The organism is Bradyrhizobium ontarionense (assembly GCF_021088345.1).
Taxonomy (GTDB): Bacteria; Pseudomonadota; Alphaproteobacteria; order Rhizobiales; family Xanthobacteraceae; genus Bradyrhizobium; species Bradyrhizobium ontarionense.
The window spans coordinates 4,337,029-4,566,792 of sequence record NZ_CP088156.1 but is presented as its reverse complement, the minus strand read 5'-3'; the positions used below and the strand labels follow the sequence as shown (position 1 = coordinate 4,566,792).

The window sequence follows — 229,764 nt, the reverse complement described above, 5'->3', positions numbered from 1 at the left end:
CTCTATCACGTTGGCGCAAAGGAGGTTTCGCGTTCCACGCTGGCTGATGCCAATGCTCGGCGGCCCTATGAGGTCTTCACCGGGCTTCTGGCCGAGATGATGAAAAGCTGTGAACGGAAGCTGGCAGGTGAAGTCGCGGATGCGGTCTATCTGATCGATTCGACCAGATTTTCCCTGAACTCGCTCAGTGCCGACTGGGCCAAGTTCAGCCGCGGCATCAACTGCTTCAAGCTGCACATCGTCTATAATCCAGATACCGAGAATCCAACCTCGGCTGAGTTGACCGCGGGAAACGTCAACGACATCACCATGGCGAAGTCTCTTCCGATCCGCCTAGGCGCCACCTACGTCTTCGATCTTGGTTACTATGATTACGGCTGGTGGGCCGAGCTCAACAAGCAAGGGTGTCGTCTCGTTACCCGTCTCAAAGCCAATACCAAGCTCAGAAATGTGACCGAGAACAAGATCCTGAAAGACTCTTCCGTCCTGTCTGACCGTGTCGGCCTCCTGCCTGCGAGGCTCGCAGCGTCCCGAAAGAACCCGTTCCAGGATCCTGTCAGAGAGATCAGGATCTCTACGGAAACCGGAAAAATCCTGCGCATCGTCACCAATGATCTCGATGCATCGGCCGATGAAATCGCCGATCTCTATAAGCGCCGTTGGCAGATCGAGCTGTTCTTTCGCTGGGTCAAACATACGCTGAAGATCCGCCACTTTCTCGGAACCTCCGAGAACGCCATTCGCATCCAGATCGCCGTGGCGCTGATCGCTCATCTGTTGCTGCGCGCGACCCATAAGCTGCAAAACAGCGTCAAGAGCCTGCAGACGTTTACAGGTCTGATCACGCAAAACCTCATGCATCGCAAGCGGATCGATCGACTACTCGATCGGCCCCCGCCAGCCAGGCAAGATGACCGCCAGTTGAGCCTAAGTATATGCTAAAAACTAAACCGGACAGCCGTGGGTCAAGCCCGGGCATGACGGTGGATAGACCTTTGGAAGGTGACTCGTGCTCTCTTACGCTGCCAGGCGGATGGTCTATGCGATCCCGATCATCATCGGCGTCGCGCTCGTCTGCTTCATGCTCGTTCACATCACGCCCGGTGATCCCTTGGTTGCGGTGCTGCCGGCCGACGCGTCGCAGGAGTTGGCGCAGCAGCTGCGTGTGGCCTATGGCTTCGACAAGCCATTGCCGGTGCAGTTCGGGCTGTGGCTGTGGCGCGCGCTCAACGGCGATCTCGGCAATTCGATCGCGACCGGCCGCCCGGTGCTGGCCGAGGTGCTGCGCGCGGTCGCCAACACCGTGACGCTCGCGATCGCCGCCGCCATCATCGGCTTCTCCCTCGGCCTGTTCTTCGGTCTCGTCGCCGGCTATTTCCGCGACACCTGGATCGACAAGGTCGCGACATCGATCGCGATCGCCGGCGTGTCGCTGCCGCATTACTGGCTCGGCATGGTCCTGGTCATCATCTTCTCGGTCGAGCTGAACTGGCTGCCGGCCGTCGGCGCCGGGCCGTCCGGCTCGGGCGCCTGGGCGTGGGACTGGGCCCATATCCGCTTCCTGGTGCTGCCCGCGATCACCACGTCGGTGATTCCGATGGGCATCATCACACGCACGGTGCGGGCGCTGACCGGCGACATCCTGAGCCAGGATTTCGTCGAGGCGCTGCGCGCCAAGGGGCTGCGCGAGACCCATGTGTTCCGCCATGTGCTGAAGAATGCCGCGCCGACCGCGCTTGCCATCATGGGGCTGCAGCTCGGCTACATGCTCGGCGGCTCGATCCTGATCGAGACCGTGTTCTCCTGGCCCGGCTCCGGGCTGTTGTTGAACTCGGCGATCTTCCAGCGCGATCTGCCGCTGCTGCAAGGCACGATCCTGGTGCTGGCGATGTTCTTCGTGATCCTCAATCTCGTGGTCGACATCGCGCAGGCCGCGATCGATCCGCGCATCAAGCGAGGCTAGCGATGAGCGTCAGTTCCTCGAGCACGATGAACGACTCCTCGCTGCGGGCGGCGCCGGCCGCAAACGCGCGCGGCTATTGGGCGACGGTCGGCCGCCGTCTCGTCAGGGACAAGGTCAGCATGGTTTGCGTCGCGATCCTGCTGCTGATTGTCCTGTCGGCTTTGCTCGCGCCCTATCTGCATCTCGCCGATCCCTATCAGGGCTCGATGATCCGCCGCCTGCGCCACATCGGCACGCCGAACTATCCACTCGGCACCGATGAGCTCGGCCGCGACATGCTGGCGCGGCTGATCTATGGCGGACGGCTGTCGCTCCTGATCGGCATCTCGCCGGTGATCCTCGCCTTTAGCATCGGCACCATGCTTGGTCTCGTCGCCGGCTATGTCGGCGGCTGGGTCAACACCGCGATCATGCGCACCATCGACGTGTTCTACGCCTTCCCGTCGGTGCTGCTGGCGATCGCGATCTCCGGCGCGCTCGGCGCCGGCATCACCAATTCCATCGTCTCGCTGACCATCGTGTTCGTGCCGCAGATCACCCGTGTTGCCGAGAGCGTCACGACAGGCGTGCGCAACCGCGATTTCGTCGAGGCCGCGCGCGCCTCCGGGGCCGGAGCGATCACGATCATGCGCGTGCACATGCTCGGCAACGTGCTTGGCTCGATCTTCGTCTATGCGACCGGCCTGATCTCGGTGTCGATGATCCTCGCCGCCGGTCTGTCGTTCCTCGGCCTCGGCACCAAGCCGCCGGAGCCGGAGTGGGGCTTGATGCTGAACACGCTGCGCACCGCGATCTACGTCAATCCCTGGGTGGCCGCGCTGCCCGGCGCGATGATCTTCGCGGTCTCGATCTGCTTCAACCTGCTGAGCGACGGCCTGCGCAGCGCCATGGACATCCGGAGCTGATGGGCATGAGCGGCGCTGACTACAACAGGACTGCATCGGCAGTGCACCGGCTCCCTTGTAGATCGCTTGGAAACGTGGAGCCGTTTGGGGCCTTATGGTTCGAGACGCGCCGAAGAGGCGCTCCTCACCATGAGGGTTTGAGATCGCGCCGCGAAACACGCCCTCAACCTGAGGGTCTCTTGCGCGGCGAGATACTACATCCTCATGGTGAGGAGCGTCGCTCTTGCGACGCGTCTCGAACCATGAGGCCACGGCCGGTAGGCCTGTCACAGGCCAACGTCGATCGCCATGATCCGCGGAGAGAGACCCCTCATCCGTCGCGGACTGCGTCCGCGCCACCTTCTCCCACAAGGGGAGAAGGGAACGCTGCCGCCGCACCGAGTGCATCATCATGAGTGAAGCAACGGCAGTCACCGGACTCGCACCCATCGAGGACCTCGGCGGCAAGGCGCAGCCGTTGCTGCGCGTCGACGGCTTGACAAAACATTTCCCGGTGCGTGGCGGCCTGTTCGGCGCGCGCAAGACGGTGCGGGCGGTCGACGATGTGTCGTTTGCGATCGGCAAGGGCGAGACCGTCGGCATCGTCGGTGAGTCCGGCTGCGGCAAGTCGACGACGGCGCGGCTTTTGATGCATCTGATGGAGCGCGATGCCGGCGAGATCATCTTCGACGGCCGCCAGGTCGGCCACGAGATGTCCCTGCGCGAGCTCAGGCGCGGCATGCAGATGGTGTTCCAGGATTCCTATGCCTCGCTGAATCCGCGGCTGACGATCGAGGAATCGATCGCGTTCGGGCCGAAGGTGCACGGCATGGCCGATGGAGCCTCGCGTGAGCTCGCCCGCGAGCTGCTCGGCAAGGTGGGCTTACGTCCAGAGATCTTCGCCAACCGCTATCCGCACGAGATCTCCGGCGGCCAGCGCCAGCGCGTCAACATCGCCCGTGCGCTCGCTTTGTCGCCACGGCTCGTCATTCTCGACGAGGCGGTGTCGGCGCTCGACAAGTCCGTCGAGGCGCAGGTCCTGAACCTGTTGATGGACCTGAAGCGCGAGTTCGGCCTGACCTATCTGTTCATCAGCCACGACCTCAACGTCATCAACTACATCTCCGACCGCGTGCTGGTGATGTATCTCGGCGAGGTCGTCGAGCTCGGCCCGGTCGAGCAGGTCTGGGCCAAGCCGGCGCATCCCTATACGCGCGCGCTGCTGGCGGCGATGCCGTCGTCCGATCCCGACAAGCGCACCGAGGTGCCGCCGCTCTCCGGCGATCCGCCCAATCCAATCGATCCCCCCTCCGGTTGCCGTTTCCACACCCGCTGTCCGTTTGCGGAGGCGCCTTGCTCGAATGTTGCGCCAAGGTTGACGGAGCTGGATACAATGGGCCATCAGGCCGCCTGCCACATGGCGATCGCCGGATCGGGACACAGCCAGGCGCCGGCCGTCTGACGGCAGACACCAGCAGCGAGAAGCGGAATGACCAGACCCACGCCCCAGCAAGTCAGTGCCATCGCGGAGGCCTCCGGCCTGCCCGTCGACAAGGAGGTCGCGACCCGCATCGCCGAGTCGATCGGACCGGCGTTCGACAACTTCGCGGCCGTCGCCGGCACCCTGCCGTTCGACCTGGAGCCTTCGAGCTACGTCGTGGCGCAGACGCTGAAGGTGGGCCGATGAGCACCGAACCAGCATTGATGACCCTGACCGAGGCCGCACAGGCGATCGCCGACAAGAAGCTGTCCTCGGTCGAGGTGACGCGCTCCTGCCTGCATCGCATCGCGCAATGGCAGCCGAAGCTGAACGCCTTCATGGCGATCGAGTCCGAGCCGGCGCTGAAGGCCGCGAGCGAAGCTGACGCGGAGTTGGCAACGGTCGGCCCAAGGGGACCGCTGCACGGCGTGCCGCTGGCGCACAAGGACATGTACTACGAGGCCGGCCACGTCTCGACCTGCGGCTCGCTGATCCGGCGCGACTTCGTCGCGACGACTACATCGACCGCCCTGCAGCGCTTGAAGGACGCCGGCTCCATCCGGCTCGGCACGCTGCAGATGGCGGAGTTCGCCTATGGTCCGACCGGCCACAACGCCCATTACGGTCCGGTGCACAATCCCTGGAAGCTGGGCTACGTCACCGGCGGCTCGTCGTCCGGCTCGGGCTCGGCGGTCGGCGCACGCCTGACCTTCGCCGCGCTCGGCTCGGACACCGGCGGCTCGATCCGCATGCCCGCGAATTTCTGCGGCGTGACCGGCCTGAAGGTGACGTGGGGCCGCGTCAGCCGCGCCGGCGCGATGCCGCTGTCGCAGTCGCTCGACACGGTCGGGCCGTTGGCGCAGACCGCCGAGGATTGCGCGCTGCTGCTCGGCCTGACGGCCGGTCCCGATCCGGAGGATCCGACCGCCAGTACCTCACCCGTGCAGGACTATGTCGCGGCTACCAAGGCTTCGATCAAGGGTCTGAAGATCGGCGTACCCAAGGCGTTCTACGTCGATGACCTCGATCCCGAGGTGGCGCGCTGCCTCGATGCAACGATCGCGGTGCTCAAGACCGAAGGCGCCGATGTCGTCCAGGTCGAGCTGCCCGACCAGCGCCAGCTCACTGCGGCCTGCCAGCTCGTGCTGGCGGTCGAAGCGGCTGCCTTTCACAAGCGCTGGCTGATCGAACGGCCGCAGGACTATGGTCCGCAGGTGCTGATGCGGCTGCAGAACGCGTTGGCCGTGTCCGGCGTCACCTATCTCGAAGCGCTGCGCTGGCGCGGTGCGGCGCTGGCCGCGCATGTCACGGCGACCTCCGGCGTCGATGCGGTGATCGCGCCGGTTTCGCCGCTGGTGACACCCTCGATTGCCGAGAGCGATGTCGGCGGCGCGCCGGGGGCAGAGGCCGTGATCCAGCGCATCACCCGCTTCACCCGCCCGGTCAACTATCTCGGCCTGCCGTCGCTGGCGATCCCGACCGGCTTCACATCGACGGGCCTGCCGGTCGGCATGCAGCTGATCGGCCGCTCCTTCGATGAGGCCACCATCCTGACCATCGGCGCTGCCTTCCAGCGCGCCACCGACTTCCACGCCCGGGTGCCGACGCTGCCATGAGCAATGTAGTCCCCGCTGTGTCCGCGATGGCGCTCTGCTTCCTCCCGGTAGGGATCGTCAGCGATGTCTGCGCGCGTCAGTGGAAGACCGATAAACCCACAGCACGGCCGGTAGGCTCCCTCTCCCCGTTCTTACGGGGAGAGGGTTGGGGTGAGGGGCAGACGCACGGGAAGTGTTCGCGGTTAGACCTGTACCCCCTCACCCGGATTGCATCTTCGATGCAATCCGACCTCTCCCCGCAAGCGGGGAGAGGTAAGCACTGCGCGCGCCGCGCCGGCGGAGGACTCATGCGAGCTGCGCCTATTGCCTCTCCTACAAAGACCTGGGCATGACCAACCTCGTCGAGATTAAGGACCTCAGCATCCGCTTCACCGGCGAGCGCACCGTGCATGCGGTGAACGATGTCAGCCTGTCGCTCGCCGACGGCGAGGTGCTGGGCCTGCTCGGCGAATCCGGCTCCGGCAAGAGCGTGACCATGCGGGCGCTGATGCGGCTGTTGCCGAAGAAGCGCACGCAGATCTCCGGCAGCGTCGAGGTCATGGGGCGCGACGTGCTGGCGATGAGCGATGACGAGCTGTCGCAGTTTCGCGGCAGCACGGTCTCGATGATCTTCCAGGAGCCGGGGCTCGCGCTCGATCCGGTCTACACCATCGGTCAGCAGATCGCCGAGACCGTGATGCGGCACGAGCGCAAGAGCCAGGCGGAAGGGCGCGCGCGGGCGCTGGAGATGCTCGACATCGTCAGGATTCCCTCGGCCAAGCGCCGGCTCGACTCCTATCCGCACGAGATGTCGGGCGGCATGCGGCAACGGGCGATGATCGCGCTGGCACTGGCCTGCCGGCCCAAGGTGCTGCTCGCCGACGAGCCGACCACCGCGCTCGATGCCACCGTGCAGATCCAGATTCTGCTGTTGCTGCGCGAGCTGCAGCGCGAGTTCGGCATGTCCGTCATCTTCGTCACCCACGACATCGGCGTTGCGATCGAGATCTGCGACCGTGTCGCCGTCATGTATGCCGGTCAGATCGTCGAGCAGGGCGCCTTGCGCGACATCGTGCGGACGCCGGTGCATCCCTACGCAAGGGGATTGCTGGCCTCCACCGTGCACGGCGCGAGGCGCGGCGAGCGGCTGCAGACCATTCCGGGCACGCCGCCCTCGCTCGACCAGGCGCCGCTGAACTGCTCCTTCGCGCCGCGCTGCAGCCTGGCCCAGCCACGCTGCAGCGAGGCCCTGCCGCCGAACGTCGCGCTCGGGCCGCAGCGGCTGGCGCGCTGTATCCTGGCCGAGGCGCCGGCGAGTGTGGCGGCGACGTAACGGTTGGGCCGAAACGTGCTGTTCTCGGGACGAAACTGCGCTTGGTGTGTCGTCGCGTCGCGGCTGCGTCTCTAAGATGCACCGGGCGTATGGACTGATCGTCCATGCCGGGTGAGGACATGCGATGCACGTATCGAACGAAGGTATTCTGGTCATCTTGTTTGTGGGCCTCGTGGCCGGATGGCTCGCGGGCAAGATCGTGCGCGGCACCGGCTTCGGCCTGGTCGGCGACATCGTGATCGGCGTGCTCGGCGCCCTGGTCGCGAGCCTGATCTTCCCGCGGCTCGGCATCCGGATCGGAACCGGCCTCGTGTCGGAAATCGTCTACTCCGCGCTCGGTGCCATCATTCTTCTGCTGGTGGTGCGGCTGGTACGAACCGGCGGACGGCTCTAGGGCTGCGATCCGGTGCGGCTGAACGTTTGCACTGCGCCGCGCGACATACACCGGGCACAATAGCCAATTTACGCTAAAGCGAGCGTCGTTGGACGCTCGTCGCAGGAATCAGTATATTTCGCCTTGTTTGCCGCCAACTTGTCCGTTTGATCGGCGGTAACGTAACTCATTGAACCAATTGAAAGACGGTGGTGATGGCGGCCGCACCTCACGTGAGGCACTCCGAACTCAGCAATGCCTTGCGCGGTTGCCGCAGCGCCTTCATCGGCGTCGGTGTGATGAGCTTCATCATCAACCTGCTGTATCTCACCGGCTCGATCTTCATGCTCGAGGTCTATGACCGCGTGCTGCCGAGCCGCAGCGTGCCGACCCTGATCGGCCTCATCATCATCGCGGCCGGACTGTACGCCGCCCAGGGCGCGCTCGACATGATCCGCAGCCGCATCCTTGGCCGGATCGGGACCGCGCTGGACGAGAGCCTGAACGCGCGGGTGTTCGAGACCGTGGTGAGATTGCCGCTGTCGGTCGGCGGGCGCAACGAGGGCCTGCAGCCGCTGCGCGATCTCGACAACATCAGGAGCTTCCTGGGCAGCCAGGGACCGGGCGCGTTCTTCGACCTGCCATGGCTGCCGCTTTATCTCGCAATCTGCTTCGCGTTCCACGTGCTGCTCGGCGTCACCGCGCTGGCCGGCGCCGTCATCCTGGTGACCCTGACGCTGATCACCGAATTCCTCACCCGGACCCCCGCCAAGGAGGCCATGGGGCTGGCCGCTCGTCGCAACGATGTCGCGACCGCAAGCCGTCGCAACGCCGAGGTGCTGGTCGCGATGGGCATGACCGGACGGATGCTGTCGCGCTGGAGCGAGACCAACGAGAAATATCTCGCCGGCAACCAGCGCGCCAGCGACGTCGCCGGCGGCCTGGGCGCGATCGCCAAGGTGCTGCGGATGATGCTGCAGTCGGCCGTGCTCGCGGTCGGCGCCTATCTCGTCATCCACCAGGAGGCGACCGCCGGCATCATCATTGCCGGCTCCATCCTCAGCGCGCGGGCGCTGGCGCCGGTCGATCTCGCGATCGCGCATTGGAAGAGCTTCGTTGCCGCGCGCCAGAGCTGGCGCCGCCTCAATCAGCTGCTGCAGACCATGCCGGAGCGATCAGCGCCGACCCAGCTGCAGCCGCCGGTCAGCAAGCTCTCGGTCGAAGCCATCTCGATCGTGGCGCCGGGCGACCAGAAGCTGATCGTGCAAGATGTCACCTTCGCGCTGTCGGCGGGCAACGGCCTCGGCGTCATCGGCCCGAGCGCGTCCGGCAAATCCTCGCTGGTGCGCGCGCTGGTCGGCGTCTGGCGTCCGGTGCGCGGCCATGTCCGGCTCGACGGTGCCGCGCTCGACCAGTGGTCGTCGGACGAGCTCGGCCGCCACATCGGCTATCTGCCCCAGGACGTCGAGTTGTTCGCAGGGACCGTGGCGCAGAACATCGGCCGCTTCGATCCGCAGGCCTCCGCCGACGGCGTCATTGCCGCCGCCAAGGAGGCCGGCGTGCACGACATGATCATCAAGATGCGCGAGGGCTACGACACCCAGATCGGCGAGCAGGGCGCGGCGCTCTCGGCGGGGCAGGCGCAGCGCGTCGCGCTGGCGCGCGCGCTCTATGGCAACCCGTTCCTGATCGTGCTCGACGAGCCCAATTCCAATCTCGACACCGAGGGCGACGAGGCGCTGTCGCGCGCGGTGCGCTCGGCGCGGGCGCGCGGCGCGATCGTGGTCGTGGTCGCGCACCGGCCGATCGGCATCGAGGCGGTTGACCAGATCCTGGTGATGAAGGATGGCCGCGCGCAGGCGTTCGGGCCGAAGGACACCGTGCTGGCGCAGGTGCTGCAGCCGCGCCCGCCGGCACCGATCAAGATCGTCTCGGAAGCCGGAGTGACGAAGCCATGAGCAGCCAAATCCCATGAGCAGCCAGGTCATCACCGGTCCGGTTCCCGGCGCGCGCAAGCCGGAGGGCGTGCGGCAGTCGATCCGGCGACACCTCCTGGTCGGCATGGCGGTCGTCGTTGCGGTCGCCGGCGGGCTCGGCGGCTGGTCCGCGACGCAGCAGATCTCCGGCGCACTGATCGCGCCCGGCCAGATCGTCGTCGAATCCAACGTCAAGAAGGTGCAGCACCCGACCGGCGGCGTGGTCGGCGAGCTCAGGGCGCGCGACGGTGATGTCGTCAAGTCCGGCGACATCGTGGTGCGGCTCGACGACACCGTCACCAAGGCGAGCCTCGCCATCGTCACCAAGAATCTCGACGCGCTGCAGGCGCGCGCCGCCCGGCTCGAGGCGGAGCAGCGCGGCTGGGCCAAGATCCTGTTTCCACCGCAGCTGCTGCAGCGCCTGAGCGATCCCGACGTCAACAGCCTGCTCGCCTCGGAGACCAAGCTGTTCGAGGTTCGCGTCAACGGCCGCATCGGGCAGAGGGCCCAGCTGCGCGAGCGCGTCACCCAGCTGAACGAGGAGATCGAGGGCCTCTCGGCGCAGGTCAATGCCAAAGAGCAGGAGATCGCGCTGGTGCAGAAGGAGCTCGATGGCGTGCGGCAGCTCTACGATCAGCACCTGGTGCAGCTGTCGCGGCTGACGACACTGGAGCGCGACGCTGCCCGTCTCAATGGCGAGCGCGCGCAATTCATTGCGGCGCGGGCGCAGGCCAAGGGCAAGATCAGCGAGACCGAGCTGCAGATCATCCAGGTCGACAAGGACATGGTGAGCGAGGTGTCCAAGGATCTGCGCGAGACCACCGACAAGATCGGCGAGTTCGTCGAGCGTAAGGTCACCGCCGAGGATCAGCTGCGCCGGGTCGACATCCGCGCGCCGCAGGACGGCATGGTGCTGCAATCGACCGTCCACACCGTCGGCGGCGTCATCACCGCCGGCGACGCCATCATGCTGATCGTGCCGCAGAGCGACGACCTCCAGGTCGAGGCCAAGGTCAATCCGCAGGACATCGACAAGCTGCAGGTCGGCCAGAAGACGCTGCTGCGGCTATCCGCCTTCAACCAGCGCACGACGCCGGAGCTGAACGGCGTGGTCAGCCGCGTCTCGCCCGACGTCACCACCGACCAGCGCACCGGCCAGAGCTACTACACGATCCGCGTCTCGATGCCGCCGGAGGAGATCGCAAGGCTCAGCGACGCCAAGCTGATCCCGGGCATGCCGGTCGAGGCCTTCGTGCAGACCGGCGACCGCACCGTGCTGTCCTACCTGATGAAGCCGCTGCACGACCAGCTGATGCGTGCGTTCCGGGAGAAGTAGTGCGCGGCCTTAGTCGTCGAGCTTCGCCAGCAGCAATTCCAGGGCGCGTGTCGCGAACAGCTGCATGTTGGCAAAGCGATCGCTGCTGCCGCTCTCCAGCGTGATCACACCGGAAGCCGGGCCCGCGACGGCGAAACAGGCGTGGCCGGCGGCATCGCCGTAGCGGTTGCCGGTCGAGCCGGCGGCGCCGGTTTCCGACAGGCCCCAATCCGTCGCAAAGCGCGTGCGGATCTGCCGGGCCAAGAGCTCCGCATAGGGCTCGGAGGCCGAGCGGATGCCCTTCATCGCCTCGTCCGGGATATCCATCAGGATGCGGCGGGCGTCGCGCGTATAGACCACGGCGCCGCCGAGGAAATAGGCCGAAGCGCCGGGCACCGCGAGCAGCGCCGCCGCGATCAGACCGCCGGCCGAGGACTCCGCAACCGCAATGGTCTCTTTGCGTGCGATCAGGCGCGTTGCGACGCTCTCGGCGACGGCGATCAGGTCGTGCACGGCGTTGTCCTTCAGGCCGTCACCGGCTCGCGCGCCGCAACCGCCTGGCGGCCGCCGCGATAGACAGTGAGCGCCGCGATGATGCCGAGCGCGGCGGCGAACATCAGCCAGTAGCCGGGCGAGGCCTTGTCGCCGGTCTTCTCGATCAGCCACGTCGAGGCGAACGGCGTGAACGTGCCGAACAGCGCCGCGGCGAGTGCGAAGGCCAGCGAGAAGCAGGTGGTGCGGACATGCGCCGGCACGATCTCGACCAGGGCGCCGAGCATGGTGCCGCTGTACATGCCGAAATAGAACGAGAACATCATCTCGACCGCGAGCATCTTGCCGAAGCTCGGCGCCGCCACCAGCCAGCTGAGCGCGGGATAGGCGGTCAGCAGTGCCAGCGCCGCGATCGTGAGCAGCACCGGCTTGCGGCCGTATTTGTCCGACAGCGCGCCGCCGACCGGATTCCAGATGAAGTTGGTGACGGCGACCAGCAGCGTCACCAACAGCGCATCCGCGGTCGACAGCTTCAGCACGGTCTTGCCGAAGGTCGGGGTATAGACGGTGACGAAGTAGAACGTCGTCGTGGTCAGGATCGCGATCATCATGCCGAGCAGCACGATGCGCCAGTTGGCGAGTGCGGAAGCGAACACCTCGCGCGCGGTCGGGTGCTTCTTCATCGCCAGGAAGGCCGGCGTCTCCTCCAGCGTGCGGCGCAGGAAGAAGATCAGCGGAATGATCAGGCAGCCGACGAAGAACGGAATACGCCAGCCCCAGGCCGTCACGGTGGCGGGGTCCATGCTCTCGCTCAGGAGATAGCCGATGATCGAGGCGACGAAGATCGCGACCTGCTGGCTCGAGGACTGGAACGAGGTGTAGAAGCCGCGATTGCCCGGCGTTGCGATCTCCGAGAGATACACCGAGACGCCGCCGAGCTCGACGCCGGCCGAGAAGCCTTGCAGCAGGCGGCCGAGCAGCACGATGACCGGCGCCGCGATGCCGATCGTGGCGTAGGTCGGGCAGAAGGCGATGACGACGGTGCCGGCCGCCATGATCGCGAGCGTCACGATGAGGCCCTGGCGGCGGCCGATCCTGTCGATATAGGCGCCGAGCACGATGGCGCCGACCGGGCGCATCAGCGCGCCCAGCCAGAACACGCCGAACGTGTTCAGCAGCGAGGCGGCCTCGTCGGTCGATGGGAAGAACGCCTTGCCGATTGCGCTCGCATAGAAGCCGAACAGGAAGAAATCGAACTGCTCGAGGAAATTGCCGCTGGTGGCGCGCAGGATCGCGCCGATACGCGATTTGACGTTGGCCGGCTGCTGGGTTGAGGTCGTTGACACGCGAGAAAACTCCTACCGTCGAGTGGCTCGTGCGGAAGACATTCTGCGCCGGCCGCGGGGAAAAGGTGTGGCAATCTGCCACGTGCGGCCGGGCCGGCCAATAGCTTTGCGGTCAAATGCCTAACGCTGAACAGGATTTGGCGACGCGCCATTTTGCTGCGCTGCAGCTTTGAGCCACTGCCGAAAGGCCTTCAGCTTGGGCGGATCGCTGCGCCCCTCCGGCGTCACCAGATAGAAGCCGGCGTCGGTCGGCAGCGCCATCTTGAACGGCACGACGAGCCGGCCCTTGGCGATGTCGTCCTGGACGTAGGACGTGCGGCCCACCGCGACGCCGAGCCCGTCGATCGCGGCCTGGACGGTCATGAACACCATGTCGAAGCTCAGGCTGGCCTGTTTGGAAATCTCCACGGGCAGCCCCGCCGCCGTCAGCCATAGCCGCCAGTCGTCGTCATAGCCGCTGCTCGCCTGCAGCAGCGTGTGATGGGCGAGGTCTTCCGGACAGCGCAGCGGTCTGCCGCCCTGCAGCAGCGCCGGGCTGCACACTGGAAACAGCTCATCGGCCATCAGCCATTCCGCGCGCACGCCCGGCCAGTGGCCGCGGCCATAGCGGATCGCGGCGTCGACGTCGTCCTTGCGGAAATCGACCAGCCCCATCGAGGTCGTGATGCGCACGTCGATGCCGGGATGGGCTTCCTGGAACGCGGTCAGCCGCGGCAGCAGCCATTTGGCGGCAAGCGAGGCGATGGTGGAGACCGTCAGCACCTTGCCATTGTCCTTGCGGACCAGCCGCTCGGTCGCCAGCCTGAGATCGTCGAACGCGGCCCGCACCAGCGGCAGGTAATCGCGGGCCTGCGGCGTCAGCGCCAAGCTGCGATTCTGCCGCACGAACAGACGGATGCCGAGCTCGTCCTCCAGCCGCTTGATCTGATGGCTGATCGCGGTCTGCGTCACGTTCAGCTCGGACGCGGCCTGGGTGAAGCTCAGATGCCGCGCAGCGGCCTCGAACGCCCGCAATCCGTTCAGCGAGGGCAGCCGTGCCGCCATCGAAGGTCTCCCCAGTCCATGACGTTATTTCATCCGAAACGGTATTAAATGTCGTTTGCGGATGAAGGCGGCCCCATCAATATTGCAGTCTCAAGATAATTTCAGGAGGCTTCGATGTCTACGTGCGTCTCCTCGTCGATGACGAATCATCATGATCATGGCTTCTGGTCGGGCGTTGCCGAGCTGATCGCTGCATGGCGCTTCCGCTACCGGACGCGACACGAGCTCGCGCTCTGGTCGGAGCGCGACCTGCACGATCTCGGCCTGTCCCGCAGCGATATCGCGGCCGAAATCGACAAGCCGTTCTGGCGGGCCTGATTGAGCCGCCGCGCCGGCGCCGCTCCTCGGAGGGCGCCAGCGCACCCCTTTGTTGGAGCACGTCATGCCGACGCCCGGTGTCGCCGACCTCGTTGTCACGTCTGATATCATTCACACCCGGCGCGGCGACGAGCTGAGGCTGCGCTTCCTCACCCCGGCGGATGCGGAGGCGCTGCAGGCGTATGTGCGCGGGCTCAGCTCCCGCTCGCGCACCAAGCGTTTTCTCGGTGCGCTGAGCGAGCTGCCCAGATCCGTGCTCGAGGATTTCGTCGCGCTCGGCCGCAACGACCGCTTCAGCCTGATCGCGACCATGGCGGGCGACGGCGGCGAGATCATCGTGGCCGAAGCGCGCTACGCGCTCGATCGGGACAGCGGGCGCGTGGAGTTCGGGCTCTCGGTGCAGGACCGCTGGCACGGCCATGGCATCGGGCCGGCCTTGCTGCACAATCTCGAATGCCGCGCGCTCGCGCTCGGCGGCGCCACTCTCGTCGGCGATACTCTGCGCTCCAACGACGTGATGATTGCCCTGGCGCGCAAGGCAGGCTTCACCCTGCAGCCGCATGCCGACGATTGGACGCTGGTGCGGTTCGAGAAGGCGCTGACCGGCCCGGTCGCGCAATCGCCAGGCGCTGGCCTGCAACTGATCGATTGTCAGCCGCGCATCGCGGACCATGCATGAGATGACGGCCGTCATGCCCCGCGCATGCGGGGCATCCAGTACGCCGCGGCCTCTCGGTGTCGTGCGCTGCCAGCTGCGGATACTGGATCGCCCGGTCAAGCCGGGCGATGACAGCCGTTGCGGAGCGGGCATGTTTCCGCGTCATTGCGAGCGAAGCGAAGCAATCCAGGGCCGAGCAAGGACTCTGGATTGCTTCGCTTCGCTCGCAATGACGAAAATCGAATTGATGCTACGCGGCGCTCAGAACGTTTCGACCCACGGCCGCAGCTCGACTTCCCAGCTCCAGGCGCTGCGCGGTTGCTGCAGCACGCTCCAATAGCTGGCGGCGATCGCGTCGGGATCGAGCATCGAACCCGGACGGTCGGCCGGCTCCTGGCGGGCGGCGCTGCGGATAGCTCCATCAATGACGAAATGCGCGACATGAATACCCTGCGGCGACAGCTCGCGCGCCATGCTCTGGGCGAGGCCGCGCAGCGCGAACTTGCCCATCGCGAACGGCGCCGACTGCGCATAACCCTTCACGCTGGCCGACGCGCCGGTGAACAGGATGGCGCCGTTCCTGTTCGGCAGCATGCGCTGCGCCGCCTGCTGCGCCACCAGGAAGCCGCCGAACGCACTGACCGCGATCGACTGCTGCACGTCGGCCGGCACGAGATCGACCAGCGGCCCGCGCGCCCGCGCGCTGGCATTGTAGACCACGAGATCGGGCGTGCCGATCTCGCGCTCGACCAGGCCGAACAGCCGCTCGACCTCTTCCGGATCGGTGGCGTCGCAGGGGTAGGCGCGCGCGCCGGTCTCGTTGCAGAGCGCGCCGAGCTTCTCGACCTTGCGCGCGGCCAGCGCCACGCGAATCTTCTCGCGGGCGAACAGCCGCGTCAGCGAGGCGGAGACGCCTTCGCCGGCGCCGACGATCAGGGCGATCTTGTAGGCAGGGATGTCCATGAGCTTGTCCTTGCAAAGCGTCCGCAGGCTCAAGCTAATGCAGCCGAGACCAACTTCCTATGGTGCATCCCGGATTTTTGACGATGCCTCGAGTCGCGGCTGCAGCCCGGCGAGGCAGCCGATCTGATCCAGCACCAGATCGAGCCGGCTTCGGTCATGCAGGAAGGCGTATTTGCCGCGCAGCAGTGCCAGCGACCTCGCGTGATATTTCTGTGGCTCCTGAGTCCAGACGGCGTCGCCCAGCGTGACGCTGAACGTGTCCCGATGCTCGGCCAGCGCCTTCTCGTTGGCGAGCGTCCAGGGCATGAACAGCGCCCCGACCTGACGGCTCAGGATCGGCATCAGGGTCAGCGACAGCTCGGACCACAGCTCGAACTCGCCTTCCACGCGCGGCCATAGCATGCGCTGGATCCAGGCCAGAACGTGCGGTGCGCTGCCCTCGATCAGGGCGCCCGCGGTGGGGTCGGTCCAGAGTTCGTAGAACTGGCCCCACAGGCCGAAATCGCCATAGGCCGGCCGTCCGCCGAACAGATAGGGCCGTGTCGCGAGATGCCGCTCCAGCAGGCCGAGCATCTCGATGAAGCCCTCCTCGATCTGCGGCGCGTTGGTCTCGTTCGATCCGACGTACCAGAGCCGCTCGACCATGCGGGCGCGCACCTTCTCCACGACGGCGGCAAACTCGGCCTCGCTCGCCTTCGGTGCACGGATGCGCGCGATGCGTCCCGCCGACGCGCGCTGATCGAGATCGCGGGCCCAGCGGTAGTGGAACATCCACTTGTTGCCCCACTCGTCGCCGAACTCCTCGATCAGGGCCGAGATGAAGCTCGTCAGCACGTCGCCCGGATGGATCGACGGCTGCGGATGTTCGTGCTCCAGGGCGTCGATGATCGGCGTCGAGTCCTGCAATGGCGCGTCGTCGGGAGTCACCACCAGCGGGATGATGGGGAGGTTGGCGTGGCGTGCATACTCCGCTTCGCTTTCCGCATTGCGCAATATCCAGTGATGCGGAAGGCCCTTGTAACGCAGATACGAGCGCACCTTCACCGAATAGGGCGACATCTCCGCCCCGAAGATGCGATAAACCTCCGTCGGCTGATTGGCCATGGATCTGCTCCCTCGCGTGTTCGAGCGTGGTGCGTGGTGTATCCGATCAGGTGCAACCTGTCGAAGAGTCCCTGAAGAGACTGACAGGCGGAAACGAACGAGGGCTTAAAGACAATGGATCCGCTCCTGAAGCGCGACGTGATGACGGGAGGTGTCCGGCCGGCGCTGCTGGCGCCCGATACCACTGGACTCAATTTCTATCGCGCCGATCCGGCGTTGACGGACCTCCTGCGCATCCATCTGCCGGACGCGTTGTTTCGCCATATCGCGCCGCATCTCGACCGGCTCGGCGAGCTTGCCGGCTCCTATCTCGACGAATGCGCCCGGCTCGCCGACCGCCATGGACCGGTGCTGCATCAGCGCGATCGCTTCGGCCGCGACGTGCAATGGATCGAATATCATCCGGCCTATCGCGAGCTGGAACGTGCCGCCTTCGGTGAGTTCGGCATCCATGCGATGTCGATCCGCAAAGGCATCCTCGGCTGGCCCGACAAATATCCTGTCGCGGCCAAGCACGCCTTCACCTTCCTGTTCAATCAGGCGGAGTTCGGCTTGGGCTGTCCAATCAACGTCACCGACGGCTGCGCCAAGCTATTGGCGCGCTTCGGCAGCGACGCACTCAAGGCCCGCTATCTCGACGGCCTGACCCAGACCGACATGGCAAAGCTGACCCAGGGTGGTCAGTTCATGACCGAGAAGGAAGGCGGCTCCGACGTCGGCACCTTGACGACGGTGGCGGTGCAGGAGGGCGACCGCTGGCGCCTGCATGGCGAGAAGTGGTTCTGCTCCAACGCCGACGCCAAGGTGGTGATGCTGCTGGCGCGGCCTGAAGGCGCCGAAAGCGGCACGCGCGGCGTCGGCCTGTTCCTGATGCCGCGTTTCCTCGACGACGGAACTCAGAACCACTATCGGATCGTGCGCCTGAAGGACAAGCTCGGCACCCGCTCGATGGCCTCGGGCGAGATCAAGCTCGAAGGCGCGATCGCCTATGCGGTCGGCCGGCTCGATCGCGGCTTCGTGCAGATGGCCGAGATGGTAAATTCGTCGCGGCTCTCCAACGGCGTCAAGTCGACCGCGCTGATGCGGCGTGCCTGGCACGATGCGATCACGGTCGCGACCAATCGCGTCGTGTTCGGCAAACGCATCGTCGATCTGCCGCTCGGGCGCCGCCAGCTGATGAAGATCCTGTTGCCGACTGAACAAGCGCTGTCGATGAGCTTCGTCACGGCAGATGCGCTCGACCGCGCGGAAGGCGGCAGCCAGGAGGCGGCGGCGCTGTTGCGCATCCTGACGCCGACCTTGAAGTTCCGTGCCACGCGCGACGCCCGCAAGGTCTGCGGCGATGCCTTGGAGATGCGCGGCGGCATCGGCTATGTCGAGGAGTTCGCGACCGCGCGCCTGCTGCGCGACGCCCATCTCGGCTCGATCTGGGAGGGCACCGGCAACATCGTCGCGCTCGATGCGCTCAAGCGCGCGGTCGGCCGTCACGGCGCGGAGTCCGCACTATTAGCCGATCTGCATGCGCGGCTCGATGACAGCGCCGATGTGCCGCAGGCGTGGCGTGATCAGCTGCGTCGGCTGGTCGATCGCGCCGTCGGCTTTGCGCGGGAAGTCGCCGGGCACGCCGACAACGAGGCCGAGGCGCGCCGCGCGACCAGCCTGCTGTACCATGTCGCCAGCGCCGTCTCGCTGACGTGGGAGAGCGCGCGGATCCAAGACATGCGCGGCGACGCGCGCCGGCTGCTGCTCGCAAAGCTCGTGGTCGCACATCGGCTGACGCCGTCCGATCCGTTCCGGCTCGTCGAAAATAAGACGGATGATGCGATTACGACGCTGCTGCTCGGCGAGCGCTCTGCCAGCATGGACGAGGTTGGCGAACTGCTGTCAGCGGCGTAGGCTTGCAGTCAAATTGCGACGAACGACATCTGATGTCGTCCGATGCGCGGTGATTGCGAGCTGTCTCCACGGCGTCGGTGCCCCCTCTCCCACTCAGGCAATCGCTTCGCGATTGCCGCGAGGGAGAGGGGGCACCGAGTTCGTCGCCACAATCCAAGTTACAACAAACAACATAAGGGAGAACGCGAATGAAAGCCGCCGTGCTGATGGAGGTCAACAAGCCGCTCATCATCGAGGACGTCAGCGTGCCGAAGCCGGGCCCGCGCGAGGTGCTGATCCGCACCGCGGTCGCCGGTCTCTGCCATTCCGATCTGCACTTCATCGAAGGCCTCTATCCGCATCCGCTGCCCGCCGTGCTCGGCCATGAGTCCGCCGGAATCGTCGAGCAGGTCGGTTCCGACGTCACCTATGTGAAGCCAGGCGATCACGTCGTCACGTGTTTGTCAGTGTTCTGCGGCACCTGCGACAATTGCACCACGGGACGACCGGTGCTGTGCACCGACACCACCGTGAAGATGCCGCCCGGCGCCTCCAACCGGCTGTCATGGGGGCGGCCAGAGAAGCTGCATCAGTTCCTCAATCTGTTGTCCTTTGCCGAGCAGATGCTGGTGCACGAGAACGCGATCGTGAAGATCCGCCAGGACATGCCGCTCGATCTCGCCGCGCTGATCGGCTGCGGCGTCATCACCGGCTATGGGGCCGTCGTGAACACGGCGCGGGTCACGGCCGGTGAGACCGTCGCCGTGATCGGCTGCGGTGGCGTCGGCATGGCCGCGATCAACGGCGCCGAGATCGCGGGTGCGGGCCGCATCATCGCCATCGACACCAACCCGGCCAAGCTGCAACTCGCGACGAAACTCGGCGCGACCGACATCATCAATCCGACCGAGGGCGACGTCGTGGCCCAGGTGCGCGAGCTGACCAAGGGCGGCGTGCATCACGCCTTCGAGGTGCTCGGGCGCAAGGAGACCGCAGAGCAGGCCTTTGCGATGCTGGCGCCGGGCGGCACTGCGACCATCGTCGGCATGATCCCGTTCGGCCAGAAGATCGAGCTGCACGGCTTCGACTTCCTGCGCGAGCGCCGCATCCAGGGCTCGTCGATGGGCTCCAATCATTTCCGCGTCGACATGCCCCGCCTCGTCGAGTTCTACCTGCGCGGCAAGCTGCACCTGGAGGACTGGATCTCGGCCAAGCTGAAGCTGTCCGAGGTCAACGAGGGCTTTGCCAACATGAAGGCCGGCAAGACGCTGCGCAGCGTGATCGTGTTCGATACGTGAGGGGCGTGCACGATCTTGCGCGCCATACACCGCTGTCGTCCCGGCGAACGCCGGGACCCATAGCCACCGGCCGCAATGAGACGATGATTGATAGTTGTGCTTCCCCGATAGACTCCGCGGTATGGGTCCCGGCGTTCGCCGGGACGACGATGGTGGGCGGCGACGCAGCGGTGCCTCAACGCGTCATTGCGAGCGAAGCGACGCCTACGCCTTTCGAGCTTCGGCGGACACGTCGGCGCAAGGGCGCCTCGCAACGACGGTGGAGTGCGGGGACGTGGCGTGCCCGGCAATCGAGTCGCCCGACGGGCAATCGTAAGCAGCTTCGCGAGCTTCGCAGCACCTCGAAAGGTTCGGTCGGCGGCTGCGGCAATCGGTGAAATTCGCCAGTGCGATCAGGCTGATTTGTCCTGTCCAGTCCTACGGCGCAAAATATTCTTATTGCTGTTTTTCAGAAATAATGATTTTGTATCGCCAGCCCGCCTCCTGCTGAGGGGCGTACGCGTCGTCACGATACGCGAGGTGGGCTGCGGTGGCCGCGACCGGATGCGCCTGACGAGCGCAGGCGGCACGGACCTGAAGTGGCAGCGTCCTGACACCCCGATGCTGGTGTCACGTTCACGACGGCGCTCGAGGCGTCGCGCGGATCATGGTGGCCAACAAGCCCGGCGCACCAGGGAGACTGTCTATAAGGGTGAAGCCCATCGCGCAGGGAAGGCCGGGTCGCTCCGGCTGAACCTGTGGTTCCTTCCCCGTGCTTTCTTTTCGCACGGGGGCCACGGGTGCCAGTCGGCACCCGGCCTTCCCTGCGCCCTCACATTGTTCGAGGGACATGCGGAGCGCATCACCCGGGCGTCACGCGCCGCGGGACTGCGGATGCATGCCCAGCTGTTTCAAACGTGATTGGTCATGAGGTGGACGCGACTGCCTCCACATCGTCGGTGCGAGCGAAGCGAGGTGTCCGCCGTAGCCGGAGACGTCGGCGGAAGCAATCGAGTCTGCCTCCGCCGACGCCGTCTGGATTGCTACGGCGCAGGGGCGGCTCGCAATGACGGCGGGAAGAGCGTTGAGGCCCCGGCTGTCAACGTTATTGCAGCCACGCGGGCGCCGCGCGGCGCGCCACAAGGGCCGACTAATCCGCAAACAGCGGCGGCGGCACGAAGCCGCCGAATTCGCGCTCGATCAGTTCGGCGAATTTGAGCGGCGTGCGGTCCTCGAGGAACGGGCCGATGATCTGCACGCCGACCGGAAGGCCGTTCACAAGCCCGAGCGGGATCGCGGTGGCCGGCAGGCCGGGCAAGGTGGCGATGCCGGGCCAGACGAACTGGTCGCCATAGGCATGATCGACGCCGTCGATCGTGATGCGGCGCTGCCCCATATCAGGCGAATGATCGTGTGGATAGGCGGGCGTCGGCATGATCGGGCAGACCACGGCATCGAAGCTCTCGAACAGGAGGCTCCACTGCGCGCGCAGCCGGGCACGGGCGGCGTTGGCCTGAATCCAGTCGCGATGGCTGAGCACGAGGCCGCGCAGCCGTTCGGCCGCGAGGCTCGTCGCATCCGCAGGGAGGCCCACAGCCGCCTGGCTGGCTCCGGCATAGATCTCCGGCGGCATGGTGGCGCCGAGGAATGCGTGCAGCATGCGGAAGTAGAGCCGGCTCGACGCGGCGAAGTCCGGCAGCAGCGGGCTCTCTCTGGTGACGCTGACACGGGCTCCGGCGAGCTCGGCGGCGAGCCGCTCGATCGCGCCGCGCACGGCGGCATCCGTCGGCAGCAGCGGATCGCTCGCGATCACCAGCACGCGAAAATCCTGCAGGCGGTGATGCCGTGGCAGAGGCAGATCGAGGCGATAGGCTTTGCCGGCCTCCAACGGGTCGGGCCCTGCGATCACATCGAGCAGCAGCGCGAGATCGGCGGCCGAGCGCGCCATCGGGCCGGTCACCGCGAGATCCGCCTCGTTCGGCAGCGGCTGGAATGGGGGTGGCGTGTGGCCGCGCGAGGCGACCACGCCATAGGTCGGCTTGTGGGCGAAGACGCCGCAGTGGAACGCCGGCACGCGCAGGGAGCCGCCGATGTCGGAGCCGAGCGACAGCGATCCGAAGCCGGCGGCGAGCGCCGCCGCCGATCCGCCGGACGAGCCGCCGGGCGTGCGGCCGAGGTCGAAAGGGTTGTTGGTGATGCCGTAGATGTCGTTGTAGCTCTGCCAGTCGCCGAGCCCGAGCGGCACGTTGGTCTTGCCCAGCACGATGCCGCCGGCGTCCTTGACGCGGATGACGGCGAGCGCATCCTCTGTGGCGATGAAGTCCTTGTGTTGCGGATTGCCCCAGGTCGTCGGCAGGCCCGCGACGTTGTAGGACTCCTTGAACGTCAGCGGCAGTCCAAGCAGCGGCCGGCGCTCGCCACGCGCCAGCGCCGCGTCCGCGGCGCGCGCGGCTGCAAGCGCGCGGTCGAAATCGCGCACGCAGACCGCGTTGATCCTGCCATCATGCCGTTCGATGCGGTCGATGGCGTGCCGGGTCAGTTCGACCGACGAGATCGTGCGATCGGCCAAAGCCTTCGCCGTGTCGACGGCGGTGGCGAACGTCCATTGCGATGCGGCCAAGGTTCCAACTCCCCAAGTCTCGTGACAAGGGAAAGTCTAGCCGTGGCCGATGGCGGAGGCTTGACCGAAATTGCCCGCCAGAGACTATCCCGGCAGCATGCGCCGCATGATGCGGTCGCGATAGATGAAGATGTGCGCGAGCGCAGCGCCGACATGAACGATGATCAGGATCAGCAGCAGCCATTCGGCGGCCTGATGCAGCCCATCGATGGCGCTGTTGCCGGCCGGGTTGCGCGCGGCCAGCATCGGGAGGGGAAAGAGGTAGAAGAACGAGACGCTCCAGCCGCGGAAGGACGCGAACAGCCAGCCGGTGAGGGTGGTCGCCAGCACCATCACATAGAGGATCCAATGCACGGCTTCCGAGCTCAACCGCTGCCAGGGGGGCAGCGAGCTTTCCGGCGCGACTGGATGAGTGAGCCGCCAGACGAAGCGCACGAGGATCAGCGCCAGGATGGTCAGGCCGAAGGAGATGTGCAGGATCATCGGCGTGCCGGGCGGCGTGTTGGCGTGGAGATCCGGCATCAGCCAGCCGATCGGATATTGGATGACGAGCAGCGTCACCACCAGCCAGTGGAGGATCTTTGCAGGCGTGCCGTAGTGCAGGCGTGGCGTCATGGCGGGGCCTCGTTCGGAATAGGTCTGGCGCAATCAGGATCGGAAGTTCCGCGACACGACACGAGGCGGCCGCTAGGCCGCGCCGATCAATATCCCGACGCCGAGCACGATGACGCCGCCCAGCACGATCTGGAACACCGCCTGCAGGAACGGCGTGTCCATGTAGCGGGCACGGATATAGGCAATCGCCCACAACTCGAAGAACACGACCACCCCTGCGATCGCGGTCGCGATCCAGAACGCGTTGGCCCAGGAATCCGGGACGAGATAGGGCAGCGAATGGCCGAGGCCGCCGAGCGCCGTCATCGCGCCGCAGACCGCGCCGCGCAGCCAGGGCGAGCCGCGCCCGGTGAGCGAGCCGTCGTCGGACAGCGCCTCGGCAAATCCCATGCTGATGCCGGCGCCGATCGAGGCGGCGAGACCGACGAGGAAGGTCTGGAAGTTCTGGTGGGTGGCAAAGGCGGCAGCGAACAGCGGCGCCAGGGTCGACACCGAGCCGTCCATAAGTCCGGCGAGGCCGGGCTGCACATATTGCAGCACGAAGACGCGGCGGCGCGTCTCGTCCTCCTTGTGGCGGACGTCGGGGCTGAGAATCTTGTCGGTCAGCTTGGCCGCGACCTTCTCGTGGCCCTTCTCGGCCTCGGCGAGATCGCCCAGCAGCCGGCGCACGCCGACGTCCTTGGCCTGCTCGGCGGCCTTGGCATAGAAGCGCTCGGCCTCGAACTCCATCGTCCCGACTTCCTTGCGAATGGTGTCGAGCGGCAGGTTCTTGGTCAGCCAGATCGGGCGGCGCTGCATGAAGCCCTTGACGTTCTCGCGCCGGATCGGCGGCAGGTTCTTGCCGAAGCGCTCCTCATAGAGTTCGAGCAGCATGTGGCGGTGGCCCTTCTCCTCCTCCGCCATCTGCTCGAACAGTTTCGCCGAATCCGGATACCGCTCCGCCAGATCTTCCGCGAAGCTCATGTAGATGCGGCCGTCTTCCTCTTCGGCCGAGATCGCGATCGCCAGGATCTCGCGCTCGGTGAGGTCGGCGAAGTTCTTCATTCCAAGGTCCCCGGATCTGTCGCTCTCAACATTCGAATGTTTAGAACGTTTCTAAAGTCTATATGGATTTGCCGCATCGCGGTCAAATTGCTGCCGCGGAGTAGTCGCGAAACATTTCGTGACGTCGCATTCAGGCCCCAGTCAGGGAGCCTCCGCACTAATTCACGGTTCGCGTTTCGCTTTGCCACCTAAGGAGTTCCAATGGACAGCGTCAAATACCGGCTCAACGATCCACGACTGGCGCCGCGCCGAACCAGGATGGATATCCCAGGCTGGGCAGGTGAACGGCAGCCGCGCGCGAATGGCTCGCATGAGCAGGTCTGGCATTGCGTACCATTCTCGGAGGGCGCGCAATATGGCATCGAGCTGTTTTACCCCTACGACTTCGAGCTGCAGGTCACGACGCGCGACGGCAAGCTGGAGCTGTCCGGCGACTGGGGCGAGCCGCCGAGCCCGAGCCTGCAATGGCCGCCGTTCCGCAACTTCGGCGACGGCTTCTACACCTACCAGATCCTGCTCGATCTGAAGGTGCCGAAGGGTTACGCCATCAGGACCGAACCGCATCCGCGGTTCTATACCGACCGCACCGATACGTGCCCGATCGCGGTGCCGGCGCTGATCCGCAACTTCTGGCCGATGCTGTTCTTCTGCGTGTTCAAGGCGCCGGCGGAAGGCCGGACCCACATCTTCCGCCCCGGCGAGCCGTTCGCGCAGGTGATCGTGATTCCGGAGGAGGCGAACTTCACCGTCGAGCCAATGAGTCCCGACGAGGCGGCCGAGCGCGAGCTGCAGTCGCGCCGCATCCATGCCAGCCGGCCGACACTGGGCAAGGAGACCGAATGGGTCTCGAACACCGACACGGTCTTTGACGGCACCTATCGCCATCTGCACCGCGCCGCCAAGGAGAAGGCGCGCAAATCGTGATGGCCGTGGGCCGAAACGAGAAGGACGCCGGCCTCGCGGCCGGCGCCCTGAAGACCGCTATCGCAGTGCGATCAATAGCGATCGTAGCGCCAGTGATGGTGATGATGGTGGTGGTGGTGATGGTAATACCGGCGCGGCGGCACCACGTACACGCGCGGTCCGTAGCCGTAGCCGTAGCCATAACCGCGCCCGTAGCCGTGGTGATGGTGATGATGATGATGGTGGTGATGGTAAAACTGTGCGAGCTGCACCGTCGGCTCGGCCGACGGCTGAGCCTGCTCGTCGAGCGCCTGCAGCACCTTCGCGGCGTTCGGGATCGGTTCGAGAAGGTCGGCGTAGGAAGTGGCCTTCAGGACCTCGGTCGGGGCCGGAGCCGCCGAAGCCTGTGCCGTACCGAGCGCGCCGACAGCGGCGACCGCGCCCAACAAGCCTGCGATCTTCTTATCCATAAATCATCTCCTGATGCGCATCGCCCGGATGCAGAAACGTCAACCCCGAGTGCAAGTTCCTCGATTCGTTTGATAAGGCAGAACGGCGTCGGAAATCAGGCTGTCGATCTGTTCAGGAATCTCAACAGGAGCTGATTGACTCGTTCATGTTGCTCTTGCTGCACCCAATGTCCGGCACGATCGATCAGCTCGCACAAGATAATATTGGTGCAGATTCGGGACTTCATCGCTTCGAACACGCCGGGCCGTTGGTAGAAGCCCCAGTCTTGCAGACCGGAGATGAACGCAGACGGAACGTCGATGCGGCGATCGGACCAAATCTGCAATTCAGCGTCGAACAGGCCCGATGTGCCGCAGCGATACCATTGCAGGCCGCCCTGGAAGCCGGTCCGTTCATATTCGCCGGCATAGACCGCAAGCTCATGGTCCGGCAGCCAGCTGTTCTCGGCGATCGCGGCTGCGTCCGGCATCTCCTCGGCAACGGTCTCCGCCATCGTCTTGGCGAGGTCCATCACGTAGTAGGTCGGCAGCTTGGCGAGCTCGCTCGCGTTCCAGCCTCGCAGCGGATACGGGGCGTTGCCCGGCCAGTCGGCGCTCTTGTGATGATAGTAGGCGCGCAGGAAACCGTGCAGGCCTTGCGGCGCGCGCTGCATGTCCGCGTTTGCCTCGCGCGTCGCGTAATACCCTTGATAGTGCTTGCGCGGCCGCGACAGCGCGGCCAGCTCGCGATGCAGGGGATCCTCCTGCGGCGCGAGGGGATGGTTGGCGATGTCGAACGGTGCTGCGGGCGGTCCCGCGAACGGCGCGCTCATCAGCACGACCGCGTGGAAGACGTCCGGCCGGATCACCGCGCACCACGCCGCGACCGGGCTGCCGAAGTCGTGGCCGATGACAGCCGCGACATGGCGATGGCCGAACGCGTAGACCACGCCGAGCGCATCGCGCACCAGATTGGTGAAGCGGAATGGCGCGAGATCGCCGTCATAGTCGGCGCTCCACCCCGTGGTGCGGCCGTAGCCGCGCTGGTCTGGCGCGAGCACGTGATAACCGGCGGCGGCCAGCGCCGGCATCACCTTGCGCCAGCTGTAGGCGAGCTCGGGAAAGCCATGCAGCAGAAGCACGCAGGGGCGGCCGGGCGTCTCGAAGCCGGCTTCGAGCACGTGCATGCGCAGGCCGTTGATGCCGTCGACGAAGCGGGAGCGGATCGATGGCGGCAGGGGAAGTGGCGGAAAGGGCTGGGACATGGTGGCGCGTTCCTTGTCACCCTCCCCTGGTGGGAGATGGCGGTTTCGCGCGTCAGTGAGCAACCGGGTGAGGGGTCTGTCTCGACAAACGCGATCGCGGCTATATGCCCCTCACCCGCCTCGCTTCGCTCGGCATCCTCTCCCGCAAGGGGAGAGGGAGAGCAATCAGCTACGCCATCGCCTTCTTCGGCCAGTAGCGCTCGCGCAGATGACGCTTGACCAGCTTGCCGGTCGGCGTGCGCGGCAGCTCCGGTTCGAAATCGATCGAGCGCGGGCATTTGATCGGCGACAGGTGCTGGCGGCAGAACAGGATCAATTGCTCCTCAAAATCCTTGCCGGCGCGCGCCATGTCGTGCGGCTGCACGACAGCCTTGACCTCCTCGCCCATTTCCTCGTTGGGCACTCCGAACACGGCGACATCGGCGACATCGGGATGAGTGATGAGGACGTCCTCGGTTTCCTGCGGGTAGATGTTCACCCCGCCGGAGATGATCATGTAGGACTTGCGGTCGGTCAGATAGAGAAAGCCGTCGGCATCGAGATAGCCGACATCGCCGAGCGTCGACCAGCCCTTGTCATTGTAGGCGCGCTTCGTCTTCTCGGGATCGTTGTGATAGGAGAACACAGGCGCGTCGGCGAAATAGACCGAGCCGATCTCGCCGGTCGGCATTTCCTGATCATTCTCGCCGAGGATCTTGATCTTGCCGACCACGGCGCGGCCGACGCTGCCGCGATGCTCCAGCCATTGCTTCGAGGTGCAGACGGTGACGCCGTTGCCTTCCGAGCCGGCATAGTACTCGATCAGGATCGGCCCCCACCATTCGATCATCTTCGCCTTGACGTCGACCGGGCAGGGCGCCGCGGCATGGATCGCGCCCTTGAGCGTCGAGACGTCGTAGCTCTTGCGGATCTCCTCGGGCAGCTTCAGCATGCGGACGAACATGGTCGGCACCAGCTGCGACTGCGTGACCTGGTAGGTCTCGACCAGCTTCAGGAACTCCTCGGCGTCGAAATGCTCCATGATGATCGACGTGCCGCCGAGCACGGTGACCATCATGTTGAAGCGCAGCGGCGCGGCATGATAGAGCGGCGCCGGCGACAGATAGATGCTGTCTGCATTCATGCCGCACATGTCGGCACAGAGCACGCGCAGGAGTGGGCTGGTCTGCTCGATCGGATTGCCCTCGAAATCCTTCTTGATGCCCTTCGGCCGTCCCGTCGTGCCCGACGAGTACAGCATGTCGTAGCCAGCGACCTGGTCGGCAATCGGCGTCTTGGGCTGCGCGCCGGCCTCCTTGTCCCAGGAGCGGAAGCCCGGCTCCGGCTCGTCGACCATGAAGAACAGCGGACCATCAGCGGCGGTCGCGAGATCACGCACCTGCTCGGCGCATGTCGGCGAGGTTATGAAGACCTTGGCGCCGCAATCCCTGATGATGTAGGCGATCTCGTCTTTGGTGAGATAGCGGCTGATCGCGGTGTAGTAGAGGCCGGAGCGCTGCGCCGCCCAGGCGATCTCCATGAAGGCGAGCCGGTTTTCCATCAGGAAGGCGATGTGGTCGCCGGCTTTCAACCCCAGTGCACGGAACAACTGGGCGCCCTGGTTCGAGAGCTCGTCGAGTTCGCGATAGGTGATGGCTTTGCCGGTCCCGGCCATCTGGTAGGCGATCTTGTCGGGATGGCTGCGGGCGTGGATGGAGGGGTGGGTCATGAGGGGCACACCAGCAATTCGGAGAAAAGGTGTCGTCCCGGCCTTGCGCCGGGACCCATAACCACAGGAGCCTGTGGCCAGAGCGAGCTGTGGCGACAGCCCGCACAAAACTTGCCCCGGTGGTTATGGGTCCCCGCGTTCGCGGGGACGACACCGGTGTGGGGGCGAGAGCTACAGTCGCTCGACGATCGTCACATTCGCCATACCGCCGCCTTCGCACATGGTCTGCAGGCCGTAGCGCTTGTTGCGTGCCTTGAGCGCATGCAGCAGCGTGGTCATCAGCTTGGTGCCGGAGCCACCGAGCGGATGGCCGAGCGCGATCGCGCCGCCATTGACGTTGAGCCGGTTCGGATCGGCGCCGATGGTCTTCAGCCACGCGGTCGGTACCGAGGCGAACGCTTCATTGACCTCGTAGAGGTCGATCTCGTCGATCGACATGCCGGCCTTCTGCAGCGCGCGCTGCGTCGCCGGCAGCGGCGCCTCCAGCATGATGACGGGGTCGCCGCCCATCATGGTCATGTGATGGACGCGGGCCAGCGGCTTGACGCCGAGCGACTTCAGGCCGCGCTCGTTGACGACCATCACGCCCGAGGCGCCGTCGCAGATCTGGCTCGCTGATGCCGCAGTGAGCTTGCCGTTCTCGGCAATCAGCTTGACGCTCTTGATGCCGTCGAGACTGACGTCGAAGCGGATGCCTTCGTCGATGTGGTGGGTGTCGGTCGAGCCGTCGGCACGGGTGATCTCGAGCGGGATGATCTCGTCCTTGAAGTGGCCTGCTTGCGTAGCGGCAATCGCGCGCTGATGGCTGTTATAGGCGTATTCGTCGAGCTCATCCTTGGAGAGACCGTATTTCTCCGCCATCATCTCCGCGCCGGTGAACTGGCTGAACTGGATGTTCGGATAGCGGCTCTCGATGTTCGGGCTCTTGTAGTGCCCGAAACCGTTCTTCGCCGGAAGAGCGGAGGACAGACCCATCGGCACCCGGGTCATGGATTCCACGCCGGCCGCGATCACGCAGTCCATCGCGCCCGACATCACCGCCTGCGCGGCGAAGTGCAGCGCCTGCTGCGATGAGCCGCACTGCCGGTCGATCGAGGTGCCCGGCACGCTCTCCGGAAGCTTCGATGCCATCACCGCATTGCGCGCGATGTTGTTGGACTGCTCGCCGGTCTGCATGACGCAGCCCATGATCACGTCCTCGACCTGGTCCGGTGCGGCGCCGGCGCGCTCGACCAGCGCATCCAGCACCTTCGCGGCGAGATCGGCCGGATGCCAGCCGGCCAGTCGGCCTCCCTTACGGCCGCCGGCCGTGCGCGCAGCCGCGACGATGTAGGCTTCCGCCATGACGTGTCCTCCCTAGACTTGGTATTCGTGGTTGGCGGCGATTTAAATGCTCGAACGAGCCTTAGTCAATCGATCAATTAACTCTTGAGATCAACTCTGGCTTCGGCTTAGCTGGCCGGATCAATCGCGAGATACTTTGTGGGACCTCAGCTTCAGAACAGCGCGTCGGAGAAACTTGCCGTGGGGCGGAATGCCACCGCGGAGAAGCTCTTGGTCGCCGCCAGCGATCTGATGATCGCGAGGTCCTCGATCGAGATTTCGCTGAGCGACATTGCGCAGAAGTCCGGCGCCAATGCCGCGCTGGTCAAATATCACTTCGGCAACAAGGACGGGTTGCTGCTGGCGCTCTTGGCGCGCGATGCCGCGACCGAAGTGACCAACCTTGAATTCCTGCTGGCGCAGCCGATCGCGCCGACTGCCAAGCTGAAGCTGCACATCAACGGCATCATCCGCGCCTATTACCGGTTTCCCTACATGAACCGGCTGATCCATTATCTGCTCCACGAGAGCAGTCCTGAGGCCGCCGACGAGGTCTCGAAATTCTTCGTCGCGCCACTGTTGGATTTTCATCGCAGGCTGCTCGACGAGGGGGTCGCCAAAGGCGAGTTTCGCGCCGTCGATCCGGTGCTGTTCTACACCAGCCTGATCGGGGCCTGTGATCACCTGTTCTTCGGCCGGCACGCGATGTCGCGCGCGATCGGCGTCGGCCCGGTCACCGATGATGTCTGCCGCCAGTACATCGCCCATATGGAGGCGTTGATCTGCGGCGGGATATTGAAAGGGGCGAATGGCGAATAGGGAGGTGCGAAGAGTGAGGTGTCGTTCTTCCCTATTCGCCACTCCCTATTCGCTACTCGTCAACAACAAAGAACCAAGGGAGGAACATTCATGCAGTTGAACAACGTTGCCGTTCTCATCACCGGCGGTGGCTCGGGTCTCGGTGCAGCCACGGCGCGCGCGATGGCTGCGAAGGGCGCCAAGATCGCGGTGCTCGATCAGAGCAAGGAGAACGCGGAGAAGGTCGCTGCCGAGCTCAACGGCGTTGCGCTTCATGCCGATGTGACAGACGAGGAGCAGGTCAAGGCCGGCATCGCCAAGGGGGAAGCCGCGCATGGCGTCGCCCGCGTGCTGGTGAACTGCGCCGGCATCGGCGGCTCGCAGCGCATCGTCGGCAAGGACGGTGTCTATCCGCTCGCCAAGTTCGCGCGCATCATCAGCGTCAACCTGATCGGCACCTTCAACGTGCTGCGGCTGTTCGCCGAGCGCCTCGTCACCGCCGAGCCGATCGGCGAGGAGCGCGGCGTCGCCATCAACACCGCGAGCGTTGCCGCGTTCGAGGGCCAGATCGGCCAGATTGCCTATTCGGCGTCGAAGGGCGGCGTGGTCGGCCTCACCTTGCCGGCGGCGCGCGATCTCGCCAGCCAGAAGATCCGCGTCAACACCATCGCGCCCGGCCTGTTCCTGACGCCGCTGCTGATGGGCCTGAACGAAGAGGCGCGCAAGAGCTTAGGGGCGCAGGTGCCGCATCCGGCCCGCCTCGGCGATGCCTCGGAGTATGGCAACCTCGCCGTCCACATCGTCGAGAACCCGATGCTGAACGGCGAGACCATCCGCCTCGACGGCGCCATCCGCATGGCGCCGCGGTAAGGGGGAGAGGTAAGAGAGCCTGGGCGCAGTGCGCTCCCTCTCCCGTTCTTACGGGGAGAGGGTCGGGGTGAGGGGCATCCGCACGGGAAGTGTCCGTGGAGAGACCTGTACCCCCTCACCCGGATCGCATCTTCGATGCAATCCGACCTCTCTCCGCAAGCGGGGCGAGGTCGCAGCGAGCGCTACGCACCAGCGAGCCAAATAATGCCGGCGGCAACGATGTGCTGCTTCGCCGGGATGACAGTGAGGGTGGAGCGTGCGATGACCCAACCGCTGCTGATCGAACATGACAACGGGGTCGACCGGGTGACGCTCAATCGTCCGGACAGCCTCAATGCACTCGATTCCGCTCTGATCGAGGCGCTGAACGGCTATTTCGAGAGCCTGCAGCGCAACCGCACGACGCGCGTCGTCGTGCTCAAGGGCGCGGGCAGGAATTTTTGCGCGGGCCTCGACCTCAAGGCGGCGATGCAGCGACGCGGCGGTCGCAACGATCCTCCGACCGTCACCGAATCACTCGACTCGCAGCGCCGCATCGCCGACATCGTGATGCTGATGCGGCGCTGTCCGCAGCCGATCATCGCGCTGGTGCAGGGGGCGGCCGCCGGCGGCGGCTTTGCACTGGCGCTCGCCGCCGACATGCGCATCGCGACGCGCTCGACGCGCATGAACTGCGCCTTCATCAAGCTCGGTCTCGGAGGCTGCGACATCGGCACCAGCTACTTTCTGCCGCGCCTCGTTGGCGTTTCCGTCGCATCTGAGTTGATTCTGACCGGGCGCTTCATCGGCGCGGAACGCGCGCTCATGGTCGGCCTGGTATCGGAGATCGTCGAAGAGGATGCGCTCGAAAGCGCGGCCGCGCCCTATGTCGACGCGATGATGATGGCTTCACCCGTCGGCCTCCGACTGTCGAAGGAATGTCTCAACATGAGCGTCGATGCGTCGTCGATCGAAGCCGTCATCGCGATGGAAGATCGCAACCAGGTTCTGTGCAGCCGCTCGGAAGATTTCAAGGAGGGCATTGAGGCCTTCCTCCAGAAGCGCAAGCCGGTCTATACAGATCGCTGAATATCAAGATCCGCAAAGGACGATATTTCGGGAGACGCAAAATGGACGGGACGGCCGCGAAGGTGCTGGAGAAGCCAGCGTTCCGCAAGGTCAATTGGCTGGCGCGTGACATCGACGTCGAACGTCGCGATGACGGCGTCGTCATTATCAAGTCGCGCATTCCGCTGCAGGCCTTCGAGGCTCATCTCGCGGCGCCGCTCGCCCGATGGGCGACGGAGGCGCCGACGCGGACCTGGCTCGCGCAACGCAGCGGTCCCGAGCGGCAATGGCGCAAGGTGTCCTATGCCGAGGCCAAACGCACCGTCGACGGGCTGACGCAAGGGCTTCTCAATCTCGATCTCGGCGGTCGCCCCGTCGCGATCCTCTCCGGCAATTCGATCGAGCATGCGCTCCTCACCCTGGCGGCGATGCAGGCGCGGCTGCCGGCGGCGCCCGTGTCGCCGGCCTATTCGCTGATGAGCCACGATCACCTCAAGCTCAAATATCTGTTCGGGCTGGTGAAGCCCGCCGTCGTCATGGTGCAGGACGGTCCGACCTTCGAGAAGGCGCTGCAGGCGCTCGATCTCGACGGCGTCACCGTGATCCACGTCGCGCGTCCGTGCGAGGGCATCGCGAGCACCAGCTTCGCCGATCTCGCCGCGACGCCCGTGACCAGCGAGGTCGAGGCGTCGATCGCGCGGATCACGCCGGAGACGGTCGGCAAGCTGCTGTTCACCTCCGGCTCGACCGGCATGCCCAAGGCCGTCATCAACACGCAAGCGATGATGTGCGCCAATGCGGCGATGATGATGCAGACGCGGCCGCGGGGGCCGGATGCACCGATTTCCACGGTGCTCGACTGGATGCCGTGGAACCACACCATGGGCGGCAATGCGCTGTTCAATCCGCTGCTGATCGAGGGCGGCACGCTCTACATCGACGATGGCCGGCCGATGCCGGGCATGTTCGAGGAGACGATCCGGAACCTGCGCGAGGTGTCGCCGACCTACTACGCCAACGTTCCTGCGGGATATGCCGCGCTGGCTGCCGCCATGGAGAAGGACGACGCGCTGTGCCGCAGCTTCTTCAGGGATCTCGGCATCATGGCCTATGGCGGCGCGCGGCTGCCGGACGATCTCTACGAGCGGATGCAGGCGCTTGCAGTGAAGACGACCGGCGAGCGCATCGTGTTCTACACCGGCTGGGGCTCGACCGAGACGGCGCCGACCTCGACCGGCACCTATTGGAATACGGAGCGTGTCGGCCTGATCGGCCTGCCATTTCCGGGCGTCGAATTGAAGATGGTGCCGACAGGCGACAAATATGAGCTGCGCCTGCGCGGCATCAACGTGATGCCCGGCTATTTCGGCCAGCCGGAGCTGACGAAGAAGGCCTTCGACGAGGAGGGCTTCTACTGCATCGGCGATGCCGGGATCTTCGTTGATCCCGCCGATCCGGTCCAGGGCATCATCTTTGCGGGCCGCGTGGTCGAGGACTTCAAGCTGACCACCGGCACCTTCGTGCATGTCGGCTCGCTGCGCACCGATGCCATCGCGGCTGCGACGCCGGCGATTCACGATGCGCTGGTGACCGGGCAGGACCGCGATTATGTCGGCCTGCTGGCATGGCCCAATCTGCACGCCTGCCGCCAGCTGGTCGGCAATCCCCAAGCGACGTTCGAGGATGTCGTCAAACATCCTGCCGTGATCGACTGCGTCCGCCGCGGTCTCGAGGCGCACAACAAAGAGTGCGAGGGCGCGACCAGCCGACGAATCGGCCGCGCGATGCTGATGGTCGAGCCGCCCTCGATCGACGGCCACGAGCTGACCGACAAGGGCTACATCAACCAGCGCGCCGGACTCGAGCGCCGCGCTGCGCTGGTCGCGCGGCTCTACGCGGCCGAGCCGGACAGCGAGGTGATCGTGCTGTGATGATGCCCCACTCTCTCCACTCGTCATTCCGGGATGCGTGCGAAGCACGCAGGCCCGGAATCCATAACCCCGATCGGGCGTATGGATTCCGGGCTCGCGCTCCGCGCGCCCTGGAATGACGGAGACATTTCTTCGAATTTCCAACGCGAGTGACATCCCATGAACTTCGATTTCTCCGACGACCAGAAGCAGCTGCGGGATCAGGCGCGGAAATTCCTCGCCGAGAAGTGCCCGCCCAAGGCGGTGCGCGTCGTGCTCGACGGCAACGAGCCGTATGACCGCGCGCTGTGGAAGGGCTTTGCCGAGATGGGTTTTCTCGGCGTCGCGATTCCGGAGGAGTATGGTGGCGCAGGTGCTGGCCATCTCGAGCTCTGCGTCATCGCCGAGGAGGTCGGCCGCGCGCTGGCGCCGGTGCCGTTCTCGTCCACGGTCTATCTCGCCGCGGAAGCCCTGATGCTGGCCGGCAGCGACGCGCAGAAGCAAGCCTGGCTGCCGAAGATCGCGAGCGGCGAAGCGATCGGCACTTTGGCGCTGTTCGAGGGTACCGGCAATCCGTCGCCGAAGGCGATCAAGCTGGAAGCCGTCAACGGCGTGCTCAACGGCGTCAAGAAGCCGGTCGCCGACGGCGCCATCGCTGATCTCATCATCGTCGCCGCGCGCACCGCCTCGACCGGCCGCGACAGCGATATCTCGCTGTTCCTGGTCGACGTGAAGGCCGGCGGCATCGAGGCCAAGGCGCTGACCAATCTCGATCCGACGCGCGGCCAGGCCGAGCTCACCTTCACGAACTGCAAGGCGGAGCCGCTGGGCGCCGCCGGCGAAGGCTGGAGCATCATCACGGAGGTGCTCGACCGCGCCGCGGTGCTGACCGCGTTCGAGCAGGTCGGCGGCTCGGATCGCGCACTGGAGATGGGCCGTGACTACGCGCTGGATCGTATCGCCTTCGGCCGGCCGATCGGCTCGTTCCAGGCGGTCAAGCACATCCTCGCCGACATGTATGTCTCTGCTACGCTGGCGCGCTCCAATTGCTACTACGGTGCCTGGGCGCTCTCGACCAATGCGCCTGAGTTGCCGGAGGCCGCGGCGTCGGCGCGCATCAGCGCGACGCAGGCCTATCAGCATTGCGCCAAGAACAACATCCAGGTCCATGGCGGCATGGGCTTCACCTGGGAGTTCGACTGCCACATGTACTACCGTCGCGCCAATGCGCTCGCGCTCGGCCTCGGCAGCCTGTCCTATTGGGAAGACCAGCTGATCGACCGCATGCGCAAGCGCAATGCGGCGTGAGTCAACGCGAGAATCCGTAGGGTGGCAAAGCGAAGTGTGCCCACCAACTGCGGGCGAGGATTGGATTGGTGGGCACGGCGCGTTGCGCCTTTGCCCACCCTACGACAGCAGAGGCTTGCCGATGAACTTCGATGACACTCCGCAGGAGGCCGTGTTTCGCGCTGAGGCCCGCGCCTGGATCGTCGCCAACGCGCCGAAGCAGTATGAGGACGAGCTGCGCGCGTCCTCGCTCGGCCGCATCGCGCTGAAGAACGCCGACATCCTCGACGTCGCCAAGGCCTGGCAGAAGAAGAAGGCGGACGCCGGCTGGGCCTGCCTGCACTGGCCAAAGGACTATGGCGGTCGCGGCGCCTCGCCGATCGAGCGCGTGATCTGGCAGCAGGAGGAGGGGCCATTCGGCAAGCTCTCCGGTCTGTTCATCATCGGCCACGGCATGTGCGGTCCGACCATGATGGCCTACGCCTCGGAGGAGCATAAGCGGCAGTATCTGCCGCCGCTCGCCTCGGGCGAGAAGGTCTGGTGCCAGCTGTTCTCCGAGCCAGCGGGCGGCTCCGACGTGGCCGGCTTGCGCACCCGTGCCGAGAAGCGCGGCGACGAATGGGTGATCAACGGCCAGAAGATCTGGACCTCGGGCGCGCATTATTCCGACTACGGCATCCTGCTGACGCGCACCGATCCGACCGTCCCGAAGCATAAGGGGCTCACCATGTTCTTCCTGGACATGAAGAGCCCGGGTGTCGAGGTGCGTCCGATCAAGCAGGCGAGCGGTCATTCGGACTTCAACGAGGTCTACTTCACTGACGTGGTGATTCCGGATTCGCAGCGGCTGGGCGCCGTCAATGACGGCTGGAACGTCGCGCTCACCACCTTGATGAACGAGCGCATGTCGATTGGCGCCGGCGTCGCCACGGGCGTTCCGGAGCTGTTCGCGTTCTGCTCCAACCTGATGCTGGACGATCGTCCCGCGATCGAGGACCGCAATGTGCGCTCGAAGCTCGCACATTGGGCGGTCAGAGCGAGCGGGCTCAAATACACCAGCCTGCGCGCCATCTCGGCGCTGTCGAAGGGCGAGCGGCCGGGACCCGAGAACTCGATCGGCAAACTGGTCGCCGCGCCGATGATCCAGGACGTCGCAGCTTACGCGCTCGATCTGCAGGGCGCGGCAGGTGTGCTGAGCGGCCCGGAGGCCGAGCTTGCCGGCAAATTCCAGGCGATGTTGCTGCGTGCGCCGGGCACCCGCGTCGAAGGCGGCACCGACGAGATCATGCGCAACATCATCGCCGAACGCGTGCTCGGCCTGCCCGGCGATGTCAGAGTCGACAAGGACGTGCCGTTCAATCAGGTGCCGACGAAGGGACGCGCGTAGTTATCGTCATTGCGAGGAGCCGAAGGCGACGAAGCAATCCAGCTCTTTGCGTGCGGCTCCTGGATTGCTTCGCTTCGCTCGCAATGACGCGGAGATTGCCTCTCGATCTTTGCCACTAAATTGAGGTTGACCATGAACTTCGACGACACCCCGCAGGAAGCCGCCTTTCGCCAGACCGCGCGCGCCTGGGTCGCGGCCCATGCGCCGAAGGAGCTGGAGGCGGAGCTGGCGAGCTCCTCGCTCGGGCGTATCCGGCTCAAGCATGCCGACATCGTCGAGGTCGGCAAGGCCTGGCAGAAGAAGAAGTCCGGCGCCGGCTGGGCCTGCCTGCACTGGCCGAAGGAGTATGGCGGCCGCGGCGCCACGCCGATCGAGCGGGTGATCTGGCAGCAGGAGGAGGGCGTCTATGGCAAGCTGACGCAGCCGTTCCAGATCGGCGAGGGCATGTGCGGGCCGACCGTGATGGCCTATGGCAGCGAGGCGCACAAGCGGCGCTATCTGCCCAAGCTCGCCTCCGGCGAGGAGATCTGGTGTCAGCTGTTCTCCGAGCCCGCCGGCGGCTCCGACGTTGCCGGCCTGCGCACTCGCGCCGAGAGGCGCGGCGGCGAATGGGTCATCAACGGCCAGAAGATCTGGACGTCGGGCGCGCATTACTCGGACTACGGCCTCTTGATCACGCGCACCGATCCCAACGTGCCCAAGCACAAGGGGCTGACGATGTTCTTCCTGGACATGAAGAGCAAGGGGGTCGAGGTCCGCCCGATCAGGCAGGCCAACGGCATGCAGGAGTTCAACGAGGTCTATTTCACCGACGTGGTGATTCCAGAGTCCCAACGCCTCGGCGCGGTCGGCGACGGCTGGAACGTGTCGCTGACGACCTTGATGAACGAGCGCATGTCGATCGGCGCGCGGCTCGCCACCGGCTTTCCGGAGATGTTCGAGTTCTGCGCCAACCTGATGACCGAGAACGGGCTTGCGATCGACGATCGGGCGACGCGCTCGAAGCTCGCATCATGGGCGGTGAAGGCGAGCGGACTCAAATACACGAGCTATCGTGCGATCTCGGCGCTGTCCAAGGGCGAGCGTCCGGGACCGGAAAACTCGATCGGCAAGCTCGTCGCCGGCACTATGCTGCAGGACATCGCGACCTATGCGATGGATCTCGAAGGCGGTGCCGGCGTCCTTGCCGGTGCCGACGAGGAGGTGAGTCAGGGCCAGTTCCAGCAGATGTTGTTGACCTCGCCCTCGATGCGCATTGCCGGCGGTACCGACGAGATCCTGCGCAACATCATCGCCGAGCGCGTGCTCGGCCTGCCCGGTGACATCCGGGTCGACAAGGACGTGCCGTTCAACAAGGTGCCGACGAAGGGGCGGAGCTAATTGCCCCCGGAATGACGAATGTGGACGGCGAGCGCAACGTAAGCGCCTCCAGGTCGAAATGTACGGAAGGTCGTAATGACATCAGCAGCGCCGAAGTCAGAGCAAGATCCCATCTCCATCCTCGAAGACCTGATGGCCGCGCGTTTCTCTTGCCGCAGCTTCCGGTCCGAACCGGTCGCGCGCGCGACCATCGAGCGCATCCTGACGGCGGCGCAGAAGACCGCATCGTGGTGCAACAGTCAGCCCTGGCGGATCGAGATCACGTCGGGCGGGGCGACCGAGTCGTTCAGGAAGCTCATGTACGAGGCCGCGTCCAGCGGCCGGCCGCCGTCAGGCGATTTCGCCTTTCCGCGGGAATACCGTGGCGTCTATCTGGAACGCCGGCGCGAGAGCGGCTTCCAGCTCTACAGCGCGCTCGGGATTCCGCGGGGCGACAAGGCTGGCTACGCCATGCAGGCCTTGGAGAACTACAACTTCTTCGGCGCACCGCATGTCGCGATCATCCACAGTGACGAGGCGCTCGGCACCTATGGGGCGATCGACTGCGGTGGCTACGTGACGAACTTCATGCTGGCGGCACAGGCGCTCGGCGTCGCCACGGTACCGCAGGCTGCGCTGGCCTTTCATTCCGACGTGGTGCGAACGTATTTCGGTCTTGGTGACGACCGCAAGGTCGTCTGCGGCATTTCGTTCGGCTATCCCGACCCGGGCCACAAGGCCAACTCCTATCGGACCAGCCGGGCGTCAATTGCGGAGACCGTGCGTTTCAAGGACGAGTAGTGCGGGCGATCAGGCGCGACAGGAGTTCCGCTATGCAGAACTCGGCGCGTCGGCACGTCGCATTTCCGCGCGAATTGCGGAGCGACTTGCCAGGGCTGATGCGGCGAGTTGAAGTTCCGCAGACATATTAGTCGACGTTCGATTCGAAATCGACTTCCATTCAAAGCTGCCCTGGAATCAAAGGTTTGCAATCAAATTTTGCCAGTGCTCATCGTTACAAGGCTTCGCAACCTAACGTGCGGCCGTTCGACACCAACTTCAGCAGCGGAACATTAGTGACTGCTGTTCGTCGACTTGGGCGTGCATTTTTCCTTGAGCTCGTGGGCTTCAAGCAATGATATTGACAAAATCCTTTCTAACATTTTGAGTTGCATCGCCCGAGCGTCGACGATGCAGAATTGCAGGCGCTCGATGATCTTCTCGATTGAAGGTTCAGTCACGGTTCAAAACCCGAAGTGTCAGCTATGGATTCCATGAACACGCCGCCCAGCCTGCGCGCCCTCGAGGTGGATGAGGCGACGCTCCTTGGTCATCGCCTCCTGAAGGCTTTTCACAAGCTGAGGCTGACGCGGCACCGTGAGCAGCTCATTGTGCTGGCTGAACGGCTGGTGGCAGATGAAGAAAGATTTCCGGCAGGGCCTGGCGGCTGACGTCTTCGAGGCCTTGCCATGTCAGCGTCGGCCGCGTCAGGCCGATCTGAGTGCACAGCGATTTCCAGGTCGTGTCATCGCAATCAACGAGAACGGCCATCACCGACATCCCGTCCATCATGTGAGGAACCCCTAGAGGTCGCGCTTTCCAGCCGCACTTCTCGAAGCGCGGCAGCCACCAGGTTTCAAGCACGATGGAGAAGCCGGTGAGCCCGATCGAGATGCCGTATTCCATGATCGCGGTCAGCAGAAGCATGTCGATCCGCGGACCGGCATGCTCGCCGCGGCGTTCCGGGATTACGAAGACGCGAGACAGCTCGTAGACGTCAGGACGTCGCACGGTGCCGCGGAGATTGAGATAGGGGAAGATGTCGCTCATCAGCGTCGGCAGCACCGTCGGCACCGCGCGCATCGCACCGATCAACCGACCCTTGTCGATGCAGAACAGATAGACGGCATCTTCTGTGTCGAACTGGTCGATCTCGCGCCCGTCGGGCCGGTCGAGCGCCATCCATTTGCGCTGCTTGACGTAGATCTCGTGGCGCAGCCGAAAATACGGATCGAAGTATTTCTCATACAGCGAGCGATTATCTTTTCGAACGACATGAATCTCAGGCATCGAAACCCCCGGTCGTCTGAATCAATTTGGGGTTTACAGATTGCCGATGCGGTTCGATTGATCCAGTGGGAAAAACGCCAGATCAGATCGAGATCTCGCCGTTGACAAGAGCGGTCGCAACCGTCGCCGTCTTGTTCTTGGTTGCAAGCTTGCGCTGGGCCTCTTCGAGATGCCAGCGGACGTTGCGCTCGGAGACGCCGAGGATGCGCGCCGTCTCCCATGCCGTCTTGCCGCGCGCCGCCCAGCACAACACTTCCGCTTCGATCCTCGACAGGCGTCGCTGCTGGTTGACGGCGGTGGAGCGCGCCAGCGCCCGCAGCCTGCTGTGGGTGAAGATGCTGATCAGATGCAGTGCCCCCCTCGCATCGGGCGCGAGGTTCGGATGCTCGCCTGCGAGGCTGACGGCGCCGACCGCGTCATCGTAGTGGATGGGCACGCAGAAGCCTTCGTTCAATCCGAAGTCCCGCGCCCGGGTCATGACTTGATGCGCACCCGGCTCGTCGTCGCGGTCGTAAGGCACTTCCGACCACGCGAAGGGATTCAGCGTCGAGAGGCAGTGCCGCGGTATCGGATCGTGGCGGTGAAACTGCTGCCGCGCATACATGTCGAACCATTCCCGCGGCCAGCCATTGGCCAGGATGGTCTGCTGCAGCGATTGGCCCGGAGTCGGCACCCCGGCCATGATGTAGGCGTGAAAGCCGAGATCGCCGATCATCTTTTCGAACTGGGAGAGTACGTTCGCGCCGGTCGTCGATGCTTCGATTGCATCGACGTAGTCCAGAGCCCGTCGTCCCCAATACGCGTCTATCACTTGCATGTGAAAGTCTCCGCCCACGGCCAAGCTAACTGCGGACAGAAGGCTGTCAACCGCAAATTGGAGGTTTACATCGATAGTTCGTCGAGCGTGTGCCGGCACACCGATTGGATACAGTACGCGGTATGCAAGATACGGCAGGCCGAGGCCGGCGTTTACGCTGAAAATTTCGGCATTCGCCTCTCTGCAAACGATTTCATGCCCTCGCGAATCTCTCCGCCGCTCATGCTGTCCCGATGCCTGCGGCGAGCAGCCGCATCGTCGAGGGCTCCGCGCGCAAATTCGTTAATGGCGCGTTTCATGCCACGCATTGCGACCGGCGCATTGCCGGCCAGCACCGTCGCCAGGCGATCGACCTCAGCATCCAGCGCGGTGCCGGCCACCACCGCTGTGAGGTAGCCGATGCGCAGCATCTCGGCGGCGCCGATCTTCTCCGCAGTCAAGAAGAGACGTTTGGCATTGTCGATGCCAAGGCGCGACACGTAGCGCTTGATCCCGTCGGGGTAGTAGTGGAGGCCGAGCCGCGCGGCGGGCATGAACATCTCGGCGGTGTCGGTCCCGATGCGAAAATCGCACGCCAGCGCCAGGTCGGTCGAGCCGCCATAGACCCCGCCATTGATCCGGCAGATGGTCGGCAGGGCCAGGTCTTCCAGCCGGTTGACCACGTCTTCGAACGACGGGCCGGAGTGTCCTGCCGGGCTCGCGTCGGGCGCCGCGCCGATCGCGCCGAGGTCATAACCGGCACTGAAGGCGCGCCCGGTGCCGGTCAGAACGAGCACGCGCAACGTCGTGTCGGCCTCGACGCGGTCGAACAGCGCGAGCAGCGCGGGAAGATCTTCCGGCTGCAGCCGATTCAGATGGCGTGGCCGGTTGAGGCGGATCGTGGCGCGCACGCCGTCGATGGCGAGGAGGGGCGTGCTGGCGGCCTCCTCGACCTGCGTGGTCCGTCCGTCGGTCATGTCCTGTTCTCCATTGCTCGGCGTTGCGCCTCGGCATCGATGCTCTGCGCCAGGTCGGGATGCCGCGCCATCAGCACGCGGAAGTCCACGAGGTCCAGAACCAGCAGCTTGGAAAGCGTCGTCGTGCTGATGTTGGCCGAGCGCAGGTTGTTGCCAAGCAGCGCCATCTCGCCGAAGAACGCGCCCTCGCCCAGCCGGACCTTCTTGCCGGGCAGGTCGACCTCGACTTCCCCGGACGCGATGAAATACATGCAGTCGCCCGGCTGGTCCTTGCGGATGACGCTCGTGCGCGGCGGCAGGTCGATGGTGCGCAGCATCTGCGTGACGTCGGCGATCGTCGAGGGCCCGAGGCTCGCGAAGAACGGCACCCTGCTGACCGATTCCCACGTCTTGAGAAAATTGTCGCGACGGGTCTCCGCAGCGAAGCCGGTCGCCAGGATGCCGGTCCACAGACCGAACACGCCGAGGCCCGAGATCATCACGGAGGCGGCGACCAGGCGCCCCAGCGGCGTGATCGGCACGACATCGCCATAGCCTGTCGTGGTCAGGGTCGCTACGGCCCACCACAGCGCCGACGGAATGGTGCCGAAGGTGGCCGGCTGCTCCTCGTGCTCCAGCACATATTCGGCCACCGAGCCGAGGAACAGCACCAGCAGGAACAGCACCAGCACGGACAGCAGCGGGCGCGCGTCGACGACGAGCACCCGCCGCAACTGCCGCAGTCCGGGGACGCCGGGGATGACCTTGACCACCCAGGTGACCGCCAACAGCCAGGCCGCGCGCGGCTCGGTGCCGAGCAGGAGCGCGGCCGGGACGGCCACCGCGGAGACCGTGTCCAGCAGGCCCCGGCCCGACAGCAGGTAGGCTGCAGGACGGTGCGTCCGTGCGGCATGGTGAACCCGGACGGCCCATTCGAAGACAAAAAAGGCAAGGCATCCCCACAACAGGGCGATGATCCAGCGCCGGGCGACCTCATAGGCCGCGTCCACCGTCAACAGGATCATGGCGGCCATGCCGAGCGCCACGGCCACGTAAGCGGCCCTGGTCATGTTTCGTCCGGCGGTTGCCGTGAGGAACGTCGCCAGGACGGGGAAGTGCTGCGATTTGGCCATGGACACGGGGCGCCTGTCGTGGAAGCCGCAGAAGGCGGCGGCGGCAAAGTGCCCCGGGCAGGGAAGGCCCGTCAACGATGCCGAGCGGCGTCATCAGGCCGGCCCGACTGATCCGCTCCGAGCAGGGAATTTTTCGTTCCCGACTCGAATACCGGTTCAAACGTCGCCTGTTCGCCGTATATCAGAAGCCGGCATGGACGCGTTAAATCAGCTGCAGCAGGCCGGAACCGAGCGTCCGCTCTCTGCATCCAAGAGTCTGGTTGATCCCGATGGATACCTCACACCTGGTCGAACATGCAGGCGCCGCCGGCAGCCTCTTCGCCTCGATCTTCGTGGTCGCCACGCTGTCGATGCGGACGATGATTCCGCTGCGGGTTTTCGCGATCCTGACCAACATCGTGCTGATCGCGACGGCACTGCCGATGCACAACTATGCGGTCGTCGTGCTCCATGGCGTGCTGCTGCCGCTCAACAGCTACCGGCTCCACCAGATGCTGCAGCTGGTCCGCGACGTGAAGCAGTCGGTCAACAGCGACCTGTCCATGGAATGGCTGAAGCCATTCATGACGGAGCGCAAATGTGGCCCCGGCGAAGTCCTGTTCTACAAGGATGAAAAGGCCGACAGCATGTACTACATCGTCAGTGGCCGCTTCCGGCTGGTCGAGTCCGGCATCGAATTGCCGGTCGGCGCCATCGTCGGCGAGTTCGGAATGATTTCGCCGTCCAATACGCGCACACAGACGCTGGAATGCGTCGAAGGCGGGCTCATCCTGTCGGTCTCGTATGACCAGGTCGAGCAGCTTTACGTCCAGAATCCGGCTTTCGCCTTCTACTTCCTGCGCCTGGCCAGCGCCCGGCTGTTCCAGAACATCGAGACGCTCGAGCGGCGGCTGGCCCAGCAGACCGCCGCGGCGCCCGCTGCCGTGGCCAAGTCGGCGTGACCCGGGGAGCCATAGCGGCGGTGGAAAGCGTTCGGTCGTCGCTGCGATACCTGCTCGCCGACTTCATCGGTGACGACGATCGCGAGCAGCCTTTCCTTCCCGACGGCCTGCCGGACGCGGCCGCTCCGGTCGTCAGCGAGGGTATCCACCTGCTGATGGAGTATCAGGGGGCCGGCTACGCACGGCTCTATGTCGATCGCATCAGGCGGTTCGTGCGGCGATCGAACGTCGACCCCGCCATGCTGTGTCAGATCGCGCAGTTCCTGGCCGCCCGCATGGCCTACGAGGATCCGATCTGGATTGCCCAGCTCAAATTGTTCGAGCCGCACACGAGCCGGAGAGAGGGCGGGCGCGAGAGCGACGACGTCAGGAGGTTCCGGCTCGACGAGCTGATCGGCGTGCTGCCGCAGGCATTGGCCGATTCGCTGCTCGCCGGCTTCGAGCAGATCGGCTGGCTGGGACGCCGGCGGCTCAAGGCCCGCTTCTCGAGCCGATCACGGCTTTCGGTCCGCCGTCTCAGGATGCTGGCCGGCCTGCGCCGCTGGCGGCTGCAGTCGGTGCGCTACGCCGAGGAGCGCGCCTGGGTCGAGCGATGGCTGCACATGATCGCACGCGCGCTGGACAAGCAGCCTGCCGCGGCCTCCGCGGTCATCGCAACGGCAACGATGATCCAGGGGCAGGGCGACGGTTATCGCCAGGGTCTGGCCGATTGGCATGCCATCATCGATGGGCTGGCCAAGCCCACCTTCGACGGTGTGCTGCCGATCGCCGATCTCTCCACTGCCATCGCGGAGGCGCGCGCCGCCGCAATGCCCGATCCACGACAGGCCGCCCTCAAGCGAGCCGTCGCGCAGATCCGAGCCCGGGCCCTGGCGCCGAACAGCAACGCTGCGGAATGAGCTCGGCGCGGAGGCGGCTCCCGGCGAGGAGATGCGCGCGCCGCGGCGGTAACCTTACCCCTCGCAGGGCGGTACGGAAGGGTAGCGGAGTGCGATTCAAGGTTCCCTTTCGCGTGCAATTCGCCACCGGAGATGTCATAAACGACGTATACGCGTCGAATTGGCCGGGTATTCTCATCAGATTGCGCTGAACGCCTCCAGTTCCCGGTGCGTCCAAGGGTTAGTCGTAGCGAGAGCGTCAGCTTTGTCTTTTCCCTCTTTGTCGTCGTCGATCCCGGTTGGTGCGCTGGTCGGCTGGATGCTGCTGCTCACCTTCAAGCACATCATTGGCGATTTCGTTCTACAGAACGCCTGGATGGCCTATGGCAAGGACCAGCGGAAAGGTTGGGCCCTGCCGCTTCTGGTGCACTGCCTGATCCATCTCGCAGTGGCCATGGTCCTGATCCTGATCGTCGCGCCGAAGTTCTGGTTCGTTGCCGTGGTCGATTTCGCCATTCACATCACGATCGATCGCATCAAGGGCATCTGCTCGTCCCGCTTCGGCGTGAACGTTGAGCATCCCTGGTTCTGGACGCTGATCGGTGTCGACCAGGCGCTGCATCACCTGACCGGCTTCGGACTGTCGATCTTCATGGCTGCGAACGGCTGAGTTCCGTATCGGGCCACCTTTGCGAATCGGTCCGGCCCGTAAGAGTCCCGTGTCGAGCCGATGCTGAGGCGGCCGTTCGGTTTGGTTAACCGAGCGTTAGCGATTTGCGCTGCATCGTCACGTCATGGGGATCAAAACGATGCTTCCAAGCAGTAATGCGTTCGACGGCGACTCCTGCCCGGTCGGTGATGAGCTCCTCGGGGAGCTCTATCGCGCCGACGCCAACGGGCTGCCCGCTCTCGTCGAAAGCGTCTCCGCCGACGTCAGGGCCATGCTGGCGCTGTTCTGCTACCGGCGGAAGCATCTGCATGCGCTGGCGCTCGCGATTGCCTCCACCTGCAGCGAGCATGATCTGCAGCAGTTCGGCGGGCGCGTGGGTATGGCGCTCCATGCGCAGTCTCGCGGTGGCCGATCGAGCCCGGCGGGAGCGTCGTCCAGCCGCAAGCCGATCTCGCTCTCGACCAAGCCACTGTCGGTGATCAAGCCGTTCGAGGACGATCTCGACGACAGCCTCGAGCCGTTCACCGCCTGATTGATGGACTGATCTCTCCGCGGCTCGCTCAGGCGAGCGCGGGAAGTCCAAACTTGCGCCGGGCCATCGCGCATTCGGCATCGCCGGGCATGCAGGTGCGGCAGACGTCGGGGCGCAGCGCATAGATGCCGCACGCGGTCGCTTCGCCGATCCGCCCCCGAAGCGCACAGCAGCGGTCGCCGTCGCAGCGCATCCCCGACAGCCGGTCGTTGACGAGCTCCGAAGGAATGAGGTCGAGCGCGGCATCCTCCTCGATGGTGAAGCGCGGCCAGTTCGACGAATAGGCGCAGCACGCGCCGCAGGCTTGGCACGGGCTGGCCGCGGCGGCGGGATCATCAGACATCGGTTCAGACATCGGTTTAGACATCGGTTTAGACATCCTTGGGAACCTCCCAGACCAGGCTGCGCCGCCATTTGGCGCGCAGCGATTCCCGCCGCTCCGGATATTTGTCGTCGAGATAGTCCGCGTCGACCACCCGATCGGTGCGGAAGCTGCGGAAGTCGCGGCGCAGCTCGCACCAGGCGGCGAGGATGCGCACCGCGTCGTGATAGCCGATCGCGATCGGCCAGATCACGCGCTCGCTGTCGCGGCCCTGCTCGTCGCGATAGCGCAGCTTGATCTTGCGGCCCTCGTGGATCTGCGAACGCGTGCGTGACATGTCGATGCGGTCGGGCTCGCGGCTCCAGGGCCGCGGCGCGCGGCTCGCGGGCTCCAGCACGAACGGCCGCAGCCGTTCCGGCACGGTGTCGGCGATCTTGGCCATCAGATCCTCTGCCGCGCGCGCCAGCACCGGGTCGGCGTTGACAGCCACCCATTGCGCGCCGAGCACCGCGGCCTCGATCTCGTCCGGCGTCAGCATCAACGGCGGCAGATCGAAGCCCTTCTCCAGGATGTAGCCCATGCCGGCCTCGCCCCTGATCGGCACGCGCTGGCCGATCAGGGTGGCGATGTCGCGATAGATCGTGCGCTTCGAGGTTTCGAGTTCGGCCGCGATCGCGTCGGCCGTCAGCGGCCGTCGCGTGCGTCTCAGCACCTGGATGATCTGGAACAGCCGGTCGGCGCGTCTCATGGTTCGTCCTGCATGGGCCAGGCCCCCCGCCGATGCTGACAGGATGCTGGCAGCAGCCCGTCTTTATACCGGGCCAACACTGCATTGAAGGGGTGATGTCGATGATGATGCTTTATGGCCTTGGCCTTGCCACCACGCTACTGCCGCTGCTGCCACCATGGTGGCAGCAGCATCTCGCTAGCTTCCGGCGTCTGCTGAGGAAGTCGGGAGTGCTGTCATGATCACGCTGTTCGGTTTGGGTGCGGGCTTCGGCCTGCCGGAGATCAGCCCGTTCGTCACCAAGACCGAGGTTCAGCTCAAGATGGCGGGCATCGCCTTTCGGAAACAGCGCGCGATGCCGCCATCGTCGCCCAAGGGGCAGTTGCCCTTCATCGACGATGGTGGCGAGCTGATCGCCGATTCGACCTTCATCCGCGCGCATATCGAGCGCAGACATGGTTTCGACTTCGATCACGGGCTGGATGTGCGATCGCGGGCGCAGGCGTGGGCGTTCGAGCGCATGATCGAGCACCATCTGTATTTCGCGCTGGTCGGCGCGCGCTGGGTCGATCCGGTGAACTTCGCCAAAGGACCGGCGCATTTCTTCGACGGCGTGCCGGCGGACAAGCGTGAGAAGCTGCGCGAGGACGCTCAGTTCCGCGTCGCCGAGAACTATCTGATCTCCGGACTCGGGCGACATGCCCCGGACGAGGATGTCGATCTGGCGGCGCGCTCGCTCCGCGCGCTGTCGGTGCAGCTCGGTGACAGGCCATATCTGATGGGGGACCGTCCGTGCGGCACCGACGCTACGGCGTTCGCCGTCTTGGCCGGCATTCTCACGCCGTTCTTCGAGTCCGAGATGCGCCGGCGCACCGAAAGCTTCGCAAATCTCGCGGCCTATGCCGATCGCATGATGGCGCAATATTTTCCGGCGTTCGACTGGAGCCGGGCGCGCGAGGCCGCCTGAGCTGGTGCATCACAACCACCGTCATTCCGGGGCAAGGCCGCAGGCCTTGAACCCGGAATCTCGATATTGTCTTGCGTTCCAACCATCTCCAGATTCCGGGTTCAATCGCCCGTCCGCAGCCGCTGCGCGACTGCGAACGGACGATTGCCCCGGAATGACGACCAAGGCGCCGCCCCGTGCCTTCCTGTATCGCCGGAGAACTAGACAGAGGGCGCAGCTTCACCCTTCAATCTCGCCAGCTCAGCCTCGAGCTCGGCAATGCGGGTGTCGCGGACCGCCAGGGCCTCCGCGACATCGGCGGCGTCGAACTTCTGCGGGATGTGCTGCGGGCAGTTGGTGTCCCAGGCTTCGATCGTGAACAGGATCACCTGCTCGGGACGCGCCTTGTAGCCCTTCGGCATCAGGGACTCCGTCAGCGCCGCATCGTCCTCAACCACGCGTGCGGTGCCCCAGATCTTCACGCGCCGCCGATGGGCGTAGTCCATCACGAAGATGTAGGCGCGCGCATTCTCCGACAGGTTGCCCTGCGTGATGTATTGCCGGTTGCCGCTGTAATCGGCGAATGCCAGCGTATGACTGTCGAGCACCTTCAGAAAGCCCTTCGGCCCGCCGCGATGCTGGATGTAGGGCTGGCCGTCAGCCGAGGCGGTCGCGAGATAGAAGCTCGTGGCCTCGGCGAGCCGGGCTGCGAGATCCGCGTCGACCTCGTGGCGCCAGCCGCGGCCCTGCTCCATGCGGGCATAGCCCTCGCGGGATCCCTTGCGCCTCTGGATGTCCTTCACGGCCGGTGAGAACGCGACATCGGCGGGCGCTTTGATGGCTGTCTGGGTCATTGCAATGACTCCTTGTCGATGCGGCAGTGACTGCCGCCGTGCCCGGAATATGGTCCGGCCCGCCGCTGGAAATAATCGGGACAGTTGACACTTGATCATTGCAAGTGTTGCAATAATCCCATGGACCGTATCGACGCCATGCAGGCTTTCGTCACCGTCGCCGAGCTCAACGGCTTTGCGCCCGCGGCGCGCCGGCTCAAGCTGTCGCCGTCGGCGGTGACGCGTCTGGTCGCCGCACTCGAAGAACATCTCGGCGTCCGTCTGCTGCAGCGGACGACGCGCTCGGTGACGCTGACGGACGCCGGGCGGCGTTATCTCGAACGTATCAGGCGCATCCTGGCCGATCTCGAGGAGGCGGAGCTCGCCGCGGAGAGCGAACGGCTGCAGCCGGCCGGGCGGCTCGTGGTCTCGGCGCCGGTCGGCTTCGGCCGCCTGCATGTCGGCCCGGTGATGTCAGCCTATCTGAGCCGCTACCCTGACGTCTCGGCCGAGCTGCGTCTCGAGGATCGCATCATCAATCTGGTCGAGGACGGCATCGACTGCGCCGTGCGCATCGGCCATCTCGGCGATTCCTCGCTGGTTGCCCGCCAGGTCGGAAGCATGCGGCGGATCGTGGTCGGCGCGCCCTCCTACTTCAAGGCGCAGGGCGAGCCGCGGACGCCGGAGGCGCTGGCCAGCCACCAGACCATCCAGTTCGGCCCCGCGGCCGACTGGCGCTTCGTGAAGGAGGGCCGTGAGCTGAGGATCGCGATCAGCCCGCGCCTCGTCACCAACAACGCCGACGCGGCGATCCAATATGCCGAGGCCGGCGGCGGAGTGACGCGGGTGCTGGCCTATCAGGCCGCGGAGGCGCTGCGCAGCGGCCGCCTCAAGCGCGTGCTGGAGAAACATGAGCAGCCACCGCTGCCGATCCACATCGTGTTTCCGAGCTCGCGGCTGCTATCGGCCAAGGTGCGCGCCTTCATCGATCTGGTCACCACGACCTGCGACTGGCGCTTCGGCTGACGTCAATTCAACTCCGCCACAACGACCGTCATTCCGGGGCAAGGCCGCAGGCCTTGAACCCGGAATCTCGACATTGTCTTGCGTTCATTCCTGATAATCTCGGGATTCCGGGTTCAATCGCCAACGCGCGGCCGCGCATTGGCGACTGCCCCGGAATGACAGCGGTTGTGGCGCGTCAAAACGAGTCCGTCACTCCTTCTTCGGCACCACGCGGAACGTCGCATTCGCCCGTGCGATCACGGTCTCGTCGGCGAGCACCAGGCTCTGCGCGAAGCAGACCGTGCGCCCGCTCCGGATCACGTCGCTCTCGACGCTGAGCCACTGCCCGGTCCCGGCGCTGCCGACATAGTCGACCGCGAGGTTGATCGTGACCAGCGACACCTTCCAGCCGAGCGCCTGGGCGCAGCTATAGCCCATCGCATTGTCGGCCAGCGATGCGATCAGCCCGCCATGGATCAGCCCGCGCGCGTTGGTGTGCGGTGTAGCCAGCCGCAGGCCGAGGATGACGGCCTTGTCCGTCCTCTTCGCATAGAGCGGCTCCCAGGGGTCAGTGAAGGGGCTGCGTCGGAAGTGCGGTTCGAATCCGGCGGGAATGGTGCTCATGCGCGTCTCGATCGTTCTGGTGATGTCGCCAATGAACGACGGTCGCGTGGGTTTTGCACCGCCAACAAAGTTTCAAACACCATCTGTAACGTCGAACGCTGGATGACCGCCGTGGTGAGCCTGTGGCTGACCTTCCGCCTCGCCGTGGTGATCGAAAATCTACGGTTGTCCGGCTTGGCGCCGACGCGCTCCGGGCACTCATCTGTGCCGTTCGCGTTGCCTGCAGCGGATGCTATAGGCTGCGGCGGCGTGCAGCGGCGGCGCGACTGCCGCGGCGCTTGCAATGATGGTTATATGCTATAACAATGAAACAAAGGGCCCTCGAAGGCCCGCGGAATGAGGAGACGATCTCGATGAGGAAGACGCTTCTGGCGTTGGCGCTGGCCGCCGCTGTCACCCCCGCTCTCGCGCAGGACAAGACGTTCGATCTGAAGATCTCGCATTGGGTGCCGGCGAGCCATCCGCTGCAGAAGGCGCTGGAGGACTGGGCGGCGTCGGTCGAGAAGGCCTCGGGCGGCACCATCAAGGGCAAGGTGTTTCCGGCGCAGCAGCTCGGCAAAGCGTTCGACCATTACGACATGGCGCGCGACGGCATCGCCGACGTCACTTACGTCAACCCCGGCTATCAGCCCGGCCGTTTCCCGATCATCGGCGCCGGCGAGCTGCCGTTCCTGGTGTCCGACGCCAAGGGCGGCTCGGAAGGCCTGGATGCATGGTATCGCAAATATGCCGAGAAGGAGATGAAGGACGTCAAGTACTGCCTCGCCTTCGTGCACACGCCCTCGTCCTTCCACACCCGGACCAAGAAGGTCGTCGTCCCCGAGGACGTCAAGGGCATGAAGATCCGCCCGGCGGACGCGACGATCGCGAATTTCGTGACGGTGCTCGGCGGCACCAACGTGCAGTCCTCGGCGCCGGAAGTGCGCGACATCATCGAGCGCGGCGTCGCCGACGGTGTCACCTTCCCGGCGGGCTCGCTGGTGCTGTTCGGCGTCGACAAGGTCACGAAGTACCACATGGACGCGCCGTTCTACGTGACGACGTTCGTGTTCGTGATCAACAAGGACAAGTACAACCAGATGTCGGCGGCGCAGAAGAAGGCGATCGACGACAACTGCAACACCGAGGCGGCCGGCAAGGTCGGCGAGCCCTGGGGCAAGTTCGAGGACGCAGGCGTCGACAAGATCAAGGCCGAACCGGGCCAGGAGGTCTACAAGCTGACAGCGGAACAGACCGCGGCCTGGAAGAAGGCCTCCGAGCCGCTGTTCAAGACCTGGGCCGACGGCGTCAAGAAGACCGGCATCGACGCCGATGCCGCCATGGCCGAGCTGAAGGCCTCGCTCGCCAAATACAACGCGCTGGCGCAATAGCCGCGCCGCATTTCAAGCTGTTGAGCAGTAGACGGTGCGCTCCCTCTCCCCCGTCCTTACGGGGAGAGGGTTGGGGTGAGGGGCAGCCGCACGGGAAGTGTCCGCGGTAAGACCTGTACCCCCTCACCCGGATTGCATCTGGCGATGCAATCCGGCCTTTCCCCGCAAGCGGGGAGAGGCTGCCCACCGCCTGCTGCGCAGCAGCTCGCCCGACAATCTTCGAGATGCAAACCTGATTGCTAGAACGGGGACGCCATGCCGCGCGCCTTCATGGACCGGATCATCGATGGGATCGAGTGGATTGCCGCGTTCTTCGTCGGCATCGTCGCGCTCGACATCTTCCTGTCGGTGCTGTTGCGCAATACGCTGAACTATTCGATTCCCGATTCCTTCGACATCGGGCGCATGCTGCTCGGCATCCTGATCTTCTGGGGCATCGCTGCGACATCCTATCGCGGCACCCACATCACGGTGGATCTCATCTGGGGCAATGTCGGCCCGCGCTACCAGCGCTGGATCGACATCTTCGCCACGCTGGTGCTGCTGTTCGTCGTCACCGTCCAGACCTGGACCCTGTTCGACAAGGTGCGCGGCACCTATGAGGACAACGTTCTCACCTTCGACCTGCACATGCCGACCTGGCCGTTCTTCGCCGTCGCCTGGATCGGCGACGTCTCGGCAGTGCTGCTCATCGCCATCAGAACCTATCGCCTGATCTTCCACCCCGAGGAGATTCATGACCCCCACGTCAAGGTCACGGAGTAGCGTCGCATGAGTACCGATGCAGTTGCCGTCATCGGCTTCGTGGCACTGTTTGCGCTGATGCTGCTGCGCGTGCCGGTCGGTATGGCCATGGGGCTCGTCGGCGTGTCCGGCTTCGCCTACCTCGTCAACGGCACGGCGGCGCTGAAGCTGGTCGGCCAGACCTCGATGCGCACGGTCACGGACTACACGTTCGGTGTGATCCCGATGTTCCTGCTGATGGGAACGTTCGTGTCCAACTCCGGCATGAGCCGCGAGCTGTTCCGCGCCGCCAACGGCTTCGTCGGCCATCTGCGCGGCGGGCTCGGCATCGCTACTGTCGCGGCCTGCGGCGGCTTCGCCGCCATCTGCGGCTCCTCGGTCGCGACCGCCGCGACGTTCTCGGCGGTGGCCTATCCGGAGATGCGCCGCTTCGGCTATCCGCAATCCTTCGCCACCGGCGTCATCGCCGCGGGCGGCACGCTCGGCGCCATGCTGCCGCCGTCGACCGTGCTGGCGGTGTACGGCATCATCACCGAGCAGGACATCGGCAAGCTGTTCATCGCCGGCATCATCCCCGGCCTGCTGGCCATGACCATGTACATGATCACGATCACCGTGATCGGCCGCGTCAGGCCGGATTTCCTGCCCAAGGGCGAGGCGCTGCCGTGGGCCGACCGCATCAAGGGCCTCAAGGGCATCTGGGCGCCGATGCTGCTGTTCCTGTTCGTGATCGGCGGCCTCTATGGTCTTCCTTTTCTGCCGCGCTTCACGCCCACAGAGGCCGGCGGCGTCGGCGCCACCGGCGCGTTCCTGATCGGCCTGTTCACGGGACGGCTGAACAAGGACAAGATCCTGGCCTCGCTGCTGCAAGCGACGCGCACCGCGGCTGCCGTGTTCACGGTGCTGATCGGCGCGCTGATCTTCGGCTACTTCCTCACGGTGACGCAGACGCCGCAGAAGGTGACGGAGTTCCTCACCGGCCTCGGCCTCGGGCCCTATGGCGTGCTGGCACTGATCATGGTGATGTATCTGGTGCTCGGCTGCCTGATGGACGCGATGGCGATGATCATCCTGACGGTGCCGATCATCTTCCCGGTGATCTCGCATCTCGGCTTCGATCCGATCTGGTTCGGCGTCATCATCGTGATGACCGTCGAGCTCGGCCTGATCCATCCGCCGGTCGGCATGAACGTCTTCGTCATCAAGAGCGTGGTCAAGGACGTGTCCTTCTCCACGATCTTCAAGGGCGTGCTGCCGTTCGTGGCGACCGACCTGATCCGTCTCGTGATCCTGATCGCGTTCCCGCTGCTCGCCACTTGGCTGCCGCAACAGATGATGAACCGATGACCGCGCCCGTTCTCGACACGAAGTATGTCTTCACCCTCACCGTAATGATCGGCGACGTCACGAGCGCTGGCGAGACCGGCATCGGCGTGCGCCGGATCATCCCGATCCATGGCGGCGAGGTGACGGGCCCGGGTCTGAACGGCGAGGGTGTCAGCGGCAGGATCAGCAATTTCGGCGCCGATTTCCAGATCATCCGGCCCAACGAGCTGATCGACCTCGAGGCGAAATACGCGTTCGAAACGGATGATGGCGCGACCATCTACGTCGAGAACCGCGGCATTCGCTTCGGACCGATCGACCTGCTGCAGAAGCTCAAGCGCGGCGAACCGGTGGATCCGAAGCTGATCTACTTCCGCACCCACCCGCGCTTCGAGACCGGCCACGAGAAGTACCGCTGGCTGATGCAGCACATCTTCGTTGGCTCGGCCGCCCGCCACGCCGACCGCGTCGTCGTCGACGTGCACATGGTGCTGTAGGCCGGGCTGTTCGCGACAAACTCCGTCGTCGTCCCGGGCAAGCCACGGCGGCGCGCAGCGCCGTCGCGGCGCCGACCCGGGACCCATACCGCGTGATCTATCGGGGAACGCTTGAATGGCGACGATTTGTCGCCAAACCGACGCCGGTGGCTATGGGTCCCGGGTCGGCGCCCGGCCAACGCTGTCGCGTTGCCCAGGCTTGCCCGGGACGACAACGGAGCTTGCGGGGGCGTTGTCCGGACGCCGTGGCGTTGAGCAAGACAATCGGGACGCTCGAATTCCGCGAGAGGTCGGACTAATCCTCGTCGTCCCAATCCGAAGCCCTGCGGTAGCCGTGGTCGCAATTGCGATAGCGGTGAGCCGGCACGTAACGGTAGCCCTCGTAGCCGTAGCCCTCATATGCCGCGTCGCGGTAGTGGGACCGGTAGACCGGCGCAGGCTCATACGCTTGCGCTTCCGACGCCAGCGCGCCGCCGATGAGAGCTCCGACGAGCAGGCCGCCGATCAGCGCCCCATTGCGTCCGTCATGGGCCTGAGCTGGCGCCGAACCGGCGAACAGGGTTGCGGTCACGGCGAGCGCAGCGATGCCGCCTGCGATAGATTTCTTCAGCGAAACCATGGTCCCCTCCATTGGGAAGTGTGGTGACGTTCTACATGGCCGCCTTTGAAGCCATGCTGAACGCGATGTTGCCGGCCGTTCATTTGCGAAGCCGACCTCGAAGCCCCGTGGTGGAATGCCGGAACGCCTTTGGGGCATCAGCAGCCGTTTGGCGCTGGATTACGATGAGACATCGCCACGGAGAGCGAAGCACAGTCTGGCGATGCGTCACTGCTCTTCAGGAATTCAGAAAAATCACTTGCGGATTTTCGGAAATTGTGGTTCTCTCTCCGCATCCCGTCCCAAGCCGAGGGGCGTTGCGCGCGATCGTCACGACACGCGGGGCGGGGAGCGGTGGCCGCGACATGACGCAGCGTAGTTTGCTACGCGGACGAACGGCATGGCGCGGACGCGAAGTCGTGTGGTCCTGACCTCCCGGTGCCGAGGTCAAGTCGACGCCAGCGCTGACGCGTTGCGGCGATGACGGGGGCAATCAAGCCGGTCCCCGGGGAGAGCACGAAGTAAGCGTGAAGACCACCGCGCAGGGAAGGCCGGGTGATTCCGGCTGCACCTGTGGTACCTGCCGCCTGCATTTTTTGAGCAGGCGGGCCGCAGGCGTCAGTCGGCGCCTGGCCTTCCCTGCGCCCTCTGCATCTCGAGGGCGAACGAGATCAGCACGACCCGGGCGTGATTTCGCCGCGGGAACGCCGGATCATGTGCGTTGCCTTTGCGCCGGCGGGCCTTACGATGAGGCGCGCGCCAGAGACCGGCGGCCTCATTTCGCATTGCACAACATGATCTCCCGAGCCGCTTATTGACTCCTGCCAAGATCGTTATAAAACATAACTATTCTGAATAGGACACAATAGAGCCGATGGGAAACGCCGACACCGCCACGCCCGCGGGGGATCCGTCTCTGCTGCAGATCGAACAGCAGGGGGCCGTCCTGACGATCGGGCTCAACCGCCCGGCCAAGCGCAATGCGCTGAATGACGGCATCATCCTCGCCATTGGCGATTGCTTCACCAGCCTGCCCGAGGACGTCCGTGTCGTGATCATTCACGGCATCGGTGACAATTTCTCCTCCGGCCTCGATCTCTCCGAGTTGCGCGAACGCGACGCCACCGAAGGCCTCCAGCATTCGCAGATGTGGCATCGCGTGTTCGACCGCATCCAGTATTGCCGCGTGCCGGTGATTGCCGCGCTGAAGGGCGCGGTCATTGGCGGCGGCCTTGAGCTGGCCTGCTCCGCACATATCCGCGTCGCCGAGCCCTCGGCCTATTTCGCGCTGCCTGAAGGCCAGCGCGGCATCTTCGTCGGCGGCGGCGGCTCGGTGCGGCTGCCGCGCCTGATCGGCGTCGCCCGCATGATGGACATGATGCTGACCGGCCGCGTCTATTCCGCGACCGAAGGCTCGTCCTACGGCTTCGCGCAATATCTGGTCGACGCCGGTGCGTCGATGACCAAGGCGCTGGAGCTGGCAACGAAGATCGCAGGCAACGCGCCGCTCACGAACTTCGCCGTGCTGCAGGCCCTGCCGATGATCGCGGAGGCCAACCCGCAGACCGGCCTACTGATGGAATCACTGATGGCGACCGTCGCGCAGAGCGACAAGGAAGCCAAGAGTCGCATCCGCGCCTTCCTCGATCACAAGACCGCCAAAGTGAAGCCGACGTGACATGACCGCACAAACAATAAAAAGCACACAGGGAGGAATGGATGACACGGCGCGCAGCGCCAGTGTGCATCCGTTGCGCGCGATCTCGTTCAACGATCCCGCAGTCACCGTCGATCGCCGCGACAACGGCACCATCTATCTGCGGCCGAAACAGCCGTTGGGCGATTTCCCGCAGCGGATCACCGATCGGCTGCATCATTTCGCCGAAGCCACGCCACAGCGCGTGTTCATGGCCGAGCGCGTCGGGCCTGCGGGCTGGCGCGAGCTGACCTATGCCACGCTGCTGGCGGCGAGCCGGCACATTGCGTCGGCGCTGCTCGCGCGCGGGCTGTCGCCGGACCGTCCGGTCATGATCCTGTCGGGCAATTCGATCGATCATGCGCTGGTCGCGTTCGGCGCGCTCTATGCAGGGGTTCCGTTCTGTCCGGTGTCGCCCGCCTATTCGCTGGTGTCGCGTGACTACGGCAAGCTCGCCTATCTGATGAAGCTGCTGACTCCGGGCCTCGTCTTCGTCGACGACGCCGACAAGTTCGCCGATGCGCTGGCCGCGAACGTGCCGGAGGGCACGGAGATCGTCGCGGCGTTCGGCTCGGTGCCGGGCCGCAACGTCACGATGCTGGCCGATATGATCGCGACGCCGCTGTTCCCGGGCCTCGGCGCCGCGCATGCAAAGATCGGCCCGGACACGATCGCGAAATTCCTGCTCACGTCAGGCTCGACCGGCAATCCCAAGGCCGTGATCAACACCCAGCGCATGATCTGCGCCAACCAGGTGATGATCCGCGAGACGCTCGCCTTCCTGAAGGACGAGCCGCCGGTGATCATCGACTGGTTGCCGTGGAATCACACCTTCGGGGGCAACCACAACATCGGCCTGACCTTGTTCAACGGCGGCTCGATGTATCTCGACCAGGGCAAGCCGGTGCCCGGCGGCATCGAGGAGACGGTCCGCAATCTGCGCGAAATCTCGCCGACGGTCTATTTCAACGTCCCCAAAGGCTACGAGTCGCTGCTGCCCTATTTCCGCGAGGACGCGGGCCTGCGGAAGACCTTCTTCCAGCGGCTGCATGCGATGTTCTTCTCCGGCGCCGCGCTGGCGCCGCATGTCTGGAACGAACTCGACGAGCTCTCGGTGGCCGAGACGGGCTATCGTGTGCCGATGCTGACGGGCCTCGGCTCGACCGAGACCGCGCCGTTCTTCATGTCGGTCAATCCCCGCACCAGCCGCTCCGGCCATGTCGGCCTGCCGGTGGCGGGCAACGAGGCCAAGCTCGTCCCCAACAACGGCAAGATGGAAGTGCGGGCCAAGGGTCCGAACGTCACGCCGGGCTACTGGCGCCTGCCCGAGGTCTCGGCCGCGGCGTTCGACGACGAAGGCTACTACAAGATGGGCGATGCGCTGAAGCCCGTCGATCCCGACGACTTCAATGCCGGCTTCGATTTCGACGGCCGTGTCGCCGAGGACTTCAAGCTGGCGAGCGGCACCTGGGTCTCGGTCGGCCCGCTGCGGGCCCGCTTCGTGGCTGCGTGCGCGCCGCTGGCGCGCGACGTGATCATCGCCGGCATCAACCGTGACGAGATTGCCGCCATCGTCGTGCTCGATCTCGATGGTTGCCGCCTGATCAACGCGACCTTGCCGTTCGACGATCTCGCCGCCACCGCAGACGATCCGCTGATCATCGCGGCCTTCCGTGAGCGCTTCGCAAAATTCCTGCAGACCGCGACCGGCTCGTCGACGCGGATCACACGCGCCGTGCTGCTGGGGACGCCGCTGTCGATCGACAAGGGCGAGGTCACCGACAAGGGCTCGATCAACCAGCGCGCTGTGCTGGAGCATCGCAAGGACCTGATCGAGCGCATCTACGCAGCGCCGCCGGACGACGACGTCATCATCGCCGGCTGATCGACGCATCCAAGGGAGAAACGACAATGTTGTTGAAGGATCAGGCCGCCATCGTCACCGGCGGCGCCTCCGGCCTCGGGGCCGCCACCGCCCGCAAGCTCGCTGCCCAGGGCGCCAAGGTCGCCGTGTTCGACCTCAACGCCAAGCTGGCGGAAGAGGTCGCGGCCGAGATCAAGGGCGTGGCGGTGGTCTGCGACGTGTCGGACGCCGCCGGCGCGGAAGCTGCCGTTGCCGAGGCGGTCAAGGCGCTCGGCCAGCAGCCGCGCGTGCTGGTGAACTGCGCCGGCATCGGCGTCGCCAAGCGCGTCGTCGGCCGCGACGGCCCGATGGCGCTCGCCGATTTCGAGAAGGTCATCAAGGTCAATTTGATCGGCTCGTTCAACATGCTCCGGCTCGTCACCAATGGCATGACCAAGCTGGAGCCGCAGGCGGCGACCGGCGAGCGTGGCGTCGTCATCAACACCGCCTCGGTCGCGGCCTATGACGGCCAGATCGGGCAGTCCGCCTATTCGGCCTCGAAGGGCGGTATCGTCGGCATGACCCTGCCGATCGCGCGCGAGCTGGCGCAGTTCGGCATCCGCGTGCTGACCATCGCGCCGGGCCTGTTCCTGACGCCGCTGCTCGCCAATCTGCCGCAGGAGGCCCAGGACTCGCTCGCCGCCGCGATCCCGTTCCCGCGCCGGCTCGGTCACGCCGACGAGTTCGCAGCACTTGCGCTGCATATGGTCGAGAACCCCTACCTCAACGGCGAAGTGGTCCGTCTCGACGGCTCGCTGCGCATGGCGCCGAAGTAGGTGCGACGCGCCGACGTCGATATGGTTGTCATTCCGGGACGACGCGTTAGCGTCGGGCCCGGAATCCATCTGGCGTCTAGCACAGTGGAGAAATGGATTCCGGGCTCGCGCTTCGCGCGCCCCGGAATGACGGAGAGAAACGTAGGGTGGGCAAAGCGCAGCGTGCCCACCGGCCAGGACAATGGTGGTGCGTTGGTCAAATTGATGAGCTCAACTGTAAGCCAGAGACTCGATGCCAGCCTCTCCCCGCTTGCGGGGAGAGGTCGGATTGCATCGTCAGATGCAATCCGGGTGAGGGGGGACAGGTCTAACCACTCACACCACGCGCGCGTCTGCCCCTCACCCCGACCCTCTCCCCGTGAAGAACGGGGAGAGGGGGCGCACCGTCTCCGCGGTTTGTAGCGAGGTTCACAATCGATGTTCGTCCATCGCCGCGACGTGCAGATCCAGTGGGGCGACTGCGATCCCGCCAACATCGTCTACTATCCGCGCTATTTCGCGATGTTCGACGACGCGACCTCCGTGATGTTCGAGGCGGCCGGGTTCTCCAAGCAGGACATCGTCCGCCGCTATGGCCTCGTCGGCATTCCCATGGTCGACACCCGCGCCAAGTTCTACATCCCCTCGACCTATGGCGACTGGATCACGATCGAAAGCCGGATCGAGAGCATCAAGCGCTCGTCGTTCGACGTCACCCACAAGGTGTTCAAGGGCGAGGCGCTGGCGCTCGAAGGGTTCGAGACCCGTGTGCTGGTCGGGCGCGATCCGGCCGATCCCGACAAGCTGAAATCGGCGCCGTTCCCGGAGGAGATGCGAGCCAAATTCCTGGAGGGCTGAGCTTTGAAGGGTGCGACATGCGGCCGTCTTAAGGATGAATCGGCGTCGTGCTTTGGTCGACTGGTAGAAAATGATCTTGTCATGTTCAATGCCACGATCACGCCTGCAGAACATCTCGGCTGGCCTGGATTGGGCCGGTTCGATCCCGAAATTCGAACAAGTGCAAACGGAGCGCAAGCTCACGAGCTCAACTGAAAAGACGAGAGGGAGGACCAAATGAAGACGACCTATCTGGCGGCAGCCGGCGTCATCGCGATTCTGGCAGCTGCTCCGGCGCTGGCGCAGACCAGTGAGATCACCATCGGTATCACCACCACCACGACCGGCCCCGGCGCCGCGCTCGGCATCCCCGAGCGCAACGCGCTCGAGTTCGTGCCGAAGGAGATCGGCGGCGTGCCGCTGAAGGTGATCGTGCTCGACGACGGCGGCGATCCGACCACGGCGACCACCAATGCGCGCCGTTTCGTGACGGAGTCCAAGGCTGACATCATCATGGGCTCGGCGCTGACGCCGCCGACCATCGCGGTGTCCAACGTCGCCAGCGAAGCCGGCATTCCGCATTTCGGCCTCGCGCCGTTCCCGGTGACGCCGGAGCGCGCCAAGTGGTCGGTGGTGATGCCGCAGCCGGTGCCGATCATGGGCAAGGTGCTCTACGAGCACATGAAGGCGCACAACATCAAGACCGTCGGCTATATCGGCTATTCGGATTCCTACGGCGATCTCTGGTTCAACGACCTGAAGAACCAGGGCGTGCCGACGGGGATCACCATCGCCGACGAAGAGCGCTTTGCGCGTCCCGACACGTCGGTGACCGGCCAGGTGCTCAAGCTGGTCGCCGCCAACCCCGATGCGATTCTGGTCGGCGCTTCCGGCACCGCGGCCGCCCTGCCGCAGACCGAGCTGCGCGAGCGCGGCTACACCGGCCTGATCTATCAGACCCACGGTGCTGCGAGCATGGATTTCATTCGCATCGCCGGCAAGGCAGCGGAAGGTGTGATCATGGCCTCGGGTCCGGTGATGTCGCCGGAAACGCAGGCCGACAGCGCGTTGACGAAGGCGCCGGGCCTGGAGCTCAACAAGGCTTATGAAGCCAAGTACGGCCCCAACAGCCGCAGCCAGTTCGCCGGTCACTCCTTCGATGCGTTCGAGATCCTCAAGCGTATCATCCCGACGGCGCTGAAGACCGCCAAGCCCGGCACGCCGGAGTTCCGCGAGGCGATCCGCCAGGCGCTGCTGTCAGAGAAGGATCTGGCCGCGTCGCAGGGCGTCTACAACTTCACCGAGAAGGACCGCTCCGGCCTCGACGACCGCGCCCGCATCATCCTGACCGTGAAGGACGGCAAGTACGTGCCGGCGCAGTGAGCCACGGCGCTGAACGCAATGATCAATAACGAGGCCGGCTCGATGAGCCGGTCTTTCGGTTTTATTCCGGCCAGAACCGATGGGCGGTACGAGCTGCGCTCCCGCTCATGATTGATCGCGCCCCGCGGTAGACACCCTCATATTGCTCGGCTAACGTGTGCTCACTTTTCAAGTGCCATGGCGTCTGAGGGCTCCAAGGTGTTTCGTATTTTTATATCGTATTCTGGGAAAGACATTTTCGAGGCGCTGGCGCTTCGCAACTGGCTTGTGTCCGAGGGATGGGCACCTACCGATGTCTTCCTCGACGTTCAGGGCGTCGGTGCTGGTGTGCGCTGGAGAGAGGCGCTGGCCAAGGCGAACGAGCGCTGCGAGGCCGTTCTGTTCCTCGTCTCGACCCACTCGCTGGAGTCAAGAGAATGCTACGTCGAGATCCGGATGGCCGAGGATATGGGCAAGGTCATCCTGCCGATGATCTTGCCGCCGCGCGTGCCGGAAGACAGGCTCTCCATCGACGACCCTCGCCTTATCAGCCATCGGGAGCGCCAAATCGTCGATGCCTCGATCGAGCCGAGGGAGGCAGCCTTCACGGTCGAGCATCAGGGGCAACGACGCTCGGTCTCGTTCCACGCGCCGACGCTCGCCCGGATCAAGGCGCGTCTTACTCAGCTGGGAATTTCGCCAGACAGCTTTCCATGGACACCAAGTGATCTCAGCACGGCCTCACCCTATCCCGGCCTGGCAGGTTTTTCGGAGAAGGATGCGGGGCTGTTCTTTGGGCGCGCCGGTGACATCGCGCGCGGCTTCGCGAGCCTGCGGATGGTGCGGCGTACCGGGCTGAACTGCAGCCGTGGCAGTCTACTCGTCATTCAGGCCGCGTCAGGGGCCGGCAAATCCTCGTTTCTTCGCGCCGGCCTCTGGCCGCGGCTCGCGCGCGACCCCGACTTCACGCCGATCGGCATCTTGCGGCCGGCCACCGGTATCTTGACGGGCGACACCGGCATCGGCCGTCAATTCGCGGCATTTCTGGCTCGCCATGGCGGGTCGCGGTCGGCAGGCGAGATCCATCGCCAACTTGCCGCCGCCGACACGAAAGCGGTAGCGGCACTTCTTGCCTTGTTCGCCGAGGCGACCGAAATCGGCCAAACAAGTCAAAGGCTCACGAACCCGGACGCGCCGCCGCCAACGCCCGTGATCGCCGTCGATCAGGCCGAGGAGTTGTTTGCGGCTGCAGATGCCGAGGAAAGCCAGCGCTTCCTGTCACTCATCGCCGGAGTCATCGGTGACCACGCGCCGCACAAGTCGAGTTCACCGCCACTCTTCATCTGGACCGTCCGCGCCGACAGCATGGATGCTTTGCTCCAAGCGTGCACGATGCATGGCATTGGCGCACCTGAGCTCTTTCCCTTGCCGCCGATCCCGCGAACCGCCTTCGCTGAGGTCATCAATGGTCCGCTCGCTGTCGCGAATCAGGCGGGGATGCGCCTCACGATAGACCCGCTTCTGGCGCAGGCGCTGATCGACGCCTCAGTCGGTGCCGACGCTCTTCCGCTCCTTGCCTATACGTTGAGGCAGATCATCGAGGACAATCGTGCAGGCCGTCGTGCCGACCTTTCGCTGGACGCCTTTGAGGCGGCGGGCGGCGTTGCAGGTGTATTGCGCAAGCGCCTGCTCACGGCGCAGCGCGACGCCAGCGCCAGCGATGATGACCTCAAGCGGCTGTTCATCCCTCGTCTCGCGACATGGGACGAGGAAGCAAATCCGCCGGCCGCCAGACGTCTCGTGGCCGATGAGGCCAAACTTCTGCTCGGCGAACGTAGGAGGCTGAGGCCCCTCGTTGACGCGCTCGTGGAGGCCCGCCTGCTGACGCGGTTTAGCGGCGAGGATGGTGACATTCGACTTGAGGTGGCGCACGAGGCGTTGCTGCGGCTTTTGCCATTGAGCGCCTGGCTCGAGGAAGCGCGCGAGTTTCTCACCTGGCGTGACGGCATTAAGCGCGCAGCGCGGGAGTGGGCGGCGAACGCAAATTCCCCGGTATGGCTTGTACATGTTGGTGAACGACTCAAAGAGGCCCAGCTTCTGCTCTCGTGGTCTGAACTTGCAGAGCACTTGGAGCCGGCGGAAAGATCTTATCTCGTGGCCTGCCGGCGACGCGGCCAGCAGGCGAGACTGCGCCTGATCGCGGTGGTCAGTGCCGCCACGCTGGCGGCTCTCATCGTTTTGGCCGTCGCTACCCATCGCGTGGAGATCATCGCTGACACGGTTTTCGAGGCTAACCAAGCCTCGGGTTGGAATTTCGATGCGCGCGGTACGCGTGGCCTCGCGATGATCGATGAGAACGATACGACGATCGCCAAGGTCTGGCAGCTCTATCCAAGGATCGAGAAGCAGCCACTGCTAAGCCTCCCGGCGAGCATGGCCAGACTGTCGCCAGACGGCGCTCATTTGCTTGTACTAAGCGGTCAACGACTGTTCCTATATTCGACCAATGGGCCACCGACCCCAGAAAAGCCGATCGCGGATTTCAGAAACGACAAGGAGGTCGTATCGATAGCTGCTTTCAATCAAGCCAAGTTTTCGGTGGATGGTCGGTGGCTACTCGCGCCAAAGAGTACGAGTGAGCTGGCGTTGTTCGATGTGCGGTCGAACGACGCTGAAACGGTCGTTCAACAGAATTCTGATATCGTTCAGTCTTATGGTATTCTTGAATTCTCTGTCGCTCCGGTATCGGCGAGTTTCGCCATTTGCTCCCAGACAGAAGTCGTACTCTATTGGCCGCAACATCAACCGAGGCGCCAAAACCTGCCGCTTCCCAACGAGCACGTCGTGTCTTGCGATTTCAGTCCCGACGAAAAATGGCTGCTTGTAGGGGCCGATGACCGCACGGTTGTCGTCATGCCTATTGAAGCTGGAATACTTCGACCAGGTTGGCGGGTGACGTTTCCTGGCCCGGCACGAGCGGAGCCGTCGGGTGGCAGCGACGAATCCACGACGCCCAATGCTAGCGATCGGGATATTGTACGTTATGTCATCGGCAATGAGGGGCATACACTTTACGGCTACGTTGGGAATGGGCCGATTGCGGCAGCCGAGCTTGCCGCAGGCAAGGACGGGCCCGCATCGACCGTGCTGTCGACCCAGGAGTCTCAAGCCTTCTTCGCTCGAACTCTTTGGTCTTCCGAGACGGGAATGTGGGTCTCCGGAACAGGCCAGGATGGTGTCCAGTACATTTGGGAAGCCGGAAACGATCGGAGCCCTGTTTCTATCAGCAAGGCTCGTGGCCGCGTGATTGCTGAACCAACGCAGGTCTCGACGATTGAAGCACAGCGAAAGGCGCTCGTGTCGAACGGTCAAGGGCGGTGGCTCTCGTTCAATCTCGGTCAGCAAGTGCCGGCAGTACCCGGTGACAGGCTCAGCGGTAGGGACTACCGAATTGCGCCATTGGCGGATGGCACCGGATGGCAAGCCCTGTCGACTGCCGAGGTGCAACTCATCGATCTCGGCTTCAATGCGGTGCGGAGTCAGACAATCAGTCCTGACATATCGGCCACCATCCGCTCTGCCGACGGTCAGTCCTTGCTCGCTGGTACGGACGCCGGCCTGTACCGCTTCCGAAGGTTTGAGGGAGTTTTCGGCATACCCTTTTGGGCGCGCGAATGGCCAAGAATCCGTTTTGGCATGGCATCCTCGGCGGGGCTCACGACTGATGATGGTGGTCGAGCCCCCTTTGTCGGCAGCGGAGGAGGAGACGGCGGAGGAGACGGCGGTGGTGGCGGTGATGGTGGCGGTAGCGGCCACTAATAAAGAGGGCCATGTGTCTTAAGCGAGGCACGAGATGTGAGTGTCGAGATAATTGCGACTCTCGAAGCGATGGAGGACTCTTCGCTCCGAAAGGTCGTAGATGACAGAATCGCGAAAGCTGGTTGATACGGCAACATACGGGGTTCCGGCAACGTCGGTCACACCGGTCAGCGACGAAATCCCAAGTTCGTCTGCGGTCACGATGGTGGGCTCGCCGATATGGGGAATGACCAGAAGAACGTCCGAATGCGTGTAGCTAACGATCGCGCATTTGCAAGTCTGGTTATAGGCGACTGATTGTGAGCGGAGATGATATCGATCGGCAAGCCGGATGGTGTGACGTGAGCCGGTTTGGGTGTCGATCTTGATGACCGGTAACGGCACTGCGAGCAGGCGTTGCTCGAGTGCGGCGCGCGGGATGTCGTAGTCCAGCGGCCGCCCAAGGTAACGCTCGAGACGGGCGACGACATCGCCATAAGACATGTTCTTGGGAAACCTTACGAACTGCGTCAGCGCCAAATAGGCAAAGCCACCTTCGTCGACGCTCATATGGGTTACCATTGCCCCGAAATCGGCCAGCGGGTAGTGCCGCTTCGGACGGAACGTAACTGCATCGAGGATTGTCAGCTTAGGATCAAGGACGTTATGTTGCAGAACCGCATCGGGATGAGCGATGTCGCCATAGTGAGTGACGGCAAGCTCGGCCCGGCCTGGGATGGGCTGAATTTCGTGAGGATGAATGCCTTCTGTTTCGATCGTGTCGAGGTGCCTGAAGGTCAGACTATCAAACACGAGCAGAGATCCAACGTCCGCTTTGGTCAGTGCGATCTTACGCCGTTGCGGAAGCAGGATCAGCCGTCGGCCCGTCTCGATCCACCCATGTCCGCCAAACAGATTCTCTGCCGATGCCTCGAGCTCTGTCACGATGGCATGATCGGCGTCAACGACAAGGCATTTTGGCCCATGCTGAGCGGTGCAGATGATGTGTTGCTCGGAGCACCGGAGGACCGCATGTCCGCCCTCCATCGGCAGGATGGTTTGACGAGCTGCGCCGCTTCCGTAGTCTATCGTTGTAAGTACGCTTGCCTTGGGTTGTTTGATGATGTCGGAATCCGGGTGAAGGCTCGGATCTCTCCCCAGGAGATGAAGATGGCGGCTTGGGTTCCCGGCGATAACACCTGCGGTGCAGGGGCCGAGGCTCGGCATGAGCGCCATGCCGAGAAGGCCGAGCGTATGTCGTCGCGAGAGGCTGGTCGTCATGACGGAATCCCGTGCGCTCTGCTAGGCTCGAGGTCACCACCATACAAGAGTCCGGGGGATGGCACCAGTTTGCTGATCGATCGAATGGTTCGCGGAGAACCTGATTGTTGATCAGCGCGAAGCCGATTCCCGTCGATGGTGATCACGTCTTACGCGGGCGTTGGGCGGATGCCCCAATCGCAGCTACGGTTGTTGCCCTGGCATATGCTCAGTTGAGACACCGCGATATCAGTGACACAGAATTGGCTCTCGGGCTCGTCGCGTCGGTAGCGATTGTGATGAGCGCGATCGAGTATCGCCGAGCAAATATCGGCGTTGTCCGTCCTCGGCTCAATTGGAGAGATGCTGCGGCTCGCGTGGCACGGAACTGGGTCGAGGCCATGTTGGGTGCCATTGTTGTGGTAGGTTTCTGGACCCTGGTTCGTGTCGAGTACGGCCGACCTGAATTTCGACCTTTGTGGGAAGCCCTCGACGTATCGCTTCCGGTCGTGGCGCCAGCGGTGCTTCTGCACGCCGTGATCGCCGAATGGCGACTGGGACGTACCCGAGATTCGGGAACGCCGGTGCTGAGTTTGTTGCTTGCGGGCAGATCGGGAGTCGACGTCGATGGTTTACGGAGAACGGCTCTCTCGCTCCTGGTGCGAGCAATTTTCTTGCCGCTGAATTTTTGTTCGCTTGTCGGTGTATTACACCACTTCAGGTGGTATGAGTATGACCTTCTGACCGGACGCTATGGGGGAGCTGAAACAGGCGTTGTCATCTATGGCCTGCTCATTGCTGCGATTACTCCGGGTTACCTTTTCAGTTCGCGCCTGCTTGCCACGCAGGTAAAGTCGGTCGACTCGAGCCCGTTGGCTTGGTGTGTAACGCTGGCGTGTTACAGCCCGTTCAGTGCCCTGATCTTTGATCGGCTCCTGGACTATCGTGCACGCGCTGGAGGTTCGCTGACCTACAAATCTTACGTCGACATACTTGAGTATCGACCTGGGCTCTCGGCCCTTGTCATCTTCGCGGCCCTCATGTGCCAGCTGTTCCATTACTGGGGCGAGGCGACGTTCGGGCTTCGCTCCTCGAATCTCAGCAACCGTGGTATCATCGTCGACGGGCCATACAGGTTTACGAAACACCCCGTGTACCTGTCAAAATGCGTCGGTTGGTTTATCATTTATTGTCCGGTCTTTGCGAATGATGCGTTGGGAGTGCTTCGCTCTACGGCCTTGCTCGGCTCCGTTTTTTTGATCTTTGCTCTGAGGGCGCGCTGTGAGGAGCGGTTCCTTTCCGGCGATCCGAGCTATGTGGCATACGCACTCTCGATGGATTCAAAAGGCATGTTCGCCCCACTGTCGCGCCGCATATGTTCACTTCGGTTTTCTTCCCGCCTGGAGAGATGGCGATACGCACAGGAAAAACATTCTCAGCGCTGATGGTGTGAAAGGCCGGGGTCGTCTGGAAGCAGCCGACCGGGGCGGCAGGTCGTTAGGGTTGGATCGCAGCTACACCGCTACCTTCGGCAAAGCCGAGATAGCTCGCGGCGACGCGCTGGTCGGTCGCGATCTCCGAGGCCTTGCCGTTCAGCACGAACTCGCCGAGCTCCATCACATAGGCGCGGTCGGCGACCTGCAGCGCGGCCTTGGCGTTCTGTTCGACCAGCAGCACCGAGACGCCTTCCTGCCGCAGCTTGGCGACGATCTCGAAGATGCCGGCGACGATGATCGGCGCAAGCCCCAGGCTCGGCTCGTCCAGCATCAGCAGCTTCGGCGCGCCCATCAGGGCGCGGCCCATCGCCAGCATCTGCTGCTCGCCGCCCGACAAGGTGCCGGCAAGCTGCTTGCGGCGCTCCTTCAGCTTGGGAAACAGCGTGTAGACGTGCTCGAAGCCCCTGGTGGCGTGGGCCTTCGACATGCGGAACGCACCGAGCTGCAGGTTGTCCTCGACGTTCATGCTGGCGAACAGCTCGCGATGCTCGGGCACGAGAGAGAGGCCGCGGGCGACGCGGTCCTCGATCTCGTAGCGTGCGAGGTCCTCGCCGGCGAAGCGGACTTTGCCCTTCAACGGCAGGACCCCCATGACGGCGCTGAGCAGCGTGGTCTTGCCGGCGCCGTTGGCGCCGATGATGGTGACGATCTCGTTCTCGGCCACGGTGAGCGAGACCGAGCGCACGGCCTCGACCTTGCCATAGGACACATGGGCGTCGGCGACTTCCAGCAGCGTGCTCATGCGGTGGCTCCGAGATACGCCTTGATCACCTCGGGATTGGTCTTGATCGCGGCCGGTGTGCCCTCGGCGATCTTGGTGCCGAAATCGAGCACCACGATGCGGTCGGCGAGGTCCATGACGAAACCCATGTCGTGCTCGACCAGCAGCACCGACATGCCGCCGGCGCGCAGCTCGCGCAGCAGCGCGCCGAGGCGCTGCTTCTCCATGTGGCGGAGGCCTGCGGCGGGCTCGTCGAGCAAGAGCAGCATCGGATCGACGCAGAGCGCGCGGGCGATCTCGACGATGCGCTGCTGCCCCAGCGAGAGGGAGCCGGCGAACTGGTGCATCTGGTCGCCGAGCCCGACGCGCTCGATCTGCCGCGCGGCTTCCGCGAGCAGCTTGGCCTCGTCGGCGCGGTCGAGCCGGAACATGCTGGAGATCGCGCCGGAGTGGCCACGCAGATGTGCGCCGATCGCGACGTTCTCCAGCACGGTCATGTCCGGCACCAGCTTGACGTGCTGGAAGGTGCGGGAAATGCCGAGCTTGACGACGTCCTGCGGCGGCGCGTTGCCGACGGCCTTGCCGAGCACCGAGATGTTGCCGGAGGTCGGCGGCAGCACGCCGGTGATCAGGTTGAAGGTGGTGCTCTTGCCGGCGCCGTTGGGCCCGATCAGCGCGACGATCTCGCGGGCCTGGACGTCGAACGATACGTTGTTGACCGCGACCACGCCGCCGAACTGCTTGCGGGCATTGTCGACCTGCAGCAGCACGCTGGGGGCGGATGCGGCGCGTATGCGGGCCGGCAGCTTGATCGTGGTGTCCGGCTTCTTGGCGACGGGCTTGAACGGCAGCCGCGCGGTCAGCCACGGCCACAGGCCGGTTGGCGCGAGCTGCAGCAGCGTGACGAGCAGGATGCCGAACACGATGGTCTCGAGCTGGCCCTCGCCATGCAGCAGCAGCGGGAGGTAGCTTTGCAGCACCTCCTTCAGGATCACGACGATCGCCGCGCCAAGCACGCCGCCCCACACATAGCCGGCGCCGCCGACGACGGCCACGAACAGATATTCGATGCCGGCCTGCGCGCCGAACGGCGTCGGGTTCACGGCGCGGGTGAAGTGCGCATAGAGCCAGCCGGACAGGCCGGCGAGCACAGCGGCATAGATGAACACCAGCATCTTGGCGCGCGGGGAATAGACCCCGAAGGCCTCGGCGGCGATATGGCCGCGACGCAGCGCGCGGATGGCGCGGCCGGTGCGGGAGTCCAGGAGATTCATCGTCAGCAGCGCCGAGACCAGCACGGCGGCCCAGATCGCGAAGTAGATGGTGCCGGGATCGAGCATCCTGAGGCTGCCTATCGACAGCGGCGGGATGCCGGAGATGCCGTCATTGCGGCCGAGGAAGGCGAGCTTGCTGAACAGATAGAACAGGCCGAGGCCCCAGGCGAGCGTGCCGAGCGGGAGATAGTGGCCGGACAGCCTGACCGTGACGAGGCCGAGCAGCACGGCCGCAAGGCCAGACACCAGCAGCGACAGCGGCAAGGTGAGCCAGGGCGATACGCCGTAATTGGCGGACAGCACCGCGGTGGTGTAGGCGCCGAAGCCGACGAAAGCCGCCTGGCCGAACGAGGTGAGACCGCCGACGCCGGTCAACAGCACCAGCCCCATCGCGACCAGCGCGGAGAGACCGATATTGTCGAGCAGCACGATCCAGAACGGCGGCATGCCTGGGATGAACGGGATCGCCGCGACGATGACGGCAAAGACGATGAGAGGCCAACGCTCGCGCACGGATCAATCCTTCTCTTCTTCGACCGCGGGCGCAGCGAGCGAACGCAACAACAGGACCGGGATCAGCAGCGTGAAGACGATCACTTCCTTGAAGTTCGAGGCGTAGAACGAGGAGAACGCCTCGACGATGCCGACGACGAGCGCGGCAACGGCGGTCAGGGGATAGCTGATCAGACCGCCGATGATCGCGGCGATGAAGCCCTTCAGGCCGATCAGGAAGCCGGTGTCGTAATAGAGCGTCGTGATCGGGACGATCAGGATGCCCGAGAGCGCGCCGATCGTGGAGGCCAGCAGGAACGCGATCTGGCCCGAGAGCGTAGTGCGGATGCCGACGAGGCGGGCGCCGAGCCGGTTGACGGCCGTGGCGCGCAGCGCCTTGCCGTAAAGGGTCAGGCCGAAGAACAGCCAGAGGCCGACGATGAAGGCGATGGTGATGCCGTAGACGGCCATGCCCTGCCCGGTGAAGCGCAGCGAGCCGAGCGTCGCCGTGGCATTGAGCAGCGTCGGGCCGCGCTGGCCCTCGGCGCCGAAGAACAGGAGACCGAGGCCTTGCAGTGCCAGATGAACGCCGACTGAGGCGATCAGCAGCACCAGCACCGAGGTGTGGGCAAGCGGCTGGAACACGATCCGATACAACGATAGGCCGATGCTGGCGACGATCAGCAGCGACAGCACCAGGCTGACGCCGGCCGGCACGCGCTGGTCTGCGGCCCACATGCTGGCCAGGAGCACGGCCACCGGGAAGACGACGTTGAGGCCGAAGGCGCGAAGCATGCGCGATGCATGCAGCGTCTTGCGCATGGCGTAGAGATCGAAGGCAAAGGCCACCAGGCCGATCACGACGGCAAGCTTCGCGGTCCCCGGCATGCGGCCGGCGGCGAGCGAGGCATAGGTGAGGGCGCCATAGGTGACGAATTCGCCCTGCGGGATCAGGATCACCCGGGTGACGGCGAACACGAGCACGAGCGCCAGCCCGAGCAGCGCATAGATCGCGCCGTTGGTAATGCCGTCCTGCAACAGGAACAGCAAGATCGTTGTGTTCAAGACCGGACGCTCCCCCTCCATGGTGACCGGACGCGGGCGGCGCCCTGCGCCATCCGCTGGTCGGGGCAGTTGAATTGGGCTGCCCGTGTTTGGTATAGTGGATAACAATTATCGAATATAATCTCAAGGCCGCTGTTCCGGCTGCGGCTTTCGAGACCAGGGATGGAAGCGCGGGCGATGAATTGGGCAGATTGTGATGGCCGATAGCACCAAGCCCGTCGGTAAGGCCCAGAGAGAAAGCCGCCGGGAAGCTGCCGTAGCCGCGGACGAGACGCAAGCGGTCCAGCTCGGCGAACTCTCCGATCTGCTCGGCTATGTGTTGAAACGGGCGCAGCTGAAGGTGTTCGAGGACTTCCTGCGTTGCGTCGCACCGTTGCAGCTGACCCCGGCGCAGTTCTCGGTGCTGCTGCTGCTCGATGGCAATCCGGGCCGGAACCAGACCGAGATCGCCAACACGCTCGGCATCCTCCGGCCCAACTTCGTCTCGCTGCTGGACAGCCTGGAGAGCCGCGACCTCTGCACCCGGGTGCGCTCGGCCAATGACCGACGCTCCCACATCCTGATGCTGACCGAAAAGGGGCGTGCCGTGCTCGCCCGGGCCAAGAAGCTGGTCGTCTCCAAGCACGAAGCGCGGTTGAACGAGCTGCTCGGCCCGGCCGGGCGGGACGCCCTGCTCGCGATGCTCACCAGGGTCGCGGAGGAGTTTTGAAGCGCGCTGTCGTCAACCCCGAGTGACGCCAGAGATCAATCCACCAGGATCACCCTGACATCGTTGACGTTGGTGAGCGTCGGTCCCGTCTGCAGCAGGCCGCCGGTCGCGGCGAAGAACGCCGTGGCGTCGTTGTTGGCGAGATAGGCCTGCGGATCCAGCCTCTGCGCGCGCATCGCCGCGATGACCTCGGCATCGACCAGCGCGCCGGCCGGATCGGAGGCGCTGCCGCCGCCGCCGTCGGCGCCGTCAGTGTCGCCGGCGAGCGCCGCGACGCCGTCCATGTCCTTCAGGAGGTCGGCGAGGGCAAGCGCATATTCCTGGTTCGGCCCGCCGCGGCCCTGGCCGCGCACGGTGACCGTCAGCTCGCCGCCGGACAGGATCGCCATGCGACGGCCGAGCGCACGGGCCTCACGCGCCAGCTTGGCGTGGTCGGCGGCAACCTCGCGCGCCTCGCCTTCGAGGTCGGCGCCGAGATCGAGCACGTCGTAGCCCGCGGCCTTGACGCTGGCGACGGCGGCTTCGAGGGAGCTGGCGGGGCGCGCGATCAGCTCGAACGAGGCGCGGGCGAAGGCCGCATCGCCCGGCTTGCAGCTCTCATTGGCCGCATTCTCGAGCGCCCGGGTGACCGCCGGGTCGACGTCGAGCCGGTATTTGGCGACGATGGCGCGGGCATCGGCGAGCGTGGTGGGGTCCGGCACGGTGGGCCCCGACGCGATGGCGGAGGGATCGTCGTGCGGCACGTCCGAAATGGCGAGCGTGACGATTTCCGCTTTCTGCCCGGCACGCGCCAGGCGACCACCCTTGATGCGCGACAGATGCTTTCGGACCGTGTTCATTTCGCCGATCGGTGCGCCTGAGCGCAGCAGCGCTCGGGTCAGCTGCTGCTTCTGCGTGAAGCTCACGCCATTGGCAGGCGCGACCCAGTTGGCAGAGCCACCGCCGGAGATCAGCACCAGCATCAGGTCGTCGGCTTCAGCCGTCGCGGCCAGCTGCAACGTGTCGTCCGCCGCTTTGAGCCCGGCCTCGTCCGGCATCGGATGGCCGGCTTCGATGACCTTGACGCAGCGGGTCGGTACGCCGTGGCCGTGCCGGGTGGTTGCAATGCCGGTCAGCTTCGCCGGATCGAACCCGAGCGTGTCCAGGTAATGCCGCTCGGCGGCTGCCGCCATGGCAGCCGCGCCCTTGCCCGCAGCGAGGCAGATGATCCGCCCCTGCGGTGCGGCAGGCAGATGCGCCGGCAGCACCACGTCGGGATGGGCCGCGGCGACCGCGGCGTCGAAGATCGCGCGCAACAGCGGACGGCGGCCGGTCATGCGGCGCCGCCCGCGCGTGCAGGAGTCACTTGGGCTCGCCGTTCATGACCTCGCCGAACAGCTGCCAGCGTTCGCCCTTGAACTGCATCAGCTGCAGCTGTTCGATCGGCTGGAAATCCTCGGGACCCGTGGTCAGCGTGATGCCGGGCAGCAGCCCGCCTTGCGGAAACTGCCGCAGACTCGCGGCCTGCTTCATGACATTGGCGCGGGTCAGTTCGTCGCCGCATCGCTTCAGCACCTCGACCATCGTGGTGGCGATGTTGTAGCCGGTCAGCGCCGACGAATCCACGGGATTGATCTCCGGCAGATACTTGGCGAGCAGCTCCCTGAACGCGCCGAGACCGGGATCGTTGGCCCATTGCGGATCGGAGGCATCCTTGGCGTAGGCGGCCGAGATCACGCCTTGCGAGTTCTCGACGCCGGCCGGCCGCATCACGGCCGCGGTCGAGGCACTGACATTGGAGATGATGGTGAGCGGCTTCCAGCTCATCTCACCAAGCTTCTTGATCGCCTGTGCGCCTGATTTCGGCGTCGTGAACAGCACGACGATGTCGGGGTTGGCCGACTTCATCTTGACGATGTGCGATTCCACCGTCGGCTCGGCGATCTCGTAGCTTTCCTCCAGCACCAGCCGCGATGTGTCGCCGAGGCCGTCCTTCAGGCCCTTCAGATAGTCCTTGCCCATATCGTCGTTCTGGTACAGCACCGCTATCTTGCCGGTCGGCTGCTGGGCCGTGAGATACTTCGCGTAGATGCGCGCCTCGGACTGGTAGCTCGGCAACCAACCCATGGTCCAGGGAAAAGTCTTAGGCTCATTCCACTTGGTGGCGCCGGTCGCGACGAACAGCTGCGGCACCTTCTTGGAATTGAGATATTTCTGGATCGCGGTGTTGGGCGCGGTGCCGAGCACGCCGAACAGGAACAGCACCTCGTCGCTCTCGACCAGCTTGCGCGCCTGTTCGACGGTCTTCGGCGGCGAGTAGGCGTCGTCGTAGGAGATGAAATTGATCTTGCGGCCGTTGATGCCGCCGTCGTCGTTGACCTTCTTGAACACGGCCGTCATCGCCTTTCCGACCGAGCCATAGGCCGAGGCCGGACCGCTGTAGGGCACGATGTTCCCGATCCTGATCTCGGTATCGCTGGCGCCGGTGTCGTACTTCTTGTCGGCGATTGCGCTGCCGGCGGCGACGCCGACGAGTGTCAGGCCGAGCAGACTCGAAACGGCGCGGCGGGTGAGGGCGGTGGTCATGGTGATGGGGCTCCTTTGGCCTTCGACGTTGGCCTTGTTGTTGGATCCGCCCGCGGCGCGGGCGACTCGTTTCACTCCGGATGATCCCCATAGCGCGGCAGCGCGCGGCACGTAACCGCCGCCGATGCATGACCGCCGTTCTATGAACTCCTAGCTTGAGGAATGCTGGGCAAGACAGCAGGGATGCCTAGTAGAGGCTGCCTCCTGCGGCGCGACGCCGCAGGAGGCCCTGCTCATTTGGTCTGACCCGTCAGCCGCCGACGTCGGCCGAGACGACGTCGCCGAACAGCTGCCATCGCTCGCCGGTGAAGCGCATCAGCTGAAGCTGGCTGACGGGAGCAAAGTCGGTGGCGGAGGTGTTGATGGCAATGCCCGGCAGCAACACCTCGGTGCGGAAGTCGCGCAAGCTCGCGGCCTGCTTCATGACGTTCTCCCGCGTCAGATTGTCCCCGCATTGCTTGAGCACCTGCACCAACGTCTGCGCCACGCCGTAACCGACCACGGTGCCGTTATCCAGCTTGTCGCCCTCCGGAAAATCCTTGGTCATGAACTCCAGATAGGCCTTCATGCCCGGATCATTCGCCCATTGCTGGTCGGTGGTATCCTTCAGGTAATGGGCGGAGACGATGCCCTGGGCGTTGGCAAAGCCCGCGGGCTTGATCACGCTGCCGACGGAGGCCGAGACATTGTTGAGAATGTGCAGCGCCTTCCACTCGATTTCGGCCGACTTCTTGATCGCCTGCGCCGCGAATTTCGGCGTCGTGATGTCCATGAACACGTCGGCGCCGGTCGACTTCAGCTTGACGATGTGGTTGTCGATCGTGGGCTCGGTCGTCTCGTAACTTTCTTCCATGACGATCATGCTCGCAGCTTTCGCGCCGAGGCCGTCCTTCAGACCCTTCAGATAGTCCTTGCCGTAGTCGTCGTTCTGGTAGAGCACGGCGATCTTGGCGTCGGGCTTCTCCTTCAGCAGATACTTGGCGTAGATCCGCGACTCCGCCTGGTAGCTCGGTTGCCAGCCCATGGTCCAGGCGAAATTGGACGGGTCGTTCCACTTGGTGGCGCCGGTGGCGACGAACAGCTGCGGCACCTTCTTGGCGTTCATGTATTTCTGGATCGCCGAGTTCGAGGGCGTGCCGAGCGAGTTGAAGATCAGAAGCACCTCGTCGCTCTCGACCAGCTTGCGCGCCTGTTCGACGGCCTTCGGCGGCGAATAGGCGTCATCGTAAGAGACGAAGTTGATCTTGCGGCCGTTGACGCCGCCCTCGGCGTTGATCTTCTTGAAGTAGGCCGCCTCCGTCTTGCCGATGATGCCGTAGGCCGAAGCAGGGCCGCTATAGGGCATGATGTTGCCGATCTTGATCTCGGTGTCGGATGCACCGGTGTCGTATTTCTTGTCGGCGGCGAATGCGCTGCTTGCGGAGAGGACGGCGGCAGCGGCCGTGGCGAGGGCTGCCCTTCGCGTGATCATCATGGTGCGTTTCTCCCGTGTCGTTGTTGATGACGTGTCCCGGCTTCCTTGGCGGAAGCTCTCGTTGTGACGGGAACTATAGCAGAGCCGGTGCGGCGCGGTTGCGACATCGCGGCACGGTCCGTGTTTTCGCGGTTCCGCACCGGGATCGCGTGATGTGCAGCTGCGAGAGGCGCGCACAATCTCGGCTTGTATGTGCTGCGCAAGAACAGCTCGAGGTCGCCAGGGCGGTGGTCGCGCACCGTGTCCAAGTGCGGGCAGCGCGTGACAAGAAAAAGCCCTCCGCGCGATTGCGCGAAGGGCCAGGGCAGAGGTCGGCACCGCGTTCTGCGGCGATGCTCTACTGCTCGATTTCGCCGCTGATGGCCTCGCCGAACAGCTCCCACTTCTCGCCCTTGAAGCGCTGCATCTGTAGCTGCTCGATGGGGGCGAAGTCGGTCGCCGAGGTGCTGATCTTGACGCCCGGCAGCAGCGTGTCGGGCGTGAAGTCCTTCAGGCTCGCGGCCTGCTTCATGACGTTGGCGCGGGTCAGGTCGTCGCCGCACATCTGCAGCACCTTCACCAGTGTCTGCGCGGCGCCGTAGCCGTACACGGTCGAGCTGTCGAGCTTGTTGGCGTCCGGATAGTATTGCGCGAGGAACTCGGTGAATTTCTTCATGCCGGGGTCGTTGTCCCACTGGGTATCGGCGGCGTCCTTCGCATAGGCGGCGGAGAGGATGCCCTGCGCGTTCTCGAAGCCGGCCGGCTTGATCACGCTGCCGACCGACGCCGAGACGTTGACGACGAGATGGGTCGGGTGCCAGTCGATCTCGGCGAGCTTCTTGATCGCCTGCGCGGCGAATTTCGGTGTCGTGACGCTGAAGAAGACGTCGGCACCCGAGGCCTTCAGCTTGACGATGTGGCCGTCGATCGAGGGCTCGGACGTCTCATAGCTCTCTTCCATGACGATCATGGCGGCGGCCTTGTCGCCGAGGCCGTCCTTGAGGCCTTTCAGATAGTCCTTGCCGAAATCGTCGTTCTGGAACAGCACGCCGATCTTGGCGCCCGGCTTGTCCTTGAGCAGGTACTTCGCATAGATGCGCCCCTCGCTCTGGTAGCTCGGCTGCCAGCCCATGGTCCAGGGGAAGTTCTTCGGATCGTTCCACTTGGTCGCGCCGGTGGCCACGAACAGCTGCGGGATCTTCTTGCTGTTGAGATATTTCTGGATCGCCGAGTTCGACGGCGTGCCGAGCGGGTTGAAGACGAACAGCACCTCGTCGCTCTCGACCAGCTTGCGCACCTGCTCGACCGCCTTGGGCGGCGAGTACGCATCGTCATAGCTGATGAAGGTGATCTTGCGGCCGTTGATGCCGCCCTCGGCGTTGATCTTTTTGAAGTAGGCTTCTTCGGTCTTGCCGATCACCCCGTAAGCGGACGCCGGGCCGCTATAGGGCATGATGTTGCCGATCTTGATCTCGGTATCGGTTGCGCCGGTGTCGTATTTCTTCTGGGCGAATGCGCCGCCCGAGGTGAGGGCGATCACCGCCGTGGCTAGCGCGGCGATACGTAGGTGTTGAGAGACGAGCAAGATTTCCTCCTTAGCTCTTACGGACTTTGCCCAGAACTTGCTGAGCCACCATCGCCACCTGCCGCGCGCCGTGCGGAACGAGGAAGATGATCAGGAACAACAGGACGCCGAACACCGCGCCGGACAGCCCCTTGGAGATGCCCTCCGCGATATTGGGAACGAAGATGATGAAGGCCGAGCCGATGAAGGAGCCGGGCAGCCAGCCGACGCCGCCGACGACCATGCCGAGGAACAGCGAGATCGCGAGAACGATCGTGTAGCTGTCGGGTGCCACGAACTGCACCGCGATGGCGCCGAGCCCGCCGGCGACGCCGGTGATGCCGGCGCTGACGCCGAACGCCAGCGTCTTGTAGGTTGCGACGTCGATCCCCATCGCGGAGGCCGCGATCTCGTTGTCGCGGATCGCCATGAAGGCCCGGCCCGAGCGCGAGCGCAGCAGGTTGACCGAGAACATGTAGATCGCGATCGTGATCGCCAGCGTGAAGTAATACAGCCACGTGTCCTGCGACATCGGCAGGCCGAACGGCGCGTCGGGCTTGGTCACGACGAGGCCCTGCACGCCGCCGGTCCACGGCTCGAAGAAGCCGAGCTTGAGGATCTGCGGCATCGCGGTCGCGAGCGCGAAGGTCGCGAGTGCGAGGTATACGCCGGACAGCCGCAGCGCCGGCTGGCCGAACAGGAATCCGAAGCCGAAGCAGATGACGCCCGCGACCGGCAGGGTCAGGGCGTAGTTGACGTTGTACTGCTCCATCAGGATCGCCGAGGTATAGGCGCCGACGGCATAGAACGCGCTGTTGCCGAGCGAGAACTGGCCGCTGCCGCCGGTCAGGATGTTCAGCGCCAGCACGGCAAGCCCGTAGATCAGCAGCATCGTCATCTGGAAGATGATGAAGTTCTTGACGAACAGCGGCACGATCAGGAGCAGCAGCACGACGACGAGGCTCGTGCCTGAACTCAACGTCATGGCCCGTTTCGGAACGGCCTCGACCGCAGGCGCCTGGGATGCGATGTCCTCGATTGCGCTCATGATCAGACTCGCTTCACGATGTTGCGGCCGAACAGGCCGGCGGGCTTGATGACCAGGACGGAGATGATCAGCGCCAGCGCGATCGGCAGCTTCATCTCATTGCCCACGTGTGGAATGTAGGTTCCGGCGAGGTTCTCGAAGACGCCGACCAGGAAGCCGCCGAGCACGGCGCCGAACGGGCTGGTGAGGCCGCCCAGCACGGCCGCGGCGAAGCCGTAGATCAGCACGCCGCCCATCATGTTGGGCTCGAGGAACACGACGGGGGCGATCAGCATGCCGGCGATCGAGCCGATCGCCGCCGCCATGCCCCAGCCGAGCGCGATCATCCAGGAGGTGTTGATGCCGACCAGCCGCGCCGATTCCGGCACGGCCGCGGCCGCGCGCATCGCAAGGCCGACCCGCGTGTACTGGAAGAAGAAGTACAGTCCGACCAGCAGCAGAACGGTGATGCCGATCATGCCGGCCTGATGCGTCGAGATCAGCTGGCTGCCGAGGAACGGCGACGAGCCGAACGGTGTCGGATATTGCTTGATGGTGAAGTCCCAGGTCAGTCCGGCAAAGGAGTTGATGATCGAGTACAGCGCGATAAAGCCGGCGACCTGGGTCAGGATCGGCGCCTTGGCAAGCGGCTTGAACAGCACGCGCTCGATCGCGATGCCTCCGGCGAAGGAAAAGGCCAGCGTCACCACGAAGGCGACCCAATAGGGCAGGCCCCACTGCATCAGCTGCCAGGAGATGAAGGTCGAGAACATCGCCATCTCGCCTTGCGCGAAATTGAGATGGTCGATCGCCTGGTAGATCATCACGACCGCGAGCGCCATGCAGGCGTAGATCGCACCCGTCGCAATGCCGGCCAGGACCTGGTTGGTAAAAAGCTCCATTGTCCAGCCTCCGTTAGTAGCCCAGATAGGATTTGCGGACGTTCTCGTCGTTCGCGATGTCTTTGGCCGCGCCGGACATCACGATGCGGCCGGTCTCGATGACATAGGCCCGGTCGGCGAGCTCGAGCGCGAGCTGCGCATTCTGCTCGACGACGAGGATCGAGACCTTCTCCTCGCGATTGATCTTGCCCAGGATCTGGAACAGGTCGCGCACGATGAGCGGCGCGAGCCCGAAGGACGGCTCGTCCAGCAGCATCAGCCGCGGACGCAGCATCAGCGCGCGCGCCACCGCCAGCATCTGCTGCTCGCCGCCGGACAGCGTGCCGGCCTGCTGGGTGTGGCGCTCCTTGAGCTTCGGGAAGTAGGAATACATCCGCTCGATGTCGGCAACGATGCCCGGCTTGTCGCTGCGGGTGATGGCGCCGAGCTGCAAATTCTCCTCCACCGTCATGTTGGTGAAGGTGCCGCGGCCCTGCGGCACGTGGGCGATGCCGAAGCGGACGATGCTCTCGGTCGATTTGTTGTTCAGCGGCTTGCCCTCGAACTCGATCGCGCCGGTCGAGCGCACCATGTTGCAGATCGCGCGCAAGGTCGTGGTCTTGCCGGCGCCGTTGGCGCCGAGCAGCGTCGTCAGCGAGCCCTCGTTGAGCGAGAAGGACAGGCCGTGAAGGGCCTGGACCTGGCCGTAATAGGCGCGCAGATCCTTGACGTTCAGAAGCGCCGTCATTGATCCTTGCTCCCGAGATAGGCCTTGATGACGTCGGGATCGGCCTGCACCTGGGCCGGCGTGCCCTCCGCGAGCTTGCGGCCGAAATTCAGCGCCACGACGTGGTCGGCGATCGACATCACCAGGCCCATGTGATGCTCGACTAGCAGCACGGTGACCTTGCGGTCGTCGCGGATGCGCCGGATCAGGTCGCCCAGCACGTGGACTTCCTCGTGATTGAGGCCGCCGGCGGGCTCGTCGAGCAGCAGGATCTTCGGATCGGCCGCAAGCGCGCGTGCCAGCTCGACGCGCTTCTGGGTGCCGAACGGCAGTCCCGATACGATCTTGTGCGCGACGCCTTCGAGATCGAGATAGGCGAGGATCTCGTGGACCTTGGTGTTGACGGACGTCTCGCTGCGGCGGACCCAGGCGAGCCGCAGCGAATCCGAGATGATGTCGCTGGACGTCCGCGCGTGGGTGCCGACGCGGACATTGTCGAGCACGGACAGGTTGGGAAACAGCGCGACGTTCTGGAAGGTGCGGCCGATACCGATCTCGGCAATGCGGTGCGGCGGCCGTTTCAGGATGCTCCGCCCCTCCATCAGGATGTCGCCGGAACTCGGCTGGTACAGGCGGCTGAGGCAATTGAACAAGGTCGTCTTGCCGGCGCCGTTGGGGCCGATCAGGCCGAGGATCTGACCCTGGCGCATGTCGAAGGAGACGCCGTTGAGCGCGACGATGCCGCCGAACACGACGCTGACGTCGCGGACCGCCAGCAGCGGGTCGTTGGTCTGGGCGAGTTGGACCTGCGTCATCTCGTCTCGCCCTTCCGGATCACGTCAGCGGAAGGACGCGGCGTCGGCCGATCGTGACGGTGCAGGCTATCTGATACCCTCGGCAACACGGGCAACTTTTCCTCCTGACTTCGGCTTTTTATTGATTTCTTTGTTTGATGGGGTGCTTGTTTGATTAGTTCGCGGCACATGTCCCCCCAAGGCCGCTTCGATGTTCCTTACCATCGTGACAAGACGAGGTCCAATGTCGGTGCGCAGGCGCTCTTCCGTGAAGCGGAATGCAGGCGCGCCGCAGTTGATGGCATAGGGCCCCGTTCCGTCGTTGAGCCTCAGCGCAACGCCGACGGCGTGAACGTCGTCCTGCCATTCGCCGGCCGAAATCGTGAAGCCGTATTTGGCGACGGTCTCGCCGGCGCGCTCGATGCCGTCGCGGATCTTGGGCCAGCGGCTGCCGTAATGCTCGCGCAACTCGCGCATGAGAACGGCGCGTTCATCTTCGGGCAGTGCCCAGATATACGCCCGCCCCATCGCCGTGGTGGCGATGGGAATCCGCGATCCCACGTCGAGCTGAACGTTGACGACGCCGTGGCGGCTCTGTCCGACGTAGATCATGCTCAGACGGTCGCGGCCGCCGATCGCCACCGCGCCGCCGGTCTCGCGCATCAGCTGTTCACGGAACGGCTCGGATAGCTGCCGCACGCCGAGATTGGCGAGCGCGGCGTAACCCAGGAGCAGCGCGGACGGCGCCAGCTGATACTTCTCGAAGCGGGGCACCGCAGTGAGATAGCCGAGCTTGGTCAGCGTATACGTCAGCCGCGAAACGGTAGGCTTGGGCAGGTTGGTGCGCGCGGCGATCTCCTGGTTGCCCAGCAGTCCGTCATTGGGCCGGAAGGCCCTGAGGACCTCGAGGCCCCGGGACAGCGCAACGACGAAGTTGCGATCGGTCGCAGTTTTCTTCCCTGGGCGTTTCATGTCATCGGCTGTTGATTGATGAGCCTCGTTGACAACGCTCGTGCTTCAAAATAACCCTTGCTGTCAAGATGTGGAATTAGATTTCGCAGTGCGGAATTGATGTTCCGTAGCGGGTAGACGCAAGCAACGCCGATACTCTACGCGAATGAAGAGCCAAGAACCGGCCGGGACGTTAACCGGCTGCCAAGAAACGACATCCCAAGGAGCTTAGCGTGAGCGAAGTGGCAAAGCTTGAACGTCATGACATCGTCGGCATCGTCACCATCGACAGTCCGCCCGTCAATGCGCTGAGTGCCGCAGTTCGCGGCGGTATCCTGGACAACGTCAAGGCGGCGATCGCAGATCCCGAGATCAAGGCGATCGTGCTGACCTGTGGTGGGCGCACCTTCATCGCGGGCGCGGACATCACCGAATTCGGCAAACCGCCGAAGCCGCCGGCGCTCAACGACGTGCTGAGCGCGATCGAGAGCAGCCCCAAGCCGGTGATCGCGGCCATTCACGGCACAGCGCTCGGCGGCGGCCTCGAAGTGGCGCTCGCCTGTCATTATCGTGTCGCCACCAAGGAGGCCAAGCTCGGCCTGCCCGAGGTGAAGCTCGGCCTGTTGCCGGGCGCGGGCGGCACCCAGCGCCTGCCGCGCGCCGTCGGGCCGGAGTTGGCGGTCAAGATGATCGTCGGCGGCGACCCGATCAGCGCCGCCGAGGCGCACCGGGCGGGCCTGGTCGAGGAGATCGTCGAGGGGCCTGCCGCGGGCGGCGAGGCGTTCGCGCGCAAGGTGTTGGCTGAGGGCCGTCCGCTGCGCAAGCTGCGCGACGACGATTCCAAGCTGGCGGCGGCCAAGGCCGACCGCTCGATCTTCACCAGTGCGGTGGCGGCGATCACCAAGAAGTCGCGCGGGCTCGAGGCGCCGTTCGCAGCCGCCGATGCAGTCGGCTATGCGATCGACCTGCCGTTCGACGAGGGCCTGAAGAAGGAGCGCGAAGGCTTTCTCAAGCTGCTCACCAGCGATCAGTCCAAGGCGCAGCGCTATGCGTTCTTCGCCGAGCGCGAGGCCGCCAAGATCGCCGGCGTGCCTGACGGCACCAAGGGCCGCAAGGTCGAGCGCGTCGCCATCATCGGCGCCGGCACCATGGGCGGCGGCATCGCCATGTCGTTCGCCAATGCCGGCATTCCGGTCACGCTGATCGAGACTGCCGAGGAGCAGCTCAAGCGCGGCATGGGCATCATGCAGAAGAACTGGGAGGCGACCGCGGCGCGCGGCGGCATTCCGGCCGATGCGCCGGCCAAGCGCATGGCGCTGATCAACGGCGTCGTCGGGCTCGAGAACGTCGGCGATGCCGATCTCGTCATCGAGGCGGTGTTCGAGACCATGGCGGTGAAGAAGGAAGTCTTCGGCAAGCTCGATCAATTCGCCAAGCCCGGCGCGGTGCTCGCCTCGAACACGTCGTATCTGAACATCGACGAGATCGCGAAATACACCGCCCGTCCGCAGGACGTGCTCGGCATGCACTTCTTCTCGCCGGCCAACGTGATGAAGCTGTGCGAGATCGTGCGGGCGGAAAAGACCGCGCCGGACGCGCTCGTCACCGCGGTGTCGATCGCGCGCAAGATCGCCAAGGTGCCGGCCGTCGTCGGGGTCTGCGACGGCTTCGTCGGCAACCGCATGCTGGCGCAGCGCGGCAAGCAGGCGGAGAAGCTGTTGTTCGAAGGCGCCTTGCCGCAGCAGGTGGACGCCGTCGTCACCAAATTCGGCATGCCGATGGGCCCGTTCGCAATGGGCGATCTCGCCGGCCTCGACATCGGCTGGCGCTCGCGCAAGGACCGCGGCATCAAGAGCGAGATCGCGGACGCCTTGTGCGAAGCGGGCCGCTTCGGCCAGAAGACCGGCAAGGGCTACTACAAGTATGAGTCCGGCTCGCGGGCGGCGCTGCCCGATCCCGAGGTCGAGACGCTGATCGACGAGACGCTGGCCAAGCTCGGGCGCAAGAAGCGCGCCGTCAGCGACGAGGAAATCCTCGAGCGCATGATGTATCCGATGATCAATGAAGGCGCGAAGATCCTGGCCGAGGGCGTTGCCGCGCGGCCGTCGGACATCGATGTGGTCTGGCTCTACGGCTACGGCTGGCCGATCTATCGCGGCGGTCCGATGTACTGGGCCGACCAGGTCGGCCTGAAGCATATCGCCGAGCGGCTCGCGTTCTATGCCAAGGAGACCAACGATCCATCGCTGGAGCCGGCGCCGCTGCTGAAGCGGCTTGCCGATGAGGGCAAGACGTTCGCCTCGCTGGCAACCGAGGGAAAGGCCGCTTGATGCGGCCTGTTGTTTCCAAATGGTCATTCCGGGGCGCGCGCAGCGCGAGCCCGGAATCCATAGCCACCACCGTGAATATGGATTCCGGGCCTGCGCCTTGCGGCGCATCCCGGAATGACAACGTCACTTTTGGCAAGCAGATCAGCGCATGATCCATCCTGGCGAACAGTTCTATCCCGAAGGCGTCCACTGGGACGCGCCGATTGCGCGCGGCACCTTGCCGGATCTGCTGACGCAGGCGGTGAGCGAGTTCGGCGATCGCGACGCGCTCGAGTTCCGTGATCGGCCGATCACATTCAAGCAGCTCTCCGATCTGGCCGACCAGGCCGCTGCGGCGTTCCTGCGCGCCGGTTTCGGCAAGGATTGCTCGATCGCGCTGTTCCTCGGCAATACGCCCGACCATCCGATCAATTTCTTCGGCGCGCTCAAGGCCGGCGCCCGCGTGGTGCACCTGTCGCCGCTCGACGGCGAGATCGCGCTGTCGCACAAGCTCACGGATTCCGGCGCGCGCATCCTGGTGACGTCGAATCTGTCCGCGCTGCTGCCGACCGCGCTGAAGTTTCTCGACAGAGGTTTGATCGACCGCCTGATCGTCTGCGAGGACGATTCATGGGGCAACATCGGCACCCCGCAGACGGCGCTGCCGGACAATCGCGACGTGATCACCCATCGCGCCTTCGTCGACGGCGCGGCAGCGCCGGCCGCGTGGCCCGAGATCACGCCGGACGACGTCGCGCTGCTGCAATATACCGGCGGCACCACCGGCCTGCCCAAGGGCGCGATGCTGACGCACGGCAATCTGACGGCCGCCGTCTCGATCATCTCGCTCTGGGGCCGCGCCACGCGATCCCGGAGCGACGGCATCGACCGTGTCATCTGCGTGCTGCCGCTGTTCCACATCTATGCGCTGACGGTCGTGCTTCTGTCCGCGCTGCGCCTCGGCAACCTGATCTCGCTGCATCAGCGCTTCGACGTCGCGGCCGTCATGCGCGACATCGAGGTCAAGCGCGCGACCTATTTCCCCGGCGTGCCCACGATGTGGATCGCGATCGCCAACCTGCCTGATCTCGACAAGCGTGATCTGTCGTCGCTGATGAGCGTCGGCTCGGGCGGCGCGCCGTTACCGGTCGAGGTCGCGCGCATCCTGGAGCGCCGCGTCGGCATGAAGCTCAAGAGCGGCTGGGGCATGACCGAGACCTGCTCGCCCGGCACAGCTCATCCCAAGGAGGGGCCGGACAAGCCGGGTTCGATCGGGATCGCGCTGCCCGGCATCGAGATGGACGTGGTGTCGTTGGAAGACCCGACCAAGGTGCTGGGCGTGAACGAGGTCGGCGAGATCCGGATCAAGGGGCCGAACGTCACCAGTGGCTACTGGAACAGGCCGGAGGAGACGACGCAGTCTTTCGTCGACGATCGCTTCCTGACCGGCGACATCGGCTATGTCGATGCCGACGGTTTCTTCTTCCTCGTCGACCGCAAGAAGGACATGATCATCTCCGGCGGATTCAACGTCTATCCGCAGATGATCGAGCAGGCGATCTACACCTACCCGGCCGTGCAGGAGGTGATCGTGATCGGCATTCCCGACGCCTATCGCGGCGAGGCCGCAAAGGCCTTCATCAAGCTGCGCGATGGCGCCGCGCCGTTCCCGGTCGACGATCTCCGCGCATTCCTCACCGGCAAGCTCGGCAAGCACGAGCTGCCCGCTGCGGTCGAATTCGTCGACGAGCTGCCGCGCACCCCGGTCGGCAAGCTGTCGCGTCACGAATTGCGCCAGCAGAAGTCATCCACGTCTCACGGACAACATCAGCAACAACAATAGGAGGTCCCCATGACCGACGCCGTCATCGTTTCCACCGCCCGCACGCCGATCGGCAAGGCCTATCGCGGCGCGCTCAATGCCACCGGCGGCGCGACGCTGCTCGGCCATGCCATCGGCGAGGCCGTCAAGCGTGCCAAGCTCGATCCGGCCGAGATCGAGGACGTCGTGATGGGCGCAGCCCTGCAGCAGGGCTCGACCGGCGGCAACATCGCGCGCAAGGCGCTGCTGCGCGCAGGTCTTCCGGTGTCGGTCGGCGGCACCACCATCGACCGCCAATGCGCCTCCGGCCTGCAGGCGATCGCGCTGGCCGCCCGCTCGGTGATCTTCGACGGCGTCGAGATCGCGGTCGGTGGCGGCGGCGAATCGATCTCGCTGGTCCAGAACGACAAGATGAACAGTTTCCAGGCCACGGATCCGGCGCTGCTCGAGATCAAGGGCGACGTCTACATGCCGATGATCGACACCGCCGAGATCGTGGCCAAGCGCTACGGCATCTCGCGCGAGCGCCAGGACGAATATGCCCTGGAGAGCCAGCGCCGCACCGCGGCCGCGCAGCAGGGCGGCAAGTTCAATGACGAGCTGGCGCCGATCACCACCAAGATGGCGGTCACCGACAAGGCCACCGGCGCCATCTCGTTCAAGGACGTGACCTTGTCGCAGGACGAGGGCCCGCGTCCGGAGACGACGGCAGAAGGTCTCGCCGGCCTGAAGGCGGTGCGCGGCGACGGTTTCTCGGTCACGGCCGGCAATGCCAGCCAGCTGTCCGACGGCGCCTCGGCCTGCGTCATCATGAGCGATGCCAACGCCGCCAAGCGCGGCCTGCAGCCGCTCGGCATCTTCCGCGGCTTCGTCTCGCATGGCTGCGAGCCCGACGAGATGGGCATCGGTCCTGTGTTCGCCGTGCCGCGGCTCCTGAAGCGCCACGGCCTGACCGTCGATGACATCGGCCTGTGGGAGCTCAACGAGGCGTTCGCGGTGCAGGTGCTGTATTGCCGCGACAAGCTCGGCATCGATCCGGACAAGATCAACGTTGACGGCGGCGCCATCGCGGTCGGTCATCCCTACGGCATGTCGGGCGCACGGCTCACTGGTCACGCGCTGATCGAAGGCCGCCGCCGCAAGGCCAAATACGCCGTCGTCACCATGTGCGTCGGCGGCGGCATGGGCGCCGCCGGCCTGTTCGAGGTGCTGCAGTAAAGTTGTAGCTGTCGTCCCGCGCGAATCTCGCGCGGGATTTCCCACAACTGTCGTCCCGGGCAAGCGCAGCGCAGACCCGGGACCCATACCGTGTGACCCCGCTTGGGGCATTTTGGTAGATGCCTGTGCTCCCCACGAGGGCCAGTGGCTATGGGTCCCTGCGTTCGCAGGGACGACAGCGGAGCGAGACGAACTAACGCGGTTCAAACGACCACACGACACACGGGAGGATCCGATGGATCTTGCATTCACGAAGGAAGAGCAGGCGTTCCGCGAGGAAGTCCGGCAGTTCTTCAAGGACAACGTGCCGCCGGAAACACGGCGCAAGATGATCGAGGGCCGTCATCTGTCGAAGGACGAGATGGTGACCTGGTGGCGCATCCTCAACAACAAGGGCTGGGGCGTCTCGCACTGGCCGAAGGAATATGGCGGCACCGGCTGGACCTCGGTGCAGCACTACATCTTCAACGAGGAGCTGCAGGCCTATCCGGCGCCGCAGCCACTCGCCTTCGGCGTCAGCATGGTCGGCCCTGTGATCTACACCTTCGGCAACGAGGCGCAGAAGCAGCAGTATCTGCCGCGCATCGCCAGTGTCGACGACTGGTGGTGCCAGGGCTTCTCCGAGCCGGGCTCGGGCTCCGACCTCGCCTCGCTGAAGACCAAAGCCGAGCGCCGCGGCGACAAGTGGATCATCAACGGCCAGAAGACCTGGACCACGCTCGCGCAGCATGCCGACATGATCTTCTGCCTGTGCCGCACCGATCCCGCGGCGAAGAAGCAGATGGGCATCTCCTTCATCGTGTTCAGCATGAAGTCCAAGGGCGTCACCGTGCGCCCGATCCAGACCATCGACGGCGGCCTCGAGGTCAACGAAGTGTTCTTCGATGACGTCGAGGTGCCCTACGAGAACCTGATCGGCGAGGAGAACAAGGGCTGGGACTACGCCAAGTTCCTGCTCGGCAACGAACGCACCGGCATCGCTCGCGTCGGCGTCTCCAAGGAGCGCATCCGCCGCATCAAGGAGCTCGCCGCCAAGATCGAGTCCGGCGGCCGTCCGGTGCTGGAGGACCCGTCGTTCCGCGAAAAGCTCACCGCCTGCGAGGTGGAGCTGAAGGCGCTGGAGCTGACGCAGCTGCGCGTCGTCGCCGACGAGGGCAAGCACGGCAAGGGCAAGCCCAATCCGGCCTCCTCGGTGCTCAAGATCAAGGGCTCGGAAATCCAGCAGACCACGACCGAGCTCCTGATGGAGGTGATCGGTCCGTTCGCCGCGCCCTACGACGTCCATGGCGACGACGACAGCAACGAGACCATGGATTGGACCGCGCAGATCGCGCCGAGCTACTTCAACAACCGCAAGGTTTCGATCTACGGCGGCTCCAACGAGATCCAGCGCAACATCATCGCCAAGGCGGTGCTGGGACTTTGAGTTGCTGTCATTCCGGGGCGCCGCGAAGCGGCGAGCTACGACGCGCAGTTGCGCGTCGGAGAATCCATAACCACCATCGTGAGTATGGATTCCGGGCCCGCGCCTCGCGGCGCGTCCCGGAATGACGCCGATGATGAATTTCTGGTACGAGGATAGAGCAGATGGATTTTGATCTCAGCGAGGAGCAGCGCCTCCTCAAGGACAGCATCGACGGCCTCTTGGCGGATGCCTATGATTTCGACAAGCGCAAGCAGTACATGAAGGAGAAGGGCGGCTGGAGCCGGGCGATGTGGTCCAAGCTCGCCGAGCAGGGCCTGCTCGGTCTGCCGTTCTCCGAGGACGATGGCGGCTTCGGCGCCGGCGGCGTCGAGACCATGATCGTGATGGAGGCGATGGGCCGGGCGCTGGTGCTCGAGCCGTATCTGGCGACCGTGGTGTTGTCGGGTGGCTTCCTCCGCCACGGCGGCTCGGCGGCGCAGAAGGCCGCGCATCTTCCCGGGATCATCGACGGCAGCAAGACCTTTGCCTTCGCGCAGCTCGAAAAACAATCGCGCTACGATCTGTTCGACGTCGCGACCTCGGCCAAGAAGAAGGGCGACGGCTACGTCATCGACGGCGAGAAGTTCGTCGTGCTCAATGGTGAGAATGCCGACACGCTGATCGTGACCGCGCGCACGGCCGGCGGTCAGCGCGACAAGTCCGGCATCGGCGTCTTCATCGTGCCGACCGACGCGAAGGGTGTCACCCGCAAGGGCTATCCGACCCAGGACGGCCTGCATGCGGCCGACATCACCTTGACCGGCGTCGAGGTCGGCGCCGACAGCGTGATCGGCGATCCCGCGAACGGCCTGCCGCTGATCGAGCGCGTCGTCGATGAGGCGCGCATCGCGCTGTGCGCCGAGGCGGTCGGCCTGATGGACGAGTCGCTCAACACCACGGTCGAGTACATCAAGACGCGCAAGCAGTTCGGCGTCGCGATCGGCTCATTCCAGTCGCTGCAGCACCGGGCGTCCGACATGTTCGTTGCGCTGGAGCAGGCGCGCTCGATGTCGATGTTCGCGACCATGGCGGCCGAGTTCGACGACGCCAAGGAGCGCGCGACGTCCATCGCCGCAGCCAAGGTGCAGATCGGCAAATCGGCCAAGTTCGTCGGCCAGCAGGCGATCCAGCTCCATGGCGGCATCGGCATGACGATGGAAGCCAAGATCGGCCACTACTTCAAGCGTCTGACGATGATCGAGACGACGTTCGGCGACACCGACTACCACATGCGCCGCGTCAGCGAGGCCGGCGGGTTGATCTGATCTGAGCGACGTCATTCCGGGGCACGCGCGATAGTGCGTGACCCCGGAAGCCCGATGTTGTTGTAACTGTCATGCCCCGCGAAAGCGGGGCATCCAGTATTCCAGAGACGTCGCGATCATCACAACCGCTGCGGCGTACTGGATCGCCCGGTCGAGCCGGGCGATGACGGCGGAATGTGCCGATGCTGCGGAGGATACAATCAATGACCCTCAACCCCTTCAACCTCTCCGGCCAGGTCGCCGTCATCACCGGCTCCAGCCGCGGTATCGGCCGCGCGTCAGCCGAATTGCTCGCCCAGCTCGGCGCCAAGGTCGTGATCTCCAGCCGCAAGGCGGACGCCTGCGAGGAGGTGGCGCGCGGCATCCGGGCGAATGGCGGCGATGCGCACGTCATCGCCTGCAATATCTCGCGCCGCGCTGAGGTCGACGCGCTGATCGACGGCGCGATCAAGCATTACGGCCAGGTCGACATCCTCGTCTGCAACGCGGCGGTGAACCCGTATTACGGCCCGCTGCTCGACATCACCGACGAGGCCTTCGACAAGATCATGGCCTCCAACGTCAAGAGCAATCTGTGGCTCTGCGCCAAGGCGATCCCGCCGATGGCCGCGCGGGGCAAGGGCTCCGTCATCATCGTCTCCTCGATCGGCGGCTTGCGCGGCTCGACCGTGATCGGCGCCTACGGCATCTCCAAGGCCGCCGATTTCTCGCTGTGCCGCAGCCTCGCCGGCGAATGGGGGCCGCAGGGCGTCCGCATCAATTGCGTGGCGCCGGGCCTGGTCAAGACCGACTTCGCCCGCGCGCTGTGGGAGGACGAAGCCCGCCTGAAGCAGCGCTGCGCCACCACGCCGCTGCGCCGCATCGGCGAGCCGCACGAGATCGCCGGCGCCGTGGCTTATCTCGCCTCCGACGCCTCGACCTTCATGACCGGCCAGACCATCGTCGTCGACGGCGGCGTCACCACGGCGGCGGTGTAGGTGGTGTAGAAGGCCCGTCGACACGACGGCTGCACCCTCTCCCCTTGCGGGAGAGGGTGGTTTCTCACGAAGTGAGAAGCCGGGTGAGGGGTCTCTCTCCTCAAACTCAGGACGCGGGCGTGGCACCAACCCCTCACCCGAATGAGGGTGTAGCAGGCATCGAGCTGCCCTCTCCCGCAAGGGGCGAGGGCGCAGTCATTCGCACCCGAAGGGGACCCAAAGCAGACAGGTCGCATGCGTGGCCCTGAATTTTGTCGATGTCTTCTGGAGCGACAGCTCGGTGCAGACTCTTCATATCCATGAGCGAGGGATCATCTGTGCCGCAAGCTTCTTGACCTTCCCGGTCCAATCCGCTTGCTTGTCGCCCCAACGTCGTCAACTTCCCGGGAAGAAACACCCATGTCCTTCGTGCTGGCCATCGATCAGGGCACCACGTCCTCGCGCGCGATCGTGTTCCGCTCCGACATCTCGATTGCCGCGGTGGCGCAGCAGGAGTTTCCGCAGCATTTCCCGGCCTCGGGCTGGGTCGAGCACGAGCCGGAGGACATCTGGACCTCGACCGTGATGACCTGCCGCGACGCGCTGGAAAAGGCGGGCCTCAAGGCGAGGGACATCGCCGCGATCGGCATCACCAACCAGCGCGAGACCACCGTGGTGTGGGATCGCGCCACCGGCCAAGCCATCCACCGCGCCATCGTCTGGCAGGACCGCCGCACCGCCGATATCTGCGCGAAGCTCAAAGCAGAAGGCCACGAGCCGGATGTCAGCGCCAGGACCGGCCTGATCATCGATCCCTATTTCTCCGGCACCAAGGTCGCCTGGATTCTCGACCACGTGCCGGGCGCACGCGAGCGCGCCGAGCGTGGCGAGCTGCTGTTCGGCACCGTCGACTGCTATCTGCTGTGGCGGCTCACCGGCGGCAACGTGCACGCCACCGACGCCACCAATGCCTCGCGTACCCTGCTGTTCAACATCCACACCGGCCAGTGGGACGATTCGCTGCCTGAGCTGTTGCGCGTGCCGCGCTCGATGCTCCCTGAGGTGAAGGATTCCTCGGCCGATTTCGGCACCACCACGCCCGATCTGTTCGGTGGCCCGATCAAGGTCGCAGGCATTGCCGGCGATCAGCAGGCCGCGACCATCGGCCAGGCCTGCTTCACGCCGGGCATGATGAAGTCGACCTACGGCACCGGCTGCTTCGCGCTGCTCAACACCGGCGCGACGCCGGTGAAGTCCAACAACAAGCTCTTGACGACCATCGCCTATCAGCTCAACGGCGAGCGCACCTACGCGCTCGAGGGCTCGATCTTCGTCGCCGGCTCCGCGGTGCAGTGGCTGCGCGACGGGCTCGGCATCATCAAGCATGCCGCCGAGACCGGCCCGCTCGCCGACAAGTCCGACTCGATGCAGTCGGTCTATCTCGTGCCGGCCTTCGTCGGCCTCGGCGCGCCGTATTGGAATCCGCGCGTGCGCGGCGCGCTGTTCGGCTTGACCCGCAACACCGGGCCGGCCGAGCTTGCGCATGCGACCTTGGAAAGCGTCTGCTACCAGACCTATGATCTGTGGGCAGCGATGCGCGCCGACTGGCCCGATGCGTCCGCTGCCACCATCGTGCTGCGCGTCGACGGCGGCATGACGGCGTCCGACTGGACCATGCAGCGCCTGGCCGACCTGCTCGACGCGCCGGTCGACCGGCCCATGATCCAGGAGACCACCGCGCTCGGTGCCGCCTATCTCGCCGGTCTCCATGCCGGGGTCTATCCGGAGCCGGAAAAGTTCGCCGACAATTGGCGGCTCGAGCACCGCTTCAGGCCGGTGATGAGCGCAGCGACGCGGCAGCGCAAGCTCGCCGGCTGGGCCCGCGCGGTGAAGGGCGTGCTCGCGAGCGACGAGGGCGAGTAGGAGCAAGAGCGGTGTCCGTTCCCGACGGCTACTATGACGTTCCGACCGGCAAGATCGCCGCCGTGGTCACTTCGCTCGAGATGCTGGCGCCGCCGGTGCTGCCGCCCGATCCGGTCGGCGACTGGACGCTGCGCCGCGTTGCGCATCCTGATGCCACCTGGTACCGCGACCTCTACACCCGCGTCGGCCGGGAATGGCTGTGGTCGCAGCGGCTGCGGATGAGCGACGCGGAGCTCGTCAGAACCATCCGCGCCGACGGCGTCGAGATCTATACGCTGGAGCATGACGGCGGCGACGAGGGTCTTCTGGAGCTCGACTTCCGCACCAAGAACGAGTGCGAGCTGGTGTTGTTCGGCGTCACCGCAAAACTGGTCGGGACCGGCGCCGGACGCCTGCTGATGAACCGCGCACTGCAACGGGCCTGGGCGCAGCCGCTCACGCGGCTCTGGGTCCACACCTGCAGCTTCGATCATCCGCGCGCGCTGGCGTTCTACCAGCGCTCGGGCTTCCGGCCCTATCGCCGCCAGATCGAGATCGCGGACGACCCGCGGCTCGACGGCACCTTGCCGCGCGATGTCGCACCGCATGTGCCGCTGATTGCCTGAATTTGGTAGCTGACAACAGCGCTGAACGACGCTTCACTGCTCTGCACGGGAGGATGCGCCATGTTCCTGATCGGCCAATACGACTCGCCCTTCGTCCGCCGCACCGCGATTGCGCTGCAGCTCTACGGTCTGCCGTTCGAGCACCGGCCGTGGTCGACCTTCGGCGATGCCGACAAGATCGCGCCGTATAATCCGCTGCTGCGCGTGCCGGTGCTGGTGCTCGACGACGGCGAGGCGCTGATCGATTCGGCCGCGATCCTCGATCACCTCGATGAGACCGTCGGTCCCGAGCGCGCCCTGCTGGCGCGCAGCGGGCCGTTGCGCCGCCGGCAGTTGCGCACCATTGCGCTCGCCACTGGCTTGGGCGACAAGGCCGTCAGCCTGATCTATGAGCGCGTGCTGCGCAAGGATCGCCTGGCGCTATGGGTGGCGCGCTGTGAGACGCAGATCTCGGGCGTGCTGGCGATGCTGGAAGCTGAGCGCGCGGCGGTCACCACGGAGTACTGGTACGGCGACATGATCGGCCATGCCGACATCGCCGTCGCCTGCGTGCTGCGCTTCACGCGTGAGGCGCATCCGCATCTGTTCGACGAAACGCGCTACCCGGCGCTGTCAGCCCATGCCGCCCGCTGCGAGGCGCTGCCGCCGTTCCAGGAGATCGTCCAGCCGCTGGCCCCGCCGAGCGGGGATTGATGAGTTTGGGATCGTTGCTGTTGCCACACCGACAGTGCGCTCCCTCTCCCCGTTCTTCACGGGGAGAGGGCTGGGGTGAGGGGCAGACGCCCGGGGAGTGGACGTGGAAAGACCTGTACCCCCTCACCCGGATTGCATCTGACGATGCAATCCGACCTCTCAGCGCGAGCGAAGCTCGTCGCGCCCCCGCAAGCGGGGCGAGGTGCACCGCGCCAGCGGCGAGAGATGTGCTCAACTCAGCCCGCCAGGAGAAGCAGTGCAGCCAAGCGCGGAGTGCAGTTGAGCCACACAACCCCTCACGGCCTGAAATACACATCCACCTTCATGCCCACCGCGAATGGGCCGGGCTCGGCGAGATCGACCAGCACCTCCACCACGTCGACATCGGTCATGTTGCGCTGGCTGAGCGTCGAGGCGCGGCTGCTCTCGACCAGGGGCGCGACGACGGCGACCTTGCCGGCGACGTCGCGGCCGCGGAAGGCTTCCGAGCGCACCACGGCCTGCTGGCCGACCTTGATCTTGTCGAGGTCGCGCTGGTCGAGCTCGGCGCGGACGCGCAACGCCGTGATGTCGCCGAGCAGCACCAGCGGCGGCGTTGCTTGCGGCGAGGCGACTTCGCCGGCGCGCGCATTGACCTGCAGGATGGTCGCGTCGAGCGGCGCGCGGATGGTGAGCTTGTCGAGCGTTGCGCGCGCGCCCTGCAGCTCGCTGCGGGCGACGTTGAGCTGGCCCTCGGCGCTGATCGGCAGCGGCGCATCGGCGGTGACCTTGCGCAACTCGTCGGCCTGCTGTTCCAGCCTGGTCTGCGCTGCTGTCGCTTGCGTGCGCGCGGTCTCGACGTCGGCATCGGCGCCGCGGCCGGCGCGCCGCTCGGCCGCGGCTTTGTCGAGCGCGACGCGGGCGTCGAACAACGCCGCCTGCGCATCCGCAAGGCCATCCTCGGCGCGCCGCCGCGGCCCGGCGCCCGACGGCGTCGATTCCTTGTTGCGCACGCGCTTGCGCATCGCGACCTGCGCCTCGGCGCTGGCGAGCTGCGCTCGCGCCTCGGCATCGGCGAGCCGCACCAACGCCTGGCCGGCGAACACGGCCTCGTTGGCCTTGATCAGCACCTCCTGGATCAGCCCGCCGACGGGCGCGCCGAGCTTGATCAGGCCCGAGGCCGGCTCGACCCGCCCGGGCGCCACCGCGAGCCAGCGCTCGTCCTGGGCGTTGGCGGCGTGGACCGGCCGCGTGACCCAGGCGGGCGCGATGGCAAGTGCAGCGGCCGCCGCCGTGGCCAGCCCGATCGCGCGGACACGAGGTGCGATCCTTGATCCGATCATGCTCACGAGACCTTCTTCATTGAGTCGCCGCCGGCCTCTTCGCTGACGATGCGGCCGTCCTCGATATGAATGACGCGATTGGCAAAGGGCAGGATGCGCGGATCATGGGTCACCACCAGCACCGCGCGCGATGGATCCTTGGCGATGTCGGCGAGCAGGGTCATCACCGCCTGGCCGTTGGCGGTATCGAGCGCGCCGGTCGGCTCGTCGGCGAGAATGACCCGCGTGTTGCCGACGATGGCGCGGGCGATGGCGACGCGCTGCTGCTCGCCGCCCGAGAGCTCGCGCGGAAACGACCGCTTCTTGTGACCAAGGCCGACCCTGTCGAGCACCTCGCGCGCCGCCTTCTTCGCTGCCCGCGCGCGTTCGCCGCGCACATCGAGCGCGAGCCGCACATTGTCCTCGGCGTTCAGCGTCGGAAACAGATGATAGGATTGGAAGATGAAGCCGATGCGCTCGCGCCGGAGCTTCGCCAGCGCCTCCGGGTCGAGCCCCGCGACCGGCTGGTCGCCGAGCCGCACGGCACCACCATCCGGCGTCATCAGGCAGCCCAGGATCGACAGCAATGTGGTCTTGCCGCTGCCCGAGGGGCCCATCAGCAGCGCCAGCTCGCCGCCTTTGAGCGACAGGCTCACACCCTTCAGCGCCTGCACCCGGCCGGCACCCTGGCCGAGGTGATGCACGAGATCGGTCGCCTCGAGCACGGTCGTGCTCATCGGGAGAACACCAGGGTCGGGTCGATGCGCATCACCTTCACGATCGCCGCGATCGCCGAGCCCACGCACATCGTGAGCGTCAAGACAAACAGCGCCACCGTCAGCGCCGGCGTCATGATGACCGGCAGTGCCGACTCCGCGGTCGCCGCCGCCACGATCTTGCCGACCGCTGCGGCGCCGGCGAAGCCGATGACGGCGCTGAGCAGCGCCTGCCAGATGATGACCGTGTAGATGTAGCGGCTGGACGAGCCGATCGCGCGCAGGGTCGCGAACTCGTTGATGTGATCCTTGGTGCTGGAATAGAGCGTCTGGGCCACGATCACGGTGCCGACGATGAGGCCGAGCAGCGCGCCCGCGAACAGCGCGGCACCGGCGCCGGTGCCGAACAGCCAGAACGAGCGGCTGCGGCTCGCGAACTCGGCTGCGGTCAGCACCTCGACGTTGGACAGGCTGTCGCGCAGCGCCTGCTGCACGGTGTCGAGGTCGGCGCCGGCGGCCAGCTTCACCAGCAGATAGGACGCCTTGTTCGGCGCGATGCCGGTAAAGGTCCGCGCGCGCTCGACGTCGGTGAACACGTAGGGCGTGGTCGTGAAGGAGCGGATGCCCTTGGTGACCGCCATCACCTGGATCTTGCGGTCGCGCAGCTCCGCCGCCTGGTCGGTCCCGGTGATGCCGAGCCGCTCGAAATAGGTCTGGTCGATCGCGACCGCACCGGGCACCGACAGATCGTCGAGCCGTCCGTCCACCACGTTCCAGGGGTGCAGCCCGAGCCCACGCAGCTCCGAGCCGACCACGAACACCGGCGTCGTGGTGCCCTGCGGCAGCCGCCATTGTGCGTAGCCGATCACCAGCGGCGTCGCCTCCGCCACACCGGGAACCGCAAGCGCCCGGAACCGCTGCCGCTCATCGAGCAGCGACGGATCCTCGAAGCATTTGGTGCCGACCGGCATGACCCAGAGCTCGGCCGGCGAGTGGTCGATCATGGTCGTGACCATGCGCCGGAAACCGACATAGAGGCCCATCTGCACGGTCACCAGCACGATCGAGAAGATGATGCCGATGATGGTCGCGATGAAGCGAAGCCTGTCATGAAACAGGTTTCGCGACGCAAGCCTGAACTGCAGCGACATGAACTGAAAACCACCCGGAGCCCGGCGCCTATTTCATCCGCTTCCGGCGGAGATGTCCACGCTGCATCGCGTGGCGACGGCTGTCGCGCTTTGTCATTCGGCGCGGTCGTGGCGCGGGGGACACGGGGAGGCGCGTCACATGCGGTGCTGTACCTGCGAATTGCCGGCGGGGAGATGACGGTGGTTCGTCATACTCGGTGTCGTCCCGGCGAACGCCGGGACCCATAACCACAGGGACGAGTTGTTGCACTCGGTATCGGCCACCGCGGATCACCTATACATCACGCGGTATGGGTCCCGGCGCCGCGTGCGCAATTGCGCACTAGGCCGGGACGACGGCTGCGGGTGTGGCTGACAGCGCGGATGACGTCGCGCTGCGGGTGCTACCCGGCGGGCAAATCAGAGGCTTCGATCTTGTACGCTGGCTACCTCGCCACCACGCGTGACCGCTCGGAGGACAAAATTCACCTGCGCCTAGAAACCGAATTCCTGAGCCGCATCAGGCTGATTTGCCCTGTCCAGTCCTGCGCGCAAAAATATTCCGCTTTCGTATTTTCGGAATTCATGCATTCATCATCGCATCCCGTGTCCCCTGGAGGGGCGGAATCGCGATCGTCACGAACGTTGGACGCGGGGAGCGATGGCCGGGGCTTGCTGCAGTGTGTCTCACACCGACGAACGGCAGGCCGCGGACGCCGAAATCGTGTGGTCCTGGCATCCCGACGCTGATGCCAAGCCGGCGGCGATGATCCGCCAGTGACGGGGGCAATCAAGCCGGTCCCCGGGGAGAGCCCGTATAAGGTGTAGCCCATCGCGCAGGGAAGGCCGGGATGTCCTGCCAAACCTGTGGTTCCTGCCCCGTGCTTTTCTTACGCACGGGGGCCATGGGGGCGGCAAGCTCCCGGCCTTCCCTGCGCCCTCCTTGTTATTTCGAGGGCGGACCTGCCGCATCACTCGGGCGCTACGCGCCGCGAGATTGCGGGGCTGTGTCTGCTTGTTTGTTTGATGGGTGAACGCTGCGCATGCGTGCCGATGACGGTGCGTCAAAACAGGTGTCGTCCCGGCGAACGCCGGGATCCATAACCCCAGGGAGTAGTTGTTGAGTTCGACGTTTGCCACCGCGGACTACGGACGGATCACGCGGTATGGGTCCCGGCGTTCGCCGGGACGACAGTTGTGGGCGTGGTGAGTGCGCGGGCTACTTCGCGCCGACGGCCTTCTTGCGCCAGGCGAGATGCACTGCGCAGGCGCAGCCAGCTGGATGGCTGGCGAGTTCGGCGTCGTTAGCTGGAGCGGGCGCGGCAGCTGCGCGCGGTGCCGTCTTCTCGGCCTCCTGTCCGCCCCGTGCCGGGATGTAGTTCAGGATCGGCGCCAGCCAGCGCTCGACCTCGGCGACAGTCATGCCCTTGCGCGCCGCGTAGTCCTCGACCTGGTCGCGCTCGATCTTGCCGACGCCGAAATAGAAGCTCTCGGGCGACGCAAAATAGAGGCCCGAGACCGACGAGCCCGGCCACATCGCAAAGCTCTCGGTCAGCGTGACGCCGGCGTTGGTCTCGGCATCGAGCAGCTCGAACAGCGTCGCCTTCTCGGTGTGATCGGGCTGCGCCGGATAGCCGGGCGCGGGGCGGATGCCCTGATACTTCTCCAGCATCAGATCGTCCGCGCTCAGCGCCTCGTCAGGCGCATAGGCCCAGAACTCACGGCGGACGCGGGCATGCAGGCGCTCGGCAAAGGCCTCGGCGAGACGATCGGCCAGCGCCTTGACCAGGATCGAGGAGTAGTCGTCATTGGCGTTCTTGAAGCGGTCGGCCACCACGTCCTCGCCGAGGCCGGCGGTGACCACGAAGCCGCCGACATAGTCCGGCACGCCGGAAGCCTGCGGGGCCACAAAGTCAGACAGCGCCGTGTTGAAGCGGCCCTCGCGCTTCTCCAGCTGCTGGCGCAGCGTGTGCAAGGTCGCGACCTCAGTGGTGCGAGTCTCGTCCGCATACAGCACGATGTCGTCTCCGACGGCATTGGCCGGCCAGAAGCCGATCGCGGCGCGCGCCGCGAACCACTTCTCGTCGACGATGCGCTTCAGCATCTTCAGCGCGTCGTCATAGAGCGCGCGCGCGGCCTCGCCGACCTTGGCGTCATCGAGAATGCCCGGGAAACGTCCGGCGAGCTCCCAGGTCTGGAAGAACGGCGTCCAGTCGATGTAGGGCACCAGCTCGGCCAGATCGTAATCGGCAAATGTCTTCACGCCGAGGAAGGTCGGCTTGACCGGCCTCGCCTTGGCAAAGTCGATCTTCGGCGCATTGGCGCGGGCATCCGAAAGCCTCAAGCGCTTCTTGTCGGCCTGGCCGCGCAGATGCGCGGCGGCGATCTTGCGGTATTCGCCGCGGACCTCGGCGGCGTAGGCATCCTTGCGCTCCGCCGACAGCAGCGACGACGCGACGCCGACGGCGCGGCTGGCGTCATTGACATGCACCACCGGGCCGCTTTGGTAGTTCGGATCGATCTTGACCGCGGTGTGAACGCGGCTCGTCGTGGCGCCGCCGATCAAGAGCGGCACGTTGAGGCCCTGGCGCTCCAACTCGGCAGCGAGATAGGACATCTCGTCGAGCGACGGCGTGATCAGGCCGGAAAGCCCGACGATGTCGGCCTTCTCGGCCTTCGCGGTCTCGATGATCTTGGCCGCGGGCACCATGACGCCGAGGTCGATGACCTCGAAATTGTTGCACTGGAGCACGATGCCGACGATGTTCTTGCCGATGTCGTGCACGTCACCCTTGACGGTCGCGAGCACGATCTTGCCGGCGTTGGAGCGCTCGTTGGCACGGCCCTTGTTGGCGGCCTTCTCGGCCTCCATGAACGGCATCAGATAGGCGACCGCCTGCTTCATGACGCGCGCGGACTTCACCACCTGCGGCAGGAACATCTTGCCGTCGCCGAAGAGATCGCCGACCACGTTCATGCCGGACATCAGCGGGCCTTCGATGACGTCGAGCGGGCGCGTCGAGGCGGCGCGCGCTTCTTCGGTGTCCTGCTCGATGAACGTGGTGATGCCGTGCACCAGCGCGTGGGACAGCCGCTTTCCGACCGGCCATTCGCGCCAGGCGAGGTCGGCCTCCTTGGTCTGCCGCTCCTTGCCGCGGAATTTCTCGGCCAGCGCGAGCAGCCGCTCGGAGGCGCCGGGGTCGCGGTTGAGCACGACGTCCTCGCACACCTGGCGCAGCTCGGGATCGATGTCGTCATAGACGATCATCTGGCCGGCATTGACGATGCCCATGTCCATGCCGGCCTTGATGGCGTGATACAGGAACACCGAGTGCATCGCCTCGCGCACCGGCTCATTGCCGCGGAACGAGAACGAGAGATTCGAGACGCCGCCGGAGACATGGGCGTGCGGCAGGTTCTGGCGAATCCACCTGACAGCCTCGATGAAGTCGACGCCGTAATTGTCGTGCTCCTCGATCCCCGTCGCGATCGCAAAGATGTTGGGATCGAAGATGATGTCTTCCGGCGGGAAGCCGAGCTGCTCGACCAGGATCTTGTAAGCGCGGGCGCAGATCTCGGTCTTGCGCTTGTAGGTGTCGGCCTGGCCCTTCTCGTCGAACGCCATCACGACCACGGCGGCACCGTGGCGGCGCGCGATCTTCGCTTCGTGGATGAACTTCTCCTCGCCTTCCTTGAGCGAGATCGAGTTCACCACCGGCTTGCCCTGGACGCATTTCAGGCCGGCCTCGATGACGTGGAATTTCGAGGAATCGACCATCACCGGCACGCGGGCGATGTCCGGTTCGGCGGCGACGAGATTGAGGAAGGTCCGCATCGCGGCTTCCGAATCCAGCAGGCCCTCGTCCATGTTGACGTCGATGACCTGGGCGCCGTTCTCGACCTGGTCGCGCGCGACCTGCAGCGCCGCGGTGTAGTCGCCGGCCGTGATCAGCTTGCGGAATTTGGCCGAACCGGTGACGTTGGTGCGCTCGCCGACATTGACGAAGGGAATGGCGGGCGTCAGCTCGAACGGCTCGAGGCCCGACAGCCGCAGCCGCGGCGCGATCTCCGGCACGACGCGCGACTTGTGCGGGGCGACCGCGGCGGCGATCGCCGCGATATGGTCCGGCGTGGTGCCGCAGCAGCCGCCGACGATGTTGACGAGGCCGGCGCTCGCGAACTCGCCGATCAGCCGCGCCATGTAGGCCGGCGTCTCGTCATACTGGCCGAACTCGTTGGGCAGTCCGGCATTCGGATGGGCAGACACCAGTGCGTCGGCGACGCGGCCGATGTCGGCGATATGGGCGCGCAAATCCTCGGCGCCGAGCGCGCAGTTGAAGCCGATGGTGAGCGGCTTGGCGTGACGGACGGAATTCCAGAACGCCTCGGGCATCTGGCCCGAGAGCAGGCGGCCAGACTTGTCGGTGATGGTGCCGGAGATCATCACGGGCACGTCGATGCCGCGCTCCTCGCAAAGCTCGGCGATCGCGTACAGCGCCGCCTTGCCGTTGAGCGTGTCGAAGATGGTCTCGACCAGCAGGATGTCGGCGCCGCCGTCCACGAGCCCGCGCGCCTGCTCGCCATAGGCGAGCCGGAGGTCGTCGAAAGTCACGGCGCGGTAGCCGGGGTTGGAGACGTCAGGCGAGATCGAGGCGGTACGGTTGGTCGGGCCCATCGCGCCGACGACGAAGCGCTGCTTGCCGTCCTCGGCCGCAACGCGGGTCGCGGCATTGCGTGCCAGCCGGGCGCCCTCGCGGTTGAGCTCGTAGGTGATGTCGGAGAGGTCGTAATCGGCCTGCGCGATCGAGGTCGCCGAGAAGGTGTTGGTGGAGACGAGGTCGGCGCCGGCGCGCAGATATTGCGCGTGGATGGCCTCGATCGCCTCGGGCTGGGTCAGGATCAGGAGATCGTTGTTGCCGCGGAGATCGCGATGGAAGTCCTTGAACCGCTCGCTGCGAAAGGCGGCCTCGTCGAACTGCAGCCCCTGGATCATCGTGCCCATGGCGCCGTCGAGGATCAGGATGCGCTTGGCCGCGGCGGCGAGGAAAGCGGTACGCGCTGGAGATACGGGAACGGACATCAGGCGGCGGCCTTGTTGGCGGACTTCGGGCGAATGCCGAGCAGATGGCTGATCGCGAATACGAGGTCGGCGCGGTTCATGGTGTAGAAATGGAAGGTGTCGACGCCCTGCTTGGCGAGCTTCTGCACCTGGCCGGCGGCGACGGTCGCGGCGACCAGCTTGCGGGTCTCGGGATCGTCATCGAGGCCGTCGAACTTCTCGGCGAGCCAGTCCGGCACCGTGGTGCCGGTGCGGGTGACGAAGGCGCGCGCCTGCTTGAAATTGTGCAGCGGCATGATGCCCGGCACGATCGGAATGTCGATGCCGCGGGCACGGACGCGGTCGAGGTAGCGGAAGTAGAGGTCGTTGTCGAAGAACACCTGGGTGATGGCGCGGGTCGCGCCGGCGTCGATCTTGGCCTGGAGCATGTCGATGTCGGCGTCGAAGTCGCGGCTCTCCGGGTGCTTCTCCGGATAGGCCGAGACGATGACGTCGATGTCGGGATGGCGCCTCTTGATGCCTTCGATCAGCTCGGGGGAGGTCTGGTAGCCGTCGGCGCGGGTGGAATAGGGCGCGCCGATGCCGCCGGGCGGATCGCCGCGCAATGCCACGATGTGGCGGACGCCGACCTCATGATAGCGGTCGACGACCTCGTCGATCTCGCCACGGGAGGCGCCGACGCAGGTCAGATGCGCTGCCGGCAGCAGTGCGGTTTCTTTCAGGATGCGCGCGATGGTGGCGTGGGTGCGCTCGCGCGTCGAGCCGCCAGCGCCGTAGGTAACGGAGACGAAGCTCGGCTCCAGCGGCGCCAGACGCTCGATCGAGGACCACAGCGTCCGGTCCATCTCCTCGGACTTCGGCGGGAAGAACTCGAACGAGATTTTCGGCCTGTTGATCGCGGAATGGCCGTCGGTGATGGCGGAGGCGAGGTCGGTCATGGCAACGCAGGTTCCCGATGGGACGTAAATTTCATCTCAATAGGGTGGCCCCATCTCGATCGGGCCAAGATAAGGGAAGTGCGTCGCAATAGACAGCCCACCGGGAATGGGATTTAGCCCACTAATGCACGCATGGTGACATTTTGTGTGCCTTTATCGTCGTCGATGGTGGGCAAGAAAAAACAAGAAATATCAATGGTTATGCGCGTGCCTTGGACGAAACTCGTCGAAATTGATCGTGGGAGATAGTCGTTGTGCCGCTGTATACAGGAAGTTCGTCCCAACCCCATTGTCGCCGATCCCCTGCATTTGCGGCAGGTCACCGCCGCGGTTGGCCCATTGTGGTGCGGCGTGCAGGCATTAGGTTGAGCCAATGATACCGCTTTCCGTCCTCGACCTCTCCGTCACCACCACGGCGACCAAGCCGTCGGCGGCGTTACGCAACAGCATCGACTTGGCCCGCCACGTCGATCAGCTCGGCTATGTCCGCTATTGGCTGGCTGAGCACCACAGCCTGCCCTCGGTGGCGAGCCCGTCGCCCGACATCATGATCGGGCAGATCGCGGCGGCGACTCAGCACATCCGCGTCGGCTCCGGCGGCGTGATGCTGCCCAACCATGCGCCGCTGGTGGTCGCCGAGCGCTTCAAGATGCTGGAGGCGCTGTTTCCCGGCCGCATCGATCTCGGCCTGGGACGTGCGCCAGGCACCGACGGCACCACGGCCTATGCGCTGCGCAGCCGGCTCGACCGCCGCGAGGGCGACGATTTCCTGGAGCGGCTGCACGAGCTGATGCTATGGGAGACGCGCGAATTTCCCGCGGGCCACCCCTATAACAACGTCATAGCGATGCCCGATGATGCACCGCTGCCGCCGATCTGGCTGCTCGGCTCAAGCGACTATTCCAGCGAGCTGTCGGCGCAGCTCGGCTTGGGGTTCGGCTTTGCGCATCATTTCGCCAGCCACGACGCAGTCGATGCGATGACCAATTATCGCGCGCATTTCACGCCGTCGCGCTGGCGGTCGCAGCCGCACGCGATCCTGGCTGTGGCCGTGGTGACGGCGGATACCGATGCCGAAGCCGAGCGGCTGGCGTCGTCGATGGACCTCAATCGGCTCCGGCGCGACCGCGGCCAGTTTCTGCCGCTGCCGAGCCCGGAGGAGGTGGCGGCCTATCTGTATACAGACGCCGACCGCGCCTCGATCGCGCGCAACCGCTCGCGGCTGTTCGTCGGCTCGCCGTCGACGGTGCGGGCCAAGCTCGATCCGATGATCGCCGCCAGCCAGGCCGACGAGCTGATGGTGATCACGGCGACCTTCGACCACGAGGCGCGCAAGCGCTCCTACAGCCTGCTCGCCGACGCGTTCGGTCTGGAGCGGAAGGCGGCAGCGTAAGGAGGGGCAGGCACGCTGCGGCGCTCTCACGATGTGATCAGGGGCGAGCGATGCAGGAAGCTGTCGTCGCTCACCTGGTCCACGACGAAGCGCGCGACATCCGCCCGCGCAATCGTCCCGCCATGAAAACCGGAGAGATCCGTCAATGCGCGCACCGCGTGGCCGCCCGGCTTGTCGTTCAGCACGGAAGGACGAACGAGCACCCAGTCGAGCCCGCTATCCCCGATGATCGCTTCCTGCCGATTCTTGTCGGCGTACACCTTGCGCAGCAGCAGCGGAAAAATCAGCCTGTCGAACAGAAAGCCGCCGTGTGCGGCGCTGTCACCGGCGCCCATCCCCGTGATGGCAACCAGCCGCGAGACGTGCTCTGCCTGCATAGCACTGACCAGCGATCGCGTCACCGTCGAGAGCAGCGTCACCTCGCGGAACGGACTGGCCGGCGTGCCCAGTGCACTGATGACCGCGTCCTGGCCCTTGAGCGCCTTCCGCAACGCAGCTTCGTCGCGGGCGTCACCGACGACGAGACGCGCGCCTTGCAGGTCGCGGGCCTTCTCGGGCGAACGCACCAGCGCGGTGACCTCGTAACCACGCGCCAGCGCCTCGCGAACAATCAGGCGGCCGGCGCCGCCGGTGGCGCCAAGGACAAGGATTTTCGACTTCACGGTGGCGACGTTGTTGGTGTTGAGATTGGTCACGATGACCTCCTTGATTGGCGGCGGGACGCGTCCTTGGAGGCGCCCCGCATGTTGGTTTCGGTCGGTGATCAGAGTTTGTTGCCGTCAGGCCGCGGTCGTGATGTCTGTGACGAAGTTGCGATAAGAGCGCAGCGGGCGACCCAGCAGCGCCGTCAGGCGCGCGACGTCGCCTTCGTCCGGGACCATGCCGTCGGTCAGGAAGCGCTCGCTCATCAGCCGCATGTCGAACGCCGTCCAGCTCGGCATGACCTGCCGGAGGTTGGTCTCGAACTGCGCGGTGTTGTCGCCGCCATAGGCGATCGTCCGCCCCAGCACGTCCGACCAGATCGCGGCGGCATCAGCGCCGGTCAGCGTGTCCGGACCGACCAGGTTGATCCGCGCGAGCGGGAGTGGCGCTGCGGACTGCTCACGGCGGATCAGCTCGATTGCTGCGATCTCGCCGATGTCACGGATGTCGATCATGGCGAGGCCCTTGGCTCCGATCGGCATCGGGTAGACGCCGTAGCCGAGCACGACGTCCTTGATCGTGAGATCGTTGTTCATGAAGTAGGCCGGCCGCAGGATGGTGGCGTTCAAGCCCATCTGCTCAATCATTCGCTCGACACCGAACTTGCCGGCGAAGTGCGGCACGTTGACGTAGACGTCGCTGTGGATCACCGAGAGATAGACGATCCGCTCGATGCCCGCCTCGCGGGCGATGTTGAGCGCGATCAGTGCCTGCGTGAATTCATCAGGCGTGACGGCGTTGAGCAGGAACAGGGTCGAGACGCCCGAGAACGCGCTGCGCAGCGAATCGACGTCGAGCAGGTCGCCTTGTGCGATCTGGACGCCTGCCGGCAAGTTGGCCTTGGCAGGATTGCGGACGAGGGCGCGGACATCGGCGCCGCGCCTGACGAGCTGTTCGACGACGTGACGGCCAACGGTGCCAGTGGCGCCGGTAACGAGGATGGTCATGGGGATCACTCCGGGTTGGGTTCAGAAGACATTCCGAAAATATCGATCCACACGTGGTCCAATAGACGCTATATTTGGACAGGTCGTCTCACTGGTGAAACAGATGGATCTCGTTGCCCTCGCCGATTTCAACCTGGTTGCCCGCCACGGCGGATTCGGTCGTGCTGCGCGCGCCGCCGGGCGTCCCAAGGCGACGCTGTCCCGTCGGGTCATGGAACTGGAGGCCGCCCTCGACCTGCGTCTCCTCGAGCGCGGGGGGCGCGCCCTGAAGCTCACCGAGGAAGGACGGGCGCTGTTCGAGCGGACCGGGGCGTTGCTCACCGAGCTCGACGAGACCGCAGCGGCGATCGCTTCGGGTGGAGACACGCCGCGCGGCAGGCTGCGCATCAGCGCACCCGTGCAGTTTTCGCAGAGCGCGATGGGCAGGATCGCTGCCGGGTTCGCGCTGAAGTTTCCGCAAGTCCGGCTCGAGGTCACGACGGAGGACCGCACCGTCGACATGATCGAAGAAGGTTACGACCTAGTGATCCGGGTCAATCCGGATCCGGATGACAGCCTTGTCGGGCGCATCTTTCTGCGCGACCGGCTGGTGGTCGTCGCAAGCCCGGGCCTCGCGCGACCGGCGGAGAACGTCGCTGTCCCGGTTGTCGCGCGCGGCGCGGGTGATCGCGCTGGCGCGTGGGATGTGATGGCGCCAACTGGAAGATCACGCATCGCGATCGATCCGGTGCTTCGCCTGTCGTCGCTCGTGATGGTCCGCGATGCGGTCCGAGCGGGCGCCGGCGCCGCACGCCTTCCGATCTCGCTTGTCAGTCACGATCTCGCTGCCGGCACGTTGGTCCATTGGGGTGACGTCGACGGACCGGAGATCGCGCTGTGGACGCTCTATCCGTCGCGGCGGCTGTTGAGCGCGCGTGTCTCCGCCTTCCTCGATTTCTTGAAGGAGGCCTTCCCGATGGGAACGCCTGCCGAGCTGGCCGCCTATGTCGGGTCATAGACGGCGGCGTGAACTCTCGGTGTCGTCCCGGGCAAGTCCGGAAGCGCGTCAGCGCTGCCGGACGCAGATCGGGGACCGATACCGCCGGATGTTCCTGTGAGAGGGCGGTCGGAGAAATCGTGCTGCGACCACTTAAGCTCTGTGGTTATGGGCCCCGGCGTTCGCCGGGGCGACAGGAGAGAGCTACTCTCGTGTCTCGCTGAACGTCGCCCGGAACGGATGAGCCGGATAGACGCCGACGATGCGGAGCTCGCGCGAGAAGAACTTCAATTCCTCCAGCGCGAAGGCGAGGCCGCGGTCGTTGGGATGACCGTCGACATCGGCATAGAACTGCGTGGCGAAGAAATTGCCGTCGACCATGTAGCTTTCGAGCTTGGTCATGTTGACGCCGTTGGTGGCGAAGCCGCCGAGCGCCTTGTACAGCGCGGCGGGCAGGTTGCGGACGCGGAACACGAAGCTCGTCACCAGCGGGCCGGAATTCTGCTCGGCCCATTGCTCCTCGCGCGCGAGCACCACGAAGCGGGTGGTGTTGTGGGCCTCGTCCTCGATGTCCTCGGCGAGGATGTCCAAGCCGTAGATTTCGGCGGCGAGGCGCGAGGCGATGGCCGCCACGCTCTTGTCGCCGCGCTGGGACACATCGCGCGCGCTGCCCGCAGTGTCGCCGGCCACGATCGGCCGGACGCCGAGCTGGCGGATGATGCGGCGGCACTGGCCGAGCGCGTGGACGTGGCTCTCGACCGTCTTGATGTCCGCAAGCTTGGTGCCCTTCAGCGCCATCAACTGGTGGCGGACCGGCAGGAACCACTCGCCGATGATGTAGAGGCCCGAGGCCGGCAGCAGGTGGTGGATGTCGGCGACGCGGCCGGCGACCGAGTTCTCGATCGGAATCATGCCGAGGTCCGCCTCGCCGGAGGAGATCGCGCTCAGCGCATCCTCGAAGGTCGGGCAGGGCATGGCCTCAGCGGCCGGGTAAGCCTCGGAAATGGCGATGTGGGAATTGGCTCCCGGCTCGCCTTGGAATGCGATTTTCAAGATCTTGCTCATGAAGGGCCTTTTAGCAGCTCAGGCTTTGGACAAAAGCCGGCGCGCGGTTTCGAGATCGGCCGGGGTGTCGACGCCGCGGGGCACGGCGTCGACGACCATGACGTCGATGCGCATGCCGGCCTCCAGCGCCCGCAGCTGCTCCAGCTTCTCCTGCTGCTCCAGCGGCGACGGCGGCAGGCTGACGAATCGCTCCAGCGCCGCCCGGCGGTAGGCGTAGAGGCCGATGTGGTGGTAGCGCGGTCCGTCGCCATGCGGCGCCGTGGCCCGGGTGAAATACAGCGCGCGCATGCGCCGCCCGCCGAGCGGCGAGCCGACCGCCTTGACGACGTTCGGATTGAGGCTCTCCTCCTCGGTGTGGATCTGGGCCGCCAGCGTGGCGATGTCCACCGTGGGATCATCCAGCGGCGGCAGAACGTCGCTGATGTTCTGCGGGTCGATGGTCGGGAAGTCGCCCTGCAGATTGACCACGATCTCGGCTTCCCGCGCAGGGTCCAGCTTGCAGAGGGCTTCGTGGATGCGATCGGAGCCGGACGGATGATCCGGCCGCGTCATGACCACTTCGCCGCCCGCAGCTTCTATCGCCGCAGCGATTTCGGGCGTGTCGGTGGCCACAGCCACGCGGCCGATCGCGGCTTCCTGCGCGCGGCGCAGCACCTGCACGATCATCGGCTGGCCGGCGATGTCGAGCAGCGGCTTGCCCGGCAGGCGGGTCGAGGCCATGCGGGCGGGGATCAGCACCAAGATACGTGGGTTGGTCATCCGGGGAACGACAGGTCGGAGCCGGTCGCAACAGGCGCGACGGACTTGATGGGGACAGCAAAAGCCGGCTGCTTATACGGGTTGCCAGAGCACGGGCAAACCGATATCTCAATTCCGCTCCAGGGGGAGGCGCGACGGCTCGATTCCTTGGGGCGATTCACGGCCGCGGCCTCGCGACCCCCAAGAACAATGAAATCCGCCCTCGGAGCCTGATTCCAAAATGGACTCCTTCGAACTGAACAAAATCATCGGCGCCGTCCTGGCCGCCTGTCTGGTCGTGCTGGTGACGAGCTTCACCGCCAGCGCGCTGTTTGCGCCGAAAATGCCGGAGAAGCCGGGTTTCGAGATCGCCGTGAAGGAAGCCGAGGGCGCCGCCAAGGGTGGCGCTGCGCCGACCGCCGCCGAGCCGATCGAGAAGCTGCTGCAGACCGCTTCCGTCGAGAAGGGCGCTGCCGCCGCCAAGAAGTGCGCGGCCTGCCACACCTTCGCGAAGGGCGAGAAGAACGGTGTCGGCCCCAACCTCTATGGCATCGTCGGCGACAAGGTCGGCGAGGGCCGCGGCTTCAACTTCTCGGCCGGGATGAAGGGCAAGGGCGGCACCTGGAGCATCGATGCGCTCAACCAGTTCATCACCAATCCGAAGGGCTACGTTCCGGGCACCGCGATGGGCTTCGCCGGTATCCAGAAGGACTCAGAGCGCGCCGACGTGCTGGCCTATCTGAACTCGCTGGCCGACAGCCCGGCCCCGCTGCCGACCGCCGCCAAGTGAGCCGGCTCTGATCCCTGATTTCCGAACGGCCGGGCCCCAAGCCCGGCCGTTTTGCTTTGGGAACGAATTTCGCCCCATTTGGGACCTTTGGTCGCATCCACCGCGTTCACAACCCGGTATCATGAGGAAAAAGCAAGGTTATTGGTCGAAACCTTGCCGTATATTGTCCTCTGAATGGAACATGGTTCGCGGGCTGGAGCGCTTCGCTTCGGCCGGCGCAACCTGCCCCTGAGAATTGGGTTACGATCAAACGTTGGATCACGGAGCAGCAGCGGCCGGCGCCGACCACCTGCTTCGCTGCGGTCTTATTCAGAGGAAGTCTCATTTGACGATTACCCGACGACAGCTGCTGCAGAGCAGCGCCTTCGCTGCGATGACCCCGGCGCTCGGCACCGCGGCCAGCCTCGTTCCTCTCGACGCCGCGCAGGCGCAGGCCGGCGAGCAGCTGGTCTGGCGTCACGGCCTGTCGCTGTTCGGCCAGATCAAGTATCCCGCAGACTTCAAGCGCTTCGACTACGTTAATCCCGACGCGCCCAAGGGCGGCACGGCCCGCATGATCTCGATCGGGACCTTCGACAATTTCAACATCGTCGTGATGTATGTGAAGGGCAACATCGCGCCCGCCGCGGCGCTGGTCTACGAGACGCTGATGACGCGGTCTCAGGACGAGGTCTCGACCGAATACGGCCTGCTCGCCGAGTCCGCCGCCTATCCGGACGATTTCTCCTGGGTCATCTATCGCCTCCGTAAGGAAGCGCGCTGGCAGGACGGCAAGCCGGTGACGCCCGAGGACGTCATCTTTTCGCTCGAGGTTCTGAAGAAGAACAGCCCGCACTACTCGTCCTACTACCGCCATGTCGGGAAGGCCGAGAAGACCGGCGATCTCGAGGTCAAGTTCACCTTCGATGGACCCGGCAATCGCGAGCTGCCGCACATCGTGGGCGAGCTGCTGGTGCTGCCGAAGCATTGGTGGGAGGGCACGGATGCGCAAGGGCGCAAGCGCGACGTTACCGCCACGACCTTGGAGCCGCCGCTCGGGTCGAGCCCGTATCGCATCAAGGAATTCGTTCCCGGCCGCTCGATCAAGGTGGAGCGCGTCAAGGACTATTGGGGCGAAAAACTTCCCGTTCAGGTCGGCCAGAATAATTTCGACGAGCTGCAGTTCGAGTTCTTCCGCGACAACATCGTCGCGCTCGAAGCCTTCAAGGCCGATCAGGCGGACTGGATCAGCGAGAACTCGGCCAAGCAATGGGCCACGGCCTACGACTTCCCGGCCATCAAAGACAAGCGGGTGGTCAAGGACGAATTTCCGATCAGCGATTCCGGCCGGATGCAGGGCTTCGCCTTCAACCTGCGGCGTCCGCAGTTCCAGGACGCGCGGCTGCGGCGCGCCTTCAACTACGCCTTCGATTTCGAGGAGATGAACAAGCAGTTGTTCTACGGCCAGTACAAGCGGATCAACAGCTATTTCGAAGGCACCGATCTGGCCTGCTCCGGGCTGCCGCAGGGCCAGGAGCTGCAGATCCTCGAAGGCATGCGCGACAAGGTGCCGCCGGAGGTTTTCACGACGGTTTATCAGGGCCCGGTGGGTGGCAACCCCGACGCCGTCCGCGGCAATCTGCGCGAGGCCACGAAGCTGTTGAAGGAGGCCGGTTTCGAGATCAAGGACCATAAGCTGACCGATCCCACCGGCAAGCCCGTCACCGTCGAGCTGCTGGTCCAGGATCCGTCGTCCGAGCGTATCGTGCTGTTCTACAAGCCCTCGCTGGAGCGCCTGGGCGTCGCCGTCACTGTCCGCCAGGTCGACAACGTCCAGTATGAGAACCGGGTGCGCACCTTCGACTACGACATGATCGTCGATGTCTGGGGGCAGTCGTTGTCTCCGGGCAACGAGCAGCGCGACTTCTGGGGCTCCAAGGCCGCTGACGAACCCGGCTCGAAGAACTCGGTCGGCATCAAGAACCCGGCGGTCGACGAGCTGATCGAGAAGATCATCTTCGCGAAGGATCGCGCCAGCCTCGAAGCGGCGACGCATGCACTCGACCGGGTGCTGCTGTGGAATTTCTACGTCGTCCCGCAATTCACCTATCCGTTCGCGCGCAGCGCGCGCTGGGACCGCTTCGGCCATGCGGAGCTGCCGAAATACGCCCGGTCCGGCTGGCCGAATCTGTGGTGGTACGACGCCGACAAGGCTGCCAAGGTGAAGCGCTCTTGAGCAGGTTCTCTCATCTGTTGTCACGCCGGGGCGTGCTCGGGCTTGGCCTGGGCGCCCTGAGCGTTTCCCTGCTCAAGCCGGCGTGGGCTGCGGAGTTCGGCGCAGAGTCTCACGGCGCGTCGGCCTTCGACGACCTGAAATACCCGGCCGACTTTCGCCACTTCGACTACGTCAATCCGGATGCCCCGAAGGGCGGGCTCTTCTCGCTGATCCCCTCGGTCCGCGCCTACAACCAGTCCTATCAGACGTTCAACTCGTTCAATGCCTACGTCCTCAAGGGTGAGGGCGCGCAGGGCATGGACATGACGTTCGCCTCGCTGATGGTGCGCGCGAGCGACGAGCCCGATGCGGTCTATGGGCTGGTCGCGAAGTCGGTCGCGATCTCCGCGGACAAGCTGACCTATCGCTTCATCTTGCGGCCCGAAGCGCGATTCCATGACGGCTCGAAGATCACGGCCCAGGACGTCGCCTTCTCGCTGAACACGCTGAAGGAGAAGGGCCATCCGCTGATCGTTGTGCAGCTGCGCGACTTCGTGAAGGCCGAGGCCGTCGACGATGCGACCGTCATCGTGAGCTTCGTCGAGAAGCGCGCCCGTGACGTGCCGCTCTATGTCGTGACCCTGCCGATCTTCTCGAAGGCCTGGTATGCGAACCGCGCGTTCGACGAGGGGCCGCTCGATGTGCCGCTCGGCTCGGGCCCGTACAAGGTCGGCAAGTACGAGATCAACCGCTACGTCGAGTTCGAGCGCGTCAAGGACTGGTGGGCGGCCGATCTGCCGGTCAGCCGCGGCATGTATAATTTCGACATCGTGCGCTACGAGTTCTATCGCGACCGCGACGTCGCCTTCGAGGGCTTCAGCGCCAAGAGCTATCTCTTCCGCGAGGAGTTCACCTCGCGCATCTGGGCCACGCGCTACGACTTCCCGGCCATCAAGGACGGCCGCGTCAAGCGCGAGCTGCTGCCGGACGAGACGCCGTCGGGCGGGCAGGGCTGGTTCATCAACACCCGCCGCGACAAGTTCGGGGATCCGCGCGTCCGTCAGGCGCTGACCTACGCGTTCGACTTCGAATGGACCAACAAGACCATCATGTACGGCGCCTATGCGCGCGCGGTGTCGCCGTTCCAGAATTCCGACATGGTCGCAGTCGGACCGCCGTCGCCGGAGGAGCTGAAGCTGCTGGAGCCGTTCCGCGGCCAGGTGCCTGACGACGTGTTCGGCGAGCCGTTCGTGCCGCCGGTCTCGGACGGATCGGGCCAGGATCGCGCGCTGCTGCGCAAGGCCTCGCAGCTGCTGCAGCAGGCCGGCCTGCCGGTCAAGGACGGCAAGCGGCTGCTGCCGAATGGCGAGGCCTTCGCGATCGAGTTCCTGATCGACGAGGTCTCGTTCAAGCCGCACCACGGCACCCTGATCAAGAACCTGCAGACGCTCGGCATCGATGCCGACTTACGCGTCGTCGACGCCGTGCAGTATCGCGCGCGGGTCGAGGATTTCGACTTCGACATCACGGTGCAGCGGCTGACGATGTCGCCGACGCCCGGCGACAGCCTGAGGCCCTATTTCACCTCGGACGCGGCCAAGACCAAGGGCTCGTACAATCTCGCCGGCATCAGCAATCCCGCGATCGATACGCTGGTCAACAAGGCGATCTCGGCTGCGACCCGCAGCGAGCTGACGCTGGCCTGCCGGGCGCTCGATCGCGTGTTCCGCGCCGGGCATTACTGGATACCGCAATGGTATCGCCAGACCCATCCGATCGCCTATTGGGATCAGTTCAGCCACCCGCCGAAGCCGCCGAAATACGCCTCGGGCGTCGGCGCCCCTGACATCTGGTGGTACGATGCCGCCAAGGCCGCAAAGCTCGAGCAGGCGAAGTAGTTCATGGCTGCCTATATCCTCCGCCGCATGTTTCTGATGCTCCCGACCCTGCTCGGGATCCTCTTCATCTCCTTCGTCGTGGTGCAGTTCGCGCCGGGCGGGCCGGTCGAGCGCGTGATCGCGCAACTGACCGGCGCCGACACCGGCGGCACGTCGCGCATCTCCGGCGGCAGCGGCTCCGATTTCGGCGCGCGGCCGCCCGGGCAGGTCGGGTCCGGCGGCGAGTTGAACTCCAAATATCGCGGCGCGCAGGGGTTGGATCCCGCCTTCATCAAGCAGCTCGAGAAGCAGTTCGGTTTCGACAAGCCGGCGCCCGAGCGCTTCGCGCTGATGGTCTGGAACTTCAGCCGCTTCGATTTCGGCAAGAGCTATTTCCGCGACACCAGCGTGCTGCAGCTGATCAAGGAGAAGCTGCCGGTGTCGATGTCGCTCGGCATCTGGATGACGCTGCTGACCTATCTGATCTCGATTCCTCTGGGGATTCGCAAGGCTGTCGCAGACGGCTCGCGCTTCGATACCTGGACCTCGGCCGTGATCATCATCGGCTACGCCATTCCGGGGTTCCTGTTCGCGATCCTGCTGATCATCCTGTTCGCCGGCGGCTCGTTCCTCAACATCTTCCCGCTGCGCGGCCTGACCTCCGAAGGCTGGTCGGAATTTCCGTGGTACTGGAAGATCATCGACTATTTCTGGCACCTCACCTTGCCGCTGGTGTCGATGGCGCTCGGCGCCTTCGCGACCATGACCTTGCTGACCAAGAACTCGTTCCTCGACGAGATCCGCAAGCAGTATGTGATGACCGCGCGCGCCAAGGGCTGCAGCGAGAACCAGGTGCTGTATGGCCACGTCTTCCGCAACGCGATGCTGATCGTGATCGCGGGCTTTCCGGGCACCTTCATCCACGCCTTTTTTTCCGGCTCGCTCCTGATCGAGACCATCTTCTCGCTCGACGGCCTCGGCCTGCTGTCGTTCGAAAGCATTCTCAATCGTGATTACCCCGTCGTGTTCGGCAACCTCTTCATCTTCTCGCTGCTGGGACTCGCGATCAACCTGATCTCGGATCTGACCTACATGTGGATCGATCCACGGATCGACTTCGAGGCGCGGGAGGTCTGATGACGATCACTGCGCCCCCTCCGGTGGAGACCACCCCGCAGGCACCGCCGGTCGCGGCCGTGCCGCCGACGCGGCATCGCTTCCGGCCCTCGCCGCTCAACCAGCGGCGCTGGCAGAATTTCAAGGCCAACCGTCGTGGCTACTGGTCGCTGTGGATCTTCCTGTTCCTGTTCTTCGTCTCGCTGTTCGCGGAGCTGATCGCCAACGACCGGCCGTTCCTGATCAAGTTCGACGGCCACCTGTACTTCCCGGCCTTCGTCACCTATCCGGAGACGGCATTCGGCGGCGACTTCGAGACCGCCGCGGACTATCGTGATCCGTATTTGCAGAAGCTGATCGCGGACAAGGGCGGCACGGTGATCTGGCCGCTGGTGCGCTACTCCTATGCCACGCATAATCTCGATCTGCCGACGCCGGCGCCGTCGAAGCCGACCTGGATGCTGACGGAAGAGCAGTGCAAGCCGGTGGTCGAGAAGAAGGGCCTGAAGAGCTGCCGCGATCTGGAATACAACTGGCTCGGCACCGACGACCAGGGGCGCGACGTGGTGGCGCGACTGATCTACGGCTTCCGCATCTCGGTGCTGTTCGGCCTGTTGCTGACCTTCTTCTCCTCGATCATCGGCATCGCAGCGGGCGGCGTGCAGGGCTATTTCGGCGGCTGGATCGATCTCCTGTTCCAGCGCTTCATCGAGATCTGGAACGCGATCCCCTATCTCTATCTGCTGCTGATCCTGTCGGCCGTGCTGGTGCCCAGCTTCTTCACCCTGCTCGGGATCATGCTGTTGTTCTCCTGGGTGTCGCTGGTCGGGCTCGTGCGCGCCGAATTCCTGCGCGGGCGCAATTTCGAGTATATCCAGGCGGCGCGCGCGCTCGGCGTCTCCAATGCCGTGATCATGGTCCGCCACCTCTTGCCGAACGCGATGGTCGCGACCATGACCTTCCTGCCCTTCATCGTGTCGAGCTCGGTCATGACGTTGACCGCGCTCGATTTCCTCGGCTTGGGCCTGCCGCCGGGATCGCCGTCGCTGGGCGAGATGCTGTCGCAGGCCAAGGCCAATGTGCAGGCGCCGTGGCTCGGCCTCACCGGCTTCTTCTCGGTCGCGATCATGCTGTCGCTCCTGATCTTCATCGGCGAAGCGATGCGTGACGCGTTCGACCCCCGCAAGACGTTCAGGTGACCGACATGGATGCGATCAGCCAACCGCTGCTCTCGGTCAGGGATCTCTCGGTGGCCTTCCACCAGCAGGGCCGTACATTGACCGCCGTCGACCGTGTCTCGTTCGAGATCAAGCGCGGCGAATGCGTCGCCCTGGTCGGCGAGTCCGGCTCGGGCAAATCGGTCAGCGCGCTGTCGGTGCTGAAGCTGCTGCCTTATCCGGTCGCCTCGCACCCCTCGGGGAGCATCCGCTTCAAGGGGCGCGATCTGCTGCCGCTGTCGGAGGGCGAGATGCGCCAGATCCGCGGGAGCGACATCTCGATCATCTTCCAGGAGCCGATGACCTCGCTCAACCCGCTGCACACGATCGAGCGGCAGATCAGCGAGATCCTGCATTTGCATCAGCCGATCTCCGGCAGCGCCGCGCGGGTGCGCACGCTCGAGCTGCTGACCCAGGTCGGCATTCCCGAGCCTGAGACGCGGCTCGCCAGCTATCCGCATCAGCTCTCCGGCGGCCAGCGCCAGCGCGTGATGATCGCGATGGCGCTCGCCAACGAGCCGGATCTCTTGATCGCCGACGAGCCGACCACCGCGCTCGACGTCACCGTGCAGGCGCAGATCCTGGCGCTGCTCGCCGATATCCGCGCGCGCCTCGGCATGAGCCTGTTGTTCATCACCCACGATCTCGGCATCGTCCGCCGCATCGCCGAGCGGGTCTGCGTCATGAACGGCGGCAAGATCGTCGAGCAGGGGCCGGTCGAGCAGGTGTTCACGGCGCCCGCTCATCCCTACACCAGGGCGCTCCTCGCGGCCGAGCCGAAGCCGGATCCGGCGCCGCCGCGGCCCGATCAGCCGGTGGTAATGCAGGCGAAGGATCTCAAGGTCTGGTTTCCGATCAAGCGCGGCTTCTTTCGGTCGACCGTCGGCCACATCAAGGCCGTGGACGGCGTCAGCGTCGCGGTGCGCAAGGGCGAGACGCTCGGCGTCGTCGGTGAGTCCGGATCGGGCAAGACCACGCTTGGCCTCGCGCTGCTGCGGCTGATTTCCTCGGACGGCCCGATCGTGTTTCTCGGCAAGGAGATCCAGGGCCTGTCCTTCAAGGAGGTGCGCCCGTTCCGCCGTGACATGCAGATCGTGTTTCAGGATCCGTTCGGCGCCCTGAGCCCGCGCATGTCGGTCGGCGACATCATCGCCGAGGGCCTCAGCGTGCACCAGCCGAAACTGACTGACGAGGAGCGCGAGGCCAAAGTCGTGAAGGCGCTCAAGGAGGTCGGCCTCGATCCGGAGACACGCTTCCGCTATCCGCACGAGTTCTCCGGCGGCCAGCGCCAGCGTATCTCGGTGGCGCGCGCCGTCGTGCTCGAACCCAGCTTTGTCGTGCTCGACGAGCCGACCTCGGCGCTCGACATGCTGTTCCAGGCGCAGATGGTCGATCTGTTGCGCCAGCTGCAGCGCAAGCTCGATCTCACCTACATGTTCATTTCTCACGACCTCCGGGTGGTCGCGGCGCTCGCCAGCCACCTGATCGTGATGCGCGACGGCAAGGTCGTGGAGGAGGGGCCCGCGGTGGAGCTCTTCAAGGCGCCCAAGACCGACTACACGCGCGCGCTGTTCGCGGCCGCTTTCCGCATCGAGACGGCGGGGAACGGGACCGCGGCGCCATGAGCTGCTAGTTGTTTGTTCCACCGGGCGAGAACTAAATACGGGCCGCTTCTGAGTTGAATCCGAAGCTGCGACCGCGATCGCGGTGCGCCCCCTCTCCCCGTTCTTCACGGGGCCGCGACGAGCTTCGCTCGCGCTGAGAGGGTCGGGGGTGAGGGGCAGACGCACGGGTGGTGTGCATGGTGAGGCCTGTACCCCCTTCACCCGGATTGCAATCCGACCTCTCCCCGCGCGCGGCAGGGCGATCGCATATGAGAGATAAGGGCGCGCGCCGAGTGAGTCCGCCAATGAGTTACTCCGTCATGCCCGGGCTTGACCCGGGCATCCACGCCTTTCTTTCCAGGCCAAACAGACGTGGATGGCCGGGACAAGCCCGGCCATGACGATGTGGAAAGAGACGGGCGCAATACAGAAATCGCCATATGCGATCGCCCTGCCGCATGTGGGGAGAGGTTAGTACCGAGCGCGCCGCAAGACCGTGGCTCAAGCGAGCGCCGGCGAGAGACGAACTAACTCCGGCTGCATTGCAGCTCTGTCTCAAGCCGTCAGCGCCGGCCTCCGCCTCCGCCACCTCCGCCTCCGCCGCCCCCACCGAAGCCGCCTTGGCCGCCGAAGCCGCCGCCGCCTCCGCCGGGCGGGCCACCCGGCGGTCCACCGAACCCTGGCGCGCCCGGCGCTCCGCCGGGATTGAAGCCGCCGGGTGAGTTCATGCCATTGTCCCGGCCGAAGCCGGGCGCGCCCTGGCGGCCTGGAGCGCCTGGATTGTTTGGTGCGCCCGGACCGTTCGGACCACCCGGATTGTTCAGGCCACCCGGGCCGTTCGGACCGATTGGCCCCTGCATGGGCCCCTGGCCACGCGGCGGCGCTTGCGGGCCGCGAACCGATTCGCCGGGGAAGCGACCGACCGATTGCACCGACTCGGCGCGCAGTCCACCGACGCCATCGGGCACGGCGTCGACCACGACGCGTGTTTCGACCGACGGCTGGAAGCGCGAATTGTCGCGCGCGACATAGCCGGAGCCGAACTGCAGCTCGGTGCCGACGCGCCGGACATAGCCTTCGACCAGCAGGCGGCTGGCGCGCGCGAAATCGGCGAGATCGTCGGGCCGTGCGCGCGCGACCTGCATCACGCCTTGCGCCACGCGGCCTTCGACCTGCACGCGCCGGCCGACCAGCGCCAGGTCGACGCCGGCGAGCCGCAGGCCGCCGATGGAGAGGCCGTTGCGATCGCGCGTGATGACCCCGGTGACGCGGTTCGCCGCGTTGCTGCGCGGGTCGACCAGGCTCGCGACGATCACGCCGTCGCTGCGCCGCAGACCGAAGACCGCGATCTCGGCGCCGACCCGCCGCCAGCTTTCCTGGCCCGGCGAGACCACCGTCTGTCCGAGCACGGTGAGTTCGCCCGGCCTGACGGCCTCGATCGGTCCCGTGACCTCGCTGACGATCTGGATGCTGGCAGTGCTGAGCACGCCGCTGGCGTCCCGCCGCGCCAGCACGCGCGCAAGCTGGCCGACCTTCAGCGCCTTTGGCGACGCCGCCTCGCCATCGATCCGCACCGGCACGGTCGGCGCGTAGCTGACGCGCTCGCCGTTGACGACGATGCTGCCGAAGCGCTGGATCACGCCGACGATCCCGGTGCCGCCCATGCCCTGATCCTGGCCGCCCGTGAGCCCGGTGCCGCCGAGGCCCTGATCGTTGCCCTTGCGCCCCTGTCCCCACGCAAGGGCGGACGATCCTGCGAGCCACAGGCCGGCGAGCAGTGCCCTGCGCGATAGCAACGGCGGCCTGGTCATGATTTGCCGCCTTCGTCGGGCGCGTCCGGGGGCTCGTCCAGATAGATGTAGACGCCGAAATTCCAGCGGGCGTCGCCGCCCTTGTCCTTGGCCAGCGCCCGGTTGGCTTCGCGGTTGGCGGTCTTCAGTGCCTCCATCGCAAGTTCGCGCGAGCGTGCTTCGAGGCGCCTCGCCAGCTTCGGCGACAGCCCGTCATAGTGCACCGCGCGCTCCATGAAGCGCGGCGCGGCTTCGGACACGTTGGCCGCGGCAGCGGCGATGTGATCGTGCAGATTGCGGCCGAGGTAATACCATTTGCGGTCGTCGTCGCCGCGCGGCACGAATCCGGTCTCGGCGAGCACGATGTTGTCGTCGGCATCGATGGTCACGAGCCTGCGGTCGAGCCATTCATCGAGCACTGCGCGCGGCCGCACGTCCTTTGTGATCGCACCGACCAGCGCCTCGAACGATGGCGCATCGCCGTCGGCCGTGCGTGGCAGCGGCAGCGGATCGCCCTTGGCATCAATGAATTCGGGCGCGGCCAGCCAATGTGCGATGATGGCGCTGGTGCGTGACAGCGTGGCCGGCACCTCGTTGACCGGCGCTCCGGCCCCGCGCAGCCGCGCCACCTCCTTGCGATGAATGCCGGTGAGCAGACTGACGCGGCTGTCCGTCTGTGGCTTGCCCTCCAGCGCGAAGTCGTGCTCGGCAACGTTCACGAACAGCTCGCGCAACAGCTGGGCCAGCGCCGGAAACGTCATCCCGCTGCGGATGCACAGACGCACGAGCGGACGCAGCAGTCGCGCCAAAGGCGCCTGCAGTTGCGTCGCGGCGAGCGGCGCCGGCGCCCGGGATGTCGGATCCATGACCAAATTTTAGCTCGCGCAATTGTGGGACACAATCCCACACATTCGTTTGACGTGTGAAAAATTCCCACGTAATGAGAGGGGCGTTCAACCCATGGCGGGTGCAGCAGCCGCAATGCCAGGGCGCGTTGCGGCGGTATCCGGCAGTCTTGTCTGAACGGGGAGTTCGATATGCTCCAGGAGGCGTATCTCATGAACGTCGAGGGCGGCGCTTCGAACTCGCCGGCGGACCTGGGAAACACCGGCTGGGCGCCGCCGTCATGGGCGGAGGCTCCAGCCTATGCCGTTGTCGTCGACCTGCTCGTGACGCTCGCCGCGGTGACCTTGCCGTGGTCGATGACGGCAACAGCGGTGCTCATGGTGTGCTGGTCGATCGCGGTCATTCCGACGATCGATTGGGACGAGCTCATCAGAAGCCTGACGCTTCCGGCCTGCGCGCTGCCGCTGGCGCTGTTCGCGCTGGCGGATGTCGGCGTGCTCTGGTCCGAAGGGCCCTGGGAGGCGGAATTGCAGGCCATCAATCCCGTGTCGAAACTGCTGCTGCTTCCGCTCCTTCTCTATCATTTCAGGCGCTCGGAGCGCGCCGTCTGGGTATTCGTCGGCTTTCTCGTCTCGTCGATGGCTTTGATGATGCTGTCATGGATCGCGTTGGCTGATCCGTCGCTGATGCCGGCCGGCCTGCGGATCGACCGGGAATTCGGGCAGCGTCAGCAATTCACGCTGTGTGCGCTTGCCCTGGCGGCAGCGGCTCTCGCTGTCTACGAGCGAGGGCAGATCCGGATGGCGATCGGTCTGGCCGGCTCGAGCCTGGTGTTCTTCGCCCATGATCTGGTCGCCGATCCGGCGCGAACGACATGTGTCGCCACGACGATCCTCCTGCTCGTGCTCCTCATACGCCATTTCAGCCGGCGGATCGCAGTCGTGCTGCTGGCATCGGCGGCCGTCACCGGCGGGGTTGCCTGGGCGGCGACACCGTTGTTGAGCGGGCCGATCGTGGAGATCGTCGTGCACCGCCACATGTCGGCGCTGAACGGTGGCGGACCAGTCGACCGCCAGGCCGATTGGCGGCGGTCGATCGCGTCGATCGCCGAAGCCCCGCTGTTCGGCCATGGCACCGGGGCGATCCGCCCGCTTTCCGCGATCGATGCACCCGGTCCTCGGGAGATGCGAGGCACTGCGCGTGATCCGCAGAACCAGAGTCTGTCCGTCGTCTTGCAATGGGGACTGGCCGGTCTCATCCTTCTCTACGCGATGTGGATCAGCCACATCAGGCTGGTCCGCGGTGGGGATTGGATTGCCTGGGTTGGTTTGGTGATCGTTGTCCAGACCGTCGTCGGCTCGCTGTTGAGCGCCAATCTGTTCGACCTCAACGAGGGATGGATCTATGTGATCGGCGTCGGCGTGGCCGGCGGCGTCGCGCTTGGCCGCGGCAGCGCTGCCGATCCGCTGGAGAGCCTGCGATCCGGCCTCGGTCGCATGACCGTTGGTAGCCACGACGGCGAGGCCACGGCCGCGTGATAGTAGGCATCAGCACGCGCACCGGACCGCCATAGGTCGGGTGAGTTGCCCGACGGGCCGGTGTTCGGAAAAACAGTCAAGACATTCTGCAAAAAAGAATCAGCTTGCGCCGTCGGGCAAATCAGCGCCATTCATTGCGCCGTCCCGCCTCACGAGAGGGGCGTACGCGTCGTCACGGACGTCGGGTGCGGGATGCGATGGCCGTGAGGGTGGTGCTGGACGTGCGCCTGCTTTCGCGGACGGCGAAGTCGTGTGGTCCTGGCGCCCCGATGCTGGCGTCAAGGTCGCTGGAGGCGATGAGCTCCGTGGCCGACAGGGGCAAGAAAGCCGGTCCCTGGGGAGATCACGTATAAGACGTAACGCCATCGCGCAGGGGAGGCCGGTTGTTCGGCTCGTACCTGTGGTGACTACCGCGTGCTTTTTGCACGCAACCACGGGTGCGGTCGGCACCCGGCCTTCCCTGCGCCCTCTCTCCATCTTCGAGGGCGATGATGTCGCAAAGCTCGGGCCGTTCGTGCTGCGAGGATGCGGGCGCCTGACCTACGCTGTTTGAGACGTGAAACCGTGCCATCAGCGTTATGAGAGCGCTCGTCGCGATAGTGCCCCCGCCTGATCGTGGCACTCCGTCATTGCGAGCGTAGCGAAGCAATCCAGGATCTCTCTGCGGTGACAGTCTGGATTGCTTCGCTGCGCTCGCAATGACGGAGGAGAGATGGTGTATTTCTCTCTGTCGTCATGCGCAGGATGCTTATAGCCCCGCGAGCGAGAAGCTGGCTCTGATGCTTTCTAGTCCCCGACAACTCCGCTGTCGTCCCGAGCAAGCCCCAGCGCCGCGCGAGCGGCGTTGGGGCGCCGACCCGGGATCCATACGCCGCGGCGGATGTTGTGTGCGAGCAGCCAACTACCAGCCAGCCTCGGTGGGCAAGGCGCGCTGCGCGACGCGGACGCGTCGTGATCGCGCCTTTGCCCACCCTACGACATCAATCGAGCCGCTTGATCGCGAGCACGTCGCTGCCGCCGGCCTTGATGCGCGCGATTGCGTCGCGCGTGTTCTCGATTGCGGTGGCCATGTGAAACGCATTGGCGTGCACGATAGTATCCGCGTCGCGCACGATCGCGACATGGCCCGTCCAGAAGATGAGGTCACCGCGGCGGAGCTGTTGCCGCTCGCTGTCGTCGAGAACCCGTCCCAGCGCAGCTAATTGCATGTCGCTGTCGCGCGGGCAGGAGATGCCGGCGGCATTCAGCGAGACCTGCACCAGACCGGAGCAATCGATGCCGAGGCTGCTCTTGCCGCCCCACAGATAGGGCGTGCCGACGAAGCGCTCGGCGACGGCGACATAATCGGGATCGACTTGAGCGAGCGGAGCGACATGCTGCTTCGGGACGAACTGGCCTTCATGCGTGACGACGAAGCTCGCCTCCTCGCGGGTCACCGCGATGGTCGACCCCATGACCAGCGTTTCGGTCGGCGGCAGCTTGATCGACGGCCCGGGGAACGCGAAGGTGCGCAACGCGCTGATCTTATGCGTCGGCGCCGCGGCAGGCGCTGCCAGAGCGGCCTCCGGCAGCCAGCCGACATAGCTGTCTGCTTCGAGTTGGCCCCAGGCCCAGCCCTCGCCATTGCGGTCATAGATCGTGACGCGCTCGCCCTTCAGCGCCTGCGTCGCCAGCTCGGCGCCGGAGAAGGGCTGCTGGCGCAGCGGTGCGATGGAATCAACGACGACCAGCGTCTCGCCCGCAACGAAGCGCTCTGCCATCACTTGGCCTTCGAGATGCTTCGCCGCGATGTCGCCCCGCGCAGGCGTGATGCGCGGATCAGCCATAGCGCTCGCTCAGCAGCTTGTAGAGCGCGCGCGCGGCCTGGCACTCGCCGCCCTCGGGACGGCCGGGCTTGGACGACGGCGTCCAGGCGAAGATGTCGAGATGCAGCCAGCTCGCGGCGTGCTCGACGAAGCGCTGCAGGAACAGCGCGCAGGTGATCGAGCCGGCGAAGCCGCCTGATGGTGCGTTGTTGATGGTGGCGACCTTCGAATCGAGCCAGCTGTCATAGGGCGCCCATAGCGGCATCCGCCACAGCGGATCGTTCTCGGCGGCGGCGCAGCGCGCGACGTCGGCGGCCAGCGCTTCGTCCTGGGTGTAGAACGGCGGCAGGTCGGGACCGAGTGCAACGCGCGCCGCGCCGGTCAGCGTGCCCATGTCGATCAGCAGATCGGGCTTGTCCTCGTCAGCGAGCGCCAGCGCATCGGCGAGGACCAATCGTCCTTCGGCATCGGTGTTGCCGATCTCGACCGTGAGACCCTTGCGCGACGGAAACACGTCGAGCGGACGGAAGGCGTTGCCGGCAACCGCATTCTCGACCGCCGGAATCAGCACCCGCAGCCGCAGCTTGAGCTTGGCATCCATCACCATCTGTGCCAGCGCGAGCACATTGGCGGCGCCGCCCATGTCCTTCTTCATCAGCAGCATGCTGCTCGACGGCTTCAGATCGAGCCCGCCGGTGTCGAAGCAGACGCCCTTGCCGACCAGCGTCACCTTGGGGTGGGAAGCGTCGCCCCACACCAGCTCGATCAGGCGCGGCGCGCGGGTCGAGGCGCGGCCGACGGCGTGAATGAGCGGATAATTCTGCTGCAGCAGATCGTCGCCCACGATGCTGGTGAAATCAGCACCGAAACGATCGGCGACCTGCTTCGCGGCAGCTTCCAACTCCGCAGGTCCCATGTCGTTGGACGGCGTATTGACGAGATCGCGCGCCAGCGTCGCCGCCTCGGCCAGGCGGTCGAGCTCTGCGGCATCGACGCCATCGGGCGGAACGAGCCGGACCTCCGGCGTCTCGGTCTTGCGGTAGCGGCCGAAGCGGTAACTGCCGAGCGCGAAGGCGAGCGCCGCCAGCCGCGCATCATGGGGAGCATTGGCGAAGCGATAGGTTCCGGCCGGCAGCAGGCCGGGGAGGGTGCCCGGTCGGAACGGATCGCGGTGCTTGGCATCATCGCCTTCGATCCCGAACAGCACCTGTGCGATGCGGCCGTCCGCACCGGGAAGGATCAGGCAGCTACCGGGCTTGGCCGTGTAGGCGTTGGCCTCGGCGAAGGTGCGCGCCTCCGCGGGCAGGCCGTCGCGAAGCCCCGGCCAGCTCGCTTTCGTCGCGAAGGTGATCGGGATGGCGGACGATGTGGAGGCAGTCTCGAAGATCGACGGCATGCCTAATGATTCCTTAAGTGGCGCGCTCTGCAGCCAGACTTCGCAGAGTTTGGCAGCTGCTGCAATCGCGCCGGCCGCATTGCCGGCAAGCCGACGCAGAGCTGCCATCCGCGCCCCCATCACGCCATTAACCGGCTGTTAGCGTTAACAGTTTATTGCTGGCGCGTTCAATTCGCTCGTCTCTCGAGTCCCCGTGACATGCGTCAGCAGCCTCCCATCACCCGGCTCCTCGCCTCAGCCGCGCTCGCCGCTCTCATTGCTGCCGGCCTCGGCGGGTGCCAGACCGTGTCCGACGTCACGGGGGCGCTGGGCAGCCGGGCCGAGCCGCCGCCGGCGACGCCGCAGCGCGCGGCCGAGGTCTATGGCGAGCGCTACCGCGCCAACCCGAAGGACGCAGCCAACGCCGTTTCTTACGGCCAGGCGCTACGCGACAACGGCCAGCGCGAGCAGGCTGTCGCCGTGCTCGAACAGGCCACGCTGGCCAATGCCGGCAACAAGACCGTGCTTGCCGCCTATGGACGGGCGCTGGCCGACAACGGCAATTTCAAGCTGGCCTTCGACGTGCTGTCGCGCGCGCACTCGCCCGATAATCCCGACTGGAAGCTGCTGTCGGTGCAGGGCACGGTGCTCGACCAGATGGGTCGTCACGACGAGGCGAGGCGCTACTATGACAGTGCGCTGAAGATCATGCCGGGCGAGCCTTCGATCCTGTCCAATCTCGGCCTGTCCTACATGCTCTCCAAGGAGCTGCCGAAGGCCGAGGAGGTGCTGCGTCAAGCTCACGCCTCGCAGCGCGCGGATGCGCGGGTGCGCCAGAACCTTGCGCTCGTCGTCGGCCTGCAGGGCCGCTTTGCGGAGGCCGAGCAGATTGCGCGCGCCGACCTTCCGCCCGACGAGGCCGCCGCCAACGTCGCCTATCTGAAGCAGATGCTTCAGGGCCAGAGCCAGAGCCAGAGCCAGAGCCAGAGCCAGAGCAAGGGCAAGCCGCAGGCCAGGAGCGCGCCGATGGCGGCGCTCAATCAGCCCGAGTAGCTCATCGCGTCGACGACGTGAGCAGACGGCGGCAGGTGTCGACGAACACGTCGGCACCCGTGACGATGTCGGCGTCGGAGGTGTTCTCGGTCCAGTGATGGCTGATGCCGCCGATCGACGGCACGAACAGCATGCCGGCCGGCATGATGGTGGCCAACACCTGCGCGTCGTGGGCGGCGCCGCTCGGCATCCGCAGCGACTTGCCCGCGGCGAGCCTCAGGCTCGCGGCCTCGATCGCATCCTGGAACGTGCCGTTCATCATCGCCGGTGCACCGGTGCGGATGCGCTCGACCACGATTTGGCAGGGCCCTGCCGCAGAGGCCTGCGCGGCCATGCTGCGCAGCAGCTGCTCGAGGCGATCGATCACGGCGGGATTGTCGTCGCGGATCTGGAACAGCATCTCGGCCTGCCCGGGGATGATGCTCGGTGCCCCCGGATCGAGCGTGATGCGCCCCGTGGTCCACACGGTGCGTGGACCACAGGCCGCGGGGAAACGCTCGTCGATCGCGACGCAGAGCTTTGCGAGCGCGAGCCCGGCATCCCTGCGCACCGCCATCCGCGTCGTGCCGGCATGGTTCTGCTCGCCGGTGAAAATGATGCGGTACTGCCAGATGCCGACGATCGAGGTGACGACGCCGATCTTGAGCTCGCCCGTCTCCAGCGTGTCGCCCTGCTCGATATGGGCCTCGAGATAGCCGATGTGCCGGCCGTGCTCCGCCTGCAGCCGCGGCCGCCCGGCAAGACCGGCCTCGGCCAGCGCCTCGCGCATCGTGCGCGGGCTGCTGCGGTCGCGGGCAGCGTCGATGTCGGCCTCGCTGACGTCGCCGACATAGGAGCGGCTGCCGAGGAAGCTGCCGAAATGGCCCTCCTCGTCGCACCAGGAGGCCACCTCCACGGCGCCATCGATCGATGAATCGGGATTGAGTACGCGCGCCGCTTCCAGCGCGTAGACGACGCCGAGCGGGCCATCGAGCCAACCGGCATGATTCTGGCTCTCCAGATGCGATCCGGCCAGCAGCTTGCGCCCGGGCTTGTCGCTCTTGCCCAGCACATTGCCGATGCCGTCGATATCAGGCGTGAGCTGCGCGTCGGGCAGGCGCTCGGCAAGCCAGGTCAAAGACTGCCGGTGGGCCTCGGAAAACGTCGGCCGGTGGACGCCGGTCTTGTAGATGCCGAACGCGCGCAGCGCGTTCAGGTCGGCGAGGACGCGGGCGCCATCGGCGCGGCGGATATCATCTGACATCAGGCGGAGACCTCGATCATGCTCCGCCCAGCATTCAGCATGGCGCAGCAACCGCAAGCGAAATTTCTCGCCGGCGATCTGCGGCTACTGCATGGCGGCGACCTTGATCCCGGTCGGTCCCAGAATGACCACGAACAGCACCGGCAGGAAGAACAGGATCATCGGCACCGTCAGCTTCGGCGGCAGCGCCGCGGCCTTCTTCTCGGCCTCGTTCATGCGCATGTCGCGGTTTTCCTGGGCCATCACGCGCAGCGATTGACCGAGCGGCGTGCCGTATCGCTCGGACTGCATGAGCGCGAGGCAGACCGACTTCACGCCCTCGAGGCCGGTCCGCTTGGCCAGGTTCTCATAGGCCACCTTGCGGTCCTGCAGGTAGGAGAGCTCCGCCGTGGTCAGCGTGAACTCCTCGGACAGCGCGATCGACTGGCTGGTGATTTCGACCGCCACCCTGCGGAACGCCGCTTCGATCGACATGCCGGACTCGATGCAGATCAGCAGGAGGTCCAGCGCATCGGGAAAGGCGCGCTTGATCGAGAGCTGGCGCTTGGAGATCGCATTGCTGAGGAACAGCATCGGCGCCTGCAGGCCGAGATAGGCCATGCCGACGCAGATGCCGATCTTCACCGGCATCGATTTCTCGAGATGGGCGATCACGAAGACGTAGAGCACGGAGCCGACGAACAGCACCAGCGGCGTCACCATGCGCGCGAACAGGAACGTGATGTACGGCGCCTGGCCGCGATAGCCGGCCATGATGAGCTTGTTGCGCGCGGCCTCCTGGGCGAGCCATTTGGTGAGATTGAAATCATCCACCACCTTGGCCACCAGCTGCTTCGGCGTCTGCCGCAGCGAGACCTTTTCGCTGGTGTTCATCCGCTCGCGCTCACGCTGCTTGATTCGTTCGCGCTCGCTCGCGACCGCCTTCATGCGCTTGTTCAGGTTCTCGCCTGCGAACAGCGGCGTGATCAGCGTATACACGGTGGCGGTCGCCGCGATCGAGGCGAACACCATCGTCATGAAATGCGGATCGTGCAGCTTGGTGACCAGAAATTCGAGCATGGTCCCGCCTCAGAAATCGAAGTTGATCATCTTCTTCATGACCATGATGCCCATCGACATCCAGATCACGCAGCCGACCAGCATCAGCTGGCCGGTCGGATGGGTCCAGAGCAGCGAGATGTACTCGGGCGTGCTCAGGTAGACCAGCAGCATCACGATCGGAGGCAGCGATCCGATGATGCCTGCGGAGGCCTTGGCTTCCATCGACATCGCCTGGATCTTCTCAGCCATCTTCTTGCGGTCGCGCAGCACCTTGGAGAGGTTGCCGAGCGCCTCGGAGAGGTTGCCGCCCGACTTCTGCTGGATCGCGACGACGATGCCGAAGAAATTGGCTTCGGGCAGCGGCATCCGCTCATATAGTCGCGCGCAGGCCTCGCCGAGCGGCATGCCGATCGCCTGGGTCTCGATGATCGCCAGGAATTCGCTCCGCAGCGGCTCGGGTGCATCGGCCGCGACCACCTTGATCGACTCGAACAATGGCAGGCCGGCCTTGATGCCGCGCACGATCACGTCGACCGCGTCGGGCAGCGCTGCCAGGAATTTCTTCTCGCGTCGCTTCTTGAGAAAGTTCAGAACCCAGCGCGGCAGGCCGAAGCCTGCGGCGAAGCCGAGCCCGAGCGCGCCCAGCGGGCCGCCGCCGGCAAAGAAGGCGATCGCGCAGGCGGCGAAGCCGAGAGCTCCGGAAATGATCCAGAATTTCTGCACGGTCCAGTCGAGCCCGGCCTGCGAGATCCGCAGATTGAGCGGCACCTTGCTCTGCTTCTGCGCCTTGGCCTCGATATCCTTCAGCGAGGATTCGACCTGCTCACGACGCGAGCGCTGGCTGCGTTCCGCTTGGCGGACCACCGGCTCCGATTTGGCGACGGTGCTGCGCCGCTGCTCGGCCTTCCGCTCTCCCGACAGCATGGGATAGAGGAACACCCATGCGATGCCGCCGATGGCGGTCGCGGCGAGGAAGGCGAGGGCAAGAGCCTGAAGCTTCATGGGTCTGCTCCTCAGTCCTTGGCCGCGACTTCGGCCGCGTCGAGCGCAGCCGCAAGTCGCTTCTCTTCGCCGTAATAGCGCGCCCGCTCCCAGAAGCGCGGCCGGCCGATGCCGGTCGAGCGGTGGCGGCCGATGATCTTGCCGTTCGCATCCTCGCCGATCATGTCGTAGAGGAAGACGTCCTGGGTGATGATCGTGTCGCCTTCCATGCCCATCACCTCGGTGATGTGTGTGATTCGGCGAGAGCCGTCGCGCAGACGGGCCGCCTGCACGATGACGTCGATCGACGCGCAGATCATCTCGCGGATGGTCCGCGACGGCAGCGAGAACCCGCCCATCGTGATCATCGATTCACAGCGCGACAGCCCCTCACGCGGGTTGTTGGCGTGCAAGGTGCCCATCGAGCCGTCGTGGCCGGTGTTCATGGCCTGCAGCAGGTCGAACGCCTCGGGTCCGCGGACCTCGCCGACGATGATGCGCTCGGGACGCATACGCAGACAGTTCCTGACCAGCTCGCGCATCGTGACCTGGCCTTCGCCTTCGATGTTGGGCGGGCGGGTTTCCAGGCGCACCACGTGCGGCTGCTGCAGCTGAAGCTCGGCGGCGTCCTCGCAGGTGATGATGCGTTCGTCGTGATCGATGTAGTTGGTCAGACAGTTCAACAGCGTGGTCTTGCCCGAGCCGGTACCGCCGGAGATCAGCACGTTACAACGCACGCGCCCGATGATCTGCAGGATCTCCGCGCCCTCCGCTGAGATCGCGCCGAACTTGACCAGCTGGTCAAGCGTGAGCTTGTCCTTCTTGAACTTACGAATGGTGAGCGCGGGGCCGTCGATCGCCAGCGGCGGAACGATGGCGTTGACGCGCGAACCGTCGGCGAGGCGCGCGTCGCAGATCGGCGAGGATTCATCGACGCGGCGGCCGACCTGGCTGACGATGCGCTGGCAGATGTTCAGGAGCTGCTGGTTGTCGCGGAAGCGGATGCCGGTACGCTGGATCTTGCCGGCGACTTCGATGTAGACCGTGCCGGCGCCGTTGACCATGATGTCGGCGATGTCGTCGCGCGACAGCAGCGGCTCGAGCGGACCATAGCCGAGCACGTCGTTGCAGATGTCGTCGAGCAGTTCCTCCTGCTCGGCGATCGACATCACGATGTTCTTGATCGCGATGATCTCGTTGACGATGTCGCGGATTTCCTCGCGCGCGGACTCGCCGTCGAGCTTGGCGAGCTGCGCCAGGTCGATCGCCTCGATCAGGGCGCCGAAGATCGTCGCCTTGACCTGATAGTAGTTGTCCGAGCGCCGCGTCTCGACGACCGGCGGCGGAGGTGGAGGGGCCTGCCGGGCCGGAGCCAGAGGAGGCGACGAGACGGCCGGGGCGGCCGAGCGCGGCGCCGCCGGCGCCGGTTCGGGCGCAGGTGCTGCCGGCCTGAGGGCCCTGGTATCGTTATCCGATCCGCTACGCTTACCAAACACGACTTAGAACTCCACGGGCTTTACTTCGCCCTCAGTTTGTCCAGCAGGGGCGACAGGAAGGAGCCTTTCGGCTTCTTGGTCTCGCTGCGGCCGGTGAGCCGCTGCGCGATCTGCAGAAACATCTCGGTCGTCCGATGACTGGGAGACATTTCCGCGATCATCTGGCCATTGTTCGCAGCCGCGCCGAAGATCTGCGGCTCGAACGGGATCGTCACGATCGGCGGGCTTTCGATCGCCTTGGCGAATTCGCTTGCGTTGATCTCCGGCCGTTTGGGCACGCCGACCTGGTTCAGGCAGTACAGCGGCATGCGATCGTTCGGCCGTGCGGCCTTCAGAAGATCGAACATGTTCTTGGTATTGCGCAGCGAAGCGAGATCCGGTGCGGCAACGATCAGGATGTCGTCTGCACCGATCAGCGCGCGTTTGGTCCAGCCCGTCCATTGATGGGGAACGTCGAGCACGATGCAGGGCATCGACGCCCGCAGCGTGTCGAAGATGGCGTCGAAGGCTTCCGCGCCGAAATCGTAGACCCGGTCGAGTGTCGCCGGCGCTGCCAGGAGACTCAAATGGTCGGTGCATTTCGACAACAGCCTGTCCACGAAGGCAATGTCGATCCGATCAGGCGAGAACACGGCGTCCGCAATGCCCTGCGCGGGATCCTGATTGTAGTCGAGACCGGCCGTGCCGAAGGCGAGATCGAGATCCGCCACAACCGAGTCCATCGAGAGATCGCGCGCGATCGCCCAGGCGATGTTGTGGGTGAGGGTCGACGCCCCGACGCCGCCCTTGGCGCCGACGACGGCGATGATGCGGCCGACGGCCTTGGCTTCCGGCGCCGAGAACAGGTTGCAGATCGAACGGACGACGTCGATCGGTGTGACCGGGGACAGCACATAATCGCTGACACCGCGGCGCACGAGCTCGCGATAGAGCGTGACGTCGTTGACGCGGCCGATCACGACGACACGCGTGCCCGGATCGCAGACCGTCGCGAGCTGATCGAGGCCCGCCAGGATGTCAGTGCGGGCGTCTGTCTCCAGGATGATCACGTTGGGCGTCGGCGCCGAACGATAGGCCTCGATGGCCGCCGCCATGCCGCCCATCTGGACCTTCAGATGCGCCTTGCCCAGACGCCGGTCCTCGCCGGCGGCCTGGACCGTGGCCGCGGTCTCTACCGTCTCGCAGAACGCCTGCACCGACACGCGCGGGGCCGGCGCGATATGATCGTCGGCCGGCGGCGGCACGACGTCAGGCTGCTCCTCTTGGGTCTGTCGGGCGTAGCTGATCATTTGCCTGTATCGCTGAGTTTGGCCTTGTCGGCTTCGGGATAGGTGATCGCGGTTGACGTTCCCTTGCGGTATTTGTCGAAGAATGCCGTGCGCCGGGTGGTATAGGACGGGGTCTCGGAACGCGGCTGCACGAGATCGGCAGGATTGTCGACCATCGCCGCCATGTTGCGCTGATAAGCGCAGCCGTAATTCCAATCAGGCTTGTTGTCGAACCAGTTCTTGTTCTTGATCGAGGGCCCCAGATCGTCCGGCCAGATGCCGCAGGGACCCGCCGTCGCCGAGAGCTTCGGATAGCTCAGCCGGATCGCGGCCATCTGGCGCGGGTCCTTCGGCTGATAGTTCCGGATGGTGAGGCCGTGCGGCGGGACACCGGCCGCCGCGAGCAGGGACTGGATCTCCCGTATGGAATCGCCCGCCGCGCGCGCGTTGGGCGTTCCGGTCGGCACGTCCGCACTGATGGCGCCGGTACCCTGGCGCAGCCAGCTCTGTGCCAGACCCATCACGTCTGCGCGCTGCTCGGCGGTCAGGCCGCCGCGGCCCTGTCCGACGAACACGATGAGAGAATCGGGGGCCTCCTGGACCGCGATGGGGTGACGCAGCCGATAATCGTCGGGGATGCTGGCCGTCGTGGCCGCGTCTCTCCCGTGATTGCAGGCGCCGAGCAGGGCTGCGGCCCCTGCCAGAGCAGCGGCAAGCGGCAGGCGACGGTGCAGAGCGGGGCGGAATTTCGTGGTCATGGGTGCAAGTCCTTGTCCCGGCTCAGTCCGTGATGAAGCCATAAGTGCCGCGATAGCTGCGCCCGGGCTCGACCCGGCCGGGCACGCCGTAGATGCGGTTGATGCTGCCCAGCAGATCCGCCTGCGGGTCGGACGCCGCGGCAAAGCCGTCGTCGGGGCGGGAGAGATCCTTCTGTGCAACAGCGCGTACGACGAAGGGGGTCACCAGCACCATCAGCTCGGTCTGATTGTTGACGTAGTCGCGGCTGCGGAACAGCGCGCCCAGGACCGGCAGTTGCATCAGGCCGGGCATGCCGCTGATCGCCAGCTTGGTCTGCTGCTGGATCAGGCCGGCCATCGCCATCGCACCGCCGGAGGGGATTTCCAGCGTGGTCTCGGCACGGCGGGTCTTGATCGAAGGGACCGTCAGCGAGTTGACGGTGGACGAACTCACTGCCTGCGACAGGGTGATCGCATTCTCGTTGGAGAGCTCCGAGACCTCGGTCATCACGCGCAGCGAAATGCGACCTTCGCTGAGCACGATCGGCGTGAAGTTGAGCGAGATGCCGAATTTCTTGAAGCTGATCTGCGTCGTACAGACATGGGTCGTGGGATCGCACGAATAGCCGGCGGGAACGGGGAATTCGCCGCCGGCGATGAACGTCGCCGACTCGCCTGAAATCGCCGTCAGGTTGGGCTCGGCGAGGGTGCGGATCACACCGGCGTTCTCCATCGCCCGCAGTGTGGCCTGTACCGACGGCGTCGATCCGAACGCCGCGCTGATCGCATTGTTGGAGACGAGGTTGCTGCCGTAGGCGGTGAACGGATTGGAGTTCGCGAATTTGACGACGGCCGTGCCGTAATTGAGCTGGCCGGACAGATCGATACCGAGCTGCTTGACGATCGAGCGCTGCACCTCGGCGACCGTCACTTTCAGCATCACCTGGTCGCGGCCGCGTACCGTGATCGAGTTGACGACCTTATCGGCGCCGCCGGCGAGGCGTGCGGCGAGTTCGCCGGCCTGCTGGGCCTCGATCTGGCTCGACGCCGAGCCGGTCAGCACGACGCCATCGCCGATGCCTTCAATCTGGATCTCGGCGTTCGGCAACAACTGCTTCAACGCGGCGCGCGCGCCGTTGAGGTCGCGCTTGACCGCGATGTCATAGGCCATGATCTGCTGGCCCTGCGCGTCGAAGAACACGATGTTGGTCTGGCCGACGGCAGCACCGATAATGTAGGCGCGCTGCGACGAGCGAACGACCGCATTGGCGATCTTCGGATCGGCGACGAGAACGTCCTTGATGTCGCGCGGCAGATCGATCACGACCGACTTGCCGATCCCGAGCGCGAGGAAGCGGGCATTGATCTGGCCGTCGGCCGTCGCGGCAGCGGCCGCCGGCCGGTAATCCGCCGCAATGACCGGCGCCAGGGCCGGATTGAGGGTCAGCGCAGCGGCGGCCGAAAACGACAGAGCGCGGACCAGCAGGGTCCGCATCTTCCGCTGATTTTCGCTGCATGTCATCGTGATAGTCCTCTCGGTCACTTCTGCGTCGTCATCGTGCTGGAAATGCCGAAGCGGATGACGGCGACGCTGTCGCTGCGCCTGCGGCTTCGGTCATCGGAGCGGCTCTCGGCCATGTTCACGTCGGCGATGCTGCGGAGCGCGAGAGACAGCGTTCCGGTCTGGCGCGCGCGCGCGAGCGTCTCGGCCTGTTCAGGTTTCAGCTCCAGCGTGACCGTCTTGCCGACAACGGTGGTCTGGCCATCCTTTTCCTTCGGCGCCTGGTCGATCGCCAGCACGCGAATGTTCGCCAGAATGATGTCTGAGCTGATGACGTCGCCAGCGTTGGGCTGATCCGGATTGCGCTCGCGCTTGGACAGGATCACGTCGACGCGGTCATTCGGCAGGATGAACCCGCCGGCGCCGGTCTCCGGCGAAATCTCGGTCGAAACGGCGCGCATGCCGGCGGGCAGGATCGCGGCCATGAAGCCCGAGCCGTCGGCCTTGACGAGCTTCTGTTCGCGAATGGGCTCGCCGGCAATGAACGGCGCCCGCGCGATCGTGCCGGTTATCTGCGTCTGGCCTTCAGGCCGCTCGTTGCGCCGGATGAAGCTGGAACTGGCCGTGGCCGCCGGCCAGCTCTGCCATTGCAGATCGTCGGGCTTGAGCGATTGGCCGAGGCCGATGTCGGACTTCGCGACGAGAACGTCGACGGCCTGCATCTGCGGCACCGGTGCGGCAACCTGTGCCGGCCGGTCGTCGGACCCGCTCGCGAGATATGCGGCCACGCCGCCAGCGCCCACAGCGATGGTCAGAACCACAATGCGTGCGGTATTCATACGCTTCACTTTCCACATAACGCCGCGACGCTTCCGCCGCCGTGATGGGAGTTGAGCAGTTATTCGTCAAAGCATGGTTAATGAGGCGTATCTAAATCGCCTTAACACCGCGTTGACACGGTGTGGTCATTGCATCGCGAAGCGTGCAGCGTCGATCGCCTTCACCCAATCGGTCTCGGGATAGATCATCAACGCACCCAATGCGAGCGCGATTCCATAGGGAATACCGCCGTCCTTGGCATGCAGGCGCACGAGCCAGGGCTGTCCCGCCAGCATGTAGGGCAGCGGCCATTGCCGGAACTGCATGAGCGCGAGGGTGAGGATGCCGCCAAAGATCGACGCGTACAGCAGATAGTTCATCAGGTGCGCGAAGCCGAACCACAAGGCTGCGGCGGATGCGACCTTGGCGTCGCCGCCGCCGATCCATCCGAATGCAAAGCACGCGAAGGCGATCACCAGCAGGACAGCGCCCGCACCAATATGGGAGAGCACGTCCGGCATGCTCATGCCGCTCAGCGGCGCCATGACCAGGAAGCCGGCAACGAGGGCCAGCGACACCCGGTTCGAGATGGTCATCGTGAAGAGGTCGCTCGCCGCGGCGAATGCCATCAGGGCCGGAAACAGCAGCAGACGCGCGAGATCGAGGGTCATGGGCTCTGGACGGCATGAGAGCGGCGCGGGATGCGCCGGCGCCCGAATCTAGCGGCAAGAAATAAACGATCGGGAAACAGGCGGAGGTGCTGAACCCTTGCGCCTTGCCGCGGCCTCACCAGATGCTGACGATCCGGAGCGCGAGAGCGAGGATGGACAGGCCGAGAGCGAGGCACACCCAATGCACCGTGGCATCGGCCTGCGTGAGCGGGCGGCTGGAGGCGACTAAGGGTGCAACGTGGTTACGCATCACTGAACGCTGCCGGACTGAATGTCGAAATGATAAAGGCCCCGGATATCCGGGGCCTTCTTTGCTCGGCGTGACGGCCGCTTACTTCAGCGAGGTGTTGATCGCGCCGAACTTGGAGCTCAGGCTGGAGCCGAGACCGTTCACCGCGGCAATGATCGCGAGCGAGATGCCAGCAGCGATCAGGCCGTATTCGATGGCGGTCGCGCCGGATTCATCCTTCACGAAGCGAGCAAGAAGATTCTTCATAGGGTAACTCCATGTACACGTGGCTGGTCGAACAAAATCTGGTCGTTGCGGCGTTCTCAGCACCGTGACCATACGGCGACCCTAGGGGGCAGGAATTTCGGCGTAGTTAATTCGGTCGACGAAACATGGCGACAAGTGGCTGTTCTTGCTCAGAGTAAATTTCCGATGAAGCGCGCGAGAAAGAATTGAAACAGAAGACAGCAGCCGTCGTATCCGGATGCGAACTGGCGAGCCGGTGCCTTCGTTCCTCGCGATGCGTGAGTCTTACGTGTCGTCGACTGAAGCGGTTCACGGCTCCTTAAGCGCGGAGGAGTACGCCTCGGCAAAGTTCATGAAATGAGGCACGTTATGTCCGGTCTGCCGTGGGAAGTCGCGCTGATGCTCGGCCAAACCATCGAGAAGGTGCTGCCGATCACCCTGATGCTGGCGATCGTGTTCTCGGTGCTCAGCCATTTCTGGGCGTGCAATCCTGGCAAGCCCTGGTGGCAGAAGCGCGAGCTCGTCACCGACATGGTCTACTGGTTCTTCGTGCCGGTGTTCGCGCGCGTGCTCCGCATCGGGTTGCTGGTGCTCGGAGCCGGCGTTGTCTTCAAGATCCATGACGCGGACGAGCTGATTGCCTTCTACGACAACGGCCACGGGCCGTTGGCTCAGCTGCCGGAATGGCTGCAGGGCCTGCTGTTCCTGGTGCTCTCCGACTTCCTGCTGTATTGGACCCATCGCCTGTTCCACGGCGGCGAGTTCTGGAAGTACCACGCCGTTCACCACTCCTCCGAAGAGCTCGATTGGATCTCGGCCGCGCGCTTTCATCCGATCAACCTGATCCTCGGCACCATTGCGGTCGACGTGATCCTCCTGATGGCGGGGATCTCGCCCAATGTGATGATCTGGGTTGGGCCGTTCACGACGTTCCACTCGGCCTTCGTGCATGCCAATCTCAGCTGGACTCTCGGACCGCTCAAATACGTCCTGGCCACGCCCGTCTTCCATCGCTGGCATCACACGCCGATGGATGAGGGCGGCAATACCAATTTTGCCGGCACGTTCCCGGTCTGGGATATCCTGTTCGGGACGTTCCGGATGCCGGAGGGGCAGCTGCCCGCGACCTACGGCAAGGATGAAGCGGCGATGCCGGGCGAATTCGCCGGCCAACTCGCGTTTCCGTTTCGCCGCTGACGGTCTTTCTTTGCAGCCGCTGGGGGGAAGTCTGCAACGTTTGCAGATCGTTCACCAATTGGGCGCAGATTTGTCGCGTCGGGCGCCGTCACCGCTGCGTATCGCTTGAGACGGCTTGTAGAGGTCCCGGGGTTCTTGAATGTCGTTCAGTGTGTCGTCCCGTCCCTGTCTTTCGTTCGCATTGCGCGCCGTCGTGGCCGTGACCTTGCTTTGGCCGGCCGTCGCGTCGGCCGATCCTGATCCTGCGATCGCCGTCAATGTCGACCAGGCCAAGCTGGTCAAGCTGCCGGACCGGGTCGCGACCCTGGTCGTCGGCAATCCGATGATCGCCGACGTGACGCTGCAGAGCGGGGGCATCATTGTCGTCACCGGCAAGAGCTACGGCGCCACGAACTTCATCGCGATGGATCGCGGCGGCCAGGTGCTGATCGACCGTCAGATTCAGGTCGCCGGACCGACCGACCGGCTGGTCACGGTGTATCGCGGCGTCGACCGCGAGACCTACAGCTGCATGCCGGTCTGCCAGCGCCGCGTCACGCTGGGTGACGGCGACAGCTACTTCAAATCGGTGCTCGACCAGGCCGGAACGATGTCGAACCAGGCCAGCGGCAGCGCCGCGTCCGGTTCGAAGGCCAACTGAGATCGGGTGTTGATCTGGCTGCCGGTCACGGCGCGCGCACGAGGCGCGCGCGGTCTGAGCATCGTGCCGTGGACAGCCGCGCAGGCAGGCACGCTCAGTCGACTCGACCGCGCCTGCAGCAGACTTTCGAGCCTGGTTAGCAAAACGTTGCTACGTCCGGCCGTTTGGTTTGGATTGTAGGAAACTCTTTCCCAAGAAGTTTCCGCTAATTCTTTCACTCAGGTTGATGTGCCTTTCCAATCCGGATGAGCCAATGCAAGCCCCCGTATCCTCGACCGCTTCGATCCGCATGCTGTTGCGACGCTTCCGGCGCAACCGCCGGGCGTCGGCCGTCGTCGAATTTGCCCTGGTCGCCCCGGTCTTCTTTGCGCTCCTGTTCGCGATCATCGAAACGGCCTTGATGTTCTTCGCGGGCCAGGTGCTCGAGACGATCACCCAGGATTCGGCGCGTATGATCCTGACCGGCCAGGCGCAGCAGGGCTCCTATACGCAGTCGCAGTTCGCGAGCTACGTCTGTACTCAGGTTCCGGCGCTGTTCGACTGCAGCAAGATCTACATCGACGTGAAGAGCTATTCCTCGTTCTCGAGCGTCTCGATCAGCAGCCAGATCGACAACACCGGAAACTTCGTCAACAACATGACCTACAGTCCCGGCGCCGCCGGAGACATCGTGGTGGTCAGGCTGTTCTATCAGTGGCCGATCTTCGTGACCGGGCTGGGCTACAACATCGCCAATCTGTCCGGCAGCAAGCGGCTGCTGGTTGGCACGGCCGCCTTCAAGAACGAGCCTTACTCATAAGGGGGCCAGGGATCCATCATGCTTCGCGGAAGAATACCCGGTAGGTCTTTGAGCTTCAGCCTGCGGCGCCGCATCGCGGCTTTCGTTGCCGACTGCCGCGGCGTCGCCGCGACGGAGTTCGCATTCATCGTGCCGTTGATGCTGGTGATGTTCTTCGGCACGGTCGAGTTCTGCTCGGGGATCGCCGTCGATCGCAAGGTCACGCTGATGGCGCGAACCCTGTCCGACCTGACCTCGCAGTCGACCTCGGTCAGCAGCAGCGACTTCTCGAATTTCTTCGCCGCTTCGACCGGCATCATGTATCCCTATTCGACGACGCCGGTGAATGCGACCATTTCCGAGCTCTATGTCGATCCGAGCACGATGAAGGCGACCGTCAAGTGGAGCAGCGGCTCGGCACAGCGAACTACGGGGACGCAGGTCGGCATACCCGCCGACCTGCTGGTCAGTGGCACCTATCTGATCTTCAGCGAAGTGAGCTATCAGTACGTTCCGACGGTCGGTTACGTGATGGGCAAGACCGGCATCAATCTCAGCGATGTCGCCTACACCCGGCCGCGGCAGTCGACCTGCGTCTACTTGAGCCCCGCGACATCCTGCTGACTTCGCAGATCGGCGCCTGCGCCGGTCTGCGCCGGTCTGGGGCGCGCCTCGAACGGCGCTGATCAGAACACCCGCCAGAAATGAAAAAGGCCGCGCGAGGCGGCCTTTCGTGTCGTTCGCGGGCGATCGAGCGATCGCCGGGGCGCCGCTCAATTGGCGGCGCGGAGATTGTCGGCCGAGGACTTGCCCGAACGGCGATCCGCCACGATCTCGTAGGAGATCTTCTGGCCTTCGCGCAGCGTGCCGAGGCCAGCGCGCTCGACGGCGCTGATGTGCACGAACACGTCGTTGCCGCCGTCATCCGGCTGAATGAAGCCATAGCCCTTGGTTGCGTTAAACCACTTCACGGTTCCCATGCTCACGGGGGTAGTTCCCTTCTCAGATATCAAATGTCGTAACCCAGGATCCTGGGTTGGTTAGATCGAATTTTTGGAAGGGTCGTCAGCGTCTGAACCGGCTGTACCGGTAATAGCTAATCTCGTCCGGCCGAAAATCGATTGCGGGATATATTATTGGAAATGGCCACGCAAAACAATCCTGAGCTGCGTGAGGCCGCACGAATTTTTTGACGCGCCGGCTCGTCGCCGGCGCGCTGATTGCGCAAGAGATGATCAGGTCGCGACCAGGCGAAACAATGTTCCGCCTGCGGCGCTCAACGACGGCGGAACTGCCCGCCACGCTGCGCTGCACCGCGCGGAGGACCGCCCGCCGAGCTCGGGCGCTCGTCCTTGTGGCGGAAGATCAGCCGGCCCTTTTCGAGATCGTAGGGCGACATCTCGACGGTCACGCGGTCTCCCGCGAGGGTCTTGATGCGATTCTTTTTCATCTTGCCTGCGGTGTAGGCGACGATTTCGTGTCCCGCGTCCAGTTGCACCCGGTAGCGAGCGTCGGGAAGGATTTCGGTGACCAGCCCTTCGAACTGGATCAGCTCTTCCTTAGCCATGTGTCTCTCCAGATCGATAGACGACTAGTTCGGCCGTTGATTGCGGTTGTGAGCGTGGGTTTTGGGTCTGCCCTCGCGATGCAGGAAAGCGACGCCCTGAATCGACCCCGCCTTGCCGCCGCCTTGCGACGGCCGGTTGGGCTCCTGACGATTGCTTGGCAGAGACGCCACCTTAGCATTGGACCCGCGACGACGGCGAGGGCCTTTTGCGGCGTTGCCGCTATCGTTGGTCCGCGCATTCTGCATCCCAGGACGGCCGCCGCGGTGAGGCGGCTTGGCGGCCGGAGGCGCGGCCTCGCGGTGGCCCGGAATACGACGATCTTCGCGCGGCAGCGTGGTCTTGATCAGCCGCTCGATGTCGCGGAGGTAGGACAACTCGTCCGCTCCCGCCACCAGCGAGATCGCGACCCCGTCGGCCCCGGCGCGCGCAGTGCGGCCGATGCGGTGGACGTATGTTTCGGGGACGTTCGGCAGATCGAAGTTCACGACATGGCTGACGCCGTCGACGTCGATGCCGCGTGCGGCAATATCGGTTGCCACCAGCGTGCGGATTTCGCCGGAGCGGAAGGCCGCCAGCACGCGTTCCCGATGGTTCTGCGATTTGTTGCCGTGAATCGCCTGGGCGGGGATGCCGGCCCTTTCGAGGCCCTTCACCACCTTGTCGGCGCCGTGCTTGGTGCGCGTGAACACCAGCGCACGATTGACCGGCTCCTCCTTGAGCAGCTGCGCCAGGAGGTTCGGCTTGGCGGAGTGGTCGACCTGGATCACGCGCTGCGTGATGCGCTCGACCGTCGAGGAGACGGGGGTCACCGCGACGCGCGCCGGGTTGCGCAGCATGGCATCGGCGAGTTCGGCGATGTCCTTGGGCATGGTCGCCGAGAAGAACAGCGTCTGCCGCTTGATCGGCAGCTTGGCTACGATCTTCCGGATGTCGTTGATGAAGCCCATGTCGAGCATGCGGTCGGCTTCATCGAGCACCAGGAACTCGACCTGGGACAGCTTGACGGCGTTGCCCTGGACCATATCGAGCAGCCGGCCCGGTGTGGCGACCAGCACCTCGACGCCCGGCATGACCGCGCGCACCTGGCGTCCCATGGGCACGCCGCCGATGGCAAGCGCAGAACTCAGGCGGATGTGGCGGCCATAGGTGTTGAAGCTGTCGAGGATCTGGCCGGACAGTTCGCGGGTCGGGCTCAGCACCAGCACGCGGGCCGTCTTCGGCTGCGGCTTGATCCGGTTCTCGAGCAGGCGATGCAGGATCGGAAGCGCGAACGAGGCGGTCTTGCCGGTTCCTGTCTGGGCAATGCCGATCACGTCGCGGCCTTCGAGGGCCAAAGGAATCGTCTGTACCTGGATCGGGGTGGGGGTGTGGTAGTTCTCTTCCTTCAGCGCGCGCGTCAGCGCGTCGGCGAGGCTAAAATCCTGGAAGGATGTCAAAAGCTTGGGCTTTCCATAAGAGGATAAGGCCCGAGCCGGCTTGCAAGCCGGATGCGGGCGGGTGATTGAGACACCCGCGTGTTGGGAGCGCCTAGATTGGATTGGTGAGAATGCGAAGCCAGAAGCTCTGAGCGAGCTAAAGAACACGCGGCTTGCAAAGATCCGGCCGATTCGCCTCGATCTATCTGATATATGGAACAGATTGACGGCACTTTCAAGGCCGGTGCGCAACCGAGCGGCGCTGAAAGCGGTACTCTGCTGCTTTAATTTTAGTCATTCAAAACAAAGTGCATAAATCGAAGGCGGTTTGCCGGTGAATTGGTCAGCGGTCTCGCCCAGTTTTGCGCCAATCAGATGCGACCTTCCGTCGCGACGAACCAAAGTTTTCTTTTGTTTTCAATCTGTTGGGTGAGGTGAGGGGCATGGCATGCTTCTTGCGATTCTGACGCCGCAGACGGCCGCCGGCCGCCTTGGCTGCGAAGCACGTCTGCGTCAGGGAGATATTACCTCATGCTTACTCGACTCACTCAGGAATTAACGGCGCCGTTCAGCCGCCGTCGCTGGCTGGCTGCTGCTGCCGGCCTGGCGCTTGGCGTTGCTGGCTTTGGCCCGGCCATGGCTGCCGACGACACCATCAAGATCGGCGTTCTTCATTCGCTTTCCGGCACCATGGCCATCAGCGAAACGACGCTGAAGGATACGATCCTGTTCCTCATCGACGAGCAGAACAAGAAGGGCGGCGTGCTCGGCAAGAAGCTCGAGGCCGTCGTGGTCGACCCTGCTTCGAACTGGCCGCTGTTCGCCGAGAAGGCGCGCGAGCTGATCACCAAGAACAAGGTCGCGGTCGTGTTCGGCTGCTGGACCTCGGTGTCGCGCAAGTCGGTGTTGCCGGTGTTCAAGGAGCTGAACAGCATCCTGTTCTACCCGGTTCAGTACGAGGGTGAGGAGAGCGAGCGCAACGTGTTCTACACCGGTGCGGCGCCGAACCAGCAGGCGATCCCCGCGGTCGATTACCTGATGAAGGAAGAGAAGGTGAAGCGCTGGGTGCTGGCCGGCACCGACTACGTCTATCCGCGCACCACCAACAAGATCCTGGAAGCCTACCTGAAGTCGAAGGGCGTGGCTCAGGACGACATCATGATCAACTACACGCCGTTCGGTCACTCCGACTGGCAGACGATCGTGGCCGACATCAAGAAGTTCGGCTCCGCCGGCAAGAAGACCGCCGTGGTCTCCACCATCAATGGCGACGCCAACGTTCCGTTCTACAAGGAGCTCGGCAACCAGGGCATCAAGGCCAAGGACATCCCGGTGGTCGCGTTCTCGGTGGGTGAGGAAGAGCTCGCCGGCATCGACACCAAGCCGCTGGTTGGCCATCTCGCCGCCTGGAACTACTTCGAGTCGATCAAGACCCCGGCCAACGAGAAGTTCATCAAGGAGTGGCAGGCCTACACCAAGAACCCGAAGCGCACCACCAACGACCCGATGGAAGCCCACGTCATCGGCTTCAACATGTGGGTGAAGGCGGTCGAGAAGGTGAAGTCGACCGATGCTGACAAGGTCATCGACGCTCTCCCCGGCACCGAGGCGCCGAACCTGACCGGCGGCGTGTCGAAGATGCTGCCGAACCATCACATCACCAAGCCGGTGTTCATCGGCGAGATCAAGGGTGATGGCCAGTTCAGCGTGGTCTACAAGACCAAGGATCTGGTCCCCGGCGACGCCTGGTCGAAGGAGTTGGAAGGCTCCAAGGACCTGATCGGCGACTGGGTCGGCAAGAAGTGCGGCAACTACAACGTCAAGACCAACAAGTGCCTGGGCTCGGGCACCTGAGCTGACACGGCTGCAACATGATTGGGGAAGGCGGCGATGACGCCGCCTTCTCTCTTAACCTCCTGCCGGGGTTGTCCAGTGCCTGCCAATGTTTTCGCCGTCCTTCGTCGCCTCTTTCTTTCGATTGCCCTGATCGCCGCAGCCGTTCCGGCCTTCGCAGCCAGCTTCGAAGAGTCGGTTGCCAAGTTCGCCACCGACGACTTCTCCGATACTGACGACGCGGTCGGCGAGATCGCGAGCTCGGGCAACCCCTTGGCCTTTGCGATCATCAGCGCGCTGCAGGACGAGCGGCTGATGTTCGATGCCGAGAGCAAGAAAGTCTTCGTCAAGCAGGCCGACGGCAAGATCATCGACGCGGCCACGGGCGCGGCCGTCGACAAGCTGCCCGACACTGCCGCGGCGGTCAGCCTCAACAACCGGCTGCGCCGTACCGTCGACGCCGCGCTGGGCGGCCTGACGCTGCTTTCACCCGATCCTTCGACGCGCCTGACCGCTGCGCGATCGGTGTTCAAGTCGCATGACGAGGCGACGCTGCCGACCGTTGAAGCGGCGCTCGCCAAGGAAACCAACCGCGCGGCCAAGCAGGCGCTGACCGATGCCCGCGCCGCGATCATCCTCTTCAAGTCCGACGCCAGCGAGGTCGACAAGCTCGATGCGGTCGCGACCATCAGGGCGCGTAGCGACCAGGAGGCGCTGGCGCTGTTGACCGAGATCAGCAGTGGCGATCAGCCCGCGAGCGTCGCCAAGGCGGCCGCCGGCGCGATTGCCTCGATCCAGAGCTCGCTGGCGATCTGGTCGAGCGTGCAGAACGCCTGGTACGGGCTGTCGCTCGGCTCGGTGCTGCTGCTGGCCGCGATCGGCCTCGCCATCACCTTCGGCGTGATGGGGGTCATCAACATGGCCCATGGCGAGATGGTGATGCTCGGTGCCTATACCACCTTCGTGGTGCAGGAGGTCATCCGCACCCGCTATCCCGCCTTGTTCGACTATTCTCTCCTGATTGCCGTGCCGCTGGCCTTCCTGGTGGCTGGGGCGATCGGGGTCGTGATCGAGCGCAGCATCATCCGCTTTCTCTATGGCCGTCCGCTGGAGACCTTGCTGGCGACCTGGGGCCTGTCGCTGATCCTGCAGCAGGTGGTGCGCACCGCCTTCGGACCGACCAACCGCGAGGTCGGCAACCCCTCATGGATGAGCGGCGCCTTCGAGCTCGGTCAGATCACCATCACCTATAACCGGCTCTGGATCCTCTGCTTCACGATGGCCGTGTTCGCGATCCTGCTCGCGATGCTGCGCTACACCGCGCTCGGCCTTGAAATGCGCGCGGTGACGCAGAACCGGCGCATGGCAGCGTCGATGGGCATCGCGACTTCGCGCGTCGATGCGCTGACCTTCGGTCTGGGGTCGGGCATTGCCGGCATCGCCGGCGTGGCGCTGTCGCAGATCGACAATGTCAGTCCCAATCTCGGCCAGAGCTACATCATCGACTCCTTCATGGTCGTGGTGTTCGGCGGCGTCGGCAATCTCTGGGGCACGCTGGTCGGCGCCTTCACGCTCGGCATCGCCAACAAGTTCCTGGAGCCGGTCGCCGGCGCCGTGCTCGGCAAGATCGCGATCCTGGTGCTGATCATCCTGTTCATTCAGAAGCGCCCGCGCGGCCTGTTCGCGCTCAAGGGCCGGGCGGTGGAAGCATGATGCCGCATATGCTCACCCGGTCGCTCGATCGCGCGGCCACCATTTTCGTGCTAGTGGTCGCCGCCTGCGGCATCCTGATCCCACTGTCCAATCTGCTGCTGCCGGCCGGCTCGTTGCTGCAGGTGCCGACCTATCTGGTCGCGCTGTGGGGCAAGTATGTCTGCTACGCGATCCTGGCGCTCTCGATCGATCTGATCTGGGGCTATTGCGGCATCCTCTCGCTCGGCCACGGCGCGTTCTTCGCGCTCGGCGGATACGCGATGGGCATGTATCTGATGCGCCAGATCGGCCCCCGCGGCGTCTACGGCAATCCGGTCCTGCCGGACTTCATGGTGTTCCTGAACTATTCCAAGCTGCCCTGGTACTGGTACGGCTTCGACATGTTCTGGTTCGCCGCGCTGATGGTGCTCGTGGTGCCCGGCCTGCTCGCCTTCTGCTTCGGCTGGCTCGCCTTCCGCTCGCGCGTGACCGGCGTCTACCTGTCGATCATCACCCAGGCGATGACCTACGCCCTGCTGCTCGCCTTCTTCCGCAACGATTTCGGCTTCGGCGGCAACAACGGCCTGACCGACTTCAAGGACATCCTGGGCTTCAACGTGCAGGTAGAGGGCACCCGCGCCGCTTTGTTCGCGCTGAGCTGCCTCGCTCTGATCATGGCGTTCGTGATCTGCCGGGCCGTGGTCTCCTCGAAGCTCGGGAAGGTGCTGATCGCGATCCGGGATGCCGAGTCGCGCACACGCTTCCTCGGCTATCGCGTCGAATCCTACAAGCTGTTCGTGTTCACGCTTTCTGCCTGCATGGCGGGTGTCGCCGGGGCGCTCTACGTGCCGCAGGTGGGTATCATCAATCCATCCGAGTTCGCGCCCGGCAACTCGATCGAGGCGGTGATCTGGGTCGCGGTCGGCGGGCGTGGCACTCTGGTCGGTGCCGCGCTCGGCGCTGTCGTCGTCAACTACGCCAAGACCTTCTTCACCTCGGGCATGCTCGCGCCGTACTGGCTGTTCATGCTTGGCGCGCTGTTCGTGCTCGTGACCCTGCTGCTGCCGAAGGGCATCATCGGCACCTTCAATTCCTGGTGGGAGCAGCTCAACACCAAGACGCCGAACGCCGAAAGCGCCGCCCGCGAGGACGGCGTCACCGAACCCAAGATGGCGGAGTGAGCGCATGAACGTGATGGACAACAGGGCGACGTCCGCGCTGCTCTACCTCGACGGCGTGCACGTCTCGTTCGACGGCTTCCACGCCATCAACAATCTCTCGCTGGCGCTCGAGCCCGGAGAGATGCGCGCCATCATCGGTCCGAACGGGGCCGGCAAGACGACGATGATGGATATCATCACCGGCAAGACCAAGCCCGACGAGGGTACGGTCATGTTCGACGGCAAGACCGACCTGACCCGCCTGGATGAGACGCGCATCGCAGAGCTCGGCATCGGACGCAAGTTTCAGAAGCCGACCGTGTTCGAGAGCCAGTCGGTGGAGGACAACCTGCTGCTCGCCCTCAACGTGGACCACAGCGTCAAGGGCACGCTGTTCTGGCGCGGATCGAAGGTCGAGGCCGAGCAGATCGACAAGGTGCTGGAAACCGTCCGGCTCAAGGATGTCCGGCGCAAGCTCGCCGGCAGCCTGTCGCACGGCCAGAAGCAGTGGCTCGAGATCGGCATGCTGCTGGCGCAGGATCCGAAGCTCTTGCTTGTCGACGAGCCGGTCGCCGGCATGACCGACGTCGAGACGCATCAGACCGCCGAGCTGCTGAAGGCAATCAACAAGGATCACACCGTCATGGTCGTCGAGCACGACATGACCTTCGTTCGCGAACTCGGCGTCAAGGTCACCTGCCTGCATGAGGGCACGGTGCTCGCCGAGGGCACCATCGATCAGGTGTCGTCGAACGAGCGGGTGATCGAAGTGTATCTGGGCAGATAGGCGAACTGCGAGTGGCGAGTAGCGAATAGGGCAAGGGGACAATGACGCAGGAAGTTCATTCTATTCGCTATTCGCTATTCGCCATTCGCCCCTCAGCGGGCGGAGGTCGTTGATGCTCAATGTCGAAAACATCAACCTCTATTACGGCGCGGCCCAGGCCTTGCGCGGCGTCTCAATCGCGGCTGAGCCCGGCAAGGTCACCTGCGTGCTTGGCCGCAATGGCGTCGGCAAGACCTCGCTGCTGCGGGCGTTGGTCGGGCAATATCCGCTGGCCTCCGGCACCATCACCTTCGATGGCGCCGACATCACCCATCTGAAGCCGTATGAGCGGGCGCGGAAGGGCATCGGTTTCGTGCCGCAGGGCCGTGAGATCTTTCCGCTGCTGACGGTCGAGGAGAACCTCAAGACCGGCTTCGGCCCGCTGAAGCGCAGCGACCGCAGCATCCCGGACGACGTGTTCTCGCTGTTTCCGGTGCTGCAGTCGATGCTCGGCCGGCGCGGCGGCGACCTCTCCGGCGGCCAGCAGCAGCAGCTCGCGATCGGCCGGGCGATGGTGATGCGGCCGAAGCTCCTGCTGCTGGACGAGCCGACCGAGGGCATCCAGCCCTCGATCATCAAGGACATCGGCCGGGCCATCTCCTATCTGCGCAATCTCGGCAACATCGCGATCGTGCTGGTCGAGCAGTATCTCGACTTTGCCTGCGAACTCGGCGACAACTTCGCGGTCATGGATCGCGGCGCGGTGAAGTTCACCTGCACCCGCGCCAATCTCGATCCGGCCGAGATCAGCCGCCAGATGGCGCTGTGACAACGACGTAGCTTCCCGACGCGGTCACGCCCGCGTCTGGTCCCAGGGGAGGGGATCGATGCGGGCCGATCCCGCCAGCATTGCTGCCGACATTTTCGAGGCCAACCGCGCCCGCGGCGCGGTGCGCTTCGACGTGCGGCTGCAGGACGGTGTGACGCGGCGCCATCATCTGCATGAGTCCGGCTCGCTGCGGGTCCGCTTTCCCTCACCCGAAGACGATGGTCTCTCGGCGATGTTCGTCAACACGGCAGGCGGAATCGCCGGTGGCGACCGCTTTGCGATCGAGGTCGTGGCCGGCGAGGGCAGCCGCGTCACCTTGTCGAGCGCTGCGGCCGAAAAGGTCTATCGCGCCGCTGGAAAGCCCGCAGAGCTCGATATCGCGCTGACCGCCCATGCGGGCGCGCACATCTCCTGGCTGCCGCAGGAGACCATCCTGTTCGACCGCGCCCGCATCCATCGCCGGATCGACATCGACCTCGCCGCCACCGCCTCGCTGCTGCTGTGCGAGATCGTCGTGTTCGGACGGACCGCGATGGGTGAGCGCATGCTTGAGGGCGAATTCGTCGATCGTTGGCGGGTCCGGCGCGGCGGCAGGCTCGTGTTCGCCGAGACGGTCCGCCTCGACGGCGATATCGGCGACAGGCTGGCGCAAGCCGCTATCGCCAAGGGGGGCGCGGCGATCGGCACCGCGCTGATCGTGCCAGGCGATGCCGCGCTGGTCGAGCGCATCAGGGAGAGCCTGCCAGCCTTCCGGGGAGAGGCCGGGCTGTCCGCCTGGAATGGATTTGCAATGGCGCGCTTCTGTGCCCAAGATGCCGCAAGCCTGCGCGCCGACATGATGGCGGTGCTCGGCTGTGCTTCGAGTGCGCCGCTGCCGCGGCTGTGGCTCAACTAGACGTTTACCAAAGTCGATCACCAGAAGACGATCACCAGAGATTTTCCGCATGAACCTGTCTCCCCGCGAAAAGGACAAGCTCTTGATCTCGATGGCGGCCATCGTGGCGCGCCGCAGGCTCGAGCGCGGCGTCAAGCTGAACCATCCCGAGGCGATCGCCATCATTTCCGATTTCATCCTGGAAGGCGCGCGCGACGGCCGCACCGTGGCCGATTTGATGCAGGCCGGCGCCCAGGTCCTGACCCGCGACCAGGTGATGCCTGGGATTCCCGAGATGATCCACGACATCCAGGTCGAGGCGACGTTTCCGGACGGCACCAAGCTGGTTACGGTGCACGAGCCGATCCGCTGAAGTCCTGTCATGTCATTCCAGGGCGCCCGAAGGGCGAACCCGGAATCTAGAGATTGTCTGCAATTGCTTTTGAGATTCTGGATTCGGTCCTGCGGACCACCCCGGAATGACGGAGAGAGATGAAATGATCCCCGGCGAACTCTTCATCCAGGACGGCGAGATCGAGCTCAATGCCGGCCGCAAGACCGTGACCTTGACCGTCGCCAATACCGGCGACCGCCCGATCCAGGTCGGCTCGCACTACCACTTCTTCGAGAGCAATCCGGCGCTGAAGTTCGACCGCAAGAAAGCGCGCGGCATGCGCCTCGACATCGCGGCCGGCACGGCGGTGCGCTTCGAGCCAGGCCAGACCCGCGACGTGCAGCTGGTGGCGCTCGCCGGCAAGCGCACGGTCTATGGCTTCCGCGGCGACGTGATGGGCAAGTTGTAAGCCGATGCTGACCGGATTGCGCCTCGTCTCCGAAGCCGCCGAGCTGGCGGCGCGCCGTCATGCCGGCCAGCAGCGTAAGGGCCACGACGAGGAGCCTTACGTCAATCATCTCGCCGAGGTCGCGAACCTCCTGTCGGTGGCCTGCAATGGCGAGGATGCCGAGCTGATCGCGGCAGCCTGGCTGCACGATACGATCGAGGACACCGACACCACCCATGACGAGCTGGCGCAGCGCTTTGGCTCGCGTGTGGCCGACCTGGTCGAGGAGGTCACCGACGACATGATCCTGCCCAAGGCCGAGCGGCGCAGGATTCAGGTCGACGAGGCGCCGGGAAAATCTGGCGGTGCCAAGCAGATCAAGATCGCTGACAAGATCAGCAACATCCGCGCCCGCATCTTCTTCGAGCCGGGCTTCGAACAGCAGCTCGAGCTGATCGACTATCTCGGCTGGGCCGAGCAGGTCGTGGCCGGCTGCCGCGGCGTGAACGCGCGCCTGGATGCGCTGTTCGACGAGGCCGTGGCGCAGGCGAAGGCTACGTTGTGAGCACCATGTGCGCTGGAGCAGCGAGATTTCTCTCACGCTTTTTCCTCGCCGCTACGATGCTGTTTACGGCGACACATGCCGAGGCCGCAGAAGATGAGGTGCGATGGCGCGTCATCGAAGATGCAGACAGCGCGCTACTTGTCATCGCGGCTGATGACGCGACGGACAACATCGGCTCGCCGTCCTTCGAATGCAAGAAGGCATTGGGTTATGCGACTGCGAGCGGCGACACGAATGATAGCGTTCGCCGCGCCATAGGTTCGATCATTCTGAACGACAAGGAGCCGGGCATCACCATGGTACCCGAAGATAACACGGTCTCCACAGTCGATGTTGATTTCAGCTATGTCAGCGGATGGCGATATCGCTTTGTGTTATCCGTCACGGGACCTGCATTCGAGGAGCTCAAGCGCACGGGGACTTTCGAATTCAAGGTTGGAGACGCCGCCCTGAAGAGCAAGTTCGATGTCGGCCTGAAGAACGTCGCCAGATTTCAGGAATTGTGTCGGCTGCCACCGCGCAAGTGAGCGCGACTGAGCCGCAGGCGATTTGAGAGTGGGAGCAGGACATGTCCGTCAAGATCAAGCGTTCCGTCTATGCCGACATGTTCGGCCCGACCACCGGCGACAAGGTCCGGCTGGCCGACACCGATCTCATCATCGAGGTCGAGAAGGACTTCACCATTTATGGCGAGGAGGTGAAGTTCGGCGGCGGCAAGGTCATTCGTGACGGCATGGGCCAGTCGCAGGCGACCAACAAGCAGGGCGCCGCCGATACGGTCATCACCAATGCGCTGATCGTCGACCATTGGGGTGTCGTGAAGGCCGACGTCGCGATCAAGGAAGGCATGATCAGCGCCATCGGCAAGGCCGGCAATCCCGATATCCAGCCCGGCGTGACCATCGTGATCGGCCCGGGCACCGACGTAATCGCAGGCGAAGGCAAGATCCTCACCGCCGGCGGCTTCGACAGCCACATCCATTTCATCTGTCCGCAGCAGATCGAGCACGCCCTGATGTCCGGCGTCACGTCGCTGCTCGGCGGCGGCACCGGCCCCTCGCACGGCACCTTCGCCACCACCTGCACGCCGGGCCCGTGGCACATCGGGCGGATGATGCAGTCGTTCGATGCCTTTCCAGTGAACCTCGGCATTTCCGGCAAGGGCAATGCGTCGCGCCCGGCCGCGCTGGTCGAGATGGTCAAGGCCGGCGCCTGCGCGTTGAAGCTGCATGAGGACTGGGGCACGACGCCGGCCGCGATCGACAATTGTCTCTCGGTTGCCGACGACTACGACGTGCAGGTGATGCTGCACTCCGACACGTTGAACGAATCCGGCTTCGTCGAGGACACCATCAAGGCCTTCAAGGGCCGCACCATCCACGCCTTCCATACCGAGGGGGCGGGCGGTGGCCACGCCCCCGACATCATCAAGGTCGCCGGCCTGAAGAACGTGCTGCCGTCCTCGACCAATCCGACGCGCCCCTTCACCCGCAACACCATCGACGAGCATCTGGACATGCTGATGGTGTGCCACCATCTCGATCCGTCGATCGCAGAAGACCTCGCCTTTGCCGAAAGCCGCATCCGCAAGGAGACGATCGCGGCGGAGGACATCCTGCACGATCTCGGCGCGCTCTCGATGATGTCGTCGGACTCGCAGGCGATGGGCCGGCTCGGCGAGGTCATCATCCGGACCTGGCAGACCGCCGACAAGATGAAGAAGCAGCGCGGCGCGCTGCCGCAGGACAAGGGCAAGGACAACGACAATTTCCGCGTCAAGCGCTACATCGCCAAGTACACCATCAACCCGGCCATCGCCCATGGCGTATCGAAGCTGATCGGCTCGGTCGAGAAGGGCAAGCTCGCCGATCTCGTGCTGTGGTCGCCCGCCTTCTTCGGCGTCAAGCCGGATTGCGTCATCAAGGGCGGCACCATCGTGGCGGCGCCGATGGGCGACCCGAACGCCTCGATTCCGACGCCGCAGCCGGTGCACTACCAGCCGATGTTCGGCGCCTTCGGCAAGTCGCTGACCGCCTCCTCGGTGATCTTCACCTCCAAGGCGGCGGTTACCGGTGGCCTCGCCCGCAAGCTCGGCCTCTCCAAGAAGCTCTACGCGGTGCAGAACACCCGCGGCCGCATCTCGAAGAAGAGCATGATCCACAACGACGCGACGCCTGACATCGAGGTCGATCCGGAAACCTACGAGGTGCGGGCCGACGGCGAGCTTCTGACATGCGAGCCGGCCGAGGTGCTGCCCATGGCGCAGCGCTATTTCATGTTCTAAGCTCCTTCCCGGTATCAGACCAAAAAAGTACCGGGAGGACTTGTTCGTGATCTATGTCGTTGCCACGCTGACCGTGAAGCCCGAAACGCGCGCCGAATTCATCGCCGCCGCCACCGCCTGCATCGCGGGGACCCGCCAGGAACCCGGCAATATCGCCTATGATTTGCACGAGAGCGTCACCGATCCGAGCAGGATGGTGTTCGTCGAGCAGTGGGAGAACGCCGAGGCACTGGTGCCGCATCGTGCGACCGAGCACATGAAGACGTTCGGGCGTGTCGCCGTCAAATGCATGTCGGCGCCGCCCAGAATCGAGATCATTACGCCTGAGAAGGTCGATGTCCGCTGAGCGGAATGAGAGAATGAGGGTTTCAGCATGATCCGCGCTACGCGTGTGCTCGGGCAGCATCGTTGGAAAGAGGCCGCCGCCGATTCCGTCCTGCTCGACTTCGACGATCGGCACCGGCGCCGGCTGGCCATGACCGGCACCCGGGGGCTCGCGTTCCTGCTCGACCTCGAGCATGCCACTGCCTTGCGCGGTGGCGATGCCCTGGTGCTGGAGGACGGCCGGCTGATCGAGGTCGTGGCCGCCGCCGAGCCGCTGCTCGAGATCCGCGCCGTCGACCCGCACCATCTGGTGCGGCTCGCCTGGCATCTCGGCAACAGGCATCTGCCGACCCAGATCATGGCGAAGAGCCTGCGCATCCGCCGCGACCATGTGATCGAGGCGATGGTCAAGGGCCTCGGCGCTCGCGTCATCGAGATCGAGGCGCCGTTCGATCCCGAAGGCGGCGCCTATGCGGAGCCCAGCCACGACAATGCGCATCATGATCATGCCGATCATGACCACGCTCATCATGGCCATGATCACCACGGCCATGATCATAACGCCCACGATCATCACGGTCATGATCATCATGACCACGGCCACCCGCACCATGATGATCACCATCATGAGCACGACGAGCATTGCGGGCACGTGCATCACGATCATTCCCATGCTGATGACCACAAGTGAGCTCGGGCGCCAAGAGGACACGATGGGCGCGGAGGCCGCCGCGCTGTATCGGCTGATGACTTGGCTATCCCCGTCATTTCCGGTCGGGGCCTTCTCTTATTCCAGTGGCATCGAGTGGGCCGTGGAGGCGGGCGACGTCAGCGACGCCGCCTCGTTCCGCGCCTGGCTGGCCGCGATGCTCACCCACGGCTCCGGATTCTGCGACGGCGTGTTCGTGGCGCAGTCTCATCGTGCCGCAGGGCTGGGCGATCTGGCCGCCTTGCGCGAGATTGCCGAGCTTGCCGCCGCTTTCGTCCCGTCACGCGAGCGTCAGCTCGAGACCACAGCCCAGGGGCGCGCCTTCATCGAGATCGCACGCTCAGCCTGGAACTGTGCGGGCCTCGGCGAGGCCGTCGCGAACTGTGAGACGATCGTCTACCCGGTCGCGGTCGGGCTGGTCGGAGCGCTTCACTCCGTGCCGCCCGCTCCGCTGCTGCACGGCTTCCTGCATGCCCTGACGTCGAACTGGATTTCCGCAGGCAGCCGGCTGATCCCGCTGGGACAGACCGACAGCCAGCGTGTGCTCGCGGCGCTCGAGCCGGTCGTCGCGGCCACGGCAGAGCGCGCTCTGGTCGCCTCGCTCGACGACATCGGCGGTGCGACCTTCCGGGCCGATCTGTCGAGCCTGTGTCATGAGGCGCAATATACGAGGCTGTTCCGGTCGTGATGCAGTCTCGCGGGCGGTCCGGGCCGGCGTCGGTACCCATGGCCGTCCATGATATGGCCGTTCATGATTGTGCATGGATGGAGCTGCAGCGCAGCGCGATCATCGGTATCGATGGTTTTCGATCCCTGCTTCTTCAGGGACGACAGAGGGGGTTTTGATCATGGCATCGTCTCACGGTCCGCTTCGCGTCGGAGTCGGCGGTCCGGTCGGATCCGGCAAGACTGCGTTGATGGATCTCCTGTGCAAGTCGATGCGGGAACGCTACGACATCGCCGCGATCACCAACGACATCTACACCAAATGGGACGCCGAGTTCCTCGTCCGCTCCGGCTCTCTGACGCCGGATCGCATCGCGGGAGTGGAGACCGGAGGCTGCCCACACACGGCGATCCGCGAGGATGCATCGATGAATCTCGCCGCCGTGGCCGACATGCGGGCGAAGTTCCCTGGCCTCGATCTGGTCCTGATCGAATCCGGTGGCGACAATCTCGCCGCGACTTTTTCGCCGGAACTGGCCGACATCACGATCTATGTGATCGATGTTGCTGCCGGCGACAAGATCCCCTCCAAGGGCGGCCCCGGCATCACCCGCTCCGACCTGCTGGTGATCAACAAGATCGACCTCGCGCCGCATGTGGGCGCCTCTCTCGAGAAAATGGAGGTCGACGCCAAACGCATGCGCGGTGAACGCCCCTTCGTCATGACGAATCTGAAAAAGAGCCAGGGGCTCGACCGGATCATCGGTTTCATCGAGACCAAGGGTGGGCTCAAAACGTCAGCCTGAGCCTGGCGCGGCGCATTGATCCGGTACTCCTCGCTCATCAAGGCAGACGATATCGGCAAGCCTATCAGACGCAAAAAAGCCGCACCGGATCGGAACAACTTGAGCTTCCAGCGGTTTTCCGTGGCTGGGGTGCGTCCCGGCCTGAGGCGCGTTGACGGTTGGTAAAGGGCCAGTATGTCTTGTCATCGTTTCCGTTGATCGTCCGATCATTTCTGCCCGCCTCGCGGCGTTCATTGAGTAGCAGGCCCGGTTTTTGGATGACTCGCTTTTTCCTCCGCCAACCCTTGATCCTAGAGTGAACGAGTGCTCCGGCTGGGTGTCATCATCATCGTGATCGCGCTGGTTGGAACGGTGCTGTCCGGCTTGGCTGCCTACCGCGTACACGACCAGGAATTGGCAATCGATCGTATTGCGCTCGCGCGCGCCATCGACGTGCATGCAAGCCTTGTCCAGGATCGGCTGACCGAGCGGGAGTTGCTGGCCCGGGTCGCCTCGGGGCTGTTCAGGGCGCCCTCGGTGATCAAGGCGAACATGCTGGAGCCGCTGCGGTCCTCGATCTATGCCTTCAAGACTGATTTCGTGGTGGCGTCCTGGATTGCACGTCTCAAGTCGGATGAGCTTTCCGTCGCCCAGGCCGAGCTGCGGCAAGCCGGCTTTTCGAACCCGACCATCCGCAATTACGACGACACGCCGCTGGACAAGGGCATGGCCAGTGGCCCGCTCGACGTGTTGATGGATCTCGAGCCCCGCAATGCCGAGACTTCCAAGTTTCCGGGCGCGGTGCTCGACCGGCAGCCGATCATCGGGCCGATGCTGGCGCGTGCCATGGCGGAGGGCAAGCCTGTCGCATCCGATCCCACGCCCCTGTTGCGGGCCGACGGTCCGATCGGGATCGTTCTGGCGGCCCCTGTGGTCCCGCAGGGGGCGACGGGACCAGCAGGCTTTGTGACGTTCTCGTACGAGATCGGCCCTCTGCTGCTGACCAATGACGATCTCTCGCTGTTCTCAGTCGCGTTGAAGGACCCCCGCAACGCCTCCGATGAGCTGGTTGCCAACGATCAGGGTGCGGTGACCGGCAGGACCCGCGGGCCGGACGATCCGGCGCCCTCGTCGACCCGCACCGTGTCGTTCGGGAATCATGACTGGTCGCTGATCTATTACGCCAAGAGCAACGCGGTCCGGCGGGCGCAGCAGACTGCGGCGATCGTTGGCGTGATCGGGCTTGCGCTCACCGGGATCATCTGCGGACTGTTTGGCTTTGTCGCGTACAACAATCTGCGGCTGAGTCGAGAGATCCAGGTGCGGATCGGCTTCGAGCGTCGCTTGACGGCGGTCATCGACGAGTTGAACCACCGGGTCAAGAACATCCTCGCGGTGATCCAGTCGATCGTGACGCGCACGCTGCGCCACGGCAGCGATATCGATGTCGCCCGCGAGCTCCTGATCGGGCGTATCCACGCGATGTCGAACGTCGTCACGCTGCTGAGCGAGAGCCAATGGCAGGGCGTTCAGCTGCGCGGTCTGTTCGAAGCCCGCGCCATTCCTCATGCCGAGCGGATCGCGGTCAGCGGGCCTGATATCACCGTGAGCGCCCGCGCAGCGCAGAGCCTTTCCTTGTTGTTCTTCGAGCTCGCCTCGCACTCCGACGAGGGGCTTTCCCTGGTGGGAAAGCACCCGCACATCACGGCGAAATGGGAGGTCGCCGGTGACGATTCAGCCGCCGTCTTTCAATTTCGCTGGGAGGAGCTCAATACCAGCGAGGCGACGCGGAGGCCGGACAGCGATTTCGGCCTGATCCTGCTCGATCGGGTCGCTCCGGAGGCCCTGGGGGGCACGTCCAAGCGCTATTTCACCGAGGCCAGCTATGTGTACGAGCTGACCGCGCCGATGGAGACAGTCATCGACATGACCGAGCGCGATCGTACCGAGCAGCTCTCGGCGCCGGTGAAGCCGCCGCGCTAGCCGACGCTGTCGGTCAATCCGGAGCGACCGGTATCGCGGGCAGCGCCGAAGGTATGCCCGAGCTCGTGACAACACAGAGAGGCGGCCTCCGCTGGAGGTCGCCTCTCTGGCACTGGTGAAACGCCGACCGGGCGCAGATTAGCCGCCGCTGCCACCGATTACGGCACGCACGGTTTCATCCGGGCCGAAGTCCTCAGCGCCTTCGACGTAGAGCAGGGCTGCCAGTTTCGATCGCGCGCGGTTGACGCGGCTCTTGATGGTGCCCACGGCACAGCCGCAGATAGCGGCCGCATCTTCGTAAGAGAACCCGGACGCACCGACCAGGATGAGCGCTTCGCGCTGATCCTGAGGCAGTTTCTCCAGGGCCGCGCGGAACTCCTCGAACTCGAGATGAGCTCCCTGTGAGGGATGCGTCTTGAGCGTCTTGGCATAGTTGCCCTCCGCGTCCTCCACCTCTCGCCGCCGTTTGCGGTAGTCTGAGCGGAACAGGTTGCGCAGGATCGTGAACAGCCAAGCTGGCAAATTGGAGCCCGGCTGAAACGAGTCGATATTCGCCAACGCCCGAAGCAGCGTTTCCTGCACGAGATCATCGGCACGATCGCTATTGCCACTCAAGGAAATCGCAAATGCGCGAAGACTTGGGACGGCCGCAAGGATGTCGTCCCGCAAAGAATCAGTGAGAGGCATTCACTCCCTCCCGTCGGTTTGGTCGTTGGATCCCCCGCCGTTTTCCACGTGGGACTGTGCCGCCGGCCCGTCAAGCTTGCGGACGAGGTCGGCAAACCGGTCGGGAACCCCCTGACGAACGACGTCGTCGTACATCGCGCGGAGTTGATGACCAATTCTCGATTGGATTTCCGCGTTCAGTCCGCCGGGCTTGCGCGGTGCCGCATTCTTGCTGGCTTGAGACTTTACATCTTTCATGACCTTTTCCACGTTTCCCCGAGAGTTAAGTCCCTGAAGCTTCAAGAATTATCCTCGCCACCAAGGGGGTCTGATGGGGAACTAATGCGACCGGGCCAGAAAAGTTCCACGCATTTGGGGAACTTTTCTCCGTTTCGGGCGTAATCAGCCCATCATGGAACCCGGGCGGAAGCCCAGAATACCTAATGGAGTGGGGATGAGCCGATCACAGCTAGTTGCTGAACATTTGCCGCTGTTGCGCCGGTATGCGCGAGCCCTCACCGGCAGCCAGGGTTCGGGTGACGCTTATGTGGGCGCCATGCTGGAGGCTCTGATCCAGGATCCATCCGTGCTGGACGAGCGCTATGGAGCGCGGGCAGGCCTGTTCCGGCTATTTACGCAGATCTGGAACTCGGTGGCGCTCAATGATGACGCCGAGGTGACGACCCTTCCAATGCCGCCGGAGCGGCGCCTCTCCAACATCACTCCGCTGCCTCGCCAGGCGTTCCTGCTGTTGTCCCTCGAGGGCTTTCCCGAGGAGGAAGTCGCCTTCGTTCTCGACGTCGATGTCGCGGAAACCCGCCGTCTGGCAGATGCCGCTGGCCGGGAGCTCGCGGCCGAGATCGCCACCGATGTGCTGATCATCGAGGACGAGACATTCATCGCCATGGACCTCGAAAGCCTCGTCAAGAATCTCGGCCACAACGTCATCGGCGTCGCGCGCACGCACGCAGATGCGGTCGCGCTTGCGAAAAACAAGAAGCCTGGCCTGATCCTGGCCGACATTCAGCTTGCCGATGGCTCGTCAGGTCTCGACGCCGTCAACGAGCTGCTGCGGACATTTGAGGTTCCAGTCGTGTTTATCACGGCCTATCCGGAGAGGTTCCTGACCGGTGAGCGGCCGGAGCCGGCATTCCTGATCTCAAAGCCATTCCAGCCGGCGATGGTTTCAGCCGTCGTCAGCCAAGCCCTGTTCTTCCAGCGCAATTCGCGCAACCGGATGCCCAAGCCGGCGGCCTGAAAACGCTTTTTAACAGTTAGATATTTTCGGCGCGTTCCCACGGAGCGCGCCGATTTGGTTTGGACTGGTTGTCAGCAGCGCAGCCGAGCTGACGTGCCGCGGTATCCTCATCCTCCGCAACGTCGGTAGCGAAGCACGAGTGGCGTTCAGCCACCGCGGCAACACACCATCGAGCCGCGCTTTCTGCGCAGCACCGTTCGGTGGGATCGATCTTCGAGCCGTGGAATTCTCGACGCCGCCCGTCCAGAAGCGCAGGCCGTTCATCGGCTGCTCCGGCAAACACACGATGCCGAGCGGCTGGATCTCAACTGCGTTGGCACCCTGGAGCAGAAAAGGATGCGGGGCACCGCCGGCATCACCACGGCGGTGCCCCGCGTCGCCGGTCAATGGGGCAGGGGGAATAACCGGCTGCCGTGATGACGCGCGGCTCAACGAGTCGTTCCCTGGCGAGCGAAATTTTTTCGAAGAAACTCAGGAGTCTTCACACACGGTTAAGTGATTCCCCCATCCGCGAACTCAGTTCCGGCGACTAACGTTGAACTGGCGAACACGTGCGGGCGAGGGGATGAGAGATATGTCGCGGACCAGGAAGATCGTGACTTTAGGTACGCTCGCAGCGTCGGCTATGCTGGCGGGAGCAGTGCAGTTGGCGTCAGGGCATGATCTTGCCTCGGAGCTGCCGACGCCTCAGGCCGACCGTGGCCTTCTCTCCGATGCCTCGACCAACGTAAACCGGGCTGGCAAGTCCGACCGGGCGGGTTCCGTGGCTGAAGCCATGGCGACGCGAACCGTGTCGATCAGGCTGGCCGCGTTCGCGGAGACCTCGTTCCTGCTCCGGCTGCCCGTCGCGAGTCCAGGACCGCGAGCGGGACAGGCCGAGTCGCCGCAGGGATCGAAAATCATCAGTACGGACAGCGAGCGGCGCGAGGCGAAGCGGTCGATCGCGTGCGAGCCTTCAGTGTCCGTCCTGACGGAGATCGCAAAGCGGCTGCAGCCTGGTCGCTGCATCACCTGAAGCGGCAGCGGCTTCGATCGGGCATCCGCCGAGAGAGGGAGCAACCGCGGTTGGGGCGTTCCATTGTCTCGGGCGTCGCGGTTGGGCGGCTGGAGGCAGCTCAAGACCGGAATTTATTCGGTCCGCTGCATTCATTCTGCCGGACTTTGGCCTCCCGCGGCCTGCCGGCTGACGAGGAAACCAAGCGCAAGCCCTCCGATTGCGAGGATGGGGATCAATCGCTTGATGCCGATCATCCGCACCACCTCCAGCCCGCCGGCCAACAGGATCGGATCCGCGAGCAGGGAGTTGGCCGCAGAGCGCGCGGCTTCTGCCGTGTGTGACGCGCGCGCAAGCGCGCGCTTCCGAACCAGGTAGCTGATGGCCGCGATCAAGGTCACGACGAAGAAGATCGCCGCTCCGGTGAGACATGCAGCCACCAGCCCATATCGGTTCAAGACCGCCACAAAGGCGGCAGCGCACAGAAAGCAGGTCGTGACGAACAGACCGGTCGCGGCGGCCAGTGCGAGGGAGGTCAGCCGGACGGTGTGGCCAGTCGATTCCTTGAAGTCTGCGATCATCCGTTGAAGCATGTCAGTCGTCCCCGCGTCTCGTGGATGTTGGCCTGGTCGCCAAATTCAAATCGGCGCCGAAGCCGGCGCCGAGAATATCTTGATGCGTCGTCAAGATCGCGGGAGGCACCGCGTGCGGCGCTCAGCGGCGCCACGCCGCGCCGATCAGGAAGCCGAGCCCGAGCGCAAGACCCACGGTGGCCAGCGGTCGCTGCGAGACGACGTCCTCCAGCCGTTCTTCCAATGAATTCGCGGCGTCATGGGCCGCGCCGAGCATGGCGCTGCCGCGCTCCGACATGTCGTCGAACGCCTGGTCTGCGTTCTCGCGCGCCTGGCGATAGCCGCTGCGGGCCTGCTTGCCTGCCTGACCGGCGAAGGCATTGAGCGCGTCGGTGATCTGTTCAGTGAGGGCAGCAATATCGTTCTTCACGGCGTGGACATCCTTCTGTAGGCGTTCGTAGTTCGCTTTGTCGGCAAGGTCTCTCATGGCAGTCTCACCATCGGTCGTCGGCATTCGGGGCTCCCGGGCAAGATGACGGGCAAGATGAAGTGCGTCAGCTCCAAAAACGCGGCCTGTGAGCGGAAGTTCCTCGATTGAAACCGAATTAGTCGGGAGGCAGTTGCGGCGAATCGTCCGGCAGCAGATGATCCTTCATGATGAGTCCGACGATCAGGAGCGGTGACGCGAGAAAGGCTCCCATCGGGCCCCACAGCCAGGTCCAGAACGCAAGTGCAATGAAGACGGCCAGCGCGTTCAGCGCGAGCCGTCTGCCGATGATCGTCGGGGTCACGAAGTGGCCCTCGATGAAGGTGATGCCGGCGAAGATGAGTGGCGCGGCCAGTCCGCCGCTCAATGTCGGAAACGCAATCGCGCCGACCAGGATCAGCACGGCGAACATGGCGATCGGGCCGACGATCGGAATGAAGTTCAGTGTCGCGGCGAGCGCGCCGAGACCTGCCGGATTGGGCATGCCGGTCAGGGCGCAGGTGAGCCCGGTGGCGACGCCGACCCCGGTGTTGATGAGCGTGACGGTCAGCAGGTAGTTGCCGAGATGCAGCTCGAGCTCGTTGAGGATCCGGAGCGTCCGCAGCCGCGCAGCGTGATCGCCGAACGTCATGATCAGCGTGCGCCGCAGATCGCGCCAACTCGCGATGAACAGAACGAGCGTCGCGAAGAACAGCAGGAACTCGGTGAAGGTCGGCGAAAGGAATTCGATCGTGGGTTGGACCCAGTCGAATTTCGGTAGCTCCAGGCTGGTTGAGGCTTGCGCGCTTCCGCCCCCGATCGCCGTCTGCATCTCATGCCACAATGACAACAGACGATCGAAGACGTGGAGCTTGGCCTTGAGCTGCGCAGCGAGCTCCGGAAGGCGGTTTGTCCAGTCCAGCACCGGCGCCGAGATCAGGCCGATGATGAAAGCCAGGCCCGCCGCAACACCGATCACGATCAGCACGGCGCCTACGCTGCGTGGAATACGACGCCGTTCCAGGAAATTCGCAGCCGGCGACAGCATCGTCCCGACGACGAAGGCCATCACGATCGGGAGAAAGAACGCCTTGGCGACGTAGAGGACGCCGGTGACGCAGATTGACGCGAGAATCACAAGGGTGATCGCGACAACCTCTGCCCTTCTGATCACGGGAGGTAATTCGTTGCGGCTTTCGTTCAGGGCAGAGCCGTCATTGCCGCCGGCCAGGAGCCGCTCGGTGGGAATTACGCGCACCATGGGTTCTCCCCGGACGGACCCTTACGCGCGCAGCTCGCTCGCGTGACGTCCTGCTCGCGCAACAACCGACGAGGCCGCTGTGGGTTCCGTCGCGAGGACGTGAGAACTGCGCGCTTGACGCGCGCGATCCCACCACATTCGACCCGGAACTGAAGCGAGCCATCTGACGTTGGATACCCAGTGGCGCATCGCACCGCGATGCTCGTCTGAGAGGGGCATTCCATGACACAGCCAGTTACGGGCGATCGCAGCTTGTCGCGTCGAACCGCATCATTGATCGCCGGCGTTGCCCTGGTCCTGGTCGCACTTGGCCTGACTGCGGCTCACGCTCAGAGCCTGGGATACGCGCCGGCCGAGCAGCAGACGTTTCCGCCCGACGACACGGCCGCCCCCGCGGTCGCGCAGGATGAGGACGCTCTGCTGCCGGATCGGCTGCGCCGCACGATTGTCAATTACGACAGGCGCGAGGCGCCTGGCACGATCATCATCGATACCGGCAACACCTATCTGTACTACGTGCTCGGCGGCGGTCGCGCGCTGCGCTACGGCGTCGGCGTCGGTCGCGAAGGCTTCACGTGGTCGGGCGTGCAGACGATCACGCGCAAGGCGGAATGGCCCGACTGGCATCCGCCCGCACAGATGATCGCGCGCCAGCCCTATCTGCCGCGCTTCATGGCCGGTGGACCGGGCAACCCGCTCGGGGCGCGCGCGATGTATCTCGGCTCCAGTGAATACCGCATCCATGGCACCAACGATCCGACCACGATCGGCAAGTTCGTGTCGTCCGGCTGCATCCGGCTCACCAACGAGGACGTCGCCGACCTGTTCAGCCGCGTGCAGCTCGGCACGAAGGTCGTCGTGCTGCCGAAGAGTGCGTCGCTGCAGGCTCGCGCCATGCCCGACCGCGGGCAGAGAGTTGCGCCGCGCGTGACCTCCTTGCCGTCCGGGCGGCAGGCGATGTCGCTGCCGGTTGCGGCCGTTAACTGACGCCAGGGAGAGACAGCATGAACGGCCGACGGGCATTCGCCGCGATCGCGGTGACAACCATGGCAACCGCGGGCGCGCTGCTGGGTCCGACGACGGCGCAGGCGCAGGATTTCATCTCTGCGCTGTTCGGCGGCTCCAACGCGCCACCGCGGTCGGCGCCGCAGCCTTACGTCCGAATGCCGTTCGCGGACGAGGCGCCCGCGCCGCGTCCGGCACCGCGCGGCGACGTTGCCTATCGGGGCGGCGGCAGCCAGGCGTGGTGCGTCCGGACCTGCGACGGTCGCTACTTCCCGCTCGGCGCCACCGGCGACCAGAGCAAGGAGGGGGCGTGCAACAGCTTTTGTCCCGCAGCCAAGACCGAGATCGTCTATGGCAGCTCCATCGACGGCGCCGCGACCGACGGCGGCAAGCCGTATTCGGCGCTGCCGAATGCATTCCGCTATCGCACCGACGTCGTCGACGGCTGCACCTGCAACGGCAAGGACCATTTCGGTCTCGCCAAGGTGTCGATCGACAACGACCCGACCTTGCGCAAGGGCGACGTCGTCGCCAGCGACGACGGCCTCAAGGTCGCTGGTCGCAGCAGCGGCAAGCGCGCCGAGCTGAACTTCTCTCCGGCGCCGGCATCGCTGCGCGCGAAATATGAGCGCGTGCCCGTGCTGGCGTCCGACTGAACTCCGCGAAGCCTGCTCAGGCCGCGCGGATCTTGCCGAGGAAATCCGTGACCTGATGACCGAGGTTCCGGCTCTGGTTCTCCAGTGTTTCGGATGCGTGCCGCACGTTCTCGGCAGCTGCCGCCGCCGCGTCGGCGTCCGACTTCACGCCGGTGATGTTGTCGGAGACGTTCTTGGTGCCGTCGGCTGCGAACTGGGTGCTGCGCGAAATCTCCTGCGTCGCCGCGCCCTGCTCCTGCACGGCGGCGGCGATCGCGGTGGCGACCTCGTTGACCTCGGCGATGATGCCGCCGATGCGCTGGATCGCGTCGATCGCATCATTGGCGACGCGCTGGATGTCGGCGATCTGCTCGGAAATCTCGTCGGTTGCCTTCGCGGTCTGGCTCGCCAGTGTCTTGACCTCGGAGGCGACGACGGCAAAGCCCTTGCCCGTCTCGCCGGCGCGCGCCGCCTCGATGGTCGCGTTGAGCGCGAGCAGATTGGTCTGCGACGCGATGCTGTTGATGAGGCCGACGACCTCGCCGATACGGTTGGCCGATTGCGCCAGCCCCTGCACGGTGCCGTCGGTCATGCGCGCCTGTTCGACGGCGCGGCTGGCGATCCCGGCCGCATGCGAGGCCTGCTTTGAGATGTCGGCGATCGAGGCATTCAGCTCCTCCGCGGCGGAGGCGACCGTCTGCACGCTCATCGAGGCGTCGTTCGAGGCCTTTTCGGCGACTTCGGCGCGGGTGTTGGTCTGCCGCGACACGTTGGTGAGGCCGGCCGACGTTGCCTGCATGTCGGTGGACGCCTGGCCGAGCTGCTCCAGCGACCCGCGTACCAGACTTTCGAACTCGGCGACGTAGGTCTCGATCGCGCGCTGCCGCGCCCCTGTGGCGGCATTGCGTTCGCGCTCCTGGGCCTCGATGGCGAGCTTCTCCCTGGCCTGCTGCTTGAATGTCTCGAGCGCACCAGCCAGCGCGCCGATCTCATCCTGCCGCTGGGTGTAGCCAGTATTGACGGCAAGATCGCCCGACGCCACCTTCAGCATCGCGTCACGCATGTTGTGAAGCGGGACAATCACGTGCCGGCTGATGGCCATGATGGCGCCGACGGCGGCGATCACCGCCAGGATGAGCAGCGAAGACTGCAGCAGGAGCGAACGCAGGGCTGCGGCATTCTGGGCGCTGGCTTGCTGTTTGGCCGCATCGAGCGCTGCATCCGCAACCGTGATCGCGCTAGCCATCCGTCCGACCGCCAACGGGCTCCATTGCGTGGTCGTGATCTCCGGCTTCTCGCCTTTCGCGACCGTTGCAATGAGCCGGTCCGCGAGCCCCACATACTGCGGCTCGAAATAGGCGGTTTGCGCGGCTTTGAGAGCCGTCGAGAGGGTGGGAGGCAGCTCCATGGCTGCCGTCGAGAGTTGCAGCGCGGTCCAGCTCGCCTCAGCTCCACCCATGAGTTTCTGATAGGCGAGTTGATTCTCCGGCGCGATGCGTCCCGCATTGATCGCATTGCCGACGATCGACGATGCCTCGCCCGCGACGCTGCGCAACAGCCAGGCGAATTGCTTGATCGACAACAGCTGGTCGATCGCGGCATCCTGATGATTGACGCTCGTGACCAGTGCCGTGCTGATCTTGTCAAGTGTCGTCAGCATGGCGCTGACGGTCTGCACATAGTTGTCGGCGAGCGCCAGACGACGCGAGGATTTCGGCTTGGCGATTTCGTTCCAGAACTCGGTTTGATAGGCCAGGAGGGCCTTCTCGAGACCCTCGAGCTCCGGGACGAGTGACTGGCTTTGTGCGAATTCAATGGCCGGCAGCAGTTCGCGGGCGCGCGCCAGCGCCGGCATTTCGGTCTCGCGCAGCGTGCGCAGATATTTCTCGGCTGCCGGCTCCATCGCCTGTTCGGCATTGAGCACGCGGGGAGTGGTCGATCGATCGCTGCGCAGACTGGTCATTGCCGTGAACAGAAGCGCGGAGGCGTCGGTGACCTTGACGATGTGGCCGGTGACCTGCAGCCGTCTCCACGAATCCCAGGAATTCCAGGCAAAGTTGCTGATGACGATCAGCGCGGAAATCGTGATCACGGTTTTGAGCACCGCGGCGACGGTAAAGCGATTAAGCATGGATCTCTCGAACCTCCTCGGCATTCGACGTGATAGTTGTAAAGAAGTTCATCAGAATGCGCTGACGTTCTCCGAGACGCTTCCGTTACCGCCAGGTCCGGATGACTCGCGTGGCGTCTCAGGCCGCGCGGATCTTGCCGAGGAAATCCGTGACCTGATGACCGAGGTTCCGGCTCTGGTTCTCCAGTGTTTCGGACGCGTGCCGCACGTTCTCGGCAGCTGCCGCCGCCGCGTCGGCGTCCGACTTCACGCCGGTGATGTTGTCGGAGACGTTCTTGGTGCCGTCGGCTGCGAACTGGGTGCTGCGCGAAATCTCCTGCGTCGCCGCGCCCTGCTCCTGCACGGCGGCGGCGATCGCGGTGGCGACCTCGTTGACCTCGCCGATGATGCCGCCGATGCGCTTGATCGCGTCGATCGCATCATTGGCGACGCGCTGGATGTCGGCGATCTGCTCGGAAATCTCGTCGGTCGCCTTGGCGGTCTGGCTCGCCAGCGTCTTGACCTCGGAGGCGACGACGGCAAAGCCCTTGCCCGTCTCGCCGGCGCGCGCCGCCTCGATGGTCGCGTTGAGCGCAAGCAGGTTGGTCTGCGATGCGATGCTGTTGATGAGGCCGACGACCTCGCCGATACGGTTCGCCGACTGCGCCAGCCCCTGCACGGTGCCGTCGGTCATGCGCGCCTGTTCGACGGCGCGGCTGGCGATCCCGGCCGCATGCGAGGCCTGCTTTGAGATGTCGGCGATCGAGGCATTCAGCTCCTCCGCGGCGGAGGCGACCGTCTGCACGCTCATCGAGGCGTCGTTCGAAGCCTTCTCGGCGACCTCGGCGCGGGCGTTGGTCTGCCGCGACACGTTGGTGAGGCCGGCTGACGTCGCCTGCATGTCGGTGGATGCTTGGCCAAGCTGCTCCAGCGACCCGCGCACCAACCCTTCGAAGTCCGCGACATAGGTCTCGATCGCGCGCTGCCGCGCCCCTGTGGCGGCGTTGCGCTCGCGTTCCTGGGCCTCGATGGTGAGCTTCTCCCTGGCCTGCTGCTTGAACGTCTCGAGCGCATTGGCGAGAGCGCCGATCTCGTCCTGCCGCTCGGTGTAGCCCGTGTCGATGCCGAGGTCGCCGCCCGCGACCGCAAGCATGGCGTCGCGCATCCGGTGCAGCGGCCGGATGACGCGGCCGCTGACGGCGGCCATTGCCGCGCCGCTCACGACGACGGCGGTGAGCAGCAGCACCAGCTGCAGGACCAGCGACTGCATCGCTGCGTCCTGCTGCGCGCTGGAATGCTCCCTGGCGGCGTCGAGCGCCGCCTCCGCCAGGGCGACCGCGCTCGTCATCTTGTTCACCGAGAACGGACTCCACTGATACGGCGTCAGCTCGGGTTTCTCGCCTTTCTGCAACGCTGCCATCAGACGTTCGCGAAGGCCGGTGTATTCCGGACCGAAATACGCCTTGTCCGTGCTCACCATCGCTGCAGCGAGCGGCGGCGGCAACTCCATGCCGGAGGTGGCGAGCTGGACCGCCTTCCATCCGGTCTCGACGCCACCCACGAGCTTATTATAGGCGAGCACCAACTCGGGCGACACCTTGCCGGCCGTCAGCCCATTGCTGACGATGAGGGACGCCTCACCGGCCGTGTTGCGCATCAGCCAGGCCATCTGCTTGATCATCAGCAACTGATCGATGGTCGCGCTCTGATGATTGACGCTGGCGGCGACATTTCCCGCGATCTTGTCGAGCAGGGCCAGCAGCGTGTCGAACGTCTCGCCATATTCCTTCGCCAGGGCCGCCCGGCGGGCTGCCTTCGGCTTGACGATCTCGGACCAGAATTCGGTGTGCTCGGCGGTCAGGGTCTTGTTGAGCCGATCAAGCTGGGCGATCAGACTCTGACTTTCCGCGAAATCGACGCCCAGCAGCAGCTCCAGGCTGCGATTCAGCGCGGGTACGTAGATGTCGCGGGCCGAGCGCAGAAATTTTTCGGTATTGCCATCCATCGCCTGGTCTGCGTTCAGAACCCGGATCGTGGTCGAACGGTCGCTGCGCATGCTGTTCATGGCCTTGAACATGCTGCCCGACACCTCGGCAACCCGCGCAATCCGATGGGCGGATTGCAGCCGGTTCCAGGAATTCCATGCGTTCAGCGAAAAGATGGCGACCACGGCCAGGGCGGCCGTGACGATCACCGTCTTCAGCAGCGAAGAAATGGTCAGGCGGTTCAGCATGTTGATCTCCGATTCACTGCATTCGACCGCAAACCGGTAAAAACTTGGATGAGTGTGGCCTCCGTGCAACTACGGAGACGAACCCCGCCGCTGCTCAAGTTCCGGGCATGGAACCGGCGTGGCATCTAGGGGTTAATGAGTCCTAGCCAGCGCATCTTCCATCTCGTCCAGGGGCCTTTCCATGCTCATCAGTGTTCTCGTCACCTTTCTCGTCGTCATTCTCATCCTCTATCTGATCAACCTGCTGCCGCTCGACGGCCGGGCCAAGCAGATCTGCCGCGTCGTGGTGATCGTGCTCGGCGTGATCTCGCTGCTTCGCTACATCGCTGTGATATGATCAGGATCATGTTACCTCTCGCTGATCAAAAAAAGCCCCGGCAAAATCGCCGGGGCTTTTCGCATCAGGCCTGCGCTTTGGCCTCGCGGCGGCGCGCGGTGAGGATGTATTCGGTGTAGCCGTTGGGCTGGGTGCGGCCCTTGAACACGAGGTCGCTTGCCGCCTGGAAGGCGACGCCGTCGAACGACGGCGCCATCGGCTGATAGAGCGGATCGCCGGCATTCTGCTTGTCGACCACGACAGCCATGCGCTTCAGCGAGTCCAGCACCTGCTCCTTGGTGACCACGCCATGGTGCAGCCAGTTGGCGAGATGCTGGCTGGAGATGCGCAACGTCGCGCGGTCCTCCATCAGGCCGACATCGTGGATATCAGGCACCTTGGAGCAGCCGACGCCCTGGTCGATCCAGCGCACGACATAGCCGAGGATGCCCTGGCAGTTGTTGTCGATCTCCTGGCGTACGTCGTCGGGCGCCCAGTTCGACTGCGACACCGGGATGGTGAGGATGTCGCCGAGCTTGGCGCGCGGGCCGCCCTTGGTGAGCTCGTCCTGGCGGGCGTGAACGTTGACCTGGTGATAGTGCAGAGCGTGCAGCGTCGCCGCCGTCGGCGACGGCACCCAGGCGGTGGTGGCGCCGGCCTGCGGATGGCCGATCTTCTGCGTCAGCATGTCGGCCATCTTGTCCGGCGCGGCCCACATGCCCTTGCCGATCTGGGCGTGGCCGGGCAGGCCACAGGTCAGGCCGATGTCGACGTTCCAGTCTTCATAGGCCTTGATCCAGGGCTGCGCCCGCATCTCGTTCTTGCGGATCATCGGACCCGCTTCCATCGAGGTATGGATCTCGTCGCCGGTGCGATCGAGGAAGCCGGTGTTGATGAACATGATGCGCTTGGACGCCGCCTGGATGCAGGCCTTGAGGTTGACCGTGGTGCGGCGCTCCTCGTCCATGATGCCGACCTTCATCGTGTTCTCCGGCAGGCCGAGCAGCTTCTCGACGCGGGAAAACAGTTCGACGGTCAGCGCCACCTCGTCGGGGCCGTGCATCTTCGGCTTGACGATGTAGATCGAGCCGGTGCGGCTGTTCTTGACCTTCGACTGGCCCTTGAGGTCGTGGATCGCCAGCAGGCCTGTGACGGCGGCATCGAGGATGCCCTCCGGCACTTCCTCGCCCGAGGCGTCGAGCACGGCATCGGTGAACATGTGATGCCCGCAGTTCCGGATCAGCAGCAGGCTGCGGCCGTGCAGGGTCAGGGTGCCGCTGGACGGCGTCGTGTAGCTGCGGTCGCCGTTCAGCGCGCGGGTCAGCGTCTTGCCGCCCTTTTCGAAATCGGCGGACAGCGTGCCGTTCATCAGGCCGAGCGTGTTGCGATAGATCAGCACCTTGTCCTCGGCGTCGACGGCGGCGACCGAGTCCTCCATGTCGAGGATGGTCGAGACCGCGGCCTCCAGGATCATGTCGGCGACCCCCGCCGGATCGTCCTTGCCGATGATGTGGCTGCGATCGATCACCACCTCGACATGGAGCCCATTGTTGGCGAGCAGGATCACGCTCGGCGCGTCAGCCGTGCCGTGGAAGCCTGCGAACTGCGTCGCGGTCTTGAGCGCGGTGGCGTTGCCGCTCTTGAGCTTGGCCGAGAGCTGGCCGGCGATGACGCTGTAGGCGGTGACGTCGGTGTGGCTGCCGGTGGCGAGCGGCACGGCTGCGTCGAGGAAGGCCTTGGCCTTGGCGATCACCTTGTCGCCGCGCGCCTTGTTGTAGCCTTTTCCACCTTCGCTCGGATCATGCGGGATGGCGTCGGTGCCGTAGAAGGCGTCATAGAGCGAGCCCCAGCGCGCATTGGCCGCGTTCAGCGCATAGCGGGCGTTGGTTAGCGGCACCACCAGCTGCGGGCCGCAGATCTGGCCGATCTCCTCGTCCACATGGGTGGTCTCGACCTTGTGCGTGGCCGGCTCGGGCAGGAGATAGCCGATCTCCTTCAAAAACGCCGTGTAGGCGCCAAGGTCGAACGCCTTGCCCTTGTTGGCGAGGTGCCAGGCGTCGATCTTGTCCTGCAGCGCGTCGCGGAACGCGAGCAGCTCGCGGTTCCTGGGGGCGAGATCGCGCAGGATGGCGGCGACGCCGGCCCAGAACGCGTCCGGATCAATCCCGGTCTTCGGCGCGGCCTCCTTGGCGATGAAGTCGAACAGGACGGGGGCGATCTTCAGTCCATGAGCGTCGATACGGGTCATGATGAGACGTTTCTCTCAGGTCAAAGGCGACGTTGCGCGTGTTTTGGGCATGCTGAAAAAACCGCCTCAGGGGCGGCATGTGCAGTGCATTTAGCGCCAAAGCGGGGGCCAGCGGAAGGGGGGAGGGGTATCGCAAAAGGTGGGGTGGGGCTGGCGCAAGGCGCTCTGGCCCGGTGGCGGAGGGGATGATCGGCCGTGACGGGCCAATAGCCACGGCATTCGACCCTGCAGCCATCCCCACATTTGTCATCACCCGCGCAGGCGGGTGATCCAGTACGCCGCGGCCTTTCGAGGACTCAAGGCCCTCTCTGGAATACTGGATCGCCCGGTCGGGGCCGGGCGATGACGGCTGTGGGTGTGGATGCGGCGTCCGTCTCATCGAGATCGCAACTCATGAAGCTTCGTTCTCGCGGCGCATGTTTGCGTCCGAGCTTTGCGAGCTTGCCGCCCCTCGAAAACGAGAGGCGCAGGGAAGGCCGGGTGCAGGCTGCACCCATGGCCCGCCTGCAGAAAAAAGCAGGCGGCAGTCACCACAGGTACGAGCCGGACATCCGGCCTCCCCTGCGCGATGGTCTTACGGTTGCTCCGTGGTCTCCCCGGTGCGCCGGGCTTTTTGGTCACCGTTGCCCGCGCAGCGCGTTGGCACTGTCGCAAGCGTGGCATCAGCATCGGGATGCCAGGACCCCACAGCTTGGCCGTGCGCCTCGGGACTGTCCGTCGACATGATCGCTCACGCCGCAGCCCAAAGCGCCCACCGCATCCCGCACCCGACGTCCGTGACGGTCGCGAAACGCCCCTCGATTGGGACGGGACGGGGAGAGATAAGCATAGTTTCTGAAAAAAAGAAAGAAAAATATTTTGACGAGAGTGCTAGACAAAATCCGGCTCACGGGCTCGATGTCTTTGCGGGCACCGTTCGGCCGCCAAGCCATCGCGATTTCGTCGTCCTTCATTCCGGAAGCTCTGTGCTTCGAACGAATAGCCTCTGCCACGTCGAGGGCAGGCCATTGTAGTTCATTTGTCGTGGCCGTTGTGCCTCGCCGGTTGGCGGGAACATGTGCCAATTGCGAGTGCGATATCGTCGAAATTTGTGATGATCGTTCGTATGTTCGCTGAATGCAACGATCTCGCCGGTGCTTTCCCCTTCGGCGTCGCGCTCATAAACGATCCTGGCTGCATAGAATTTTACGGAGACGATCCATGGCGATCTCTTGATAGAGCGCCTTGCCAAGGCCCTCATGTCATCTGCGAATTTTATGTCATCAATCCATTCGCGGGGGATTTTGATAAACACCATACCAGGGACATGCTGGGGCAGTTGCTTCTTCGCTCTCGATAGAGATTCTTGTACCGTCCGCAGAGTGATTTCAGTCTCTTCCATTTTGCACTTTGTTTCGGCCCTCACCGCAACCCCATCTGAGAATCTAATCGAAAGATCATAATCCCGTCTGATGATCTTAGATTCGGGTACAAACCGAAACCAAAGCTTGGTGTCTGTAGTCGTCGTCACTAGCATCCGCGCAATTTCGAGCGCGCCATATGTTGATTCCACATCTCCATTCAGCATTTTCGTCCAAACGGAACGAAAGCCCTCCACTTTTTGGAGGTTAAATAGCATCTCCGCCAAAATTATCCGCCGCATTCTTTGGCGCTCGCGGAGGGCCTCGGGCGCTTCGATTTCTGATAGGAAAGAGGCCTTGGGGGTATCAATGATGTGTTGGTCGATCCAGTCTTGGCCAAAGAACAGCCGAAGGACCGCAGTTGCTAGTTTGTCGGAGCGGGCGACGATAGATTCTGAAATGCGGTAGGGGATCAGCCGATTAATGACGCGGATTCTATCCAGCTTTATGGCTGGGCAAGCCCCTTTCCTTGTTCGGTTTCGAACCATGCAAGAATCTCGCGCAGTGCTATGTTCCCGTTATACTTGAGGACGCGGCGTCCCGTGCGCGTGCAGGGCCGGATTTCACCACCAAATACATCCTCACGCCTCCGCAGCGCAACGGAGCTATGTCCACGCCATGTTAACCGCGACGACCGGACCCTCACTTCCTTGTTGGTCACGCTAGGCGCACGCTTCACGACTCTGGGGCCACCTCCCGCCGATGCCGATCGTCCAGACGCCTTGTCCACAACTCATATCCCGTTCGCCCTGCCGACTCGACTTGCGGATCCGCACTCCCCTCAGCGGAGGCTCCGTGCTATTATTCTCATAACGATTGGATACCGTCGATGCAGATTGAAGTTCATGGCCGTGGTTCTGGTCGGATGTCAGCCTCGGAATTCCGCAGCTTCCAGGCGCGGCGGCCGGATCGCGAGCGCTGGGAGCTTGTCGGAGGTGTCGCCATGATGATGACCCCGCCGACCATTGCCCACAACCAGATCGCCAGCAACCTCGAACGCTTGCTGAATGACGCGCTGGCGCGGCACGCGCCGGCATGGTTGGCTACGCAGTGGCCGGGTCTCGATCTCGGCACCGGCGACTTCAGGCCGGGGCCGGACGTCGGCGTGATCGATGCCGATTACGACGCCGGGCAGCGTTTCGTCGACAAGGCCTATCTGCTGGCCGAAATCGTCTTCGACACCGACGAGGTGATCGTGCCCGGCACCGACCGGCGTTGGATCGAGGTCAAGCGCGAGCTGTATCGCACGCATCCCCATTGTCGGGCTGTGCTCGTCATTGCGCAGGACCGGATGGAGGTCGCGCTTGATCTCAAGGTCGACGGCGCGTGGACGTCGATCCTGCTTCAGGGCCGCGAGGCAGAGCTGTTGCTGCATGAGTTCGGGCTATCGTGCCGCGTGGCCGATCTCTACGAACGAACGCCGGTGCCGCGGACCTAGCTCGTGTGAGCTCCTGCGATAGGCGGGCCCTATCTCTGACGTCGTTTTTGCTAATCCGGAGCTACACGTGCTGCATGCTTTCCGTGCTTGCCTTGCCTTCTTCGGGCGGAGGAAACGGTCGTTCAGGGAGTACGATGTCGTCTGTCTTCGCAGGTCGGTGCCGACCATATCACTCCCAATCGGTGCGCGGGGAACGATCGTCATTGATCATCGCTCCAAGCCGCCGGCATATCTGGTGGAGTTCTTTGCTGACGGAGAGCATGTCGGCCTTTATGACGTCGTGCCCAACGACATTGAGTTGGTGATCCCATATGAGGGATGACCCGTGAAGGGTGCCCGCGTGAGCTCTCGCGTACACCGGTCCTGCCCCGGATGTCGCCGCGCTCATCCGGGCTATGGCAGATTTACTGCTGCCGCGAGTGGCCGGCCTGATGAGCCGCGAGAGCCTCGTCAGCGAAGGCGTCGAGTTTCCCTGCCTGGGCATCGCGCTCGATCGCAGCATCAAATGACCCAGCATCGAACCGTTCGAACCATGCGCGAAAGCGCGCGAGCTCGTCTGGCGTGAGCTGCTGGACGGCCTTTTCGATCTCTTCCGCTGTTGTCATGATTGAAAATATAACACTGAAAACGGTGGCGGCATAGCTGGTCGCCTACGGCGGTCAACGGCCGGTCGTAAGTCAAGCAAAGGCCTGGGGTGCCTGCTCACCATACTTCATCTGTGAGCTACGGTGGGCACGCGCCGCCTTACGGCGGCGCTTTGCGATCGTAGAGTGCTACAGCGCCCCCGACGTGACGAGGCCGAGCTTGAGCCAGGCGGCGGGCGGCACCTCGGTGGGTCGTCTGCGGTCGGCCCAGTTGCGGTCGACGATGTCGATCAGCCCGGCGTCGACGCCCATCTCGCGCAGATAGAGCCGGACCTGCTCGCCATAATACGTGGTCAGGCCGGAGCGGTGCTCGGCGGAGACGTTGGGCGCGAGCCGGTTGCGGATTTCCATGCCGACGAGTTCAACCTTCGTATCCGGCGGCAGGCTGCGATGCGCGCCGCCGGCCAGCATCAGCAGGCAGGACGTCTCGCACACCGTTCTGGAGGCATCGAGCTTCGCCTCCAAGGCGCCGCCCGAACGTTTCAGCGCCAGGCATTCGCCGTCCTGTTTGCCGCGACAGGCTTCGACCAATGTTCGGCCCACGCTGGTGTCGAAGCCGCGGTCGCGCAGGATGCGGCCCATGCTCACCGCGACGTTGAGATTGGCTTCGCCGCGGCTGTTGATGACGACCGGCAGCTTGCGGCCCGATTGGCGGTCGAGGATCGCGATCAGCCGCTTGAAGGTGTCGAACTGGATGGTGCCTTCGGCGGCGATCCAGTCGGCGCAGCCGGGACCGCAGGAATCGGACGGGCCGTGGGCGACGTAGAAGATCATCGCATCGGGCAGCGCGCCGAACTCGGCGATCGGCGGTGGTGTCTCAGGCTGCGCCGCGGCTCTATCCACATCCGCCCCGATCACGCTGGTCACGCCGACCATCACCAGCGCCCGCAACAGTCCGGCAGCCATCGTCACCCCCCAGCGACCCGGCTTGGATTGTCACAGCTGAGAGGTAGTTGTGCAAGCGGCGCCATGCACGTGGACCGTATGACCATTCGCCAATGGCAAAGCGCCGACGACGCGTTCGTCATCCGCCCTGCAATCCGCTCGCCGGTCTCCCTACTGACAACGGCCGTCGGCGTGGGCGGCGGCGAGTTTGATGCGGGCGCGCTGCTCCGGCGTGACGCAGCTGGTATCGGTCGGGATACGCGTCAGACCAGACCGGCCTTGATCCTGTCCTGCTCCGCGCTCACGCGCGCGACGGCGCCAGACGGAATTCGACCACGTCTTCGGCGCCCGACAGGTCACGCGCCATCTGCGCCGTCTCGAACCGGCCGGCAGCCTGCAGCACCAGCTCGAAATGGAATTGCCGCTTCGCCTCGCTGTATTCGTAGCACCAGTCCAGCACGTCGAAGCCATAGGCCCGCATGCATTCGCGCAGTTCGGTCTCGTTCGGCTGCAAGCCGTGGCGGTAGACGAGGGACAGAGACAGCGTGGTCTGATGCGGCAGCCATTGCTCGACCTTGCCGAGCAGGGTCATGGCGGCCAGGGACAGCGCCGTGGCGCAAAGCGCGGTGCCGTAGAAGCCGATGCCGATGATGACGCCGATGGCCGACGTCATCCAGATCGAGGCGGCCGTCGATACGCCGCGGATGGTGAAACCGTCCTTGATGATGACGCCCGCACCGAGGAAGCCGATGCCGGTCATCAGGCCCTGGATCACGCGCGTCGGATCGGCCACGGTCGGTGACACCGCCATGCCGCCATACCAGCTGCCGGGAAAGCCGTTGATCGCCGTCAGCAAGGTCGATGCGACGCAAACCAGCGCATAGGTCCGCATGCCGGCCGCGCGCCCGTGATAGGTGCGCTCGTAGCCCAGCAGCAGGCCGACGGCCGCAGCACCGATCAGATGCAGCAGCAGAATCCCATTCGTCGCCAGCTCCGCCTTCGACCAATAGGCCGCCAAATGCTCCATCATGCGCCTCGACCGCGTTATGCGCGTGCCGTGAACTGTGCGGATCAAGTGCTAATTTCTGCTTGCGGAGATCGCCCCTCCCGCGCGCACGTCCTCGACATCGGCCGAACGGGCGACGCGCTTCCGTAGTTCTTCGGGTTATCGTTGCGCTGAGCAGTTGCTTGCGCGTCCGCATCCGGCGGCGGCGCCGGCCAGGATGCGCGGACGGAGCGCGCCTGCCGGCCGCGGAGGCGGGGCGGCAGATCGTCACCGACCCGATCGTGGAGTTCGGTGCGCACCATCAACGCGATGACGTGGGCGCGCCGCGCGCTGACGGCGCTCGTACATGCAGGCGGTGAGGCCGTCGGCGATCCTCTCGGCTCCGTCGACGCATTGCCTCTTGTTAGTCCCACTTCGGTCGCAAATGCTTCCGACAATTACTTGCATATCGTTTGGGTTGAGGAGTTGGTGATGTCGTTTACTGGGCTGCGGCCGGTCATCCTGTGTCTCGGCCTGCTCACCTTGCCCGCCCTCGCAGCGGACAAGTCAACGGCGACGTATCGCGCCGCGGCTGCGGAAAGGCCGACATTGCTGCAGATCTTTGCGGCTGCAATAAAACCGAAACCCGTGCACGCCGCCGAGCCTGCGCACAGGCGCAGGGTCCGGCACGTTGCCTCGGCGGCGAGGAAGCGGAAGGTCCGGCCCGCCGTTGCGGTGACGCATGCGCCGGTGGCGCCGCCCACCACGGTTGGGGCGGCCGTGACCCCGCCGGCACAGCTCTCCGAGGCGGACCTCGCCGCCAAGGGGCTGGAGCTGTTCAACGACGTCAGCCTCTCGGGCGGCGGCAAGGCGTCGTGCGCGACCTGCCACTTCTCGACCGGGCATACCAACAACAAGACCTATGTCGGTCTCGACGTGGTCGCCGACGGCGATCCCAATGGCCGCAACACGCCGACCTTGTGGGGCGTCGGCGAACGCGCGGTGTTCGGCTGGGCCGGCCAGGCGCCGACGCTCGAGGACAGCATCCGCGGCATCATCGTCAATCGCATGAAGGGGCCGGAGCCGGCGAAGGAAACCTTGGCGGCGCTGGTCGCCTATGTCCGGACGCTGAACTATCCCACGAGCTGGCAGATCAAGGAGGACGGCACGCCGACGGTGAATGCGAGCGCGGCCGTGAAGCGCGGCTACGACCTCTATCTCGGCGATGGCGGCTGCGGCACCTGCCACCAGTTGCCGAGTTTCGACAAGAAGAGCCGCGACGACATCGGCACCGGCGGCAAGTTCAAGGTGCCGGCCTTGCACGCGGTGGCCTCGACCGCGCCGTACTTCCACGACGGCCGCACCGCCTCGCTGCGCGATGCCGTCAAGCTGATGTGGGAGTTCTATGCCAAGAAGATGGAGTCGCGGTTGCCGACCGACGCCGAGCTCGACGATCTCACCGCCTATGTCGGAGCGCTGTGACCCGTGATGCGCTGGCAGCGCTTGGCCGGATGGACATCAGCCGATGATCACCGCTCGCAGGCCGGGCGGCTTGGCATGGCCGTCCGGCTCGGTTCGATCCTGGTCAGCCTCATGATCCGAGACGCGCCGCAGCCGGAGTTCTTCACCGTGCCGGCCGAGGAATTCAGCGTGGATTGCAGCCTCACGCCGGGCAGCATGTCCGCGGCGCGGCTCGCCACGGACGAGGGACCTTCAGGCGACACCACCACGCCGTGGGCCGGATGCGACGGCCAGGCCTCCGGCGCGGGAAGGTCCCTGCGACGGACCGCGTGGTCCGTCCTGCCTTGAGGTGATGGCGCGCTGCCTCAGATGTTGGCGCCGAGATCGGCGATGTCGTCGAACAGCACGCCGGTCCGGGACAGCAGGGCCTCGAGCTCGTCGGTGGCGTCCGCAATCCCGCGCGTCGCGGTGTCGATCACGAGCTCGGCATCGAGCGGCGGCTCGTAGTCGGTGCCGATGCCGGTGAAGTTCTGCAGATTGCCGGCGCGGGCCTTGGCGTAGTGGCCCTTGGGATCGCGGCTCTCGCAGATCTCGGCGGCGGTCGCGACGTAGATCTCACGGAACAGATCGCCGGCCACGCGACGCGCGGCTGCACGGTCCTCGCGCCCCGGCGACACCGCGGCGACGATGGCGATGTGGCCGTTGCGGGCCAGATGCGTCGCGACCTCGGCGAGGCGGCGGATGTTCTCGGCGCGATCCTCCGGCGTGAAGCCGAGATCCTTGTTGAGGCCGGCGCGCACGGTGTCGCCGTCGAGCAGCACCGGGGCGCCGCCGCGGCCGAACAGGCGCCGCTCCAGCGCGCGGGCGAGCGTCGACTTGCCGGCGCCGGGCAGGCCGGTCATCCACACCACCGCGCCCTTGTGGCGATAGCGGTCGGCACGCTCCTGCGGCTGCAGCGCCGATTCCACCGGCATGATGTCGACCGGCTGGGCGCGCTTGCCGGCGTCGACCGTCAGCACCAGACCGCCGCCGGCGATGCGGCCCTGGACCTCGATGACGAGGCGGCCGGTGCGGGCGTTCTCGGTGTAGGGGTCGATGGCGACCGGCTGCGTCAGCGCGATCTCGATCTCGCCGACATGGTTGCGCGCGATCGCGGCGTTCTCCTCGTTGGACAGCGAGCCCGGATCGACCGCCTTGTCGATCGCCACCACGCTGCCGCGCGCCTCGCGGGTGCCGAGCCGCACCACGATGCTGTCGCCTTTCGACAACGGCTGGTCGTGCAGCCAGAAGATGCGGGCATGCAGCCGGCGCGACGCCTGCGGCTCGCGGCCGACATGGGCGATGACATCGCCGCGCTCGATGAACAGCTCGCGGTCGAGCGTGATGCCGACCGAGCGCCCCGCGCCCTGCGGCGTCGTGACCGGCGTCGCCGGCCAGCCCTCGACGGACTTGATCTTGGCGATCTTGCCGGCCGGCATGATCACGATCTCGTCGCCGGTCTTCAGCTCGCCGGCCTCGATGCGGCCGGCCACGATGCGGCGGTCGTCGAACTTGTAGATCGCCTGCACCGGCAGGCGCAGCGGCAGGCTCGACAGCGGCCGCGCCGGCTCGAGGCCGTCGAGCGCCTCGACCACGGTCGGGCCCTTATACCAGCCGATCCGCGACGTGTGCTGGGCCACGCCGTCGCCGTCGCGCGCGGAAATCGGGATCACCGCGACCGGCGTGACGCCGAGGCCCTCGAGATGGGCCGAAATCTCGGCCTTGATCTCGTCGAAGCGGGCCTGGCCGAAATCGACCCGGTCCATCTTGTTCACCACGACCGCGACCTGCTTCACGCCGAGCAGATGCAGCAGATAGCCGTGACGTCGGGTCTGGTCGCGCACGCCTTCGAGCGCGTCGATGATCAGCACGGCGCCGTCGGCCTGCGAGGCGCCGGTGATCATGTTGCGCAGGAATTCGGCATGGCCGGGCGCGTCGATCAGCACGACCTCGCGCTCATTGGTGCGAAAGCGGATCTGCGTGGTGTCGATGGTGATGCCCTGGTCGCGCTCGGTCTGCAGCGCGTCGAGCAGGAACGACCATTCGAACGGCATGCCGCGCCGGGCGCTCACCGCCTGCAGCATCTCGAGCTTGCCCTCGGGCAGGCTGCCGGTCTCATGCAGGAGGCGGCCGACCAGGGTCGACTTGCCGTGATCGACATGGCCGACGATCACGATGCGGACCTGCGGACGCGTGGTGCCGTTCGGCGTGGCGGGGGCTGCTGACGGGACTCTCATGTTCATCGTCTCGAAGCTCCCGCTCACAGATAGCCGGCGACGCGAAGCCGCTCGAAGGCGTCCTCGGTCTCGTGGTCGAGCGCGCGGCCGGCGCGCTCCGGCACCTTGGTGCTTTCGAGCTCGGCGAGAATCTCGGGGATGTTGGAGGCGTTCGACGCCACGGGGAAGGTGATGTCCTGGTCGCCAAGCGAGCGATAGCGTTTGCCGTTGTGCGACAGATACAGGGGAATGATCGGAATGTTCTCGCGCGCCGTGTAGGCCCAGATGTCGGCCTCGGTCCAATGCAGGATCGGATGGATGCGCAAATGCGCGCCCTGCGGCGGCGAGGCGTTGAAGTGATCCCAGAATTCCGGCGGCTGGTCGCGCACGTCCCAATGGCCTTCGGCGCCGCGCGGCGAGAACACGCGCTCCTTGGCGCGCGTCGCCTCCTCGTCGCGGCGGATGCCGGCGATCAGGCCGTCGAAGCCGTGCTTGGCGAGCGCCATCTTCAGGCCCTCGGTCTTGCGCGCGGCCGAGCGCGCCGCCGGCGGCAGGGTCGGATCGACCGCATCGATCGGCGGGCAGGGCTCGACCCGGAGATCGAGCTCCCATTCCTTCGCGAAAGCGTCGCGGAAGACGTACATCTCCGGAAATTTCTTGCCGGTATCGACGTGCATGGCCGGGAACGGCACGCGGCCGAAGAAGGCCTTGCGCGCCAGCCAGATCATCACGTTGGAATCTTTTCCGAGCGACCACAGCAGCGCCAGCTTCTTCAGCCGTGCAAAGGCCTCGCGGAGAATGTAAATGCTCTGCGCCTCGAGCTGATCGAGATGATCCATCGCGGCCGCCCCATGGAGAACGCGCGGCATGGAAGATGCTTTATCAAACTCGGCTGGAGGCAACCGGTCTCTGGAAACGTCGTTGGTGAGAATGTGCATGCTGCCAGCCTTCGCCTGCTTAGGAGAAAATTCTATGGCGCAGCCAAGAAATAATTTTCTCTTTACGTTCGCGTCGTGACACTTATATAGAAAATAATTCCAGTCAACCCCGAAGAGTCGAAGCCGAAGAACGCGATGCAGTATCTGCCGGTGTTTCTCGATCTGAAGACCGGTCCCGTGCTCCTGGTCGGCGCGGGCGAGCTGGTGCGCGCCAAGCTCAGGGTGCTGCTGGCGGCGGGCGCGCGCATCCGCTGGTTCGCGACCGACGGCAATGTCGACCTTGCGGGTCTGCGCGATGATCACGGCCAGATCCAATGCGTCGACGGCGATCCGCTGAGCACCGATCTCGCAGGCGTCATCGCCGTGCTGTGCGCCGGCGCCGGCGATATCGGCGTGGCGATGTCGGCGCGGGCGCGCGCCGTCGGCCTGCCCGTCAACGTGATGGACGACCTCACGCATTCGAGCTTCATCTTTCCCGCGATCGTCGATCGCGGTGACGTCGTGGTGGCGATCGGCACCGGCGGCACCTCGCCGGTGGTGGCGCGCCGCGTCCGCGAGCGCATCGAGGCGCTGCTGCCGGCGCGGATCGGCGAGCTCGCGAGCTTCATCGGCGAGTTCCGCAAGACCATCAATCCCGTCATCGCCGAGATGCCGCTGCGGCGCCGGTTCTGGGAGCGCATCGTCGACGGCCCGATCGGCACACTGGTGCTGGCCGGCCGCAAGGCGGAAGCCGAAGCGGCCCTTCACGGCATCGGCGATCCCACGGCCTATGCCGGTGCTGATCAGGCCGGCCGCAGCGAAGGTCATGTCACGCTGGTCGGCGCCGGTCCCGGCGATCCCGATCTGCTCACGATCAAGGCGCTGCGCGCGCTGCAGGATGCCGACGTCGTGTACTACGACGAGCTGGTGACGCCCGAAATTCTCGATCGCATCCGCCGCGACGCCTCGCGCGTGCCGGTCGGCCGCAGGGTCGGCAAGCCCGGCATCGGCCAGGACGCCGTCAACAAGCTCTTGATCGACGCGGCCCGCGAGGGCAAGCGCGCGGTGCGCTTGAAGGGCGGCGATTGCTTCGTGTTCGGCCGCGGCGGCGAGGAGGTTGACGCGCTGCGCAAGGCCGGCGTGTCCTACGCGATCGTGCCCGGCATCACCGCCGGCCTCGGCGCCGCCGCGCAGTTCGAGGTGCCTTTGACGTTCCGCAGCAAGGCGCTGCGCATCACCTTCCTCACCGCGCACAAGGAGCGCGACGCCGAGGCGGTCGACTGGTCGGTTCTGACCGACACCAAGATGACCGTCGTCGTCTACATGGGCATGACGGCTGCGCCCGCGGTGCGTGCCGGCCTGCTCGCCGCCGGCCGTTCGCCGCAGACGCCGGTCGGCGTGTTCGCCAAGGTGACGCGGGCCGATGCGCAGGCCGCTGTCGGCACCTTGGATCAGCTGCCCGACCTCGTCGCCAGAATCGACGGCGGCCCCGCCATCCTCATCATCGGCGACGTCGTGGCGCATTCTGCGCCATGGCGTCAGCAGAATCTCAGTCGCGTGATCGCCCAACTCCTGGAACCTGCTTGAATGACGTCTCCGCTGCAACAGAAGATCAAGATCACCGGTCCCTCGATCATCACCGCGAACCGGACCTGGGACGGCGCGGTGATCTACCGCACCGGCGCCAAGAGCTGGTCCGATGCGCTGACCGAGGCCGCGATCGTGCGCACCGCGGACGAGGCGCGGGCGCTGCTGACCGAAGCGGTGGCCGATGATCTCGGCGCCATCGGCGCCTACCTCGCGCCGGTCGAGGTCGCTGCCGACGGCGCGGTCAAGCCCGGCAATATGCGCGAACACATCCGGCTCACGGGCGCCACCATCGCGCTGCCGGCTCAAGCCTGAAGGCTCTGTCATGTATGCTTATGACGAAATCGACCGCACTTTGGTCAACGAGCGCGTCGCCGAATTCCGCGACCAGGTAAAGCGGCGCCTGTCGGGCGAGCTCACCGAGGACGAATTCAAGATGCTGCGGCTGCAGAACGGCGTCTATCTGCAGCTGCACGCCTACATGTACCGCATCGCCATTCCCTACGGCACGCTGTCGTCCGAGCAACTGCGCCGGCTGGCGCATGTCGCGCGCCGCTACGACCGCGGCTATGGCCACTTCACGACCCGGCAGAACATCCAGTTCAACTGGATCAAGCTCGCCGAGCTGCCGGATGCGATGGCCGACCTTGCCGAGGTCGGCATCCAGTCGATGCAGACCTCCGGCAACAACATGCGCAACGTCACCTCCGACCAGTGGGCCGGCGTCGCGCCGGGCGAGATCGAGGATCCGCGCATCTGGGCCGAGCTGCTCCGCCAGTTCACGACCCTGCACCCGGAATTCTCGTTCCTGCCGCGCAAGTTCAAGATCGCGATCACGGCCTCCGAGCACGACCGCGCCGCGATCAAGATCCACGACATCGGGCTGCGGCTGCTGAAGAACGCGGAAGGTGAGACCGGCTTCGAGGTGCTGGTCGGCGGCGGTCTCGGCCGCTCGCCCTTCATCGCCAAGACCATCAAGCCGTTCGTGCATGGCCGCGACATCCTGAGCTATGTCGAGGCGATCCTGCGCGTCTACAACCAGTACGGCCGCCGCGACAACATCTACAAGGCGCGCATCAAGATCCTGGTGCACGAACTCGGCATCGAGAAGTTCTCAGCCGAGGTCGAGGAGGAATGGCAGCAGATCCGCGACGGCGTGCTCAAGCTCGACGACGACATCATCGAGGACATCCGCTCGCGCTTCTTCTATCCGGCCTACGAGACGCTGCCGCACATGCCTGACGAGCTCAAGCAGGCCGCGCATGATCAGAAGTTCGAGGCCTGGCGCAAGAACTCGGTGTTTGCCCACAAGGTGCAGGGCCATGCCATCGTGGTGGTGTCGCTGAAGCCGGTCGGCGGACCGCCCGGTGACGCGACCGCCGACCAGATGGATGCGCTCGCGGACATCGCCGACAAATATTCGTTCGGCGAGATCCGCGTCGGCCATGAGCAGAACCTGGCGCTGCCGCATGTCCGCAAGCGCGACCTGCCGGCAGTATGGAAGGCGCTCGACGCGATCGGGCTCGCGATCCCCAACGTCAACCTGGTGTCCGACATCATCGCCTGTCCGGGGCTGGACTACTGCTCGCTCGCCAATGCGCGCTCGATCCCGATCGCGCAGGAGATCACGCGCCGCTTCGCCAATCACGACACGGCGAACCTGATCGGCCGGCTGCACATCAACATTTCCGGCTGCATCAATGCCTGCGGCCACCACCATGTCGGCCACATCGGCATCCTCGGCGTCGAGAAGAACAACGAGGAATTCTACCAGATCACGATCGGCGGCCGTGCCGACGAGGGCGCCGCGCTCGGCACCCTGATCGGGCCCGCGGTGCCGTATGCCGAGGTCGCCGACGTCGTCGAGGACATCGTCGAAGCCTATCTTGCGCTGCGTGCGCATCCCGAGGAGCTTTTCGTCGACACGGTGAAGCGGCTCGGGGTCGAACCATTCAGGGAGCGGGTTTATGCCACTCGTTAAGGGCGGACACATCGTTGCGGACGAGTTCGTCCGCACAGCCGAGGACGCCGAGCTGCCGGCGCAGGGCGCGGTCCTGGTGTCAGCGAGCCGCTTTCTCGCGGATCCGGAAGCCGTGCTCGGTCGCGCCGGCGGCAAGGTCGGCGTGATCTGGCCGAACGACCGCGACGTCGACGATCTCGTGCCCCATCTCGCTCGGCTCGCGCTGGTCGCCCTGGTTTTCCCGAGCTTTCGCGACGGCCGTGCCTACACCCAGGCACGCCTCCTGCGTGAGCGCTACGCCTATCGCGGCGAGCTGCGCGCGACCGGGCAGGTGCTGCGCGACCAGTTCGTGTTCATGCTGCGCGCCGGCTTCGATGCCTTCGAGGTCAAGAAGCAGGCCGACGCCGAAGCCTTCACCGAGACCGTGAAGCGCTATTCGGTGTTCTACCAGCCGACCGGCGACGGACGGCTCTCGGCCCTGCATCAGCGCCTGCAACTGCGCCATTCGGAGAGTGCCGGGTTGTGAGCACGCCTGCTGCATCGTCTTCGGTCGCGGAAACGCCGGTTGCGGCGCTCGATGCAGCGCTGCGCTCGGCTGCGCCGCACCAGGTCATTGCCGCCGCGCTGCAGGCGATCGGGCGCGAGCGGCTCGCCGTGGTGTCTTCCTTCGGCACGGAATCGGCGGCGCTGTTGAAGGTGACAGCCGATGTCGATCCGGCGATCCCGGTGATCTTTCTCGACACCGGTCACATGTTCGCCGAGACCCTCGCCTATCGCGACCGGCTGATCGAGATCCTCGGCCTGCAGGACGTGCGCTCGATGAAGCCTGATGCCGCAGCGCTCGCGCGCGAAGATGCCGACAACGAATTGTGGTTCTCCGATCCCGACGCCTGCTGCCGCATCCGCAAGGTCGAACCGCTGGCACGTGCGCTGGCGCCGTTCGCGGCCTGGATCAACGGCCGCAAGCGCTTCCAGGGGGGCTTGCGCGCCGCGATCCCCGTCGTCGAGCAGGATGGCGCGCGCATAAAATTCAATCCGTTCGCCAACGTCACCCGCGAGGATATTGCGGCGATCTATCGTTCGGCCAACCTGCCACAGCATCCGCTGGTCGCCTCCGGCTTCCGCTCGATCGGCTGCATGCCCTGCACCAGCCGCTCGGACTCCGCCGAGGACGACCGCGCCGGACGCTGGCGCGGCCGCGGCAAGACGGAGTGCGGCATTCACACGGTCACGACGTCGTCGGTGTAGAGAGCCCCGTGCTCTTCGGTGCCATCTAAATTTCCCGCTCAGGTTGCGATCTTGTTTTTCGGACATATCGAGAACGATATCAAGCGCGATGCCGTTGCCGCGCGGTCCCGATCGCGCCAATTCGCTGTGGTTCGCACCTTCATGACGGCAATGTGTCGCGGCACAGAATGCCCATCCCATTGCGTCCCGCTTCGTAGCACAATGGCCATGTCCGGCCGCAAACAAGAGAATCCGGTTTCGTTGACTCTGAACCGCACATCCGGCGATCTGCAGGACGCGCCTGCAACATTGCGGGCCCGTCATTGGAATGGAGAGCTTGGATGATGCGGCGTGTTCTGGCTGTTGTCGCGGGCCTGGCATGGGCAGGGTCGGCGTATGCTGCGGACGTGAGTCTGCTCAACGTGTCCTATGACCCGACCCGCGAGCTCTACGTCGAGTTCAACAAGGCATTCTCGGCCGCCTACCAGAAGGAGAGCGGCAAGAGCGTCGAGATCAAGCAGTCGCATGGCGGCTCCGGCGCGCAGGCCCGCAGCGTCATCGACGGCCTGCAGGCCGACGTCGTGACCCTGGCGCTGGCCTATGACATCGACGCGATCGCGGGCAAGGGGCTGCTCGACAAGGAGTGGCAGAAGCGTTTGCCGCAGAACGCTTCGCCCTACACCTCGACGATCGTGTTCCTGGTCCACAAGGGCAATCCCAAGGGCATCAAGGATTGGGACGACCTGCTCAAGCCGGGCGTCGACGTGATCACGCCGAACCCGAAGACCTCCGGCGGCGCGCGCTGGAACTACCTCGCCGCCTGGGGCTATGCCCTGAAGAAGACCGGCTCGGCCGATAAGGCCAAGCAGTTCGTGGCCGATCTCTATAAGCACGTTCCCGTGCTCGATACCGGCGCCCGTGGCGCGACCGTCACTTTCGTGGAACGCGGCGTCGGCGACGTCCTGTTGGCCTGGGAGAACGAGGCCTATCTGGCATTGAAAGAATTCGGTAAGGAAAAATTCGAGATCATCTCGCCGTCGCTGTCGATCCTGGCCGAACCGCCAGTTGCCATCGTCGATACCGTTGTGGCCAAGAAGGGCACCCAGGCTGTCGCCGAAGCCTATCTCAAGTACTGGTATACGAAGGAAGGTCAGGAAATCGCCGCACGCAACTTCTACCGTCCGCGCGATCCGGAAGTGGCGAAGACGTACGCCGAGTCATTCGCCAAGGTCGACCTGTTCACGATCGACGACGTGTTCGGCGGCTGGACCAAGGCGCAGAAGGAGCATTTCGGCGAAGGCGGGATCTTCGACCAGATCTACAAGAACTGATCGGGACCGAGAACTGATCAGGGAGAATGGCGGGAGACGATGGTTTGAGCCAGGTGGGAATGAGCCAGGTGGCTTCTTGAACGTTCTTGCACCACGACGCAGCACCTTGCCGGGCTTCGGTCTCACCATGGGACTGACGCTGACCTGGCTGTCCCTGATCGTGCTCATTCCATTGGCCGGGCTGTTCATCCGGTCGACCGAGCTGAGCCTGGAGCAGTTCTGGGGCATCGTGACCAGCCGCCGCACGCTGAGCGCGCTCAGGCTCTCCTTCGGGCTCGCCTTCGCAGCCGCCTGCGTCAACCTGGTGATGGGCACGATCGTGGTCTGGGCGCTGGTGCGCTACCGCTTTCCCGGCCGCCGCCTGTTTGACGCCATCGTCGACGTTCCGTTCGCGCTGCCCACGGCGGTTGCCGGCGTGGCGCTGACGGCCCTGTTTGCCCAGAAGGGCTGGCTCGGCGCGCCGCTAGCGGCGCTGGGCATCAAGGTGGCGTTCACGCCGCTCGGCATCTTCATCGCGATGATCTTCATCGGAATCCCGTTCGTGGTCCGCACCGTTCAGCCGGTGCTGATCGACCTCGATCCCGAGATCGAGGAGGCGGCCGCGAGCCTCGGCGCCGGCCGCTGGCATATCGTCACCCGGGTCATCCTGCCCAGCCTGACGCCGGCGCTGCTGACCGGCTTCGCGCTCGCCTTCGCCCGCGCCGTCGGCGAATACGGCTCGGTGATCTTCATTGCCGGCAATCTGCCGAACGTGTCGGAGATCGCGCCGCTCCTGGTCGTGATCCGGCTGTCCGAATTCCGCTACGCCGACGCCACGGCCATTGCGGTGGTGATGCTGGTGGTGGCATTCGTGATCATCTTCGCGGTGAATCGCTTGCAGCGCTGGGCCCAGGCCCAGGCGCCGTCAACTTGAGGCCGCGACATGAGCGTCGAGATGACCCTGCAACGGACGTCCGGTCCATCGGCAAAGTCCAGCCATGTCGAAATGGTCGCCTTGCGCGATCCGCGCGCCGAGCCGCGTGCCGTCCGGATCGCCATCATCACGCTGGCGATCGCCTTTCTCTCGATCTTCGTCGTGCTGCCGCTGGTCGTCGTGTTCGTGGAGGCGTTCGGCAAGGGCGTGGCGGCCTACCTGTCCGCTTTGGCCGACCCGGAGGCGCTGTCCGCCATCCGCCTCACCCTCGCGGTCGCGGCCGTCTCGGTCGGCACCAACCTGGTGTTCGGCCTGGCCGCCGCCTGGGCGATCGCGAAGTTCGATTTTCCCGGCAAGACCTTCCTGATCACGCTGATTGACCTGCCTTTTTCGGTGAGCCCGGTCATCTCTGGCCTCGTCTTCGTGCTGCTGTTCGGCGCGCAGGGTTTCTTCGGTCCCTGGCTGCAGAGCCACGATCTGCAGATCCTGTTCGCCTTCCCCGGCATCACGCTCGCCACCGTCTTCGTGACGTTTCCGTTCGTAGCGCGTGCGCTGATCCCCTTGATGCAGGAGCAGGGCACGCAGGAGGAGGAGGCGGCGATCTCGCTCGGCGCCTCGGGCTTGCAGACCTTCTTCCGCGTCACACTGCCCAACATCAAATGGGGCGTGCTGTACGGCGTTCTGCTGTGCAATGCGCGCGCGATGGGCGAGTTTGGCGCGGTCTCGGTCGTGTCAGGCCACATCCGCGGCGAGACCAACACGATGCCGCTGCTGGTCGAGATCCTCTACAACGAATACCAGATGGTCGCCTCGTTCGCGATCGCCTCGCTGCTGGCGATGCTGGCGCTGATCACGCTGATCGCCAAGACCATTCTCGAACGTCACATCGACGAGGACATTCCTCATGACCATTGAAGTGAGGGGCGTCGTCAAGACCTTCGGCACGTTCAAGGCGCTCGACGGCGTCGATCTCAAGGTCGCCAATGGCGAGCTGCTGGCGCTGCTCGGGCCGTCCGGCTCCGGCAAGACGACCTTGCTGCGGATCATCGCCGGGCTGGAATGGCCCGATTCCGGCGAGATCCTGTTCGACGGCGAGAACGCGCTCGACCGCGGCGCGCGCGAGCGCCATGTCGGCTTCGTGTTCCAGCACTACGCGCTGTTCCGCCACATGAGCGTGTTCGAGAACGTCGCGTTCGGCCTGCGCGTGCAGCCGCGCAGCATCCGCAAGAGTGAGAGCCAGATTCGGGCGCGGGTGAAGGAGCTGCTCGACCTGGTGCAGCTCGACTGGCTCGCCGACCGCTATCCGAGCCAGCTCTCCGGCGGTCAGCGCCAGCGCATCGCGCTGGCCCGCGCGCTCGCCATCGAGCCGCGCATCCTGCTGCTCGACGAGCCGTTCGGCGCGCTCGACGCCAAGGTGCGCAAGGAGCTGCGGCAATGGCTGCGCACCCTGCATCATTCGATCAACGTCACCTCGATCTTCGTCACCCATGATCAGGAGGAGGCGCTCGAGGTCGCGCATCGCGTCGTCGTGATGGACAAGGGCCGCATCGAGCAGGTCGGCTCGCCGAGCGACGTCTATGACAGTCCGGCGACCGCCTTCGTCCACGGCTTCATCGGTGAATCGATCATGCTGCCGGTCGAGATCTCCGGTGGCGCGGTGCATCTCAACGGCCGGCCGCTGGATCTGGCTGCGCCAGGCGATGCGACAGGAGCGTCGACGCTGTTCGTGCGCCGCCACGACATGGTGATCGGCCCGGCCGGTAGCGGTACGCTCGACGGCGCCATCACCCATGTCCGCAGCTTCGGCCCGGTGCAGCGCGCCGAGATCGCGCTCGCTGAGGGCGTCGCGACGATCGAGATCGACGCGCCGCGCGACCGCGAGCTTCGGATCGGCGATCGCATCGGATTGAAGCCAAGGCATTATCGGATCTTCGCGGGGTGAGGGAGGCGATGCGCCCGGCGTAGCTGGCAGAGCGCGATCCTGCGATGCAGAACTCGAGTTCTAGTCGCACGGAGTTGGATCGTAGATTGCCAACCACCGAACCAGTGTCGTCCCGGACAAGCCCGGCAACGCGCAAGCGTTGGCGGGCGCCGATCCGGGACCGATACGCCGTGAAGCCCATGGTTGAGGATGCTGGAGCGGCATCTCCTCTCGCCACGACCGCCGCGGCGTATGGGTCCCGGCGCGGGGGCCGGGACGACACCGAATTTGGGGCGCCGTCCTTAGCTTCACTGCGCCGACCTTATGGTTGACGAACCATTGCCGGCAGGAATGGCCGCAATTGTACCGATGGAACTTACCTGCGATTCACCTTTCAGCCACGGTTGATGTGCAACAACCCGCCTCTCTCGTCGGCACAGGACTGGTTCATCGATGCGTCTGGCACTTGCTCTCTCCATTGCATTCCTGCTCGCCGGCTGCGCGGCTGAGACGCCCGTCGTGCAGGCGCCGACCATGTATGTCGACATGGCCGTCGCAGGGGCAAAGCTCGATGCGGTCGCTGCCGCGACCATGATCTCGCAATACCGCCAGAACAACGGGCTCGGCATGGTCGAGGTTGATCCCGAACTGATGCGGCTCGCGGAATCGCAGTCGCAGGTGATGGCCGACAAGAACAAGCTCGATCACGACGTGCGAGCGCCGCTGGCGAAGCGGTTGACCGGCGCGGGCTACGACGCCACGGTTGCAGTCGAGAACGTATCAGCCGGTTATCACACGCTGGCGGAAGCTTTTTCAGGCTGGCGCGACTCGCCGCCTCATCGTGCCAACATGCTCAAGAACGGTGTCACAAAAATAGGCATCGCGGCGAGCTATGCTCCGAATACCAAGTACAAGGTGTTCTGGACCATGATCCTGGCCGCGCCGGACGGCAAGAAGCCGTCCTGACGGGCAGGCCTGCCGAGCGTTTGCGCAGCGGCTTTTGCGCGCTGTCGTCGCCGGCGCTGATGCTGGGGTTCCATCCCGCTTGCCGGTGGATTGACGTCACCGGGAAGTGACGCCACGGTGGTGCCACGCTTTGCTAATGGCAGCCCCAATGACGCATCACCCGCTTCCCGCACCGCCGACCACCCCCACCCAGTCGCAACGTGTCCTCGTTCTGCAGGGCGGGGGCGCGCTCGGCTCGTACCAGGCCGGCGCCTATCAGGCGCTCTGCCATTTCGATTTCGAGCCGGAATGGGTCGCCGGCATCTCGATCGGCGCCATCAACGCCGCGATCATCGCCGGTAATGAGCGCAGCAAGCGGATCGACCGTCTCAAGGAGTTCTGGGAGATGGTGTCGTCGCCGGTGCCGTGGAAGCCGTTGCTCAACGGCGACCGTCACCGCTCGGCCTTCAACGAGGCCAGCGCCGCGCTGATCGCGGCGTTCGGCGTGCCCGGCTTCTTCACGCCGCGCTTTCCGCCGGCGGCCCTGTGGCCGGCGGGGACCGCGCAGTCCGTCAGCTATTACGATACCGCGCCGCTGAAGCGGACGCTGGAGCGGCTGGTCGACTTCGACCGCATCAACGATCTCAAGACGCGGTTCTCGGTCGGCGCCGTCGGCGTCACCACCGGCAACTTCACTTATTTCGACAATGTCGCGTTCAGGAAGCAGGGCAAGCGCATCGGCCCCGAGCACATCATGGCGTCGGGCGCGCTGCCGCCCGGCTTTCCGCCGGTCGAGATCGACGGCGAGCATTATTGGGACGGCGGCATCGCCTCCAACACGCCGCTCGACTACGTGCTCGACATGGAGACCGACCGCGATCTCCTGATCTTCCAGGTCGACCTGTTCCCGGCTCGTGGCGATCTGCCGAGGACGCTGCTGGAGGCGGCCGAGCGCGAGAAGGACATCCGCTATTCCAGCCGGACGCGGATGAACACCGACAAGAACCGCATGATCCACAACACGCGCAGGGCGCTGCGCGAGCTCTATGCCAAGCTGCCGGCCGAGCTGCGCAATGACCCGTCGCTCGAGATCCTGTGCCAGGCGGCGAAGGAGAGCACCGTCACGGTGGTGCACCTGATCTACCGCAGCAAGGGCTACGAAACGTCCTCGAAGGACTACGACTTCTCCCATGTCGCAATGGTGGAGCATTGGGAGGCGGGCGTCCGCGACGTTCATCTGACGATGCGCCACAAGGACCGGCTGGACCAGCCGCAGTCCGGCGAGACCATGGTCACCTACGATCTCACGCAGGACGGCAACCTCGCTGCCGCCAAGAAGGAGTGACGCGAATGACGACGAATCTCAAGGGCAAGACCGCGGTCGTGACCGGTTCGACCAGCGGCATCGGTCTCGCTTATGCGCGCGCCTTTGCCTCGGCCGGCGCCAACATCGTGCTCAACGGCTTCGGGGCGCCCGCCGATATCGAGAAGGAGCGCACGGCGATCGAGAGCGACTACAAGGTCAAGGCGGTGCATTCGCCGGCCGACATGAGCAAGCCGGCCGAGATCGCTGGCATGATCGCGCTCGGCGAGACGAGCTTCGGCTCGGTCGATATCCTCGTCAACAATGCCGGCATCCAGTTCGTCTCGCCGGTCGAGGATTTTCCGCCGGAGAAGTGGGAGCGGATCATCGCGATCAATCTCTCTTCGGCCTTCTACGGCATCCGCGCCGCGGTGCCGGGCATGAAGAAGCGCGGCTGGGGCCGCATCATCAACACCGCTTCCGCGCACTCGCTGGTCGCCTCGCCGTTCAAGTCGGCCTATGTCTCGGCCAAGCACGGCATCGCCGGCCTTACCAAGACCGTGGCGCTGGAGCTCGCGACCTTCAAGGTCACCTGCAACTGCATCTCGCCGGGCTACGTCTGGACGCCGCTGGTCGAGAAGCAGATCCCGGATACGATGAAGGCGCGCAACATGACCAAAGAGCAGGTCATCAACGACGTGCTGCTCGATGCGCAGCCGACCAAGCAGTTCGTCACGGTCGAGCAGGTCGCCGCGCTGGCGCTGTTCCTGTGCGGCGACGACGCCGCCCAGATCACCGGCACCAATCTGTCGATCGACGGCGGCTGGACCGCGGAATAGCGGTCGCAGCGCCGGACAAAGTGCCAGTTTCGCGCCGGGGCGGGTTTCGCTTCGGCGCGAGCCATTCTACAAGCGTGCTTCCCTTGGACGCATGCGCACGGACTTCCCTTTGCTGACCACGATCATCGGCCTTGGCGCCGCCATCTGCACCACGAGCTCGTTCCTGCCGCAGGTCATCAAGGCCTGGCGGTCACGCTCGACCCACGACATCTCGGCCGGCATGTTCGTGCTGCAGACCACGGGCAACTCGATGTGGCTGCTCTACGGCGCGCTGATCAGCGACCTGCCGCTGGTGGTCGCCAACGCCATCACGCTGGGACTGGTGGCGGCGATCCTCGGCCTCAAGCTGCGCTACGGCTAGGATAGACGGCGCGTCCGGCCGTTCAGCTGCGCCGCGCGAAGACGTTCCCGGTTGATGATGCGACGCTCTGTCCCGGCGGCAGCACGACCACGGTCGATCCCATCTGAACGCGGCCGTAGAGATCGGCGACATCGGTATTGGTCATGCGGATGCAGCCCGACGAGATCGCCTGGCCGATATATTCGGGCTGGTTGGTGCCGTGAATCCGGTACAGCGAATCCTTGTTGCCCTCGTAGAGATAGATCGCGCGGGCGCCGAGCGGATTAGCCGGGCCGCCGGCAACGCGCTTGGGATAGGGACCGAGGCGCGCCTGGATCTCGGGGGTGGGAACCCAGTCCGGCCACTCGGCGAGCTTGCCGACCGTCGCGACGCCGGAGAAGGCCATCGCCTCCTCGCCGACGGCCACGCCGTAGCGGATCGCCTTGCGGTCCGGGAGGACGTAGTAGAGAAAGCGCGCATCGGTATCGACGATGATCGTGCCCGGCTCTTCCTGCCGGGTGTACTCGACGATGTGGCGCTGGAACTGCTGCGGGATCTGCGCCTCCGCGTAGGGCGCGCGCGACAGCAGCTGACGGTCGCGCGGCGTCAGGGCCGCATCCGACGTTGGCGACAGCGTCGCTTCCATGCAGCCGGCCAGCATCAACGTTCCGGCCAGCGATAGTGCGAGCCCCAGTCTCGGCATCTCAATCTCCCCCGCGCGATCAAACCATGTGCCCGGAGGATCGCGCCAATATCAAGGCGTTGCACCAAACGCTTACGTGATCGCTGTGCGATCGGCGAGGGTGTGCGTGCGGTCCCAAGTTCCGTCAAGCGGAGGCCAAGATGACGCAACAGATGCGTCAACAACGTTTCATCAGGATGCCTTGCCGAAGGCGAGAACGTGCAGACCGAGCCGCTGCTTGACGATGTGGAACAGCAGCACGGTCTCGAACACCAGCGACAGCGAGGTGGCGGCCGCGGCGCCATGGCCGCCGAAGCGCGGAACCAGGACGAGGCACAGCATCAGATTCATGACGAAGGCCGCGGCATAGGCGAACGCGCAGGCGCGCTGCTGTCCCAGCATGTTCAGCAGCCGCTCGACGGGGCCGATGGCGGCGCGCACCACGAGCCCGATCGCGGCGATGAACATGATGTCGTAGCCGGCCGTGAACTGCGCGCCGAACAGAAATAGCAGCGGCTTGCCGAGCGCGAGCAGCACCAAGGTCGCCGCGAGCGAGGGCCAGAACGTCCATTTGATGGCATGCGCGACATAGGCCGACAGCCGCGCCTTGTCGCCGAGCGCGTGATATTCGGCGAAACGATGCGCCGTCGTCGCCGACATCGCGTAGTGGATGAACGAGACCAGCGCGAGCGTCTTCACGACCGCGAAATAGATGCCGACCTCTTCCGAAGAGCGGAACTGCTGCAGCACCAGCACGTCGGTGTAGGACAGCAGCAGATAGAAGCTCTCGACCAGCAGGATCGGCAGCGAGATCGCAAGCCAGCCGCGGAGATCATACTGTTTCGGCCCTGGCGCGATGTGCCGGCCGAGCCGCCGGTTCAGCACCAGCATCTGGCCGAGCATCGCGATCCATACGGCGGCCGCGCTCGCGGCCATCGCGGCGGTGGCGCCGAGCTGCAGGCCGAGCACGACCGCGCCCGCGGTGAAGCCGATGATCAGCGTCTGGCGGATGATGAATTGCGGCATCAGCCCGAGCGTCATCCAGTCGTGCGAGCGCGCGATGCCGTCCTGGGTGTTGGCGACCACGAAGGCGGGCAGCGTGAAGCAGCCGATATAGAGCGGAACGATCTCGCTTTCGTCGATCCAGGGCGACAGCAGGGCGATCAGGCCGGCGAGCAGCAGCGCGGCGATGCTGGACGTCGCCAGGGTCAGCCAGCGGCCGCCGGAGAGGAAGCCGCGCAGCAGCGCGTGCTGGCCTGCGGCGCGATAGTCCGGGATGATCTTCTGCGCCGATGAGGCGATGCCGAAGTCGAGCATGCTGCCGAGCAGCAGCACCCAGGTCCAGACATAGACGTAGATGCCGTAATCGGAACCGCCCATCCAGCGCGCGAGCAGGATCTGGCTGAGATAGGCGAGGCCGGCGCTGAGGACGCGGATGAGGAAGATCAGCCCCGCCAGCCGTTGGGTCAGCGACGCTTCGCCGCCGCCCAGCGCACGCAGACGCGCCTTCAGCCGGGCTGCGAGGCCTGTTGATGCGGGGGCGTTGCGGGCATCCATCACGGCCACGGCAGAGGGTCCGGCTCGACGGCCGCGCTCACCGCGGCGATGGTCCCTTGCCTATCAACGCAGCGTTAAGAATCGGTTGGATCGGCGCCGCTCCCGAAAGCGAGGATTCGCCACCCGCGCCGCAGGCAGGTGTGGCGCCGGGATTACGGCAGGTTCAGGTTGAATTCGTAGGCCTTGTCGGGGGTGACCAGCGTGAATTTCAGTGCTGCGCCGTCGGGCTTCACACCCGGCGGAACGCCGTCGAGCTCGAAGGCGAAGCGCTTGATGCCGGGCGTGTCGCTATCGCGCGGCGAAGGGATCGGCAGCGACCAGTCCGCCGTCGGCCCCTCGACATAGAGGTTGACACCGCGCGCATCGGGGACCGCGACGTCGACGATGACGCCCGTCTTGCCGTCCCGCCTGACGTCACGGATCGTGATCGGATTGGGATCGCCGACATTGGTGGGCTTCGGCACGGTGTCGAGTGCGGCCGACAGCGCCGTATCCTCGGTGCTTGCGACGCTGGTGAAGGCGAGCTCGGCCTTGGCTTCGACCGGAATGCAGATCCGCTCGCACACCGCGTAGCTGATGTCGGCGCGCAAAGTCATCGGCTTATCGGCGCTCTTGGCGACGATGCGCAGCGGCAGCACGACCTGATCGTGATAGCCGAGAGAATGGCCGCCGGCGCCGTCGTCGAATTTGGTCGGCGCCGGCCACAGAACGGTCACCGCTTCGACGTTCTCCGACTTGGAAAAGTCGAACCGCGGCGGCACACCTGAATCGCCGGGTGTTCTCCAATAGGTCTTCCATCCCGGCTGCAGCTGAAAGGCGATGCCGCCCAGCATGACCGGCCCGCTGCGCGAGCCCGCGAGCAGACGTATCGCGGAGTGGCTGTCGCGCTGCCACGGCGAGTTGTCCTGCGCCCGCGCGTCGATCGCGAAGCAGGACAACAGCATGAGCGCGGCAGGCAGGGTGGCGGAGTAGCGAGGAACCAGGGCGGACATGAGACGTCTTTAGAGTGCGGTTCAGGCGCAAACCATTGAATTGCTTGTGACCGGATTTCATCGCGAAGGCCTGAACCTTGATTGACAGATGCGCATCCCAATATCAGGATATCAACCAGCATGAGAGTCCTCGCGGATGAATCCTGAAGCAAAACGGCCTGGCGACATTCGCCGCAAAGTGACCGGGATCGGGGATCACACCTCTCACGGCGGTTACCTCGACGGCCAATTGCTGGTGGCGATGCCCGTGATGGGCGATTCCCGGTTCGAGCGCTCGGTGATCTATCTCTGCGCGCACTCGGCCGAAGGCGCCATGGGTATCATGGTGAACCGGCCGGCCGGCAGCATCGATTTTCCCCAGCTCTTGATGCAACTGAATATCATCGACAAGAACGATCAGATCAGCCTTCCTGACAGCGCCGAGACGATGAAGGTCCTGAGCGGCGGCCCGGTCGACACCGGTCGTGGCTTCGTGCTGCATTCGAGCGACTACTTCATCGCCAATGCGACATTGAAAATTAACGACGGCGTCTGCCTGACCACGACGATCGACATCCTCAAGGCGATCGCGAAGGGGGCCGGTCCGAAGCACGCCATCCTCGCGCTCGGCTATGCCGGCTGGCGCGCCGGCCAGCTGGAAGAAGAGATCCAGGACAATGGCTGGCTGCATTGCGACGCCGATCCGGAACTGATCTTCGGCGAGAATGTCGAGGACAAGTACGATCTTGCACTGCGCAAGATCGGCATCGATCCCGGCATGCTCTCCAACGCCGCGGGCCACGCGTAGGCCTTGCACGTGCACGGTCTCATCGGGATGACGGCGAAGATTGAACCAGGCGCCACGATCTCGACGGCGTCATTGCGAGCGTAGCAAAGCAATCCAGTCTGCCGCGTCTGAGAGATCCTGGATTGCTTCGGCGCAAGGGCGCATCGCAATGACGACGTACAGAGAGCCGTCGTCAGCTTCTCAACCGTGACAGCGACTGAAAGCCGTCCCACTCCGCCGCCTGCTGCGCGACGGTCGGCTCGGTGCCGGCGACCGTGGCGCGGCGCATATCGCGCGGCTGCGACTGATCGTAGCGGCGCACGCGGTGCATGGTCTGGCGATTGTCCCACATGATCAGATCGTGCAGCCTCCATTGATGGACGTAGACGAACTGCAGCTGCGTGGCGTGCTCGGTGATGTCGCGTAGCAGCAGGCGTCCTTCAGGCACACTCATGCCGACCACGGCACCGGCATGCGACGACAGATAGAGCGACTTGCGGCCGTGCGTAGGATGCGTGCGCACCAGCCGCTGTCTGACCGGCTTGAACATCTCCTTCTCGTCGTCGCTGTAGTCGAGGAAGCCAAGCGAGCCGCGCGAATACATCAGCGAATGTTCGCAGACGAGATCCTCGATCTCGGCCTTGGTCTCCCCATCGAGCGAATCATAGGCGGCGCGCATGTCGGCAAATTCCGTGTTGCCGCCCTTCGGGTTCACGACCCGTGCCGAGAGGATCGAGTACTTCGCCGGGATCGGCCGGAACGAGCTGTCGGAATGCCACAGGCAGTTGCCGAGGTTGAACAGATGCGTGCGATGGTCACGCGGCAGCGGCCTGCCGTCCTTGCCGAGATTGGAGACGTCGTTGAGACCGGTCGAGAGGCGGTAATCTTCCTTCTTGGTGACCGTGCCGCCGCGCGCCTGCTCGCGTTCGCCGAAACTGAGTGCGAAGTCGAGCTGCTGCGCGTCGGTGATGTCCTGATCGTGAAGCACCAGCACCGCGTAACGATCGATGGCGGCCTGCAGCTGCGCGATCTCATCTGATGCCAGCGGCCGGCGCAGGTCGACGCCCGACACTTCGCCGACGAAATGGGGATGCAACTGCCGAATGGCGATCGCCATGGCGTCCTCCTTGGTGTCCTCGGCGGATCTGTGCGTCCGCTTCTGGCAGAAGAAGCTACGCCGGCGGCATCCGAAGTCAACGCGAGCGCCGATCACCTGCGCGCACGGCTGTCATGCCGGCGCGGCCGAGATCACGCGTTGCGCGCCATCAGCCCGCCGTCGACCGGAATCACCGCGCGGTGATCAGGACGGCCGATCCCTTCACCGGTCGGCTGCGTTGCTTGTGCGCCTGCAGATTTGCGGCTCACGGAAAAATGCGCATCGCAGGCTCGGAGCCGGGCTATCAACAATCGGACCCATTCGACAGGCACCGATCGGGAATGGCCGCATTCATGCTGCATGCGACGGGCATCAACAGACTGGAGTCATCATGGCGCTGCACAAGACATTCGCGACGTTGGCGGTGGTGGCGGCCCTCGTCGCAGCCCCGGTCGCTCATGCTGAGAGCATCAATGCCGGCGGCCGCATGGCAACCGCGGTCCAGCCCTTCGATGCGCAGAGCGTGGCCGAGTTCGATACGCCCTGGGCGATCGCGTTCATGCCCGATGGGCGGATGCTGATCACGGAGAAGCCGGGCCGGATCTTCGTCGTCACCCAGAGTGGACGGAAAGTTCAGGTCGGCAACGTGCCCGCCGTTGCTGCGCGCGGACAGAACGGCCTGCTCGACATCGCGGTGTCTCCGACCTTCGCAACGACGTCGCAGGTCTACCTCACCTATACCGAACCGGGCGCCGAGGGCAGCCGTCTCGTTCTCACCCGTGCCGGCCTTTCTCTGGCGAACGATGGCGCCACGCTGACCGATCCCGTGGTGATCTGGCGCCAGACGCCCGCGGGCGGCGGCGGTCAGCCCGGCGGGATCATCGCGTTCGACCCGGCGGGAACGCACCTGTTCCTGAGCGTCGGCGACCGCATGCTGCCGAACAGCGCCCAGGATCCGCTTCAGGCGCGGGGCAAGGTGCTGAGGCTCAATCTCGACGGCTCGACACCATCAGACAATCCGATGGCCGAGGACAAGGGCGTACCGGCCCAGACATGGACCACGGGCCATCGCAATCCCTATGGTCTGGCGTTCGCAGCGGACGGCCGGCTGTGGCTGCATGAGATGGGACCGCGCGGAGGTGACGAGCTCAACCTGATCGAGCCGGGCCGGAACTATGGCTGGCCGCTGGTCTCGAACGGCGACAATTACGATGGCACGCCGATTCCGCGTCATGCGACGCGGCCCGACCTTGCCGCGCCGCCGCTCTACTGGGATCCGGTGATCGCGCCGGCCGGCCTCGCCTTCTACGATGGCGCGATGTTTCCGCAATGGAAGGGATCGGCACTGATCGGTGGCTTGCGGGCTCACGCGCTGGTTCGCGTGGCATTCCGCGCGGACGGCCAGCCCGATGAAGCCGAGCGCTGGGACATGGGCGAGCGCATCCGCGATGTTGCGGTCGCACCGGACGGCGCGGTCTGGATCATCGAGGACAGCTCGTCCGGCCGCCTGAGGCGGCTGACGCCGGCGAAGTGAAACCTCGGATGTGGCTCACGACGTCGATGCCACATTCTTGAACGCCGTTGACAGTCCCGGCGCTGCCGCTCACTGAGGAGAGCCTACCGACAACAAATGGCGGGGCAGGGGAGATGAACGCGCTCGACTTCTCGGGGCGGCAGGTGCTGGTGATCGGCGGCTCCAGTGGCATCGGCAACGGTATCGCACAGGCGTTTCGGACGCAGGGCGCTCGTGTTGCTGTCTGCGGCACGCGGGCCAGCGCGGCTGATTATGTTGCAGACGACGGTTCCGATCTCGCAGGCCTGGACTATCATCAGCTCGACGTGAGCGACAGCAGCGCGATCGAGGCGTTCGCGCCGCGCTTGGATCGGCTCGATGTGCTCGTGCTGGCGCAGGGCGCGGTGCTCTACCGGCGCGGCGAATTCGCGATGGACGGCTTCCGCAAGGTGTTGGAGGTCAATCTCATCAGCCTGATGGCCTGTGCGACAAAGTTTCACGACATGCTGCGCGAGGCGAACGGCGCGCTGATCATCGTCTCGTCGACGGCAGCCTATCATTCGACGATGGGTAATCCGGCCTACAACGCGTCGAAGACCGGTGCGGTCGGCCTGACCCGGACTTTGGCCGAGGCATGGGCCGAGGACGGCATCCGCGTCAACGGCATCGCGCCTGGTCTTGTCGACACCAAGATGACCAGGGTGACGACGGCGAATCCAAAACGTCTCGCGGGTGCTCTGCAGCGCATTCCGCTGAAGCGGCTGGGTACGCCGCAAGACATGGCTGGCGCGGCCCTGTTCCTCGCCTCGTCGCTGTCGTCCTACATCATCGGCCAGACCATCGTGGTCGATGGCGGGCTGATTTTATAGGCGTTCGGAACCGTCTCCGCCCCAACCGGTTAGTTCGACAGCAATCCCGCTGAGTGCAGGACAAGGAGAGCGGTAATGGATCAGGATCGGCTGACAGGTACGGCCAAGGATGTCGCAGGCAAGGTCGAGGGCGGCGTCGGCGAAATGCTGGGCGACAAGAGCACGCAGGCATCGGGGCGCGCCCGCGAGGCCGCTGGCGTGGTGCAGAACCTCTACGGCCAGGCCAAGGATGCCGCACGCGACGCCGGCGATGCCGCAATGGATTACGCCAAGGACACGTTCGGTAACGGCACTGACACGCTGCGTGACGGCACCCAGGCTCTGACCAAGCGCGTCCAGGACAACCCGATGGGCGCGCTGCTGGTCGCCGGTGGCATCGGCTTCCTGTTGGCGATGATCATGACGCGCCAGCCGAGCCGGCCGCAGCCGCAGCGCTGGCGTTACTGAGTTCGAAGCACCGAGTCGAACGACTGACGACGGAATGAAAAATCGGCCCGCATTCGATCTCGAATGCGGGCCGATTTATTTATTGGCTGCGTTTCGTCCGGGCGACGAACGTTCGCTGCTCGATGTGCTGCGCTTTCCAGACCGACCGCTCCGGAGATCAGCGCGCCGGCGCGTCCAGCACTGCCGCCGCCCGGCCGACGGCTCCAGGCGGCCGCGGCGGCGCGTTTGGATTGCGCGCGGCGGGCGGCTTCGAAGGCTGTGGTTGCTGCTGTTGAGGCGCACCGAGGCCGAAGAACTCGCGGACGCCCTGACCGGCCTGGTTCGGCTGTTGGGCCTGGGCGGGCGGCACCTGGCCAGGCGCCGTCAACCGCTTCGGTCTCTGCTGGGCCGGGAGCTGTGCCGCCGGTGCACTCTCGGCCGGCGACGTGGCCGCCATCGGGGCATCGGGCTTGGTGAGCTCCTTCGGTGGTTCCTTGGCTTGTTCCCGGCCGACTTCGCGGCGCGGCCACATGAAATCGTCGGCGCGGCCGGCCGGCGGGCTCAGCGCCTCGCCCTTGACCAGCGTCCGTGCCGCCAGCGCGTCGACGGCCGCGGGTCGCGAGCCGGGGCCGCCGAGCAGCTGATCGGTGCCGACCGATGAGGCGACGAGCGGCAGAATCGGGCCGGCGACCGGGCGCGGCGCCGGTTGGCCCGGCACGGCATTGGCGTCCGGCGTCGCCGGCTCGCTCGGCAGCTCGAGCGGCGATGAGCGGGCCGCGAGCAGCCGGTTGATCTCGCGTTCGGCGTAATGCGCCAGCTTTCGGGCGCCGGGCTTGGTAAAATAGACGCCGTCATAGGAGCGCAATTGGCGGATCTGGCCCTCGAAGTCCGGGCCCTTCTGCAGGAAGCGGCCCGTTTCGTCGACGAACCCGTCCCAGACATCGACATAGGTGATGCCGGCCTTGCCGGCGGCGTCGCGATACAACGAATCCAGGAACAGCGTGTCGGCCGTGCCCTTCGGACCGCGGACCGCCGGCAGGCCGACCCAGAGCACCGGTACGCCCTTGCTCTTGGCGACCGCGATCATCTCCTCGATCTTCTTGGTGTAGAGCTCGACCCAGCGTTCGTCGCGGAATTCATACAGGCCGTTGGGCGAGCGTGCGGTCTTTTCCGGCGCCGCCACCGCGGGCGTATCGTTGTCGGCCTCGTCCTGCGGCAACTCGCTGTCGACAGGCTTGTCGTCGGCCTTGGCGGCTGCGTCCGGCTTGGCATCGCCGGACTTGGTGTCGCCAGTCTTGGCGTCATTGGGCTTGGCCTCACCAGGCTTGCTCTCACCAGGCTTGGCCTTGGCATCCTTCTTGGTCTTGTCCAACTTCTTGTCGTCGGGCTTGTCGGTCTTCTCCACGACGGGCTCGCGGATCGAGAGGCGGTCATTGAGCCCGAGCATGATCACGATCGCGTCGGCCCGCTCGGCCGCCAGGATGCCCTTGGCGGCGGCGGCCCAGTCGGCCGGCTCGCCCTTCGGCTGGTATTTGATCAGGCCCGAATTCGTCTTGATCTTGCGAGTCACGCCCATGTCGGGCTGCTCGGCATAGGCGTCCTCCAGGCCGTAGGCGAGCCAGTCGGCCATGCCGTCGCCCAGCACCAGCACATAGCGGTCCGGGGCGTTGTCGCGCTTCTCCGGCGGTGGCGCCTTGGAGTAGTCCTGGGTGACCTTCCTCGGCTGCTGCGGCTGGAACGGAGTGAAGAAGTCGTTGCCGAACCAGCCGCCGCCACCACCGCGGGGGACCGGACGGGGCGAGGCGAACGGGTTGAAATTGAAGAACTGGGCCGAGGCAGGGCCGGCAATGCCGACGAGCATGGCGATGACGACCGCCAGCACGACCAGCGGGCCGGGCTCGTTCAACAGCTTGAGGAAAGACTTCAGCTTTGACATGCGCACCCGTCGCGCGGCGAAATCGTGACAGCCCATATAATAGGACCCGAATCAGGCCGCAAACAGGCATTCACCAGATGGTGTTAATGCGGGTCGGTATTCGGCCCAAAAGGTTACCAGTAAAAGGCGACCAGAGAGGCGGAATGCCTGCCGTCAACGGCCGCGCAGCCGCTCCAGCACGTCGGCGGTGGCAAAACCGTCCGCCGGCGCCCCGATCGAGGCCTGGAAGCTCCGCAGCGCCTCCCGGGTCTGGCCGCCGAACTGGCCGTCCGGCGTTCCGCGGTAAAATCCGCGCTGGGCCAGCAGCTGCTGGAGTTCCAGCCGCTCGGCCCGGGACAGGGTGCGTTCCTCGCGCGGCCAGGCCTGGACGAAGGGCGGCGCGCCGCGCAGCCGGTCGGCGAAATGCCCGATCGCGAGCGCATAGGCCTCGGCGGGATTGTATTTCATGATGACGCGGAAATTCTGCAGCATCAGGAAGCCGGGCCCCTGCGCGCCCGCGGGCGCCAGCAGATAGGCCTTCTCGGTCGTGGCCGGGAACGGCTGGCCGTTGGCCCGCTTCAGCCCGAGCTGTTCCCATTGGCCGACGGTCATGCTCTTGGCGCGGTCGGCAAGCATGTAGTTGAAGCCTTGCGGCAGCGCGACCTCGTAGCCCCAGCTCTGACCGCTCTGCCAGCCGTCCTTCTTCAGGTTGTTGGCGGTCGAAGCGATCAGGTCGGCCGGATTGTCGACGACGTCGCGGCGGCCGTCGCCATCGGCGTCGACGGCAAAGCGTTTGAACGCCGTCGGCATGAACTGGGTGGGTCCGAATGCGCCCGCCCAGGAGCCGCGCAACTGCTCCGGCCGCAGGTCGCCGCGGTTCAGGATCTCCAGCGCCGACAGGAACTCATCCTTGAAATAGGCTTGCCGGCGGCCGACGCAGGCGAGCGTCGCGGTCGACTGCAGCACGCTGCGGTCGCCGATCTGGGTCGAGTAGTTGGACTCGATGCCCCAGATCGCGGCGATGATGTAGCGGTCGACGCCGTAGGCCCGCTCGGTCGCATCGAACTGCGCCTTATACTTCGCCAGCACCTCGCGGCCTTTGGCCAGCCGGTTGTCGTTCACGAGGATGTCGAGATAATCCCAGATCGCCTTGGTGAATTCGGGCTGGGCGTCGAGCAGGTCCATGATGCGCAGGTCCGGCGCGAGGCCGGCGGTGAAGCGCTGGAAATTGTCCTGCGTGATGTTGCGGCGTGCGGCATCTGGCCACATCCCGGCGACGCAGCCGTCGAAATTGGCGGCAGCATCGCGGATCGCAGCCGCCGTCATCAGCGGGTGGCCCGAGGCACCGTCTTCGCCGCTCCAGGGCTGCGGCCCTCCCGGAGCCTGCGCTGGCGGGGCCGGCCCGGGGTCTGTCTTGTTCAGGGAGTTCGTGAACAGGCCGTCGAGAAAATTCAACGGCCCGCCGCCCGACTGTGCCGAAGCGGAACCCGACACCACCGCCAGCGTCGCCGCCAGCGCGGCGGCCGTGAGGACTCTGGTGAAATCGGCCCGTTCTGCCATCTGTCGATCCATCCAGCGGGGGAAACTCAGCCTCCAGGAGGCGTGCTGCTGCTTAACAGGAGATTAACAAGGTTAATCAATTCACAGGCTGAAATTTTGACCTTTCGCTCGCGGTCAAACGGAACACCGGACCAACATCCGCCTTTGTTCTCGGCTGCAAAACAGCTACCAACATGCGATCGATTTCGCATTCATATCGTCACAAGGTTTAGTCATCCCCCATGAAGATCCGCAAAGCCGTATTTCCGGTCGCCGGTCTCGGCACCCGCGTCCTTCCCGCCACCAAGGCGATGCCGAAGGAGATGCTGACGATCGTCGACAGACCGCTCATCCAGTATGTCTTCGACGAAGCCAGGGAAGCGGGGATCGAGCATTTCGTGTTCGTGACCGGCCGCAACAAGACGGCGATCGAGGATCATTTCGACCGCATGTATGAGCTCGACGCGACGCTCGCGGCGCGCGGCAAGAAGACCGAGATGGAGATCCTGGCGCGCGACCAGCCGGAGGCCGGCGCGGTCAGCTTCACCCGCCAGCAGGCCCCGCTCGGCCTCGGTCATGCGGTGTGGTGCGCGCGCGACATCATCGGCGACGACCCGTTCGCCGTGGTGCTGCCGGACGAGCTCGTGCTGAACACGCCGGGCTGTCTGGCGCAGATGATCGCGGCAGCCAATGAGCTGCCCGAGAAGAGCAACGTGCTCGCGGTGCAGGAGGTGCCGGCCGACCAGACCCATCAATACGGCATCTGCGGCGTCGGCAAGCGCGATGGCAAGATGTTCGAGGTCGACGGCATGGTCGAAAAGCCGGCCCAGGGCACCGCCCCGTCGAACTTCTCGATCACCGGGCGCTACATCCTGCAGCCGGAGATCTTCCAGATCCTGGCGACGCAGGAGCGCGGCGCCGGCGGCGAGATCCAGCTCACCGACGCGATGATCGGGCTGTCGAAGACGCAGAAATTCTACGGCGTGGACTTCGACGGCGAGCGGCATGATTGCGGCTCGAAGTCGGGCTTCCTGCGCGCCAACATCGCCTTCGCCATGGCGCGGGCCGATCTGCGCGACGGCCTGCGTGCCGACATGAAGAAATACCTCGACGGCAAGAGCTGAAGCCCGCCGCGGCTGGCGGCGTCATGCCGCCAGTGACGCCGCCACCGACGACGTTTGTCCGGCGGCGGTGGCGCAGCGGTTGCGGCCGGCCGCCTTGGCGTCGTACTTGGCGTCGTAGAGGCGGCGGGGCGTGTGCCGCCAAGGATGCCGCGCCGTGGATGCTACGATGGAGTTGAGACTTGCCGGACTATGATGCGCTCCGAGACTATCTCGAGCGGCAGACCCGTGCCGAGCTGGTGCTCAGTTACGAGGAGATCGAGGAGTTGCTCGGCGACAGCCTGCCACGCGCGGCGCAGCGTGCCTCGTGGTGGGACAGCCTGCGGAGCCCGCAGGAGAAGATGCCGCAGCGCGAGGCCTGCCTGGCCGCCGGCTATGTCGCGACCCGGATGCCCGACGGCAAGAGCGTCCGCTTTCGCAAGCAGAAGCGCCAACCGTGACGCTCCGCCGCTAGGCGGACCAGCGATCGTGCCTCTACGATCGCATGGGAACGATCGCATCGGACTGGCCCGGATCCTGCCTTCGGCTTCGGTCAGCTGCGATCCGCTCGCGCGGCGTTACGATTCGGAGAGGATCCGCGCCGTAGCATTGCCGGTAAATTGGAGACTTGAATATGGACGAACAGGACCTGCGCCGCGACGTCGCTGCGGTCAAGGAAGGGCGGCTGTCGCGCCGCGATTTCGTGCAGCGGATGCTCGCCGTCGGACTGACGGCACCGCTGGCCGGAATGATGCTGGCGCATGCCGGCGTCGCCATGGCGGCGCAGGCGTTTCCCTACAAGCCGACCAAGGCGGGTGGCGGTGGGCCGCTGAAGATCCTGCTGTGGCAGGCGCCGACGCTGCTCAATCCGCATTTCGCCATCGGCCTCAAGGATCAGGAGGCGGCGCGCGCCTTCTACGAGCCGCTCGCCGGGTGGGATGCCGACGGCAATCTGGTGCCGGTGCTCGCCGCTGAAATTCCCAGCGTGGCCAACGGCACCGTCGCGGCCGACGGCACCTCTGTCGTCTGGAAGCTCAAGCCGAGCGTGAAGTGGCACGACGGCCGGCCGTTCACGGCCGACGACGTCATCTTCAACTGGCAGTACGCCACCCATCCCGAGACGTCCGCGGTCACCATTGGCGACTACAAGGACATCAAGACGATCGAGCGGATCGACGACCACACCGTGCGGCTGGTGTTCGGGCAGCCGACGCCGCTGTGGTTCACGCCGTTCGTCGGCGCGCGCGGCGGGATCATTCCGAAGCATCTGTTCTCCGATTACATCGGAGCCAAGTCCCGCGAGGCGCCGAACAACCTGGCGCCGGTCGGTACCGGCGCCTATCTGTTCGTCGACTTCAAGCCGGGCGACATGCTCACGGCGAAGCTCAATCCCGACTATCACGTGCCCAACCGGCCGCATTTCGACACCCTGGAGATCAAGGGCGGCGGCGATGCGGTGTCGGCGGCGCGCGCGGTGCTGCAGACCGGCGAATATGACTACGCCTGGAATCTGCAGGTCGAGGACGAGATCCTGGTCAAGCTGGAGGCTGGCGGGACCGGCGTCGCCGAGATCGTGCCGACGGGGAATCTCGAATTCATCCTGCTCAATGCCACCGATCCGAATGTCGAGGTCGACGGCGAGCGGTCGAGCCTCAAGACCAGGCATCCGCTGTTCTCGGATCCCGCAGTGCGCGAGGCCATGAATTTGCTGATCGACCGCGCCTCGATCCAGAAGTTCATCTATGGCCGCGGCGGCATCGCCACCGCGAACAGCGTCAACAATCCCGAGCGCTACCGTTCGAAGAACGTGACCTTCGAGTTCAATGTCGAGAAGGCCAACCAGATTCTCGAAAATGCCGGCTGGAAGAAGGGGGCGAGCGGCGTTCGCGAGAAGGACGGCAAGCCGCTCAAGCTCGTGTTCCAGACCTCGACCAACGCGCCGCGGCAGAAGAACCAGGCGATCATCAAGCAGGCCTGCCAGAAGGCCGGCATCGAGCTCGAGCTGAAGTCGGTGGTGGGCTCGGTGTTCTTCTCCAGCGACGTCGCCAACCCCGACACCTACACGCACTTCTATTGCGACATGGAAATGCTCATGATCACGATGGCATCGCCCGAGCCGCAAGCCTTCATGACCCAGTACGTGTCATGGGAGGCCGCCAGCAAGGCCAACAAATGGCAGGGCCGCAACATCTCGCGCTGGCAGAACAAGACCTACGATGATCTCTACAACGAGCTGACCCGTGAGCTCGATCCGGTCAAGCGCGCCGCGCTCTACATCAGGCTCAACGACATCGTCTGCTCGGATCATCACGTGCTTCCCGAGCTCAACCGGCCGCGCGTCAGCGGAATCCGCAAGGGGCTGCAGACGCATTCGTCGGGCTGGGACAACGATCTGTGGCAGTTGCCGAGCTGGTATCGCGAGGCCTGAGGCGCAATCTCTGCGGCTATATGTCGGCGGAACATCCTGACGTAGTTCCGACGCCTGACGACGCTTAGTTCCATTTTCCGGGATGTCGTGCGGCAAGTATTTGCCGCACATGCGAAGTGCGACAATCATTCCCTTCCATAATACGAAATTGGCCCGGATTCTGCTTTGACAGTCGCTTCGAAGGCTGATCCAATTTTGTGCAGCTCCCGCGGATGCATGGCGTGGCGCTTTATTTGGGCATTCAGCATCACCTGGAGTCGATTGAATGAACGAGCGTGACCTCCGTAACCAGATCGCTGATGTCAAAGCGGGACGCCTGTCGCGGCGCGAATTTGTGCAGCGGATGATTGCCGTGGGGCTGACCGCGCCGATGGCCGGCACGATGCTCGCCCATTCCGGCGTGGCCTTCGCAGCCGAATCGATCGAGTACAAGCCGACCAAGGCCGGCGGCGGCGGCCCGCTCAAGCTGCTGTTCTGGCAGGCGCCGACGCTGCTCAATCCGCATTTCGCCAACGGCACCAAGGACCAGGAAGCCTGCCGGCTGTTCTACGAGCCGCTCGCCGGCTGGGACGCCGACGGCAATCTGGTGCCGATTCTCGCGGCCGAGATTCCGACCAAGGAGAACGGCCTGCTTGCCGCCGACGGCCTGTCCGTCACCTGGAAGCTGAAACAGGGCGTCAAATGGCACGACGGCAAGCCGTTCACCGCCGATGACGTCATCTTCAACTGGGAATATTCGGTCAATCCCGACACCGCCGCGGTGTCGGTCGGCAGCTATCGCGGCATCAAGTCGGCCGAGAAGATCGACGACTACACGGTGAAGCTGACGTTCAAGCAGACGACGCCGTTCTGGGCCGACGCCTTCGTCGCTGCCTACGGTCTCATCATCCCGAAGCATCTGTTCGCCGACTATATCGGCGGCAAGTCGCGCGAGGCGCCGGCCAATCTGAAGCCGGTCGGCACCGGTCCCTACATCTACGTCGACTTCAAGCCTGGCGATTCGATCTCCGCCAAGCGCAATCCCGACTACCATCAGGCGAACCGGCCGTATTTCGACACGGTCGAGGTCAAGGGCGGCGGCGATGCGGTGTCGGCGGCGCGCGCGGTGCTGCAGACCGGCGAATACGACTATGCCTACAATCTGCAGGTCGAAGATGAGATCCTGACCAAGCTGGAGGCCGGCGGACAGGGCAAGGCGCAGCTCACGGTGACCGGGCACATCGAATACATCGCGCTCAACGTCACCGATCCCTGGACCGAGGTCGACGGCGAGCGCGCGAGCGTCAAGACCAAGCATCCGTTCTTCACCGATCCGGCCGTGCGCAAGGCGATCAACCTCCTGATCGATCGTGGCTCGGTGCAGAAGTTCATCTATGGCCGCGCCGGCGTCGCGACCGCAAACTTCCTCAACAACCCCGAGCGCTTCCGTTCACCGAACAACAAGTTCGAGTTCTCGATCGACAAGGCCAATCAGATCCTCGAGGAGGCCGGCTGGAAGAAGAATTCGTCCGGCGTGCGCGAGAAGGACGGCAAGCCGATCAAGCTGGTGTTCCAGACCTCGATCAATGCGCCGCGCCAGAAGAATCAGGCGATCATCAAGCAGGCCTTCCAGAAGGCTGGCATCGAGGTCGAGCTGAAGTCGGTCGTGGCATCGGTGTTCTTCTCCTCCGATCCCGCCAACCCCGACACCTATCCGCACTTCTATTGCGACATGGAGATGTACCAGACCACCATGCCGCAGGCCGACCCTCAGTTCTTCATGAACCAGTTCACCTCGTGGGAAGTTGCCTCAAAGGACAACAAATGGCAGGGCCGCAACGTCTCGCGCTGGCAGAACAAGGACTATGACGAGACCTACAAGCAGGCCTCGAGCGAACTCGACCCGGTCAAGCGCGCGGCACTGTTCGTCAAGCTCAACGATCTCGTCGTTCAGGACAACTACATCCTCCCGGAGATCAACCGCCGCAACTGCATCGGCCTGAAGAACGGGATGGTCGCGAACAAGAGCGGCTGGGACAACGACCTTTGGCAGATCGCCAACTGGTATCGCGAGACCTGATCGCGCAGCCAGCATGACCAGCCAGACATCGTAGAGGTGGAGCGATGGGAAACTACCTTCTCAGGCGCCTCATCGTCGCCGTGCCGAGCCTGCTCGGCATCAGCCTCATCCTGTTCGTGCTGCTCGCACTCGCGCCGGGCGATCCGTTCGGCGAGCTTGCGAGCAACCCGAACATTCCCCCGGAGGTCCGCGAGGCCCTGCGCATCAAGTTCGGCATGGATGATCCGATCATGGTGCGCTACTTCCGCTGGCTGGTCGCCATGATCCATGGCGACTGGGGTTTCTCCTTTGCCAGCCGCGTCAATGTCGACACTCTGATCCTGCAGCGGATTCCGGCCACGCTCTACGTGGTCGGCACCGCGCAGCTGCTGGCGCTGATCGTGGCGATCCCGGTCGGCGTGCTGGCGGCACGGCGGCCGTATTCGATCTTCGACCAGATCGCCAACACCTTCGCCTTCATCGGCTTCTCGCTGCCGACCTTCTTCACCGGGCTGCTGCTGATCCTGATCTTCAGCGTCAATCTCGGCTGGCTGCCGTTCGTCTATCGTGCCGACATTCAGGCCACGGGATGGATGTGGTGGTGGGAGAACTTCAAGCAGGCGGTCATGCCGGTGACCGTGCTCGGCCTCTACCAGGCCGCCTCCTATACCCGCTACGTGCGCTCGGCCGTGCTCGACGTCATCAAGCTCGATTATGTCACGACCGCGCGCTCCAAGGGGCTCGACGAGAGCAGGGTGATCATCAAGCACGTCGTGCGCAACGCGCTGATCCCGGTGGTCACGCTGGTTGCGCTGCAGATGCCCACGGTGTTCGGCGGCGCCATCGTCACCGAGCAGATCTTCCGCATTCCCGGCATCGGCTCGCTCCTCATCAGCGCGATCCTTGCCAACGATACGCCTGTCATCATGGCGGTGACCTTCGTGTTCGCCTGCCTCGTCGTCCTCTTCAACCTCATCGCAGACATTTTGTATGGCTGGCTTGACCCACGCATCTCCTTCCGTTGAGACGGCAGTCGCGCCGGTTTCGAAAAAGCGCCGCTTCTCGCCGGGACGCGACGCTATCAGGCGCTTCCTGCGCCACCGCATGGCGGCCGTCAGCATCGCGGTGCTGACGCTGCTGGCGCTGGCGATCCTCGTCGGACCGTGGATCTGGCGGGTGCCGATCAACGAGATCGATTTCACCGCGCGCCTCGCGTCGCCGTCAGTGGATCATCCGTTCGGCACCGACGACCTTGGCCAGGATCTGCTGGCGCGCATGATCTATGGCGGACGCATCTCGCTCGCGGTCGGCTTCGCGGCCATGGCGGTCGGGCTATTTGTCGGCACCGTCATCGGCTCCATCGCCGGTGCATCCAAGGGGCCGGTCGATGCCGCTCTGATGTGGCTGACCGATCTGTTCCTGTCGCTGCCGCAGCTGCCGCTGCTGCTGCTCGTCATCTATCTGTTCCGCGATCTCCTGAAGGGCCTGGTCGGCCCGGAAGGTGGCACCTTCATCCTGATCGTGCTGGTGATCGGCGGCTTCCGCTGGATGCCGGTCGCGCGTCTCGTGCGCGCCCAGTTCCTGTCGCTGCGCGAGAAGGAGTTCGTGGAGGCTGCGCGTGCGCTGGGCGCTTCGAACGTCCGTCTCGTCGTCCGTCACATCCTGCCCAATGCGCTCGGACCCGTGATCGTCGCCGGCACGATCGACGTCGCCGCTGCGATCATTGCGGAATCGACGCTGTCGTTTCTCGGCCTCGGCTTTCCGCCCGACATTCCGACCTGGGGCCGGCTGCTGTTCGACGCCAAGGATTATCTCGATATCGCGCCGCATTGGGCGCTGTTCGCCGGCGGCGCGATCTTCCTCACCGTCATCGCGATCAACTTCATCGGTGATGGCCTGCGCGATGCGCTCGATCCGCGGAAGGTGATGTGATGGATGCTCACGTGACCCCGCTTCTCGAGATCAAGGGGCTGAAGACCTATTTCGACAGCGATGACGGCCAGGTTCAGGCCGTCGACGGCGTGGACATTTCGATCGACCGGGGCGAGACCCTGTGCGTGGTCGGCGAGTCCGGGTCCGGCAAGACCGTCACGGCGATGTCGGTGCTGAAGCTGATCGCGATGCCGCCGGGGCGCATCGTCGGCGGCCAGATCCTGTGGCAGGGCCGTGACCTCGTGCCGCTCGGTTCGTCCGAGATGAACAAGATCCGCGCCTCCGAGATCGCGATCGTGTTCCAGGAGCCGATGACCTCGCTCAATCCGGTCTACACGGTCGGCGACCAGATCGCGGAAGTGATCCGGCTGCACCAGGGCCTGTCCAAGCGCGCGGCGATGGCGCGGGCGGCTGAAATGCTGGCGTTGGTGCAGATCCCCAACCCGCAGCGTCGCGTGCACGACTATCCGCATCACTTTTCGGGCGGCATGCGCCAGCGCGTGATGATCGCGATGGCGCTGTCGTGCAATCCCAAGCTCCTGATCGCCGACGAGCCGACCACCGCACTCGACGTGACCATCCAGGCGCAGATCCTGGACCTGCTGCTCGACATGAAGGAGCGGCTCGGCATGTCGATCATGCTGATCACGCACGCGATGGGCGTCGTCGCCGAGGTCGCCCAGCGCGTCGTCGTGATGTATGGAGGTCGTGTTGCCGAGGAGGCGCCGGTCGAGCGCCTGTTCGCCAATCCGCGTCATCCCTATACCCAGGGACTGATCCGCTCGATCCCGCGCATCGATCTCGCGGCGGTCAAGAAGATCCGGCTCGAAAGCATCCCGGGCAGCGTGCCGAAGCTGGTCAATCCGCCGGAGGGCTGTCGCTTCGCCTCCCGCTGCCGCTTTGCCATTCCCGATTGCAGGCGCGCACAGCCTCCGCTGCGCGAGATCGAGCCCGGCCACAAGGTGGCGTGCATCCGCGCCGAAGAGACGTTGCTCTGATGATTGAACTCGCCACCTCTCCGAACGTTACTGCGCCAACCACCGTGCCGGCGCCCTTGCTCAGCGTGCGCAACCTGACCAAGGCGTTTCCGATCCGCGGCGGATTGCTGAAGCGCCAGATCGGCAGCGTGCGCGCGGTCGACGGCGTCAACTTCGACATCGAGCCGAGCGAGACCTTCGGCCTCGTCGGCGAGTCCGGCTGTGGCAAGTCGACCACGGGCCGCTGCGTGCTGCGGCTGATCGAGCCGAGCTCGGGCGAGCTGAGCTTCGAGGGCAAGGACGTGATCGCGCTGTCCGGCGAAGGCTTGCGCGCACTCCGTCGCGACATCCAGATCATCTTCCAGGATCCTTACGCCTCGCTCAATCCGCGCATGACCATCGGCGCCATCATCGGCGAGGCACTGACGATCCATGGGCTTACGACGTCGCGACAGCAATACGAGGCGCGCATCGTCCACCTGCTCGAGACCGTCGGCCTGCAGGCCGACCACATGACGCGCTACCCGCATGAATTCTCCGGCGGCCAGCGCCAGCGTATCGGCATCGCCCGGGCGATCGCGGTCGAGCCCAAGCTGATCATCTGCGACGAGCCGGTGTCGGCGCTCGACGTCTCGATCCAGGCCCAGGTGATCAATCTGCTGGAGGACCTGCAGCAGAAATTCGGCATCGCCTATCTGTTCGTCGCGCACGATCTGTCGGTGGTCGAGCACATCAGCCGTCGCGTCGCGGTGATGTACCTCGGCCGCATCGTCGAGACCGCGGCGTCACGTGATCTCTATTCGGCGCCGAAGCACCCCTACACCGAGGCACTGCTGTCGGCGGTGCCGATCCCCGATCCCTCCATCAAGCGCAAGCGCGTCCGGCTCAAGGGTGAGGTGCCGAGCCCGATCAATCCTCCGACCGGCTGCCACTTCCACACCCGCTGCCCGATCGCGAAGGACGTCTGCAGCAAGGAGGTGCCGCCCTTGAAGGCCAGCGCCGAGGGACATCTAGTCGCCTGTCATTTCCGTTGAGATAAGGTCGCGCGCTTACGCCGCCTGACGGTCCGAAACCAGAACCGTCAAGCGCGCTGCCTGCTCGGCATTCAGCGTGAACTGCACCAATGCGGTCCGATCGCCGACACGCGTCACGGTCCCCGGCAGATCGGAGATCATGCCGGCGATCTCAAGCGTCACGGATGCGTTGACCGACAGACGGACGGGGACCGCCTCGATCAAGGCCCCGCCGAGCGAGAGGTTGCGCACGGTGACGGCGACCGGCTCGCGATTCACCTGCAGGGTGCCCGGGCGGTTGATGTTGAGCCGGGTCGCGAGCCGGCGGTCGACATCGGCGGTCGAGCTCCGGATCACCCGCACCAGTTCGGTGCGGAGTCGCTGGACCTTCTCGGCGACAGTGCTGGAGCCGTCGCGGATGTCGGTCGAGCGACGGCCGGCCTCGCTGGCCTCTCGCGAGACCTCTGCGATCTGGGTCGCGACCTCGCGGGCCGCGGCCGAGGTCTCCTCGACCGTGCGCGAGATCTCCATGGTTACGCTGTTCTGAGCCTGGATCGCATCGGCGATCCCGGAGGAGACCGCTTCGACGTTGCGGATGACCTCGCCGATCGCGCCGATCGAGGTCACCGATGCGCGCGTGGAATCTTGAATCTCCGCGATCTGCTGCGCGATCTCGCTGGTCGCCTTCGCGGTCTGCTCGGCGAGCGACTTGACCTCGGAGGCGACGACCGCAAAGCCGCGGCCGGCCTCGCCTGCACGCGCCGCTTCGATGGTCGCGTTGAGCGCGAGCAGGTTGGTCTGGCCGGCAATCTCGCTGATCAGGCTGGTCACGGCGCCGACCTTGTCGGCGGCTTCGGACAGTTTCGCAATCGTGGCCTGGGCCTCGGATGAGGCGGCCACCGCCTTGCGCGTGAGCTCGCGCGACGAGTTGACCTGGCTGGAGATCTGCGAGATCGAGGCCGCGAGCTGCGAGGAGGCCTTGGCGACGGTCTGCGTCGTCGCAAGCGCCTGCTCGGCGGCTGCAGCGACGCTGCTCGAATTCCGTTCAAGCGTCAGCGCACTCTCGGTCATCGACTCGGCATTGGTGGCCATATGGCCGGTGCCTTCGGCAACTTCGTTGACGGCGGTGCTCGCGGCAAGTTCGACCGCCTCGGCCATCTCCTTCAGCGCCTTGCTCTTGATGCGCTCGGCCACCTGACGCTGTTCGTCTTCGAGCATCGCCGTCTGCTGCGCCTTCTCCTCGATCTTCTGCCTGAACTGCTCGATCGAGCGCGCCATGTCGCCGAGTTCGTCGCTGCGGGTCAGGCCCGGCAGCTTGATCTCGAAATTGCCGAGGCTGAGCTGGGTCAATGCGCCGCTCATCGACGCCAGCGCCGACGACATCCGTCGCGCGATGACCAGCGTGACGGCGCCGAGCACGAGAATCACCAGCATGGCAGCAATGAACACGCCGCGCTTGCTCTCCCACATCTGGGCTTCGAGATCGTCGACATAGACGCCGGTGCCGATGATCCAGCCCCAGGGCTCGAAGCCCGCGACATAGGACATCTTCGGCTGCGGCGCGTCCTTGCCCGGCTTGGGCCACATGTAGTCGACGACGCCGGCACCCTGGCGCTTCACGACATCAACCATCTCCACGAACAGGCGCTTGCCGGTCGGATCCTTGTTGTCGGCGAGAGCCTGACCGTTCAATTCGGGCTTGACCGGATGCATGACCATCTTCGGAACCATGTCGTTGATCCAGAAGTAGTCGCCGCTGCCGTAGCGCAGCTTTCCAATTCGCTCGGCCGCCATCTTCTGTGCCGCTTCGGGCGCCACCTTGTCGCGCGCGATCGTGTCGTATTCCTCGCGTGCGATACTCAGCGCCGTCTGGGCCAGATGGCTGAGTTCGCTCTGCCGCTGTTCTTTGAGCGCGGTTGCGAGATTCTGGCTCTGGGTCGCGGCAAGACCGGCAAGGCCGCAGAACGACAGGCCGATGATCGCGTAGATGCGGAGAGCGAGCGAGAAACGCGGCTGAGCCATGGGGAATCCGGCACGAGAGGCTGAAGATGCGAGCAACTCTAAAGATTTGCAGTTGATGTCGGGTTAAATGCAATTGGTAGTATATTGCCGCGGGCGAAATGGCCGCACGTAGTTGTACGGATGATCTTTTGAAAGTGAGTTAGAGCGTGATGCGCTTCGATTGAAGCGGGTCGCCAGCCACGATCTCGGTTCGCCGCTCCGCATCGGAGGCGAGACGAGCTTGGCTCCGGACGATGCCGCGCGACATCGCTGTCCTGCCTCGTGTTCAGTTCACCGCACCCGGTCTGATCAGGTCGGGCGCGGCGTCATCCTGCAGCCTGGCCACGAGGTCGGCGCGGCGGGAGAGAGCGGCGCGCTGGTTGATATAGCCCTTGTCGGTGATCTCGCCGGCATCGAGTGATGGCGGCTCCGCCATCAAAAGTGCGCGCGTCGCGTAGCGCGACGAGCCGACTGCCTCGGCGCGCAGTGTTGCCAGCCCCTGCGCGATGCCGTTGCGCACGGCCGGATGCGCAAGCACGCCGCTGACCGAGGCCGTGTCGGCAAGGCCGGCCTTGGCGCGGCACGCCGCGAGGTTGGGTACGACCAGGAAATGCACCTCGTCGGTGCCGTGGCCGGCGATCACGATGTCCTGGGCCAGCGGCGCCAGCGCGGCGATGCCGGCGACGCGCAGTGCGCCGACATTCACCCACGTGCCGGAGCTGAGCTTGAAATCCTCGGTGATGCGGCCGTCGAAGAACAGGCCGCGCTCCGGATGATCCGGATCGGCGAGCTTCACGGCGTCGCCGATCTTGTAGAAGCCCTCCTCGTCGAACGCTGCTGAAGTGAGCTCCGGCGCCTTCCAATAGCCCGGCGTCACGTTCGGTCCGCGCACGCGAATCTCGAGCTTCTCGCCTGATGGCACTAGCTTGAGCTCGGTGCCGGGAATCGGCACGCCGATATTGCCGGCGCGCTCGGCAAAGAAATGGCAGTCGGTCGCGAGCGGCGAGGTCTCGGTGGCGCCCCAGGCCGAGATCAGCGGCGCCGACCGGCCGATCGTCGCCTGGCTCATCTCGTTGAGCGCATCCCACAGATTCTGCGGCAGCGCCGCGGCTGCGTAGAAGATGCATCTGACGCCGGAGAAGAAGGCTTTGCTCAGCTCCTCGTCCGTCTTCAGCGCCGCGACCAGCATGTCGAAGCCGCGCGGCACGTTGAAATAGATGGTCGGCATCACGCTGCGCAGATTGGACAGCGAGGTCTCGAACAGGCCCGGCGCCGGCTTGCCGCCGTCGATGTAGAGCGAGCCGCCCTGGGCCAGCACCAGGTTGAAATTGTGATTGGCGCCGAAGGTGTGACTCCAGGGCAGCCAGTCGACGATGACGGGGCCGCCCTCGACATCGCGCAGAAACGTCCACAACTGCGCCTTGGCCTGCTGGCTCGTCGTCAGCATCCGCTGCGTGTTGATGACGGCCTTGGGGAGCCCGGTCGAGCCCGAGGTGAACAGCAGTTTTGCAATCGTGTCAGGCGTCACCGCGGCGAAGGCGCTGTTGACCTCGGAGCCGGGCTTTGTCGCGATCACCGCCTGCAGCGGGACCGCGCTGCTTCCGTCGCTATCACCGGCAATGATAGGCGCCCGGTGCAGTCCCTCGATCGCCGCCAGCGCGCGCGCGAACGCGCCGCGCTGTGCGACGAAGATGGCGCCGGGATCGAGCAGCCGGATCATCGCCCGCAGCTTCTCGTGGTCGGTCGACATCAGCGAATAGGCCGGCGAGATCGCGCAGACGGGCACGCCGACATGCTGCGCGGCGAGCGCCAGCACGGCATGTGCGATGCTGTTGTCGGAGAGGATCGCGAGCGGACGGTCGGGACTGAGGCCTTGCGCGAGCATCCAGGCCGCGGCGGCGCGGACCTGCGCCAAGGTCTCTCCATAGCTGAGCCGGGTCCAGCCGTCACCGTCGCGTTCGGCCAGGAAGGTGCGATCCGGCACGGTCCGCGCCCAGTGCTCGAGCCATTCGCCGCTGCAGCGTGCGGCCGGCAGCAGCGGCATGCGCGAGCGCAGGATGATGGCGCCATCGTCGCGCGTCGTGGCCTCGACCGACGGTGCGGCGAACATGGCAGGCTTGGCATCGAGGTGACGCCCGGTGCTAACCATGGCGCGCCTCCGTGCCGCTGGAGGCCGTATAGGACACCGCAAGGCGCGCGGATGAGATGTCGCCGGACACGACGCGGAAAGACACGCGAAACGCTCCATTGCACCGCCGCATTGCCGTCGCAATGCGGTCAACCGCAGCCGTCGAGGACGACATGGCTCCTCCATCTTCTCTGGTATTCGTTGTCGGCGACACTAACAGAATAGTTGCACTTTGCAATTATTGCAGATGTAACCAATTGCGGCGGCTTGTTCTCGCGATGCTGCCGGTCTAGGCATGGGCGTTCACAGCGGCGAGACAGCATGGCCAAGAGCGCAGGCGCCAGGGCGCAACGAGACGCGAGGCAGGATGCCGGGATCGGCCTCGGCGAGCTCGAGAACCATCTCGGCTACTTCGTCCGCCGCCTCCAGCATTGGATCTTCCGCGACGTCAATGCGGCGCTCGCTGCCGTCGACCTCGACGTCATCAGCTATTCGCTCCTGGAGACGATCGCGGCCAATCCGGGCACGACGCAGATCGCCGTCGCCGGCGCGCTCGGCATCGAGCGCGCGCGCATGGTCGGCCTGCTCGACGATCTGCAGCAGGCCGGACTGATCGTGCGCGAACGCTCCGAGCAGGACCGCAGGGCGCATGCGCTCGGCCTCACACCCCGTGGTCGCCTGATCCTGAAGAAGGCCAACGCGCAGATCTCCGCCCACGAGAAGCGCGTGGCGCGTCGGCTTGGCGCCGACAACTATCGCCGGGCGCTCGCGGCGCTGTCGCAGTTCGAGACGGATTAGGCTGCAACGAGTGGCCGGCAGGTGTGGCATGCGCTGTCCGTCGGACAATCCATGAAGCGGCGCTCTTGTCGACGGGTCCTTAGAAGGTGGTGCCGAAAGTATCGCCCACGAAAAGCGGTGGGCGATCACGTTTACCAGCGCCAAATTCGAGCCGGGCGCGAGCCCATAGCACGCTGCTTTCGTAGAGGTCCTTGTCCAGCTCCTGCTGACGCATGTGCGTCCAATTCACAGGCGAGTAGTAGCTGCTGCATGAAGAGGGATCTTGTAGCGTTCCGTCAGCGGCCAACTTGCACCATTGACGCCGTTCGTCCATGGCAGCCCAGACAGTGCCGCCTCTGAAGCAGTCGAGTGCGCGATAGCGCGGCGCGATGATGTCGTGGCCGTCGGCGTCGCGGATTCCCCACATCCCGTCTCGGTCGAACAGCGTCCTGCCATCGCCGCAGTTGAGAACCTCGCGGCGGTCGAATCGTGTCGACCTAGGGAAATAAAAGAACAACTGCTGTTCGTCGGCCGTGCTCGCCGAGGTCTGCGGCTCAGCAGCGAAGACGATGTCACCAACGGACGATGTCACGACTATGATCGGGAAGGCGATGCCCAATGCCGCGTTCGTCCAGGCGCCCATCAGCATCACTCCCATATCAGGTCGAACCGCAATGGCGTAATATTCTACCTCAAGCTATCTAAAATAAAAGATGCATCTTTGAGCTGAGTATCGTTCGCCGCACCCGCTTGGCGCGGCTGGGCGCGCTCGTTTCCTGCAGATCGGATCACGGGAGCGGCCGTCTCAGCTCGCGGCTTCCAGCCGCTCTTCCGTCAGCAGCCGCATCGCGGCGTCGGCGTCCATCGGCTCGCCGAAAGCATAACCTTGCGCGTATTCGCAGCCGAGCTGATAAAGCTCGACGGCATCGGAGTCCGACTCCGCGCCTTCCGCCACCACGTCCATGCCGAGATCGTGCGCCAGCGCGATGATCGATTTGAGGATCACCGGGCGGGTGCCGCGCGCGGTGGTGCGCACGAACGACTGGTCGATCTTGAGCGTGTCGAACGGGAAGCGCTGCAGATAAGCGAGCGAGGAGTGGCCGGTGCCGAAATCGTCGATCGACAGGCCGACGCCGAGCTCGCGGATGCGGGTCAGCATCTGCGCGGCATGCTCGGGGTTTTCCATCACCAGCGATTCCGTGAGCTCGATCTTGAGCGAGCCGCGCGCGACCGAGGAGCGCGCCAGCACCGAGCGGATGTCGTGGATGAGATCGTGGCGCAAGAGCTGGCGCGAGGAGACGTTGACGCTGGCGAAGATCGGCTCGCGCGAGCGCATCGCGCGCTGCCATACCGCGAGCTGCCGCGCGGTCTGGTCGAGCACGAAGGTGCCGAGATCGACGATCAGGCCGATCTCCTCGGCGATGGTGATGAACTCGATCGGCGACATCCGTCCGAGTTTTGGATGATCCCAGCGCGCCAAGGCCTCGAAGCCCGCGATCGAGCGATCCTCCAGCCGCACGATCGGCTGGTACAGGATCGTGATCTCCTGGCGCTCGATCGAGCGGCGCAGCTCGCTCTCCAAGGTGAGGCGGTCGTTCTTGCGCGCGCGCATCGCCGGCTTGTAGACGTCGATACGGTCGCCGCCGATGCGCTTGGAGTGATACATCGCAAGCTCGGCGTCCTTGATGATGTCCTCCGACAGCTGGACCTGCGGATCGGACAGCGCGAGCCCGATCGAGGCGGTCAGGAAGATCTCGCGCTCGTTGAAGGCGATCGGCGCGCGGACGGTCTTGCGGATGGTCTCGGCGAAGGCGGTGATGCGCGCCGGGTCCTGCTCGGACAGCAGGATCAGGCCGAACTGATCGCCGGCCAGCCGCGCCAAGGTGTCCTGGGGTTTCAGGATGCGCGACAGCCGGCGCGCCAACGTGAGAAGGATGGAATCGCCGACCGCGATGCCGACGGAATCGTTGACCTGCTTGAAGCGGTCGAGATCGATCACCATCAAGGTCGGCCGCATGGTCGGCATCGACTTGGCGAAATTGGCGACGGCGGCGAGGCGATCGATGAACAGCTTGCGGTTGGGCAGGCCGGTCAGGTTGTCGTGCACGGAATCGTGGAGCAGGCGCTCCTCGGCGTTCTTGAATTCGGTCACGTCGGTGAGCGTGCCGACGACGCGCGAGACCTCGCCGTCGGAGCCGACCACGGGCCGCGCCTTCAGCGCGAACCACATGAAATGGCCGTCGGGCGTGCGCAGCCGGAAGTCCTGCACCAGGCGGCCGCGGCGCTGATCGAGCACGCTGTCGAGCGCGGCGCGGAAGCGGTCCTGGTCGAGCGGATGCAGCACTTCGAGCCATTTCGCAGCGGGACCTTCGAGCGTACCGCGCTTGAGGCCCAGCAGGGTCTCGGTCTCCGGGCTGGTGAACACCTTGTCGGCGGAGACGTCCCAGTCCCAGATCAGATCGCCGGAGCCGGTCAGCGCCAGCGCCCGACGCTCGACGTCGGAGACGATGCCGGTGGTGGCGCCGCCGCCGGCGAAGGCGTGCTGCATCACCGTGAAGCCGATCAGCATCACGATCAGCACCAGGCCGCCGAGCAGAGCCGGCCCGACGATGTCGTTGGTGACCTGGCCCGCCACCGTCATGCCGGCGGCGCCGACCCACACCGTGAGCAGGAACCAGGTCGGGATCAACAGCACCGCACGATCGAAGCCGTGGCTGGAGAGATAGACGATCAGCGCGAAGCCGACGACCGCGATCAGGAGCAGCGATATGCGGGCGATGCCGGAGGCGACCGCGGGATCGAACAGCGCGACCGCGACCAGTGATCCCAAGAAGAACAGCCAGCCCAGCGTGATGTGCGAATAGCGGACGTGCCAGCGCGACAGATTGAGATAGGCAAACAGGAACACCAGCAGCGTGGCCGCGAGGATCGCCTCGCCGGAGGCGCGCCACACCCGCTCGGCATTGTTCGACATGTCCAGGACCTTGCCCCAGAAGCCGAAATCGACGCCGATATAGACCAGCACCGCCCAGGCCAGCGCCGCGGCGGCCGGGAACATGATGCTGCCCTTGACCACGAACAGGATGGTGAGCACGAGGGCGAGGAGCCCGGAAATGCCGATCACGATGCCCTGGTACAGCGTGAACGAGTTGACCTTGTCCTTGTAGGATTCCGGCTCCCACAGATAGAGCTGCGGCAGCTTGTCGGTGCGCAGCTCCGCCACGAAGGTGACGACCGCGCCGGGATCGAGGGTGACGCGGAACACGTCGGCGGTCGGGCTCTCCTGGCGCTCGGGCAGATCGCCGATCGAGGGCGTGATCGTGGCGATTCGCGACAGGCCGAGATCCGGCCACAAGACGCCGGAGCCGACCACGCGGTAATGCGGCGCGACGATCAGGCGGTCGAGCTGGTCGTCGGTGTTGTTGGCCAGCGCGAACACGATCCAGTTCTGGCCGCCTTCGCGGGCACGGACCTCGATGCGGCGGACGATGCCGTCGGTGCCGGGCGCGGTGGAGACCTGGATGCGGTCGTTCTCGCTGCGCTGATGGTCGAGGATGCCGGTCAGGTCGATGGCAGGCGCGTCGCTGCGGACGCTGACGGCGTCAACGGCCTGAGCGGGGGCAGCGGCACCACACATCACGAGGCCCAGCGCCAAGGACGCCAGGCACCTGATCAGACGCAATGTCAAATCTCCGCGTTCGACGCCAAATCAAAGCGAAACAGATCAAACTGAAAGCCGTGTTCGCAGAGTGAATTGGAGCCGTTACAGGCACGGTTCAGATGTGCGCGATCATTGGCACGAAAGCGAGGAAAATCAAAGAGTTTCCAAACACTCTCTGTTTAGGGGTTGTCTAGATTTCCAACACAATTTTGCCAATATGTTGGCTGGTCTCCATGCGTGCATGGGCGTGCGCCGCACCGCTGAGTGGAAAGGTCGAATCCATCAGCGGCTTGATGCGACCCTCACGCAGGAACGGCATCACCTTGGCCTCGATCGCCGCCACCATCGCCGCCTTGTCGGCGTTGCTGCGGGGACGCAGGGTCGAGCCGGTATGAGTGAGGCGCTTGATCATCAGCTTGACGAAATTGACGGTCGCCTTGGGACTGCTAAGGAATGCGATCTGGACGATGCGGCCGTCGGTAGCCGCCGCGTCATAATTACGCTCGATATAGTCGCCGCCGACCATGTCGAGAATGACGTTGGCGCCCTTGCCGCCGGTCGCCTCCTTGACCACGGCGACGAAATCCTCGGTCTTGTAATTGATGGCGCGGTCGGCGCCGAGCTTCAGGCAGGCGTCCGCCTTGTCCTGCGAGCCGACGGTAACCAGCACCTTGGCGCCGAACGCCTTGGCGAGCTGGATCGCCATGGTGCCGATGCCGGAGGAGCCGCCATGGACCAGCAGGGTCTCGCCTTCCTTGAGGCCGCCGCGCTCGAACACGTTGTGCCAGACCGTCATCAGGGTTTCCGGCAGGGCGCCGGCTTCGAGAATGGAGAGGGCAGGCGGCACGGCCATGGCCTGGGCATCCTGCGCGATGCAATATTGCGCGTAGCCGCCGCCGGCCACCAGCGACATCACGGTGTCGCCGAGCTTGTGCCTGACGGCGCCCTCGCCGAGTGCCACGACCTCGCCGGCGACCTCGAGCCCTGGCAGGTCGCTGGCGCCGGGCGGCGGCGGGTAGCTGCCGGAGCGCTGGGCGACGTCGGGACGGTTAACGCCGGCGGCCTTCACCCGGATCAGGATCTCGCCGGGGCCGGGCTGCGGCACCGGGCGGGTCTCGGGCTTGAGCACCTCGGGTCCGCCGGGCTTGCTGATGGCGACCACCGTCATTTGCGCGGGCAGCTGTTCCATGAGAAATCCTCCAGCGGGAGATGAAGCGGGTGCTGGGGCGTGCTTAAGCCAGCCGGGGCATGGCTGGCAACCGGGAGAGGGTGCGATGGCAAATATGGACGAAGACCGGCCGCGCAGGGCCGTTTCGCATGAGATTGGGCAGGATCTCTCGATGCTGTCGGTCGAGGAGCTGACCGGCCGGGTGGCGCTGCTGCGCGCCGAGATCGAGCGGATCGAGCAGGCGGTGGCGAAGAAGCGCGCCTCGCGCGACGCCGCGGCCAGCATTTTCAAGTCCTGACCAAATGCTGCACGTAACCCAGTGCGGCACGTAGAAACACGGTCGGCCAGTGGCCGACATGGCTAACGAAGTTTGAAAAATTTTCGCCATTTACGGTTGATTAAGCTTTCGCGTTTACAACCGGACCCGTCCTCGTTTGGACACCGAGTGGCTCCTGTCCACTCTGTTTGACGCCTCCCTGTTATCAACTTCAAAGCCGCCGGAAACGGCGGCTCTTTTTTGCGTTGTCCAACGACCGCTCCCGCAGTGCGAGCGGTACGACCGGCGCCCGCGCGCCCCACGCCGTGGAAACCATAAAAGGCGTTGCCGCTGGACTCTCGAAAGCTCCCGCGCAATGATTTGTTCATCATACCGGCGAGGTTGCCGGGTTGGCGTAAACAGTCGCGTATAAGAGGCGTTAACCATGTCGGACCGTTTGCTGGGCGATGGGGCTCTTGTTCAATTCAATGAGCGGCTCACCAATTCCGCCGCGTTCGGCGCGCTGTTCCGGGAAGGCATGGACCTGGTCGAGGAGACCGCCGCCTATCTCGACGGCGACGGCCGCAACGAGGCCAAGGCGCTCGATCGCGCCGTCAGCCTGACCTACGCGACGGAGAGCATGCGGCTGACGACGCGCCTGATGCAGCTCGCCTCCTGGCTGCTGCTGCACCGGGCCGTGAAGGAAGGCGAGATGACCCTGAGCCAGGCCAATCGCGAGAAGACCAAGGTCAAGCTCACCGCCGCCGACCCGGGAGCGGACGACCTCCTGGAGCAGCTGCCGCAGCAGCTGCAGGACCTGATCACGCGCTCGATGAGCCTGCAGGCACGGGTCCGCCGGCTTGACTCCACCATCCATTCCCCGCCGCCGGACCAGAGCGCCATCGGCAATCCCCTGGTTCCGCACCTCAACCGGCTGAAGGCCGCCTTCGAGCGGTAAAGCCTTCGCGTCCCGGCGGCTCGGCTGTCGGCCGGGCTGCGCCGGCCGGGCCGCTACGCCCGGCTCTGCCGCCCAGCGGATAGACACCAGCGGATAGACAGACGAGCCGATAGACAAAAACGCCCCCGTTTCCGGGGGCGTTTTGCTGTGAGCAACCACGGCGGCGGGCGCCAAGGCCCGCGCCGAAGGTCCAAAGGGCATCAATCCTTCTTGAGGAAGCCCTGGAATTTCTTCTGGAAGCGCGACACGCGGCCGCCGCGATCGAGCAGCTGCTGGCTGCCGCCGGTCCAGGCCGGGTGCGACTTGGGATCGATGTCGAGGTTGAGCTTGTCGCCCTCTTTGCCCCAGGTCGAGCGGGTCTGGTACTCGGTGCCGTCGGTCATCACGACCGTAATCGTATGATAATTCGGGTGAATGTCGGCTTTCATGGCGGATCCTAAGGCACGATGCGAAGACATGACGCGGCGCCGTCGCGCCTGATCCTGTCGTCATTGAAGGGGGACAATTGGCGGGCTCTATATCCCAAGGTCCCGCCCAAAACAAGCCAAGGTCGCGCGCGAGCACCTTGGTATGTTTCCGGATTTGCCAAGTCCCGTCGGGCAGGCCTATCAGGGCGGTACATTAAAAGAATTCTCAGGTGGCCCATGAGTGCAGTGGAACGGCTTGACGAGCGGCAGAGCGCTCCCCCTCTCGGGCAGGATCCGGTCGAGGATGCCGCTGCTGCGGTCGAAGCCCTGACCGAACCGGCGGCCCCGGTCCGGCGCGCGCGGCTGCGTCCGCTGCTCGCACTTGCGCCCTACGTCGCCCGCTATCGCGGTCGCGCCTTCCTGGCCCTCATCTCGCTCACGGTTGCCGCCCTGACGACGCTGCTGGTGCCGATCGCGGTCCGGCGCATGATCGATTTCGGCTTCACGCCGAAGGGCATCGAGCTGATCAACAGCTATTTCAGTGTCATGATCGCGGTGGTGGCCGTGCTCGCGCTGGCGAGCGCCGCCCGCTACTACCTGGTCATGACGATCGGCGAGCGCATCGTCGCCGACCTACGCCACGACGTGTTCGCGCATCTGATGTCGCTGTCGCCGTCCTTCTTCGATTCCGCGCGCTCGGGCGAGCTGGTGTCGCGGCTGACCGCCGACACCACCCAGATCAAGGCTGCGGCGGGCGCCTCGGTGTCGATCGCACTGCGCAACCTGCTGCTGTTTCTCGGCGCCACCGCCATGATGGTGTTCACGAGCCCGAAGCTGTCCGGCTTCGTGCTGCTGGCGATCCCGCTGATCGTGCTGCCGCTGGTCGCGTTCGGGCGCTGGGTCCGCCGTCTGTCGCGCAACGCCCAGGATACGTTGGCCGACGCTTCCGCCTATGCATCCGAGCTGGTCGGCGCGATCAGGACCGTGCAGGCCTATACCAGCGAGCAGCTCGCGGCCGCGCGTTTCGGCGGCGAGGTCGAGCAGGCCTATCAGGCGGCGCGGGTGTCGACCCAGGCCCGCGGCGTGCTCACGGCGATCATCATCTTCATCGTGTTCTCGAGCGTGGTCGCGATCCTCTGGGTCGGTTCGCATGACGTGCTGACCGGCAGCATCAGCGCCGGCCGGCTCGGCCAGTTCGTGCTCTATGCGGCTTTCGCGGCCGCGGGTCTCGGCCAGCTGTCGGAGGTGTGGGGCGAGGTGTCGGCGGCGTCGGGCGCGGCGGAACGGCTGTTCGAACTGCTGCATGTGGAGCCGCAGATCACGGCGCCTGCCCTGCCGCGGGCGCTGCCGGAGCCGGCATGCGGCGACATCGGCTTCGACCATGTCAGCTTTGCCTATCCGGGCCGTCCTGATGTCCGCGTCCTCAACGACGTGTCGTTCACGATCCGGGCGGGCGAGAAGGTCGCAATCGTCGGTCCCTCCGGCGCCGGCAAGAGCACGCTGTTCCACCTGCTGCTCCGGTTCTACGATCCGGCATCGGGCACGATCACGCTGGATGGCGTCGCCGTGCGTGCCGCCGACCCGCGCAAGGTACGGGAGCGCATGGCGCTGGTGCCGCAGGAATCGGTCGTGTTCGCGGCGAGTGCGCGCGAGAACATCCGATTCGGACGGCCCGCGGCAACCGACGCCGAGGTCGAGCGCGCGGCTGATCTCGCCCATGCCAGCGAATTCATCCGTCGTCTGCCGGAAGGCTTCGATGCGCCGCTCGGCGAACGCGGCGTCACGCTGTCGGGCGGCCAACGTCAGCGCATCGCGATCGCGCGCGCCATCCTGCGTGACGCGCCGTTGCTGCTGCTCGACGAGGCAACCTCTGCCCTTGATGCCGAGAGCGAGACGCTGGTGCAGACCGCGCTCGAAGGTTTGATGAAGAACCGCACGACGCTGGTGATCGCACACCGACTGGCGACCGTGCTGTCGTGCGACCGCATCCTGGTCATGGACCGCGGCAGCATCGTCGAGCAGGGCACCCACTCGTCTCTGGTTGCAGCCAACGGGCTCTATGCGCGCCTGGCGCGGCTGCAGTTCGAGGGCGTGTAGTTCCTGCAACAGAGTGGGCGATCGGCAACACCTCGATTTCTTGTTCCCGACGCTGCAACCTTTCTCGGGCCTTGTACGTTTCCCTGCCGGAACAGATGGCGCGCCGCCTGCGGGCGCGCGCCTGATCCTCACAGGAGCAACGGACATGCCCTATCGTCGCGGCAGTTTTGCCCTCACGCCTCCCTCGTTTGTCATCTTCGCCATTGCGCTTGTGCTCGCCCTGGTCGCGATGCTCGCGCATTACGCGCATGCTTCGATACCGCTCCTGTCGACCGCGCACGCGTTCGACGCGCTTGCGATTGCTTTCGTGGTGCTGACGATCGGCGTGCTGTTTCGCGGCGTGTAGACAATGATGATAGAAGGTACGGCTGGCTCGGTCTTCACCTCTCCCCGCTTGCGGGGAGAGGTCGGATTGCATCGCCAGATGCAATCCGGGTGAGGGGGTACAGGTCTCTCGACTGACACTTCCCGTGTGTCTGCCCCTCACCCCAACCCTGTCAGCGCGAGCGAAGCTCGTCGCGACCCCGTAAGAACGGGGCGAGGGAGCAAGCCGCCGTAGCGGTAGCAGCTCGCATCTAACAAACAAATGCTTCAATCAGTACGGCCGTTCGGACGCAAGCCGGAGCAACTGTCGTTTCAGTCTGGCTCACGGTGTGCAGCCGGCGTCCATACCATGCGCAGCACCGGCCGGCCGGAGGTCGGGTTGACGTCCTCGCCGGCGTCGACGAAGCCGCTGCGACGGTAGAAACTTATCGCGCGGGCATTGTCCTTATTCACCAGCAGCGTGATGCCGCGGGGCGATCGCTGCTTGGCGGCGTCGACCAGCAGCGTCGCGAGCGGCGAGCCCCAACGCGCGGGCGCGACCACGAGCTGATCGAGATAGCCCGTGGCATCGATGGTGACGAAGCCCGCGAGCGCACCGTCCGCCTCGGCCACGATCACCTCCGCGTGCGGCACCAGTTCGCT

205 protein-coding genes (2 of these 205 cut by a window edge) are annotated in these 229,764 nt (G+C 65.0%); 119 read left to right on the top strand and 86 right to left on the bottom strand.

The window, feature by feature from the left end:
• The 10 genes from LQG66_RS20270 to LQG66_RS20225 form a co-directional block, all read left to right on the top strand.
• Nucleotides 1-942: the 3' portion of an IS4 family transposase gene (locus LQG66_RS20270; RefSeq protein WP_231327867.1), read on the top strand. It extends 207 nt beyond the left edge of the window; only the last 942 of its 1,149 coding nucleotides appear in the window; its start codon lies off the left edge, out of view; the stop codon is at nt 940-942.
• A gap of 67 nt (nt 943-1,009) precedes the next feature.
• Nucleotides 1,010-1,963, top strand: coding sequence for an ABC transporter permease (locus LQG66_RS20265; RefSeq protein ID WP_231317452.1), 954 nt, complete (start codon nt 1,010-1,012; stop codon nt 1,961-1,963).
• A gap of 2 nt (nt 1,964-1,965) precedes the next feature.
• Nucleotides 1,966-2,868 (top strand): ABC transporter permease, encoded by a 903-nt coding sequence (locus tag LQG66_RS20260; RefSeq protein ID WP_231317451.1) that lies wholly within the window; start codon nt 1,966-1,968, stop codon nt 2,866-2,868.
• 391 nt (nt 2,869-3,259) lie between these two features.
• Nucleotides 3,260-4,309, top strand: coding sequence for an ABC transporter ATP-binding protein (locus tag LQG66_RS20255; RefSeq protein ID WP_231317450.1), 1,050 nt, complete (start codon nt 3,260-3,262; stop codon nt 4,307-4,309).
• Nucleotides 4,310-4,336: 27 nt separating this feature from the next.
• Entirely contained in the window at nt 4,337-4,534 is a 198-nt protein-coding gene (locus LQG66_RS20250; RefSeq protein ID WP_231317449.1) for a hypothetical protein, read from the top strand.
• Nucleotides 4,531-5,943 (top strand): amidase, encoded by a 1,413-nt coding sequence (locus tag LQG66_RS20245; RefSeq protein WP_231317448.1) that lies wholly within the window; start codon nt 4,531-4,533, stop codon nt 5,941-5,943. Before LQG66_RS20250 ends, LQG66_RS20245 begins: the two co-directional genes overlap by 4 nt.
• Before the next feature lie 328 nt (nt 5,944-6,271).
• Nucleotides 6,272-7,255, top strand: coding sequence for an ABC transporter ATP-binding protein (locus LQG66_RS20240; protein WP_231317447.1), 984 nt, complete (start codon nt 6,272-6,274; stop codon nt 7,253-7,255).
• Nucleotides 7,256-7,379: 124 nt separating this feature from the next.
• Nucleotides 7,380-7,649: a GlsB/YeaQ/YmgE family stress response membrane protein gene (locus tag LQG66_RS20235; protein WP_015669760.1), complete on the top strand. Its 270-nt coding sequence runs from the start codon at nt 7,380-7,382 to the stop codon at nt 7,647-7,649.
• A 194-nt stretch (nt 7,650-7,843) separates the two neighbouring features.
• Nucleotides 7,844-9,586 (top strand): type I secretion system permease/ATPase, encoded by a 1,743-nt coding sequence (locus LQG66_RS20230; RefSeq protein ID WP_231317446.1) that lies wholly within the window; start codon nt 7,844-7,846, stop codon nt 9,584-9,586.
• A gap of 13 nt (nt 9,587-9,599) precedes the next feature.
• Nucleotides 9,600-10,940, top strand: a complete 1,341-nt coding sequence (locus LQG66_RS20225) for an HlyD family type I secretion periplasmic adaptor subunit (protein WP_231317445.1) — start codon at nt 9,600-9,602, stop codon at nt 10,938-10,940.
• A gap of 9 nt (nt 10,941-10,949) precedes the next feature.
• Here LQG66_RS20225 and LQG66_RS20220 read toward each other — a convergent pair whose 3' ends face one another.
• The 3 genes from LQG66_RS20220 to LQG66_RS20210 all read right to left on the bottom strand — a co-directional run bounded on the left by LQG66_RS20220 (nt 10,950) and on the right by LQG66_RS20210 (nt 13,801).
• Nucleotides 10,950-11,432, bottom strand: a complete 483-nt coding sequence (locus LQG66_RS20220; protein WP_231317444.1) for a CinA family protein — start codon at nt 11,430-11,432, stop codon at nt 10,950-10,952.
• Between the two features lie 11 nt (nt 11,433-11,443).
• A complete protein-coding gene (tcuC, locus tag LQG66_RS20215) occupies nt 11,444-12,757 on the bottom strand; it encodes an MFS transporter (RefSeq protein WP_231317443.1) in 1,314 nt (437 codons plus the stop codon).
• Nucleotides 12,758-12,877: 120 nt separating this feature from the next.
• The gene (locus LQG66_RS20210; protein WP_231317442.1) at nt 12,878-13,801 is read right to left on the bottom strand and encodes a transcriptional regulator GcvA; all 924 of its coding nucleotides are present in this window, start codon (nt 13,799-13,801) and stop codon (nt 12,878-12,880) included.
• Nucleotides 13,802-13,915: 114 nt separating this feature from the next.
• Here LQG66_RS20210 and LQG66_RS20205 point away from each other — a divergent pair, with 114 nt between their 5' ends.
• Nucleotides 13,916-14,119, top strand: a complete 204-nt coding sequence (locus LQG66_RS20205) for a DUF1127 domain-containing protein (protein WP_231317441.1) — start codon at nt 13,916-13,918, stop codon at nt 14,117-14,119.
• A 64-nt stretch (nt 14,120-14,183) separates the two neighbouring features.
• Nucleotides 14,184-14,798, top strand: a complete 615-nt coding sequence (locus tag LQG66_RS20200; protein ID WP_231317440.1) for a GNAT family N-acetyltransferase — start codon at nt 14,184-14,186, stop codon at nt 14,796-14,798.
• A gap of 240 nt (nt 14,799-15,038) precedes the next feature.
• On the opposite strand, the gene LQG66_RS20195 is transcribed toward LQG66_RS20200, so the two are convergent.
• The gene (locus LQG66_RS20195) at nt 15,039-15,740 is read right to left on the bottom strand and encodes an SDR family NAD(P)-dependent oxidoreductase (RefSeq protein ID WP_231317439.1); all 702 of its coding nucleotides are present in this window, start codon (nt 15,738-15,740) and stop codon (nt 15,039-15,041) included.
• A gap of 57 nt (nt 15,741-15,797) precedes the next feature.
• The gene (locus tag LQG66_RS20190; protein WP_231317438.1) at nt 15,798-16,844 is read right to left on the bottom strand and encodes a glutathione S-transferase family protein; all 1,047 of its coding nucleotides are present in this window, start codon (nt 16,842-16,844) and stop codon (nt 15,798-15,800) included.
• 114 nt (nt 16,845-16,958) lie between these two features.
• Between LQG66_RS20190 and LQG66_RS20185 the strand changes: the two genes are divergently transcribed.
• Nucleotides 16,959-18,740 carry an acyl-CoA dehydrogenase family protein gene (locus LQG66_RS20185; RefSeq protein ID WP_231317437.1) on the top strand — a complete coding sequence of 594 codons (1,782 nt, stop codon included), beginning with the start codon at nt 16,959-16,961 and terminating at the stop codon, nt 18,738-18,740.
• Between the two features lie 188 nt (nt 18,741-18,928).
• On the top strand, nt 18,929-20,017 hold the full coding sequence (locus LQG66_RS20180) for a Zn-dependent alcohol dehydrogenase (RefSeq protein ID WP_231317436.1): 1,089 nt from the start codon (nt 18,929-18,931) through the stop codon (nt 20,015-20,017).
• 1,129 nt (nt 20,018-21,146) lie between these two features.
• Here LQG66_RS20180 and LQG66_RS20175 read toward each other — a convergent pair.
• The 3 genes from LQG66_RS20175 to mbfA form a co-directional block, all read right to left on the bottom strand.
• The gene (locus LQG66_RS20175) at nt 21,147-22,616 is read right to left on the bottom strand and encodes an amidase (protein ID WP_231317435.1); all 1,470 of its coding nucleotides are present in this window, start codon (nt 22,614-22,616) and stop codon (nt 21,147-21,149) included.
• A gap of 84 nt (nt 22,617-22,700) precedes the next feature.
• A complete protein-coding gene (locus LQG66_RS20170) occupies nt 22,701-23,231 on the bottom strand; it encodes a cytochrome b (RefSeq protein WP_231317434.1) in 531 nt (176 codons plus the stop codon).
• A 72-nt stretch (nt 23,232-23,303) separates the two neighbouring features.
• On the bottom strand, nt 23,304-24,275 hold the full coding sequence (mbfA, locus tag LQG66_RS20165) for an iron exporter MbfA (RefSeq protein ID WP_231317433.1): 972 nt from the start codon (nt 24,273-24,275) through the stop codon (nt 23,304-23,306).
• 201 nt (nt 24,276-24,476) lie between these two features.
• Between mbfA and LQG66_RS20160 the strand changes: the two genes are divergently transcribed.
• A complete protein-coding gene (locus LQG66_RS20160) occupies nt 24,477-25,199 on the top strand; it encodes a hypothetical protein (protein WP_231317432.1) in 723 nt (240 codons plus the stop codon).
• A gap of 71 nt (nt 25,200-25,270) precedes the next feature.
• Here the strand turns inward: LQG66_RS20160 and LQG66_RS20155 are convergent, their stop codons facing one another.
• The 4 genes from LQG66_RS20155 to LQG66_RS20140 form a co-directional block, all read right to left on the bottom strand.
• A complete protein-coding gene (locus LQG66_RS20155; RefSeq protein ID WP_231317431.1) occupies nt 25,271-25,648 on the bottom strand; it encodes a hypothetical protein in 378 nt (125 codons plus the stop codon).
• 95 nt (nt 25,649-25,743) lie between these two features.
• Entirely contained in the window at nt 25,744-26,814 is a 1,071-nt protein-coding gene (locus tag LQG66_RS20150) for an alpha/beta fold hydrolase (protein WP_231327866.1), read from the bottom strand.
• Nucleotides 26,815-27,061: 247 nt separating this feature from the next.
• Nucleotides 27,062-28,600, bottom strand: a complete 1,539-nt coding sequence (locus LQG66_RS20145; protein WP_231317430.1) for an acyl-CoA synthetase — start codon at nt 28,598-28,600, stop codon at nt 27,062-27,064.
• Between the two features lie 171 nt (nt 28,601-28,771).
• Nucleotides 28,772-29,944, bottom strand: coding sequence for an acetyl-CoA C-acetyltransferase (locus LQG66_RS20140; RefSeq protein ID WP_231317429.1), 1,173 nt, complete (start codon nt 29,942-29,944; stop codon nt 28,772-28,774).
• 138 nt (nt 29,945-30,082) lie between these two features.
• Between LQG66_RS20140 and LQG66_RS20135 the strand changes: the two genes are divergently transcribed.
• From LQG66_RS20135 to LQG66_RS20100, 8 genes are all read left to right on the top strand, one after another.
• Complete coding sequence (locus LQG66_RS20135) at nt 30,083-30,742, top strand: TetR family transcriptional regulator (protein WP_231317428.1); 660 nt, start codon at nt 30,083-30,085, stop codon at nt 30,740-30,742.
• Nucleotides 30,743-30,832: 90 nt separating this feature from the next.
• Nucleotides 30,833-31,591: an SDR family NAD(P)-dependent oxidoreductase gene (locus LQG66_RS20130; RefSeq protein WP_231317427.1), complete on the top strand. Its 759-nt coding sequence runs from the start codon at nt 30,833-30,835 to the stop codon at nt 31,589-31,591.
• Nucleotides 31,592-31,852: 261 nt separating this feature from the next.
• Complete coding sequence (locus tag LQG66_RS20125; RefSeq protein WP_231327865.1) at nt 31,853-32,659, top strand: enoyl-CoA hydratase/isomerase family protein; 807 nt, start codon at nt 31,853-31,855, stop codon at nt 32,657-32,659.
• Nucleotides 32,660-32,700: 41 nt separating this feature from the next.
• Complete coding sequence (locus LQG66_RS20120; protein WP_231317426.1) at nt 32,701-34,569, top strand: AMP-binding protein; 1,869 nt, start codon at nt 32,701-32,703, stop codon at nt 34,567-34,569.
• 159 nt (nt 34,570-34,728) lie between these two features.
• Nucleotides 34,729-35,856, top strand: coding sequence for an acyl-CoA dehydrogenase family protein (locus LQG66_RS20115; RefSeq protein WP_231317425.1), 1,128 nt, complete (start codon nt 34,729-34,731; stop codon nt 35,854-35,856).
• A gap of 121 nt (nt 35,857-35,977) precedes the next feature.
• Nucleotides 35,978-37,222: an acyl-CoA dehydrogenase gene (locus tag LQG66_RS20110; protein WP_231317424.1), complete on the top strand. Its 1,245-nt coding sequence runs from the start codon at nt 35,978-35,980 to the stop codon at nt 37,220-37,222.
• A 132-nt stretch (nt 37,223-37,354) separates the two neighbouring features.
• Entirely contained in the window at nt 37,355-38,602 is a 1,248-nt protein-coding gene (locus LQG66_RS20105) for an acyl-CoA dehydrogenase (RefSeq protein WP_231317423.1), read from the top strand.
• 132 nt (nt 38,603-38,734) lie between these two features.
• Nucleotides 38,735-39,382 (top strand): nitroreductase, encoded by a 648-nt coding sequence (locus LQG66_RS20100; protein ID WP_231317422.1) that lies wholly within the window; start codon nt 38,735-38,737, stop codon nt 39,380-39,382.
• A gap of 585 nt (nt 39,383-39,967) precedes the next feature.
• On the opposite strand, the gene LQG66_RS20095 is transcribed toward LQG66_RS20100, so the two are convergent.
• The 4 genes from LQG66_RS20095 to LQG66_RS20080 form a co-directional block, all read right to left on the bottom strand.
• Nucleotides 39,968-40,651: an acyl-homoserine-lactone synthase gene (locus tag LQG66_RS20095; protein ID WP_231317421.1), complete on the bottom strand. Its 684-nt coding sequence runs from the start codon at nt 40,649-40,651 to the stop codon at nt 39,968-39,970.
• 82 nt (nt 40,652-40,733) lie between these two features.
• Nucleotides 40,734-41,468, bottom strand: a complete 735-nt coding sequence (locus LQG66_RS20090) for a helix-turn-helix transcriptional regulator (RefSeq protein WP_231317420.1) — start codon at nt 41,466-41,468, stop codon at nt 40,734-40,736.
• A 152-nt stretch (nt 41,469-41,620) separates the two neighbouring features.
• Nucleotides 41,621-42,424: an enoyl-CoA hydratase/isomerase family protein gene (locus LQG66_RS20085; RefSeq protein WP_231317419.1), complete on the bottom strand. Its 804-nt coding sequence runs from the start codon at nt 42,422-42,424 to the stop codon at nt 41,621-41,623.
• Nucleotides 42,421-43,536 (bottom strand): cyclic nucleotide-gated ion channel, encoded by a 1,116-nt coding sequence (locus LQG66_RS20080; protein WP_231317418.1) that lies wholly within the window; start codon nt 43,534-43,536, stop codon nt 42,421-42,423. Before LQG66_RS20080 ends, LQG66_RS20085 begins: the two co-directional genes overlap by 4 nt.
• A gap of 269 nt (nt 43,537-43,805) precedes the next feature.
• On the opposite strand from LQG66_RS20080, the gene LQG66_RS20075 reads away from it, so the two are divergent.
• From LQG66_RS20075 to LQG66_RS20060, 4 genes are all read left to right on the top strand, one after another.
• Nucleotides 43,806-44,477: a Crp/Fnr family transcriptional regulator gene (locus tag LQG66_RS20075; RefSeq protein ID WP_231317417.1), complete on the top strand. Its 672-nt coding sequence runs from the start codon at nt 43,806-43,808 to the stop codon at nt 44,475-44,477.
• A 20-nt stretch (nt 44,478-44,497) separates the two neighbouring features.
• Nucleotides 44,498-45,376: a DUF6537 domain-containing protein gene (locus tag LQG66_RS20070; protein ID WP_231317416.1), complete on the top strand. Its 879-nt coding sequence runs from the start codon at nt 44,498-44,500 to the stop codon at nt 45,374-45,376.
• 298 nt (nt 45,377-45,674) lie between these two features.
• Nucleotides 45,675-46,025 carry a DUF3307 domain-containing protein gene (locus tag LQG66_RS20065; protein ID WP_231327864.1) on the top strand — a complete coding sequence of 117 codons (351 nt, stop codon included), beginning with the start codon at nt 45,675-45,677 and terminating at the stop codon, nt 46,023-46,025.
• Nucleotides 46,026-46,164: 139 nt separating this feature from the next.
• Nucleotides 46,165-46,557, top strand: coding sequence for a hypothetical protein (locus LQG66_RS20060; protein WP_231317415.1), 393 nt, complete (start codon nt 46,165-46,167; stop codon nt 46,555-46,557).
• A 28-nt stretch (nt 46,558-46,585) separates the two neighbouring features.
• Here LQG66_RS20060 and LQG66_RS20055 read toward each other — a convergent pair whose 3' ends face one another.
• Together LQG66_RS20055 and LQG66_RS20050 are read right to left on the bottom strand one after the other, a co-directional pair.
• The gene (locus tag LQG66_RS20055; RefSeq protein ID WP_231317414.1) at nt 46,586-46,900 is read right to left on the bottom strand and encodes a YkgJ family cysteine cluster protein; all 315 of its coding nucleotides are present in this window, start codon (nt 46,898-46,900) and stop codon (nt 46,586-46,588) included.
• A gap of 28 nt (nt 46,901-46,928) precedes the next feature.
• A complete protein-coding gene (locus LQG66_RS20050) occupies nt 46,929-47,627 on the bottom strand; it encodes a helix-turn-helix transcriptional regulator (RefSeq protein ID WP_231317413.1) in 699 nt (232 codons plus the stop codon).
• 217 nt (nt 47,628-47,844) lie between these two features.
• Between LQG66_RS20050 and LQG66_RS20045 the strand changes: the two genes are divergently transcribed.
• Nucleotides 47,845-48,573, top strand: a complete 729-nt coding sequence (locus tag LQG66_RS20045; protein WP_231317412.1) for a glutathione S-transferase family protein — start codon at nt 47,845-47,847, stop codon at nt 48,571-48,573.
• 200 nt (nt 48,574-48,773) lie between these two features.
• Here LQG66_RS20045 and LQG66_RS20040 read toward each other — a convergent pair whose 3' ends face one another.
• Entirely contained in the window at nt 48,774-49,406 is a 633-nt protein-coding gene (locus LQG66_RS20040) for a pyridoxamine 5'-phosphate oxidase family protein (protein WP_231317411.1), read from the bottom strand.
• Between the two features lie 120 nt (nt 49,407-49,526).
• On the opposite strand from LQG66_RS20040, the gene LQG66_RS20035 reads away from it, so the two are divergent.
• The gene (locus LQG66_RS20035) at nt 49,527-50,411 is read left to right on the top strand and encodes a LysR family transcriptional regulator (RefSeq protein WP_231317410.1); all 885 of its coding nucleotides are present in this window, start codon (nt 49,527-49,529) and stop codon (nt 50,409-50,411) included.
• 189 nt (nt 50,412-50,600) lie between these two features.
• On the opposite strand, the gene LQG66_RS20030 is transcribed toward LQG66_RS20035, so the two are convergent.
• On the bottom strand, nt 50,601-51,014 hold the full coding sequence (locus LQG66_RS20030) for a PaaI family thioesterase (RefSeq protein ID WP_231317409.1): 414 nt from the start codon (nt 51,012-51,014) through the stop codon (nt 50,601-50,603).
• A 353-nt stretch (nt 51,015-51,367) separates the two neighbouring features.
• Between LQG66_RS20030 and LQG66_RS20025 the strand changes: the two genes are divergently transcribed.
• The 4 genes from LQG66_RS20025 to LQG66_RS20010 all read left to right on the top strand — a co-directional run bounded on the left by LQG66_RS20025 (nt 51,368) and on the right by LQG66_RS20010 (nt 54,951).
• Nucleotides 51,368-52,384: a TRAP transporter substrate-binding protein gene (locus tag LQG66_RS20025; RefSeq protein WP_231317408.1), complete on the top strand. Its 1,017-nt coding sequence runs from the start codon at nt 51,368-51,370 to the stop codon at nt 52,382-52,384.
• A 255-nt stretch (nt 52,385-52,639) separates the two neighbouring features.
• Nucleotides 52,640-53,149: a TRAP transporter small permease gene (locus LQG66_RS20020; RefSeq protein WP_231317407.1), complete on the top strand. Its 510-nt coding sequence runs from the start codon at nt 52,640-52,642 to the stop codon at nt 53,147-53,149.
• Between the two features lie 6 nt (nt 53,150-53,155).
• Nucleotides 53,156-54,475 carry a TRAP transporter large permease gene (locus LQG66_RS20015; RefSeq protein ID WP_231317406.1) on the top strand — a complete coding sequence of 440 codons (1,320 nt, stop codon included), beginning with the start codon at nt 53,156-53,158 and terminating at the stop codon, nt 54,473-54,475.
• The gene (locus LQG66_RS20010) at nt 54,472-54,951 is read left to right on the top strand and encodes a DUF3237 domain-containing protein (protein WP_231317405.1); all 480 of its coding nucleotides are present in this window, start codon (nt 54,472-54,474) and stop codon (nt 54,949-54,951) included. The genes LQG66_RS20015 and LQG66_RS20010 overlap by 4 nt, the downstream gene beginning before the upstream one ends.
• A 295-nt stretch (nt 54,952-55,246) precedes the next feature.
• Here the strand turns inward: LQG66_RS20010 and LQG66_RS20005 are convergent, their stop codons facing one another.
• Nucleotides 55,247-55,570, bottom strand: a complete 324-nt coding sequence (locus LQG66_RS20005) for a hypothetical protein (RefSeq protein ID WP_231317404.1) — start codon at nt 55,568-55,570, stop codon at nt 55,247-55,249.
• 853 nt (nt 55,571-56,423) lie between these two features.
• Here LQG66_RS20005 and LQG66_RS19995 point away from each other — a divergent pair.
• From LQG66_RS19995 to LQG66_RS19970, 6 genes are all read left to right on the top strand, one after another.
• Nucleotides 56,424-57,227: a crotonase/enoyl-CoA hydratase family protein gene (locus tag LQG66_RS19995; protein ID WP_231317402.1), complete on the top strand. Its 804-nt coding sequence runs from the start codon at nt 56,424-56,426 to the stop codon at nt 57,225-57,227.
• 37 nt (nt 57,228-57,264) lie between these two features.
• A complete protein-coding gene (locus LQG66_RS19990) occupies nt 57,265-59,130 on the top strand; it encodes a feruloyl-CoA synthase (RefSeq protein WP_425601228.1) in 1,866 nt (621 codons plus the stop codon).
• Nucleotides 59,131-59,156: 26 nt separating this feature from the next.
• The gene (locus tag LQG66_RS19985; RefSeq protein ID WP_231317400.1) at nt 59,157-59,924 is read left to right on the top strand and encodes an SDR family NAD(P)-dependent oxidoreductase; all 768 of its coding nucleotides are present in this window, start codon (nt 59,157-59,159) and stop codon (nt 59,922-59,924) included.
• A gap of 417 nt (nt 59,925-60,341) precedes the next feature.
• Complete coding sequence (locus LQG66_RS19980) at nt 60,342-60,761, top strand: acyl-CoA thioesterase (RefSeq protein ID WP_231317399.1); 420 nt, start codon at nt 60,342-60,344, stop codon at nt 60,759-60,761.
• Nucleotides 60,762-60,977: 216 nt separating this feature from the next.
• The gene (locus tag LQG66_RS19975) at nt 60,978-62,123 is read left to right on the top strand and encodes an ABC transporter substrate-binding protein (RefSeq protein WP_231317398.1); all 1,146 of its coding nucleotides are present in this window, start codon (nt 60,978-60,980) and stop codon (nt 62,121-62,123) included.
• A gap of 198 nt (nt 62,124-62,321) precedes the next feature.
• Nucleotides 62,322-65,921, top strand: a complete 3,600-nt coding sequence (locus LQG66_RS19970; RefSeq protein WP_231317397.1) for a toll/interleukin-1 receptor domain-containing protein — start codon at nt 62,322-62,324, stop codon at nt 65,919-65,921.
• A gap of 18 nt (nt 65,922-65,939) precedes the next feature.
• Here the strand turns inward: LQG66_RS19970 and LQG66_RS19965 are convergent, their stop codons facing one another.
• Nucleotides 65,940-67,181, bottom strand: a complete 1,242-nt coding sequence (locus tag LQG66_RS19965; RefSeq protein ID WP_231317396.1) for a DUF1513 domain-containing protein — start codon at nt 67,179-67,181, stop codon at nt 65,940-65,942.
• 104 nt (nt 67,182-67,285) lie between these two features.
• Here LQG66_RS19965 and LQG66_RS19960 point away from each other — a divergent pair, with 104 nt between their 5' ends.
• Nucleotides 67,286-68,605, top strand: a complete 1,320-nt coding sequence (locus tag LQG66_RS19960) for an isoprenylcysteine carboxylmethyltransferase family protein (protein ID WP_231317395.1) — start codon at nt 67,286-67,288, stop codon at nt 68,603-68,605.
• Between the two features lie 52 nt (nt 68,606-68,657).
• On the opposite strand, the gene LQG66_RS19955 is transcribed toward LQG66_RS19960, so the two are convergent.
• From LQG66_RS19955 to LQG66_RS19945, 3 genes are read right to left on the bottom strand one after another with little or no spacing between them, the layout of a single operon-like run.
• The gene (locus LQG66_RS19955) at nt 68,658-69,398 is read right to left on the bottom strand and encodes an ABC transporter ATP-binding protein (RefSeq protein ID WP_231317394.1); all 741 of its coding nucleotides are present in this window, start codon (nt 69,396-69,398) and stop codon (nt 68,658-68,660) included.
• Nucleotides 69,395-71,164 carry a branched-chain amino acid ABC transporter ATP-binding protein/permease gene (locus LQG66_RS19950; RefSeq protein ID WP_231317393.1) on the bottom strand — a complete coding sequence of 590 codons (1,770 nt, stop codon included), beginning with the start codon at nt 71,162-71,164 and terminating at the stop codon, nt 69,395-69,397. The genes LQG66_RS19955 and LQG66_RS19950 overlap by 4 nt, the downstream gene beginning before the upstream one ends.
• A gap of 3 nt (nt 71,165-71,167) precedes the next feature.
• Nucleotides 71,168-72,208 carry a branched-chain amino acid ABC transporter permease gene (locus LQG66_RS19945; RefSeq protein ID WP_231317392.1) on the bottom strand — a complete coding sequence of 347 codons (1,041 nt, stop codon included), beginning with the start codon at nt 72,206-72,208 and terminating at the stop codon, nt 71,168-71,170.
• Nucleotides 72,209-72,404: 196 nt separating this feature from the next.
• Between LQG66_RS19945 and LQG66_RS19940 the strand changes: the two genes are divergently transcribed.
• On the top strand, nt 72,405-72,917 hold the full coding sequence (locus LQG66_RS19940) for a MarR family winged helix-turn-helix transcriptional regulator (RefSeq protein WP_231317391.1): 513 nt from the start codon (nt 72,405-72,407) through the stop codon (nt 72,915-72,917).
• A 35-nt stretch (nt 72,918-72,952) separates the two neighbouring features.
• Here LQG66_RS19940 and LQG66_RS19935 read toward each other — a convergent pair whose 3' ends face one another.
• The 9 genes from LQG66_RS19935 to LQG66_RS19895 form a co-directional block, all read right to left on the bottom strand.
• Nucleotides 72,953-74,233, bottom strand: a complete 1,281-nt coding sequence (locus LQG66_RS19935; RefSeq protein WP_231317390.1) for a glycerate kinase type-2 family protein — start codon at nt 74,231-74,233, stop codon at nt 72,953-72,955.
• A gap of 25 nt (nt 74,234-74,258) precedes the next feature.
• Entirely contained in the window at nt 74,259-75,482 is a 1,224-nt protein-coding gene (locus LQG66_RS19930) for an ABC transporter substrate-binding protein (protein ID WP_231317389.1), read from the bottom strand.
• 250 nt (nt 75,483-75,732) lie between these two features.
• Nucleotides 75,733-76,956, bottom strand: a complete 1,224-nt coding sequence (locus LQG66_RS19925; protein WP_231317388.1) for an ABC transporter substrate-binding protein — start codon at nt 76,954-76,956, stop codon at nt 75,733-75,735.
• 337 nt (nt 76,957-77,293) lie between these two features.
• Nucleotides 77,294-78,520 (bottom strand): ABC transporter substrate-binding protein, encoded by a 1,227-nt coding sequence (locus tag LQG66_RS19920; protein ID WP_231317387.1) that lies wholly within the window; start codon nt 78,518-78,520, stop codon nt 77,294-77,296.
• A 10-nt stretch (nt 78,521-78,530) separates the two neighbouring features.
• Nucleotides 78,531-79,547 carry a branched-chain amino acid ABC transporter permease gene (locus LQG66_RS19915; RefSeq protein WP_231317386.1) on the bottom strand — a complete coding sequence of 339 codons (1,017 nt, stop codon included), beginning with the start codon at nt 79,545-79,547 and terminating at the stop codon, nt 78,531-78,533.
• A gap of 2 nt (nt 79,548-79,549) precedes the next feature.
• On the bottom strand, nt 79,550-80,428 hold the full coding sequence (locus tag LQG66_RS19910; RefSeq protein WP_231317385.1) for a branched-chain amino acid ABC transporter permease: 879 nt from the start codon (nt 80,426-80,428) through the stop codon (nt 79,550-79,552).
• A 13-nt stretch (nt 80,429-80,441) separates the two neighbouring features.
• Nucleotides 80,442-81,155 (bottom strand): ABC transporter ATP-binding protein, encoded by a 714-nt coding sequence (locus tag LQG66_RS19905; RefSeq protein WP_231317384.1) that lies wholly within the window; start codon nt 81,153-81,155, stop codon nt 80,442-80,444.
• The gene (locus tag LQG66_RS19900; protein WP_231317383.1) at nt 81,152-81,949 is read right to left on the bottom strand and encodes an ABC transporter ATP-binding protein; all 798 of its coding nucleotides are present in this window, start codon (nt 81,947-81,949) and stop codon (nt 81,152-81,154) included. The genes LQG66_RS19905 and LQG66_RS19900 overlap by 4 nt, the downstream gene beginning before the upstream one ends.
• 66 nt (nt 81,950-82,015) lie before the next feature.
• Nucleotides 82,016-82,900: an IclR family transcriptional regulator gene (locus LQG66_RS19895; protein ID WP_231317382.1), complete on the bottom strand. Its 885-nt coding sequence runs from the start codon at nt 82,898-82,900 to the stop codon at nt 82,016-82,018.
• A gap of 212 nt (nt 82,901-83,112) precedes the next feature.
• Here LQG66_RS19895 and LQG66_RS19890 point away from each other — a divergent pair, with 212 nt between their 5' ends.
• The 9 genes from LQG66_RS19890 (at nt 83,113) to LQG66_RS19850 (ending at nt 95,135) form a co-directional block, all read left to right on the top strand.
• The gene (locus LQG66_RS19890; protein ID WP_231317381.1) at nt 83,113-85,209 is read left to right on the top strand and encodes a 3-hydroxyacyl-CoA dehydrogenase NAD-binding domain-containing protein; all 2,097 of its coding nucleotides are present in this window, start codon (nt 83,113-83,115) and stop codon (nt 85,207-85,209) included.
• A 148-nt stretch (nt 85,210-85,357) separates the two neighbouring features.
• Complete coding sequence (gene pimA, locus LQG66_RS19885) at nt 85,358-87,031, top strand: dicarboxylate--CoA ligase PimA (protein WP_231317380.1); 1,674 nt, start codon at nt 85,358-85,360, stop codon at nt 87,029-87,031.
• A gap of 9 nt (nt 87,032-87,040) precedes the next feature.
• On the top strand, nt 87,041-88,228 hold the full coding sequence (locus LQG66_RS19880) for an acetyl-CoA C-acyltransferase (protein ID WP_231317379.1): 1,188 nt from the start codon (nt 87,041-87,043) through the stop codon (nt 88,226-88,228).
• 235 nt (nt 88,229-88,463) lie between these two features.
• Complete coding sequence (pimC, locus tag LQG66_RS19875; RefSeq protein ID WP_231317378.1) at nt 88,464-89,654, top strand: pimeloyl-CoA dehydrogenase large subunit; 1,191 nt, start codon at nt 88,464-88,466, stop codon at nt 89,652-89,654.
• Nucleotides 89,655-89,815: 161 nt separating this feature from the next.
• Nucleotides 89,816-90,958, top strand: coding sequence for a pimeloyl-CoA dehydrogenase small subunit (gene pimD, locus LQG66_RS19870; RefSeq protein WP_231317377.1), 1,143 nt, complete (start codon nt 89,816-89,818; stop codon nt 90,956-90,958).
• A 203-nt stretch (nt 90,959-91,161) separates the two neighbouring features.
• On the top strand, nt 91,162-91,935 hold the full coding sequence (locus tag LQG66_RS19865) for an SDR family NAD(P)-dependent oxidoreductase (protein WP_231317376.1): 774 nt from the start codon (nt 91,162-91,164) through the stop codon (nt 91,933-91,935).
• Nucleotides 91,936-92,334: 399 nt separating this feature from the next.
• Entirely contained in the window at nt 92,335-93,837 is a 1,503-nt protein-coding gene (gene glpK, locus LQG66_RS19860) for a glycerol kinase GlpK (protein ID WP_231317375.1), read from the top strand.
• Nucleotides 93,838-93,848: 11 nt separating this feature from the next.
• Nucleotides 93,849-94,442 carry a GNAT family N-acetyltransferase gene (locus LQG66_RS19855; protein WP_231317374.1) on the top strand — a complete coding sequence of 198 codons (594 nt, stop codon included), beginning with the start codon at nt 93,849-93,851 and terminating at the stop codon, nt 94,440-94,442.
• A 60-nt stretch (nt 94,443-94,502) separates the two neighbouring features.
• Nucleotides 94,503-95,135 carry a glutathione S-transferase family protein gene (locus LQG66_RS19850; RefSeq protein ID WP_231317373.1) on the top strand — a complete coding sequence of 211 codons (633 nt, stop codon included), beginning with the start codon at nt 94,503-94,505 and terminating at the stop codon, nt 95,133-95,135.
• A gap of 296 nt (nt 95,136-95,431) precedes the next feature.
• On the opposite strand, the gene LQG66_RS19845 is transcribed toward LQG66_RS19850, so the two are convergent.
• The 5 genes from LQG66_RS19845 to metF all read right to left on the bottom strand — a co-directional run bounded on the left by LQG66_RS19845 (nt 95,432) and on the right by metF (nt 104,279).
• Nucleotides 95,432-96,457 (bottom strand): HlyD family secretion protein, encoded by a 1,026-nt coding sequence (locus LQG66_RS19845; protein WP_231317372.1) that lies wholly within the window; start codon nt 96,455-96,457, stop codon nt 95,432-95,434.
• Between the two features lie 2 nt (nt 96,458-96,459).
• Nucleotides 96,460-97,173 carry an ABC transporter ATP-binding protein gene (locus tag LQG66_RS19840; protein ID WP_231317371.1) on the bottom strand — a complete coding sequence of 238 codons (714 nt, stop codon included), beginning with the start codon at nt 97,171-97,173 and terminating at the stop codon, nt 96,460-96,462.
• The gene (locus LQG66_RS19835; RefSeq protein WP_231317370.1) at nt 97,170-98,303 is read right to left on the bottom strand and encodes an ABC transporter permease; all 1,134 of its coding nucleotides are present in this window, start codon (nt 98,301-98,303) and stop codon (nt 97,170-97,172) included. Before LQG66_RS19835 ends, LQG66_RS19840 begins: the two co-directional genes overlap by 4 nt.
• A gap of 1,198 nt (nt 98,304-99,501) precedes the next feature.
• Nucleotides 99,502-103,362 carry a methionine synthase gene (metH, locus tag LQG66_RS19830; RefSeq protein ID WP_231317369.1) on the bottom strand — a complete coding sequence of 1,287 codons (3,861 nt, stop codon included), beginning with the start codon at nt 103,360-103,362 and terminating at the stop codon, nt 99,502-99,504.
• On the bottom strand, nt 103,362-104,279 hold the full coding sequence (gene metF / locus LQG66_RS19825; RefSeq protein ID WP_231317368.1) for a methylenetetrahydrofolate reductase [NAD(P)H]: 918 nt from the start codon (nt 104,277-104,279) through the stop codon (nt 103,362-103,364). Before metF ends, metH begins: the two co-directional genes overlap by 1 nt.
• Nucleotides 104,280-104,652: 373 nt before the next feature.
• On the opposite strand from metF, the gene LQG66_RS19820 reads away from it, so the two are divergent.
• The gene (locus LQG66_RS19820) at nt 104,653-105,672 is read left to right on the top strand and encodes an LLM class flavin-dependent oxidoreductase (protein ID WP_231317367.1); all 1,020 of its coding nucleotides are present in this window, start codon (nt 104,653-104,655) and stop codon (nt 105,670-105,672) included.
• Between the two features lie 26 nt (nt 105,673-105,698).
• Here LQG66_RS19820 and LQG66_RS19815 read toward each other — a convergent pair whose 3' ends face one another.
• Both LQG66_RS19815 and LQG66_RS19810 read right to left on the bottom strand, forming a co-directional pair.
• A complete protein-coding gene (locus LQG66_RS19815; protein ID WP_231317366.1) occupies nt 105,699-106,367 on the bottom strand; it encodes an NAD(P)-dependent oxidoreductase in 669 nt (222 codons plus the stop codon).
• An 84-nt stretch (nt 106,368-106,451) separates the two neighbouring features.
• Entirely contained in the window at nt 106,452-107,321 is an 870-nt protein-coding gene (locus LQG66_RS19810; protein WP_231317365.1) for an SDR family oxidoreductase, read from the bottom strand.
• Nucleotides 107,322-107,424: 103 nt separating this feature from the next.
• Between LQG66_RS19810 and LQG66_RS19805 the strand changes: the two genes are divergently transcribed.
• The gene (locus LQG66_RS19805) at nt 107,425-108,318 is read left to right on the top strand and encodes a LysR family transcriptional regulator (protein WP_231317364.1); all 894 of its coding nucleotides are present in this window, start codon (nt 107,425-107,427) and stop codon (nt 108,316-108,318) included.
• Nucleotides 108,319-108,501: 183 nt separating this feature from the next.
• Here the strand turns inward: LQG66_RS19805 and LQG66_RS19800 are convergent, their stop codons facing one another.
• On the bottom strand, nt 108,502-109,362 hold the full coding sequence (locus LQG66_RS19800; protein WP_231317363.1) for a prephenate dehydratase: 861 nt from the start codon (nt 109,360-109,362) through the stop codon (nt 108,502-108,504).
• 18 nt (nt 109,363-109,380) lie between these two features.
• Nucleotides 109,381-110,121, bottom strand: coding sequence for a 3-deoxy-manno-octulosonate cytidylyltransferase (locus tag LQG66_RS19795; RefSeq protein WP_231317362.1), 741 nt, complete (start codon nt 110,119-110,121; stop codon nt 109,381-109,383).
• 220 nt (nt 110,122-110,341) lie between these two features.
• Here LQG66_RS19795 and LQG66_RS19790 point away from each other — a divergent pair, with 220 nt between their 5' ends.
• The 6 genes from LQG66_RS19790 to LQG66_RS19765 all read left to right on the top strand — a co-directional run bounded on the left by LQG66_RS19790 (nt 110,342) and on the right by LQG66_RS19765 (nt 118,919).
• Entirely contained in the window at nt 110,342-110,890 is a 549-nt protein-coding gene (locus tag LQG66_RS19790; protein ID WP_231317361.1) for a c-type cytochrome, read from the top strand.
• Between the two features lie 373 nt (nt 110,891-111,263).
• Nucleotides 111,264-113,105: an extracellular solute-binding protein gene (locus tag LQG66_RS19785; RefSeq protein WP_231327863.1), complete on the top strand. Its 1,842-nt coding sequence runs from the start codon at nt 111,264-111,266 to the stop codon at nt 113,103-113,105.
• A complete protein-coding gene (locus LQG66_RS19780; RefSeq protein WP_231317360.1) occupies nt 113,102-114,982 on the top strand; it encodes an extracellular solute-binding protein in 1,881 nt (626 codons plus the stop codon). The genes LQG66_RS19785 and LQG66_RS19780 overlap by 4 nt, the downstream gene beginning before the upstream one ends.
• Before the next feature lie 3 nt (nt 114,983-114,985).
• Nucleotides 114,986-116,098: a microcin C ABC transporter permease YejB gene (locus LQG66_RS19775; protein WP_231317359.1), complete on the top strand. Its 1,113-nt coding sequence runs from the start codon at nt 114,986-114,988 to the stop codon at nt 116,096-116,098.
• Complete coding sequence (locus tag LQG66_RS19770) at nt 116,098-117,276, top strand: ABC transporter permease (protein ID WP_231317358.1); 1,179 nt, start codon at nt 116,098-116,100, stop codon at nt 117,274-117,276. The genes LQG66_RS19775 and LQG66_RS19770 overlap by 1 nt, the downstream gene beginning before the upstream one ends.
• 5 nt (nt 117,277-117,281) lie before the next feature.
• On the top strand, nt 117,282-118,919 hold the full coding sequence (locus tag LQG66_RS19765; RefSeq protein ID WP_231317357.1) for an ABC transporter ATP-binding protein: 1,638 nt from the start codon (nt 117,282-117,284) through the stop codon (nt 118,917-118,919).
• Between the two features lie 542 nt (nt 118,920-119,461).
• On the opposite strand, the gene LQG66_RS19760 is transcribed toward LQG66_RS19765, so the two are convergent.
• Together LQG66_RS19760 and LQG66_RS19755 are read right to left on the bottom strand one after the other, a co-directional pair.
• The gene (locus LQG66_RS19760; RefSeq protein ID WP_231317356.1) at nt 119,462-120,709 is read right to left on the bottom strand and encodes a DUF5666 domain-containing protein; all 1,248 of its coding nucleotides are present in this window, start codon (nt 120,707-120,709) and stop codon (nt 119,462-119,464) included.
• Nucleotides 120,706-121,554 (bottom strand): DUF6502 family protein, encoded by an 849-nt coding sequence (locus LQG66_RS19755; RefSeq protein WP_231317355.1) that lies wholly within the window; start codon nt 121,552-121,554, stop codon nt 120,706-120,708. Before LQG66_RS19755 ends, LQG66_RS19760 begins: the two co-directional genes overlap by 4 nt.
• Nucleotides 121,555-121,725: 171 nt before the next feature.
• On the opposite strand from LQG66_RS19755, the gene LQG66_RS19750 reads away from it, so the two are divergent.
• On the top strand, nt 121,726-123,072 hold the full coding sequence (locus LQG66_RS19750) for an O-antigen ligase family protein (RefSeq protein WP_231317354.1): 1,347 nt from the start codon (nt 121,726-121,728) through the stop codon (nt 123,070-123,072).
• Nucleotides 123,073-124,052: 980 nt separating this feature from the next.
• Here LQG66_RS19750 and LQG66_RS19745 read toward each other — a convergent pair.
• Together LQG66_RS19745 and LQG66_RS19740 are read right to left on the bottom strand one after the other, a co-directional pair.
• Nucleotides 124,053-124,898 carry a C40 family peptidase gene (locus tag LQG66_RS19745; protein ID WP_231317353.1) on the bottom strand — a complete coding sequence of 282 codons (846 nt, stop codon included), beginning with the start codon at nt 124,896-124,898 and terminating at the stop codon, nt 124,053-124,055.
• On the bottom strand, nt 124,891-126,273 hold the full coding sequence (locus LQG66_RS19740) for a leucyl aminopeptidase family protein (protein ID WP_231327862.1): 1,383 nt from the start codon (nt 126,271-126,273) through the stop codon (nt 124,891-124,893). Before LQG66_RS19740 ends, LQG66_RS19745 begins: the two co-directional genes overlap by 8 nt.
• A gap of 198 nt (nt 126,274-126,471) precedes the next feature.
• Between LQG66_RS19740 and LQG66_RS19735 the strand changes: the two genes are divergently transcribed.
• The gene (locus LQG66_RS19735) at nt 126,472-127,305 is read left to right on the top strand and encodes a tetratricopeptide repeat protein (RefSeq protein WP_231317352.1); all 834 of its coding nucleotides are present in this window, start codon (nt 126,472-126,474) and stop codon (nt 127,303-127,305) included.
• Nucleotide 127,306: 1 nt separating this feature from the next.
• On the opposite strand, the gene LQG66_RS19730 is transcribed toward LQG66_RS19735, so the two are convergent.
• From LQG66_RS19730 to LQG66_RS19685, 10 genes are all read right to left on the bottom strand, one after another.
• A complete protein-coding gene (locus LQG66_RS19730; RefSeq protein ID WP_231317351.1) occupies nt 127,307-128,548 on the bottom strand; it encodes a Zn-dependent hydrolase in 1,242 nt (413 codons plus the stop codon).
• An 84-nt stretch (nt 128,549-128,632) separates the two neighbouring features.
• Nucleotides 128,633-129,607 (bottom strand): type II secretion system F family protein, encoded by a 975-nt coding sequence (locus LQG66_RS19725; RefSeq protein ID WP_231317350.1) that lies wholly within the window; start codon nt 129,605-129,607, stop codon nt 128,633-128,635.
• A gap of 9 nt (nt 129,608-129,616) precedes the next feature.
• The gene (locus tag LQG66_RS19720) at nt 129,617-130,591 is read right to left on the bottom strand and encodes a type II secretion system F family protein (protein ID WP_231317349.1); all 975 of its coding nucleotides are present in this window, start codon (nt 130,589-130,591) and stop codon (nt 129,617-129,619) included.
• An 11-nt stretch (nt 130,592-130,602) separates the two neighbouring features.
• The gene (locus tag LQG66_RS19715; protein ID WP_231317348.1) at nt 130,603-132,066 is read right to left on the bottom strand and encodes a TadA family conjugal transfer-associated ATPase; all 1,464 of its coding nucleotides are present in this window, start codon (nt 132,064-132,066) and stop codon (nt 130,603-130,605) included.
• A 20-nt stretch (nt 132,067-132,086) separates the two neighbouring features.
• Nucleotides 132,087-133,355, bottom strand: a complete 1,269-nt coding sequence (locus LQG66_RS19710) for a CpaE/TadZ family protein (protein ID WP_231317347.1) — start codon at nt 133,353-133,355, stop codon at nt 132,087-132,089.
• Complete coding sequence (locus tag LQG66_RS19705; protein ID WP_231317346.1) at nt 133,352-134,092, bottom strand: CpaD family pilus assembly protein; 741 nt, start codon at nt 134,090-134,092, stop codon at nt 133,352-133,354. Before LQG66_RS19705 ends, LQG66_RS19710 begins: the two co-directional genes overlap by 4 nt.
• 22 nt (nt 134,093-134,114) lie before the next feature.
• Nucleotides 134,115-135,593 (bottom strand): type II and III secretion system protein family protein, encoded by a 1,479-nt coding sequence (locus LQG66_RS19700; protein ID WP_231317345.1) that lies wholly within the window; start codon nt 135,591-135,593, stop codon nt 134,115-134,117.
• A 17-nt stretch (nt 135,594-135,610) separates the two neighbouring features.
• A complete protein-coding gene (cpaB, locus tag LQG66_RS19695; protein WP_231317344.1) occupies nt 135,611-136,411 on the bottom strand; it encodes a Flp pilus assembly protein CpaB in 801 nt (266 codons plus the stop codon).
• Nucleotides 136,412-136,537: 126 nt separating this feature from the next.
• Nucleotides 136,538-137,062 carry an A24 family peptidase gene (locus LQG66_RS19690; protein ID WP_231317343.1) on the bottom strand — a complete coding sequence of 175 codons (525 nt, stop codon included), beginning with the start codon at nt 137,060-137,062 and terminating at the stop codon, nt 136,538-136,540.
• A gap of 331 nt (nt 137,063-137,393) precedes the next feature.
• Nucleotides 137,394-137,558 carry a Flp family type IVb pilin gene (locus LQG66_RS19685; protein ID WP_231317342.1) on the bottom strand — a complete coding sequence of 55 codons (165 nt, stop codon included), beginning with the start codon at nt 137,556-137,558 and terminating at the stop codon, nt 137,394-137,396.
• A 348-nt stretch (nt 137,559-137,906) separates the two neighbouring features.
• On the opposite strand from LQG66_RS19685, the gene LQG66_RS19680 reads away from it, so the two are divergent.
• The 4 genes from LQG66_RS19680 (at nt 137,907) to LQG66_RS19665 (ending at nt 140,776) form a co-directional block, all read left to right on the top strand.
• Nucleotides 137,907-138,734, top strand: coding sequence for a sterol desaturase family protein (locus LQG66_RS19680; protein ID WP_231317341.1), 828 nt, complete (start codon nt 137,907-137,909; stop codon nt 138,732-138,734).
• 139 nt (nt 138,735-138,873) lie between these two features.
• On the top strand, nt 138,874-139,374 hold the full coding sequence (locus LQG66_RS19675) for a pilus assembly protein N-terminal domain-containing protein (protein WP_231317340.1): 501 nt from the start codon (nt 138,874-138,876) through the stop codon (nt 139,372-139,374).
• 253 nt (nt 139,375-139,627) lie between these two features.
• Nucleotides 139,628-140,173 (top strand): TadE/TadG family type IV pilus assembly protein, encoded by a 546-nt coding sequence (locus LQG66_RS19670; RefSeq protein ID WP_231317339.1) that lies wholly within the window; start codon nt 139,628-139,630, stop codon nt 140,171-140,173.
• 18 nt (nt 140,174-140,191) lie between these two features.
• Entirely contained in the window at nt 140,192-140,776 is a 585-nt protein-coding gene (locus tag LQG66_RS19665) for a TadE/TadG family type IV pilus assembly protein (protein ID WP_231317338.1), read from the top strand.
• A gap of 149 nt (nt 140,777-140,925) precedes the next feature.
• Here LQG66_RS19665 and LQG66_RS19660 read toward each other — a convergent pair whose 3' ends face one another.
• From LQG66_RS19660 to LQG66_RS19650, 3 genes are all read right to left on the bottom strand, one after another.
• Nucleotides 140,926-141,138: a cold-shock protein gene (locus LQG66_RS19660; RefSeq protein WP_006612155.1), complete on the bottom strand. Its 213-nt coding sequence runs from the start codon at nt 141,136-141,138 to the stop codon at nt 140,926-140,928.
• Between the two features lie 290 nt (nt 141,139-141,428).
• Complete coding sequence (infA, locus tag LQG66_RS19655; protein WP_015669645.1) at nt 141,429-141,719, bottom strand: translation initiation factor IF-1; 291 nt, start codon at nt 141,717-141,719, stop codon at nt 141,429-141,431.
• Between the two features lie 24 nt (nt 141,720-141,743).
• A complete protein-coding gene (locus tag LQG66_RS19650; protein WP_231327861.1) occupies nt 141,744-143,156 on the bottom strand; it encodes a DEAD/DEAH box helicase in 1,413 nt (470 codons plus the stop codon).
• Between the two features lie 510 nt (nt 143,157-143,666).
• Here LQG66_RS19650 and urtA point away from each other — a divergent pair.
• The 16 genes from urtA (at nt 143,667) to LQG66_RS19570 (ending at nt 158,387) form a co-directional block, all read left to right on the top strand.
• The gene (gene urtA / locus LQG66_RS19645) at nt 143,667-144,989 is read left to right on the top strand and encodes an urea ABC transporter substrate-binding protein (RefSeq protein ID WP_231317337.1); all 1,323 of its coding nucleotides are present in this window, start codon (nt 143,667-143,669) and stop codon (nt 144,987-144,989) included.
• A gap of 78 nt (nt 144,990-145,067) precedes the next feature.
• Nucleotides 145,068-146,681 carry an urea ABC transporter permease subunit UrtB gene (gene urtB / locus LQG66_RS19640; protein ID WP_231317336.1) on the top strand — a complete coding sequence of 538 codons (1,614 nt, stop codon included), beginning with the start codon at nt 145,068-145,070 and terminating at the stop codon, nt 146,679-146,681.
• Nucleotides 146,678-147,841, top strand: a complete 1,164-nt coding sequence (gene urtC, locus LQG66_RS19635) for an urea ABC transporter permease subunit UrtC (RefSeq protein WP_231317335.1) — start codon at nt 146,678-146,680, stop codon at nt 147,839-147,841. Before urtB ends, urtC begins: the two co-directional genes overlap by 4 nt.
• Before the next feature lie 4 nt (nt 147,842-147,845).
• Nucleotides 147,846-148,607, top strand: a complete 762-nt coding sequence (gene urtD / locus LQG66_RS19630) for an urea ABC transporter ATP-binding protein UrtD (protein WP_231317334.1) — start codon at nt 147,846-147,848, stop codon at nt 148,605-148,607.
• A gap of 112 nt (nt 148,608-148,719) precedes the next feature.
• The gene (gene urtE / locus LQG66_RS19625; RefSeq protein ID WP_231317333.1) at nt 148,720-149,415 is read left to right on the top strand and encodes an urea ABC transporter ATP-binding subunit UrtE; all 696 of its coding nucleotides are present in this window, start codon (nt 148,720-148,722) and stop codon (nt 149,413-149,415) included.
• 58 nt (nt 149,416-149,473) lie between these two features.
• Nucleotides 149,474-150,310, top strand: a complete 837-nt coding sequence (locus LQG66_RS19620) for an urease accessory protein UreD (RefSeq protein ID WP_231317332.1) — start codon at nt 149,474-149,476, stop codon at nt 150,308-150,310.
• Nucleotides 150,311-150,359: 49 nt separating this feature from the next.
• On the top strand, nt 150,360-150,662 hold the full coding sequence (locus LQG66_RS19615) for an urease subunit gamma (protein WP_231317331.1): 303 nt from the start codon (nt 150,360-150,362) through the stop codon (nt 150,660-150,662).
• A 124-nt stretch (nt 150,663-150,786) separates the two neighbouring features.
• Nucleotides 150,787-151,092, top strand: a complete 306-nt coding sequence (locus tag LQG66_RS19610; RefSeq protein WP_231327860.1) for an urease subunit beta — start codon at nt 150,787-150,789, stop codon at nt 151,090-151,092.
• A gap of 4 nt (nt 151,093-151,096) precedes the next feature.
• Complete coding sequence (locus tag LQG66_RS19605; protein ID WP_231317330.1) at nt 151,097-151,636, top strand: HD domain-containing protein; 540 nt, start codon at nt 151,097-151,099, stop codon at nt 151,634-151,636.
• 56 nt (nt 151,637-151,692) lie between these two features.
• Nucleotides 151,693-152,163, top strand: coding sequence for a hypothetical protein (locus LQG66_RS19600; protein ID WP_231317329.1), 471 nt, complete (start codon nt 151,693-151,695; stop codon nt 152,161-152,163).
• A 41-nt stretch (nt 152,164-152,204) separates the two neighbouring features.
• Nucleotides 152,205-153,920: an urease subunit alpha gene (ureC, locus tag LQG66_RS19595; RefSeq protein ID WP_231317328.1), complete on the top strand. Its 1,716-nt coding sequence runs from the start codon at nt 152,205-152,207 to the stop codon at nt 153,918-153,920.
• A gap of 46 nt (nt 153,921-153,966) precedes the next feature.
• Nucleotides 153,967-154,266 carry a putative quinol monooxygenase gene (locus LQG66_RS19590; protein WP_231317327.1) on the top strand — a complete coding sequence of 100 codons (300 nt, stop codon included), beginning with the start codon at nt 153,967-153,969 and terminating at the stop codon, nt 154,264-154,266.
• Nucleotides 154,267-154,293: 27 nt separating this feature from the next.
• Nucleotides 154,294-154,935 carry an urease accessory protein UreE gene (locus tag LQG66_RS19585; RefSeq protein ID WP_231317326.1) on the top strand — a complete coding sequence of 214 codons (642 nt, stop codon included), beginning with the start codon at nt 154,294-154,296 and terminating at the stop codon, nt 154,933-154,935.
• Nucleotides 154,922-155,641 (top strand): urease accessory protein UreF, encoded by a 720-nt coding sequence (locus LQG66_RS19580; protein ID WP_231327859.1) that lies wholly within the window; start codon nt 154,922-154,924, stop codon nt 155,639-155,641. Before LQG66_RS19585 ends, LQG66_RS19580 begins: the two co-directional genes overlap by 14 nt.
• A 160-nt stretch (nt 155,642-155,801) precedes the next feature.
• Nucleotides 155,802-156,425: an urease accessory protein UreG gene (ureG, locus tag LQG66_RS19575; protein ID WP_231317325.1), complete on the top strand. Its 624-nt coding sequence runs from the start codon at nt 155,802-155,804 to the stop codon at nt 156,423-156,425.
• A gap of 303 nt (nt 156,426-156,728) precedes the next feature.
• On the top strand, nt 156,729-158,387 hold the full coding sequence (locus LQG66_RS19570) for a CHASE domain-containing protein (protein ID WP_231317324.1): 1,659 nt from the start codon (nt 156,729-156,731) through the stop codon (nt 158,385-158,387).
• 138 nt (nt 158,388-158,525) lie between these two features.
• Here LQG66_RS19570 and LQG66_RS19565 read toward each other — a convergent pair whose 3' ends face one another.
• Both LQG66_RS19565 and LQG66_RS19560 read right to left on the bottom strand, forming a co-directional pair.
• Nucleotides 158,526-159,074 (bottom strand): sigma-70 family RNA polymerase sigma factor, encoded by a 549-nt coding sequence (locus tag LQG66_RS19565; protein ID WP_006612137.1) that lies wholly within the window; start codon nt 159,072-159,074, stop codon nt 158,526-158,528.
• Complete coding sequence (locus tag LQG66_RS19560) at nt 159,075-159,311, bottom strand: NepR family anti-sigma factor (RefSeq protein WP_231317323.1); 237 nt, start codon at nt 159,309-159,311, stop codon at nt 159,075-159,077.
• A gap of 196 nt (nt 159,312-159,507) precedes the next feature.
• On the opposite strand from LQG66_RS19560, the gene LQG66_RS19555 reads away from it, so the two are divergent.
• Nucleotides 159,508-160,311, top strand: coding sequence for a response regulator (locus LQG66_RS19555; protein WP_231317322.1), 804 nt, complete (start codon nt 159,508-159,510; stop codon nt 160,309-160,311).
• Nucleotides 160,312-160,885: 574 nt separating this feature from the next.
• The gene (locus LQG66_RS19550) at nt 160,886-161,326 is read left to right on the top strand and encodes a hypothetical protein (protein ID WP_231317321.1); all 441 of its coding nucleotides are present in this window, start codon (nt 160,886-160,888) and stop codon (nt 161,324-161,326) included.
• A gap of 131 nt (nt 161,327-161,457) precedes the next feature.
• Here LQG66_RS19550 and LQG66_RS19545 read toward each other — a convergent pair whose 3' ends face one another.
• The 3 genes from LQG66_RS19545 to LQG66_RS19535 all read right to left on the bottom strand — a co-directional run bounded on the left by LQG66_RS19545 (nt 161,458) and on the right by LQG66_RS19535 (nt 163,601).
• Entirely contained in the window at nt 161,458-161,898 is a 441-nt protein-coding gene (locus LQG66_RS19545) for a hypothetical protein (RefSeq protein WP_231317320.1), read from the bottom strand.
• 121 nt (nt 161,899-162,019) lie between these two features.
• A complete protein-coding gene (locus tag LQG66_RS19540) occupies nt 162,020-162,391 on the bottom strand; it encodes an ElaB/YgaM/YqjD family protein (RefSeq protein ID WP_231317319.1) in 372 nt (123 codons plus the stop codon).
• A gap of 91 nt (nt 162,392-162,482) precedes the next feature.
• On the bottom strand, nt 162,483-163,601 hold the full coding sequence (locus LQG66_RS19535) for an AI-2E family transporter (protein WP_231327858.1): 1,119 nt from the start codon (nt 163,599-163,601) through the stop codon (nt 162,483-162,485).
• 225 nt (nt 163,602-163,826) lie between these two features.
• On the opposite strand from LQG66_RS19535, the gene LQG66_RS19530 reads away from it, so the two are divergent.
• A complete protein-coding gene (locus LQG66_RS19530; RefSeq protein ID WP_231317318.1) occupies nt 163,827-164,591 on the top strand; it encodes a L,D-transpeptidase in 765 nt (254 codons plus the stop codon).
• 17 nt (nt 164,592-164,608) lie between these two features.
• Complete coding sequence (locus LQG66_RS19525) at nt 164,609-165,265, top strand: DUF2865 domain-containing protein (protein ID WP_231317317.1); 657 nt, start codon at nt 164,609-164,611, stop codon at nt 165,263-165,265.
• A 16-nt stretch (nt 165,266-165,281) separates the two neighbouring features.
• On the opposite strand, the gene LQG66_RS19520 is transcribed toward LQG66_RS19525, so the two are convergent.
• Entirely contained in the window at nt 165,282-167,375 is a 2,094-nt protein-coding gene (locus LQG66_RS19520) for a methyl-accepting chemotaxis protein (RefSeq protein WP_231317316.1), read from the bottom strand.
• Nucleotides 167,376-167,493: 118 nt separating this feature from the next.
• On the bottom strand, nt 167,494-169,587 hold the full coding sequence (locus tag LQG66_RS19515) for a methyl-accepting chemotaxis protein (protein WP_231317315.1): 2,094 nt from the start codon (nt 169,585-169,587) through the stop codon (nt 167,494-167,496).
• A 181-nt stretch (nt 169,588-169,768) separates the two neighbouring features.
• Here LQG66_RS19515 and LQG66_RS19510 point away from each other — a divergent pair, with 181 nt between their 5' ends.
• The gene (locus LQG66_RS19510) at nt 169,769-169,924 is read left to right on the top strand and encodes a Thivi_2564 family membrane protein (RefSeq protein WP_231317314.1); all 156 of its coding nucleotides are present in this window, start codon (nt 169,769-169,771) and stop codon (nt 169,922-169,924) included.
• A gap of 64 nt (nt 169,925-169,988) precedes the next feature.
• Here the strand turns inward: LQG66_RS19510 and LQG66_RS19505 are convergent, their stop codons facing one another.
• Both LQG66_RS19505 and LQG66_RS19500 read right to left on the bottom strand, forming a co-directional pair.
• Nucleotides 169,989-172,151, bottom strand: coding sequence for a malate synthase G (locus LQG66_RS19505; RefSeq protein ID WP_231317313.1), 2,163 nt, complete (start codon nt 172,149-172,151; stop codon nt 169,989-169,991).
• A gap of 949 nt (nt 172,152-173,100) precedes the next feature.
• Complete coding sequence (locus tag LQG66_RS19500; RefSeq protein WP_231317312.1) at nt 173,101-174,039, bottom strand: hypothetical protein; 939 nt, start codon at nt 174,037-174,039, stop codon at nt 173,101-173,103.
• A 341-nt stretch (nt 174,040-174,380) separates the two neighbouring features.
• Here LQG66_RS19500 and LQG66_RS19495 point away from each other — a divergent pair, with 341 nt between their 5' ends.
• Together LQG66_RS19495 and LQG66_RS37445 are read left to right on the top strand one after the other, a co-directional pair.
• Nucleotides 174,381-174,989: a Uma2 family endonuclease gene (locus LQG66_RS19495; RefSeq protein WP_231317311.1), complete on the top strand. Its 609-nt coding sequence runs from the start codon at nt 174,381-174,383 to the stop codon at nt 174,987-174,989.
• Nucleotides 174,990-175,056: 67 nt separating this feature from the next.
• A complete protein-coding gene (locus LQG66_RS37445; protein ID WP_425601227.1) occupies nt 175,057-175,311 on the top strand; it encodes a DUF4926 domain-containing protein in 255 nt (84 codons plus the stop codon).
• Between the two features lie 451 nt (nt 175,312-175,762).
• On the opposite strand, the gene LQG66_RS19490 is transcribed toward LQG66_RS37445, so the two are convergent.
• Together LQG66_RS19490 and LQG66_RS19485 are read right to left on the bottom strand one after the other, a co-directional pair.
• Nucleotides 175,763-176,509, bottom strand: a complete 747-nt coding sequence (locus LQG66_RS19490; protein ID WP_231327857.1) for a hypothetical protein — start codon at nt 176,507-176,509, stop codon at nt 175,763-175,765.
• Nucleotides 176,510-176,819: 310 nt separating this feature from the next.
• The gene (locus tag LQG66_RS19485) at nt 176,820-177,548 is read right to left on the bottom strand and encodes an MgtC/SapB family protein (RefSeq protein ID WP_231317310.1); all 729 of its coding nucleotides are present in this window, start codon (nt 177,546-177,548) and stop codon (nt 176,820-176,822) included.
• Between the two features lie 447 nt (nt 177,549-177,995).
• Here LQG66_RS19485 and LQG66_RS19480 point away from each other — a divergent pair, with 447 nt between their 5' ends.
• Nucleotides 177,996-178,985: a cytochrome-c peroxidase gene (locus tag LQG66_RS19480; RefSeq protein WP_231317309.1), complete on the top strand. Its 990-nt coding sequence runs from the start codon at nt 177,996-177,998 to the stop codon at nt 178,983-178,985.
• A 3-nt stretch (nt 178,986-178,988) separates the two neighbouring features.
• Nucleotides 178,989-179,312, top strand: a complete 324-nt coding sequence (locus LQG66_RS19475) for a hypothetical protein (protein ID WP_231317308.1) — start codon at nt 178,989-178,991, stop codon at nt 179,310-179,312.
• A 17-nt stretch (nt 179,313-179,329) separates the two neighbouring features.
• On the opposite strand, the gene cysC is transcribed toward LQG66_RS19475, so the two are convergent.
• Together cysC and cysD are read right to left on the bottom strand one after the other, a co-directional pair.
• The gene (gene cysC / locus LQG66_RS19470) at nt 179,330-181,246 is read right to left on the bottom strand and encodes an adenylyl-sulfate kinase (RefSeq protein WP_231317307.1); all 1,917 of its coding nucleotides are present in this window, start codon (nt 181,244-181,246) and stop codon (nt 179,330-179,332) included.
• A 17-nt stretch (nt 181,247-181,263) separates the two neighbouring features.
• The gene (cysD, locus tag LQG66_RS19465; RefSeq protein ID WP_345778966.1) at nt 181,264-182,058 is read right to left on the bottom strand and encodes a sulfate adenylyltransferase subunit CysD; all 795 of its coding nucleotides are present in this window, start codon (nt 182,056-182,058) and stop codon (nt 181,264-181,266) included.
• Nucleotides 182,059-182,292: 234 nt separating this feature from the next.
• Here cysD and cysG point away from each other — a divergent pair, with 234 nt between their 5' ends.
• From cysG to LQG66_RS19400, 13 genes are all read left to right on the top strand, one after another.
• Nucleotides 182,293-183,723: a siroheme synthase CysG gene (gene cysG, locus LQG66_RS19460; protein WP_231317305.1), complete on the top strand. Its 1,431-nt coding sequence runs from the start codon at nt 182,293-182,295 to the stop codon at nt 183,721-183,723.
• Nucleotides 183,724-184,038 (top strand): DUF2849 domain-containing protein, encoded by a 315-nt coding sequence (locus LQG66_RS19455; RefSeq protein ID WP_231317304.1) that lies wholly within the window; start codon nt 183,724-183,726, stop codon nt 184,036-184,038.
• Between the two features lie 10 nt (nt 184,039-184,048).
• Nucleotides 184,049-185,704 carry a nitrite/sulfite reductase gene (locus LQG66_RS19450; protein ID WP_231317303.1) on the top strand — a complete coding sequence of 552 codons (1,656 nt, stop codon included), beginning with the start codon at nt 184,049-184,051 and terminating at the stop codon, nt 185,702-185,704.
• Nucleotides 185,691-186,209, top strand: a complete 519-nt coding sequence (locus LQG66_RS19445; RefSeq protein WP_231317302.1) for a DUF934 domain-containing protein — start codon at nt 185,691-185,693, stop codon at nt 186,207-186,209. The genes LQG66_RS19450 and LQG66_RS19445 overlap by 14 nt, the downstream gene beginning before the upstream one ends.
• The gene (locus LQG66_RS19440; protein ID WP_231317301.1) at nt 186,206-186,931 is read left to right on the top strand and encodes a phosphoadenylyl-sulfate reductase; all 726 of its coding nucleotides are present in this window, start codon (nt 186,206-186,208) and stop codon (nt 186,929-186,931) included. Before LQG66_RS19445 ends, LQG66_RS19440 begins: the two co-directional genes overlap by 4 nt.
• Nucleotides 186,932-187,251: 320 nt before the next feature.
• On the top strand, nt 187,252-188,241 hold the full coding sequence (locus LQG66_RS19435) for a sulfate ABC transporter substrate-binding protein (RefSeq protein WP_231317300.1): 990 nt from the start codon (nt 187,252-187,254) through the stop codon (nt 188,239-188,241).
• Between the two features lie 76 nt (nt 188,242-188,317).
• Complete coding sequence (cysT, locus tag LQG66_RS19430) at nt 188,318-189,154, top strand: sulfate ABC transporter permease subunit CysT (protein WP_256460580.1); 837 nt, start codon at nt 188,318-188,320, stop codon at nt 189,152-189,154.
• A 9-nt stretch (nt 189,155-189,163) separates the two neighbouring features.
• Nucleotides 189,164-190,069, top strand: a complete 906-nt coding sequence (cysW, locus tag LQG66_RS19425) for a sulfate ABC transporter permease subunit CysW (RefSeq protein WP_231317299.1) — start codon at nt 189,164-189,166, stop codon at nt 190,067-190,069.
• The gene (locus LQG66_RS19420) at nt 190,059-191,096 is read left to right on the top strand and encodes a sulfate/molybdate ABC transporter ATP-binding protein (protein WP_231317298.1); all 1,038 of its coding nucleotides are present in this window, start codon (nt 190,059-190,061) and stop codon (nt 191,094-191,096) included. The genes cysW and LQG66_RS19420 overlap by 11 nt, the downstream gene beginning before the upstream one ends.
• Before the next feature lie 432 nt (nt 191,097-191,528).
• A complete protein-coding gene (locus LQG66_RS19415; protein WP_231317297.1) occupies nt 191,529-192,041 on the top strand; it encodes a CAP domain-containing protein in 513 nt (170 codons plus the stop codon).
• Between the two features lie 148 nt (nt 192,042-192,189).
• Nucleotides 192,190-193,365, top strand: coding sequence for a DUF3734 domain-containing protein (locus tag LQG66_RS19410; protein ID WP_231317296.1), 1,176 nt, complete (start codon nt 192,190-192,192; stop codon nt 193,363-193,365).
• A 5-nt stretch (nt 193,366-193,370) separates the two neighbouring features.
• Nucleotides 193,371-194,162: a 3-hydroxybutyrate dehydrogenase gene (locus LQG66_RS19405; protein WP_231317295.1), complete on the top strand. Its 792-nt coding sequence runs from the start codon at nt 193,371-193,373 to the stop codon at nt 194,160-194,162.
• A gap of 109 nt (nt 194,163-194,271) precedes the next feature.
• Entirely contained in the window at nt 194,272-194,523 is a 252-nt protein-coding gene (locus LQG66_RS19400; RefSeq protein WP_231317294.1) for a SemiSWEET transporter, read from the top strand.
• A 22-nt stretch (nt 194,524-194,545) separates the two neighbouring features.
• Here LQG66_RS19400 and LQG66_RS19395 read toward each other — a convergent pair whose 3' ends face one another.
• The 3 genes from LQG66_RS19395 to LQG66_RS19385 form a co-directional block, all read right to left on the bottom strand.
• Nucleotides 194,546-195,205, bottom strand: coding sequence for a L,D-transpeptidase (locus LQG66_RS19395; protein ID WP_231317293.1), 660 nt, complete (start codon nt 195,203-195,205; stop codon nt 194,546-194,548).
• Between the two features lie 171 nt (nt 195,206-195,376).
• On the bottom strand, nt 195,377-196,750 hold the full coding sequence (locus LQG66_RS19390) for a lipopolysaccharide biosynthesis protein (RefSeq protein ID WP_231317292.1): 1,374 nt from the start codon (nt 196,748-196,750) through the stop codon (nt 195,377-195,379).
• Nucleotides 196,751-196,893: 143 nt separating this feature from the next.
• Nucleotides 196,894-197,733 (bottom strand): protein-disulfide reductase DsbD domain-containing protein, encoded by an 840-nt coding sequence (locus LQG66_RS19385; RefSeq protein ID WP_231317291.1) that lies wholly within the window; start codon nt 197,731-197,733, stop codon nt 196,894-196,896.
• A 136-nt stretch (nt 197,734-197,869) separates the two neighbouring features.
• Between LQG66_RS19385 and LQG66_RS19380 the strand changes: the two genes are divergently transcribed.
• Nucleotides 197,870-198,520 (top strand): YqgE/AlgH family protein, encoded by a 651-nt coding sequence (locus LQG66_RS19380; RefSeq protein WP_231317290.1) that lies wholly within the window; start codon nt 197,870-197,872, stop codon nt 198,518-198,520.
• A 172-nt stretch (nt 198,521-198,692) separates the two neighbouring features.
• Here the strand turns inward: LQG66_RS19380 and LQG66_RS19375 are convergent, their stop codons facing one another.
• Nucleotides 198,693-199,616: a TauD/TfdA dioxygenase family protein gene (locus tag LQG66_RS19375; RefSeq protein WP_231317289.1), complete on the bottom strand. Its 924-nt coding sequence runs from the start codon at nt 199,614-199,616 to the stop codon at nt 198,693-198,695.
• Between the two features lie 370 nt (nt 199,617-199,986).
• Here LQG66_RS19375 and LQG66_RS19370 point away from each other — a divergent pair, with 370 nt between their 5' ends.
• From LQG66_RS19370 to LQG66_RS19360, 3 genes are all read left to right on the top strand, one after another.
• Nucleotides 199,987-201,129, top strand: coding sequence for a PQQ-dependent sugar dehydrogenase (locus tag LQG66_RS19370; protein WP_231317288.1), 1,143 nt, complete (start codon nt 199,987-199,989; stop codon nt 201,127-201,129).
• A gap of 113 nt (nt 201,130-201,242) precedes the next feature.
• Complete coding sequence (locus tag LQG66_RS19365; protein WP_231317287.1) at nt 201,243-201,977, top strand: SDR family NAD(P)-dependent oxidoreductase; 735 nt, start codon at nt 201,243-201,245, stop codon at nt 201,975-201,977.
• A gap of 75 nt (nt 201,978-202,052) precedes the next feature.
• Nucleotides 202,053-202,424, top strand: a complete 372-nt coding sequence (locus LQG66_RS19360; protein WP_231317286.1) for a CsbD family protein — start codon at nt 202,053-202,055, stop codon at nt 202,422-202,424.
• Between the two features lie 157 nt (nt 202,425-202,581).
• On the opposite strand, the gene LQG66_RS19355 is transcribed toward LQG66_RS19360, so the two are convergent.
• Nucleotides 202,582-204,339, bottom strand: a complete 1,758-nt coding sequence (locus LQG66_RS19355) for a DUF459 domain-containing protein (protein WP_231317285.1) — start codon at nt 204,337-204,339, stop codon at nt 202,582-202,584.
• 153 nt (nt 204,340-204,492) lie between these two features.
• On the bottom strand, nt 204,493-205,878 hold the full coding sequence (locus LQG66_RS19350) for a lytic murein transglycosylase (protein ID WP_231317284.1): 1,386 nt from the start codon (nt 205,876-205,878) through the stop codon (nt 204,493-204,495).
• A gap of 221 nt (nt 205,879-206,099) precedes the next feature.
• On the opposite strand from LQG66_RS19350, the gene LQG66_RS19345 reads away from it, so the two are divergent.
• The 8 genes from LQG66_RS19345 to LQG66_RS19310 all read left to right on the top strand — a co-directional run bounded on the left by LQG66_RS19345 (nt 206,100) and on the right by LQG66_RS19310 (nt 215,366).
• A complete protein-coding gene (locus LQG66_RS19345) occupies nt 206,100-206,981 on the top strand; it encodes a UTP--glucose-1-phosphate uridylyltransferase (protein ID WP_231317283.1) in 882 nt (293 codons plus the stop codon).
• A gap of 179 nt (nt 206,982-207,160) precedes the next feature.
• Nucleotides 207,161-207,418: a DUF7662 domain-containing protein gene (locus tag LQG66_RS19340; protein ID WP_231317282.1), complete on the top strand. Its 258-nt coding sequence runs from the start codon at nt 207,161-207,163 to the stop codon at nt 207,416-207,418.
• A gap of 173 nt (nt 207,419-207,591) precedes the next feature.
• Entirely contained in the window at nt 207,592-209,385 is a 1,794-nt protein-coding gene (locus LQG66_RS19335) for a peptide ABC transporter substrate-binding protein (protein WP_231317281.1), read from the top strand.
• A gap of 265 nt (nt 209,386-209,650) precedes the next feature.
• Nucleotides 209,651-211,444: a peptide ABC transporter substrate-binding protein gene (locus LQG66_RS19330; RefSeq protein ID WP_231317280.1), complete on the top strand. Its 1,794-nt coding sequence runs from the start codon at nt 209,651-209,653 to the stop codon at nt 211,442-211,444.
• Between the two features lie 44 nt (nt 211,445-211,488).
• Nucleotides 211,489-212,448 (top strand): ABC transporter permease, encoded by a 960-nt coding sequence (locus LQG66_RS19325; protein ID WP_231317279.1) that lies wholly within the window; start codon nt 211,489-211,491, stop codon nt 212,446-212,448.
• A complete protein-coding gene (locus LQG66_RS19320) occupies nt 212,414-213,355 on the top strand; it encodes an ABC transporter permease (RefSeq protein WP_231317278.1) in 942 nt (313 codons plus the stop codon). Before LQG66_RS19325 ends, LQG66_RS19320 begins: the two co-directional genes overlap by 35 nt.
• Entirely contained in the window at nt 213,355-214,353 is a 999-nt protein-coding gene (locus LQG66_RS19315; protein WP_231317277.1) for an ABC transporter ATP-binding protein, read from the top strand. The genes LQG66_RS19320 and LQG66_RS19315 overlap by 1 nt, the downstream gene beginning before the upstream one ends.
• Nucleotides 214,353-215,366: an ABC transporter ATP-binding protein gene (locus tag LQG66_RS19310; RefSeq protein ID WP_231317276.1), complete on the top strand. Its 1,014-nt coding sequence runs from the start codon at nt 214,353-214,355 to the stop codon at nt 215,364-215,366. Before LQG66_RS19315 ends, LQG66_RS19310 begins: the two co-directional genes overlap by 1 nt.
• Before the next feature lie 15 nt (nt 215,367-215,381).
• On the opposite strand, the gene LQG66_RS19305 is transcribed toward LQG66_RS19310, so the two are convergent.
• Complete coding sequence (locus LQG66_RS19305) at nt 215,382-217,367, bottom strand: methyl-accepting chemotaxis protein (RefSeq protein WP_231317275.1); 1,986 nt, start codon at nt 217,365-217,367, stop codon at nt 215,382-215,384.
• Between the two features lie 265 nt (nt 217,368-217,632).
• Nucleotides 217,633-219,495, bottom strand: coding sequence for a feruloyl-CoA synthase (locus LQG66_RS19300; RefSeq protein ID WP_231317274.1), 1,863 nt, complete (start codon nt 219,493-219,495; stop codon nt 217,633-217,635).
• A gap of 300 nt (nt 219,496-219,795) precedes the next feature.
• On the opposite strand from LQG66_RS19300, the gene LQG66_RS19295 reads away from it, so the two are divergent.
• On the top strand, nt 219,796-220,272 hold the full coding sequence (locus LQG66_RS19295) for a MarR family winged helix-turn-helix transcriptional regulator (protein ID WP_231317273.1): 477 nt from the start codon (nt 219,796-219,798) through the stop codon (nt 220,270-220,272).
• Between the two features lie 79 nt (nt 220,273-220,351).
• Here LQG66_RS19295 and LQG66_RS19290 read toward each other — a convergent pair whose 3' ends face one another.
• The 3 genes from LQG66_RS19290 to LQG66_RS19280 all read right to left on the bottom strand — a co-directional run bounded on the left by LQG66_RS19290 (nt 220,352) and on the right by LQG66_RS19280 (nt 225,101).
• Nucleotides 220,352-220,894 (bottom strand): hypothetical protein, encoded by a 543-nt coding sequence (locus LQG66_RS19290; RefSeq protein WP_231317272.1) that lies wholly within the window; start codon nt 220,892-220,894, stop codon nt 220,352-220,354.
• 162 nt (nt 220,895-221,056) lie between these two features.
• Nucleotides 221,057-223,933, bottom strand: a complete 2,877-nt coding sequence (locus tag LQG66_RS19285) for an EAL domain-containing protein (RefSeq protein ID WP_231317271.1) — start codon at nt 223,931-223,933, stop codon at nt 221,057-221,059.
• Between the two features lie 169 nt (nt 223,934-224,102).
• Nucleotides 224,103-225,101, bottom strand: a complete 999-nt coding sequence (locus tag LQG66_RS19280) for an NAD(P)H-quinone oxidoreductase (protein ID WP_231317270.1) — start codon at nt 225,099-225,101, stop codon at nt 224,103-224,105.
• Between the two features lie 85 nt (nt 225,102-225,186).
• Here LQG66_RS19280 and LQG66_RS19275 point away from each other — a divergent pair, with 85 nt between their 5' ends.
• Together LQG66_RS19275 and rcdA are read left to right on the top strand one after the other, a co-directional pair.
• Nucleotides 225,187-225,378, top strand: a complete 192-nt coding sequence (locus LQG66_RS19275) for a DUF1192 domain-containing protein (protein ID WP_231317269.1) — start codon at nt 225,187-225,189, stop codon at nt 225,376-225,378.
• A 403-nt stretch (nt 225,379-225,781) separates the two neighbouring features.
• Nucleotides 225,782-226,294, top strand: coding sequence for a protease adaptor protein RcdA (gene rcdA / locus LQG66_RS19270; RefSeq protein ID WP_231317268.1), 513 nt, complete (start codon nt 225,782-225,784; stop codon nt 226,292-226,294).
• Nucleotides 226,295-226,494: 200 nt separating this feature from the next.
• On the opposite strand, the gene rpmE is transcribed toward rcdA, so the two are convergent.
• Nucleotides 226,495-226,722 (bottom strand): 50S ribosomal protein L31, encoded by a 228-nt coding sequence (gene rpmE / locus LQG66_RS19265; protein ID WP_231317267.1) that lies wholly within the window; start codon nt 226,720-226,722, stop codon nt 226,495-226,497.
• A gap of 216 nt (nt 226,723-226,938) precedes the next feature.
• Here rpmE and LQG66_RS19260 point away from each other — a divergent pair, with 216 nt between their 5' ends.
• Both LQG66_RS19260 and LQG66_RS19255 read left to right on the top strand, forming a co-directional pair.
• Nucleotides 226,939-228,798 carry an ABC transporter ATP-binding protein/permease gene (locus tag LQG66_RS19260; RefSeq protein WP_231317266.1) on the top strand — a complete coding sequence of 620 codons (1,860 nt, stop codon included), beginning with the start codon at nt 226,939-226,941 and terminating at the stop codon, nt 228,796-228,798.
• 40 nt (nt 228,799-228,838) lie between these two features.
• Entirely contained in the window at nt 228,839-229,144 is a 306-nt protein-coding gene (locus tag LQG66_RS19255) for a hypothetical protein (protein WP_231317265.1), read from the top strand.
• Between the two features lie 290 nt (nt 229,145-229,434).
• Here LQG66_RS19255 and LQG66_RS19250 read toward each other — a convergent pair whose 3' ends face one another.
• A protein-coding gene (locus tag LQG66_RS19250; RefSeq protein ID WP_231317264.1) for a GNAT family N-acetyltransferase crosses the window boundary here: on the bottom strand, nt 229,435-229,764 show its 3' portion. 141 nt of this gene lie beyond the right edge of the window; 330 of the gene's 471 nt are visible here — the last part of the coding sequence; its start codon lies beyond the right edge, outside the window — the gene reads right to left on this strand; it ends in the stop codon at nt 229,435-229,437.

Excerpts from the sequence above, each read along its gene's own strand:
- LQG66_RS20260 (WP_231317451.1), top strand. The coding sequence starts at position 1,966 with ATGAGCGTCAGTTCCTCGAGCACGATGAACGACTCCTCGCTGCGGGCG.
- LQG66_RS20255 (WP_231317450.1), top strand. The coding sequence starts at position 3,260 with ATGAGTGAAGCAACGGCAGTCACCGGACTCGCACCCATCGAGGACCTC.
- LQG66_RS20250 (WP_231317449.1), top strand. The coding sequence starts at position 4,337 with ATGACCAGACCCACGCCCCAGCAAGTCAGTGCCATCGCGGAGGCCTCC.
- LQG66_RS20245 (WP_231317448.1), top strand. The coding sequence starts at position 4,531 with ATGAGCACCGAACCAGCATTGATGACCCTGACCGAGGCCGCACAGGCG.
- LQG66_RS20240 (WP_231317447.1), top strand. The coding sequence starts at position 6,272 with ATGACCAACCTCGTCGAGATTAAGGACCTCAGCATCCGCTTCACCGGC.
- LQG66_RS20235 (WP_015669760.1), top strand. The coding sequence starts at position 7,380 with ATGCACGTATCGAACGAAGGTATTCTGGTCATCTTGTTTGTGGGCCTC.
- LQG66_RS20230 (WP_231317446.1), top strand. The coding sequence starts at position 7,844 with ATGGCGGCCGCACCTCACGTGAGGCACTCCGAACTCAGCAATGCCTTG.
- LQG66_RS20225 (WP_231317445.1), top strand. The coding sequence starts at position 9,600 with ATGAGCAGCCAGGTCATCACCGGTCCGGTTCCCGGCGCGCGCAAGCCG.
- LQG66_RS20210 (WP_231317442.1), bottom strand. The coding sequence starts at position 13,801 with ATGGCGGCACGGCTGCCCTCGCTGAACGGATTGCGGGCGTTCGAGGCC.
- LQG66_RS20205 (WP_231317441.1), top strand. The coding sequence starts at position 13,916 with ATGTCTACGTGCGTCTCCTCGTCGATGACGAATCATCATGATCATGGC.
- LQG66_RS20200 (WP_231317440.1), top strand. The coding sequence starts at position 14,184 with ATGCCGACGCCCGGTGTCGCCGACCTCGTTGTCACGTCTGATATCATT.
- LQG66_RS20195 (WP_231317439.1), bottom strand. The coding sequence starts at position 15,740 with ATGGACATCCCTGCCTACAAGATCGCCCTGATCGTCGGCGCCGGCGAA.
- LQG66_RS20190 (WP_231317438.1), bottom strand. The coding sequence starts at position 16,844 with ATGGCCAATCAGCCGACGGAGGTTTATCGCATCTTCGGGGCGGAGATG.
- LQG66_RS20185 (WP_231317437.1), top strand. The coding sequence starts at position 16,959 with ATGGATCCGCTCCTGAAGCGCGACGTGATGACGGGAGGTGTCCGGCCG.
- LQG66_RS20180 (WP_231317436.1), top strand. The coding sequence starts at position 18,929 with ATGAAAGCCGCCGTGCTGATGGAGGTCAACAAGCCGCTCATCATCGAG.
- LQG66_RS20170 (WP_231317434.1), bottom strand. The coding sequence starts at position 23,231 with ATGACGCCACGCCTGCACTACGGCACGCCTGCAAAGATCCTCCACTGG.
- mbfA (WP_231317433.1), bottom strand. The coding sequence starts at position 24,275 with ATGAAGAACTTCGCCGACCTCACCGAGCGCGAGATCCTGGCGATCGCG.
- LQG66_RS20160 (WP_231317432.1), top strand. The coding sequence starts at position 24,477 with ATGGACAGCGTCAAATACCGGCTCAACGATCCACGACTGGCGCCGCGC.
- LQG66_RS20155 (WP_231317431.1), bottom strand. The coding sequence starts at position 25,648 with ATGGATAAGAAGATCGCAGGCTTGTTGGGCGCGGTCGCCGCTGTCGGC.
- LQG66_RS20150 (WP_231327866.1), bottom strand. The coding sequence starts at position 26,814 with ATGCACGTGCTCGAAGCCGGCTTCGAGACGCCCGGCCGCCCCTGCGTG.
- LQG66_RS20145 (WP_231317430.1), bottom strand. The coding sequence starts at position 28,600 with ATGACCCACCCCTCCATCCACGCCCGCAGCCATCCCGACAAGATCGCC.
- LQG66_RS20140 (WP_231317429.1), bottom strand. The coding sequence starts at position 29,944 with ATGGCGGAAGCCTACATCGTCGCGGCTGCGCGCACGGCCGGCGGCCGT.
- LQG66_RS20130 (WP_231317427.1), top strand. The coding sequence starts at position 30,833 with ATGCAGTTGAACAACGTTGCCGTTCTCATCACCGGCGGTGGCTCGGGT.
- LQG66_RS20125 (WP_231327865.1), top strand. The coding sequence starts at position 31,853 with ATGACCCAACCGCTGCTGATCGAACATGACAACGGGGTCGACCGGGTG.
- LQG66_RS20120 (WP_231317426.1), top strand. The coding sequence starts at position 32,701 with ATGGACGGGACGGCCGCGAAGGTGCTGGAGAAGCCAGCGTTCCGCAAG.
- LQG66_RS20115 (WP_231317425.1), top strand. The coding sequence starts at position 34,729 with ATGAACTTCGATTTCTCCGACGACCAGAAGCAGCTGCGGGATCAGGCG.
- LQG66_RS20110 (WP_231317424.1), top strand. The coding sequence starts at position 35,978 with ATGAACTTCGATGACACTCCGCAGGAGGCCGTGTTTCGCGCTGAGGCC.
- LQG66_RS20105 (WP_231317423.1), top strand. The coding sequence starts at position 37,355 with ATGAACTTCGACGACACCCCGCAGGAAGCCGCCTTTCGCCAGACCGCG.
- LQG66_RS20100 (WP_231317422.1), top strand. The coding sequence starts at position 38,735 with ATGGCCGCGCGTTTCTCTTGCCGCAGCTTCCGGTCCGAACCGGTCGCG.
- LQG66_RS20095 (WP_231317421.1), bottom strand. The coding sequence starts at position 40,651 with ATGCCTGAGATTCATGTCGTTCGAAAAGATAATCGCTCGCTGTATGAG.
- LQG66_RS20090 (WP_231317420.1), bottom strand. The coding sequence starts at position 41,468 with ATGCAAGTGATAGACGCGTATTGGGGACGACGGGCTCTGGACTACGTC.
- LQG66_RS20085 (WP_231317419.1), bottom strand. The coding sequence starts at position 42,424 with ATGACCGACGGACGGACCACGCAGGTCGAGGAGGCCGCCAGCACGCCC.
- LQG66_RS20080 (WP_231317418.1), bottom strand. The coding sequence starts at position 43,536 with ATGGCCAAATCGCAGCACTTCCCCGTCCTGGCGACGTTCCTCACGGCA.
- LQG66_RS20075 (WP_231317417.1), top strand. The coding sequence starts at position 43,806 with ATGGATACCTCACACCTGGTCGAACATGCAGGCGCCGCCGGCAGCCTC.
- LQG66_RS20065 (WP_231327864.1), top strand. The coding sequence starts at position 45,675 with ATGCTGCTGCTCACCTTCAAGCACATCATTGGCGATTTCGTTCTACAG.
- LQG66_RS20060 (WP_231317415.1), top strand. The coding sequence starts at position 46,165 with ATGCTTCCAAGCAGTAATGCGTTCGACGGCGACTCCTGCCCGGTCGGT.
- LQG66_RS20055 (WP_231317414.1), bottom strand. The coding sequence starts at position 46,900 with ATGTCTGATGATCCCGCCGCCGCGGCCAGCCCGTGCCAAGCCTGCGGC.
- LQG66_RS20050 (WP_231317413.1), bottom strand. The coding sequence starts at position 47,627 with ATGAGACGCGCCGACCGGCTGTTCCAGATCATCCAGGTGCTGAGACGC.
- LQG66_RS20045 (WP_231317412.1), top strand. The coding sequence starts at position 47,845 with ATGATCACGCTGTTCGGTTTGGGTGCGGGCTTCGGCCTGCCGGAGATC.
- LQG66_RS20040 (WP_231317411.1), bottom strand. The coding sequence starts at position 49,406 with ATGACCCAGACAGCCATCAAAGCGCCCGCCGATGTCGCGTTCTCACCG.
- LQG66_RS20035 (WP_231317410.1), top strand. The coding sequence starts at position 49,527 with ATGGACCGTATCGACGCCATGCAGGCTTTCGTCACCGTCGCCGAGCTC.
- LQG66_RS20030 (WP_231317409.1), bottom strand. The coding sequence starts at position 51,014 with ATGAGCACCATTCCCGCCGGATTCGAACCGCACTTCCGACGCAGCCCC.
- LQG66_RS20025 (WP_231317408.1), top strand. The coding sequence starts at position 51,368 with ATGAGGAAGACGCTTCTGGCGTTGGCGCTGGCCGCCGCTGTCACCCCC.
- LQG66_RS20020 (WP_231317407.1), top strand. The coding sequence starts at position 52,640 with ATGCCGCGCGCCTTCATGGACCGGATCATCGATGGGATCGAGTGGATT.
- LQG66_RS20015 (WP_231317406.1), top strand. The coding sequence starts at position 53,156 with ATGAGTACCGATGCAGTTGCCGTCATCGGCTTCGTGGCACTGTTTGCG.
- LQG66_RS20010 (WP_231317405.1), top strand. The coding sequence starts at position 54,472 with ATGACCGCGCCCGTTCTCGACACGAAGTATGTCTTCACCCTCACCGTA.
- LQG66_RS20005 (WP_231317404.1), bottom strand. The coding sequence starts at position 55,570 with ATGGTTTCGCTGAAGAAATCTATCGCAGGCGGCATCGCTGCGCTCGCC.
- LQG66_RS19995 (WP_231317402.1), top strand. The coding sequence starts at position 56,424 with ATGGGAAACGCCGACACCGCCACGCCCGCGGGGGATCCGTCTCTGCTG.
- LQG66_RS19990 (WP_425601228.1), top strand. The coding sequence starts at position 57,265 with ATGGATGACACGGCGCGCAGCGCCAGTGTGCATCCGTTGCGCGCGATC.
- LQG66_RS19985 (WP_231317400.1), top strand. The coding sequence starts at position 59,157 with ATGTTGTTGAAGGATCAGGCCGCCATCGTCACCGGCGGCGCCTCCGGC.
- LQG66_RS19980 (WP_231317399.1), top strand. The coding sequence starts at position 60,342 with ATGTTCGTCCATCGCCGCGACGTGCAGATCCAGTGGGGCGACTGCGAT.
- LQG66_RS19975 (WP_231317398.1), top strand. The coding sequence starts at position 60,978 with ATGAAGACGACCTATCTGGCGGCAGCCGGCGTCATCGCGATTCTGGCA.
- LQG66_RS19965 (WP_231317396.1), bottom strand. The coding sequence starts at position 67,181 with ATGACGACCAGCCTCTCGCGACGACATACGCTCGGCCTTCTCGGCATG.
- LQG66_RS19955 (WP_231317394.1), bottom strand. The coding sequence starts at position 69,398 with ATGAGCACGCTGCTGGAAGTCGCCGACGCCCATGTGTCCTATGGCAAG.
- LQG66_RS19940 (WP_231317391.1), top strand. The coding sequence starts at position 72,405 with ATGGCCGATAGCACCAAGCCCGTCGGTAAGGCCCAGAGAGAAAGCCGC.
- LQG66_RS19935 (WP_231317390.1), bottom strand. The coding sequence starts at position 74,233 with ATGACCGGCCGCCGTCCGCTGTTGCGCGCGATCTTCGACGCCGCGGTC.
- LQG66_RS19930 (WP_231317389.1), bottom strand. The coding sequence starts at position 75,482 with ATGACCACCGCCCTCACCCGCCGCGCCGTTTCGAGTCTGCTCGGCCTG.
- LQG66_RS19925 (WP_231317388.1), bottom strand. The coding sequence starts at position 76,956 with ATGATGATCACGCGAAGGGCAGCCCTCGCCACGGCCGCTGCCGCCGTC.
- LQG66_RS19915 (WP_231317386.1), bottom strand. The coding sequence starts at position 79,547 with ATGAGCGCAATCGAGGACATCGCATCCCAGGCGCCTGCGGTCGAGGCC.
- LQG66_RS19910 (WP_231317385.1), bottom strand. The coding sequence starts at position 80,428 with ATGGAGCTTTTTACCAACCAGGTCCTGGCCGGCATTGCGACGGGTGCG.
- LQG66_RS19905 (WP_231317384.1), bottom strand. The coding sequence starts at position 81,155 with ATGACGGCGCTTCTGAACGTCAAGGATCTGCGCGCCTATTACGGCCAG.
- LQG66_RS19900 (WP_231317383.1), bottom strand. The coding sequence starts at position 81,949 with ATGACGCAGGTCCAACTCGCCCAGACCAACGACCCGCTGCTGGCGGTC.
- LQG66_RS19895 (WP_231317382.1), bottom strand. The coding sequence starts at position 82,900 with ATGAAACGCCCAGGGAAGAAAACTGCGACCGATCGCAACTTCGTCGTT.
- pimA (WP_231317380.1), top strand. The coding sequence starts at position 85,358 with ATGATCCATCCTGGCGAACAGTTCTATCCCGAAGGCGTCCACTGGGAC.
- LQG66_RS19880 (WP_231317379.1), top strand. The coding sequence starts at position 87,041 with ATGACCGACGCCGTCATCGTTTCCACCGCCCGCACGCCGATCGGCAAG.
- pimC (WP_231317378.1), top strand. The coding sequence starts at position 88,464 with ATGGATCTTGCATTCACGAAGGAAGAGCAGGCGTTCCGCGAGGAAGTC.
- pimD (WP_231317377.1), top strand. The coding sequence starts at position 89,816 with ATGGATTTTGATCTCAGCGAGGAGCAGCGCCTCCTCAAGGACAGCATC.
- LQG66_RS19865 (WP_231317376.1), top strand. The coding sequence starts at position 91,162 with ATGACCCTCAACCCCTTCAACCTCTCCGGCCAGGTCGCCGTCATCACC.
- glpK (WP_231317375.1), top strand. The coding sequence starts at position 92,335 with ATGTCCTTCGTGCTGGCCATCGATCAGGGCACCACGTCCTCGCGCGCG.
- LQG66_RS19850 (WP_231317373.1), top strand. The coding sequence starts at position 94,503 with ATGTTCCTGATCGGCCAATACGACTCGCCCTTCGTCCGCCGCACCGCG.
- LQG66_RS19845 (WP_231317372.1), bottom strand. The coding sequence starts at position 96,457 with ATGATCGGATCAAGGATCGCACCTCGTGTCCGCGCGATCGGGCTGGCC.
- LQG66_RS19840 (WP_231317371.1), bottom strand. The coding sequence starts at position 97,173 with ATGAGCACGACCGTGCTCGAGGCGACCGATCTCGTGCATCACCTCGGC.
- LQG66_RS19835 (WP_231317370.1), bottom strand. The coding sequence starts at position 98,303 with ATGTCGCTGCAGTTCAGGCTTGCGTCGCGAAACCTGTTTCATGACAGG.
- metH (WP_231317369.1), bottom strand. The coding sequence starts at position 103,362 with ATGTCCGTTCCCGTATCTCCAGCGCGTACCGCTTTCCTCGCCGCCGCG.
- metF (WP_231317368.1), bottom strand. The coding sequence starts at position 104,279 with ATGACCGACCTCGCCTCCGCCATCACCGACGGCCATTCCGCGATCAAC.
- LQG66_RS19820 (WP_231317367.1), top strand. The coding sequence starts at position 104,653 with ATGATACCGCTTTCCGTCCTCGACCTCTCCGTCACCACCACGGCGACC.
- LQG66_RS19810 (WP_231317365.1), bottom strand. The coding sequence starts at position 107,321 with ATGACCATCCTCGTTACCGGCGCCACTGGCACCGTTGGCCGTCACGTC.
- LQG66_RS19805 (WP_231317364.1), top strand. The coding sequence starts at position 107,425 with ATGGATCTCGTTGCCCTCGCCGATTTCAACCTGGTTGCCCGCCACGGC.
- LQG66_RS19800 (WP_231317363.1), bottom strand. The coding sequence starts at position 109,362 with ATGAGCAAGATCTTGAAAATCGCATTCCAAGGCGAGCCGGGAGCCAAT.
- LQG66_RS19795 (WP_231317362.1), bottom strand. The coding sequence starts at position 110,121 with ATGACCAACCCACGTATCTTGGTGCTGATCCCCGCCCGCATGGCCTCG.
- LQG66_RS19790 (WP_231317361.1), top strand. The coding sequence starts at position 110,342 with ATGGACTCCTTCGAACTGAACAAAATCATCGGCGCCGTCCTGGCCGCC.
- LQG66_RS19785 (WP_231327863.1), top strand. The coding sequence starts at position 111,264 with ATGACCCCGGCGCTCGGCACCGCGGCCAGCCTCGTTCCTCTCGACGCC.
- LQG66_RS19775 (WP_231317359.1), top strand. The coding sequence starts at position 114,986 with ATGGCTGCCTATATCCTCCGCCGCATGTTTCTGATGCTCCCGACCCTG.
- LQG66_RS19770 (WP_231317358.1), top strand. The coding sequence starts at position 116,098 with ATGACGATCACTGCGCCCCCTCCGGTGGAGACCACCCCGCAGGCACCG.
- LQG66_RS19765 (WP_231317357.1), top strand. The coding sequence starts at position 117,282 with ATGGATGCGATCAGCCAACCGCTGCTCTCGGTCAGGGATCTCTCGGTG.
- LQG66_RS19760 (WP_231317356.1), bottom strand. The coding sequence starts at position 120,709 with ATGACCAGGCCGCCGTTGCTATCGCGCAGGGCACTGCTCGCCGGCCTG.
- LQG66_RS19755 (WP_231317355.1), bottom strand. The coding sequence starts at position 121,554 with ATGGATCCGACATCCCGGGCGCCGGCGCCGCTCGCCGCGACGCAACTG.
- LQG66_RS19750 (WP_231317354.1), top strand. The coding sequence starts at position 121,726 with ATGCTCCAGGAGGCGTATCTCATGAACGTCGAGGGCGGCGCTTCGAAC.
- LQG66_RS19745 (WP_231317353.1), bottom strand. The coding sequence starts at position 124,898 with ATGGCTGATCCGCGCATCACGCCTGCGCGGGGCGACATCGCGGCGAAG.
- LQG66_RS19740 (WP_231327862.1), bottom strand. The coding sequence starts at position 126,273 with ATGCCGTCGATCTTCGAGACTGCCTCCACATCGTCCGCCATCCCGATC.
- LQG66_RS19735 (WP_231317352.1), top strand. The coding sequence starts at position 126,472 with ATGCGTCAGCAGCCTCCCATCACCCGGCTCCTCGCCTCAGCCGCGCTC.
- LQG66_RS19730 (WP_231317351.1), bottom strand. The coding sequence starts at position 128,548 with ATGTCAGATGATATCCGCCGCGCCGATGGCGCCCGCGTCCTCGCCGAC.
- LQG66_RS19725 (WP_231317350.1), bottom strand. The coding sequence starts at position 129,607 with ATGCTCGAATTTCTGGTCACCAAGCTGCACGATCCGCATTTCATGACG.
- LQG66_RS19720 (WP_231317349.1), bottom strand. The coding sequence starts at position 130,591 with ATGAAGCTTCAGGCTCTTGCCCTCGCCTTCCTCGCCGCGACCGCCATC.
- LQG66_RS19710 (WP_231317347.1), bottom strand. The coding sequence starts at position 133,355 with ATGATCAGCTACGCCCGACAGACCCAAGAGGAGCAGCCTGACGTCGTG.
- LQG66_RS19705 (WP_231317346.1), bottom strand. The coding sequence starts at position 134,092 with ATGACCACGAAATTCCGCCCCGCTCTGCACCGTCGCCTGCCGCTTGCC.
- LQG66_RS19700 (WP_231317345.1), bottom strand. The coding sequence starts at position 135,593 with ATGACATGCAGCGAAAATCAGCGGAAGATGCGGACCCTGCTGGTCCGC.
- cpaB (WP_231317344.1), bottom strand. The coding sequence starts at position 136,411 with ATGAATACCGCACGCATTGTGGTTCTGACCATCGCTGTGGGCGCTGGC.
- LQG66_RS19690 (WP_231317343.1), bottom strand. The coding sequence starts at position 137,062 with ATGACCCTCGATCTCGCGCGTCTGCTGCTGTTTCCGGCCCTGATGGCA.
- LQG66_RS19685 (WP_231317342.1), bottom strand. The coding sequence starts at position 137,558 with ATGAAGAATCTTCTTGCTCGCTTCGTGAAGGATGAATCCGGCGCGACC.
- LQG66_RS19680 (WP_231317341.1), top strand. The coding sequence starts at position 137,907 with ATGTCCGGTCTGCCGTGGGAAGTCGCGCTGATGCTCGGCCAAACCATC.
- LQG66_RS19675 (WP_231317340.1), top strand. The coding sequence starts at position 138,874 with ATGTCGTTCAGTGTGTCGTCCCGTCCCTGTCTTTCGTTCGCATTGCGC.
- LQG66_RS19670 (WP_231317339.1), top strand. The coding sequence starts at position 139,628 with ATGCAAGCCCCCGTATCCTCGACCGCTTCGATCCGCATGCTGTTGCGA.
- LQG66_RS19665 (WP_231317338.1), top strand. The coding sequence starts at position 140,192 with ATGCTTCGCGGAAGAATACCCGGTAGGTCTTTGAGCTTCAGCCTGCGG.
- infA (WP_015669645.1), bottom strand. The coding sequence starts at position 141,719 with ATGGCTAAGGAAGAGCTGATCCAGTTCGAAGGGCTGGTCACCGAAATC.
- urtA (WP_231317337.1), top strand. The coding sequence starts at position 143,667 with ATGCTTACTCGACTCACTCAGGAATTAACGGCGCCGTTCAGCCGCCGT.
- urtC (WP_231317335.1), top strand. The coding sequence starts at position 146,678 with ATGATGCCGCATATGCTCACCCGGTCGCTCGATCGCGCGGCCACCATT.
- urtD (WP_231317334.1), top strand. The coding sequence starts at position 147,846 with ATGAACGTGATGGACAACAGGGCGACGTCCGCGCTGCTCTACCTCGAC.
- urtE (WP_231317333.1), top strand. The coding sequence starts at position 148,720 with ATGCTCAATGTCGAAAACATCAACCTCTATTACGGCGCGGCCCAGGCC.
- LQG66_RS19620 (WP_231317332.1), top strand. The coding sequence starts at position 149,474 with ATGCGGGCCGATCCCGCCAGCATTGCTGCCGACATTTTCGAGGCCAAC.
- LQG66_RS19615 (WP_231317331.1), top strand. The coding sequence starts at position 150,360 with ATGAACCTGTCTCCCCGCGAAAAGGACAAGCTCTTGATCTCGATGGCG.
- LQG66_RS19610 (WP_231327860.1), top strand. The coding sequence starts at position 150,787 with ATGATCCCCGGCGAACTCTTCATCCAGGACGGCGAGATCGAGCTCAAT.
- LQG66_RS19605 (WP_231317330.1), top strand. The coding sequence starts at position 151,097 with ATGCTGACCGGATTGCGCCTCGTCTCCGAAGCCGCCGAGCTGGCGGCG.
- LQG66_RS19600 (WP_231317329.1), top strand. The coding sequence starts at position 151,693 with ATGCTGTTTACGGCGACACATGCCGAGGCCGCAGAAGATGAGGTGCGA.
- ureC (WP_231317328.1), top strand. The coding sequence starts at position 152,205 with ATGTCCGTCAAGATCAAGCGTTCCGTCTATGCCGACATGTTCGGCCCG.
- LQG66_RS19585 (WP_231317326.1), top strand. The coding sequence starts at position 154,294 with ATGATCCGCGCTACGCGTGTGCTCGGGCAGCATCGTTGGAAAGAGGCC.
- LQG66_RS19580 (WP_231327859.1), top strand. The coding sequence starts at position 154,922 with ATGACCACAAGTGAGCTCGGGCGCCAAGAGGACACGATGGGCGCGGAG.
- ureG (WP_231317325.1), top strand. The coding sequence starts at position 155,802 with ATGGCATCGTCTCACGGTCCGCTTCGCGTCGGAGTCGGCGGTCCGGTC.
- LQG66_RS19565 (WP_006612137.1), bottom strand. The coding sequence starts at position 159,074 with ATGCCTCTCACTGATTCTTTGCGGGACGACATCCTTGCGGCCGTCCCA.
- LQG66_RS19560 (WP_231317323.1), bottom strand. The coding sequence starts at position 159,311 with ATGAAAGATGTAAAGTCTCAAGCCAGCAAGAATGCGGCACCGCGCAAG.
- LQG66_RS19555 (WP_231317322.1), top strand. The coding sequence starts at position 159,508 with ATGAGCCGATCACAGCTAGTTGCTGAACATTTGCCGCTGTTGCGCCGG.
- LQG66_RS19550 (WP_231317321.1), top strand. The coding sequence starts at position 160,886 with ATGTCGCGGACCAGGAAGATCGTGACTTTAGGTACGCTCGCAGCGTCG.
- LQG66_RS19545 (WP_231317320.1), bottom strand. The coding sequence starts at position 161,898 with ATGCTTCAACGGATGATCGCAGACTTCAAGGAATCGACTGGCCACACC.
- LQG66_RS19540 (WP_231317319.1), bottom strand. The coding sequence starts at position 162,391 with ATGCCGACGACCGATGGTGAGACTGCCATGAGAGACCTTGCCGACAAA.
- LQG66_RS19530 (WP_231317318.1), top strand. The coding sequence starts at position 163,827 with ATGACACAGCCAGTTACGGGCGATCGCAGCTTGTCGCGTCGAACCGCA.
- LQG66_RS19525 (WP_231317317.1), top strand. The coding sequence starts at position 164,609 with ATGAACGGCCGACGGGCATTCGCCGCGATCGCGGTGACAACCATGGCA.
- LQG66_RS19520 (WP_231317316.1), bottom strand. The coding sequence starts at position 167,375 with ATGCTTAATCGCTTTACCGTCGCCGCGGTGCTCAAAACCGTGATCACG.
- LQG66_RS19515 (WP_231317315.1), bottom strand. The coding sequence starts at position 169,587 with ATGCTGAACCGCCTGACCATTTCTTCGCTGCTGAAGACGGTGATCGTC.
- LQG66_RS19510 (WP_231317314.1), top strand. The coding sequence starts at position 169,769 with ATGCTCATCAGTGTTCTCGTCACCTTTCTCGTCGTCATTCTCATCCTC.
- LQG66_RS19505 (WP_231317313.1), bottom strand. The coding sequence starts at position 172,151 with ATGACCCGTATCGACGCTCATGGACTGAAGATCGCCCCCGTCCTGTTC.
- LQG66_RS19500 (WP_231317312.1), bottom strand. The coding sequence starts at position 174,039 with ATGGTTCGAAACCGAACAAGGAAAGGGGCTTGCCCAGCCATAAAGCTG.
- LQG66_RS19495 (WP_231317311.1), top strand. The coding sequence starts at position 174,381 with ATGCAGATTGAAGTTCATGGCCGTGGTTCTGGTCGGATGTCAGCCTCG.
- LQG66_RS19490 (WP_231327857.1), bottom strand. The coding sequence starts at position 176,509 with ATGGTCGGCGTGACCAGCGTGATCGGGGCGGATGTGGATAGAGCCGCG.
- LQG66_RS19485 (WP_231317310.1), bottom strand. The coding sequence starts at position 177,548 with ATGATGGAGCATTTGGCGGCCTATTGGTCGAAGGCGGAGCTGGCGACG.
- LQG66_RS19480 (WP_231317309.1), top strand. The coding sequence starts at position 177,996 with ATGTCGTTTACTGGGCTGCGGCCGGTCATCCTGTGTCTCGGCCTGCTC.
- cysC (WP_231317307.1), bottom strand. The coding sequence starts at position 181,246 with ATGAACATGAGAGTCCCGTCAGCAGCCCCCGCCACGCCGAACGGCACC.
- cysD (WP_345778966.1), bottom strand. The coding sequence starts at position 182,058 with ATGGATCATCTCGATCAGCTCGAGGCGCAGAGCATTTACATTCTCCGC.
- cysG (WP_231317305.1), top strand. The coding sequence starts at position 182,293 with ATGCAGTATCTGCCGGTGTTTCTCGATCTGAAGACCGGTCCCGTGCTC.
- LQG66_RS19455 (WP_231317304.1), top strand. The coding sequence starts at position 183,724 with ATGACGTCTCCGCTGCAACAGAAGATCAAGATCACCGGTCCCTCGATC.
- LQG66_RS19450 (WP_231317303.1), top strand. The coding sequence starts at position 184,049 with ATGTATGCTTATGACGAAATCGACCGCACTTTGGTCAACGAGCGCGTC.
- LQG66_RS19445 (WP_231317302.1), top strand. The coding sequence starts at position 185,691 with ATGCCACTCGTTAAGGGCGGACACATCGTTGCGGACGAGTTCGTCCGC.
- LQG66_RS19435 (WP_231317300.1), top strand. The coding sequence starts at position 187,252 with ATGATGCGGCGTGTTCTGGCTGTTGTCGCGGGCCTGGCATGGGCAGGG.
- cysW (WP_231317299.1), top strand. The coding sequence starts at position 189,164 with ATGAGCGTCGAGATGACCCTGCAACGGACGTCCGGTCCATCGGCAAAG.
- LQG66_RS19420 (WP_231317298.1), top strand. The coding sequence starts at position 190,059 with ATGACCATTGAAGTGAGGGGCGTCGTCAAGACCTTCGGCACGTTCAAG.
- LQG66_RS19415 (WP_231317297.1), top strand. The coding sequence starts at position 191,529 with ATGCGTCTGGCACTTGCTCTCTCCATTGCATTCCTGCTCGCCGGCTGC.
- LQG66_RS19410 (WP_231317296.1), top strand. The coding sequence starts at position 192,190 with ATGACGCATCACCCGCTTCCCGCACCGCCGACCACCCCCACCCAGTCG.
- LQG66_RS19405 (WP_231317295.1), top strand. The coding sequence starts at position 193,371 with ATGACGACGAATCTCAAGGGCAAGACCGCGGTCGTGACCGGTTCGACC.
- LQG66_RS19395 (WP_231317293.1), bottom strand. The coding sequence starts at position 195,205 with ATGCCGAGACTGGGGCTCGCACTATCGCTGGCCGGAACGTTGATGCTG.
- LQG66_RS19385 (WP_231317291.1), bottom strand. The coding sequence starts at position 197,733 with ATGTCCGCCCTGGTTCCTCGCTACTCCGCCACCCTGCCTGCCGCGCTC.
- LQG66_RS19380 (WP_231317290.1), top strand. The coding sequence starts at position 197,870 with ATGAATCCTGAAGCAAAACGGCCTGGCGACATTCGCCGCAAAGTGACC.
- LQG66_RS19375 (WP_231317289.1), bottom strand. The coding sequence starts at position 199,616 with ATGGCGATCGCCATTCGGCAGTTGCATCCCCATTTCGTCGGCGAAGTG.
- LQG66_RS19370 (WP_231317288.1), top strand. The coding sequence starts at position 199,987 with ATGGCGCTGCACAAGACATTCGCGACGTTGGCGGTGGTGGCGGCCCTC.
- LQG66_RS19365 (WP_231317287.1), top strand. The coding sequence starts at position 201,243 with ATGAACGCGCTCGACTTCTCGGGGCGGCAGGTGCTGGTGATCGGCGGC.
- LQG66_RS19360 (WP_231317286.1), top strand. The coding sequence starts at position 202,053 with ATGGATCAGGATCGGCTGACAGGTACGGCCAAGGATGTCGCAGGCAAG.
- LQG66_RS19355 (WP_231317285.1), bottom strand. The coding sequence starts at position 204,339 with ATGTCAAAGCTGAAGTCTTTCCTCAAGCTGTTGAACGAGCCCGGCCCG.
- LQG66_RS19350 (WP_231317284.1), bottom strand. The coding sequence starts at position 205,878 with ATGGCAGAACGGGCCGATTTCACCAGAGTCCTCACGGCCGCCGCGCTG.
- LQG66_RS19345 (WP_231317283.1), top strand. The coding sequence starts at position 206,100 with ATGAAGATCCGCAAAGCCGTATTTCCGGTCGCCGGTCTCGGCACCCGC.
- LQG66_RS19335 (WP_231317281.1), top strand. The coding sequence starts at position 207,592 with ATGGACGAACAGGACCTGCGCCGCGACGTCGCTGCGGTCAAGGAAGGG.
- LQG66_RS19330 (WP_231317280.1), top strand. The coding sequence starts at position 209,651 with ATGAACGAGCGTGACCTCCGTAACCAGATCGCTGATGTCAAAGCGGGA.
- LQG66_RS19325 (WP_231317279.1), top strand. The coding sequence starts at position 211,489 with ATGGGAAACTACCTTCTCAGGCGCCTCATCGTCGCCGTGCCGAGCCTG.
- LQG66_RS19320 (WP_231317278.1), top strand. The coding sequence starts at position 212,414 with ATGGCTGGCTTGACCCACGCATCTCCTTCCGTTGAGACGGCAGTCGCG.
- LQG66_RS19315 (WP_231317277.1), top strand. The coding sequence starts at position 213,355 with ATGGATGCTCACGTGACCCCGCTTCTCGAGATCAAGGGGCTGAAGACC.
- LQG66_RS19310 (WP_231317276.1), top strand. The coding sequence starts at position 214,353 with ATGATTGAACTCGCCACCTCTCCGAACGTTACTGCGCCAACCACCGTG.
- LQG66_RS19305 (WP_231317275.1), bottom strand. The coding sequence starts at position 217,367 with ATGGCTCAGCCGCGTTTCTCGCTCGCTCTCCGCATCTACGCGATCATC.
- LQG66_RS19300 (WP_231317274.1), bottom strand. The coding sequence starts at position 219,495 with ATGGTTAGCACCGGGCGTCACCTCGATGCCAAGCCTGCCATGTTCGCC.
- LQG66_RS19295 (WP_231317273.1), top strand. The coding sequence starts at position 219,796 with ATGGCCAAGAGCGCAGGCGCCAGGGCGCAACGAGACGCGAGGCAGGAT.
- LQG66_RS19290 (WP_231317272.1), bottom strand. The coding sequence starts at position 220,894 with ATGGGCGCCTGGACGAACGCGGCATTGGGCATCGCCTTCCCGATCATA.
- LQG66_RS19280 (WP_231317270.1), bottom strand. The coding sequence starts at position 225,101 with ATGGAACAGCTGCCCGCGCAAATGACGGTGGTCGCCATCAGCAAGCCC.
- LQG66_RS19275 (WP_231317269.1), top strand. The coding sequence starts at position 225,187 with ATGGCAAATATGGACGAAGACCGGCCGCGCAGGGCCGTTTCGCATGAG.
- rcdA (WP_231317268.1), top strand. The coding sequence starts at position 225,782 with ATGTCGGACCGTTTGCTGGGCGATGGGGCTCTTGTTCAATTCAATGAG.
- rpmE (WP_231317267.1), bottom strand. The coding sequence starts at position 226,722 with ATGAAAGCCGACATTCACCCGAATTATCATACGATTACGGTCGTGATG.
- LQG66_RS19260 (WP_231317266.1), top strand. The coding sequence starts at position 226,939 with ATGAGTGCAGTGGAACGGCTTGACGAGCGGCAGAGCGCTCCCCCTCTC.